210 protein-coding genes (1 of these 210 cut by a window edge) are annotated in these 228,809 nt (G+C 68.7%); 133 read left to right on the top strand and 77 right to left on the bottom strand.

Annotated elements, in window-relative coordinates:
* Positions 1-84 precede the first annotated feature (84 nt).
* Positions 85-576 carry a hypothetical protein gene (locus ABT313_RS38360; protein WP_350864524.1) on the top strand — a complete coding sequence of 164 codons (492 nt, stop codon included), beginning with the start codon at positions 85-87 and terminating at the stop codon, positions 574-576.
* Between the two features lie 251 nt (positions 577-827).
* Here the strand turns inward: ABT313_RS38360 and ABT313_RS38355 are convergent, their stop codons facing one another.
* Together ABT313_RS38355 and ABT313_RS38350 are read right to left on the bottom strand one after the other, a co-directional pair.
* Complete coding sequence (locus tag ABT313_RS38355; protein WP_350864521.1) at positions 828-1,577, bottom strand: orotidine 5'-phosphate decarboxylase / HUMPS family protein; 750 nt, start codon at positions 1,575-1,577, stop codon at positions 828-830.
* Between the two features lie 29 nt (positions 1,578-1,606).
* Entirely contained in the window at positions 1,607-2,647 is a 1,041-nt protein-coding gene (locus tag ABT313_RS38350) for an Ldh family oxidoreductase (protein ID WP_350864518.1), read from the bottom strand.
* 104 nt (positions 2,648-2,751) lie between these two features.
* Between ABT313_RS38350 and ABT313_RS38345 the strand changes: the two genes are divergently transcribed.
* Positions 2,752-3,699, top strand: a complete 948-nt coding sequence (locus ABT313_RS38345; RefSeq protein ID WP_350864515.1) for a sugar phosphate isomerase/epimerase family protein — start codon at positions 2,752-2,754, stop codon at positions 3,697-3,699.
* Positions 3,696-4,736 carry a zinc-dependent alcohol dehydrogenase gene (locus ABT313_RS38340; RefSeq protein ID WP_350864512.1) on the top strand — a complete coding sequence of 347 codons (1,041 nt, stop codon included), beginning with the start codon at positions 3,696-3,698 and terminating at the stop codon, positions 4,734-4,736. Before ABT313_RS38345 ends, ABT313_RS38340 begins: the two co-directional genes overlap by 4 nt.
* Here the strand turns inward: ABT313_RS38340 and ABT313_RS38335 are convergent.
* Positions 4,708-5,505, bottom strand: a complete 798-nt coding sequence (locus tag ABT313_RS38335; protein WP_350864509.1) for a FadR/GntR family transcriptional regulator — start codon at positions 5,503-5,505, stop codon at positions 4,708-4,710. The two genes, ABT313_RS38340 and ABT313_RS38335, sit on opposite strands and share 29 nt — an antisense overlap.
* A gap of 198 nt (positions 5,506-5,703) precedes the next feature.
* Here ABT313_RS38335 and ABT313_RS38330 point away from each other — a divergent pair, with 198 nt between their 5' ends.
* The 4 genes from ABT313_RS38330 (at position 5,704) to ABT313_RS38315 (ending at position 9,207) form a co-directional block, all read left to right on the top strand.
* Entirely contained in the window at positions 5,704-6,753 is a 1,050-nt protein-coding gene (locus ABT313_RS38330; protein WP_350864506.1) for a Gfo/Idh/MocA family protein, read from the top strand.
* The gene (locus ABT313_RS38325; protein ID WP_350864503.1) at positions 6,753-7,751 is read left to right on the top strand and encodes a Gfo/Idh/MocA family protein; all 999 of its coding nucleotides are present in this window, start codon (positions 6,753-6,755) and stop codon (positions 7,749-7,751) included. Before ABT313_RS38330 ends, ABT313_RS38325 begins: the two co-directional genes overlap by 1 nt.
* Complete coding sequence (locus ABT313_RS38320; RefSeq protein WP_350864500.1) at positions 7,748-8,380, top strand: SGNH/GDSL hydrolase family protein; 633 nt, start codon at positions 7,748-7,750, stop codon at positions 8,378-8,380. Before ABT313_RS38325 ends, ABT313_RS38320 begins: the two co-directional genes overlap by 4 nt.
* A gap of 62 nt (positions 8,381-8,442) precedes the next feature.
* The gene (locus ABT313_RS38315; RefSeq protein WP_350864496.1) at positions 8,443-9,207 is read left to right on the top strand and encodes a sugar phosphate isomerase/epimerase family protein; all 765 of its coding nucleotides are present in this window, start codon (positions 8,443-8,445) and stop codon (positions 9,205-9,207) included.
* A 118-nt stretch (positions 9,208-9,325) separates the two neighbouring features.
* On the opposite strand, the gene ABT313_RS38310 is transcribed toward ABT313_RS38315, so the two are convergent.
* The gene (locus ABT313_RS38310) at positions 9,326-10,186 is read right to left on the bottom strand and encodes an AraC family transcriptional regulator (RefSeq protein WP_350864493.1); all 861 of its coding nucleotides are present in this window, start codon (positions 10,184-10,186) and stop codon (positions 9,326-9,328) included.
* Positions 10,187-10,323: 137 nt separating this feature from the next.
* On the opposite strand from ABT313_RS38310, the gene ABT313_RS38305 reads away from it, so the two are divergent.
* The 3 genes from ABT313_RS38305 to ABT313_RS38295 all read left to right on the top strand — a co-directional run bounded on the left by ABT313_RS38305 (position 10,324) and on the right by ABT313_RS38295 (position 16,205).
* Complete coding sequence (locus ABT313_RS38305) at positions 10,324-11,160, top strand: phytanoyl-CoA dioxygenase family protein (protein WP_350864490.1); 837 nt, start codon at positions 10,324-10,326, stop codon at positions 11,158-11,160.
* A gap of 111 nt (positions 11,161-11,271) precedes the next feature.
* The gene (locus ABT313_RS38300; RefSeq protein WP_350864487.1) at positions 11,272-12,366 is read left to right on the top strand and encodes a Gfo/Idh/MocA family oxidoreductase; all 1,095 of its coding nucleotides are present in this window, start codon (positions 11,272-11,274) and stop codon (positions 12,364-12,366) included.
* Positions 12,363-16,205, top strand: a complete 3,843-nt coding sequence (locus ABT313_RS38295) for a fibronectin type III domain-containing protein (protein ID WP_350864484.1) — start codon at positions 12,363-12,365, stop codon at positions 16,203-16,205. The genes ABT313_RS38300 and ABT313_RS38295 overlap by 4 nt, the downstream gene beginning before the upstream one ends.
* A gap of 58 nt (positions 16,206-16,263) precedes the next feature.
* Here the strand turns inward: ABT313_RS38295 and ABT313_RS38290 are convergent, their stop codons facing one another.
* Positions 16,264-17,901: a hypothetical protein gene (locus ABT313_RS38290; protein WP_350864481.1), complete on the bottom strand. Its 1,638-nt coding sequence runs from the start codon at positions 17,899-17,901 to the stop codon at positions 16,264-16,266.
* Positions 17,902-18,091: 190 nt separating this feature from the next.
* On the opposite strand from ABT313_RS38290, the gene ABT313_RS38285 reads away from it, so the two are divergent.
* From ABT313_RS38285 to ABT313_RS38245, 9 genes are all read left to right on the top strand, one after another.
* Entirely contained in the window at positions 18,092-19,045 is a 954-nt protein-coding gene (locus ABT313_RS38285) for an ABC transporter permease (protein ID WP_350864478.1), read from the top strand.
* Positions 19,046-19,060: 15 nt separating this feature from the next.
* Positions 19,061-20,023, top strand: a complete 963-nt coding sequence (locus tag ABT313_RS38280) for a carbohydrate ABC transporter permease (protein ID WP_350864475.1) — start codon at positions 19,061-19,063, stop codon at positions 20,021-20,023.
* A gap of 27 nt (positions 20,024-20,050) precedes the next feature.
* Positions 20,051-21,628, top strand: a complete 1,578-nt coding sequence (locus tag ABT313_RS38275; protein WP_350864473.1) for an extracellular solute-binding protein — start codon at positions 20,051-20,053, stop codon at positions 21,626-21,628.
* Between the two features lie 8 nt (positions 21,629-21,636).
* A complete protein-coding gene (locus ABT313_RS38270; RefSeq protein ID WP_350864470.1) occupies positions 21,637-22,515 on the top strand; it encodes an NAD-dependent epimerase/dehydratase family protein in 879 nt (292 codons plus the stop codon).
* Entirely contained in the window at positions 22,512-23,684 is a 1,173-nt protein-coding gene (locus tag ABT313_RS38265) for a mandelate racemase/muconate lactonizing enzyme family protein (protein WP_350864467.1), read from the top strand. Before ABT313_RS38270 ends, ABT313_RS38265 begins: the two co-directional genes overlap by 4 nt.
* Before the next feature lie 87 nt (positions 23,685-23,771).
* Positions 23,772-27,686, top strand: a complete 3,915-nt coding sequence (locus ABT313_RS38260) for a type 1 glutamine amidotransferase family protein (protein WP_350864464.1) — start codon at positions 23,772-23,774, stop codon at positions 27,684-27,686.
* Positions 27,687-27,771: 85 nt separating this feature from the next.
* Positions 27,772-31,674, top strand: coding sequence for a beta-galactosidase (locus ABT313_RS38255; protein WP_350864461.1), 3,903 nt, complete (start codon positions 27,772-27,774; stop codon positions 31,672-31,674).
* A 45-nt stretch (positions 31,675-31,719) separates the two neighbouring features.
* The gene (locus ABT313_RS38250) at positions 31,720-34,815 is read left to right on the top strand and encodes an alpha-mannosidase (protein WP_350864459.1); all 3,096 of its coding nucleotides are present in this window, start codon (positions 31,720-31,722) and stop codon (positions 34,813-34,815) included.
* Positions 34,816-34,819: 4 nt separating this feature from the next.
* Positions 34,820-36,928, top strand: coding sequence for a GMC oxidoreductase (locus ABT313_RS38245; RefSeq protein ID WP_350864457.1), 2,109 nt, complete (start codon positions 34,820-34,822; stop codon positions 36,926-36,928).
* 212 nt (positions 36,929-37,140) lie between these two features.
* Here ABT313_RS38245 and ABT313_RS38240 read toward each other — a convergent pair whose 3' ends face one another.
* Both ABT313_RS38240 and ABT313_RS38235 read right to left on the bottom strand, forming a co-directional pair.
* Entirely contained in the window at positions 37,141-38,277 is a 1,137-nt protein-coding gene (locus tag ABT313_RS38240) for a glycoside hydrolase 5 family protein (protein ID WP_350864454.1), read from the bottom strand.
* Positions 38,278-38,677: 400 nt separating this feature from the next.
* Positions 38,678-39,409 carry a prolyl oligopeptidase family serine peptidase gene (locus tag ABT313_RS38235; protein WP_350864962.1) on the bottom strand — a complete coding sequence of 244 codons (732 nt, stop codon included), beginning with the start codon at positions 39,407-39,409 and terminating at the stop codon, positions 38,678-38,680.
* A 159-nt stretch (positions 39,410-39,568) separates the two neighbouring features.
* On the opposite strand from ABT313_RS38235, the gene ABT313_RS38230 reads away from it, so the two are divergent.
* A complete protein-coding gene (locus ABT313_RS38230) occupies positions 39,569-39,751 on the top strand; it encodes a hypothetical protein (protein WP_350864452.1) in 183 nt (60 codons plus the stop codon).
* A gap of 139 nt (positions 39,752-39,890) precedes the next feature.
* Positions 39,891-41,912: a GxGYxYP domain-containing protein gene (locus tag ABT313_RS38225; RefSeq protein WP_350864450.1), complete on the top strand. Its 2,022-nt coding sequence runs from the start codon at positions 39,891-39,893 to the stop codon at positions 41,910-41,912.
* On the opposite strand, the gene ABT313_RS38220 is transcribed toward ABT313_RS38225, so the two are convergent.
* Positions 41,913-42,533, bottom strand: coding sequence for an AMIN-like domain-containing (lipo)protein (locus tag ABT313_RS38220; protein WP_350864448.1), 621 nt, complete (start codon positions 42,531-42,533; stop codon positions 41,913-41,915). It abuts the gene before it with no gap.
* 64 nt (positions 42,534-42,597) lie between these two features.
* Here ABT313_RS38220 and ABT313_RS38215 point away from each other — a divergent pair, with 64 nt between their 5' ends.
* From ABT313_RS38215 to ABT313_RS38135, 17 genes are all read left to right on the top strand, one after another.
* Positions 42,598-43,389 (top strand): GNAT family N-acetyltransferase, encoded by a 792-nt coding sequence (locus ABT313_RS38215; protein WP_350864446.1) that lies wholly within the window; start codon positions 42,598-42,600, stop codon positions 43,387-43,389.
* Positions 43,390-43,434: 45 nt separating this feature from the next.
* Complete coding sequence (locus ABT313_RS38210; protein WP_350864444.1) at positions 43,435-46,152, top strand: preprotein translocase subunit SecA; 2,718 nt, start codon at positions 43,435-43,437, stop codon at positions 46,150-46,152.
* 130 nt (positions 46,153-46,282) lie between these two features.
* On the top strand, positions 46,283-47,200 hold the full coding sequence (locus ABT313_RS38205) for an aminoglycoside phosphotransferase family protein (RefSeq protein WP_350864441.1): 918 nt from the start codon (positions 46,283-46,285) through the stop codon (positions 47,198-47,200).
* Between the two features lie 121 nt (positions 47,201-47,321).
* Positions 47,322-47,957, top strand: coding sequence for a VC0807 family protein (locus tag ABT313_RS38200; protein ID WP_350864438.1), 636 nt, complete (start codon positions 47,322-47,324; stop codon positions 47,955-47,957).
* Positions 47,954-48,202 (top strand): hypothetical protein, encoded by a 249-nt coding sequence (locus ABT313_RS38195; protein WP_350864435.1) that lies wholly within the window; start codon positions 47,954-47,956, stop codon positions 48,200-48,202. The genes ABT313_RS38200 and ABT313_RS38195 overlap by 4 nt, the downstream gene beginning before the upstream one ends.
* The gene (locus ABT313_RS38190; protein ID WP_350864432.1) at positions 48,199-49,125 is read left to right on the top strand and encodes a hypothetical protein; all 927 of its coding nucleotides are present in this window, start codon (positions 48,199-48,201) and stop codon (positions 49,123-49,125) included. The genes ABT313_RS38195 and ABT313_RS38190 overlap by 4 nt, the downstream gene beginning before the upstream one ends.
* 176 nt (positions 49,126-49,301) lie before the next feature.
* Positions 49,302-50,807: a replication-associated recombination protein A gene (locus ABT313_RS38185; protein WP_350864429.1), complete on the top strand. Its 1,506-nt coding sequence runs from the start codon at positions 49,302-49,304 to the stop codon at positions 50,805-50,807.
* Complete coding sequence (locus ABT313_RS38180) at positions 50,804-51,112, top strand: nuclear transport factor 2 family protein (RefSeq protein WP_350864426.1); 309 nt, start codon at positions 50,804-50,806, stop codon at positions 51,110-51,112. The genes ABT313_RS38185 and ABT313_RS38180 overlap by 4 nt, the downstream gene beginning before the upstream one ends.
* A 339-nt stretch (positions 51,113-51,451) precedes the next feature.
* A complete protein-coding gene (locus ABT313_RS38175; RefSeq protein WP_350864423.1) occupies positions 51,452-51,838 on the top strand; it encodes a hypothetical protein in 387 nt (128 codons plus the stop codon).
* A 155-nt stretch (positions 51,839-51,993) separates the two neighbouring features.
* Complete coding sequence (locus ABT313_RS38170; protein ID WP_130388436.1) at positions 51,994-52,404, top strand: DUF948 domain-containing protein; 411 nt, start codon at positions 51,994-51,996, stop codon at positions 52,402-52,404.
* Positions 52,401-52,637 carry a DUF6167 family protein gene (locus ABT313_RS38165; protein ID WP_350864419.1) on the top strand — a complete coding sequence of 79 codons (237 nt, stop codon included), beginning with the start codon at positions 52,401-52,403 and terminating at the stop codon, positions 52,635-52,637. The genes ABT313_RS38170 and ABT313_RS38165 overlap by 4 nt, the downstream gene beginning before the upstream one ends.
* Before the next feature lie 5 nt (positions 52,638-52,642).
* A complete protein-coding gene (alaS, locus tag ABT313_RS38160; protein ID WP_350864416.1) occupies positions 52,643-55,312 on the top strand; it encodes an alanine--tRNA ligase in 2,670 nt (889 codons plus the stop codon).
* Positions 55,313-55,327: 15 nt separating this feature from the next.
* Positions 55,328-55,786, top strand: a complete 459-nt coding sequence (gene ruvX, locus ABT313_RS38155) for a Holliday junction resolvase RuvX (protein ID WP_350864414.1) — start codon at positions 55,328-55,330, stop codon at positions 55,784-55,786.
* Between the two features lie 11 nt (positions 55,787-55,797).
* The gene (gene mltG / locus ABT313_RS38150; protein WP_350864411.1) at positions 55,798-56,985 is read left to right on the top strand and encodes an endolytic transglycosylase MltG; all 1,188 of its coding nucleotides are present in this window, start codon (positions 55,798-55,800) and stop codon (positions 56,983-56,985) included.
* Between the two features lies 1 nt (position 56,986).
* Positions 56,987-57,811 carry a shikimate dehydrogenase gene (locus ABT313_RS38145; RefSeq protein WP_350864408.1) on the top strand — a complete coding sequence of 275 codons (825 nt, stop codon included), beginning with the start codon at positions 56,987-56,989 and terminating at the stop codon, positions 57,809-57,811.
* Positions 57,798-59,366, top strand: a complete 1,569-nt coding sequence (locus ABT313_RS38140) for an FAD-binding oxidoreductase (protein WP_350864405.1) — start codon at positions 57,798-57,800, stop codon at positions 59,364-59,366. The genes ABT313_RS38145 and ABT313_RS38140 overlap by 14 nt, the downstream gene beginning before the upstream one ends.
* 14 nt (positions 59,367-59,380) lie before the next feature.
* Positions 59,381-60,418, top strand: a complete 1,038-nt coding sequence (locus tag ABT313_RS38135) for a DUF2330 domain-containing protein (protein WP_350864402.1) — start codon at positions 59,381-59,383, stop codon at positions 60,416-60,418.
* Here the strand turns inward: ABT313_RS38135 and ABT313_RS38130 are convergent.
* Positions 60,411-60,863 carry a hypothetical protein gene (locus ABT313_RS38130; RefSeq protein ID WP_350864400.1) on the bottom strand — a complete coding sequence of 151 codons (453 nt, stop codon included), beginning with the start codon at positions 60,861-60,863 and terminating at the stop codon, positions 60,411-60,413. The two genes, ABT313_RS38135 and ABT313_RS38130, sit on opposite strands and share 8 nt — an antisense overlap.
* A gap of 98 nt (positions 60,864-60,961) precedes the next feature.
* Between ABT313_RS38130 and ABT313_RS38125 the strand changes: the two genes are divergently transcribed.
* Together ABT313_RS38125 and ABT313_RS38120 are read left to right on the top strand one after the other, a co-directional pair.
* Positions 60,962-61,669: a prepilin peptidase gene (locus ABT313_RS38125; RefSeq protein WP_350864397.1), complete on the top strand. Its 708-nt coding sequence runs from the start codon at positions 60,962-60,964 to the stop codon at positions 61,667-61,669.
* A gap of 88 nt (positions 61,670-61,757) precedes the next feature.
* On the top strand, positions 61,758-63,362 hold the full coding sequence (locus tag ABT313_RS38120) for an FAD-binding oxidoreductase (protein WP_350864395.1): 1,605 nt from the start codon (positions 61,758-61,760) through the stop codon (positions 63,360-63,362).
* Here ABT313_RS38120 and ABT313_RS38115 read toward each other — a convergent pair whose 3' ends face one another.
* Positions 63,363-64,478 carry an ADP-ribosylglycohydrolase family protein gene (locus ABT313_RS38115; RefSeq protein ID WP_350864392.1) on the bottom strand — a complete coding sequence of 372 codons (1,116 nt, stop codon included), beginning with the start codon at positions 64,476-64,478 and terminating at the stop codon, positions 63,363-63,365.
* A 125-nt stretch (positions 64,479-64,603) separates the two neighbouring features.
* Here ABT313_RS38115 and ABT313_RS38110 point away from each other — a divergent pair, with 125 nt between their 5' ends.
* From ABT313_RS38110 to ABT313_RS38080, 7 genes are all read left to right on the top strand, one after another.
* Positions 64,604-64,804: a hypothetical protein gene (locus ABT313_RS38110; protein ID WP_350864389.1), complete on the top strand. Its 201-nt coding sequence runs from the start codon at positions 64,604-64,606 to the stop codon at positions 64,802-64,804.
* 60 nt (positions 64,805-64,864) lie between these two features.
* Positions 64,865-66,064: a chorismate synthase gene (gene aroC, locus ABT313_RS38105; RefSeq protein ID WP_350864387.1), complete on the top strand. Its 1,200-nt coding sequence runs from the start codon at positions 64,865-64,867 to the stop codon at positions 66,062-66,064.
* Positions 66,061-66,561, top strand: coding sequence for a shikimate kinase (locus ABT313_RS38100; RefSeq protein WP_350864384.1), 501 nt, complete (start codon positions 66,061-66,063; stop codon positions 66,559-66,561). Before aroC ends, ABT313_RS38100 begins: the two co-directional genes overlap by 4 nt.
* Positions 66,558-67,718: a 3-dehydroquinate synthase gene (gene aroB / locus ABT313_RS38095; RefSeq protein ID WP_350864381.1), complete on the top strand. Its 1,161-nt coding sequence runs from the start codon at positions 66,558-66,560 to the stop codon at positions 67,716-67,718. The genes ABT313_RS38100 and aroB overlap by 4 nt, the downstream gene beginning before the upstream one ends.
* 86 nt (positions 67,719-67,804) lie before the next feature.
* The gene (locus ABT313_RS38090) at positions 67,805-68,887 is read left to right on the top strand and encodes a Gfo/Idh/MocA family protein (RefSeq protein ID WP_350864378.1); all 1,083 of its coding nucleotides are present in this window, start codon (positions 67,805-67,807) and stop codon (positions 68,885-68,887) included.
* Positions 68,888-68,918: 31 nt separating this feature from the next.
* Positions 68,919-69,365: a type II 3-dehydroquinate dehydratase gene (aroQ, locus tag ABT313_RS38085; protein ID WP_130449611.1), complete on the top strand. Its 447-nt coding sequence runs from the start codon at positions 68,919-68,921 to the stop codon at positions 69,363-69,365.
* Positions 69,366-69,646: 281 nt separating this feature from the next.
* Positions 69,647-70,336, top strand: coding sequence for a helix-turn-helix transcriptional regulator (locus tag ABT313_RS38080; RefSeq protein ID WP_350864374.1), 690 nt, complete (start codon positions 69,647-69,649; stop codon positions 70,334-70,336).
* A 45-nt stretch (positions 70,337-70,381) separates the two neighbouring features.
* On the opposite strand, the gene ABT313_RS38075 is transcribed toward ABT313_RS38080, so the two are convergent.
* Together ABT313_RS38075 and ABT313_RS38070 are read right to left on the bottom strand one after the other, a co-directional pair.
* On the bottom strand, positions 70,382-70,984 hold the full coding sequence (locus tag ABT313_RS38075; protein ID WP_350864371.1) for an NAD(P)-dependent oxidoreductase: 603 nt from the start codon (positions 70,982-70,984) through the stop codon (positions 70,382-70,384).
* A gap of 1 nt (position 70,985) precedes the next feature.
* A complete protein-coding gene (locus ABT313_RS38070; protein WP_350864368.1) occupies positions 70,986-71,891 on the bottom strand; it encodes an EamA family transporter in 906 nt (301 codons plus the stop codon).
* A gap of 73 nt (positions 71,892-71,964) precedes the next feature.
* On the opposite strand from ABT313_RS38070, the gene ABT313_RS38065 reads away from it, so the two are divergent.
* Complete coding sequence (locus tag ABT313_RS38065) at positions 71,965-72,462, top strand: MarR family winged helix-turn-helix transcriptional regulator (RefSeq protein WP_350864365.1); 498 nt, start codon at positions 71,965-71,967, stop codon at positions 72,460-72,462.
* Here ABT313_RS38065 and ABT313_RS38060 read toward each other — a convergent pair.
* Positions 72,459-73,229: a hypothetical protein gene (locus tag ABT313_RS38060; protein ID WP_350864362.1), complete on the bottom strand. Its 771-nt coding sequence runs from the start codon at positions 73,227-73,229 to the stop codon at positions 72,459-72,461. The genes ABT313_RS38065 and ABT313_RS38060 overlap by 4 nt on opposite strands.
* A 130-nt stretch (positions 73,230-73,359) precedes the next feature.
* On the opposite strand from ABT313_RS38060, the gene efp reads away from it, so the two are divergent.
* Positions 73,360-73,923, top strand: coding sequence for an elongation factor P (gene efp, locus ABT313_RS38055; RefSeq protein ID WP_350864359.1), 564 nt, complete (start codon positions 73,360-73,362; stop codon positions 73,921-73,923).
* 24 nt (positions 73,924-73,947) lie between these two features.
* Complete coding sequence (gene nusB, locus ABT313_RS38050; protein WP_130449597.1) at positions 73,948-74,358, top strand: transcription antitermination factor NusB; 411 nt, start codon at positions 73,948-73,950, stop codon at positions 74,356-74,358.
* A gap of 225 nt (positions 74,359-74,583) precedes the next feature.
* On the opposite strand, the gene bldD is transcribed toward nusB, so the two are convergent.
* Entirely contained in the window at positions 74,584-75,099 is a 516-nt protein-coding gene (gene bldD / locus ABT313_RS38045) for a transcriptional regulator BldD (RefSeq protein WP_130449595.1), read from the bottom strand.
* Between the two features lie 205 nt (positions 75,100-75,304).
* On the opposite strand from bldD, the gene pyrR reads away from it, so the two are divergent.
* From pyrR to ABT313_RS38000, 9 genes are all read left to right on the top strand, one after another.
* Entirely contained in the window at positions 75,305-75,898 is a 594-nt protein-coding gene (pyrR, locus tag ABT313_RS38040) for a bifunctional pyr operon transcriptional regulator/uracil phosphoribosyltransferase PyrR (RefSeq protein WP_350864356.1), read from the top strand.
* Positions 75,895-76,830, top strand: coding sequence for an aspartate carbamoyltransferase catalytic subunit (locus tag ABT313_RS38035; RefSeq protein ID WP_350864353.1), 936 nt, complete (start codon positions 75,895-75,897; stop codon positions 76,828-76,830). Before pyrR ends, ABT313_RS38035 begins: the two co-directional genes overlap by 4 nt.
* Positions 76,827-78,119 (top strand): dihydroorotase, encoded by a 1,293-nt coding sequence (locus tag ABT313_RS38030; RefSeq protein ID WP_350864350.1) that lies wholly within the window; start codon positions 76,827-76,829, stop codon positions 78,117-78,119. The genes ABT313_RS38035 and ABT313_RS38030 overlap by 4 nt, the downstream gene beginning before the upstream one ends.
* Positions 78,116-78,607, top strand: coding sequence for a PH-like domain-containing protein (locus tag ABT313_RS38025; protein ID WP_350864347.1), 492 nt, complete (start codon positions 78,116-78,118; stop codon positions 78,605-78,607). The genes ABT313_RS38030 and ABT313_RS38025 overlap by 4 nt, the downstream gene beginning before the upstream one ends.
* Positions 78,604-79,725, top strand: coding sequence for a glutamine-hydrolyzing carbamoyl-phosphate synthase small subunit (gene carA / locus ABT313_RS38020; protein ID WP_350864345.1), 1,122 nt, complete (start codon positions 78,604-78,606; stop codon positions 79,723-79,725). Before ABT313_RS38025 ends, carA begins: the two co-directional genes overlap by 4 nt.
* Positions 79,725-83,030: a carbamoyl-phosphate synthase large subunit gene (gene carB / locus ABT313_RS38015; RefSeq protein WP_350864341.1), complete on the top strand. Its 3,306-nt coding sequence runs from the start codon at positions 79,725-79,727 to the stop codon at positions 83,028-83,030. The genes carA and carB overlap by 1 nt, the downstream gene beginning before the upstream one ends.
* Entirely contained in the window at positions 83,023-84,108 is a 1,086-nt protein-coding gene (locus ABT313_RS38010; protein ID WP_350864339.1) for a quinone-dependent dihydroorotate dehydrogenase, read from the top strand. The genes carB and ABT313_RS38010 overlap by 8 nt, the downstream gene beginning before the upstream one ends.
* Before the next feature lie 23 nt (positions 84,109-84,131).
* Positions 84,132-84,962, top strand: coding sequence for an orotidine-5'-phosphate decarboxylase (gene pyrF / locus ABT313_RS38005; RefSeq protein ID WP_350864959.1), 831 nt, complete (start codon positions 84,132-84,134; stop codon positions 84,960-84,962).
* 113 nt (positions 84,963-85,075) lie between these two features.
* Complete coding sequence (locus ABT313_RS38000; RefSeq protein ID WP_350864336.1) at positions 85,076-86,032, top strand: DUF4037 domain-containing protein; 957 nt, start codon at positions 85,076-85,078, stop codon at positions 86,030-86,032.
* Here ABT313_RS38000 and ABT313_RS37995 read toward each other — a convergent pair.
* Positions 86,005-86,874 (bottom strand): LysR family transcriptional regulator, encoded by an 870-nt coding sequence (locus tag ABT313_RS37995; RefSeq protein WP_350864333.1) that lies wholly within the window; start codon positions 86,872-86,874, stop codon positions 86,005-86,007. The two genes, ABT313_RS38000 and ABT313_RS37995, sit on opposite strands and share 28 nt — an antisense overlap.
* 69 nt (positions 86,875-86,943) lie before the next feature.
* Between ABT313_RS37995 and ABT313_RS37990 the strand changes: the two genes are divergently transcribed.
* From ABT313_RS37990 to coaBC, 7 genes are all read left to right on the top strand, one after another.
* Entirely contained in the window at positions 86,944-87,915 is a 972-nt protein-coding gene (locus ABT313_RS37990) for an EamA family transporter (RefSeq protein ID WP_350864330.1), read from the top strand.
* Positions 87,916-87,923: 8 nt separating this feature from the next.
* Positions 87,924-88,307 carry a hypothetical protein gene (locus ABT313_RS37985; RefSeq protein WP_350864328.1) on the top strand — a complete coding sequence of 128 codons (384 nt, stop codon included), beginning with the start codon at positions 87,924-87,926 and terminating at the stop codon, positions 88,305-88,307.
* Positions 88,308-88,458: 151 nt separating this feature from the next.
* Entirely contained in the window at positions 88,459-88,833 is a 375-nt protein-coding gene (locus ABT313_RS37980; RefSeq protein WP_350864325.1) for a hypothetical protein, read from the top strand.
* Between the two features lie 116 nt (positions 88,834-88,949).
* Positions 88,950-89,264 (top strand): integration host factor, actinobacterial type, encoded by a 315-nt coding sequence (mihF, locus tag ABT313_RS37975; protein ID WP_130449575.1) that lies wholly within the window; start codon positions 88,950-88,952, stop codon positions 89,262-89,264.
* A 75-nt stretch (positions 89,265-89,339) separates the two neighbouring features.
* On the top strand, positions 89,340-89,963 hold the full coding sequence (gmk, locus tag ABT313_RS37970) for a guanylate kinase (protein ID WP_350864321.1): 624 nt from the start codon (positions 89,340-89,342) through the stop codon (positions 89,961-89,963).
* Positions 89,964-89,965: 2 nt separating this feature from the next.
* Positions 89,966-90,268, top strand: a complete 303-nt coding sequence (gene rpoZ, locus ABT313_RS37965; RefSeq protein WP_130388473.1) for a DNA-directed RNA polymerase subunit omega — start codon at positions 89,966-89,968, stop codon at positions 90,266-90,268.
* Positions 90,269-90,322: 54 nt separating this feature from the next.
* Entirely contained in the window at positions 90,323-91,606 is a 1,284-nt protein-coding gene (gene coaBC, locus ABT313_RS37960; protein ID WP_350864317.1) for a bifunctional phosphopantothenoylcysteine decarboxylase/phosphopantothenate--cysteine ligase CoaBC, read from the top strand.
* Here the strand turns inward: coaBC and ABT313_RS37955 are convergent.
* The gene (locus tag ABT313_RS37955; RefSeq protein ID WP_350864315.1) at positions 91,603-92,499 is read right to left on the bottom strand and encodes a GNAT family N-acetyltransferase; all 897 of its coding nucleotides are present in this window, start codon (positions 92,497-92,499) and stop codon (positions 91,603-91,605) included. The genes coaBC and ABT313_RS37955 overlap by 4 nt on opposite strands.
* Before the next feature lie 112 nt (positions 92,500-92,611).
* On the opposite strand from ABT313_RS37955, the gene ABT313_RS37950 reads away from it, so the two are divergent.
* The 4 genes from ABT313_RS37950 to ABT313_RS37935 all read left to right on the top strand — a co-directional run bounded on the left by ABT313_RS37950 (position 92,612) and on the right by ABT313_RS37935 (position 97,807).
* Entirely contained in the window at positions 92,612-93,727 is a 1,116-nt protein-coding gene (locus ABT313_RS37950) for a winged helix DNA-binding domain-containing protein (RefSeq protein ID WP_350864312.1), read from the top strand.
* A 186-nt stretch (positions 93,728-93,913) separates the two neighbouring features.
* The gene (gene metK, locus ABT313_RS37945; RefSeq protein ID WP_350864310.1) at positions 93,914-95,107 is read left to right on the top strand and encodes a methionine adenosyltransferase; all 1,194 of its coding nucleotides are present in this window, start codon (positions 93,914-93,916) and stop codon (positions 95,105-95,107) included.
* 114 nt (positions 95,108-95,221) lie between these two features.
* A complete protein-coding gene (locus ABT313_RS37940; protein ID WP_350864308.1) occupies positions 95,222-97,255 on the top strand; it encodes a primosomal protein N' in 2,034 nt (677 codons plus the stop codon).
* A 45-nt stretch (positions 97,256-97,300) separates the two neighbouring features.
* Positions 97,301-97,807, top strand: coding sequence for a nucleotidyltransferase domain-containing protein (locus tag ABT313_RS37935; protein ID WP_350864306.1), 507 nt, complete (start codon positions 97,301-97,303; stop codon positions 97,805-97,807).
* Here the strand turns inward: ABT313_RS37935 and ABT313_RS37930 are convergent, their stop codons facing one another.
* Positions 97,808-98,797, bottom strand: coding sequence for an ArsR/SmtB family transcription factor (locus tag ABT313_RS37930; protein WP_350864303.1), 990 nt, complete (start codon positions 98,795-98,797; stop codon positions 97,808-97,810).
* A gap of 65 nt (positions 98,798-98,862) precedes the next feature.
* Between ABT313_RS37930 and ABT313_RS37925 the strand changes: the two genes are divergently transcribed.
* The gene (locus ABT313_RS37925; protein WP_350864301.1) at positions 98,863-100,074 is read left to right on the top strand and encodes an MDR family MFS transporter; all 1,212 of its coding nucleotides are present in this window, start codon (positions 98,863-98,865) and stop codon (positions 100,072-100,074) included.
* Here the strand turns inward: ABT313_RS37925 and ABT313_RS37920 are convergent.
* Positions 100,007-100,903 (bottom strand): MFS transporter, encoded by an 897-nt coding sequence (locus tag ABT313_RS37920; protein ID WP_350864297.1) that lies wholly within the window; start codon positions 100,901-100,903, stop codon positions 100,007-100,009. The two genes, ABT313_RS37925 and ABT313_RS37920, sit on opposite strands and share 68 nt — an antisense overlap.
* Before the next feature lie 152 nt (positions 100,904-101,055).
* Between ABT313_RS37920 and ABT313_RS37915 the strand changes: the two genes are divergently transcribed.
* The 3 genes from ABT313_RS37915 to ABT313_RS37905 are packed head-to-tail and all read left to right on the top strand — an operon-like array spanning position 101,056 to position 103,205.
* The gene (locus ABT313_RS37915; protein WP_350864295.1) at positions 101,056-102,030 is read left to right on the top strand and encodes an Lrp/AsnC family transcriptional regulator; all 975 of its coding nucleotides are present in this window, start codon (positions 101,056-101,058) and stop codon (positions 102,028-102,030) included.
* Positions 102,027-102,644, top strand: a complete 618-nt coding sequence (locus ABT313_RS37910; RefSeq protein WP_350864292.1) for an HAD family hydrolase — start codon at positions 102,027-102,029, stop codon at positions 102,642-102,644. Before ABT313_RS37915 ends, ABT313_RS37910 begins: the two co-directional genes overlap by 4 nt.
* An 18-nt stretch (positions 102,645-102,662) precedes the next feature.
* On the top strand, positions 102,663-103,205 hold the full coding sequence (locus ABT313_RS37905) for a DUF1707 SHOCT-like domain-containing protein (protein ID WP_350864289.1): 543 nt from the start codon (positions 102,663-102,665) through the stop codon (positions 103,203-103,205).
* 7 nt (positions 103,206-103,212) lie between these two features.
* On the opposite strand, the gene ABT313_RS37900 is transcribed toward ABT313_RS37905, so the two are convergent.
* Both ABT313_RS37900 and ABT313_RS37895 read right to left on the bottom strand, forming a co-directional pair.
* Positions 103,213-104,343: a hypothetical protein gene (locus ABT313_RS37900; protein WP_350864957.1), complete on the bottom strand. Its 1,131-nt coding sequence runs from the start codon at positions 104,341-104,343 to the stop codon at positions 103,213-103,215.
* Positions 104,343-105,773 (bottom strand): C39 family peptidase, encoded by a 1,431-nt coding sequence (locus ABT313_RS37895; RefSeq protein WP_350864286.1) that lies wholly within the window; start codon positions 105,771-105,773, stop codon positions 104,343-104,345. The genes ABT313_RS37900 and ABT313_RS37895 overlap by 1 nt, the downstream gene beginning before the upstream one ends.
* A 161-nt stretch (positions 105,774-105,934) precedes the next feature.
* On the opposite strand from ABT313_RS37895, the gene def reads away from it, so the two are divergent.
* From def to ABT313_RS37875, 4 genes are read left to right on the top strand one after another with little or no spacing between them, the layout of a single operon-like run.
* Positions 105,935-106,483 (top strand): peptide deformylase, encoded by a 549-nt coding sequence (gene def / locus ABT313_RS37890; RefSeq protein WP_350864283.1) that lies wholly within the window; start codon positions 105,935-105,937, stop codon positions 106,481-106,483.
* Positions 106,480-107,403 carry a methionyl-tRNA formyltransferase gene (gene fmt, locus ABT313_RS37885; RefSeq protein WP_350864281.1) on the top strand — a complete coding sequence of 308 codons (924 nt, stop codon included), beginning with the start codon at positions 106,480-106,482 and terminating at the stop codon, positions 107,401-107,403. The genes def and fmt overlap by 4 nt, the downstream gene beginning before the upstream one ends.
* Positions 107,403-108,803 (top strand): RsmB/NOP family class I SAM-dependent RNA methyltransferase, encoded by a 1,401-nt coding sequence (locus ABT313_RS37880; RefSeq protein ID WP_350864278.1) that lies wholly within the window; start codon positions 107,403-107,405, stop codon positions 108,801-108,803. The genes fmt and ABT313_RS37880 overlap by 1 nt, the downstream gene beginning before the upstream one ends.
* 48 nt (positions 108,804-108,851) lie before the next feature.
* Positions 108,852-109,844: a DMT family transporter gene (locus ABT313_RS37875; RefSeq protein ID WP_350864275.1), complete on the top strand. Its 993-nt coding sequence runs from the start codon at positions 108,852-108,854 to the stop codon at positions 109,842-109,844.
* A 9-nt stretch (positions 109,845-109,853) separates the two neighbouring features.
* Here the strand turns inward: ABT313_RS37875 and ABT313_RS37870 are convergent, their stop codons facing one another.
* Positions 109,854-110,813, bottom strand: coding sequence for a DMT family transporter (locus tag ABT313_RS37870; RefSeq protein ID WP_350864272.1), 960 nt, complete (start codon positions 110,811-110,813; stop codon positions 109,854-109,856).
* Positions 110,814-110,913: 100 nt separating this feature from the next.
* On the opposite strand from ABT313_RS37870, the gene ABT313_RS37865 reads away from it, so the two are divergent.
* Genes ABT313_RS37865 through ABT313_RS37850 form a run of 4 tightly spaced genes read left to right on the top strand, consistent with a single transcriptional unit; the run spans position 110,914 to position 116,259 of the window.
* On the top strand, positions 110,914-112,119 hold the full coding sequence (locus tag ABT313_RS37865) for a cysteine desulfurase-like protein (protein ID WP_350864269.1): 1,206 nt from the start codon (positions 110,914-110,916) through the stop codon (positions 112,117-112,119).
* Positions 112,120-112,156: 37 nt separating this feature from the next.
* Entirely contained in the window at positions 112,157-113,728 is a 1,572-nt protein-coding gene (locus ABT313_RS37860; RefSeq protein WP_350864266.1) for an alpha-amylase family protein, read from the top strand.
* A 13-nt stretch (positions 113,729-113,741) separates the two neighbouring features.
* Positions 113,742-114,986 carry an ROK family transcriptional regulator gene (locus ABT313_RS37855; RefSeq protein ID WP_350864263.1) on the top strand — a complete coding sequence of 415 codons (1,245 nt, stop codon included), beginning with the start codon at positions 113,742-113,744 and terminating at the stop codon, positions 114,984-114,986.
* 4 nt (positions 114,987-114,990) lie between these two features.
* Complete coding sequence (locus ABT313_RS37850; RefSeq protein WP_350864260.1) at positions 114,991-116,259, top strand: glycoside hydrolase family 125 protein; 1,269 nt, start codon at positions 114,991-114,993, stop codon at positions 116,257-116,259.
* On the opposite strand, the gene ABT313_RS37845 is transcribed toward ABT313_RS37850, so the two are convergent.
* The 6 genes from ABT313_RS37845 to ABT313_RS37820 form a co-directional block, all read right to left on the bottom strand.
* A complete protein-coding gene (locus ABT313_RS37845) occupies positions 116,252-117,097 on the bottom strand; it encodes an ABC transporter permease (RefSeq protein ID WP_350864257.1) in 846 nt (281 codons plus the stop codon). The genes ABT313_RS37850 and ABT313_RS37845 overlap by 8 nt on opposite strands.
* Complete coding sequence (locus ABT313_RS37840; RefSeq protein ID WP_350864254.1) at positions 117,087-117,983, bottom strand: ABC transporter ATP-binding protein; 897 nt, start codon at positions 117,981-117,983, stop codon at positions 117,087-117,089. Before ABT313_RS37840 ends, ABT313_RS37845 begins: the two co-directional genes overlap by 11 nt.
* Before the next feature lie 138 nt (positions 117,984-118,121).
* A complete protein-coding gene (locus tag ABT313_RS37835) occupies positions 118,122-118,547 on the bottom strand; it encodes a hypothetical protein (protein ID WP_350864252.1) in 426 nt (141 codons plus the stop codon).
* A 33-nt stretch (positions 118,548-118,580) separates the two neighbouring features.
* Positions 118,581-119,246, bottom strand: coding sequence for a response regulator (locus tag ABT313_RS37830; protein ID WP_350864249.1), 666 nt, complete (start codon positions 119,244-119,246; stop codon positions 118,581-118,583).
* A 10-nt stretch (positions 119,247-119,256) separates the two neighbouring features.
* The gene (locus tag ABT313_RS37825) at positions 119,257-119,916 is read right to left on the bottom strand and encodes a response regulator (protein ID WP_350864246.1); all 660 of its coding nucleotides are present in this window, start codon (positions 119,914-119,916) and stop codon (positions 119,257-119,259) included.
* On the bottom strand, positions 119,913-121,055 hold the full coding sequence (locus ABT313_RS37820) for a sensor histidine kinase (RefSeq protein ID WP_350864243.1): 1,143 nt from the start codon (positions 121,053-121,055) through the stop codon (positions 119,913-119,915). The genes ABT313_RS37825 and ABT313_RS37820 overlap by 4 nt, the downstream gene beginning before the upstream one ends.
* Before the next feature lie 133 nt (positions 121,056-121,188).
* Here ABT313_RS37820 and ABT313_RS37815 point away from each other — a divergent pair, with 133 nt between their 5' ends.
* On the top strand, positions 121,189-121,641 hold the full coding sequence (locus ABT313_RS37815) for a DUF6069 family protein (protein ID WP_350864241.1): 453 nt from the start codon (positions 121,189-121,191) through the stop codon (positions 121,639-121,641).
* On the opposite strand, the gene ABT313_RS37810 is transcribed toward ABT313_RS37815, so the two are convergent.
* Entirely contained in the window at positions 121,567-122,325 is a 759-nt protein-coding gene (locus ABT313_RS37810; protein ID WP_350864238.1) for a FadR/GntR family transcriptional regulator, read from the bottom strand. The genes ABT313_RS37815 and ABT313_RS37810 overlap by 75 nt on opposite strands.
* Positions 122,326-122,399: 74 nt before the next feature.
* Here ABT313_RS37810 and ABT313_RS37805 point away from each other — a divergent pair, with 74 nt between their 5' ends.
* The gene (locus tag ABT313_RS37805) at positions 122,400-123,611 is read left to right on the top strand and encodes an alpha-hydroxy acid oxidase (RefSeq protein ID WP_350864235.1); all 1,212 of its coding nucleotides are present in this window, start codon (positions 122,400-122,402) and stop codon (positions 123,609-123,611) included.
* On the opposite strand, the gene ABT313_RS37800 is transcribed toward ABT313_RS37805, so the two are convergent.
* The 7 genes from ABT313_RS37800 to ABT313_RS37770 form a co-directional block, all read right to left on the bottom strand.
* Positions 123,555-125,021: a sensor histidine kinase gene (locus tag ABT313_RS37800; RefSeq protein ID WP_350864232.1), complete on the bottom strand. Its 1,467-nt coding sequence runs from the start codon at positions 125,019-125,021 to the stop codon at positions 123,555-123,557. The genes ABT313_RS37805 and ABT313_RS37800 overlap by 57 nt on opposite strands.
* Positions 125,018-125,704, bottom strand: coding sequence for a response regulator transcription factor (locus ABT313_RS37795; RefSeq protein ID WP_350864229.1), 687 nt, complete (start codon positions 125,702-125,704; stop codon positions 125,018-125,020). Before ABT313_RS37795 ends, ABT313_RS37800 begins: the two co-directional genes overlap by 4 nt.
* Positions 125,705-125,726: 22 nt before the next feature.
* On the bottom strand, positions 125,727-126,491 hold the full coding sequence (locus ABT313_RS37790) for an ABC transporter permease (protein WP_350864227.1): 765 nt from the start codon (positions 126,489-126,491) through the stop codon (positions 125,727-125,729).
* Entirely contained in the window at positions 126,488-127,402 is a 915-nt protein-coding gene (locus tag ABT313_RS37785; RefSeq protein WP_350864224.1) for an ABC transporter ATP-binding protein, read from the bottom strand. Before ABT313_RS37785 ends, ABT313_RS37790 begins: the two co-directional genes overlap by 4 nt.
* A gap of 107 nt (positions 127,403-127,509) precedes the next feature.
* Entirely contained in the window at positions 127,510-128,649 is a 1,140-nt protein-coding gene (locus ABT313_RS37780) for a sensor histidine kinase (RefSeq protein WP_350864221.1), read from the bottom strand.
* A 78-nt stretch (positions 128,650-128,727) separates the two neighbouring features.
* Positions 128,728-129,366: a pyridoxamine 5'-phosphate oxidase family protein gene (locus ABT313_RS37775; RefSeq protein ID WP_350864218.1), complete on the bottom strand. Its 639-nt coding sequence runs from the start codon at positions 129,364-129,366 to the stop codon at positions 128,728-128,730.
* Positions 129,366-130,622 carry an MFS transporter gene (locus tag ABT313_RS37770; RefSeq protein ID WP_350864215.1) on the bottom strand — a complete coding sequence of 419 codons (1,257 nt, stop codon included), beginning with the start codon at positions 130,620-130,622 and terminating at the stop codon, positions 129,366-129,368. The genes ABT313_RS37775 and ABT313_RS37770 overlap by 1 nt, the downstream gene beginning before the upstream one ends.
* 292 nt (positions 130,623-130,914) lie before the next feature.
* On the opposite strand from ABT313_RS37770, the gene ABT313_RS37765 reads away from it, so the two are divergent.
* Positions 130,915-131,370, top strand: coding sequence for a hypothetical protein (locus ABT313_RS37765; protein WP_350864213.1), 456 nt, complete (start codon positions 130,915-130,917; stop codon positions 131,368-131,370).
* A gap of 329 nt (positions 131,371-131,699) precedes the next feature.
* Positions 131,700-132,275, top strand: a complete 576-nt coding sequence (locus tag ABT313_RS37760; RefSeq protein WP_350864210.1) for a hypothetical protein — start codon at positions 131,700-131,702, stop codon at positions 132,273-132,275.
* Between the two features lie 375 nt (positions 132,276-132,650).
* Here ABT313_RS37760 and ABT313_RS37755 read toward each other — a convergent pair whose 3' ends face one another.
* From ABT313_RS37755 to ABT313_RS37745, 3 genes are all read right to left on the bottom strand, one after another.
* Positions 132,651-133,340 carry an alpha-ketoglutarate-dependent dioxygenase AlkB gene (locus tag ABT313_RS37755; protein ID WP_350864207.1) on the bottom strand — a complete coding sequence of 230 codons (690 nt, stop codon included), beginning with the start codon at positions 133,338-133,340 and terminating at the stop codon, positions 132,651-132,653.
* A 177-nt stretch (positions 133,341-133,517) separates the two neighbouring features.
* Positions 133,518-134,354 carry an alpha/beta fold hydrolase gene (locus ABT313_RS37750; protein ID WP_350864205.1) on the bottom strand — a complete coding sequence of 279 codons (837 nt, stop codon included), beginning with the start codon at positions 134,352-134,354 and terminating at the stop codon, positions 133,518-133,520.
* 297 nt (positions 134,355-134,651) lie between these two features.
* A complete protein-coding gene (locus ABT313_RS37745; protein WP_350864202.1) occupies positions 134,652-135,650 on the bottom strand; it encodes a helix-turn-helix domain-containing protein in 999 nt (332 codons plus the stop codon).
* Between the two features lie 162 nt (positions 135,651-135,812).
* Between ABT313_RS37745 and ABT313_RS37740 the strand changes: the two genes are divergently transcribed.
* On the top strand, positions 135,813-136,292 hold the full coding sequence (locus tag ABT313_RS37740; protein WP_350864199.1) for a winged helix-turn-helix transcriptional regulator: 480 nt from the start codon (positions 135,813-135,815) through the stop codon (positions 136,290-136,292).
* Between the two features lie 63 nt (positions 136,293-136,355).
* Here the strand turns inward: ABT313_RS37740 and ABT313_RS37735 are convergent, their stop codons facing one another.
* A complete protein-coding gene (locus tag ABT313_RS37735) occupies positions 136,356-136,712 on the bottom strand; it encodes a YciI family protein (RefSeq protein ID WP_350864196.1) in 357 nt (118 codons plus the stop codon).
* Positions 136,713-136,854: 142 nt separating this feature from the next.
* Between ABT313_RS37735 and ABT313_RS37730 the strand changes: the two genes are divergently transcribed.
* A complete protein-coding gene (locus ABT313_RS37730) occupies positions 136,855-137,247 on the top strand; it encodes a VOC family protein (RefSeq protein ID WP_350864193.1) in 393 nt (130 codons plus the stop codon).
* Between the two features lie 5 nt (positions 137,248-137,252).
* Complete coding sequence (locus tag ABT313_RS37725; RefSeq protein WP_350864190.1) at positions 137,253-138,569, top strand: amidohydrolase; 1,317 nt, start codon at positions 137,253-137,255, stop codon at positions 138,567-138,569.
* A gap of 3 nt (positions 138,570-138,572) precedes the next feature.
* Here the strand turns inward: ABT313_RS37725 and ABT313_RS37720 are convergent, their stop codons facing one another.
* Positions 138,573-141,443 carry a S8 family serine peptidase gene (locus ABT313_RS37720; protein ID WP_350864187.1) on the bottom strand — a complete coding sequence of 957 codons (2,871 nt, stop codon included), beginning with the start codon at positions 141,441-141,443 and terminating at the stop codon, positions 138,573-138,575.
* A gap of 604 nt (positions 141,444-142,047) precedes the next feature.
* Here ABT313_RS37720 and ABT313_RS37715 point away from each other — a divergent pair.
* Positions 142,048-142,758 (top strand): hypothetical protein, encoded by a 711-nt coding sequence (locus ABT313_RS37715; protein ID WP_350864184.1) that lies wholly within the window; start codon positions 142,048-142,050, stop codon positions 142,756-142,758.
* On the opposite strand, the gene ABT313_RS37710 is transcribed toward ABT313_RS37715, so the two are convergent.
* Positions 142,755-143,771 carry a glycoside hydrolase family 99 protein gene (locus ABT313_RS37710; protein WP_350864182.1) on the bottom strand — a complete coding sequence of 339 codons (1,017 nt, stop codon included), beginning with the start codon at positions 143,769-143,771 and terminating at the stop codon, positions 142,755-142,757. The two genes, ABT313_RS37715 and ABT313_RS37710, sit on opposite strands and share 4 nt — an antisense overlap.
* A 235-nt stretch (positions 143,772-144,006) precedes the next feature.
* Here ABT313_RS37710 and ABT313_RS37705 point away from each other — a divergent pair, with 235 nt between their 5' ends.
* The 9 genes from ABT313_RS37705 to ABT313_RS37665 are packed head-to-tail and all read left to right on the top strand — an operon-like array spanning position 144,007 to position 153,321.
* Positions 144,007-145,251 (top strand): ROK family transcriptional regulator, encoded by a 1,245-nt coding sequence (locus ABT313_RS37705; RefSeq protein WP_350864179.1) that lies wholly within the window; start codon positions 144,007-144,009, stop codon positions 145,249-145,251.
* The gene (locus ABT313_RS37700) at positions 145,248-146,750 is read left to right on the top strand and encodes a sugar ABC transporter ATP-binding protein (protein ID WP_350864176.1); all 1,503 of its coding nucleotides are present in this window, start codon (positions 145,248-145,250) and stop codon (positions 146,748-146,750) included. Before ABT313_RS37705 ends, ABT313_RS37700 begins: the two co-directional genes overlap by 4 nt.
* Positions 146,750-147,814 (top strand): ABC transporter permease, encoded by a 1,065-nt coding sequence (locus ABT313_RS37695; RefSeq protein ID WP_350864173.1) that lies wholly within the window; start codon positions 146,750-146,752, stop codon positions 147,812-147,814. Before ABT313_RS37700 ends, ABT313_RS37695 begins: the two co-directional genes overlap by 1 nt.
* Before the next feature lie 10 nt (positions 147,815-147,824).
* The gene (locus ABT313_RS37690; RefSeq protein WP_350864170.1) at positions 147,825-148,865 is read left to right on the top strand and encodes a substrate-binding domain-containing protein; all 1,041 of its coding nucleotides are present in this window, start codon (positions 147,825-147,827) and stop codon (positions 148,863-148,865) included.
* A 30-nt stretch (positions 148,866-148,895) separates the two neighbouring features.
* Positions 148,896-150,059 (top strand): Gfo/Idh/MocA family protein, encoded by a 1,164-nt coding sequence (locus ABT313_RS37685; RefSeq protein WP_350864168.1) that lies wholly within the window; start codon positions 148,896-148,898, stop codon positions 150,057-150,059.
* On the top strand, positions 150,056-151,216 hold the full coding sequence (gene xylA / locus ABT313_RS37680) for a xylose isomerase (protein ID WP_350864164.1): 1,161 nt from the start codon (positions 150,056-150,058) through the stop codon (positions 151,214-151,216). The genes ABT313_RS37685 and xylA overlap by 4 nt, the downstream gene beginning before the upstream one ends.
* Positions 151,217-151,228: 12 nt before the next feature.
* Positions 151,229-152,230, top strand: a complete 1,002-nt coding sequence (locus ABT313_RS37675) for a sugar phosphate isomerase/epimerase family protein (RefSeq protein ID WP_350864161.1) — start codon at positions 151,229-151,231, stop codon at positions 152,228-152,230.
* A 40-nt stretch (positions 152,231-152,270) separates the two neighbouring features.
* Positions 152,271-152,591, top strand: coding sequence for a hypothetical protein (locus ABT313_RS37670; protein ID WP_350864159.1), 321 nt, complete (start codon positions 152,271-152,273; stop codon positions 152,589-152,591).
* A 10-nt stretch (positions 152,592-152,601) separates the two neighbouring features.
* A complete protein-coding gene (locus ABT313_RS37665) occupies positions 152,602-153,321 on the top strand; it encodes a YqjF family protein (RefSeq protein ID WP_350864157.1) in 720 nt (239 codons plus the stop codon).
* Here ABT313_RS37665 and ABT313_RS37660 read toward each other — a convergent pair.
* Positions 153,260-154,096, bottom strand: coding sequence for a hypothetical protein (locus tag ABT313_RS37660; protein ID WP_350864155.1), 837 nt, complete (start codon positions 154,094-154,096; stop codon positions 153,260-153,262). The genes ABT313_RS37665 and ABT313_RS37660 overlap by 62 nt on opposite strands.
* A gap of 66 nt (positions 154,097-154,162) precedes the next feature.
* Here ABT313_RS37660 and ABT313_RS37655 point away from each other — a divergent pair, with 66 nt between their 5' ends.
* Both ABT313_RS37655 and ABT313_RS37650 read left to right on the top strand, forming a co-directional pair.
* Complete coding sequence (locus tag ABT313_RS37655; RefSeq protein WP_350864153.1) at positions 154,163-154,657, top strand: MarR family winged helix-turn-helix transcriptional regulator; 495 nt, start codon at positions 154,163-154,165, stop codon at positions 154,655-154,657.
* Between the two features lie 72 nt (positions 154,658-154,729).
* Positions 154,730-154,897 carry a hypothetical protein gene (locus tag ABT313_RS37650; RefSeq protein ID WP_350864151.1) on the top strand — a complete coding sequence of 56 codons (168 nt, stop codon included), beginning with the start codon at positions 154,730-154,732 and terminating at the stop codon, positions 154,895-154,897.
* A 16-nt stretch (positions 154,898-154,913) separates the two neighbouring features.
* On the opposite strand, the gene pip is transcribed toward ABT313_RS37650, so the two are convergent.
* The 3 genes from pip to ABT313_RS37635 are packed head-to-tail and all read right to left on the bottom strand — an operon-like array spanning position 154,914 to position 157,238.
* Positions 154,914-155,864, bottom strand: a complete 951-nt coding sequence (pip, locus tag ABT313_RS37645) for a prolyl aminopeptidase (protein WP_350864149.1) — start codon at positions 155,862-155,864, stop codon at positions 154,914-154,916.
* Positions 155,865-155,868: 4 nt separating this feature from the next.
* Positions 155,869-156,447, bottom strand: coding sequence for a GNAT family N-acetyltransferase (locus ABT313_RS37640; RefSeq protein ID WP_350864147.1), 579 nt, complete (start codon positions 156,445-156,447; stop codon positions 155,869-155,871).
* Complete coding sequence (locus ABT313_RS37635) at positions 156,444-157,238, bottom strand: SGNH/GDSL hydrolase family protein (RefSeq protein ID WP_350864145.1); 795 nt, start codon at positions 157,236-157,238, stop codon at positions 156,444-156,446. The genes ABT313_RS37640 and ABT313_RS37635 overlap by 4 nt, the downstream gene beginning before the upstream one ends.
* A 61-nt stretch (positions 157,239-157,299) precedes the next feature.
* Here ABT313_RS37635 and ABT313_RS37630 point away from each other — a divergent pair, with 61 nt between their 5' ends.
* The 7 genes from ABT313_RS37630 (at position 157,300) to ABT313_RS37600 (ending at position 166,515) form a co-directional block, all read left to right on the top strand.
* Entirely contained in the window at positions 157,300-157,737 is a 438-nt protein-coding gene (locus tag ABT313_RS37630) for a cupin domain-containing protein (RefSeq protein ID WP_350864143.1), read from the top strand.
* Between the two features lie 16 nt (positions 157,738-157,753).
* Positions 157,754-160,756, top strand: a complete 3,003-nt coding sequence (locus ABT313_RS37625; protein ID WP_350864141.1) for a sacsin N-terminal ATP-binding-like domain-containing protein — start codon at positions 157,754-157,756, stop codon at positions 160,754-160,756.
* 250 nt (positions 160,757-161,006) lie between these two features.
* Complete coding sequence (locus tag ABT313_RS37620; RefSeq protein ID WP_350864139.1) at positions 161,007-162,845, top strand: ABC transporter substrate-binding protein; 1,839 nt, start codon at positions 161,007-161,009, stop codon at positions 162,843-162,845.
* Complete coding sequence (locus ABT313_RS37615; protein ID WP_350864137.1) at positions 162,842-163,936, top strand: ABC transporter permease; 1,095 nt, start codon at positions 162,842-162,844, stop codon at positions 163,934-163,936. Before ABT313_RS37620 ends, ABT313_RS37615 begins: the two co-directional genes overlap by 4 nt.
* Positions 163,937-163,941: 5 nt before the next feature.
* Positions 163,942-164,817, top strand: coding sequence for an ABC transporter permease (locus tag ABT313_RS37610; RefSeq protein WP_350864135.1), 876 nt, complete (start codon positions 163,942-163,944; stop codon positions 164,815-164,817).
* Positions 164,810-165,631: an ABC transporter ATP-binding protein gene (locus ABT313_RS37605; protein WP_350864133.1), complete on the top strand. Its 822-nt coding sequence runs from the start codon at positions 164,810-164,812 to the stop codon at positions 165,629-165,631. The genes ABT313_RS37610 and ABT313_RS37605 overlap by 8 nt, the downstream gene beginning before the upstream one ends.
* Complete coding sequence (locus tag ABT313_RS37600; protein ID WP_350864131.1) at positions 165,628-166,515, top strand: ABC transporter ATP-binding protein; 888 nt, start codon at positions 165,628-165,630, stop codon at positions 166,513-166,515. The genes ABT313_RS37605 and ABT313_RS37600 overlap by 4 nt, the downstream gene beginning before the upstream one ends.
* Positions 166,516-166,521: 6 nt before the next feature.
* On the opposite strand, the gene ABT313_RS37595 is transcribed toward ABT313_RS37600, so the two are convergent.
* The 3 genes from ABT313_RS37595 to ABT313_RS37585 form a co-directional block, all read right to left on the bottom strand.
* Positions 166,522-167,415: a hypothetical protein gene (locus tag ABT313_RS37595; RefSeq protein ID WP_350864129.1), complete on the bottom strand. Its 894-nt coding sequence runs from the start codon at positions 167,413-167,415 to the stop codon at positions 166,522-166,524.
* Positions 167,412-167,912 carry a SigE family RNA polymerase sigma factor gene (locus ABT313_RS37590; protein ID WP_350864127.1) on the bottom strand — a complete coding sequence of 167 codons (501 nt, stop codon included), beginning with the start codon at positions 167,910-167,912 and terminating at the stop codon, positions 167,412-167,414. The genes ABT313_RS37595 and ABT313_RS37590 overlap by 4 nt, the downstream gene beginning before the upstream one ends.
* 128 nt (positions 167,913-168,040) lie before the next feature.
* The gene (locus ABT313_RS37585; protein ID WP_350864125.1) at positions 168,041-170,074 is read right to left on the bottom strand and encodes a phosphocholine-specific phospholipase C; all 2,034 of its coding nucleotides are present in this window, start codon (positions 170,072-170,074) and stop codon (positions 168,041-168,043) included.
* 251 nt (positions 170,075-170,325) lie between these two features.
* Between ABT313_RS37585 and ABT313_RS37580 the strand changes: the two genes are divergently transcribed.
* The 5 genes from ABT313_RS37580 to ABT313_RS37560 are packed head-to-tail and all read left to right on the top strand — an operon-like array spanning position 170,326 to position 176,270.
* Complete coding sequence (locus ABT313_RS37580) at positions 170,326-172,554, top strand: GAF domain-containing protein (protein ID WP_350864123.1); 2,229 nt, start codon at positions 170,326-170,328, stop codon at positions 172,552-172,554.
* Complete coding sequence (locus tag ABT313_RS37575) at positions 172,551-172,934, top strand: response regulator (protein WP_350864121.1); 384 nt, start codon at positions 172,551-172,553, stop codon at positions 172,932-172,934. Before ABT313_RS37580 ends, ABT313_RS37575 begins: the two co-directional genes overlap by 4 nt.
* On the top strand, positions 172,931-174,049 hold the full coding sequence (locus ABT313_RS37570) for a response regulator (protein ID WP_350864119.1): 1,119 nt from the start codon (positions 172,931-172,933) through the stop codon (positions 174,047-174,049). Before ABT313_RS37575 ends, ABT313_RS37570 begins: the two co-directional genes overlap by 4 nt.
* A complete protein-coding gene (locus ABT313_RS37565) occupies positions 174,046-175,623 on the top strand; it encodes a peptide ligase PGM1-related protein (RefSeq protein WP_350864117.1) in 1,578 nt (525 codons plus the stop codon). The genes ABT313_RS37570 and ABT313_RS37565 overlap by 4 nt, the downstream gene beginning before the upstream one ends.
* 8 nt (positions 175,624-175,631) lie before the next feature.
* A complete protein-coding gene (locus ABT313_RS37560) occupies positions 175,632-176,270 on the top strand; it encodes a histone deacetylase (protein ID WP_350864115.1) in 639 nt (212 codons plus the stop codon).
* Here the strand turns inward: ABT313_RS37560 and ABT313_RS37555 are convergent.
* Positions 176,238-178,280 carry a M6 family metalloprotease domain-containing protein gene (locus ABT313_RS37555; RefSeq protein ID WP_350864113.1) on the bottom strand — a complete coding sequence of 681 codons (2,043 nt, stop codon included), beginning with the start codon at positions 178,278-178,280 and terminating at the stop codon, positions 176,238-176,240. The two genes, ABT313_RS37560 and ABT313_RS37555, sit on opposite strands and share 33 nt — an antisense overlap.
* Before the next feature lie 189 nt (positions 178,281-178,469).
* Between ABT313_RS37555 and ABT313_RS37550 the strand changes: the two genes are divergently transcribed.
* From ABT313_RS37550 to ABT313_RS37540, 3 genes are all read left to right on the top strand, one after another.
* A complete protein-coding gene (locus ABT313_RS37550) occupies positions 178,470-179,828 on the top strand; it encodes an NAD-dependent succinate-semialdehyde dehydrogenase (protein ID WP_350864111.1) in 1,359 nt (452 codons plus the stop codon).
* An 84-nt stretch (positions 179,829-179,912) separates the two neighbouring features.
* A complete protein-coding gene (locus tag ABT313_RS37545; RefSeq protein WP_350864109.1) occupies positions 179,913-181,364 on the top strand; it encodes a tol-pal system YbgF family protein in 1,452 nt (483 codons plus the stop codon).
* A 14-nt stretch (positions 181,365-181,378) separates the two neighbouring features.
* On the top strand, positions 181,379-182,179 hold the full coding sequence (locus ABT313_RS37540; protein WP_350864106.1) for a hypothetical protein: 801 nt from the start codon (positions 181,379-181,381) through the stop codon (positions 182,177-182,179).
* Here ABT313_RS37540 and ABT313_RS37535 read toward each other — a convergent pair.
* On the bottom strand, positions 182,119-182,247 hold the full coding sequence (locus ABT313_RS37535; RefSeq protein ID WP_350864954.1) for an excalibur calcium-binding domain-containing protein: 129 nt from the start codon (positions 182,245-182,247) through the stop codon (positions 182,119-182,121). The genes ABT313_RS37540 and ABT313_RS37535 overlap by 61 nt on opposite strands.
* Between ABT313_RS37535 and ABT313_RS37530 the strand changes: the two genes are divergently transcribed.
* Positions 182,237-182,791 (top strand): hypothetical protein, encoded by a 555-nt coding sequence (locus ABT313_RS37530; protein WP_350864985.1) that lies wholly within the window; start codon positions 182,237-182,239, stop codon positions 182,789-182,791. The two genes, ABT313_RS37535 and ABT313_RS37530, sit on opposite strands and share 11 nt — an antisense overlap.
* Positions 182,792-182,839: 48 nt before the next feature.
* Here the strand turns inward: ABT313_RS37530 and ABT313_RS37525 are convergent, their stop codons facing one another.
* Positions 182,840-183,331: a winged helix-turn-helix transcriptional regulator gene (locus ABT313_RS37525; RefSeq protein WP_350864103.1), complete on the bottom strand. Its 492-nt coding sequence runs from the start codon at positions 183,329-183,331 to the stop codon at positions 182,840-182,842.
* A 65-nt stretch (positions 183,332-183,396) separates the two neighbouring features.
* Here ABT313_RS37525 and ABT313_RS37520 point away from each other — a divergent pair, with 65 nt between their 5' ends.
* Positions 183,397-183,939, top strand: a complete 543-nt coding sequence (locus ABT313_RS37520) for a PaaI family thioesterase (RefSeq protein ID WP_350864100.1) — start codon at positions 183,397-183,399, stop codon at positions 183,937-183,939.
* Here the strand turns inward: ABT313_RS37520 and ABT313_RS37515 are convergent.
* From ABT313_RS37515 to ABT313_RS37505, 3 genes are all read right to left on the bottom strand, one after another.
* Positions 183,936-185,198, bottom strand: coding sequence for an aspartate aminotransferase type Ic (locus tag ABT313_RS37515; protein ID WP_350864097.1), 1,263 nt, complete (start codon positions 185,196-185,198; stop codon positions 183,936-183,938). The genes ABT313_RS37520 and ABT313_RS37515 overlap by 4 nt on opposite strands.
* Before the next feature lie 54 nt (positions 185,199-185,252).
* Entirely contained in the window at positions 185,253-187,655 is a 2,403-nt protein-coding gene (locus ABT313_RS37510) for a transglycosylase domain-containing protein (RefSeq protein ID WP_350864094.1), read from the bottom strand.
* A 97-nt stretch (positions 187,656-187,752) separates the two neighbouring features.
* Positions 187,753-188,358 carry a TetR/AcrR family transcriptional regulator C-terminal domain-containing protein gene (locus tag ABT313_RS37505; RefSeq protein ID WP_350864091.1) on the bottom strand — a complete coding sequence of 202 codons (606 nt, stop codon included), beginning with the start codon at positions 188,356-188,358 and terminating at the stop codon, positions 187,753-187,755.
* A gap of 58 nt (positions 188,359-188,416) precedes the next feature.
* Between ABT313_RS37505 and ABT313_RS37500 the strand changes: the two genes are divergently transcribed.
* Positions 188,417-189,361, top strand: a complete 945-nt coding sequence (locus tag ABT313_RS37500) for a quinone oxidoreductase family protein (RefSeq protein WP_350864088.1) — start codon at positions 188,417-188,419, stop codon at positions 189,359-189,361.
* Here ABT313_RS37500 and ABT313_RS37495 read toward each other — a convergent pair.
* Complete coding sequence (locus ABT313_RS37495; protein WP_350864085.1) at positions 189,358-190,395, bottom strand: zinc-binding dehydrogenase; 1,038 nt, start codon at positions 190,393-190,395, stop codon at positions 189,358-189,360. The two genes, ABT313_RS37500 and ABT313_RS37495, sit on opposite strands and share 4 nt — an antisense overlap.
* A 101-nt stretch (positions 190,396-190,496) precedes the next feature.
* On the opposite strand from ABT313_RS37495, the gene ABT313_RS37490 reads away from it, so the two are divergent.
* Together ABT313_RS37490 and ABT313_RS37485 are read left to right on the top strand one after the other, a co-directional pair.
* Positions 190,497-191,363, top strand: a complete 867-nt coding sequence (locus tag ABT313_RS37490) for a helix-turn-helix transcriptional regulator (RefSeq protein ID WP_350864083.1) — start codon at positions 190,497-190,499, stop codon at positions 191,361-191,363.
* Positions 191,364-191,366: 3 nt separating this feature from the next.
* Positions 191,367-191,768 carry a (R)-mandelonitrile lyase gene (locus tag ABT313_RS37485; protein WP_350864080.1) on the top strand — a complete coding sequence of 134 codons (402 nt, stop codon included), beginning with the start codon at positions 191,367-191,369 and terminating at the stop codon, positions 191,766-191,768.
* Here the strand turns inward: ABT313_RS37485 and ABT313_RS37480 are convergent.
* Complete coding sequence (locus ABT313_RS37480; RefSeq protein WP_350864077.1) at positions 191,737-194,007, bottom strand: HelD family protein; 2,271 nt, start codon at positions 194,005-194,007, stop codon at positions 191,737-191,739. The genes ABT313_RS37485 and ABT313_RS37480 overlap by 32 nt on opposite strands.
* A gap of 241 nt (positions 194,008-194,248) precedes the next feature.
* Here ABT313_RS37480 and ABT313_RS37475 point away from each other — a divergent pair, with 241 nt between their 5' ends.
* From ABT313_RS37475 to ABT313_RS37465, 3 genes are read left to right on the top strand one after another with little or no spacing between them, the layout of a single operon-like run.
* Positions 194,249-195,631 (top strand): ferredoxin reductase family protein, encoded by a 1,383-nt coding sequence (locus ABT313_RS37475; protein ID WP_350864074.1) that lies wholly within the window; start codon positions 194,249-194,251, stop codon positions 195,629-195,631.
* 4 nt (positions 195,632-195,635) lie between these two features.
* Positions 195,636-196,070, top strand: a complete 435-nt coding sequence (locus tag ABT313_RS37470) for an FMN-binding protein (protein ID WP_350864072.1) — start codon at positions 195,636-195,638, stop codon at positions 196,068-196,070.
* Complete coding sequence (locus tag ABT313_RS37465) at positions 196,067-196,864, top strand: FAD:protein FMN transferase (protein ID WP_350864069.1); 798 nt, start codon at positions 196,067-196,069, stop codon at positions 196,862-196,864. Before ABT313_RS37470 ends, ABT313_RS37465 begins: the two co-directional genes overlap by 4 nt.
* On the opposite strand, the gene ABT313_RS37460 is transcribed toward ABT313_RS37465, so the two are convergent.
* Complete coding sequence (locus tag ABT313_RS37460) at positions 196,786-197,367, bottom strand: TetR/AcrR family transcriptional regulator (RefSeq protein ID WP_350864066.1); 582 nt, start codon at positions 197,365-197,367, stop codon at positions 196,786-196,788. The two genes, ABT313_RS37465 and ABT313_RS37460, sit on opposite strands and share 79 nt — an antisense overlap.
* Before the next feature lie 73 nt (positions 197,368-197,440).
* Here ABT313_RS37460 and ABT313_RS37455 point away from each other — a divergent pair, with 73 nt between their 5' ends.
* On the top strand, positions 197,441-197,797 hold the full coding sequence (locus tag ABT313_RS37455) for a DoxX family protein (RefSeq protein WP_350864063.1): 357 nt from the start codon (positions 197,441-197,443) through the stop codon (positions 197,795-197,797).
* Between the two features lie 19 nt (positions 197,798-197,816).
* Here the strand turns inward: ABT313_RS37455 and ABT313_RS37450 are convergent, their stop codons facing one another.
* From ABT313_RS37450 to ABT313_RS37435, 4 genes are all read right to left on the bottom strand, one after another.
* The gene (locus ABT313_RS37450; RefSeq protein WP_350864060.1) at positions 197,817-198,779 is read right to left on the bottom strand and encodes a sialidase family protein; all 963 of its coding nucleotides are present in this window, start codon (positions 198,777-198,779) and stop codon (positions 197,817-197,819) included.
* A gap of 403 nt (positions 198,780-199,182) precedes the next feature.
* Positions 199,183-200,070 (bottom strand): carbohydrate ABC transporter permease, encoded by an 888-nt coding sequence (locus ABT313_RS37445; RefSeq protein WP_350864057.1) that lies wholly within the window; start codon positions 200,068-200,070, stop codon positions 199,183-199,185.
* A gap of 1 nt (position 200,071) precedes the next feature.
* The gene (locus tag ABT313_RS37440) at positions 200,072-201,013 is read right to left on the bottom strand and encodes a carbohydrate ABC transporter permease (RefSeq protein ID WP_350864055.1); all 942 of its coding nucleotides are present in this window, start codon (positions 201,011-201,013) and stop codon (positions 200,072-200,074) included.
* Positions 201,010-202,356: an extracellular solute-binding protein gene (locus tag ABT313_RS37435; protein WP_350864052.1), complete on the bottom strand. Its 1,347-nt coding sequence runs from the start codon at positions 202,354-202,356 to the stop codon at positions 201,010-201,012. The genes ABT313_RS37440 and ABT313_RS37435 overlap by 4 nt, the downstream gene beginning before the upstream one ends.
* A 268-nt stretch (positions 202,357-202,624) precedes the next feature.
* Between ABT313_RS37435 and ABT313_RS37430 the strand changes: the two genes are divergently transcribed.
* A complete protein-coding gene (locus tag ABT313_RS37430; protein ID WP_350864049.1) occupies positions 202,625-204,985 on the top strand; it encodes a glycoside hydrolase family 3 N-terminal domain-containing protein in 2,361 nt (786 codons plus the stop codon).
* Positions 204,986-204,989: 4 nt separating this feature from the next.
* Positions 204,990-206,060: a LacI family DNA-binding transcriptional regulator gene (locus tag ABT313_RS37425; RefSeq protein WP_350864046.1), complete on the top strand. Its 1,071-nt coding sequence runs from the start codon at positions 204,990-204,992 to the stop codon at positions 206,058-206,060.
* Here ABT313_RS37425 and ABT313_RS37420 read toward each other — a convergent pair whose 3' ends face one another.
* The 3 genes from ABT313_RS37420 to ABT313_RS37410 are packed head-to-tail and all read right to left on the bottom strand — an operon-like array spanning position 206,061 to position 208,715.
* A complete protein-coding gene (locus tag ABT313_RS37420) occupies positions 206,061-206,714 on the bottom strand; it encodes a hypothetical protein (RefSeq protein ID WP_350864043.1) in 654 nt (217 codons plus the stop codon).
* A complete protein-coding gene (locus ABT313_RS37415) occupies positions 206,714-207,529 on the bottom strand; it encodes an ABC transporter ATP-binding protein (protein ID WP_350864040.1) in 816 nt (271 codons plus the stop codon). Before ABT313_RS37415 ends, ABT313_RS37420 begins: the two co-directional genes overlap by 1 nt.
* The gene (locus ABT313_RS37410) at positions 207,468-208,715 is read right to left on the bottom strand and encodes an MFS transporter (RefSeq protein WP_350864036.1); all 1,248 of its coding nucleotides are present in this window, start codon (positions 208,713-208,715) and stop codon (positions 207,468-207,470) included. Before ABT313_RS37410 ends, ABT313_RS37415 begins: the two co-directional genes overlap by 62 nt.
* A gap of 59 nt (positions 208,716-208,774) precedes the next feature.
* Here ABT313_RS37410 and ABT313_RS37405 point away from each other — a divergent pair, with 59 nt between their 5' ends.
* A complete protein-coding gene (locus tag ABT313_RS37405) occupies positions 208,775-209,731 on the top strand; it encodes an ArsR/SmtB family transcription factor (RefSeq protein WP_350864033.1) in 957 nt (318 codons plus the stop codon).
* Between the two features lie 20 nt (positions 209,732-209,751).
* Here the strand turns inward: ABT313_RS37405 and ABT313_RS37400 are convergent, their stop codons facing one another.
* The gene (locus ABT313_RS37400; RefSeq protein WP_350864030.1) at positions 209,752-212,154 is read right to left on the bottom strand and encodes a glycoside hydrolase family 3 protein; all 2,403 of its coding nucleotides are present in this window, start codon (positions 212,152-212,154) and stop codon (positions 209,752-209,754) included.
* A gap of 46 nt (positions 212,155-212,200) precedes the next feature.
* Here ABT313_RS37400 and ABT313_RS37395 point away from each other — a divergent pair, with 46 nt between their 5' ends.
* The 4 genes from ABT313_RS37395 to ABT313_RS37380 all read left to right on the top strand — a co-directional run bounded on the left by ABT313_RS37395 (position 212,201) and on the right by ABT313_RS37380 (position 214,564).
* Positions 212,201-212,776, top strand: coding sequence for a TetR/AcrR family transcriptional regulator (locus tag ABT313_RS37395; RefSeq protein ID WP_350864027.1), 576 nt, complete (start codon positions 212,201-212,203; stop codon positions 212,774-212,776).
* 3 nt (positions 212,777-212,779) lie between these two features.
* Positions 212,780-213,610, top strand: a complete 831-nt coding sequence (locus tag ABT313_RS37390) for a CPBP family intramembrane glutamic endopeptidase (protein WP_350864024.1) — start codon at positions 212,780-212,782, stop codon at positions 213,608-213,610.
* Positions 213,611-213,672: 62 nt separating this feature from the next.
* Positions 213,673-213,999 carry a hypothetical protein gene (locus ABT313_RS37385; protein ID WP_350864021.1) on the top strand — a complete coding sequence of 109 codons (327 nt, stop codon included), beginning with the start codon at positions 213,673-213,675 and terminating at the stop codon, positions 213,997-213,999.
* A gap of 40 nt (positions 214,000-214,039) precedes the next feature.
* Positions 214,040-214,564, top strand: a complete 525-nt coding sequence (locus ABT313_RS37380; protein ID WP_350864019.1) for a GNAT family N-acetyltransferase — start codon at positions 214,040-214,042, stop codon at positions 214,562-214,564.
* A gap of 31 nt (positions 214,565-214,595) precedes the next feature.
* Here ABT313_RS37380 and ABT313_RS37375 read toward each other — a convergent pair whose 3' ends face one another.
* The 7 genes from ABT313_RS37375 to ABT313_RS37345 form a co-directional block, all read right to left on the bottom strand.
* Positions 214,596-216,467: a hypothetical protein gene (locus ABT313_RS37375; protein ID WP_350864016.1), complete on the bottom strand. Its 1,872-nt coding sequence runs from the start codon at positions 216,465-216,467 to the stop codon at positions 214,596-214,598.
* Between the two features lie 314 nt (positions 216,468-216,781).
* Positions 216,782-217,516 (bottom strand): amidohydrolase family protein, encoded by a 735-nt coding sequence (locus ABT313_RS37370; RefSeq protein WP_350864013.1) that lies wholly within the window; start codon positions 217,514-217,516, stop codon positions 216,782-216,784.
* On the bottom strand, positions 217,510-218,238 hold the full coding sequence (locus ABT313_RS37365; protein WP_350864010.1) for an amidohydrolase family protein: 729 nt from the start codon (positions 218,236-218,238) through the stop codon (positions 217,510-217,512). Before ABT313_RS37365 ends, ABT313_RS37370 begins: the two co-directional genes overlap by 7 nt.
* On the bottom strand, positions 218,235-219,467 hold the full coding sequence (locus tag ABT313_RS37360) for a DegT/DnrJ/EryC1/StrS family aminotransferase (protein ID WP_350864008.1): 1,233 nt from the start codon (positions 219,465-219,467) through the stop codon (positions 218,235-218,237). The genes ABT313_RS37365 and ABT313_RS37360 overlap by 4 nt, the downstream gene beginning before the upstream one ends.
* A 16-nt stretch (positions 219,468-219,483) precedes the next feature.
* Complete coding sequence (locus ABT313_RS37355; RefSeq protein ID WP_350864006.1) at positions 219,484-221,412, bottom strand: NHL repeat-containing protein; 1,929 nt, start codon at positions 221,410-221,412, stop codon at positions 219,484-219,486.
* Positions 221,409-223,238 (bottom strand): outer membrane protein assembly factor BamB family protein, encoded by a 1,830-nt coding sequence (locus ABT313_RS37350; RefSeq protein ID WP_350864003.1) that lies wholly within the window; start codon positions 223,236-223,238, stop codon positions 221,409-221,411. Before ABT313_RS37350 ends, ABT313_RS37355 begins: the two co-directional genes overlap by 4 nt.
* Before the next feature lie 184 nt (positions 223,239-223,422).
* Complete coding sequence (locus ABT313_RS37345; protein ID WP_350864000.1) at positions 223,423-224,637, bottom strand: helix-turn-helix domain-containing protein; 1,215 nt, start codon at positions 224,635-224,637, stop codon at positions 223,423-223,425.
* Positions 224,638-224,724: 87 nt separating this feature from the next.
* Here ABT313_RS37345 and ABT313_RS37340 point away from each other — a divergent pair, with 87 nt between their 5' ends.
* Positions 224,725-225,339: a maleylpyruvate isomerase family mycothiol-dependent enzyme gene (locus ABT313_RS37340; protein ID WP_350863997.1), complete on the top strand. Its 615-nt coding sequence runs from the start codon at positions 224,725-224,727 to the stop codon at positions 225,337-225,339.
* Here the strand turns inward: ABT313_RS37340 and ABT313_RS37335 are convergent.
* The 5 genes in view from ABT313_RS37335 to ABT313_RS37315 are tightly spaced (at most 7 nt apart) and all read right to left on the bottom strand, a layout consistent with a single transcriptional unit that may run on beyond the window.
* On the bottom strand, positions 225,279-225,929 hold the full coding sequence (locus ABT313_RS37335; RefSeq protein ID WP_350863994.1) for a DinB family protein: 651 nt from the start codon (positions 225,927-225,929) through the stop codon (positions 225,279-225,281). The genes ABT313_RS37340 and ABT313_RS37335 overlap by 61 nt on opposite strands.
* A 7-nt stretch (positions 225,930-225,936) precedes the next feature.
* Entirely contained in the window at positions 225,937-226,497 is a 561-nt protein-coding gene (locus ABT313_RS37330) for a dihydrofolate reductase family protein (RefSeq protein ID WP_350863991.1), read from the bottom strand.
* Entirely contained in the window at positions 226,494-227,744 is a 1,251-nt protein-coding gene (locus ABT313_RS37325) for an FAD-binding oxidoreductase (protein ID WP_350863989.1), read from the bottom strand. The genes ABT313_RS37330 and ABT313_RS37325 overlap by 4 nt, the downstream gene beginning before the upstream one ends.
* Positions 227,725-228,573, bottom strand: a complete 849-nt coding sequence (locus ABT313_RS37320; RefSeq protein WP_350863987.1) for a DUF6597 domain-containing transcriptional factor — start codon at positions 228,571-228,573, stop codon at positions 227,725-227,727. Before ABT313_RS37320 ends, ABT313_RS37325 begins: the two co-directional genes overlap by 20 nt.
* A gap of 2 nt (positions 228,574-228,575) precedes the next feature.
* Positions 228,576-228,809, bottom strand: partial view of a potassium transporter Kup gene (locus ABT313_RS37315; RefSeq protein ID WP_350863985.1) — the 3' portion only. The gene runs 1,707 nt beyond the window's last position; only the last 234 of its 1,941 coding nucleotides appear in the window; the start codon falls outside the window, past its right edge; its stop codon occupies positions 228,576-228,578.

Genomic DNA, 228,809 nt, shown 5'->3' with positions numbered 1-228,809 from the left:
GTCGTCGAGCGCTTACTATGGCTCGCTGTCGTCCGCCTGACCACCCAATTCCGACGACGGCAGCCAGCCACGGGAGGACGGCCGATGGACGAGAACACGCATCGCGCGGAGGCCGAGGCTGAAGCCGAGCGCATCCAGCAGGAGGTCGAGGAGGCCACCGCGGACCCGGCCGCCCAGGAGGAGTGGATCCGGCAGTCCAACCTCATCTACGGCGGACTGGCCGCGGCCGGACTCGTTGTCGTGCAGCCGTTCCTGACCTCGTCCCCGCTCAACCTGTCGGCGAAGATCTGCGTGATCGCCTTCGCTGTCTCGATCCCGCTGCTCGCCGCCCTCCTCGTCCTGAACCGGCAGGAGGCGTTTCGCCACCGTGTCACCAGATCCCGCCTCGTCGCGGTCGCAAAGGCAATCGCCCAAGGCTCCGCCTTCGTCGGCATCGCCGCCGCCTTCTGGCACATCTCCCTGGCCGCCGGCATCGTCTTCGTCCTCGTCGCAATCTTCGCCGTCGGCGTCCACTCCTCGGGCTACGTCCAACTCGAATACGACGGCAGGTTTCGTTCGAGATTCCGCCGCCGCTGACCAACTGACTCTCCGCCGCACCTTGTCCGCGCGACGGGGACGTTCTGGGTGCGCCCCTGTTCACGGCGCCGATGGCTTCGTCGGCTTTCGCCGCGGGCAGACCACCCACGACTGCTGCGTGACTTCCGTGTCTCCTGGCTGGGCCGCAGCGAGGACAGGAGCTATCCCACTGTGTGGGCCGTGACCTAATTTCGTCACGCGGGACGGCTACCGGCTTCGGGGATCGGCCGCGCCCCCGCGGGTGCTGCCGTTCAGGACTGTGACATGCCGCGGCTGGGTTCGGGGTAGCGGATCTCGGCCGCGTGGACGCGCAGGCAAGCGTCGCTGAGCACGCTGAGCAGATCGCCGCCCGCCGTACTGAAGGCCTGATCGTCGATCGCGAGGGGTGCGCCGAAGACGACGACCGGTGCACCGGTGCCCGGGCAACTGATGGCCTCCTCGATGCTCAGACCGCCGACAGCCTGGACCGGCACCGACACGGCGGCCACGATGTCCGGCAGGTCGGTGAGCGGCGTGAGGCCGCTCTGCTTGGCACGATGGTCGAAGCCGATGTGGTGGATCACCATTCCGACGCCGAGCTGCTCGAGGCGGATCGCCTCCGAGACCCGGTCGTCGGCTCCGAGGTCGTCGCCCATCACCAGCAGACCGAAATCGGCGCCCGCTGCACACACCCGCTCGATGGTGGCGTCGTGGGCACGGCCCATCACGATCACCGCGTCCGCACCGGCCTCGCCCATCATCTCCGCCTCGAGATAGCCGCCGTCCATCGTCTTCAGGTCGACGATCAGCGGGTGGGCCGGAAACTCCTTGCGCAGCGCGCGCACCGCATGCAGACCCTCGGCCAGTACGAGCGGAGTACCCACCTCGATCCAGTCGGCGCCGGCTTCGACCGCGGTTGCGGCAGTTCGCAGGGCCTCGGTCCTGGAGGTCAGATCGAGCGAAACCTGGACGATCGGCCGGCTGATGCTCTCGCGTGACAGTTCGCGGATGGACGAGGACATGTGCTACTCCATTCGGCAAGGGCAGCCGATCAGGACGATCGGGTGCCGGGGAAGGCGACGCCGTGACGCGCGCCGAGCAGGTGCAGTTCGTCGACGGTCGCGGCTGCGAGCGGGATTCCGTCGCGGAGCCGTTGTTCGCTGGTGTGTTCCTCGGGTTCGCCCGGCACGAGGACGCCCTCGAAGTCCGGCGCCGGTGCGATGGCGTGGGCGGCCTCGATCAAGGCCCGCAGGCGTTCCACGAACGAGTCGTACGACGTGAAGTGGGCGATGTCGATCGCCAGCAGCCAGTGCCCGATGTTCTGCGGTTTGGTGAAGTCGGTGTACATGTTCCCGAGCTCGTGGGAGACCGCGGCACCGCTCAGTACGCCGGCGAGGATCTCGATTGCGAACCCGAGCCCGTACCCCTTCGGCCCGCCCAGTGGAAGCAGGGCTTCGACGGCCGCTGCATCGGTGGTCGGCCGTCCTCGGGCGTCCACGCCCCAGGTGTCAGGGACCGGCGCACCGGCGGCCCGGGCAACCATGACCCGGCCCATCGCGCTCGTACTCGTGGCCATGTCGACGCTGACCGCTGTGTCGTCGGCCGGAGCGGCGAAGGCAATAGGGTTAGTCCCGAGCAGCACCTCCCGTCCGCCGTACGGGACGACGATCGGTTCCGAGTTGGACGCGACGATGCCGACGGCGCGGTGCGCAGCCATCCAGCGGGCGTAGAAGCCGGCGGTGCCGAAATGAGTGCTCCCGCGCACGGTCGCGACGGCGACGCCGGTCGACCTGCTGAGCGTCAACGCCGCCTCGGCAGCCTTCCGAGCAGCGATCTGCCCCGCCGCACCGTTGGCGTCGACGGTCACCACCGACCCAGCGCCCGACAGCACCGGCGCCGCATCCGGCCGCACCAAACCGGCCGCGATCCTTCGCTCGTAGGCGGGCAGCCTGATCACGCCGTGGGAATCGATGCCCCGCAGGTTGGCGTCGAGCAAGGTCCGCGCGAGAAACCGGCTGTCGTCTACCCCGTACCCCCACGCCCGCACCAGCGACGTGGTCCAGGACTCCAGCGCTGCGGCTTCGATCGGCATGGAGGCCGGCCCTTCTCTCGAGTTCAGGCGCGACAGACTCTGGCGCCGCATTAATACTATACGTCATACTTATTGCTGCCTACAGTCGACGGAAGAAGGTGGTCGTGAAGATCAGCGTGTTTCCCAAGGGCGACCTGGAGGCGATCGCCGTGCACCGCAAGATGTCGGTGCACGACTGGATCGAGAAGGCCCGGGCGCTGCCGGTGGACGGTCTCGAGCTGTACTCCGGAATGTTCTGGCGGACGACCGACGACTTCGTCGACCAGGTGGGGGAGCACCTGGTGTCGGCGGGGTTCGAGATGCCGATGCTCTGCGCCTCGCCGGACTTCACCCACCCCGATCCCCGCCGGCGGGCCGAGGAGATCGACGCCGAGGCCGAGCTGATCCGGATCACGGCGAGGCTCGGCGGTCCGGGGGCCAGCACCCGCGTCCTGTCCGGTCAGCGCCATCCTGGTGTGACGAGAGAGCAGGGACTGGAGTGGGCAGCGAACGCGATCGAATCCCTGCTGCCGCTGGCGCGTGAGCTCGACGTCACCCTCGCGCTGGAGAACCATTACAAAGACGGCCGGTGGGAGTATCCGGAGTTCGCGCAGCGTGCGGACGTGTTCCTGGAGCTCCTCGACCGGATCGACGACCGGGCCCATTTCGGGGTGCAGTACGACCCGTCCAACGCGATCGTCGCGGGTGACGACTCAGCGGACTTCCTGGACCGGGTCGTTGACCGGGTGGTGACGATGCAGGCCTCCGATCGCCGGCTGACCGGTGACGCCTCGTTGGACGATCTCCGGAGCAGCGACGGCACGCTGGGGTACTCGCCTCTGCTCGAGCACGGCGTCATCGGCCGCGGGCTGAACGACTACCCGAGGATCTTCCGGACGCTCCGCGCGGCCGGTTACGACGGCTGGATCAGCATCGAGGACGGAGTGAACGGCATGGAAGAACTGCGCCTGTCGGTCGAGTTCCTGCACGAAGCGAGGGAGAAGTACTTCGATGGGTCGACCCGCGTTCAGGTAGCCACTCACGAAGCGGCGAGAAAGGCCGCGGGCGTATGAGGGGCCTGGTGAAGTACGCCGGTCGCGACGGCGCGGTCGAGATACGCGAGCTGCCGGCCCCCGAACTCATCGCGGGGCACGTGCTGGTCGAGGCGAGAGCCGTCGGTGTGTGCGGCTCAGACCTGCACATGTGGCGAAACACGCACAGCTGGCCGACTCGCGAGCCGGTCGTACTCGGCCACGAGATGGCCGGTGTGATCGTCGACAGAGCCGACGACGTACCTGGCTGGGAGATCGGCGACCGGGTGGTCTGCGAGACGGCAGCCTCGATCTGCGGCGAATGCGCCTTGTGCCGGACCGGTCGGTACAACCTGTGTCCGGATCGGGAAGGGTACGGCGCCACGAGGGACGGGGCGTTCGCCGAACTCCTCCTGGCCGAGCCCCGGGTGCTGCACCGCATTCCTGACAACGTGTCTTTCGAGCAGGCCGCCCTCACCGAACCGTTCGCAGTGGCCTACAACGCCTTGGTCGAGCGGGCGGCGGTGACGCCGGGCGATCTCGTTGTCGTCCAAGGGATCGGTGCGATCGGAGCCCTGTCGCTGCAGGTCGCGCGGCTGCGCGGAGCCGGCGCCGTCATTGTCCTGGGTGCGCGGGTCGACGCGCTGCGGCTGGAGAAGGCGCAGGCTCTGGGCGCGGTGCGGACCGTGGACGTGACGGCCGAAGATCCGGTTGCGGTGGTGCGTTCGTACGGCGACGGCTTGGGCGCCGACCTTGTCGTCGACGCGACCGGCGTCAGCGGTGCCTTGCGGTCGGCGCTGGACATGGTCCGGCCGTTGGGATCGATCGCGAAGATCGGCTGGGGGCCGCAGCCCTTGGACTTCAGTCTCGATCCACTGGTGGCGAAAGCGGTGACGCTGTACGGCTCGTTCTCGCACACCTGGTCCACCTGGGAACGTGTCCTGCAGCTGTTCTCCAGCGGCCGCCTCGATCCCGATGCGGTGTTGGGCGGGGTCTATCCCTTCCAGGAGTGGCGGTCCGGTTTCGCGGCGATGGAGGGGGGCTCGAACATCAAGAGCGTGATCTCGATGACTTCTTGACGGCCGGTACCTCGTCCTGCCGTGTCGACTGCAGCGCCTCGAACTCCTGCAAGGTCTCGTCGACGAGCGCGAAGGCGGCCTCTTGTGCCGAGCCGGCGTCCCGCTTGCCGAGCGCATCGGCGAGTTGCAGGTGACGCTCGACCGAACCGCTGGTCATGTCGTGCATCCCTGGCCGCATGTCATGCCTTCTGACCTGCAAGGCGGCCCCGACCGTGCCTGACAGTTGCGCGATGACCGGATTGCCCGTGCCGTTGAGCAGCAGTTGGTGGAAGCGTTCGTCCGCTGCGAAGTAGTCGTGGCTGTCGTCCGCCTCGAGGGCGTCCCGCATCCGGAGGGCGGCCGCGCGAAGCTCCGCTGCGTCCTGCTCCGAGATGCGGCCGGCAGCCAAGCGGGCGGCAGCTTGCTCGACCCCCAGACGGAGTTCGAGCAACTGGCGCATCTGGTCGACGTACTGGACGCTCTGCGCGCGCCACTTGACGACCTGTGGATTGAGCAAGTCCCAGCTGGTGAAGGGCAGGACGCGGGTGCCGACGTGGGGGCGCCCCTCAACCATTCCCATCGATCCCAACGCTCGCAGGCACTCCCGCATCACGGATCGAGACACCTCGAATCGCGCGCACAACGCCTCGGCCATGACGATGCTGCCGGCCGGGAGTTCGCCGCTGACGATCTCCCGGCCGAGGTCGTCGAGCACCCGGCCGTAGAGTCCGCTCGGTGCCGCGGGACGGGGCGCCGTGCCACCGGTTCGGGCCTGGGCCGTATCGGACATGCGGTCCTATCGGGTCGGGGGCCGCGGGATGCGGCCCCAGTCGGACTCAAATCTAGCAACCTGCCCGGATCCTGCCCCGGCAGCGCGACTTCCGGCAGTCGCGGACCGTGATTGTTGCCCTATGCAAGCAAGCTGGGACGGCAGAAAATCTGACATGTATTTGACATTCAGGCGGAGTGGATGCGCTATCCTAGGGTCGTGATCACACGACACCCGGCCGGGCCGGGACGTCCGGTTCGGATGGCGGTCGTCGGACTGCACTTCGGCCGGACCATGCTCCGCACGCTGGGGGACTCGCCGATGATCGACATGGTCGGGGTGTGCGATCTCGACCAGGACCTGACTGCTTCGGTCGCCGCCGACGAGGGGGTTCGCCACTACGCCGATCTCGACGAGATCCTGGCCGATCCGGAGGTCGACGCCGTCGGCCTGTTCACCTCACCGGTCGGCCGCGCCGCGCTGCTCTCGCGGATCGTCCGTTCGGGCAAACCTGTCGTCACCACCAAACCCTTCGACATCGATCCGGACCAGGCGCGCGCGGTGCTCGACGAGGCCGGGCGCCGAGGTGTGGTCATCCGGCTCAACTCGCCGAGTCCGTCACCCTCGGCAGATCTGTCCCTGATCGGCCGATGGCGCACGGGGCACCATCTCGGTCGGCCGATCGGCGCGCACGCCGCCGTGTGGGCGTCGTACCAGGAGCGGCCCGACGGCAGTTGGTACGACGACCAGTGGCGCTGCCCAGCCGCTCCGATCACCCGTCTCGGGGTCTACCTGGTCAACGACCTCATTCGGCTGATGGGCCCGGCGGAGCGAGTGCAGGTGCTGAGCAGCCGGGTCCGCACCGGACGCCCGACGGCGGACAATGCCCAGCTGGCGTTGACGTTTCCGGGTGGAGCGCTCGCGACTGTGTTCGCGTCGTTCTGCGTCGACGACGGCCTGGCCTACGGCAACGAGCTGACGGTGCACTTCGAACGCGGCACGATCACGCGCGCCCGCGCCGATCGTCCCGGGATGATCGATCTGCTCCTGATCAAGGACGGAAGACCGGTCGAGAGCTGCTCGGTGCCGGAGATTCCCGACGAGGGTTATGACCTGGCCGAGTTCGTCTCGGCGGTCCAATCGGGTGCGGTGATCACTGCTGACGAGGCGCGCCAGATCGTGGCCGGCGTTGCCGTGCTCGAGGCGGCCGGCCGCGCCGAGCGCTCCGGGGCCGTCGAAGCGGTCCGCGCGAGTGAGTCGGAGCAATAGTGATCCCGCCCATCGGTGTAGGCCTGTACGGCCACAACGGACACCAGCTTGATCTTGCCGGCGACCGCTACCCGTACGCGCGCCTGGCCGCCATCGCCGGCTTCGATCGCAACCTGCTGCACGCCGACCTGCGCGCCGATCCGGGCATCCGCTCGTACGCGACGTTGTCCGAACTGCTTGCCGACCCGCGGGTCCAGGTCATCTCACTGTGTTCGCCTCGACGTGCGGATCAGGCGCGCGACGCCATTGCCTGCCTGCGCGCCGGTCGCGCGGTGTACGCCGAGAAGCCGGCCGCCCTCACCGAGAGCGCGCTCGACGAGATCATCGCGGTGGCGAAGACGACGGGGATCCCGTTCCGCGAGATGGCCGGTACCGCCTTCCGTCCGCCGTACCCGGCTGCTCGTCGGCTGGTGGCGTCTGGCCGGATCGGCACCGTCGTCCAAGTGACGGTCCAGAAGTCGTACCCGTACCACCCCGGAAGGCCGCTCGACGACGCCGTGGACGGCGGACTCATCGGCTCGGCCGGAATTCATGCCTTCCGCCTGATCGAACACGTCGCCGGCGAACGCATCGAGACCGTGAACGGCAGCCGGACCGCGCTCGGCGGCCGCGAACTCGGGCAATCCGGCCGGTTCGCCACGGCCGCCACGCTGAACCTCTGCTTGGCGTCCGGAGGTCTCGCGTCCGCGGCTCTCAACTACCTCAACCCACCGGGGACCGGTGTCTGGGGCAACGACGAACTGCGGATTTTCGGCACCGCCGGCCTGGTCGTGGCCTCGGCGAGCGGTGCAAACACCCGATTGGTCGTCGGTGCGGACGATCTCGGTCCGATCGACGAGCCGAGTCCGTCGCCCGATCCGCACGGCGACGTCTACTTCGATGCCTATCTCCAGCACCTGGTCACCGGCGCTCCCATGCCGCTGGCGACCGAGGACGAACTGCATCCGACCAGAGTCGCGATCAAAGCGACTGAGATCACCCGAAAGGCCTGTCCATGACCATCACCCTCCGGCCGGACACGACAGTGCTCTTCATCGGCGACAGCATCACCGACGCCGGCCGTGGCCGCGACAACCCGGCCGCACTCGGCTCCGGGTACGCGGCGATGGCCGCGGGCTGGTTCGCCGCGAGCAATCGCAGCCACAACCTCCGCTTCTACAACCGGGGGATCGGCGGCAACCGGACCTGCGACCTGCTCGACCGCTGGGAGGCCGATTGCATGTCCCTCGAACCGGACGTGGTGTCGATCCTGGTCGGCGTCAACGACGTACTGAGGCGCTACGACAGCGACGACGCCACGTCGCTCGAGCAGTTCACCAGCAACTACCGCACGATGTTGAGCAGTACGGCGGAACGTGGCGCGAAGGTGATCGTCATCGAGCCGTTCCTCGTCCCGGTCCGGCCCGAGATCTGGGCGTGGCGCGACGACCTCGATCCGAAACTGGTCAGCATCCGCCGGTTGGCCACGGAGTTCGACGCGACCCTCGTCCCGGCGGACGGCCTGCTGGCTGCCGCCAGCGCCGACAGCACACCGAAGGCCTGGGCGGACGACGGAGTGCACCCGACCATGGCCGGCCACGCCCTGCTCGCCCAGGCCTGGCTCGCCGCGACGCGGCCGGCTGCCTGACCACCAAACCAAGAGCGCCCCGGGAGCCGTCCCTGGGGTGGAGCGCACCGATCGGAGACGCCATGTCCATCAATAACCCACTGGGCGCGCAGCTCTACACCCTCCGCGACTATCCCGCCGCCGAACGCACCGCCAGGTTCGCCGCGCTGGCCGCCGCGGGGTACGGGGCGGTCGAACAGCCCCGGGACGACAGCGTCCCCGCCGAGCAACTCCGCGCAGAGCTCGACGCGGCCGGGCTGACCGTCAGCAGCATTCACGCCAAGCCGGCCGAAGGATTCGCCCAGGCGGTCGCAACCGCCCGCGCCCTCGGCACGGACACGGTTATCCAGTCCATCGGCCGCCGGGACGTGTGGTCCGACGCCGACGCTGTCCGCGGGTATGCGCGCGAGCTCGGCGAGCTGAGTCGACGGCTCGCCGACGAGGGCATCCGGTTCGGCTACCACAACCACGAGTTCGAACTGGCCGAGCTCGACGGGTGCAGCGCGCTGGAGATCTTCGCCGACGCGCTTCCGGCCGGGATGGTCCTGGAGATCGACACCTACTGGGCGGCGGTCGGTGGACAGGATGTGCCGGCGCTGCTCGGTCGGCTGGGCGATCGGGTGCGGTTGCTGCATCTGAAGGACGGGCCGGCGCAGGACTCGGAGGCACCGATGACGGCCCTCGGCGCGGGAACCCTCCCGGTTGCCGACATCATCGCCGCGTGTCCGTCGGCCGAGTGGCACATCGTCGAGTTGGACGCGTGTGCGACCGACGTGCTGTCCGCCCTCGTCGACAGCGCGCGGTGGCTGTTCGACAACGGCCTCGCGCAGCGGACGGTCATCGCGTGAAGGGCGGCCGCGTACGGCGTCGCCGGGCACGGACACGATGCTCGGCGCCGGCATGCGGACCGCCCGCCGACGGATCGATGCATGGAATCCGACGGTCTGAGGATGTTGATGAATGACCTCAGCCCTTGACGGCTCGATGCGCATTTCGGTAATCGCGGGGAGTCATGCCTTTCAGCTCGCGGAATCGGCGATTGAAATTCGACAGATTGGCGTAGCCGCTACGCAGGGACACCTCGGTGACCGGCAATTCAGTGGTGATCAGCAACTGGCACGCCGTATCCACCCGCAATTGGCCGAGGTATTCCGTCAGCGTCAGGCCCATGGCGCGACGGAAGAATCGGCTGAACGACGTCGGCGACATGTGGACCAGTTCCGCGACCTCCGTCAGCCCGATCTCGCGGGTGTGCGCCTGCCGCAGATGACCGCAGATCTTGTCGATCCGGCTGCGCAGGGCTGTGTCGGGGGCGGCTGTGTAGCCGGGGCCGCTGATCGCTTGCCGTTGTCCAGCGCTGGAGAGCAGGTGGAGGGCTTCGAGCAGCCGGATCGTCTGCGCGGCCGGGCTGTCGAGCGTCGGCAGTTCCACAAGAACGTCCTGGACCCGCGGGGGAGCCGGGCTGAAGAGCACGCCTCGCGAGGCCGAGGCAAGCAGTGCGGCAATGCTCCGGAACTGTGGCAGCGCAAGGAATCCCGGGCCGAGGAAGTCCTCGCGGAACTGCGCGACGACGGCTTCGGCCGTGCGATCCGGGCCGGGGTCGGATGCGAAGGTGTGCGGCAGATCGGGGCCGAGCAGCACCAGGTCCCCGGGCTGGTACGGCTGAACACTGGTACCCGCATAGCGCGTACCGGTGCCGTTCGTGATGAGAGTCAACTCGTACTCGTGGTGGAAGTGCCAGGAGAAGTCGAAGGCCGCTTGGCGCCGGATGAAGCACTTGATCGTCGTGCCGTCGGGCGTCTCCGGCACTTCCTGACGCGGCTTCACCTCGGCACCCCGAGCCGGCCGGGCAGACGAGAGGTCAAATGAGTATCAGTTCGGGGCAACGGCTGCGTGGCCGCCGGACGAACCGGGTGGAAGGCTTGACGCCGGTCCCAGCCATTCCGTTGGAGGAGCGAAATCCTATGAGCACTCTGGCCCCGGCCGTTACCGCAGAGCTCGACCGGCCGTACCCGCTGGTCGCGACCGCCACCGCGGACTTCGCTCACGACGGCTTCGTGCACCTGCAGAATGTGCTTTCGCCGGAAGTTGTCGAGCATTTCGAGCCAACGGTCACCACTGAGGTTATCCGGCTGAATACGCAACACCTCCCACTCGAGGAACGCGATACGTACGGCAAGGCTTTCATCCAGGTGACGAACCTCTGGGAGCACCACGAGGCGGTCCGGCAGCTCGTGTTCTCGAAGCGTCTGGCCGGCATCGCCGCGCGGCTCCTGGGAGTCCACGCGGTCCGGCTCTATCACGACCAGGCGCTCTACAAGGAGCCCAGCAGCGGCATCACCCCGTGGCACGCGGACCAGTACTACTGGCCACTGTCGAGTGACCGCGTCTGCACGATCTGGTTGCCGCTGCAGGAGACGCCGCTCGAGATGGGGCCGCTGGCCTTCGCCCGCGGCAGCCACAACTTCTCCTTCGGCCGCGACTTGCAGATCAGCGACGAGTCGGAGGCCGAACTCGAGCAGGCCGTTGCCCAGCAGCGGTTCGAGGATGTCGTGGAGCCGTTCGCCCTGGGCGACGCCAGCTTCCACCGCGGTTGGACCTTCCATCACGCAGGCCCGAACCGCGGAACGATTCCCCGCCGGGTGCTGACGGTCATCTACATGGACGCCGACATCCGCATCACTGAACCGGCGAACAACCACCAGATCAGTGACCGGCAGTGGATGCCCGGCGCCGAGGTCGGTCAGGTCCCGGTCACCCCACGGAACCCGGTGCTGTACGACGCCCGATGGCCCGCCTGACTCGGCGCCCGGTGCCGATGACTCTTGCCAAGGTATTTCACATGCCACAACGATGAATCCTAGATGCTGTGGCGATCCTGCGTAGATGAGACCTGAGATGAGGAAGGCGTTATGAGCTACCGACCGGTGGACCTCCATCCGCAGGCGAACCTTCGCCTCGCCGTCGTCGGAGTCGGTTGGATGGGGCGCTTCCACGCGACCACCGTCGCCGAGAGGGTGCCCGGCCTCGTCCTGGAGGCCATCGCCGATCCCGACACGGACTCCGCGACGGCCCTGGCCCGTCGGCTCGGCGTCACGAAGGTCACGGCGGACGCCGCCGATGTCTTCGCCGACCCGGCCGTCGACGCGGTGGTCATCGCATCGCCACCGCGGTTCCATCCGATCCAGCTGAGGCAAGCGAGCGCCGCCGGCAAGGCAATTTTCTGTGAGAAGCCGGCCGCGCTGAATCTGTCCGACCTCGACGCCGCGCTCGCCGAGGTCGCCAGTGCGGGGACGCCGCTGCAGATCGGTTTCAACCGTCGCTATTCCGCCGCGTTCTCCCGTGCGCACCACCTGGTCTGCCAGAGCGCGGTCGGGACACCACACCTGCTGCGCTCGCTGACGCGTGACCCGGCTCCGCTCGAGCCCGAGACGATCAAGCGCAGCGCCATCTTCCTCGAGACGCTCATCCACGACTTCGACATCCTCAACTGGTTCAACAGCGGATCGCGCGCTCTCGACGTACATGCGGTCGCGAACGCATTGATCCGGCCTGATTACGCCGCGGCGGGGCTCCTGGACACGGCCGTGGTCACCATTCGGTACGACAACGGTGCGCTCGCCACGGCGGAGGCGAGCCTGCAGACCAACTACGGCTACGACGTGCGGCTGGAGGTCTTCGGTGCCAACGGGATGGTGACGGCCGGCGGTGCGCCGCAGCCCGACACCCGGAGGTACGGCGCCGATGGAGAGACCGCCGGCACCGCACAGCGCAACATCGAACTCTTCCACGACGCCTACGTTGCCGAGCTCACCGACTTCCGCGATCTCGTCAGAGCGTGGCGGGCGGGTCTCGACCCCGCCGACTTCACCGCAGGGCGCCCAGCCATGGCCGGCGGCAACGACGTTCGGCAGGCGTTGGCGATGGCTCAGGCGGCCATCGACTCTCAGGCGTCGGGCACGACCGTCGCGGTCGGGCACGCCACAACCGAAGACGCCCCGCGATGAGCGTCCGGGTTCACCGGGGTCCGGAGGTCATCGAGGTCGTCCTCACCGACGATCTGCGCCATCCGCGCTTCTCATGGCCCGTTTCTCGAGTGGCGATTCCGGTCGAGTTCGGGCGCTGGGATGTGAACGCCGGCCTGGTTGCCTCGTACAACGGAACGCCGGTTCCGGTCCAGCTCTCCGAGGTTCGGGGAGTCGGAACAGAATCGGCCTGCGCGACCGTGCACCTGCTCTCGGACCTGCCCTTCGGCGCGAAGCGAACCTTCCGGCTGGAGCGTGGCCGGGCGACCGGTACGGCGCCCTTGACCGAACTCCGCGTCCATTCCGAGGATGACGAGACCATCCTCGACAACGGACTGCTACGGGTCGGGTTGCCCACGTCTGCCCGACCGTCCGCCGACGCAGAGGTACTGCGAATCGGTGATCCCACAAGGTGGTTGGGTCGTGCGCGGCTCACGTCGGTGGGCACGCCGCGCAGTGTCCACGTACGGCAGGTTGAATACGGCGCGGTCTTCGTCGAGTACGCCATGGATTTCCGTTTCGACGACGACCGCCGCTATCAGTTGACCGTTCGGCTGACGGCACACATGGAGTTCGTCGAGCTCGACGAACGCATCGACGGCTTCGGCCCGGAGGACGACGTCGCGCTGGAGTTCGAGTGGGATGCGATCGGCTGGACCCACCGGTACTGCGCCAACCGGCCGGACGGCCCGATCGAACCGGGTGGCAGCGAGTACGGCGATTTCGCCTGGGAACCGGTCGACAGCAACCTCGGGCCGGACGGCGCCCTGCCCATCGAGCTGGTCCCTTATCACAGTTGGCTCAGCTGGTGGCGGCTGCCGGCCGCGGCATTCTGGGCAGAGCCGCGGGACGTGTCGCTCGGAGTTTTCGTCACCGATCACGAACGCTGGGACGACGGCGAGTGGGCCGTCTGGGGCTCCTCGGTCACTCTCGCCGGCCGGTTCACTTTCGACCGCGGCCGCCTGCGCTGGCGGTTTCCGCTGGCCTCCGGTACGCGTGCCTTCGCCGTCGCCACGTATCCGCACGTTCAGGACATCCGGACCGTGACACGTGCCGGCGTGCCGCTGACCCACATCGACACGCTGTATCGCTGGAACGGCTGGCTGTCGCTGGACAAGGTGAAGGACTGGACGCTGGACCATGTCGAGCCGGCGTGTGGCTACCCCCGATTCTTCGACACCGCGTACCACGAGCTGCCGGCCGGCCGGCGCGAGTTGTTGCGCGACCTGATCGACCGGGACGCATTCACCCTCAACTCGATCCCCGACGGTGGTCCGCGCAGCAACCACGGCCCGACGCCGGTCGACTCTCGCGAGGTCGCCAGGCTGCTGGTCCCACTCTTCGACGAGACTGCCGGTGGCATGCCCGAGGCCGAGCGGCGGGACATCGGCGCGGCCTTGCAGTTCCTCGGCCACGTGTTCGAGGACGAAACGCTGATGCCCGTCCGCAGGATGCTGGCGGGCCACCCGAACTTCCTCACCGACGTACTCGCCGTGGTGGCCGCGCTGCCGTTCCTCTTCCCGAATCACCCTGACGCACATCGGATGGCTGACCACTTCGAGCGAGCCGTCGCGCTGAATCTCAAATACCATCTCCGACCCGATGTGCCGGCCTGGCAGGCTCAGGGCGGCCGCTGGACGGAGAACCTGGCGTGCTACGTCTGGGGTCCGGTCGACCTGCTGGTGCACTTCGGGCATCTGCTGCGCCGGTTCTTCGACGGACGCAATCGGCTGGCCCGGCCGGAGACCTCGGCACTTGGATACTGGCTGCTCAACACGCTCGCAGCGCCGATGCACCGGTACGGAGGCGTGCGGACGTTGCCTCCACAGGGAGCGCACGCGCACGGGCGGGAGCCGTCCCGCTCGCTCCGGGTCCTCGGCCAGGAGTTGGCGAACTACGATCCGTTGCTCGCCGAGTATCTGCTGTGGGCGGCCCCGCCGGGTACGGAGGAGCGCGAGCCGCGCCGGCCGGGCAGTTACGACACGTGGAGTCATCTGCAAGCGGGGGATTGGTTCGACAACGCCGGCACCGACCCGGAGCTCGAATCGACGAAGTTCACCGGGTACGGGTTCGTTCTGCGGGCGGCCGTCGGCACACCCGACGAGGTCACCGTCTATCTGCAGCAGCTTGACGCCGGCCCCAACTACCGCTGGGGCCGCGCCGCCCGCGGCGGTAACGGCGTGGTCTATTACTACGCGGCCGGTCGGCGGTACAGCTCCAACAACGTCGAGGATGTGGGCGACCTCATCCGCGGCGATGTGGAACGGTGCACGAACTTCGGGGTGGTGAAGCCCGGCGGTTATCGCGAGCTGGGACCCTACCGCAGCGTCGGCATGAACGAGCTGACCGAGCCGCTGTACGACCTGGGTTTCGCCCAGTTCGCCCGGGTCCTGGCCGGACGGTCGGCTGCACCCGATTACACCGCGCGGAGCGTACTGCTGTCCGGCGCCGACTACATCGTGCTCTTCGACCAGGTCCGGGACGGGGTGCACGGCCGGTTCTCCTGGTTCGTCGACGAGGACGAGGCGTTCCCGTCGATCGTCCAACTGGTGCCCGGCGCCACGCCTGCACCAGTTCCGCCGGAGCCGAACCCCGAGGGCCGCGACAACGTCGACCACCCTTGGCGGCCGACCACCGGCCGCTACTACGACGGCACCGGCAACTTTCTCACGGTGGTCAGCCACCTCGATCATGTCGAGGCGACCGCCGCGTCGTACGGCTGCGTGGTGCGGGCGCGAGATCGTGAGGATCTGGTGTTCTGCGCCGCCACGCCGCACCAGTACGTGGATGGCCACGGTGTCACGTTCGAGGGCACCGTCGGCATCGTGCGTCGCCATGCGGGCAACCATTACGAGGCCGCCTTGTTCGCGGGAACCCAGCTCGGCGTTCCGGGATTCTCCGCCGGCACCGATGGCACCTTGGCGATCAGCGTCGTTACAGGCGGCGAGCTCAACGGAGCGGTCACCGCGCTGCAGCCGGGCACGGTTGTCCTCCGCGGGCCGGCCGACGCCGCCGGGCTCAGGTTCTATCTCGACGGTCAGCTTCTTGCCGGCGTACCCACCGATGACGGCCTGAAGGTGCTCATCCCGGCCGGCACCCATCGCTGGCAATGGTCTGCGGGCCCTCCAACGCCTGGACGCTGCACAGTGGTGCGGACCGAGAACCGATCGGGCGGATTCACTGCCGTGTGGACACCGGTTGCAGGTGCCACCGGCTATCGAGTCGAGCTCAGCTCAGACGGAGGGCGCTCCTGGCGGAACGTGTCACCTGACGTCCGGGACCCTCGATGCGACGTGTCCGGCCTGGTGAACGGCACGAAGGTGCACGTACGGGTAACAGCCGTCGGCGAACGTACGGACGGGCCGCCGTCGCGGCCGTACCCGGTGTATGTGACGGGTGACGTGCCACCGGCCCCGGACGGTCTGCTCCTGAGCCGGGCCGATGGCGGGATCCTGGCCGGCTGGGGCGAAGTCTTGGGCGCCCACGAGTATCGCCTTGATCGCAGGATCTCCGGCGAGACCGAGTTCACCTGTGTGGCGACCGGTGTGGAGCGGGAGTACCTGGACAAGGAGGCCGCAGGCCCGGCCGAGTACCGGGTCACCGCGGTCAACGGCAACGGAGAGAGTCTGCCGAGCCCTGTCCGGGACACCTCCCCGGGCGGCCTCGTCGATTGGGATCCGCGGCCGGACGAGGTGTTCCGGCGTGCGACGCAGAGCTACGAGATGGGGTACGACGAGGTGGACCCGTGGATCGAACAGGAGATGCCCACCCTGACCTACCCGGACCCGGAGCGGCGGCACTGGACGAGCTGGCGCCGGTGAGCCGGATCAGGCCCGCGGTGCGCGTGGTCCGGGCGCAACGGGCCGAAGGCGAGTGGGCTCAGTCGCCTGCGCCGGCCTTGGCCGGCTTGCGGCGGCGCGGCTTGGTCGCCGACGCCGGTCGGCGGAGGTGTCGATCCAGCCACTCGAGCATCGCGTCGACCTGGCGGCCGTCGAACCGGTGCGCGACGTCGTCGAGGCCAAGGTACGAAAGGTTCTGCGCCGCTCCAGCCCGTTGGTAGGCCGGGGCGATGCCGTCGTGGAAGGCCTCGATGTGACTGGCGGGGGCGACGGTGTCCTGGCCGCCTCCGATGAGCAGCAGCGGGCGCGGTGCCAGTTGATTACCCATCCGTGGGCTCGGGCTGCCCGCGATCAGTCGCCGAGACGATTCCAGATCGGCGAACTGGGCCAGCAGGGTGATGTCGCAGATCGGCATCACGGCGATGCCGGCGGCGATCCGGGGGTCGGCCGCAAGCTTCAGCAGCGTCTGCATGCCACCGCCGGACTGACCTGCCACCGCGATCTGCGCCGGCGACGACACCACGCCCAGCGCGAGCGCGGCGTCGATGAGGTCCGGCGTCTCGGTGGAAACCTGCTCGAGGTAGTCGGGGCCCTGATCCTGGATCCCGGCCCGGAAGAGGTCGCTGGTGTCTTCCCACCCGCGCTTGCGCTCGCCATGGCCAGGTGCGTCCGGCAGCAACACGTCGTGGCCGGCGTTGAGCAGTGCGGAGATGAAGTGCGGGGACACGTAATCTTCCGGCCTCCGTGGCGGCGCGAGATATTCCTTGCGCGCTCCGATGCCCGAGTAGAAGATCACCAGCGACCGCTTCTTCGGCGGGTTCGGCTGGGTGAGCAGCAGCGCCGGGATCGGCGGACCGCTGGTCGGCAGCAGCACCTCCTTCGTGTCCGGCCAGGCCCGCCAGGGCGACGCGGGCCCGGGCGGGCCTGCGTAGAAGGAGATGTCCCGCACCAGCTCGGCGAAGACCTCCGCGAACAGCGGCCCGGTCTGAGCCGCGCCGGCCGTGTCCGGCAGCGGCACGAACATGTCGGCCAGCTTGAGCAGCCGGCCCGCCGAGCGGAAGGCGACGTACACGATCCGGGCCCGCACCGCCTGGGCCGCGGCGATCGGTGCCAGCCACACGTCCTCGTCGCCGGTGGCGGCGAGCAGGATCACCACTGCGCCCGGCGGCAGCGCGGCAGCGCGCTCGGCACAGTACTCCGGCACGACCGTCGCGCTCGCGGCGACATCGAGCCCGGCCAGCCTGGTCGCCAGCAGCTCCCCGGCCGCGGCGAAGACCGGCGAGGTCCAGATCTCCACGCGGGTGCCGCCACGCACCGCCTTGGCGGCCTCGGATGCGGTCGCGTCACTGCGCAGACCGGCCGCCAGCGCGGCGAACCCGTCGGCCGGCGGGGCACCTGGCGTGGTGACATCAGCCGCGAAGTCCGCGGCGACCCCCAGGCGCAGCGCGACGTAGCTGGAGAAGCCGACGCTGCGCGAGAAGCGTGAGACAGTGGGCTGCGCGACGCCACACAACGCAGCGAATTCACTGATGGCCAACGCGATCACCTGAGCCGGTTCGGCCAGCACGCGTTCGGCGACACGGCGTTCGGACGGTGACAGTGAGTCAAGGGACGCCCGGATTCGATCCAGGGCGGCCGCGCGGGTACCTCGGCTCGGGGCATGCTCAAGCAGCGCCATGATCACAGCATATCGCAGTCAGGATTTCTGGATCTAGTATCCCTCGCTCTCCTTATGGATCGAGCGCCTTTCAGGTCGGCGATCACCGGACCTAGACACGTGCAAGTGGTGCTGGTATACCTCTTCCGAGCGATATGTATTTCCTATACGTAGCTCGCGAGTGACGATCGGAGGGGCTATGCGGTCGAGCATGCCGACGGCGACGACCACGGTGCGGCTGCAGCGGTTCGACAACGGCCGGCTGGTGAAGCTCGGCCGGTCCTACTGGCGTCATCGCTACCTCATCGCGATGTTTCTGCCGGGTTTCGCGGTGTTCGCCTTGTTCGCCTACGGCCCGTTGTACGGGATCCTGATCGCGTTCAAGGACTACAGCGTGATCCGGGGGATCGGCGGCTCGCCCTGGGTGGGGATGGCGAACTTCACCGGCTTGTTCTCCGGGCCGGAGTTCCTGCACGCGTTACGCAACACCGCGATCTTCGCCGGCCTGAATATCGTCGTACTGTTCCCGGCGCCCATCGTCTTGGCGCTCATCCTCAGCGAGTGCCGGTGGAAGTGGTTCGTCCGGGTGGTGCAGACCATCTCGTACCTGCCGCACTTCATCTCCTGGGTGGTCCTCGCCGGGATCCTGTTCCAGTTCTTCGGCCAGCTCGGCGCTGTCAACGCCGTCCTGCACGCCTTCGGGCTGCCGAACCAGTCCTGGATGTACCAGCCGGGCAAGTTCTACGTGATCTACGTCTTCTCGGCGATCTGGGCCAGCGTCGGCTGGGGCGCGATTATCTACATCGCCGCACTAGCCGGTGTCGATCCCGAGTTGTACGAGGCCGCCCGGGTCGACGGCGCGTCCCGCCTGCAACGGATCCGGCACGTGTCGCTGCCCGGTATCGCACCCACGGTCTCCATCATGTTCCTGCTGCAGATCGCCCACTTCCTGGCCGTCGGCTTCGATCAGATCTACAACCTGATGACTCCGATCACCCAGGACAGCGCGGACATCCTGGACACCTATGTGCTCCGTCATGTCATGTCGTACGACTTCTCCCAGGGCATGGCGGCCTCACTGTTCCAGTCGGTCCTCGGACTGCTACTGGTCTATGTCGGCAACCGGGTCGTGCGTCGTTTCGAACCCGATCAGAGCCTTTGGTAAGGAGGCCGCACACACATGGCGCTGAACACTGCGACCAAGATCGCCACCGGTCCGCCCCCCGGAGCCGGTTCCGGTGAGCCCGCGCCGGCACGTCGTGGCCGGCGGCACCGGTCGGCCGGGGAGTGGGTCGCCGACGTGTTCGTCGTCGCCATCCTCACGGTGCTGGCGATCGCGACGTTGTACCCGTTCCTGTTCGAACTCACCATCTCGCTGTCCAGCGCCGCCGACACGCAGCAGCCCGGCCTGCACATCCTGCCGTTGCACCCCACCGTCACCGCCTGGCATGCGGTGTTGTCGTCCTCCGGCATCCTGCACGCCTATCTGAACACCATTGTGCGGACGGCCGGGGCCACAGCCATCACGCTCGTCCTGACGGCAATGATGGCGTATCCACTGGCGCAGAAGTCGTTCCCGCACCGCCGGGTGCTGAACTTCCTGCTGCTCTTCTCGCTGCTGTTCTCCGGCGGTTTCATCCCCTTGTTCTTGCTGGTCAAGAATCTCGGGCTGCTCGACACCCGCTGGTCGCTCATCCTTCCGGGGGCGGTCGGAGCGATGAACGTGATCTTGATGCGCAACTTCTTCCAGGCGATCCCGGCCGAACTCATCGACGCCGCCCGGACCGACGGTGCGTCGGAGTTGCGCATCCTGTTCACCATCGTGCTGCCGCTGTCGAAGCCGGTGCTGGCCGTCGTCGGTCTCTGGACCGCGCTGGCCAACTGGAACGCCTGGTTCGACGCGTTGCTCTACATCAACGACCCGGACAAACAGGTGCTGCAGATGTTCATCCGCAACACAGTGGTCACGCAGGCGGATCCGATCCTGGGCGGGACCAATCCGGCCTTCCTGAATTCGCCACCGACGGCGGTTTCCCTCAGTGCGGCCGCGGTCATGATCGCGACCTTGCCCATCATTGCCCTGTACCCATTTCTGCAGAAGTACTTCGCCCGCGGAATCCTGCTCGGCTCCGTCAAGGGTTGAGTCCCTCAGTCCACGAAGAGGCATCTCATGAACAGTCAAATCCCCGTCCAGATCGGTCGTCGCGGATTCCTGCGCGCCGGTGCCGGCGTTGCCGGCGCGGCTCTGCTGGCCACGGCGGGATGCTCCAGCACGTCGGGCGACTCCGGCAACTCGGCCGGCAACGCGGCGCTCGACTACTACTACCAGCCCTGCATGCTCGGCCAGAACGCGTTCGCGATGGACCTGATGCAGAAGACCTTCGACATCAAGTTCGCAAATGTCTATGCGCTCTCGATGGCCGACTACGCGACCAAGTTCCAGGCGAACCTTGCCCAGGGCAAGATTCCGGACGCGATGGCGATCAACGGACCGGACATGCTGCAGAAGTTCGCGCAGCAGGGCGCCTTCGCCGAGATCTCCGTCGACGACATCCGCCAGCACATGCCGAAGTACGCAGCCGGCATCGACCAGCACGTACCGGCGGCCTGGGCCACCTGCCTGTACGAGGGCAAGAACTACGGCTTCCCCGGCATCGGTGGACCCAACTCGGCACTGAGCCCGTTCACCGAGTGGCGGACCGACCTTCTCGAGAAAGCCGGCGTCAGCGCCGTTCCGGACACCCTCGACGAGTACGAGAGCGCGTTCGCCGCGCTGAAGAAGATCGGCGTGTACGGAATGAGTACGAACGGTCAGAGCTACGCCTCGGCGTTCATGACCATCTTCGGCGCCCACGGTGTGCTGCCGATGCAGTGGCAGCTCTTCGACGGCAAGGTGGCCAACGCGGCCGTTCGTCCGGAGACGAAGCAGGCCTTGGAACTGCTGGCGTCGTGGTACAAGATGGGCTACATCGACCCTGAGTGCATGGGACCTGACCCGTCGCCCAAGTTCGTCGCCGGCAAGGTCTGCATGTGGGACTACGGCGGCCCGGCCGACATCGACCCCGCGAACCAGTCCGGCCGGCTGTACGCGATCCGGCAGACGAACCCGAAGGGCAAGATCGCCTTCAGCCTGCCGCCGCTCGGCCCCGGCGGCCGCGGCTCCTGGACCTACGGCACGGCGGGCTGGCCGGTCACCTTCGGCCCGCAGGCCGCCAAGGACAAGGGGAAACTCCGCGAGGTGCTGAAGATCTGGGACACCGTCTGGAGCGACGACGCGCTGGCCACGAAGCTTGCCATCGGCACCGAGGGCACCATGTACAAGCTGCCCGATCCGGCCAAGGGGCTCGCCGGCGGGTTCGAGTGGATCGGAAAGTACGTCGATCCGGTGGCGCGTCAGGCCGATGGCTTCAACGGCTACGGCAGCCCGTTCATCGGCACCACCAACTGGGACATCGCGAGCCAGTTGGCGCAGCCGAAGGCATCGGACCGGGCTCTCGTGCAGACCTACGGCAAGTACGGACACGCAGACGTCTTCCAGAACCCGATGACGGTGCCGGGCTCCGGTGAGTACATCGCCGCGCTGCAGAGCCTGAAGGTCAAGGCGTTCAGCCAGATCATCACCGGAGCGGCTCCACTGTCGTCCTTCGACGGCTTCGTCAGCCAGTGGAACGCCCAGGGTGGCTCGAAGCTGGAGAAGGCCGCCAACGACCTCTACGAGCAGACCGACGGCGGGAAGCCGCACAAGTGACCTCGACAATGCAACGACACTCAGAAACCCCGCGGCGCCTGCTGGTGACCGGTGCCGCGGGCAAGCTCGGGACCGTCGTCACCGCCCGCTTCCTCCAGGCGGGTGCCGAGGTGGTTGCCGTCGACCGCGTCGCGCCTGCCGCCGGCGTCGCCCCGGGAGTGACGCCGGTCCTCGCCGACCTGACCGATGCGGCCGCGGTCCGCGCGGCGATCGCCGGCTGTGACGCGGTGATCCACGTTGCCAAGTACGGCGGCCCCTCGGACACGGACCAGTTCGCGGTGAACACCTCCGCGACGTACAACGTCCTCGCTGCCGCGGCGGCCGAGGGAGTGGAGCACGCGGTCATCGGATCGAGCGTGTGCGCGTACGGTACGACGTTCGCCAAGCGCCCCTTCTCGCCCGTCTACGCACCGGTCGACGAGGACCATCCACTCACCCCGCAGGACTCCTACAGCTTGTCCAAAGTGGTGGACGAGGCAACGGCCCGGGCTTTCGTGGACGGCTACGGCATGAACGTCGTCGCCCTGCGCTTCCACTGGCTCGCCGAGCTGGAGGAGGTCCGCGCCTCGGCGGCCCGGCTGGCGGCCTTGGGGGAGCCGGTCATGTCGCGTGATCTGTGGTGCTACACCGAGATCAACGATGCCGCGCGGGCCTGCGAGCTCGGGCTGGGTGTGTCGGACGGCTTCCACGCCCTGAACATCTGCTCCACCGACAGCCTGTCGGAGGTCCCGACGGAGCAACTGCTGGCGCGCTTCCATCCGGAGACCGAAATTCGGCGACCGATCGAGGGCACGGCCAGTGCGTGGTCGATGGATCGGGCCCGGGAGGTCCTGAACTTCGTTCCGGAGAACTCGTGGCGGAGCCGGCCGGTGGGGGTGGACCGGTGAAGATCACGGACGTCAAGACCGCGCTGCTCGACGAGACCTTGCTCGTGCGGCTGACCACGGACGAAGGACTCAGTGGGTACGGCACTGTCGAGCGCACCCGCGAGTTCGTCCGGCCGCTGTTCGCGCAGTTGGCCCAGTACCTGATCGGGGAGAACCCGACGGAGGTCGAGCGGACGATGCTGAAAATCCGCCGGCTCGGTGCCTTCAAGCCGTGGGGAAAGGCGGTCAGTGCGGTCGAGGTGGCGCTGTGGGATCTGGCCGGCAAGGCCGCCGGACTCCCGGTCCACCGGCTGCTCGGCGGGAAGGTCCGCGATCGGGTCCGCGTCTACAACGGCGGTGTCGTGTACCCCGGTGACACCCTGGCCGAGTCGGTCGCCAACCTGAAGGCGGGGCCGGAGGGCTTCACCATGATCAAAGGCGGCTCGGCCTTTCACGGCGGGATGGCGAAGGTCCCGGGTTTCACGTATTCCGAACCCCGGGACGGATTCGCGTACGCGACCCGTGGACCGCTGTCCGAGTGGGCGCTGAAGGACTCCGTCGACAAAGTGGCGGAGCTCAAGGAGCTCCTCGGCGACGACATCGGCCTCGCGCTGGACTGCGGTCCGGGCTGGACACTGCCCGATGCCATCAAATTCGCCCGCGCGGTCGAGCCGTTCAACCTGCTCTGGCTCGAGGACCTCCTCACCGGCGACTACACGCCGTACGTCAACCCGCGCCAGTACCGCGAGCTCACGGTCTCCACCACCACGCCCATCCACACCGGCGAACAGATCTACCTGCGGCAGAACTTCGTGGAGTTGCTCTCCACCAACGCCGTCCGGGTGATCGGCCCGGACCCGCTCGACGTCGGCGGCCTCGCCGAACTCAAGTGGGTCGCCGAGCTGGCGGATCTGCACGGCGTACTGATCGCGCCGCACGGCACGCTGGACGGGCTGGTCGGTCTCGCCGCGCTGGTCCAGGTCTGCGCCACACTGCCGGACAACTACCTCGCCTTCGAGTATCCCGTCGGCCGCCCGAGCTGGTGGTACGACATCGTCACCGGGCTGCCCGATCCGATCGTGAAGGACGGCTTCGTCACTGTCTGGGACACGCCAGGGCTCGGCATCGACTTCAACGTCGACGAAGCCCGGCGTTACCTGACCGAACAGGACAAGGACTTCTTCGACTGATCCTGCCACCACGGGCCGACGTCGTCACCGGCGTTCGGCGATCCGACACTGCCCGCGCACACCACCGTGCCGGAGAGGAGCTTGATGATGGAACTGTCACGCCGAGGCTTCTTGACCGTGGCGACCGGAGCCGCGGTCGCCGTGGCCGGCTCATCGTTCTCGCCGGGTCGCGCCCAGGCGGTTGCCGGGCAGGACACCGTGACTCCGGTCAGTCTGCCCGCGAAGGGACTGCGCGGTTTCGGGTCCGTGTCCGGCGAGCTGACGGGGATCGGTGCGCACGGCTCACTGTTGCGGATCCAATGTCAGAACCCGAGTCTGGCCAAGCTGACCCACGCGAAGTACCTGTCCGACCTGACCCGATTGCCGGGCGTGGCGCCGGCGACGCTGTCCGTCAACGGCCTGTCGGTGCCGGTAAACGAGACTCCGGCCGGGGTGGTCGCGGCGTTCATCGACGACGACGCGGTGTCGGTGCTGGCCTTCGACAGCCCGGCGGCGTTCAGCGCGGCCGCCGGGACGGCAGTGCCGGCTGGGACCACAGCGGCAGACTTCGTGCCCCAGGCAACGGTCCCGTCGTACCTGGACCGCTTCGACCGGAACGGCTTCCTGCTGTACTTCGTGCCGTTCGCCCTGCCACCGGGCTGGAACCGGACCCAGCCGTACGACTACTCGATCGACTTCGACTTCGTCGAGCAGAACGGTCTGGGGATCGCTCTGTGGGACAACGAGCAGCAGCTCAACTTCGGTGAAGGCCTGGCCCGGGTGCCGGACTGGAAGTGGGCGCTGGAGGAGTGCGACGCCCGCGGCATCCCGGTCCACCTGAACACCCAGTTCGCCGACGGCATGTGGCTGGCGAATCGATACCGGGATCAGACGATGCAGAAGATGCCGCAGTACTCCGGGTTCCACGGGACGTCGGCGAACTATACGTACGCGGTGGGCGAGACGTCGTACAGCGCGACCACGGGGATGGATGCCGAACTGGGCGTGTTGCAGGAGACGGTCCGCGAGTTCGCGCCGGCGGACAACGTCGTGGGCTGGCTGGAGCCGCACGGCGAGCTCAGTGGCGGAGCGGGTTCGGTTCTCCTGGTGGAGTACGGCCCGGTGGCGGATGCGTCGTTCCGTACCTTCCTGCAAGGTCGTTACACCACCACCGCGGCGCTGGGGCAGGCCTGGTACGGGAACACGGGCGCAGTCGCGGCCTGGACCGATGTCCACGTCCCGGAGGTTGCATCGTTCCTGGGCTGGGATGCGCAGGCGGTCGATGTGGCCGGTGCTTGGCGGGTGTTGTATCCGGGCTCCGCCACTCCGCCGTCCGGCTGGGACCAACCCGGGTTCGACGACAGCTCGTGGGGCAGCTTGGTGATGCCCGGCAGCGATCGGGTGGAGTTCACGGCGCGGCAGAGCATGCTCGCACGTCGTACGGTCGTGGTGAGCGCGTCGTGGCTGGCCGCCCACCCTCGGGTGTGGTTGTACCTGTTCGACCTCAACAATCAGGTGACGGTCCCTGCAACCGTCAACGGACAGGTGACCGCGGGTATCCCTGGCGCAGCGATCATGGGCGGCCAGCACTGGGGCGCGGTGGAAGTGACCGACCTGCTCCAGGCCGGGTCCAACCTGATCGCGGTGACGCTGCCGAACGGCTTCATCGGATACCGGGCCTACCTGTCCGGAGCTCAGCCGGTGCAGTACCCGGCACTGGGTCCGCAGCGCAATGCTCAGTGGGTCGATTTCCAGGACTGGAGCCGTTGGACCCGGCAGCAGGCCGTGCGGCGTGGCATGGAGATGATCAGGCAGGAGGACGCCGATCGGCCCGTGAACCTGATGTCTCCGGACACGTACGCCGACCTGCTCAAACAGGTCGCCGCGCAGTACGGCGGGAACTTCCACAACACCGGTTACATGGCGGGGTTCTGGGCCGAGCTGCACACATTGCTGGCGCGGAGTGCGGGTCGGCCGTCCACGGCCGAGCCCGGCAACGGTGCGCCGAACGCCGATCAGTTCAAGGCGTTCTGGGGCCGATGGCTCACCGAGGGCCTGAACGGGGTGCACTACTTCGCGTCCCAGCAGGACATCATGTCGAAGTCCGATGTCCTGCAGGTGTTCCAGAACAACCGGACGCTGTACCAGAGCATCGGGAAGTACCACGTGCCCGAGGCCGAGGTCGCCGTACTGAACGGCTTCCGCGTCAACGGCAACGGCACCTGGCCGTGGACGCCGGACGCCGATGTCTGGGTTCCCGGCGGGTACTGGAAGACCAACGCGGCCGCCTACCTGATGGCGCGGTGCCCGCGGGATGCTGTCACGGAACTGGACTTCGCCGACGGCACGGCCGACAAGTATCGGGTCATCGTCGATTCGAACACCCCGTTCATGGACGACGCCCTCGTCGACCAGATCGAGGCCTGGGTGCGCGCTGGGGGCACCTTCGTCACCTTTGTCCAGACCGGCCGGCACACCACCACCGACATGAACGCGTGGCCGATCAGCCGGCTCACCGGGTACGACGTACTCAGCATCGATCCGTACAACCAGGACGGGTCGTATCAGCCGCTGATCTCACACGCCGTCTCGGCAGCGCCCGGCCAAACGGTGCTCAGCGACACTGCCTGGCTGGCGAACCAACGCGGCGGGGGCCTGTCGCTCGGCAAGGTCGCCGCGGATGCCCAGGACGTGCTGCTGTGGGACAACGGCACGGTGGCCGCCGGGATGCGGCCGCTCGGCAACGGTCGGATCATCCAGCTCGGTTGGCATGTGAGCGGCGCGAACGCGACCACCCTGCTCGGCCAGATCATGGACTACCTCGACGTGGCCCCGGTGCCTGCTAGGGCGGCGAGTGTGGTGTTTCGGCACTACGTCTCGAACACCGGCCTGCACGACATCTGGGTGCTGTACAACGACTCGCCCAACTCGGTCACCACTGATCTGGTGTTCACCACGGCGACCCCGCCGACGGTGCTGAGCGAGCTCACCACGACCGCGACGACCGCCGTGACGGTGCAGAACGGGGTCTCTGGGGTGTACGGCATCACTTTGCCCGCGTGGGAGACGCGGCTGTTCCTCAGCCCGCGGACCGACGTACCGCAATCGCCGCTGGAATGGCTGACCCTGCAGCGGAACTGGTGGGCCGGTACCACCGCACCGGATCCCGCTCCGCTGCCCACGAAGACGCAACTGCAGCGCAACACTGTGGACGTCACCGACGACTGGGCGTTCCTGCCGGTGGACAACTCCTCGCCGGCCCAGATCGCGGCCCTGGTGCTACCTGGGGTGGACGACTCCGCCTGGGAGCGCAGGGATCTCGGCGTCTGGTCCATGCCCGAACATCCGGACGTGCACCACGCCGTACTGCGCAAGACGTTCACCGTGCCGTCCGGCTGGTCGACCGGCGAGATCCAGCTCTGGCTGTTGGTGGACAAGGAGGGCCAGACCTTCCACGACACCGGGCGGATCTATCTGGACGGTGTGCTGATCCGGGACTTCAACGCCGGCGGCCTGGCTGGACTGGCGGCCACGACGCTGCTTGCTCCGGGCAACCACCTGATCGCGTTCGAGGTCGAGGGCAACGGTGTCGCGACCGGCGTCACCGCCAACGCGTGGGCCTACCACATCCCGGAGCCCGGCGCGCGGCAGGACCTGGCCGGCACCTGGTCTGTCATCGGCGCTGATGCCGTCCACGACGCCGGCCAGGTCACGCTGCCCGGATCGTTCACCGGGTTCCTGGCTGCCCGCGACGTGGTGATCGACGCGGCCCACAGCGGGTCCGCCGTTGTGCTGTACGTACGGCGCACGGGCGCGTGCCTCAACGGAATCATGATCAACGGGACGTTCATCGGCGACATCTATCCGGCGACCAAGGTGGGCGAGACCCTCGTGGTCAACATCACCCCCAAGGTCGCCTTCGGGCAGACCAACCGGATCGAGCTGCTCAGCTCGGGTCCCACCGGCGCGGCCCCCATCGCCACCGTCGAAATCCGCTACTACGACCCAGCCGTCTATCCGTGAATCTCACCGTCCTGGGAAGGAACTGATGATGGAGTTGTCTCGTCGGAGTTTGTTGATCGGGGCGGCCGGGGTAGCCGCTGCCGGTATGAGTTCATCGCTGGCGCCCGGCCAGGCGGTGGCGGTCGCCGGCACGGCGCCCGGCGGACCGGGCCCCGTGCATCTGCCGGCGAAAGCGCTCCGGGGATTCGGGGAGTTGTCGGCCGACTCGGTCCAGCTGGGCGGTGGCGTCTCGCTGCTGCGGATGCAGTGTGCCGACGCGGATGCCGCCCAACTGGTGCACGCCAAGTACCTGTCGGATCTCGTTCTCCTGCCGGGCGTGACTCAGACCATGATCACTGTCGGCGGGTTGCGTATCCCGGCGTACGAGACCCCGGCCGGTACGGTCGCTGCGGTCACCGCGGGCGACTCGGTGGTGGTGATCGCGGCGAATGGGCGGGACGCCTTCCGGGCGCAGGCGGCTCGAGGCATCCCGAAGGGTTCGCGGGCCTCGGACTTCGCCGCCACGGCGACGGTTCCGATGTACCTGGACCGCTACGACAAGTACGGCCTCCTGCTGTACTTCCTGCCGCTCGCTCAGCCCATCGGCTGGGACAAGAGCAAGCCGTACGACTACCGCCTCGACTTCGACTTCATCGAGCAGAGCGGAGCCGGCGCGGTCCTGTGGGACCAGGAGCTGATGCTCAACACGGCCGAGGGCATGGCCCGGGTTCAGGACTGGGCCTGGGCAATGGAGGAGTTCACCAAGCGAGGGGTTCCCGTCCACATCAATCCTCAGCTGTTCGAGGGCCTGTGGATGACGAACCGGTACCGCGAGCAGATGAACGCCAAGATGCCGCAGTACTCCGGCTGGATCGGAGCAGCCGCGAACTACACCTACGCGGTCGGTCAGACGTCGTACAGCGCGACCACAGCGTTGGACGCCGAGCTCGGCCTGCTGCAGGAGACCGTCCGCACGTACGCGCCGTCGGACAATGTGGTCGGTTGGCTCGAGCCGCACGGGGAGTTGGGCGGCGGCCCGGGTTCGGTGCTGCTGGTCGACTACGGCCCCGTCGCCGACGCGACCTTCCGTACCTTCCTGAAGGACCGCTACCCGACGTTGTCCGCGCTGGGAGAGGCCTGGTACGCCGATCCGGGCAGGGTCACGTCGTGGGACGACGTGCACGTGCCGGAGGTGGCGAGCTTCCTGGGCTGGGGGCCGGACGCGCTGGACATCGCGGGGTCGTGGCGGGTGTCGTACCCGGGTGCCGCCGCGCCCCCGGACGGCTGGGACCAGCCGGCATTCGACGACAGCGCCTGGGGCACCCTGGTGATGCCCGGCAGCGACCGGGTGGAGTTCACCGCGCGGGCGAACATGCTCGCGCGCCGCACTGTCGAGGTGAGCGCTGACTGGCTGGCCGAGCACCCGAGGGTCTGGCTCTACCTCTTCGACCTGAACAACAACGTCACCAACGCACCCCTGGCCGTGTCGGTGAATGGTCAGCACACTCCCGGGGTCCCGGCGACGATCCTCCAGCATTTCGGGGGAGTCGAGGTGACCGGCCTGCTCACCGCCGGGTCGAACCTGATCACGGTGACGCTGCCGAACGGGTTCCTCGGCTACCGGTGCTACCTGACTGGAGAGGAGCCGGTCCAGTACCCGAGTCTGGGTCCGCTGCGTAACGCGCAGTGGGTCGATTTCCAGGACTGGAGCCGGTGGACCCGGCAGCAGGCCGTACGCCGCGGCGTCGAGATGATCCGGCAGGAGGATCCGGATCGACCGGTGATCCTGATGTCGCCGGATCCCTATGCGGATCTGCTGAAGCAGGTCGCGGCGGAGTACGGAGCGAACTTCCACAACACCGGGTACATGGCCGGATTCTGGGCGGAGTTCCACACCCTACTGGCCCGGAGTGCGGGGCGGCCGTCCACCGCGGAGCCCGGCAACGGTGCGCCGAACGCCGATCAGTTCAAGGCGTTCTGGGGGCGGTGGCTCACCGAGGGCCTGAATGGGGTGCACTACTTCCAGAATCAGCAGGAGATCATGTCCCGGCCCGACGTACTGGAGACCTTCCAGGCCAACAAGGCCATGTACGAGGCCATCGGCAAATACCATGTGCCGACGGCCGAGGTCGCCGTTCTTTACGACCTGCGCTTCGTCGGGCACGGTGGCTTTCCGTGGAATCCGGAACCCAATACCTGGCTTCCCGGCGGCTATTTCGCGAGCAACAGCGGCTTCGCGCTGCTCCCGGTCTGTCCGCGCGACGGAATCAGCTACCTCGATTTCGGCGACGGCACGGTGGACAAGTACCGGGTCGTGGTCGACGCCAACTCACCGTTCATGGATGAGGAGCTGATCGATCAGATCGAGGCCTGGGTTCGCAGAGGCGGCACCTTTGTCACCTACATGCAGACCGGTCGGCACACCAGCACCGATGTGGATGCGTGGCCGATCAACCGGCTGACCGGATATCAGGTCGAGGGTATGGACACGTATACGGTCCACCCGCCGGCCTTCGGTCAGCAGTCCTTCTCCGCGGATGCGAAGCACCCACTGCGGTCGGCCCCTGGCCAGCAGGTGTTCACCGATATGAACTGGCTCGCAGGTGCACAAGGCAGTGGACTGAGGCTGAGCCGGATCGCTCCGGACGCCCAGGATCTGCTGCTGTGGGAGGACGGCTCAGTCGCGGCCGGGATGCGCCGCCTGGGCGAGGGACTGGTCGTCCACCTCGGCTGCCACTTCGAAGAGATCATGGATCGCAACCCAGCCCCGGACACCACCACGTTCCTCGGACAGGTGATGGACTACCTGAAGGTGACCAGAGTCCCCGCCCGGGCGGAGAACGCGATTTTCCGGCACTACATCTCGAACGCGGGCCTGCACGATTTCTGGGTCCTGTACAACGACACGGCCGACCCGGTCACCACGGATCTCGTGTTCACCACGTCGGCCGCACCGACCGTGTTGAGTGAGCTGAACTCGTCCGCGACCACCGTGGTGACCAAGAGGTCCGGCGCGCCCGGGGCGTACGGCATCACTCTCGGCGCGCACGAGACCAGGATGTTCGTCAGTCCGCGCGCGGACGTCGCCAGCTCGCCGCTGGAGTGGCTCACGGTGCAACGCAACTGGTGGGCCGGGACGAGCAAGCCGGCGCCGAAGGTGTTGCCGACCAAGGCGGACCTGCAGCGGAACACGGTCGACTTCACCAACGACTGGGCGTTCCTGCCGGTGGACGACTCGACGCCCGAGCAGATCGCCGCCTTGCTGCAGCCGGGCGCGGACGACTCCGGGTGGGAGCGGCGCGACCTCGGCATCTTCACCCTCCCGGACCACCCGGACGTGCGCCACGCTGTGATGCGCAAGCGGTTCACCATCCCAGCAGGCTGGACCACTGGCGAGATCCAGCTCTGGTTGTGGATGGACCGCGAGAACAGCATCTTCCACGACACCGGCCGGATCTACCTGGACGGAACCATGCTCAGCAATTTCAGCGCCGCCGGCCTCGCCGGGTTGCCGGCGAGCACCCTGTTGCCTCCGGGGGAGCACGTCCTCGCACTGGAGATCAAGGGCACGAGCGTGGGCACCGGTGTGACGGCCAGTGCCTGGGCGTATCACATCCCGGAGCCGGACTCCCGCCAGGACCTGGGTGGCACCTGGGTGGTCAGCGGGCCGGACAGCATCCACGACGGCGGCGAGGCCACCTTGCCCGGTACCTTCAGCGGCTCGTACGCCGCCCGTGACGTGGTGATCGACGCCGCCCACGAGGGATCCCAGGTGGTGATCTACGTTCACCGCACCGGGGCATGCATCAACGGGATCCTGATCAACGGGACCTTCATCGGTGACCTGTATCCGGCCACCAAGGTGGGCGACGTCTTGCTGGTGAACATCACCAGCAAGATCGATTACGGCGGGACGAATCGGATCGAGCTGTTCTCGGCGAACCCCAACGGGCCGGCAACTGTCCCCGTGATCGAGATCCGCTACTACGACGCCGCCGTCTACCCGTAACCGTCATCCCAAGAACGCAGGCGACCAGTACCGGAGGGCTACACCGTGCATGACAACCGCTCAGTCGTCGAGGACCGCGTGGAACAGATGCTCGTCCACCGCCTGCGGCCGGGCATTTACACCGATTCGCTCAGCCTGGACGTCGACTTCTGGCAACCGCCGGACGGGCCCGTCCCGGTCGCCGACGCGCTGGCGGCAAGCTACCAGCCCTTCGCTGTCGGCTCGAAGTGGGGACCTGCCTGGGCAACCGCGTGGTTCCGGGTCCGAGGGCGGATCCCGCAGAGTTGGTCAGGGCGACGCGTCGAGGCAGTCATCGATCTCGGCTTCACCCACCCCGAACCGGGACGGCAGGCCGAAGGACTCGTGTACGACGGCCGGGGCCGGATCGTGAAAGGGCTCGCACCCCGGACGAGCCACGTCCCCGTCGCCGGACGAGCTCGGGGCAGCGAGGACGTCCTGCTGTACGTCGAGGCGGCGGCCAATCCATGGTTGTCGGCGATGAGCGGAGTCGGAAGTCCCCGGGGCGACGTACTGACGTCGGACAGCGAACTGCTGTACCGGCTGGCCCGGGCTGACCTCGCGGTGCTGGACGAGGACATCTGGCACCTCGGCCTCGATGCCGAGGTGCTGTGGGAGCTGATGCGCGAACTACCGGTCAACGACGCGCGGCGGCACGAGATCCTCCGTGCGCTGGAGCGGATGCTGGACGTTCTCGATCTGCACGATCTGCCGGCTTCGGCGGGCCGGGCGCGGGAGGAACTCGCCGAGGTGCTCGCGCGCCCGGCGCAGGCAAGTGCGCACCACATCTCCGCCGTCGGACACGCGCACATCGACACGGCCTGGATGTGGCCGCTGCGGGAGACGGTCCGAAAATGCAGCCGTACCTTCTCCAACGTCCTGGACCTCACGCGCGACTATCCGGAACTGACGTTCGCCTGTTCACAGGCCCAGCAGTACGCGTGGATCAAGGAAAGCCAGCCCGAGCTGTACGCCCGGATCAAGGCCGCCGTCCACTCCGGAGCCTGGGAGCCGGTCGGCGGCATGTGGGTCGAGTCCGACACCTATCTGCCCGGCGGTGAGGCGCTGGCCAGGCAACTCGTCCACGGGGCGAGGTTCTTCGCCGACGAGTTCGGTCTCGAGACCGACGGGATCTGGCTCCCCGACTCCTTCGGCTACACGGCCGCGCTTCCGCAGTTGGCCAAACTGGCCGGCGCACGCTGGTGCCTGCTGATGAAGCTCAGATGGAACGACACCAACAAGTTCCCGCACAACACCTTCTGGTGGGAGGGAATCGACGGGACCCGCGTGTTCACCCACCATCCGCCGATCGACACCTACGCCTCGGCACTCACTGCGGGCGAGCTGGCTCATGCGGCGAGCACGTTCGCCGAGAAAGGCGTCGCCAGAACTTCCTTGGCCATGTTCGGGTACGGCGATGGTGGTGGCGGCCCGACCCGCGAGATGCTGGAGAAGGCTCGGCGGCTCCGCAGCCTGGAAGGATCGCCGAACGTCACGGTCGAACCGGCCGGCAGCTTCTTCGGCAAGGCGATGGCCGAGTACCCCGATGCCCCGGTGTGGTCGGGGGAGCTGTACCTCGAGTCGCACCGGGGGACCTACACCACCCAGGCGACGATGAAGGCCGGCAATCAGGTGTGTGAGCGTCTCCTCCGTGAGGCGGAGCTGTGGGCGGCGACCGCGGCTGCCAACGGCACCTTCTCCTATCCGTACGACCAGCTCGATCAGTTGTGGAAGACGGTCCTGCTGCATCAGTTCCACGACATCCTGCCGGGCACCTCGATCGCATGGGTGCATCGCGAGGCGCGTGCGGCGTACGAGAAGGCACAGACCGAGCTGGAGACGGTCATCGCGGATGCCGCCGCGGCGCTGGCCGGCACCGGCTGCAACCTGCTCAATGCCGCACCGCACGAGCGAGCTGAGATCATCGCGGTCCCGGGCGAGGAGGCGGCCGATGCGGGGACGAGGCAGGTTCTGTCGGACGGCCGGAGCGCGACCTGGGCGATGGCGCCGGCACTCGGACCTGGTACTACCTGCGACGCCCCCGCGGACCTGATACCGGTGACTGTCGCCGACCTCGTCCTCGACAACGGCCTGGTTCGCGTGTGCGTGGACGACGACGGTCTGGTCACCTCGATCTACGACCAGCCGAACTCGCGGGAGACGGTCGCCGCAGGCAGCGTTGCGAACCTGCTTCAGGTGCACCCCGACCAACCCGCGAGCTGGGACGCCTGGAATCTCGAGGGGCACTATCGGCACAGCCGGGTCGACCTCACCAAGGCCGACGCCGTCGAGATCCTCGACCAGGGACCGCTGCTCGGGTCGATACAGGTCCGGCGATCGTTCGGCCGGTCGTCGGTGACCCAGACGCTCATCCTGCGCGCCGGAAGCCGCCGTCTCGAGATCTCGACCGAGGTCGACTGGCACGAGACAGAGAAGGTGCTCAAGGCGGCGTTTCCGCTCGCGCTACACGCCACTGACGAGTCCGCGGAGATTCAGTTCGGCCATCTGCGCCGGCCGATCCACACCAACACCAGTTGGGACGCCGCCCGCTTCGAGCTGTATGCGCACCGGTGGGTTCACCTCGACGAGGCCGGCTACGGCGTCGCCGTGGTGACTGGGTCGACGTACGGCCACGACATCGAGCGCAGCGGCCGTGAGGGCGGCGGTGCCACCACCACGACACTTCGGTTGACCCTGTTGCGATCTCCGCGCAACCCCGACCCGACCTCGGACCAGGGCGTGCACCGGTTCGTCTACGCCGTGGTGCCCGGCGCGAGTGTCGCGGATGCGGTCGCCGAGGGATACGCGCTCACCATGCCGTTGCGACTGGTCGACGCCGTCGGTCAGCGCGAGCCGCTGGTGACGGTGGACAATCCGGCGGTCGTGGTGGAGTCGGTCAAACTCGCGGACGATCGCTCGGGCGACCTCGTCGTGCGGCTGTACGAGTCGCTGGGCGGTGAGGCACAAACGAAGGTGCGCAGCACCCTGCCTCTCGGCGAGGCCCACTTGGTCGACTTGCTGGAGCGGCCCATCACGAAGGTCTCCGCCACCGATGGCATCACTCACCTGGCGCTACACCCCTTCGAAATCTGCACGGTCCGCCTCTCGACCGGCGGTCGGTGAATCCGTGTCAGGCCGGCTGTCCGGGACCAGCGCCGTCCAACTCAGGGTTCTGCTCGACGTCATCGTTCCGCGCGACGAGTATCCGTCCGCCGCCGAGGCCGGTGGCGAAGACTTCGTCCGTACCGCGCTGCGCGAGCGGCCGGACTGGAGCCACCGCGTCGAAAGGGTGCTGCGGTTGATCGACGAGGCGGCACTCGCCTCGTACGGCGGCGCCTTCGGTGACATCGGGTCCGCGGCGCAGACTGCGGTGCTCGATCAGCTGACCGACGACCCCGACTACGTCTGGCTGGCCCAGCTGATCTGGGGCGGCTACCTCGCCGACGACGGCAAGGGCGGCGAACGTCAGCCGGCGTCGTGGTCGATGCTCGGCTGGCGGCCGGGACCGCAAGGCTGGCCACCACCCAGCGCGGCGACTCCAAGCAAGCTCAGCACTCCGGAGGAGCTGGCCGACTGTTATGACGTGCTTGTCATCGGATCTGGTGCGGGCGGCAGTACTGCCGCGTGCCGCCTGGCCGAGGCCGGCCGCTCCGTACTCCTCGTCGAGGCCGGCGGTTGGCCGCAGACGCCGGACCTGGCCACCGACCACCTGCGTAGTCCGCGGCTGAACTGGGGACTCACCACTCGCAGCGGTCCGGCGACGGACGGGCACCCGCGCGTCCTCGAGGACAGCAGCGGCCCGGTCGTACTGCACCCATCCGACCCGCGGTGGAGCAACAACGCGTTCACAGTCGGCGGCGGTACTCGCGTGTACGGTGCCCAGGCCTGGCGTTTCGGCCCGCTCGACTTCACGATGGCCTCGCACTATGGCGTGCCGGAGTCGAGCGCTCTGGCGGACTGGCCGTTCGGCTACGACGAACTGGAGCCGTACTACGAACAGGCGGAGTGGGAGGTCGGTGTCAGCGGCGAAGTGGACAACAGCCCCTATGCGGGCATCCGGAAGCGGGCGCTGCCGATGCCGCCCTTGCCCACCGGTCCCGCGTACGCGGCGCTCGTTGCCGGTGCCGGCCACCTCGGCTGGGACACAGTGACCGTCCCGCTGCTGATCAACTCGACGGCCTACCTCGGCCGGCCCGCCTGCCGGCAGTGCGCGATGTGCGTCGGCTTCGCGTGTCCGGTCGACGCGAAGAACGGCAGCCAGAACACCATGCTCGTGCGTGCCCTGGCGACCGGACGCTGCCACGTCCTGACCGAGACGTGGGCCCGGCGTCTGATCGTCGGCCGCGCAGGCCGGGTGGAGCGCGTCTCCCTCGTCGGTGAGCGTCAGGGGCGACGGTGGACGCGCGAGGTCGCCGCCGGTGAGTTCGTGCTGGCTGCGGGGGCGATCGAGTCCGCCCGGCTGCTGCTGAATTCGGCGCACGACCGGGAGCCGGCCGGACTCGGCAACGCCACCGACCAGGTCGGACGCTACCTGCAAGGGCACGCGTACGCCGGCGCCATCGGCCTGTTCGACGACCCGATCGAGGACCTGATCGGCCCCGGGCCTTCGGTGGCGGTCACCGGATTCCGGCACGACAACGAGTTCGTGATCGGTGGAGGCATTCTCACCAAGGACTTCGTGCCCACGCCCGCGAACACGTTCCGGTACCTGTCCGGAGCCGGTCTGGTCGGCCTGCACGGACGTGCTGCCAAACATGGTCTGCGGACGTTGGCTCCACGGATGATGCGCGTGATGGGTCCGATCCAGGAGGTCACCACGGCCTCGGCCCGGGTCCGCATCGATCCAGCCGTCAAGGACAGGTTCGGTGTCCCGGTCGTACGGCTGAGTGGCGACCTGCACCCGGAGGATCATCGCGGCCAGGCGTTCCTGTCCGAACGGTCCGCCGAATGGCTGCGGGCATCGGGAGCCACGACGGTGCTCCGGCTGGCCGGAGCCCGGCCGTCCGGGCCGAGCGGGGGGCAGCATCAGGCCGGTACGACGCGGATGGGTGAGTCCCCGGCGGTCTCGGTCACCGATCCCTTCGGACGGATCTGGGGCCACCCGAACGTGCGCGTCGCCGATGGCGGGCTGCACGTGACCAACGGCGGCGTCAATCCGGTACTCACCATCTTCGCCAACGCGTTGCGCGTCGTCGACCACATGATCACCGGCACCACCGGACGAAGCCGCCGTTGATTTCTACTGACCGCCCGGTCGCGTGCTCAAGGCGTCGCGAGCACGAGGTGTCGGCAGTCGTCCAGCAGGCCCTGACAACGTTCGGACAGACCTCGCAATACCGCCCGGGGAACGTGGGCGAGGTCGAACTCGACAGGCCCCGGCGACCCGAGCGATCGGACGTCTCCGTTACCCGGTCGGGCTACTTCGCGTTCTGGTCCTGTCCCTGGTATTTACGGGGCCAGGAGTATCTGCGGGGGACGTCCGTCGACCCAGCTCTGCGCCCACCGAGCGGCGAAGTCGTGGTCGGCAGGTGCGTCACCCGCCAGGACCACTTGGCCAGCCGCCGGCCGCGGGCTCGAGGCGTTCCGGAGTTCGGCGACGACGTCGGTGAAGCGGCGCCCGACGGGCTTGAGGCGGTTGTGGACGTCCAACAGTCCGAGTTCGTACTCGACGGAGTTGAAGCCACTGTGTTCCCTCCTGATGTCGTGCGATGCCCACCACGACAGCCCGGCGACACCGGGGACCGAGAGCGCGTGCCGGAGCAGTCGCTCGGTGGCGTGTTCGACGTCGACCTCCGACACCCATTCGGGGGCGACACCGATTTCCTGGATCCAGATCGGTCGCGCAGTCGCCTGGTGCGCGGCTGCCACCTGCGCCAGGTACGCGCCGATCGCCCACGCCTTGTCGTCGTGCTCGCCGAAGTGGTCGAGGAAGCCGCTGAAGTAGGGCCAGGCATGCACGGTCGTCACGTCGAGTTCGTTGGCGAGCAGAGCACGGCTGAAGCCGACCTTCGTCGTAGTCCACGGTTGGTGGTCCGCGCCGAGGACGACGGGCAGGCCGGGTGCCGCGGCGCCAACAGCGGCGATCATCTGTCGCGCCCAGTTGTCGAGATCGTGGCCGGTGACGGGCTCACGCTCGCTGCCGACCAGCATGTTGGGTTCGTTGCCGAGGTCGACGCCCGCGCCGGCCGGGTGCTCGGCGACGACCCCGGCGACGGCGTCGAGCAAGTTCGTCGCCGCGGAGATTGCCAGCGAATCGGTGAAGACGTTCCGGTCGTGCATCCACGCCGGCCGGAACACCCAGCCGCTGAGGAATCCGTTCAGCACGGTTACCCAGACATCGAGCCCCACGTCGTGCGCGCGATCGAGCACGGTCGACAGTCTCTTCAGCGCGATCGGGGACACCGAGGTGGGGAAGGGCTGGAAGACCGGCCACAGGCACTGGATCCGAATGTGGTCGCAGCCGAGACTCGCGATGGCGGCCAGGTCATCGGCGATCGAGGCCTCGTCGAAGTCGACCCACGCGTTCCACCACTGTTCGCGGGGAACGTAGTTGACCCCGACGACGGGCCGGTCAGGATTCTGCATGTGCTCTCCAGGTGATGAGCTGTCCATGTTCGGAGATTCGGGTCTGGAGCTTGGGACGTCGAGCAACTGTACGTCCGTCTGCCGTGTAGGCCTGGACTGCGGCCACTGCGGCGGACTCGGCGAGGATGCAGAAGACCGACTCCATCCGGGTCGCGGAGTACGCAATGTGGCCGGCGGACAGGCAGCTGGGACGAGAAGGTTGCCGCACTCAACCTGTTTCGCGATAACCGCACAGTACGGGACCGGATACGGGCGTCCGGTACCCAGCGGGCTCGTGGCGACAACTACCGAATGCGCGCGCGGTGCGTCCTCGCCCCGAAGGCCATCGGCGGGCTCGGGGTAGGTGCTGCGCGGTGCTCGAGCAACTCAAGCAAACTCAGATCCCCTTCTGCGAAGGGTTTCAGGGCGATCCGGCAGCCAGTTGGCGCGTGAAGAACTGCGCGGCTTCGTCCGCGACGTCGTACCAGACCTGTCCGTCGTACGGCGCGTCCGGATCATCGAGGAGGTTGTGGTGTCCGCCGGGGATGGGGAGCAGACGGCTGTCTGTGCCTGCGGCGAGGAGGGCGCGGTGGAGTAGCTCGGCTTGTTCGTAGGGGACTGTCTCGTCGGAGGTCCCGTGGATGATCAGGTACGGGGGGGCGCCGGCCCGCACGTGGGCGACCGGGCTCGCTGCCGACAACCGGCTCGTCTCGCCGCCGACCAACGCCATAACGGGGGAGGGGCGGTCGATGTGCATCTCACCGCCTCCGCGAGTGAGATCGCTGGGTCCGCTGATTGTCACAACCGCTTGTACGGCGGCACCCTGCGAGCTGCTGAGACCCGCCATAGACGCCAGGTGCCCGCCGGCCGACTGGCCCCACACCCCGATGTGATCACCATCGACCGGCAGACCGAGGGGGTTGCGCCGTAGCCAGCTCACGGCAGCCTGCACGTCCTCCAACTGCGCCGGGAACACAGCCTGCCCGCTGTGCCGCACCGAAATCCCAACAGCCAGAAACCCGGCCCGAGCCATCGCCGGCCCCACGAACGGCAACATCGCCGCCCGCCGATCCCCAGGCCCCCACCCCGGACATCCGTCGACTCGCACGGCAACCGGCATCGGTGAACTCGCCGACGGCGTCGCCCAAACCACATCCAGACACAACTCGGCTCCGCCATGACTCGCGTAGCAAATGTCCAGCAGGCAGGTCAGATCCGAAGCCGTCACCGATCCACCGTCGCAGCATCCCGAACCACATTTCCAGAGCGACGAAGCCTGGTGTACCGCGGAGCGATCCTTCAAAGTGCACTCATGTCGAGTGTGGTCTATGACGGTTTGGCCGGGGCCGTGATCGGAGCGGTGATCGGCTTCCGCAAGTGGCGGCAGTACGCCGCGATCAAGAAGACGGTCGAAGCCGATGAGGTGCGTGCCGCCGAGGAATCACTGGACACCGGGGACGACCCGCCGGCCGAACCACCTGTCGACCCCAGGTGACACGCAGCCGGAACCACCGGTGCCGGAAACGATTCCAGATTCTTGGGCCAACGTTGTAACGAGCTATGTACACACGGTCCTGGCGTTGCTACTGTCCGGCCTGATTTGACATCGATGTCAACCTCAGGGAGTGGTCACGATGGTTTCGAGACGAGCGTTCCTGGCGGGCAGCGGTGCGGTGACGGTGGGAGGTCTCGGGTTCGTTCCGGGGCTCGCAACCTCAGCGCAGGCTGCGGTTTCATCGACGTCCGGCAGCCCCGCCCGGCTGCTGCCGGTGTTCAACCGCCCGAAACACCTGGATTACGGCGACGTCAGCAAACTCAGCGGGGGAGACCAGACCCTGCTGACAACGTTGCAAGGCATCGTCAACCGTACCGAGCCGGAGTTGTACTTCATCTACGACACCGGGACGCAGAGCGTGCCGGACGCCAAATGGCTGACCGACCTGCACCTGCCGACCAAGCTGTACAAGAACCCGCTGGACCTGGTCGCGAAGTACCGCAACCGGGTCCGCGGCGCGATCGTCTACGACCCCGCCGTACCCGACTCGCTCAACGTCGCCACGACGCTGGCCGGGCTGGAGAACGCCGTCGTCGCGGACGCCGATCAGGCGAAGGCGTACGGCCTGAAGATCGTGAAGGACCTGCGCGGGATGTTCGACGACGACCGCGTGAAGACGTACCGGTGGCAGCTCGACAACCTGTTCCCGCGCGTCACCAAGCAACTGCTGGCCGGTCTGCCGCCGACCCGCGTCGTGAACGTCGAGGACGTGCAGTGGCTCGAGATCGCCCGCGAGACCCAGCAGATCCGCGACTCGTCGAACCGCGGCAACTACGACCTCGACGTCTCCGCCAAGCTCGGCAAGGAGAAGGTGTTCGTCCGGTTCCAGGACTCGTTCACCAACGACGGCTGGGGTCCGTCGGTGTCCGAGGTCTGGGTGAAGGCGAACGGCACCGAGATCGCGCATTTCAAGCCGAACACCCCCGACGAGGTGCCGTACCTGTTCGACGGCGCCAACTCGAGCATCGGCGGCGAGGCCAACCGGTTCAGCGACGGCGGCGGCTACTTCATCTACGGCTTCGAACCGCCCGCGGGTACGACGTCCCTCGTCGTCACCGTGACGATGTGGAACCAGTACCTCGTCACCGCGACCGACACCGCGCCGACCCGGATCGAGCCGTTCCCGTACTTCCGCGACTACGTGGTAGCCACCAAGGCCCTGGTGAGCTGGCTGCCGCCGGGCGGCGAGACGGGCGACCTGCTGATCGAGCATTACGCCAAGTGGCCCACGCTCGCGCCGTACATGGGCTGGTTCGCGAACGACGTCTCCGGTGAGTGGGACGGCGTTGACCTCGCGAGCAAGGGCGGTTCGCCGGTCGTCGCGGCGGACTTCTACATGAACGGCACGGTCCACGCCGGCACGGCCGCGCCGATCTCTCCGACGCCCCGGCCGGTACGGCGGATCAGTAAGCCGAAGAACAAGGTCTACCTGACGCTGACCTTCGGTGAGGGCGACAACATCCAGTACTGCCAGCGCCGGCTGCGCGACATCTGGGACGACCCGAAGCGCGGCGAAGTACCGACCAACTGGACCATCAGCCCGTTGCTGGCCGAGGCCGGTCCGAACATCTACAGCCACTACCAGCGCACCGCGACCGCCAACGACCTCCTGGTCTGCGGCCCGTCCGGCGGCGGCTACACCTACCCCGTGTCGTGGCAGGCCAACGAGATCACGCAGTACCTGAAGATGAGCGGCGACTTCATGCGTCGTACCGGTCTGGACGTCGTGTACGCCTACAGCGGCCGGCAGGACGACAAGTGGGTGCTGCTCCCCGAGGCGATCGCCAAGGGGTACGCCGACTACACGCCGCTCAAGGGGATCATGCAGACCTGGGACGGCGACACACTCGCCGTCCGCCAGGGCGGTCTGCCGGTCACCGGGAACTGGGGCGCGCCCGGCAACGCGGCCGAGTACAAGACCGCGCTCGACCAGAAGATCGCCAACTGGGACGGTGCGAGCCCGCTGTTCATCTCGGGCGGCATCGGCGCGTGGAACTGGACGCCGTCCGACATGGCCGAACTCGCACCGCTACTCACCGACCCCTATGAGCTGGTCCTCGCCAACACCTTCTACGACCTGCTCAACAGGGTGCTCCCGTAGTTACCAGCGGTGGGCGACGTCCACCACCAACCGGGCGCCCGTGCCCGGCCCCGTCAGCGTGAACACGCGGAACGGGAGCCGGGCGCGGACCCCCAGTCCGACCGTGGTCTGCCCCTCGAAGCTGCCCGCGAACGCAACCTGCCGGAACGTGCTGTACCCGGCCACGTTCGTCAGCTCACGCGGGTTGCGAGGGGCGTACGTGGTCTTGCCGGTGTTGATGTTGTACGCCGGTGCCCGCACGACGATCTGCAGCCGCGAACCGCCCCGGAGCGGGACCAGGGTCCCGGAGCCGTCCTGGCGGACGCTGCTCACGTAGCGAACGTCGTACCCGGTGGCTCCGCCGGTCAGGTCGATGACGAGCCGGTCGTAGCAGGCGTGGCGTCCGCTGCGGACGTTGGTGACCGTTGTCGGCACGCTGGTCAGCGGCGAACGGACGTGGTTGTTCACCTCGGGCAGCGAGCCCCAGCCGCGCGGGCAGGACGCGGCAGTCGTCGTGGCGGAGGCGGTTTGGGGGGCGGTGGACGATCCGGTCAGGGCCGGCGCGGCGAACGCGGCGGCGGGGACTGCCATCACTGCGAGTGCGGCGAGGATCGTCTTTCGGGAAATGCGGTGGATGTTCATGGTGTCCCCCCTTCTCAGGACAATTTGTTAGACGCCGGAGTCCTGCTATTGGTTGACTGCGCAGATGACGCCTGACGAGCTGCTCGATGTGTTCCACCGCCGGATCCGGCTACCGGACGCGGACGCGATTCCCGGTTGGAAGCAGGAACACGAGGGCCTGGTGCATCGCTCGTACGTCGAAGGTCCCGAGGGCGCTGGTTTCGTCGAGACGCCGCGCGGGCTGGGGGACGACCCGGACGCGGTGATCGAGCAGGAGTTGGCGTTCTTCCGCGAGCGCGGGCTGCCGTTCGAGTGGAAGACCTACGCGTACGACGAACCGGCCGATCTGGGGGGGCGGCTGGTGAAGGCGGGCTTCAGCAAGCAGGACCCGGAGACGCTGATCCTCGGGGAGGTGGACCGGATCCTCGAGCGGCCTTCGGCGCTGCCGTCGAAGGTGCGGTTGCGGGAGGCCGACGGACCAGAGGACTTCCACCGGATCGCCGTACTGACCGACACGCTCTGGGACAGCGGGCTGGCGCGCATCGTGGAGCAGTTGCAGGGCGAGGCGCGGATGTTCCCGGACCGGTTGTCCGTGTTCCTGGTCGAGGACGTGCTGAAGCAGGGGCCGGCGGTGTCGGCCGCGTGGATCCGGTTCCACCCCGGCACCGGGTTCGCGAGTCTGTGGGGCGGCGGGACGCTCCCGGAGTGGCGCCGCCAGGGGCTGTACAGCGCGCTGCTCGTCCACCGCGCGCGGCTGGCGAAGGAGCGCGGGTACGAATTCCTCCGCGTCGACGCCTCCGAGGACTCACGCCCGATCCTGCAGAAGCTGGGTCTCCACGCAGTTACAACCACCACGCCGTACGAGTGGACACCGTGACCTGACGAGCGGAACGACCGGTTGAGGCTGTACGTTGCCTGCATCATGGCCCTGAAAATCGCTTCTCGCTTCCGCCGGCTGCTGCAGCGCCCCGGCTCGATCGATCTCGGCCCGTACGAACGGCTCACCCAGCTGGTCGGCGAGGCGGAGGAATCGGTCCAGTCCCTGACCGACGAAGAGCTCACCGAGGCGGCCACGGAGCTGCGGACGACCGGTGGCCTGCACGAGGACGAGCAGATCGAGTTCCTCGCGCTGGCCCGGGACGCGGGCAAGCGGGCGCTCGGCGAGCGGGCCTTCGACGGTCAGGTCGTCGGCGCGCTGGCGATGCTGCAGGGCCGGGTCGTCGAGATGGCGACCGGTGAGGGCAAGACGCTGGCCGGTGCGATCGCCGCCGCCGGGTACGCGATCGGCGGCCGCAAGGTGCACGTGCTGGCGGTCAACGACTACCTGGCCAAGCGCGACGCCGAGTGGATGGGCCCGGTGTACGAGCTCCTCGGTGTCACCGTGTCGCACGTCGGCCAGGTGTCGACGCCGGAGGAGCGGCGCGAGGCGTACCAGGCCGAGGTCTGCTACGTGCCGGTCAACGAGATCGGGTTCGACGTACTGCGGGACCGGCTCGTCACCAACGTCGACGACAGGGTCACGGTCGACGCGGACGTGGCGCTCGTGGACGAGGCCGACTCGGTCCTGATCGACGAGGCCCGCGTACCGATGGTGCTCGCCGGCGCGACCCGGTCCGAAGCGCTGGACGACGACGTGGTCCAGCTGGTCCGGACGCTGCGGGCCGGCGTCGACTACGAGATCGACGGCGACGGGCGCACCGTCGCGCTGACCGACCGCGGCACCGACAAGGTCGAGAAGGCCCTCGGCGCAGCAGCCGAAGCGGCAGCTGCGGAGGCGGCAGCCGAAGCGGCGGCGGCTGAAGCGGCGGCGGCTGAGGAGTCGTCGGTAGCTGATGAGGTCGTGACCGACGAGCAGGCGACCGACTCCGCGGTCGACGAGTCGGCTGATGAGGCGGCGGATGAGTCGGACGACGATGCGGCCGGTGACTCGGAGGCCGACTCGGCGGAGGCTGAATCGGAGGCTGAATCGGAGGCTGCTGAACCCGAGCCCGCGCCCGAGTTCAACCTGTACGCGGACGAGAACCTGGACCGGCTGACCCAGATCAACGTCGCGCTGCACGCCGAGGTGCTGCTGCGCCGTGACGTCGACTACCTGGTCCGCGACGGCAAGGTCAGCCTGATCAACAACAACCGCGGCCGGGTCGCCAAGCTGCAGCGCTGGCCCGACGGTCTGCAGGCTGCGGTCGAGGCCAAGGAGGCCGTGCCGATCAGCGACTCCGGTGAGGTGCTGGACAGCATCACCGTGCAGGCGCTGGTCAAGCGGTACAAGACGCTGTGCGGCATGACCGGTACGGCGGTGGTCGTCGGGGAGTCGCTGCAGGAGTTCTACGAGGTCGACGTGGCCGTCGTACCCCCGAACACGCCCAACGTCCGCAAGGACGACCCCGACCGCCTGTACCTGACGGTCGAGCAGAAGAACGAGGCGCTGGTCAAGCACATCGGCGTCGTCCACGAGTCCGGCCGGCCGATCCTGATCGGCACGCACAGCGTCGAGGAGTCCGAGCAGCTCAGCGACAAGCTCGAGGCGGCCGAGATCGAGCACGTCGTACTGAACGCGAAGAACGACGCCGAAGAGGCGGCGATCATCGCCGAGGCCGGCGTGCCCGGGACCGTGACGGTGTCGACGCAGATGGCCGGCCGCGGTACGGACATCCGGCTCGGCGGACGCGACGAGACGCACGACAAGGAGAAGGCCCTCGAGCTCGGCGGCCTGTACGTGATCGGCACCGGCCTGCACGCCTCGCGCCGGCTCGACGACCAGCTGCGTGGACGCGCCGGCCGTCAGGGCGACCCGGGTGGGACGCTGTTCTTCGCGTCGCTCGCGGACGAACTGGTCACGCGGTACTCCGTTTCGTCCGGCCTGCGCCCGCACCCCGACGACACCGGGCGGCTGACCGACCGCAAGTCGATCGGCATGCTCGAGCACGCGCAGCGCGTCGCCGACGGCGCGAACGCCGAGCTGCACCGGACCACCTGGCAGTACAACCGCCTCACCGGCCAGCAGCGGGCGATCCTGCTGGAGACCCGCGAGAAGGTGCTGACCGACGACCTGGCCGCGACCGAGCTCGCCGAGCGGGCCAAGGAGCGGTACGACGAACTGGTCGACGAGGTCGGCGAGGACGTCGTGAAGGCCGCCGCGCGACGGATCGCACTCGGTCATCTGGACCGGCGGTGGACCGACCACCTGGCGTACCTCGCGGACCTGCGCGAAGGCATCCACCTGCGGTCGCTGGCCGGCGGCATCGTGCACCTGAAGCCGATCGACGAGTTCAACAAGTCGGCGATCGCGTCGTTCGACTCGCTGATCGAGGACGCCTGGAAGGACGCGGCCGAGACCTTCGGTACGGCGGAGATCACCGCCGAGGGCCTCGACGAGGAGGCCAGCGGAATCCCGCGGCCGACCGCGACCTGGACGTACCTGGTCAACGACAACCCGTTCGGCACCGAGGCCGACCGCATCCTCGGCCGCCTACGCAACGCCATCAAGCCCGAGTCGGCCGCCGAGCCCGAGGAGATCCTCACCGAGGAATTCGACGAGGCCGACCTCCCCGAAGAACTCCGCGACGCCGACGACGACGAGGACCTCCCCGAAGAACTCCGCGACGCGGACGACGAGGCGAAGCCGGACAAGAAGAACTAAGATAGAGATTTAGAGTGGTGGCTGGCTTAGGTGATCGGCCGCAAGGCAAGCGGCCGGTACGGTGCTCGACCAGGCGCTCCGTCGGCATGCGTCATAAAGTCATGAGATGGCGGGAGCACACCCAGGCAGGATGCCGAGTGACCAGGTTCTGCGCTGGGCGGCCGAGGCGGTTGGCGGGACGAGCGTCGTTTCGTCCGAGGGCCTGACCCGCGGCGAGCACCGCCCTTCGGGCACGTTCCGCCTGGGAATCGAAGGACCGGCGGCCTGGGCCAGGGACGTGATCTTGAAGATCCCTGTCCGGGGATGGATCGCCGCCGCGTGGGTGATCACGAACGCACGCGCGCTTCAGTTGGCCGAGACTCATGGCCTGGCCGCGCCGCGGCTGATCGCTGCGGATCTCGACGGGAAGGCGAGCGGAACCGTCGCCACTCTGGAGACCGTCCTGCCCGGCAGCGCCGGTCTCTCGCCGACGGTTTCGGTCGCCCGGCTCCGCGAAGCGGGAGCGGCCCTTGCCAGGGTCCACGCCTTCAGGCTGGTTCCGCAGGCCCATCTGCCATACCGGCCCCGGCCGTGCGCCGTCGACGACCGCGCCGACGAACGCCGGCGGGGCCTGATGCCGACCACTCCTTTGCTGCAGCAGGCCGACGAGCGGGTCAGGTCGCACGGGATGCCGGCAGGCGGGTCGGTGTTCGTGCATGGTGACGCCTGGGGCGGCAACATGCTGTGGGAGGGTGACCGTTGCGTTGCGCTGATCGACTGGAATACAGCCGGGGTTGGTAATCCGGGCGTCGATCTCGGCAGCCTGCGGATGCAGATGACCCTTCAGTACGGCCAGGACGCGCCGTCCCATGTGTTGGAGGGCTGGGAGCGGCAGGCGGGCCGGGAGGCAGTCGGCGTGCCCTACTGGGATGCCGTGGCCGCGTTGAACACGCCGACGGTGATGGACGGTTGGGCGGGATTCGCCGACGACGGTAGCCTCCTGGGCGCCGCTGCCGTCACCGAACGGCGCGACGCTTTCCTTCGCACCGCTCTCAGTCAGTGGTCATAAAGTGGTCGCGCGTGCCGAAACCGACGCTGCTCTCCACTTGGGGGCCTGTAAGACTTTGGTCTAGGGGCGGACAGCCGTCGGCTCGATGCCGGACGGCGGCTGGTGGCCTGATGCTCAGGGCATGCCTCGTACGCGCAAAGGCCGCTGGCTCCTCGTCGTCGACATCGCCGTCCCACTCGCCCTCTACTACGGTCTCAAGGCGCTCGGCGTCAGCGACCTGGTCGCGCTGCTCGCCGGCGTCGTACCGGGACTGATCAGCTCTGCGGTCTCGCTGGTACGTGAGCGCCGTACGGACCTGCTCGGCATGGTGGTCGTGGTCAGCATGGTCGCCAGCACGGTTGTGGCGGTCATCGGCGGCGACGCGCGCCTGCTGCTTGTCCGGAACGCGTGGATCAGCCTGCCGTTCGCCGGCATCAACCTCTGGTCGCTGCGGCATCCGCAGCCGCTGACCTACACCTTCACCAAGGCGTTCATGCCGCGCCGGGGCGAGCTGATGGATCAGCTCTGGGAGACGAACGCTCGTTTCCGCGAGGCCTGGAAGTGGATCACGGTCTGGTGGGGGATCGCGTCGATCATCGATGCGATCATCCGGGTCGTCCTCGCGTACACACTGCCGATCTCGGTCGTGCCGGCCACCGACCCGGTCATCACCGCGGTCACGATCGTCGTCCTCCAGATCCCGACCATCGTCCTCCTCCGCCGCAGCGGCACATACCACCAGGTGTTCGCCCCTCGGCGTCCTACAGTCGTCGGATGACGGACAACGTTTCGCAGGAGCGCATGCGTGAGTTGGTCGACGCAGGTGCGGCGACGCCGATGCTCGCCGGGACGGAGGTCGGTCCGACCTGGTACGCGGGCCGCTGGTGGTACGTCCCGGTCGACGCCGCCGAGGACGCCGACTACCAGCCGGCCGACCCGGAGAAGTCCGAACGGTTCGACAGCCTCCGTCGCCGGGCCGAGGCCGTCGAGCGGGTACAGGCGGAGTTGGACGGCCGGCAATGACCCCGCGGGCCGAGCTGCGTGAGCCGAGCCGCGACGAGCTCGCCGCCGCGCAACAGGTGGTGGACCTGTTCGCGGCCGAGGCGCTGCTGGCCCTGGACCGGTACGAGCGGTCCTTCCCGGCTGCGGCGACCGACAAGCCCCGGCGTACGGCGGATCGGCTCGCGCACTGGTGGCGCCGGCTGGACGTGGACGACGTACGCCTGGATCCGGACGGGACGGACGCCGAGCAGATCCTCGCGAAGGCGGTCGAGATGTCCGTCGACCCGGACAACGAGTGGGGCGTGAGCCTCGAGGAGGCCTCCGCACAGGCCGTGAACCAGGCCTCGATCGAGGGCCGGACGCTACCGGTCAGCAGCATCGCGGACCTCAGGCAACAGTTCGAGGACGCGTACGGCGGGCGCGCGGACGTGCCTGCCCGCGACGACGAGTGGCTGGCTCAGTCGCTGACCCGGTTCACCCGCGCGAGCGTGCTGCGGGACGTGGTCGCCGAGGGGGCGCACGTCAGGGTGAGCGGACCGCTGCGGGAGGCCGCCGACGACCTCGTGCGGCAGGGGCAGCAGTTGATGGACGACCGGATGGACCTCGCCCGGCGCCAGGAGGCACCGGTCAGCCGGCGTGAAGTCATCCTCCGGCAGGCGCGGATGACCTCGGCGTTCTTCACCTACAGCCTGGCGGTCAACCTGACCGGCGCCCCGCTATGGGCGGAACTGGCGATGAAGGCGCCCGCGGTGGCGGCGTACGTGAAAGGCACAACCGACGCCTGGCTGGACCACAGCAACACAGTCGCCACCCGACTCGACCCCGCTCAGGCCCAACTCCGCTCCGTCCGCAAGAACCTCACCGACGGCCTGGACACCCCACCCCCCACCACCCGCCGCGACACCCGCTCCCTCCGAACCCCCCGCCCCACCCGCGACCGCTGATTCCAGCGCCGTCGGGCGCGGGTGGCGAGGTCGGCGTCTGAGGGGTTGACCCCTTGGGTTGGGGCCTCGGATTTGGGGGCCGAACCCGCGTGCTGAGGGTTGGCCCCTCAGATGGGGAGCTGCAGAGGGGTGAGCGGTGGGGTTGGGGTGTCGGTGGGGGTGGATAGGGTTGGGGGGTGAGTGAAGGGTTGTTCGATCTTCCGGGGGTTCCGGCGCCGGCGCGTGGTGGTGGGAGTCTTGCGGATGCGGATCACACGGCGGCTCCGTTGGCGGTGCGGATGCGGCCGCGGAGTTTGGACGAGTTGGTCGGGCAGCAGCATCTGCTCGCGCCGGGTTCGCCGTTGCGACGGCTGGTGGAGGGGGACCAGCCGATGTCGCTGTTGCTGTGGGGTCCTCCGGGGACGGGTAAGACCACGATCGCGGCAGTTGTGTCGCACCAGACCAACCGGAAGTTCGTGGAGCTGTCCGCGGTCACGGCGGGAGTGAAGGACGTACGGCAGGTGATCGACGGCGCGCGCCGCGACCTGTCCCGTTCGACCGGTCCGCTCGAGACCGTCTTGTTCATCGACGAGGTGCACCGCTTCACGAAGGCACAGCAGGACGCACTGCTGCCCGGCGTGGAGAACCGCTGGGTCACGCTGGTCGCGGCGACGACCGAGAACCCGTTCTTCTCCGTGATCTCCCCGCTGCTGTCGCGCAGTCTGCTGCTGACGCTGGAGTCGCTCACCGACGACGACATCTCACTGCTGCTGGACCGGGCGCTGTCCGACGAGCGCGGCTTGAACGACGAGTTCGAGCTGGCCCAGGACGCACGCGACCACCTGCTCCGGATGGCCGGCGGCGACGCCCGCCGCGCCCTCACCTACCTGGAAGCCGCCGCCGGCGGAGCCCGCGCGAAACACGAGCAGGCGCTCAAATATGCGCACGCCGCCGACGGCCGAGCGCCGGGGGCGAGCGACGAGGACCGGGTCGGGGGCGACGGCGAGGTGGGCGCGAGCGCCGTGGGCGTGGCGGGGCGGGCGTTGATCGATTTGGTGACGCTGGAGACGGCGGTGGACCGGGCCGCGGTGCGGTACGACCGGGCCGGGGACCAGCACTACGACGTCGCGTCGGCGTTGATCAAGTCGATCCGGGGCTCGGACGTCGACGCCTCCATGCACTACTTGGCCCGGATGATCGAGGCAGGAGAGGACCCCCGCTTCATCGCCAGACGCCTGGTGATCTCCGCGAGCGAGGACATCGGCATGGGCGACCCGACCGCGCTCGGCGTCGCGGTCGCCGCGGCCGAGGCGGTGCAGCTGATCGGTATGCCGGAGGCACGGATCAACCTCGCCCAGGCAGTCGTCGCCTTGGCACTCGCGCCGAAGTCCAATGCGGTGATCATGGCCGTCGACGCAGCCATCGCGGACGTGAAGGCAGGCAAGGTCGGCCCGGTCCCGCCGCATCTGCGGGACGCGCACTACGCCGGCGCCAAGAAGCTCGGCCACGGCTCGTCGTACGAGTATTCGCACAACGACCCGCGCGGCGTCGTACCGCAGCAGTACGCGCCGGACGTGATCGACGGCACCGACTACTACAACCCCACCCGGCGCGGCGGCGAGGCGGCGTACGCCGATCGGGTCGCCGCGATCCGCAAGATCCTGAGGGACCGCAAACCGGACCGCAAACGGGACGGTCGGTGAGCCGGACCGCCGATCACGTAGCCGCCTTCAACCGGGCGGTGACGACCGGCGACTGGGAGACCTTCGCCGAGCGGTTCGCGCCGGATGCGACGATGCGATTCGTCGCCATTCCGGTCGGCCCGTTCGAAGGTCGGACGGCGATCGCCGCGGCGTACCGGGAAAATCCACCCGCGGAGACCATGACGCTGATCGAGGACGGCGACGAGTTGGCGCGTTTTCGCTGGTCGGGCGGTGGAACCGGCGCGATGGAGCTGGAATGGGCACCGGACGGGGCGGTTCGGGCACTCACGGTGAGCTTCGATTGAAGCGTTCGAATCGGTAGGCTGCCTTTCGGCCTGGGGGCGAAAGGTTTTGTGTTCTGTGAGGCAGTCCAGTCCGCGGCACATCCGTCGGCGTACCCCGCTCCTGAAGGTGAGTGTCGGGGCAGCAGCTCTGGTGGTGGTGGCAGGCGCCCTGTACCTGGTTCCGTTCCGGTCGCACGAGACCGCGACGACCCAGGCACCGCCGTCGTCCGCTCCGAGCATCTCCGCCCCAGGCATCGATCGCTCGCAAGGTACGTCGAGATCCACGACACGAGCCGAGCTCCCGGGCAAGCCATTGGTCCCGTTGAGCCCGTCGGCGACCCCCAGCGAGCCCGCACCGCCGTGGGCCGCACCGGAGCCGACGCAGTCCACCACCCAGGAACCGACCACGGCAACACCGACGACACCGGCAACACCGGCAACACCGGCAACCACGAGCACGAGCCGGCCGACATCCCCGACCAAGCCGACCACGCCGACCAAACCGACCACCCCGATCCCCACGAGTCCGACTCCGACGAAGCCGTCGACGCCGACCAGCCCCACCACACCGGCGACGCCAACGACCCCGGCGACCCCCACCACCCCGACCCCGACCGGAAGCCCAACGACACCAGGCGAAACACCCTCGGCAACCCCCTCGACCCCCGCGACACCGACCCCGGCCGAACCGACGGCCACGGAGACCTCACCGACCTCCTGAGCCGACCTCCTGAACCGGCGTCCTGAGCCGGTTTGGTGGGCGACTGTGATGTGAGGGATGGTGTCCTGGAGCGGAGTGCGGTATGGCCGCGCGATAGGGTCGGGCGTCCTAAGGGAAGAACAGGGCACAACAGGGCACAACAGCTCACAACGGGCTCGCTACGGGAAGGTGGATCGTTTCCATGAGCGTCGGTGAAGTCGCGGGGCTGATAGCTGCCTGCGCGCTGCTCATCCTGGTAGGTCTGCTGGCCTATCCGATCCTGAAGCTGGGCAAAGTGTTCGACGAGACCCGGATCATGGTCAAGGGCGTCTCCGATTCCAGCGTCCCGCTGCTCGGCGAGGTGACCACGACGGTGGCGACCACCAACGCCCAACTGGCGAAGGTGGACACGATCACCGACAACGCCACCACGGTGACCACCAACGCGGCCGCGCTGATGTCGCTGTTCTCGGCCACCGCCGGTGGCCCCCTGGTGAAGGCGGCCGCGTTCACGTACGGCGTCCGCCGCGCGCTCGGCGAGCAGCAGCGCAAGGACGTGAGCCGCCGGGTCAAGGAAGAGATGAAGGCCGAGCGGAAGGCGCGGAAGCGGTGAAGCGGATCATCTGGCTGGTCATCGGGATCGCCGTCGGCGTGTACGCCGTCACCCGGTTGAAGAAGCGGGCCCAGTTGCTCGCCCCGGAGAGTGTGCAGGAGTCGACGGCGAAGCTCGCCGCGGCCGTCCGGCACTTCGGCGACCAGGTCCGCGAAGGCATGGCCGAGCGGGAGACCGAGCTGCGCGACGCTCTGGGCATCGACACCACAAACGACCGTGAGGATTACCGGTAACACCCATGGAAACCAGTGAGATCAGGCGACGGTTCCTGCAGTACTTCGAGGACCGGGGCCACACCGTGGTGCCGAGTGCCCCGCTGCCGTCGCCGGACCCGAACCTGCTGTTCAACGTCGCCGGCATGGCGCAGTTCGTCCCGTACTTCGTCGGCCAGCAGACCCCGCCGTACGACCGGGCGACGAGTGTGCAGAAGTGTGTCCGGACCCTCGACATCGAGGAGGTCGGCAAGACCACCCGGCACGGCACGTTCTTCCAGATGAACGGCAACTTCTCCTTCGGCGACTACTTCAAGGAGAAGGCGATCGAGTTCGCCTGGGAGCTGGTCACCAAGCCCCAGAACGAAGGCGGCTACGGCTTCGACGAGTCCGTGCTGTACGCCTCGGTGTACTACGACGACGACGAGGCGATCGCCCTCTGGAAGCGGATCGCCGGCCTGCCCGACGACCGGATCGTCCGGCTCGGGATGAAGGACAACTTCTGGTCGATGGGCATCCCGGGTCCGTGCGGCCCGTGCTCGGAGATCCTGATCGACCGCGGCCCGGAGTTCGGCGCGGACCGGGACTGGGAGGCGGGCGACCGCTACCTGGAGTTCTGGAACCTGGTCTTCATGCAGAACATCCGCGGCGAGGGCGGCGGCAAGGACGGCTACGAGATCCTCGGCGAGCTGCCGAAGAAGAACATCGACACCGGCCTGGGTCTGGAGCGGGTCGCGTACCTGCTGCAGGGCGTCGACAACATGTACGAGATCGACGAGATCTACCCGGTGATCGAGCGCGCGTCCGAGCTCAGCGGCCGCAAGTACGGCGTCGAGCACGTCGACGACGTCCGGTTCCGCGTGGTCGCCGACCACGTCCGTAGCGCGCTGATGCTGATCGGCGACGGCGTCACCCCGGGCAACGAGCAGGGCGGTTACGTACTGCGTCGCCTGCTCCGCCGCGCGATCCGTTCGATGCGGCTGCTGGGTTACGAGGACCCGAGCCTGGTCGAGCTGCTGCCGACGAGCCTCGAGCAGATGAAGAAGTCCTACCCTGAGCTCGAGGCCGACTTCGGCCGGATCAGCCAGGTCGCGTACGCCGAGGAGGAGGCGTTCCGCCGTACTCTCACGGCCGGTACGACGATCTTCGACGTGGCGGTGCGCGACACCAAGGCCAGCGGCGCCCATCAGCTCGAGGGCGCGAAGGCGTTCCAGCTGCACGACACGTACGGCTTCCCGATCGACCTGACCGTCGAGATGGCCGCCGAGCAGGGCCTGAACGTCGACACCGAGGGCTTCCGCTCCTTGATGAAGGAGCAGCGCGAGCGCGCCAAGGCTGACGCCCGGGCGAAGAAGGCCGGTCACGCCGACACCTCCGGGTACCGCGAGCTGCGGGAGAAGGGTGTCACCGAGTTCACCGGGTACCAGGAGCTGTCCAGCGACTCGCAGGTGCGCGGTCTGCTCCGCGAGGGTGCGGTCGCTCCGTTCGCCGAGCAGGGCGAGACCGTCGAGGTCGTGCTCGAGAAGACCCCGTTCTACGCGGAGTCCGGCGGTCAGATCGCCGACGAGGGCCTGATCCTCGGCGACGGCCTGAAGCTGAAGGTGCTCGACGTCCAGCGCCCGGTCAAGGGCTTGATCGTGCACCGCGTCGAGATCCTCGAAGGCGTCCTGCGCCCGGGTGAGAATGTGCACGCCGCGGTCGACCACGAGTGGCGGGTCTCGGCCTGCCAGGCGCACTCCGGTACGCACGTCGTGCACGCCGCGCTGCGTCAGGTGCTCGGTCCGAACGCGTTGCAGAGCGGTTCGTACAACAAGCCCGGTTACCTGCGGCTCGACTTCGCCTGGTCGTCGGCGCTGGACCCGTCGACGCGTTCGGAGATCGAAGAGGTCGCGAACCTGGCCGTCCGGCAGGACCTGCCGGTGTCGGCGCAGTACATGACGCTGCCGGAGGCCCGGGAGTGGGGCGCGCTGGCGCTGTTCGGCGAGACGTACGACGAGCAGGTCCGCGTGGTCGAGATCGGCGGCCCCTGGTCGCGTGAGCTCTGCGGTGGCACGCACGTGAAGCACTCGTCGCAGGTCGGCGCGGTCACCGTCACGGGCGAGTCCTCGGTCGGCGCCGGCGTACGGCGGATCGAGGCGTTCGTCGGCATGGAGGCGCTGCACTACCTCGGCCGCGAGCGCGCGCTGGTCCGCCTGCTCAGCGAGAACCTGAAGACCCGGCCCGAGGAGCTGCCTGCGAAGGTCGCCGACCTGGCCGAGCGGCTGCGGGTCGCGGAGAAGGAGCTCGAGCGGGTCCGGGCCGCCCGGGTCCTGGAGGCCGCGGGCGAGCTGGCCAAGGACCCGAAGGACGTCTTCGGTGTCCAGTACGTCGGACACCGTGCGCCCGACGGCGTGAACGGCGGCGACCTGCGCAAGTTGGCGCTGGACATCCGCGGCCGGATGGCGAACGACAAGCCGGCCGTGGTCGCCGTACTGAGCGTGAACGACGGTAAGCCCGGTGTGGTGATCGCGCTGAACGACCTCGCTCGAGAGTGGCGGCTGAAGGCCGGTGACCTGGTCCGGGTCGCGGCCGAGAAGCTTGGCGGTCGCGGCGGCGGCAAGGACGATGTCGCGCAGGGCGGCGGCACCGACCCGGCCGGCGCGGACGAGGCGCTGGCGGCGGTCGAGCACACCGTCGGCCACCAGGTCACCGGTTAGTCGAGGCACCTGCAGATGAGACGTGGCGTGCGGATCGCGCTCGATATCGGGGACGCCCGGATCGGCGTCGCGAGCAGCGATCCGCACGGAATCCTGGCCACGCCTGTGGAAACCGTCCGGCGTGGGCCCGGGGATCTGGATAGGATCGCCGCACTCGCCGCCGAACTGGAGGCGTTCGAGATCGTGGTCGGCCTGCCGCGCTCCCTGTCCGGGGGCGAGGGTCCGGCCGCGGTGAAGATCCGGGAGACGGCGGCACAGGTGCTGGACAAGGTGCGTGAGGGCAACGCGGAGCTGGCGATGCGGCTGGTGGACGAGCGGTTCACCACCGTCACCGCCGAACGGATGCTGCGGGAACGGGGCAAGAAGGGTTCCAAGCGGCGCGCCGTGGTCGATCAGGCTGCGGCGGTCGTGATTCTGCAACATGCGCTCGACGTCGAGCGCGAGACCGGCAACCCACCCGGGAGGCCCCTGTGAACGGACCATCGGTGGACCAAGAGCTGAACGAGGGCGAGGAGCAGGCCGACGATCTCGGTAGCGGCCTCGGCCTGCGGGCCGAGACCCGCGTCGAGCGCCGGGCGAACCGGCGCCGCGCCCGCAGCCGCCGGGCGTTCGGCTGCTTCGCCGGTCTGATCTCGCTGATCGTCGTCGGTGCGATCGTGGCCGGCGTCGTGGTCGGCTTCGGCAAGGGCAAGGACGCACTCGAGGGTGTGTTCTCGGCGCCGGACTACACCGGCCAGGGCACCGGGACCGTGCAGGTCGAGATCACCAAGGGGCAGTCGACCTCGTCGATCGCCGACACGCTGGAGAAGAAGGAGGTCGTCAAGAGTGCCCGCGCGTTCGAGCGCGCGGCCCGTGACGACACCCGGTCGCTGCAGCTCCAGGCGGCGACCTACACGCTGCGCAAGCACATGTCGGCCAAGGCAGCCCTGGCGCTGATGCTGAACACCGCCGAGTCGATCAAGGTGATGCGGGTCAGCGTTCCGTCCGGTGAGACCAAGGGCGAGGTCGCGGTCATCCTGCAGAACAAGCTCAAGCTGCCGGCCGGCCAGGCCGCGAACGTGATCAACCACCCGACGGGGCTCGGCCTGCCGGCGTACGCGAACGGCAACCCTGAGGGCTTCCTCTATCCGGCGACCTACGACGTGCCGAAGAACGCGAACGCGACCGTCATGCTGAAGCTGATGACCGCCAAGTACGCGTCGATCGCCAAGAGCCTGAACCTGGTGCAGACCGCTCAGCGCAAGAAGCTGGATCCGTACCAGGCGGTGATCGTAGCCAGCATCATCGGCGCGGAGACCAACAAGCAGTCCGACTACGCCAAGGTCGCGCGGGTGATCTACAACCGGCTCGAGGCCGGGATGTACCTGGGGATGGACTCGACCGTGCACTACGTCGTCGGCAAGGACGGCGGCGTGTACACGACGCCCGAGCAGCGCAAGAACCCCTCGCTGTACAACACGTACAACCACAAGGGTCTGCCGCCGAGCCCGATCAACTCGCCGACCCGGGACATGCTGAGCGCCGCGCTCAACCCGGCGCCCGGCAACTGGAAGTACTTCACGCTGGTCAACCTGGAGACCGGCGAGACCGCCTTCGCCGACACGTACGCGGAGCACCAGGTCAACGTGAAGAAGCTCCAGACCTGGTGCCAGGCGCACACGGGGAAGTGCTGACTTGACCCGATGCGCTGTGCTCGGTTCGCCGATCGCGCATTCGCTGTCGCCGGCGATGCACCGGGCCGCGTACGCCGAGCTCGGGCTCGACTGGCGGTACGACGCGTTCGAGGTGCTCGAGGACGAGCTCCCCGCATTCGTGGCATCGCTTGGTACGGACGTCCGCGGGCTGTCGCTGACGATGCCGTTGAAACGCATCGCGCTCGAGCTCGTCGACACGGTCGATCCCGTCGCGGAGCTGATCGGCGCGGCGAACACGATGCTGTTCGAGCCGGACGGATCGCGGTCTGCCCACAACACCGACGTACCGGGGCTGGTGAACGCGTTCGCCGAGCAGGGCATCACGGCCGCCGAGACGGCCGTCGTGGTCGGCGGCGGTGCGACGGCCGCGTCGACCCTGGCGGCCCTGCGCGGCATGAAGGTCGAGGAGGTGACCGTCGTCGTCCGGGACGTCTCGAAGGCCGAGCGGTTGCTGGATCTGGCCGCGGAGCTCGGACTCCGGACGTCGGTGGCGGACTTCTCGCAGGTGGAGCAGATCGGCGGCTTCGACCTTTGTGTGTCGACGCTGCCGGGCGGAGCGGTCGACCCGTGGGCCGAGCACTTCGCCGCGGTGGCGCCGGTCGTGTTCGACGTGGCGTACCACCCCTGGCCGACCAGGCTCGCGATCGCGGCGCACCGGATCGGTACAGAGCTGTTGAACGGACTTGATCTACTCGTGCATCAGGCGACCCTCCAGGTGGAGATGATGACGGGTAGGTCGCCGGCTCCTCTGGCGGCCATGAGGACGGCCGCTCGTGAGGAGTTGGGGGATCGTGAGCCTGCTTGACCGCCGTACGGTACTGAAGGCCGGCAGCGCCGCGGCAGTCGCCGGACTGACCGGCTGCGGCGACTCGAAGGACAACGCAGGCGGTACGACGAGTTCGACGGCGCCACCCAGCTCCACCGCACCCAGCACGTCAGCTCCCAGCACCACAGCTCCTAGCAGCACGGCTGTACCGACGACCACGACGCCGAGCAGCGACCCGAGCACGTCGGCTCCGACGCTGACCTCGACCGCGCCGAACTGGAACACCTTCTCCCGTTCGCTGACCGGCAAGGTCTACCTGCCCTCGACCTCCGGGTACGCCGCCGCGCACCAGCTGTTCAACCCGCGCTGGGACAGCGTCCGCCCGACCGCCGTCGTCAAGGCCGCGAATCCCGCCGACGTCCAGAAGACGATCAACTTCGCCCGCGACAACAAGCTCGTGCTGGTCCCGAAGAGCGGCGGCCACTCGTACGTCGGCGCGTCCACGATCGCCAACGGCCTGCAGCTCGACGTCGGCGCTCTGAAAAGCATGAGCTACGCCAACGGCATCCTCACCGTCGGCGCCGGCGCCCGCCTGTACGACGTCCACGCGTTCCTCGACCGGTACGGGCGCTCGCTGCCGACCGGCACCTGCCCGACCGTCGGCGTCGCCGGCCTCACGCTCGGCGGCGGGATGGGGATCCACACCCGCACGTACGGGCTGACCTGCGACCGGGTCGTGTCGATGGGCGTGTTCACCGCGGACGGGAAATCGCACAACGTCAGCGCGTCCGTCGAGCCGGACCTGTTCTGGGCGCTGCGCGGAGTCGGCGGCGGCAACCTCGGCGTGGTCACATCGTTCCGGTTCGCCACGATCCCGGCCACCAACCTCGGGTTCTTCCGGCTGACCTGGCCGGAGTCGCAGGCGGCGGCCGTCGTCCGCGGCTGGCAGAAGTTCGCCCAGTCCGCGCCGACGACGTCCTGGGGCAACCTGCACATCGATGCCCAGAGCAACGGAACGCTGTCGATCCATGTGCTCGGCGTGTCCACCACCGGCAACGCGAACGCCGCGGCCGCACAACTGGAGTCGTTCGTCGGCGCGAAGGCCTCGGCGCGTTCCATCACGGTGAAGACACACATGGAAGCGGTGAAGTACCTCGGCGGCGGGACGACGAGTCCGCGGCAGGGCTTCCTCGCGGGTTCCGACGTACTGAAGGGTGCGATGGACGCAGCGACGATCACCGCGCTGCTCGGTGCGGTGAAGGCGGCCGCGCGGGCCAAGACGCCGGCGTCGGCGATCCTCGACCCGCTCGGCGGGCAGGCCGCGAAGCAGCCGGCCGGCGGGGCATCGTGGCCGTGGCGCAGTGCGCTGGGCGTGATCCAGTGGTACTCGTCCGCGCAGGGCACGACCGCGAAGACCTTCATCGCGAACGGTCATCGCGCCGTCCGGGCGGCGTCGGCCGGTGCCTACGTCAACTACCTCGAGGCCGGTCGGGCCGTGAGTTCGTACTACGGCGGCAGCGCGGCCAAGCTGCAGGCCGCGAAGAAGAAGTACGACCCGGCCAACTTCTTCCACACGCCGTACACCCTCGTCTAGCTAGTGTTCCGCCAGTGAAGCTTTGGCGGGTTGTGGCAGGTGTGCTGGCAGTCGGGTTCGTCGCGGCCGGGGTGACGCCTGCCTGGGCGTGTGCGTGCGGCGGCTACCTCCCCGACGCCCAGTCGCGAGCCCGCGCGTACGGCGAGAACGCCCTGGTCCAGTACGCCGGCGGCACCGAGAAGATCACGCTCTCGATGGCGATCAACGGCATCTCGAAGAAGGCGGCCTGGATCATGCCGGTCCCGGCGGCCGCGAAGGTAGAGCTCGGCGACGACCAGCTGTTCTACCGGCTCGACCAGCTGACCCGGCCGAAGATCGTCTACAAGAAGACGTACTGGCCGTTCCGTGACCTCGGGATCATGGGCAACGGCCGCGGCCTGGCCGGTGAGGCGGCGCCTGGGTCCGGGGTGAACGTGCGCCAGCAGATGGTCCTCGGCCCGTTCGCGGTCGCGCGGCTCACCGGCTCGACCGGTACCGCGGTCACGGACTGGCTGCGCACGAACGGGTACGTCGTACCGGCGACGCTGGCCGCGAACCTCACGCCGTACCTCACGGAGAAGTGGGAGATCGTGGCGGTGAAGCTCGCGCCGAAGCGCGACGGCGAGAGCCTGAGCGGGGCGACGCCGCCGCTGCGACTCACGTTCGCGTCACAGCGGATCGTCTACCCGATGCGGCTGAGCAAAGGCGCGACCACTTCCCAGACGGTCACGGTGTACGTCGCGGCCGAGCACCGGGTCGACGCGACGAAGCTGCCGGATCCGTCGGTGCAGCTCGAGTTGCTGTTCGCCGGCCGGGTCGAGGACGAGGCGCTGACGACGCCGGCCACGTTCTTGACCGCGTACACGGCGACGTACCGCGAGCCGGGCCGGATCACCGACGACTTCACGTTCGCCCCGGCCGGGACGGACGCGGAGTACCAGCGGGTGAAGGTCGTCACGACGAACGACGGCTTCTGGAGCACGGTCGGCGTACTCTTCGGCGGTCTGCTCCTGATCGGCGCGGGCGCGGCTGTGATCGCCCGGGTGCTGGTGCGCCGGTCCCGCCTCAGCTGACGAAGTCGATCCGGTGGTCGTGGCCGGCGAAGCTGAACGTGTCGCCGGCGTGCAGGCCCTCGATGGCCGGGTAGATCGGGGCGTCGGCCGCGATCCCTTCGTACGTCGCGCCGTCGCACTCGAACGCGGCCGCGACCACGCCGACGACGTACCGGTCGCCGTCGAACCCGATGATCGCGCCGGGCGCGACCTCGCTCCGCGGCCCGAAGTCGAGTTTTTCGAGCTGGTTGCGGATGGCTGCCTGCCGCTGCTCCCGGCTCTCCAGCAGTCCGCCGAGATCGCCGGCCTCGGCGGCCTGCGACTGGTCGTCGACGGAGAACGACGAGTCCTGGTCGAGCTTCGCGGCCGAATCCTTCCGGGCCACGTCACTCCGGGCCGCCTGTAGCTCGGCCTCGACCTGCCGCAGCAGCGCGTCCTTGACCCGGCCCTTGTCCACGGCGTTCATCGGTAGTCCTTCCCGAGATGACCTTTCCATCACACTCCCACACTCTTGTCCACAGGGCTTGCGAAGTCGGGCGGCAAGATCGTCTAGGCTCCTGGATCGTGCCGGCTGACAACGCAGTGCTCGCCGCGGGGATCGGTGTGGTCCTCTGTGGTTCTGCTGCGGCCGTCCTCGGCCCCTGGCTGATGCGCAACATCCCCGAACCGGTCCTGGACGAGGGCGAGACCAAGGTCCTCTACGCATCGGTGGCCGGCCCGCGAGCGGCGTACTGGTGCGGTGGGCTCGCGGCGGTCGCCGGCGGGCTGCTGGGCTGGATGCTCGGGCTGGACGCCGTGCTGCCCGCGTGGCTGGCGCTCGCGGTCGCCGGGGCCGTGCTCGGGTACATCGACGCGCGGACGCGGTTCCTGCCCTCGGTGATCATCTGGCCGACGTACGTCGTCGTCGCGGCCGGACTGCTGGCGGCCGCGATCGCGACGGGGGAGTGGGGATCGTTGCGCCGGGCAGTGATCGCCGGGGCGATCGGGTTCGCGGTGTTCTACGTGCTGTGGTTCGCGTTCCCGCGCGGCGTCGGGTTCGGCGACGTACGGCTGTCGGGGCTCTTGGGGCTGGCGCTCGGCTGGCTGGGCTGGGGGCAGTTCGCATCCGGCTTGTACGGCGGGTTCTTCCTCGGCGCGATCGTCGGGATCGTGCTGATTGCCGCGCGGGTGATGACGCGCAAGCAGATGGTTCCGTTCGGGCCGTTCATGCTCGTCGGCGCGCTGGCCGGCGTACTGCTGGGTGCGCCGTTGGAGCGGTTGTACGCCGGATAGGGGATTGCCGCACTCAGCCGAATGGTTGATGTGCGGGCACTGCCCACCTTCCTAGGGTCGAGGTATTCGAACTCGGGAGGGAATCTCTATGCCAGTCAGTCGTCGCGGCCTGTTGGCCGGGACTGCAGCTGCCGGCGCGGCTCTCGCCGTTCCGGTCACCCAGTCCACCGCCCAGGCCGCCGCCCCGTCCGCCAACCCGTCGGCGCCGATCGGTGCCAGGATCGGTCCGGATGACGCCCGCTACCAGGATCTCGTCACCCGCGGGCAGAACCGGCGCTTCGTCGGCACACCCGACTACATCCGCGTGATCCGCTCACCGCAGGACGCGGTCGCCGCCGTGCAGGAGGCGGTCCGCAGCGGCAAGCGGATCGCGGTCCGCGGTGGTGGACACTGCTTCGAGGACTTCGTGGACAGCAGCGACATCGAGGTCGTGCTGGACATGTCGACGAACAACGACATCGTCTGGGATCCGCAGTACCGCGCCTTCTCGGTGGGCTCCGGCGCGATCCTGGAGAACCTCTACAAGGAGCTGTTCTTCGGCTGGGGTGTGACCGTGCCGGCCGGCGGCTGCCTCGGCGTCGGTGTCGGCGGCCACTTCGCCGGTGGCGGATACGGTCCGCTCTCGCGTAAGTACGGCTCGGTCGTCGATCACCTGTACGGCGTGGAGATCGTGGTCGTCGACGCCCGCGGCCGGGTCCGCACGGTGGTGGCGACCCGTGACAACGAGCACCGCGACCTGTGGTGGGCACACACCGGTGGCGGCGGCGGGAACTTCGGCGTCGTGGTGCGCTACCTGCTCCGCAGCAGCGGCTCGACCGGCCGGACACCGGAGGAATCGTTGCCTAAGGCACCTGCCGCGCTGCGCTCCACGGTGCTGCTGTACGACTGGTCCAAGACCACCCAGGCGGACTTCGTCCGGACGATGCGGAACTGGTTCACGTTCTTCGAGCAGCACAACACGCCGGACTCGCCGTACGCGACGCTCTACGCGCCGTTCGTGATCACCCAGAAGAAGGCCGGACAGTTCCTGCTGTCCACCCAGATCGACGCCGCCGCGCCGAACTCCGAACAGCTGATGAACGCGTTCAACGCCGCGATCACGAGCGGCGTCCAGGTCAAGCCGCAGACGATCGACATGGGCGTCGGCCCGTTCCTGCACCTGACGATGGAGCGCTCGATCGGCGAGACGCCGACGCCGAGCCGCGGTAAGTACAAGGCGGCGTACCTCAAGCAGGGCTACACCGACGAGCAGATCGTTGCGATGTACAACGGGCTCACCGACCCGGACTACAACGGGCCCGAGTCGTCGATCCTGCTCGTCCCGTACGGCGGTAAGGTGAACACCGTCCCGTCCGACGCCACCGCCGCCGCGCAACGGGACGTGGTCTGCAAGATGGTGCTCACCGCGTCCTGGGAGACCGCCGCCGACGACGCGATGCACCTCGCCTGGGCCCGCAAGGTGTACGGCGACATCTACCGCGACACGGGCGGCGTACCGGTGCCGAATGCAACCAACGCCGGCTCGTACATCAACTACCCGGACAGCGATCTGGCCGATCCGGCGTACAACAAGTCCGGTGTGCCGTGGCACGACCTGTACTACCTCGGCAACTACCCGCGGCTGCAGCAGGTCAAGTCGACGTGGGACCCGCGAAACGTGTTCCACCACAAGCTCTCGATCGAGCCTGCCTAGTCACCAGCCCGGGTACCGCGTGGTCCACGAAGTGTGGGGGCCGTAGTCGCCGTGCAGACGTTTGCCCTGGGTGAACTCCAGGGCGAAGTCGTCGGCGAGTTGGAGGATGGCCGGGCGGCCCTCGACGGTGAAGACGAGCTCTGCGGGGAGAGCCGTCTCGCCGTGGAGGGCGCCGAGGATGTTGCCGCAGATCGCGCCGGTGGAGTCGCTGTCGCCGGAGTGGGTGACGGCGAGCGCGAGCGCGTCGAGGAACTGGTCCGGCTCCGGGTAGGCGAGCGCCGCGAAGACCGCGATCGCGAGCGCCTCCTCGGCGACCCACCCGCCGCCGAGCCGCTCGACGGTCACGGGTCCGGCGGGAGCTGTCGCAGCCAGGTGCCGCGCGAACGCAAGCGCAGTACTGGTCTCCTCATGGCCCTCGTGGTGTTTGAGGAGCTCGGTCGCGCTGGAGAGCGCATCGTCCAGGCCGGCTCCGGTGCATAGCTCGCGGATGATCGCGGCAAGCGTGCCGGACGCCAGCTTGCCGGTCGGATGACCGTGCGTGTACCCGGCGGCCGTCGCGGCCGAGTCGAAGATCCAGTCGCTCGGGAAGTACTCCGGCAGCAGCCCGAACGGCGCGACCCGCATCACCCCGCCGCACCCCTTCGAGTCGTTCACCGCCTCGCCGCCGAACTGCGGGATCCGCGCCTCGCCCTTACGAGCCTCGGTGAGCGCGGTGAGACAGGTGTTGCCGGGCGCACGCCGGGCATACAGCCACTGCTCGCCGGCCAGCCAACCGTCCTGCTCGCCGCTGGGTCCGGGCAGGTTCTGTGTGTCCAGCCACCGGTCGTACGCGTGATGTACGACGCCGACGGTGAACCCGATCCCGCGATCGGTCCGTACGCCGGCCCGGATCAGCCCCTCGGCCGTGAACAGCGTCATCTGGGTGTCGTCGGTGATCGTCCCCGCCGGCCAGCCCTCGCCTCCCGGCAGGAACGTCCGTACACCGTCCGGGTGCTTCGCGACGATCGAGCGCCCGTCCTCGAACTCGACCGGTCCGCCCAGCGCGTCCCCGATCGCACCGCCCAGCAGACACCCACGCACCCGCGCCCGCCACGTCTCCGCATCCTGCCGACTCATGCCAGGACCCTATCGGGGGTGGTGCCAGCGCTACCCCCAAGACGGGTTCCAGAGCCAGTTCACCAGGCGTTCCGAACTTCTAGTGTCGTTGGTATAAGGAACCGAGACGTTCAAGGGAGCGCACGATGACCACCGCATTCCGTCGTACCGCCGCGCGCCTGGCCGTGGCGGCGCTCGCCGCCACCGCCCTGACCGGTGCCGCGATCGCCGGCGGTCAAGCAGCCAGTGCCACCACCAGCTGCGACGAGTCCCCGATCATCAAGACCTTCGACGTCGTCCTGTCCGTCCGCGACGGCCTGACCCAGGACAGCCAGACCTGCCGCTGACCTGCCGCTGACTCTGAGACCGCTGTCCGGGGAGCGGGCCAGGCGTGAAAGAATCCTGGCATGCTGCGCTGGCTTACCGCCGGCGAGTCGCACGGACAAGCGCTCGTCGCCGTACTTGAAGGTCTTCCCGCCGGGGTCGAGGTCACCACTGATGACGTGGCCGACGCCCTGGCCCGTCGACGGCTCGGCTACGGCCGGGGCGCCCGGATGAAGTTCGAGCGGGACGAGGTGACGTTCGTCGGCGGTTTCCGGCACGGGCTGACGCTCGGGAGCCCGGTCGCCATCCAGGTCGGCAACACCGAGTGGCCGAAGTGGGAGCAGGTGATGAGCGCGGACCCGGTCGACGCGGAGACGCTCGCCGGCCTCGCGCGGAACGCCCCGCTGACCCGCCCACGGCCCGGTCACGCCGATCTGGCCGGCATGCAGAAGTACGGGTTCGACGAGGCCCGCCCGGTGCTCGAACGCGCCAGCGCCCGCGAGACCGCCGCCCGGGTCGCCCTGGGCGAGGTGGCAGCCCGGTTCCTGCGGCAGTCGTACGGCGTGACGATCGTCAGCCACGTCGTCGAGCTCGGCACGGTCAAGGCGCCGTACGGCGTGATCCCGGCGTACGGCGATGTCGAGAAGCTGGACGCGGACCCGGTGCGCTGCCTCGACCCGGACGCGAGCAAGCAGATGGTCGCGGAGATCGACGCCGCGCAGAAGGCCGGTGACACGCTCGGCGGTGTGGTCGAGGTCGTCGTCGACGGTCTTCCGCCGGGCCTGGGCAGCTACGTGCACTGGGACCGGCGGCTCGACTCGAAGCTGGCCGGTGCGCTGATGGGCATCCAGGCGATCAAGGGCGTCGAGCTCGGCGACGGGTTCGAGCTGGCGCGGACGCCGGGTTCGCAGGCGCACGACGAGATTGTCGCCTCCGACGGCGCCGTCCGGCGGACGAGCGGCCGCTCGGGTGGCACCGAGGGCGGGATGAGCACCGGCGAGACGTTGCGGGTCCGCGCCGCGATGAAGCCGATCGCGACCGTGCCGCGGGCGCTGCGGACGATCGACACGGCGACCGGTGAGGCTGCGTCCGCGCATCACCAGCGGTCGGACGTCTGCGCCGTACCGGCTGCTGGGATCGTCGCCGAGGCGATGGTCGCGCTGGTGCTGGCCGAGGTTTCGCTGGAGAAGTTCGGCGGCGACTCGGTCGCGGAGACCGCGCGGAACCACCAGTCGTACCTGGCGAACCTGCCGACCACGATCACCCCGCGGGAGTGGGAGTGAGCCCGGTCGTCGTCCTGGTCGGGCCGCCCGGATCGGGGAAGTCCACGATCGCGGCGCTGCTGGCCGAGCGGTTGAAGGCCACGCACCGCGACACTGACACCGATATCGAGGCAAGCGCCGGCAAGCCGATCTCCGAGATCTTCGTCGACGAGGGCGAGCCGCACTTCCGCGAGCTGGAGCGGGCCGCGATCGTCGCGGCGCTGAAGGACGATGGTGAGGTGCTGTCGCTCGGCGGCGGCGCGATCCTGGACCAGGCGACCCGCGCCGACCTGGCCGGGCACACCGTCGTCTTCCTCGACGTCAGCCTCGGCGAGGCCTCCAAGCGCGTCGGGCTGAGCGTCGCCCGGCCGCTGCTGCTCGGCAACGTCCGCACCCAGCTCCGCAACCTGATGGAAGCCCGCCGGCCCTTGTACGCCGAGGTCGCCAAGCTGACCGTCCTGACGGACAACAAGACACCCGACGAGATCGCGGACGAAATCCTGGAGCACCTCGGATGACCGACGCCCCGACCGGTTCCCCGGCCGCCGCCGACCCCGCCGACCGCGCGTCCGCGCCCGTCGGCGCGGCAACCCGGATTCGGGTTGCTGCGGCGGCTCCCTATGACGTTGTCATCGGCAACAATCTGCTGGCGGAGCTGCCGGGGTTGCTGGGGGAGGGCGTGCAGCGGGTCGCCGTCGTCCACCCGCGGGCGCTGCGCGAGACCGGCGACGCGATTCGCGACGACCTGACCGGCTCCGGGTTCACCGCGCACGCGATCGAGATCCCGGACGCGGAGGAGGCCAAGACCGCCGAGGTGCTGGCCTACTGCTGGTCCGTCCTCGGCCAGGCCGGCTTCACCCGCTCGGACGCGATCGTGAGCGTCGGCGGCGGTACGACGACCGACCTCGCCGGGTTCGTCGCGGCGACCTGGCTGCGCGGCGTGAAGGTCGTGCACATCCCGACCACCCTGCTCGGCATGGTTGACGCGGCCGTCGGCGGCAAGACCGGCATCAACACCGCCGAGGGCAAGAACCTGGTCGGCGCGTTCTGGGAGCCGGCCGGGGTGCTGTGCGACCTGGCCGCGCTCGAGACGCTGCCGCACAACGACTACGTCAGCGGTCTCGCCGAGGTCGTGAAGTGCGGGTTCATCGCCGACCCGGTGATCCTGGACCTGGTCGAGAAGGACCCGGCCGCCGCCACGAGCCCGTCGTACGGCGCGACCGAGGAGCTGATCGCCCGCTCGATCCAGGTGAAGGCCGATACGGTCGGCGCGGACCTGCGCGAGCGGACCACGACCGTCGGCGGGCAGATCGGTCGCGAGGCGCTGAACTACGGCCACACGCTCGGCCACGCGATCGAGCGCCTGGAGCGGTACAAGTGGCGCCACGGCGCGGCGATCAGCATCGGCATGGTGTTCGTCGCCGAGCTGGCCCGCGCCGCCGGCCGCCTCGACGACGCGACCGCCGACCGGCACCGCGCCGTACTCGAGTCGCTCGGTCTCCCGGTCACGTACCGCGCCGACGCCTGGCCGCACCTGCAGGACGCGATGAAGCTCGACAAGAAGACCCGAGCCGACCGCCTCCGCTTCGTCATCCTCGACGCCCTGGCCAGACCGACCATCCTCGAGGCCCCCGACCCGAGCCTGCTGATCGCGGCGTACGGCGAAATCAGCTGACCGGATCCGGTCAGATCGTGGGCAGCGCCTTGTAGTTCGGGTGCCGCCCACGGACGATGGAAGACCCCTCGGAAAGGGCTTTCCATATGACGAAGCAGCGGATTGCGATCGTTGGAACCGGCGGGATCGCCGCCTCGCACGCCCGGGCGGTCACCGCGCTGGCGGGGCGCGCCGAGCTGGTCGCGGCGGTCGACGTCGACCTGGAGCGGGCCAAGGAATTCGCCGGCAAGTGGAACATCCCGAAGACGTACCCGAGCCTGACCGACCTGCTCGCGGCGGACCGCGTCGACCTCGTCCACCTGTGTACGCCGCCGAACTCGCATGTCCCGCTCGCCGTTGAGTGCCTGGCGGCGGACGTCGACGTGTACATGGAGAAGCCGCCGACCCTCTCGCTGGACGAGTTCGACAAGCTGGTGGCGGCGGAGGAGAAGTCCTCGGCGCAGGTCGCCTGCGTCTTCCAGCATCGCTTCGGATCCGGGGCCGTCCGGCTGCGGCAGCTGCTCGACGACGGCGTACTCGGTCGGCCGTTGGTTGCCCTGTGCAACACCGTTTGGTACCGCGACGACGCGTACTTCGATGTGCCGTGGCGAGGCACGTTCGACGTCGAGGGCGGCGGTCCGACGATGGGGCACGGCATCCATCAGTACGACCTGCTGCTGTCGATCCTCGGGCCGTGGGAGAAGGTGACCGCGCTCGCGGCCCGGCAGGCTCGCCCGACGCAGACCGAGGATGTCTCGCTGGCGCTGGTGACCTTCGAGAACGGCGCCGTCGCCTCGGTCGTCAACTCGCTCGTGTCCGCCCGCCAGACGTCCCAGCTCCGCTTCGACTGCTTGAACGCGACCGTCGAGCTGGAACACCTGTACGGCTACAAGAACCCCGACTGGACCGTCACCGCGGCGCCCGGCCACGAGGAGATCGCCGACGCCTGGTCCGCGGACCTCCCCGACGTACCGAGCGGTCACACCGCCCAGCTGGCCGCGATCCTGGACGCCAAGGTGGCGGGCAAGCCAACCCCGGTCACCCTCGCCGAGGCGCGCAATACGCTCGAACTGGCCGCCGCGATCTACGCCTCGGCCTTCACCGACAAACCGATCCGTCGCGGCGAACTGGCGCCCGGTACGCCGTACGCGCAACGTATGGGCGGTCCCGGCGCTCCCTGGAGTGCCTAGCCCGTGGAGCACTGCCGATAGGGTGACTGCTGTGACGGATGCGAGCAGGCGGGTGCTGGTACTGAACGGACCGAACCTCGGACGCCTGGGCTCCCGCGAGCCGGAGAAGTACGGTACGACGACGTTCGCCGAGCTGGTCGGCGTCTGCGAGAAGACCGGCGCCGAGCTCGGCTTCGAGGTCGAGGTCCGGCAGACCGATGATGAGGCCGAGCTGGTCGGCTGGCTGCACGAGGCCGCCGACGACCGGACCCCCGTCGTACTCAACCCGGCCGCGTTCACGCACTACTCGTACGCCCTGCGTGACGCGATCGCGCAGCGGACGGCCCCCCTGATCGAGATCCACCTCACCAACCCCGCGACGCGCGAGGAGTTCCGCCACACCAGCGTCGTCGCCGGAGTGGCAACCGGGACCATCGCCGGCTTCGGCCTGGACTCGTACCGCCTCGCGCTCCGCGCCCTCACGAGCCTGGATTCCTGACCGCCGATAACCAAAGTGCCCTTTCGGGCATCAGGTGGGTGTGGGCAGATTTCGACCCGCCGGGCGGGCACAGTTCGCAAGCCGACGGCCAAGAGGCCGGGGTGAGATGCCGGTGAAACGCCGGTGCGTCACCCTGGGCGTTGGGTCGTGACACCGGCTGTCACCGGTCCGAAAGGCCGGCCGGCCGGACGCACGATCGGGAGGAAATCGACGACTTGGGGGTTCGTGTGACTACGGATTCGATCCGTTCCGTTCAACAACGCTCTGGGGGAGTGACAGGTATGACGACCAGTACCAATGGGCAACACAATGGGCAACACCGCATTCCGGTCTGGGTGAAGGCGCTGGACCCGCTGTCGCAGTTCGGGCTGGTGCACACACTCCGGCAGCGGCCGGAGATCAGCCTGATCAACGACACCGACCTGGCCGGCCTCACGCAGTCGGGCGACCAGCGCACCACCCCGCCAGTGGTTGCGTTGATCGCCGTCGACTCGCTGGACGCCGGGGCAGTCCAGGTACTGCGGGCGGCAAGCCAGCGCGGCTGCCGCCGGACCGTGCTGATCGGCAGCGCGATCGACGACGACGCGCTGATGACCGCGGTCGAGCTCGGGGTGTCCGGCGTACTGCGCCGTACCGAGGCCACCGCTGACCGGATCGTGCACCTGGTGCAGGCTGCCGCTGCTGGGGACGGCAGCCTGCCGCCGGATCTGCTCGGCCGGTTGCTGGGACAGGTGTCACGGATGCAGCGGCATGTGCTGGCGCCGCGAGGGCTGTCCCACACAGGTCTGTCGGACCGCGAGACGCAGGTACTGCGGCTGGTGGCCGACGGCAAGGACACGCAGGAGATCGCACGTGAGCTGTCCTACTCGGAGCGAACGGTGAAGAACGTCCTGCACGACGTGACCAGCCGGCTCCAACTGAAGAACCGCTCACACGCCGTCGCGTACGCACTTCGCGAGGGCCTCATCTGACACCACAAACAGCCGGCCCCCGCTGATGAAGCGGGGGCCGGCTGTCTAGTACCCGACGGTGAAGCGCTGCCGGACGTGTTCCGCCCGCTCGGCTTCGTCGACGAGCGCGATCGCGAAGTCCTCCATCGAGATGGCCGAGTTGCCGTGCGCATCGGTCACCAGGTGGTCGTAGCCCTTCCGGTAGCGCCCGGTCCGCTCGCCGGGCTCGAGCAGCGCGGGCGGGCTTACATACGTCCAGTCCAAACCGCCGGCCGCCCGCACAACGTCGTACTGCTCGTTGCAGGCCAGAGCGATAGGCCGCAGATCGACCGGGAAGTCAGGCGAGTCGACCAGCTGTACTTCGGTCCCCGGCACGATCAGACTGGCTGCACCGCCGACCAGGATCAGCCGTACGCCGCTGCCGCGCAGGCCGATCAGCAACCCCTTGGCCGCTGCGACGAGCTCGCTTTCGTTCCCCGGACGCGGCCGGGTCGCGCTGACCACCACGTCGTGCCCAGCGCTCAGTCGAGCAACATCGTCCGGGTCGGACGCATCACCACGGACCGGGCCGGAGCGGCCGACGGCGGTGACTTGGTGGCCGCGGGCAACTGCTTCTCGGACGACCCGACTGCCGACGGCGCCGGCCGCACCCCAGACCAGGATTCGCATGTCACCGCTCCCCGGCCGCGACGAGGACAGGACCTTCGGCGGCGGGCGTCGGCCGCACCTTTCGGCGTACCTGGGCTGTCACGAGGGCACCGAGGACGATCAGACCGCCGATGGCCTGCCAGACCGACAGGTGCTGATCCAGCACCAGCCAGCCGAGTGTCGTCGCCATGACCGGACTGAGCAGCCCCAGGAACGTCACCTCGGTCGGAGCGAGCTCGCGGAGCCCACGGAACCACAGTGCATACGCGACAGCGGATCCGAACAGTGCCAGGTAGGAGTAGCCCGCGAGGTTCCGCAGGGTGAAGTCAGGTAGCGCACCCTCGACCAGGAAGGCAACTGGCAGCAGTACCAGTCCACCGGCGACCAGTTGCCAGCCAGTGGTCGCCAGCAGGGGAGCAGGTGACGTCCAGCGCTTGCTCAGCACGACGCCGAACGCCATGACGACCGCACCGCCGACAGCCGCGAGCACACCCAGCATGTCGAGTTGAGCAGTAGCCCGCAGCACCAGCAGACCGACACCGAACACCCCGGCGATGGCCGTGAGGACAGTGCGCAGGGAGAGCCGCTGCCGCAGCAGACCGGCCGACAGCACTGCGACCAATAGAGGCTGGATCGCGCCGACCGTCGCAGCTACGCCACCGGGCAGCCGGTAGGCGCCGACGAAGAGCAGTGCGTTGAAGGCGCCGATGTTGAGCGTGCCGAGGACCAGCGAGCGCCACCACCAACTGCCTCGGGGGAGGACGCGGGTGATCGCGACCAGCAGGAGACCGGCCGGCAGGGACCGGAGCAGCGCGGCCAGCAGCGGGCGATGAGGCGGGAGGAACTCCGTCGTGACCAGGTAGGTCGTACCCCAGAGCAGCGGCGTGATCGCCGTGACCAGAAGAAGAGAGACTCGATTGCTTAGCACTAAGATAAAGTATCTCAGCGCTAAGCTACTTGCAATCCCTCAGCGCTAAGCAATTCGGCAGTAGGCTGGACGGATGGCAGATCATGTCGACCTGGTGCTCGAGCAGTGGCGGGCGCGGCGGCCGGATATCGATCCGTCGCCGATGGGGGTCATCGGCCGGTTGAGCCGGCTGAGTGCGCTGTTCGACGCCGAGCTGCGACGGAACTTCGCGAAGTACGAGCTGGATCGCGCGTCGTTCGACGTACTGGCGACGCTGCGGCGCAGCAATGCCGAGCACAGCCTGACGCCGGCCGGGCTGATGCACTCGTCGATGGTGACGTCAGGGGCGATCAGTCAGCGGCTGGATCGGCTGGAGACGCGCGGTCTGGTCACGCGCGCGCCCAGTGAGACCGACGGTCGCGGCGTACAGGTGACGCTGACGGCCGAGGGTCTGAAGCTGATCGACAAGGTGCTGCCGACGCACGTCGACGTGGAGGCGCAGCTGCTGGCCGGCCTGTCGACGACGGAACGCGATCAGCTCGCCGGTCTGCTCCGGACGCTGCTGGAATCGCTGGGGGACAAGCGCGACTAGGACGTGGTCCCGGGTCGTGGCGCGTTGCGGACGGTCTGCCAGAGCTCGTCGATGTCGGAGCGGTCCTCCGGCTCGGGCTTGTCGACCCAGCCGCTGGCCCAGACGTTCTCCTCGCGGTCGTCGAGATTGAAGATCGACTCCGCGAACGCGGCGGACCCGACGTACCGGCTGTCGTCCTCGTCCGATTCGCCGGAGTCGGAGTAGGCGGCGTCGGCGTCGGCGTCGGGGGAGCGGGGAGCCGTCCTGGGGGCGACCAGCGAGCGGGCGTACTTCTGCGCCTCGAGGATGCCCAGCTCGCGCTGTTCACCCAGCAGCCGGATCGCGCCGACCTCGTTGTTCGCGTTCATCAGCTTCCGCACCTGGGCGTCCAGGTCCTGGTTCGAGACCGGCAGCTGGCTCTGCTGCGGGCGATGCGCCGGTGGCTGGTACGCGTTCTGGGTGTACTGCACCGGCTGGAACTGGGCCGGCGGCTGGTACGGCGACATGTACGGAGCCGGATTGCCGGACTGCACGGGCTGCCCGGACTGCACAACCTGGCCCGGGAACGTCGAACCCTGGTTCGGCGGCGGACCGCCCTGCCCGGCGGCCTGGGCGTACTGGCCCTGGAACTGCGTGGGCAGGTTGCCGCCCTGCTGGGCCTGGATCTTCTCGACCAGCGCCTGGACCCGCGGATTGACCTTCCCGTTGGCCCGGTTGGACTGCTGCTTGGCCTTGTTGATCAGGCTCACGACGATCATCACCACGACGAAGATGATGAATCCGGTCATCGCAGGCTCCTCCCGTGGACGGCTCCGGACCCTCAGCCTAGAGCCCCCCGGGTGCGCGGAGTCGGAGGAAAGCAGCGGTGACCGCTACAATCTGCTGTTACCGCTGATCGAATTCGAAGGGCATACCCGCGTGGCATCGACGAACGACCTCAAGAACGGCATGGTGCTCGACCTGGACGGCCAGCTCTGGTCCGTCGTGTGGTTCCAGCATCACAAGCCGGGCAAGGGCGGCGCCATCGTCCGGACCAAGCTGAAGAACGTGCTGTCCGGCAAGGTGGTGGACAAGACCTTCAATGCCGACGTGAAGGTCGACGTGGCCACGGTCGACAAGCGTGACATGACCTACCTGTACAACGACGGCACGGCCTACGTGTTCATGGACAAGTCGACGTACGAGCAGCTCCAGCTCCAGCCCGAGGTGGTCGGCGACGCCGTCCACTTCCTGCTCGAGAACCAGGACGCGATCGTCGCCGTGCACGACGACCTCCCGCTGTACGTCGAGCTCCCGGCCTCCGTCGAGCTGACCGTCGAGTACACCGAGCCGGGCCTGCAGGGCGACCGCTCGAGCGGCGGCACCAAGCCCGCTAAGCTCGAGACCGGCTACGACATCCAGGTCCCGCTGTTCCTGACCACCGGTGAGAAGGTCAAGGTGGACACCCGGACCGGGGACTACCTCGGCCGCGTCACGTCCTGACCAGCAGAAAGCCAACAACAGCACATGTCTGCCCGTAGCAAGGCCCGCAAGCGCGCACTGGACGTGCTGTTCGAATCCGAGGTGAGGGGGCTGCCGGTCGGCGGCACCCTGGCCGACCGGGTGGCCGACAACGACCCGCCGGTGAACGAGTTCACCGTGGCGCTGGTCGAAGGTGTCGCGAAGCACATCGAGCAGATCGACGACCTGCTCGAGACCCACTCGGTGGGCTGGACGCTGGACCGGATGCCGGCCGTCGACCGGAACATCCTGCGGATCGGCGCGTACGAGCTGCTGTTCGACGACCAGGTCCCGGACGTGGTCGCGGTCAGCGAGGCGGTCGCGCTGGCGCGCGATCTGTCCACGGACGAGTCGCCCGTCTTCGTGAACGGGCTGCTGGCAAGACTGCTGCAGCTGAAGCCCACCCTGGGCGTCTGAGAGATCGAGGAACGAGGGGGGCGAGCCCTCTCCGAGTTCCTCTGTGTGTCTGGCCCGGTGACCGTCTCGGTACGGTCCCGGGCCGCCGATGCGTCCCCGTACGCGGCTGGTGAGGTGGTACCTGCCGCTGTTCGTTGCTCCGTTGGGTCCAAGAGAGAAGGCGGGCGGCCGCGGGCCAGCTGCTACAAGCCCCGACCGTCTAGTGCCTTCGATTGACGCTGTGCGTCAGGCGCCGGCTGCCTCGGACGATTCCTCGACCTCGCCCTTCGCCTCCGGGTTCAGCACGCCCCAGGAGATGAAACGCTCGGTCAGCGTCGTCGGCGACTCGTCGTAGATCACGGCGAGCGTCCGCATGTCGTCCTGCCGGATCGACAGCACCTTTCCGTTGTAGTCCCCACGCTGAGCCTGGATCGTGGCGGCGTACCGCGTCAGCGGACCCGCCTCGCTCGCGTCGAGGTGTTGCAGGGCCTCCAGGTCGAGGATCAACCGGGGCGGAGCGGCTGCAGCTGCGGCCGCGCTGGCGGAACCAGGGAGCAGTTCACGGATCGGCACGCCGTAGAAATCGGCGAGCTCCGCGAGCTTCTGGACCGTGACGGCTCGATCGCCGCGCTCGTACGAGCCGACGACGACCGCCTTCCAGCGACCCTTGGACTTCTCTTCCACACCATGCAGCGACAGCCCTTGCTGCTGGCGGATGGCGCGTAGCTTGCCACCCAGTGTCTTCGCGTATTCGCTAGGCACGCTGGTCTTCCCTCCGACTAGTTTCGTCTTGTCCGGCCCGCAGGGTACGGCCCGAAAGGTGAAACCCCCCTCGATTACACAGAGTAACAATATTCTGGGTGCGAGGCCAGCGTCAAGACGGCGTGTCACATCCGATACCATGTCAAGCGGTCCGAACGTCCTTTAAAGACCCGTCCAGAGAGGCGGGAAAGGAGGAACGGTAGCGATGAGCCCTGCCCAGAGTGCAGAGACTCCGGACATCGCGCAGCAGGCAGTACGCAGCAGCCGCGAGGTCCTCGATGCTTCCGACATTTCCCGGGCACTGACCCGGATCGCCCACGAGATCCTCGAGCGGAACCGCGGCGCCGACCCGGTCGTCCTGCTCGGCATCCCCACCCGCGGTGTCCCGCTGGCCCAGCGCGTCTCCGCCCGGATCCAGGCCGTTGAGGGGCAGAGCGTGCCCACAGGGTCACTCGACGTGACCATGTACCGCGACGACATCGGCCTCAAGCCGCCCCGCGGCCTCGAGCACACCGCGATCCCCGCGGACGGGATCGACGGCAAGGTCGTCGTCCTGGTCGACGACGTGCTGTTCTCCGGCCGCACGATCCGCGCGGCCCTCGACGCGCTCGGCGACATCGGCCGCCCGCGCGCGGTGCAGCTAGCGGTCCTGGTCGACCGCGGCCACCGCGAATTGCCGATCCGCGCCGACTACGTCGGCAAGAACCTGCCGACCTCCCTGGTGGAGCGGGTCACGGTCCACCTGACCGAGTTCGACGGCGAGGACGCTGTGCTGATCGCCGACAAGGGGGCGAAATGAAGCATCTGCTGAGCGCCGGCGACCTGAGCCGCGACGAGGCCGACCTGATCCTCGACACCGCCGAGGAGATGCGGTCGCTGGCCGACCGCCCGATCAAGAAGCTGCCCGCGCTGCGTGGGCGGACCGTGGTCAACCTGTTCTTCGAGGACTCGACCCGGACCCGGATCTCGTTCGAGGCGGCCGCCAAGCGGCTGTCGGCGGATGTGATCAACTTCTCCGCCAAGGGTTCGAGCGTGAGCAAGGGCGAGAGCCTGAAGGACACCGCCCTCACGCTGCAGGCGATGGGCGCCGACGGTGTGGTCTGCCGGCACGGCTCCTCCGGCGCGCCGCACCTGCTGGCGAAGTCCGGCTGGATGACCGGCTCGGTGGTGAACGCCGGTGACGGCACCCACGAGCACCCGACCCAGGCGCTGCTCGACGCGTTCACGATGCGCCGACACCTCGGCTCGCTGGAGGGTCGCCGGATCACGATCGTCGGCGACGTCCTGCACTCCCGGGTCGCGCGGTCGAACGTGCTACTGCTCGCCACCCTGGGCGCCGACGTGACTGTGGTCGCGCCGCCCACGCTGCTGCCCGTCGACATGACGAGCTGGCCCTGTACGACGTCGTACGACCTGGACTCGGCGCTGCCGAAGAGCGACGCGGTGATGATGCTGCGGGTGCAGCGCGAGCGGATGAACGACGCGTTCTTCCCCAGCGCCCGCGAGTACACCCGCCGGTACGGCCTGGACGTGCACCGGATGGCCCAGCTGCCGGACGACACGATCGTCATGCACCCGGGTCCGATGAACCGGGGGATGGAGATCAGCGCCGAGGTCGCCGACTCCACCCGCTCGGTGATCGTCGAGCAGGTCACGAACGGCGTGGCCATCCGCATGGCCGTCCTTTACCTCCTACTGTCCGGAAGCAACGAAGAGGAGCAGACCGCATGACCGCACACTTGATCACCGGCGCGCGCATCGTTGGCGGTGAGGTGGCGGACCTGCTGGTCGACAACGGCGAGATCGTTGCTGTCGGCACCAACCTCGACAAGCCCGCCGACGCACAGACCGTCGATGCGCAGGGCCTGATCGCGCTACCCGGGCTGGTCGACCTGCACACCCACCTGCGCGAGCCCGGCCGCGAGGACGCCGAGACCGTGCTGACCGGCACCCGCGCTGCGGCCAAGGGCGGGTTCACCGCCGTGTTCGCGATGGCCAACACCGACCCGGTCGCCGACACCGCCGGTGTGGTCGAGCAGGTCTGGCGCCTCGGCCGCGACGCCGGGTACGCCGATGTGTACCCGATCGGCGCGGTCACCGTCGGCCGCAAGGGCACGCAGCTCGCCGAGCTCGGCGCGATGGCGGACTCGGCGGCCCGCGTCCGGGTCTTCTCCGACGACGGCGACTGCGTCTGGGACGCCGCGCTGATGCGGCGCGCACTCGAGTACGTGAAGGCGTTCGACGGTGTGATCGCCCAGCACGCGCAGGAGCCGCGGCTGACCCAGGGCGCGCAGATGAACGAGGGCGCGCTGTCCGGCGTACTCGGGCTGACCGGCTGGCCGAGTGTCGCCGAGGAGGCGATCATTGCCCGCGACATCCTGCTCAACGCGCATGTCGGGTCGAAGCTGCACATCTGCCACGTGTCCACCCGGGGCTCGGTGGAGATCGTCCGCGCCGCCAAGCGCCGCGGGCTGGAGGTCACCGCCGAGGTCACACCGCACCACCTGCTGCTGACCGAAGACCTGGCCGCCTCCTACAACCCGGTGTACAAGGTGAACCCGCCGCTGCGCACCAAGGACGACGTCGAGGCGGTCCGCGAGGGTCTGGCCGACGGCACGATCGACATCGTCGCCACCGACCACGCGCCGCACCCGGTCGAGGACAAGGACTGCGAGTGGAGCGCGGCCGCGTTCGGCATGACCGGGCTCGAGACCGCGCTCAGCGTCGTACAGCACTCGATGATCGACACCAAGCTGCTGACCTGGTCCGAGGTCGCCGACCGGATGAGCTACCGGCCGGCCGCGATCGGTCAGATCTCCGAGCACGGCCGTCCACTCGAGGCGGGTGCGCCGGCGAACTTCGTGCTGTACGACCCGAGCGTCGAGCGGACCGTCGTACCGGAGCAGTCGGTGTCGCTGTCGCGGAACACGCCGTTCCAGGGGATGACGTTGCCGGGCAAGGTGGTCGCGACGTTCCTCCGCGGTACGCCGGTCGTCGTGGACGGTGAGCTGACGCGGTGAAGACCGTTCTGGGCATTCTGGGCACGCTGCTGGTGCTGGCGGCCGCCTATTTCGGGATGTACCGGGGCTGGCGCAACCGCCAGTCCCGGCAGTCCGACCTGTCGCCGCTGCCCGCGGTGCCGGAGGTCAAGGTCAGCGGCGTCGAAGGTGTGTACGTCGCGACCACGAGTGCCGGCGACTGGATGGACCGGATCGCCGTGCACGAACTGGGAGTCCGCAGCATCGCGGACCTGGCCGTCAGTGAGGCCGGCCTGATCTTCCACCGGCAGGGCGCGACGGATGTGTTCATCCCCGCGGACCACTTGACCGGCGTCCGGACCGACCGCGGGATCGCCGGCAAGGTGGCCGCGGAGAAGTCCGGCCTGGTCGTGGTCACCTGGACGCACGACGGCCGTGAGCTCGACACCGGGTTCCGCCCGCGTCGCAAGGCCGACACCGCCGCCCTGACCGAATCCATCGCAACACTGATCGGAGCCGAGCAAAGATGAGCCAGCCCGCACTGCTGGTCCTCGAAGACGGCCGGTCGTTCGCCGGCACGTCGTACGGGGCGACCGGCGAGACGTACGGCGAGGCGGTGTTCACCACCGGGATGACCGGGTACCAGGAGACGCTGACCGACCCGTCGTACCACCGGCAGATCGTCACCCAGACCGCGCCGCACATCGGCAACACCGGTGTGAACGACGAGGACGACGAGTCGCAGAAGATCTGGGTCGCCGGGTACGTCGTCCGCGACCCGGCCCGCGTCCCGTCCAACTGGCGCGCCACGAGGTCCCTGGACGACCAACTGAAGAGCCAGGGGATCGTCGGGATCTCCGGAATCGACACCCGCGCGCTGACCCGGCACCTGCGTGAGCGCGGCGCGATGCGGGCGGGTATCTCCACCGAGATCCTCGACCCGGCCGCCCTGCTGGCGAAGGTCCTGGAGCAGCCGCCGATGGTCGGTGCGGACCTCGCCGACGAGGTCACCACCGCCGAGACGTACGTCGTGCCCGCGGTCGGCGAGCGCCGGTTCACCGTGGTCGCGCTCGACCTCGGGATCAAGTCGATGACGCCGACGCGGATGGCCGAGCGCGGCATCGAGGTCCACGTGATGCCCGCGACCGCGTCGCTGGACGACGTGCTTGCGGTCGACCCGGACGGCATCTTCATGAGCAACGGTCCCGGCGACCCCGAGACCACCGAGCACCCGACGACGCTGCTGAAGGAGTTGCTGCAGCGCGGCAAGCCGTACTTCGGGATCTGCTTCGGCAACCAGGTGTTCGGGCGGGCGCTCGGGCTGGGGACGTTCAAGCTCAAGTACGGGCACCGCGGAATCAACCAGCCGGTGCTCGACCGGGCCACCGGCAAGGTCGAGATCACCGCGCAGAACCACGGCTTCGCGGTGGACGCGCCGATCGACTCGGTCGTGGAGACGCCGTACGGGACCGCCGAGGTGTCGCACGTCTCGCTCAACGACAACGTGGTCGAGGGGCTCAAGCTGACCGGTCACGACGGCCGGGTGCTCGCTTTCTCTGTCCAGTACCACCCCGAAGCCGCAGCCGGCCCGCACGATTCGGCCTACCTGTTCGACCGCTTCGTAGAGCTGATGGAAGGACGGGCCTGATGCCGCGTCGTACAGACATCGAGTCGGTGCTGGTCATCGGCTCCGGCCCGATCGTGATCGGTCAGGCCTGCGAGTTCGACTACTCCGGCACGCAGGCCTGCCGGGTACTGCGCGAGGAGGGCTTCCGCGTCGTCCTGGTGAACTCGAACCCGGCCACGATCATGACGGACCCGGAGTTCGCCGACGCGACGTACGTCGAGCCGATCACGCCGGAGTTCGTCGAGAAGGTGATCGAGAAGGAGCGGCCGAACGCGCTGCTCGCCACGCTCGGCGGCCAGACCGCGCTGAACGCGGCGATCGCCCTGCATGAGAACGGCGTCCTGGAGAAGTACGGCGTCGAGCTGATCGGCGCGTCCGTCGACGCGATCCAGCGCGGTGAGAACCGGCAGTCGTTCAAGCAGATCGTGGAGAAGCTCGGCGCGGAGGTCGCGCGGTCGCGGATCTGCCACTCGCTCGACGACGTTCTCGGTGCGGCCGGCGAGCTCGGCTACCCGCTGGTCGTCCGGCCGTCGTTCACGATGGGCGGCGTCGGCTCCGGGATGGCGTACGACGAGGCCGACCTGCGCCGGATCGCCGGGGCCGGACTGCACGCGAGCCCGACGACCGAGGTCCTGATCGAGGAGTCGATCCTCGGCTGGAAGGAGTACGAGCTGGAGGTGATGCGCGACAAGGCCGACAACGTCGTGATCATCTGCTCGATCGAGAACGTCGACCCGATGGGCGTGCACACCGGCGACTCGATCACGGTCGCGCCGGCGATGACGCTGACCGACCGCGAGTACCAGGTCATGCGGGACCTTGCCATCGGCATCATCCGCGAGGTCGGCGTGGACACCGGCGGCTGCAACATCCAGTTTGCGGTCAACCCCGCCGACGGGCGGCTGATCGTGATCGAGATGAACCCGCGGGTGTCCCGCTCGTCCGCCCTGGCGTCGAAGGCGACCGGCTTCCCGATCGCGAAGATCGCCGCGAAGGTTGCCATCGGCTACACGCTGGACGAGATCCCGAACGACATCACGAAGCAGACGCCGGCCAGCTTCGAGCCGACGCTGGACTACGTCGTGGTGAAGGTGCCGCGGTTCGCGTTCGAGAAGTTCCCGGCCGCGGACGCCACGCTGACCACGCACATGAAGAGCGTCGGCGAGGCGATGGCGATCGGCCGCAACTACACCGAGGCGCTGCAGAAGGCGCTGCGGTCGCTGGAGAAGCCGGAGGCCCGGTTCACCTGGGCCGGTCATCCGGCGAGCGAGCTGGAGCCGTTGCTGGAGGCAATCAAGACGCCGCAGGACGGGCGGCTGCGGATCATCATGGACGCGATCCGCGCGGGTGCGACGCCGGAGCAGATCTTCGATCAAACTCGCATTGACCCGTGGTTCGTGGACCAGCTGTACCTGCTGCACGAGACCGCGCTGCAGGTGGCGGCCGCGCCGCGGCTCACGCCCGAGGTGATCAAGCTGGCCAAGCGGCACGGGTTCTCGGACCTGCAGCTGGCCGAGATCCGCGGGCTGACCGAGGACGTCGTCCGCGGCGTCCGGCAGGCGCTCGGGATCCGGCCGGTCTACAAAACGGTCGACACCTGTGCGGCCGAGTTCAAGGCCGAGACGCCGTACCACTACTCGTCGTACGACGAGGAGTCCGAGGTCGCGCCGCGGGAGACTCCCGCGGTGCTGATCCTGGGCTCGGGGCCGAACCGGATCGGCCAGGGGATCGAGTTCGACTACTCCTGTGTGCACGCGTCGATGGCGCTGCGCGAGGCCGGTTACTGCACGGTGATGGTGAACTGCAACCCGGAGACGGTCTCGACCGACTACGACACCTCGGATCGGCTGTACTTCGAGCCGCTCACCTGCGAGGACGTGCTCGAGATCGTGTACGCCGAGATGCAGGCCGGCCCGGTCGCCGGTGTGATCGTGCAGCTCGGCGGTCAGACCCCGCTCGGCCTGGCGCAGCGGCTCGCGGATGCCGGCGTACCGATCGTCGGGACGTCGCCGGAGGCCATTCACCTGGCCGAGGAGCGGGGCGCGTTCGGCAAGGTGCTCGCGGACGCGCAGCTGCCGGCGCCGAAGCACGGTACGGCGCTGTCGGCCGACGAGGCGCAGGCGGTGGCCGAGGAGATCGGGTTCCCGGTGCTCGTCCGGCCGTCGTACGTGCTGGGCGGACGCGGGATGGAGATCGTCTACAGCTCGGCCGAGCTGTCGGCCGCGCTGGACCGGCTCAGCGCCGGCTCCGGGTCGTGGGAGCACCCGGTGCTCATCGACCGGTTCCTGGACGACGCGGTCGAGATCGACGTGGACGGGCTGTTCGACGGTCAGGAGCTGTTCCTGGGCGGCGTGATGGAGCACATCGAGGAGGCCGGGGTGCACTCGGGCGACTCGTCCTGCGCGCTGCCGCCGATCACGCTCGGGAACGCGGACATCGAGAAGCTCCGGATGTCGACCGAGGCGATCGCTCGTGGGGTCGGCGTCCGCGGGCTGATCAACATCCAGTACGCGCTCGCCGGCGATGTGCTGTACGTGCTGGAGGCGAACCCGCGGGCCTCGCGGACCGTGCCGTTCGTGTCGAAGGCGACGGCGACCCCGCTGGCCAAGGCCGCGGCCCGGGTGATGCTCGGGGCAACGATCGCTTCACTGCGCGAAGAGGGAATGCTGCCGGCCACCGGCGACGGCGGCACGCTGCCGCCGACGACGCCGATCGCGGTGAAGGAAGCCGTGATGCCGTTCAACCGGTTCCGGACCATCGACGGCTCGTCGGTCGACACCGTGCTCGGGCCCGAGATGAAGTCGACCGGCGAGGTGATGGGGATCGACGACACCTTCGGTACGGCGTTCGCGAAGTCGCAGGCCGGGGCGTCGCAGCCGCTGCCGATCGACGGCAAGGTCTTCGTCTCGGTCGCGAACCGGGACAAGCGGCACATGATCTTCCCGGTCAAGCGGCTGGCGGATCTCGGCTTCCAGATCTACGCGACCGAGGGCACTGCCGACGTACTGCGGCGCAACGGCGTCGAGGCGGTCACGGTCCGCAAGAGCAGCCAGGGCCCCGGCCCGAACGGTGAGCCGACGATTGTCCAGATGGTCCAGGACGGTGAGCTGAACCTGATCGTCAACACCCCGATCGGGATCACGCAGGGCGGTTCGCCGCGACTCGACGGGTACGAGATCCGGAGTGCGGCGGTGGCGCGGAACATCCCGTGCATCACCACGGTCCAGGGCCTGGCGGCCGCCGTCCAGGGCATCGAGGCGCAACGGGCCGGCGACATCGGCGTCCGATCCCTCCAGGACTGGGTGCCGAGGATCCACGGTGTCTGAGCGGACGGACAACGTGCCGGCCCGGCGGCACAGGCGGACGGCCTACGAGCGCGTCGTCCGCCCCGTCCTGTACCGCCTGGGCCGCGGAGACGCCGAGATCGCCCACGAGCAAACGCTGAAAGCGATGCGCCTGATCGGACGCGTACCCGGGGCAGCGCAGGCCGGGTCCCGCCTGTTCGGCGCCTCGGGCGGTCCGGCTCGGACCGTGTTCGGCGTGCGCTTCCCCTCACCCATCGGGTTGGCCGCGGGGATGGACAAGAACGGGATCGCGCTGCGGGCGTGGCCGGCGATCGGCTTCGGTTTCGTCGAGGTCGGCACGGTGACCGCGCATCCGCAGCCCGGCAACGAGAAGCCGCGGCTGTTCCGCCTGGTCGAGCACGAGGCCGTGATCAACCGGATGGGCTTCAACAACCTCGGCAGCGAAGCGCTGGCCGCGCGGCTGGCGGCGTACGGCGACCTCGGCTATCCGCTCGGCATCTCGATCGGCAAGTCCAAGATCACCCCGCTCGAGGACGCGGTCGAGGACTACGTGACCTCCCTCCGCCGCCTCTACCGGTACGGCGACTACTTCGCGGTCAACGTCTCCTCACCGAACACGCCCGGCCTGCGCTCGCTCCAGGACGCAGGCCAACTCCGTGAACTGCTTGCCGCGCTGCACACAGAGGCAGCTGCGCTGACCGTGGCCGGGCTTGATCCGAAGCCGATCCTGGTGAAGATCGCGCCCGACCTGACCACGTCCGCGATCGACGAGCTCCTCCAGGTCTGCACCGACGAGCACGTCGCGGGCATCATCGCCACCAACACAACCATCGATCGCGCGGGCGTGTCGCATCATCCGCTTGCCACCGAGACCGGCGGCCTGTCCGGCCGTCCGCTCGGGGAGATCGCGGCGAAGACCATCGCCCATATCCACAACGAGACCGGGGGAGCGCTGCCGATCATCGGAGTGGGAGGGATCGTCGAGCCGTCGGACGCCACCCGCCTCTTCGACGCCGGCGCCAGCCTGGTCCAGGTCTACACCGGCCTGATCTACCGCGGACCCGGGCTGATCCGGGCCATCAACAGGAGTTTGCCGTGAGCAACCAATTTGTGGGGAGCGACATGCGTAACAAGCCGTTCGGCGCGCGTCTGCGCGCGGCCATGGACGCCCGCGGGCCACTCTGCGTCGGCATCGACCCGCACCAGCACCTGCTTGACACCTGGGGCCTGCCGGACACGGCCGAAGGCCTGGCCTCGTTCACGTACGGCGTCGTCGAGGCGCTCGCCGACCGGGTCGCGGTGTTCAAGCCGCAGTCCGCGTTCTTCGAGCGGTTCGGGTCGGCCGGCATCGCCGTCCTCGAACAGGCCACGATCCGGCTGCGGGACGCCGGTGCGCTGGTGATCATCGACGCGAAGCGCGGTGACATCGGCAGCACGATGGGCGGCTACGCGGCGGCGTACCTGGCCGAGAAGGGTCCGCTGGCGTGCGATGCGCTGACGGTCAGCCCGTACCTCGGGTTCGGCTCGCTGCAGCCGGCCATCGACGTGGCGCGCGAGTCCGGCGCCGGCCTGTTCGTCCTGGCCCTGACGTCGAACCCGGAAGGCCCGCAGTTCCAGACCGCCCGCACCGCCGACGGCCCGACAGTCGCGGGCGCGGTCCTCGACGGTCTGCGCGAGTTGAACGCGGACTCCGACGGCCTCGGCTCGTTCGGGGCAGTCGTTGGCGCGACCATCAGTTCGACCGACGAGAACCTCGACATCAACGGCCCGCTGCTCGCCCCGGGCCTCGGCGCCCAGGGCGGCACGGCCGAAGGGCTGACGAAGGTCTTCGGTACGGCTGTCCGCAACGTCGTACCGTCGAGCTCGCGCGAGATCCTCGGCGCCGGCCCGAACGGGTTGCAGGCCGCGGCCGACCGGGCGAACGACGCCTACCGGACCGTGCTGGGCTACTGACGGAATGCACTAAACGCTGCTAGAATAAGCATCAGCAAATCCCGCGAGTTATTTTCGCGGGATTTGCTGGTTTATCTTGAATTTCCGGTCGGTGCTATGCGATCTTCCTTCGCATGTCTGGTCTGGGGATTTGCGAGCGGTTCTATCAGAAGATCGTCCGGCCGCAGTTGGACGTGCCGCACAGCGCCGCGCTGCTGGGGCGCGGGTCGGAGGTGCTCGGCTTCGACGACGAGATGTCGACCGACCACAACTGCGAAGCGCGCGTGCTGCTGTTCGTCGATCACGGTGTCGAAGTGCGGCCGGAGGTGCCGGCGACGTTCGAGGGCCGGCCGACGTGGGTCGAGGTGCACACGCTGCACAAGTATTTCCGCGACCAGTTGGCGTTCGACATCGACGCCGAGCTCTCGCCGCAGAATTGGCTGACATTTCCCGAGTCGATCCTCCGCCAGCACACGGCGGGCGGCGTATTCCACGACGACCTCGGGCTTGGGGCCGTCCGTGATCGGCTGGCGTACTACCCGGACGATGTCTGGCGCTATCTGATGATCACCGCCTGGTGGCGGGTCCACCCGGAGATGAACCTGGTCGGCCGGTCCGGGTATGTCGGCGACGAGCTGGGGTCGGCGCTGATCGGAGCACAGCTCGTCCACGATCTGATGCAGCTGTGCTTCCTGATCGAGCGCACATACGCGCCGTACCGGAAATGGTTCGGTACGGCGTTCGGCCGGCTGTCGTGTGGTCCTGCATTGACGCCACTGCTGCGTGAGGTCCTGCGCGCCGACACCTGGCAGGGCCGGGAGGAGGCCTTGATGGCGGCCTATCGCGGGGTCGCCGAGCTGCACAACCGGCTCGCTGTGACCGAGCCGGTCGAGCTCGGCGTGGAACGGATGTGCGGCCGCCCGTTCCGGGTCGTCTGGGGAGACTTCATCGGCGCGCTCGCCGCCCGGATCCAGGATCCCGAAGTACTGCGGATCTTCGAGCGCTGGCCCGTCGGCGGTATCGAGCAGGTCCGCGACATGTTCTGGAAGGCGCCGGACCGCCGTCAGCTGATCGAGCTGCTGGACTCCTGATAGAGCGTCGTGAGCAGGTCGACGGCTGCCTGGGTGGCCGGATGCGGGTCCTCCCGGTGCCAGATCAGGTGGACGTCGACCGGCGGCGCGTCCCGGAGCGGTTTGTAGACCACACCGTCCCGCCGGTACTGCGTGGTCGTCGCCTGGGGCGTCACGCCGACGCTGCGGCCGGAGGCGATGGCGGCGAGCCAGTCGTCGACGTCGTGGGTGAGCTCGATTCGCGGTCGCGCGTCCTCCGGCCAGAGCGCGACCGTGGTGCTCCCGGTCCGGCGGTCGATCACGATCGTCCGGTCGGCGATCTGCGCGAGCGTGAGCGATCGTTTGCGCGCCAACGCGTCGTCGGCGGGCAGGACGCAGTACCGCGGCTCCTGGGTCAGCAGCACGTGGCCGAACCGGCTGAAGTCGAGGTGGGTCCGGACGACGGCGAGATCGCACAGGCCCTCGGTGAGGCCGCCGGTGGCCGTGTTCGTGCGGATCAACTGCAGCTCGATCTCGGGGTGTGCGCCGGCCCAGCGACGCTGGAACTCCGTCGTATGCCGGCCGAACGCCGACCACGCATGCCCGACGCGCAACCGGGTATGCCCGCTGGTCGCCTCAGCCACCAGTACGTCGATCTCGGCCAGGATCTGCCGGGCGCGGGCGAGCACCTGGACACCCGCGGTCGTCGGCGTGATCGACCGGCTGGTCCGATGCAGCAGCCGTACGCCGAGCCGCTGCTCGAGGGCCAGCAGGCTGCGTGACACGGCCGCCTGGGAGATCCCGAGCTCGATCGCCGCGTCGGTGAACGTCCCGTTGTCGACGATCGCGACCAGGCAGCGCAGGTGCCGCAGTTCGAGATCCATGACTCCAGCGTATAGATCGGCGGCGGGGTGCATTTTGCGACCGCGCTTGGCGGGCGGACGCTCGTGCTTGTGAGGCGACAACGGTTGGTCGGAGTGGCGATGATGCTCGGGAGCGGGCTGTCGACGCAGGTCGGTGCGTCGGTGGCGGCGCTCGCGTTCCCGGTGATCGGTCCGGCGGGTGTGGTGGCGATCCGGCAGTGGGTCGCTGCGATCGTCCTGCTCGCGGTCGGTCGTCCCCGGCTGCGATCCATCACGGCCCGCCAGTGGCGTCCGGTGATCGGGCTGGCCATGGTCTTCGCGGTCATGAACCCGTCCCTCTACACGGCGATCGACCGGGTCGGACTGGGCCTGGCCGTCACGCTGGAGTTCCTTGGTCCGCTCGCTGTTGCATTGCTGGGTTCACGGCGCGTACTCGACCTGGTGTGTGCGCTCGTCGCCGCGCCCGCTGTGGTGTTGCTGGCGCGACCCCAGGCGACCACCGACTACCTGGGTATCGGCCTTGGCCTGCTGGCCGCGACGGGCTGGGCGTTCTACATCCTGCTCAACCGCAAGGTCGGTCGAGAGTTGCCGGGCGCAACGGGTTCGGCCGCCGCGGCCGCCTTGTCCGGTCTCGCCTACATCCCTGTGGGTGTGGTGGTCCTGTTGCATCATCCGGCGACGCTTGCTGCCGCGTCGTACGCGCTGGTGGCCGGCGTACTGTCGTCCGCAGTGCCGTTTCTCGTTGATTTGCTGACGTTGCGGCGGGTTCCGGCGCAGTTCTTCGGCGTCTTCATGAGCGTGAACCCGGTGCTCGCGGCAATGGTCGGTCTGGTGGTTCTGCACCAGCAGCTCGCGATCGTCGACTGGGCGGCGATCCTGGTGATCGTCGCGGCGAACGCGGTCGCGATCTCGTTCGGCGGGCGCGACGACGCGGCACATCACAGCCCGGTTCCAGTCGAGCCGTGCGATCTTGTTCACGGCGCGCCGGAGCTCGCGATGACCCCGGCGTTCGGAAAGGTGTCGGCGGACGGGGAGCCACAGTCTTCCCGCGCGACCTGTTAAGGAACAGAATGCGGAAGCTGGCAGCCCTCGCGGCCGTAGTGACGATGAGTGCCGGTGTCCTGACGGCATGCTCCGGCGGCGACTACTGCGGTGACCTGAAGGGCTACGTCGACTCGTCGAAGAACCTCGACATCAAGAACGCCGACGAGGTCGGCAAGATGCTGGACCAGGCCAAGAAGGTGTCGAAGTCGGCGCCGGACGACCTGAAGGACGACTGGAAGACCGTCATCGACTACGCCGAGAAGGCGCAGGACGCCAAGGGCGACACGAACAAGCTGCTGGAGCTCGCCAAGAGCGACGGCGACAAGATCACGCCCGCCATGCAGGCGATCACCAAGCAGGCCAAGGACACCTGCAAGATCGACCTCCCGGGCGCAGGCAACGCCAACTGACGCCCGCGGTGCCGGCAGGGCGGCGTCGCATCGCCGTCCCGCCGGCGCCACGGCGGCACCAACAGACAGCGGAACGTATTCATTTCGGATGATTTGGTCACTCCCGGTAGCGTCGGTGGAACACGACCTCCCGACCCCCGAGGATGAAGCCGTGAAATGTGTTCTCGCCATCGTTGCGACACTGACTGCCACTGCGGGTGTGCTGACCGCCTGCACCGATGAGCAGGCGTACTGCGTCGATCTGGCCAAGTACGCCGCGAAGGCCGTCGACGTCGACCCGCAGAAGCCGGTCGACTACGTGAAGATCCTGGACGAGGCGAAGAAACTCCAGGAGTCCGCGCCGAAGGACGTGAAGGACGACTGGGGGGTCGTCGTGACGTTCGCCGAGAAGGCCAAGGCGGCCGGTTCGGACCGGGTCGAGCTCGCCAAGCTGAGCAAGCAGACCGGCGCCGTGATGACGGCGTACAAGAACATCAGCAGCCAGGCGAAGGACAGCTGCAAGGTCGACCTCCCGGCCCTGAACTGATCAACTGATCGTTCCAATCCGCCGCCTGTCCCACGACTCTGCTCACCGCGTCCTGATCGCGGGCTGGAGCCGTGTTAGGTTCCCTTGCGAAGCCATACAACGGGACAGGTGAAACGGTGCCACTTCCTTCTTTGACCCCGGAGCAGCGTGCGGCTGCTCTGGACAAGGCCGCGGCGGCGCGGCGTGAACGAGCCGAGATCAAGAACCGGATCCGGCACTCGGGAGCGTCTCCGACGGAGGTGCTCCACGAGGGCCAGACCAACGAGGTCATCGGCAAGATGCGGGTGAGCCAGCTGCTGCAGTGCATCCCCGGCGTCGGCAAGGTCCGGGCCCAGCAGATCATGGAGCGGGCCGGAATCTCGGAGACGCGGCGGGTCCGCGGCCTCGGCTCCAACCAGATCGCGGCGCTCGAGCGCGAATTCGCCGAGTGACGCTGGGTGATGCTGAGTGGAATCGGTGTGAGCCGGACCGAAATCCGTCCCGGCTCGTTGGACACTGGTGTGACGATGACCACGCACCCTGACAATGTTGCGAACGAGCCGACGGCCGTCGATCCCGGCCCGGCGCGGCTGACCGTGCTGGCCGGGCCTACGGCGGTGGGGAAGGGGACGGTCGCGGCGGAGATCCGCGAGCGGTACCCCGACGTCTGGATCTCGGTCTCGGCGACCACCCGCAAGCCGCGGCCGAACGAGGTGCACGGCGTGCACTACCTGTTCGTCTCGGACGCGGAGTTCGACCGGATGGTCGCGGACGGTGAGCTGCTCGAGTGGGCGGTCGTGCACAAGGCGGCCCGCTACGGGACTCCGAAGCAGCCGGTTCTCGACAAGCTCGCCGCGGGCCGGCCGGCGCTGTTGGAGATCGACCTGCAGGGCGCCCGTCAGGTCCGCGAGACGATGCCGGAGGCACAGTTCGTGTTCCTGGCGCCGCCGACCTGGGACGAGCTGGTACGCCGCCTGGTCGGCCGGGGCACGGAGACCCAGGAAGAGCGCGAGCGCCGGCTCGAGACCGCCGTACTGGAACTGGCGGCCGAGAAGGAGTTCGACGTGACGATCGTGAACGCCTCGGTTCGGGAGGCTGCCGATCAGTTGGTAAAGTTGATTCGATCACCCTCCATCTCTGGAAAGAGCTGACTTTGTCTGGCAACCAGCCCGTCGCCATCGGCATCACCTCGCCGCCGATCGACGACCTGCTCACCCGCACCGACTCGAAGTACAAGCTGGTGCTGTACTCGGCCAAGCGCGCGCGGCAGATCAACGCCTACTACTCGCAGCTCGGCGAGGGCCTGTTGGAGTACGTCGGACCGCTGGTCGAGACGCACGTCCAGGAGAAGCCGCTGTCGATCGCGATGCGCGAGATCAACGAGGGCGTGCTGACCTGCACCGACATCGACCCCGAGGCCGAGGCGGAAGCCGCTGCCGCGGAGAAGTCCGAGTAACCCACTCGCAATGACGACCGGGAACGGGGTCAGCTGATGTCCGGATCCGGTGAAGTGCCAACCCCTGGGACCGCAGCTGTCCCGGGGGACTCTGTCGTTCCTGCCAAGCACAAGCCGAACGTCGTGCTGGGCGTCGGCGGCGGCATCGCGGCGTACAAGGTCTGCGATCTGCTCCGGCGGCTGACCGAGTCCGGGCACAGTGTGCGGGTGGTGCCGACGGCGGCCGCGCTGGAGTTCGTCGGCGCGGCGACCTGGGCGGCGCTGTCCGGCAAGCCGGTGACGGCGGACCCGTTCGACCACGTCGAGGAAGTCCCGCACGTCCGGATCGGGAAGGCGGCCGAGTTGGTCGTCGTCGCGCCCGCGACCGCGAACCTGATCGCCAAGGCCGCCCACGGGCTCGCCGACGACCTGCTCACGAACACCCTGCTCACCGCGCGCTGCCCGATCCTGTTCGCGGCCGCGATGCACACCGAGATGTGGGAACACCCGGCCACCCAGGCGAACGTTGCTGTACTGCGTTCTCGCGGCATCACGGTGCTCGACCCGGCCGTCGGCCGGCTGACCGGTGCCGACACGGGCCGCGGGCGGCTGCCGGAGCCGTCGGAGATCTTCGCGATCAGCCAGCTGATGCTCGCCGACGAGGCGGCCCGCGCCGCCGGGCAGTCGGTCGCCGACCTCACGGGGAAGCACGTGTTGGTCAGCGCCGGCGGCACCCGCGAACACCTCGACCCGGTCCGGTACCTGGGCAACTCGTCGTCCGGCAAGCAGGGCTATGCGCTCGCCCGGATCGCGGCCGCCCGTGGCGCCAAGGTCACGCTGGTCGCGGCGAACTCCGAGCTGCCCGACCCCGCCGGCGTACAGGTCGTCCCGGTCGTCTCGGCCCGCGATCTGTACGACGAGATCACCGGCCGGGCCGCCGACGCGGACGCGATCGTGATGGCCGCGGCCGTCGCCGACTTCCGCCCCGCCGACGTCGTCGAACACAAGATCAAGAAGACCGCCGACGGCGCCGTGCCCGCGGTCAGCCTGGTGCAGAACCCCGACATCCTGCAGACGATCGCGCACGACCGCGCCCGCGCCGGCCAGGTGATCGTCGGCTTCGCCGCGGAGACCGGCGACGCCGACCACACCGTGCTGGAGCTCGGGCGCGCGAAGCTGGAACGCAAGGGCTGCGACCTGCTCGTCATCAACGACGTGTCCGGCGGCAAGGTCTTCGGCAGCGACGTCAACGAGGCAGTCATCCTGGACCGCGACGGCAACGCGCTGCCGGTCCCGTCAGGCAGCAAGGACGCCCTGGCCGGCGTGATCTGGAACCTGGTCGCCACCCACTGGTCCTAGCTCGGCGGTAGCGGTAGCGGGGCCCGCATCGTGAGGCTGACGATGCCGTAGGTGAAGCCGAGGTGCTCGTTGAGGCGGCGCATCGACTCGTTGCCGCGTTGGGTCCACGTGTAGATCTCGGTGATCCCGTGGTCGGCGGCCCAGGCCATGCTGGTGCGTTTGAGCGTCGACGCGACGGACTTGCCGCGCCACTCCCGGCGTACGGCGGTGTAGCCCACCTCCGCGCGCTCGGGGCGATCGGAGTCGAGCTTGAGGCCGGCCACGCCGATGACCTCGTCGCCGGCGACGGCGACGAACATGGCAGCCGGGTCGTCGATCCACTCCTTCTCCCAGTCGGACAGCGAGACCTGCAGCGCGGACGTGTGATCCATGTCCGGGATGGTCGGCACCGCGACCTGGTGATAGGCCGCCGTCCACAGCTCCGGGCGCTCGGCGACCGAGACGATCTCGTACTCGGTCGGCTTGGCCGGCCACGGCTCGTCGCCGATCGGCCGCACCTGTTCGACCTCGCGGTTGGCCTCCTTGAAGCCGAAGCGCTCGGCGAAGAGCTGCGAGCCCTCGTCGTCGACGTTCGTCCCCGCCATGTCGTACCCCTGCGCAAGGCCGTGCTCGGCGAGCGCCCGCAGGATTTCCGTGCCCACGCCGCGCCGGCGGTGGTCCGGATGCACGCGCGGCATCAGCGACGCCCGTTGACCGTCTCCGGAACGGTCCGCCAGACCGCTGCCGACCACCGTGCCGTCGATCTCCGCCAGCAGCGTCAGCCGGCCGGGGCGATCGAGCTCGCGCATCTCGGCGACGGTGGGGCAGCGCTCGTACGGCAGAACCGCGATCCGCACCGCGCGCCAGGCTTCGTAGTCGGCATCGGTGATCGCCGTCCGGAGAGTCGTCGTCATACCCCTCACCCTGCCGCACCCCACCCCCAAACCGCGCTCCCATTTCCTGCGCGCGCCTCCGCCGGCGGATAGAGGTCAAGAGTTGTCCTCTTCGGTGTCTAGGGTCGCGGGTATGGAGATCACGTGGGAGGCCGTCGTGGCGCGGCGGATGCGGCGGCACGGCTTGGCGGAGCCGTTCGGTTCGCCGGTCGACGCCGTACGGGCGATGTGTGGCGCGCATGCCCAGATCGCGACGGCGGGGGAGGCGTCGGTGGCGATCCGGGTGGCCGGGGCCGATCGCGCGACGGTGCAGAGCGACGAGGGGCTGGTGAAGACATTCGGGCCGCGGGGGACCGTGCATCTGCTGCCGTTGGAGGATCTGCCGATGTGGACGGGGGCGTTGTCGGCTCTGCCCTCGGTCGGCAGTCAGCCGGCTCCGATCAGGATGTCCGCGGACGAGATCGACCAGGTGATCATCGCCATCGGGGAAGCGCTCGCGCACGACGATCTCACCGTCGACGAGCTGACCGAGGAAGTCGTACGGCGGACCGGGGACTGGGCGCGGGAGCCGACGATCCCGGCCTTCCAGGGGGCGTGGGCGAGGTGGCGGCAGGTGACCTCGGTGGCGGCGAACGCCGGCGTACTGTGCCACGGCCCGATGCGCGGCCGGCTGATGACGTACGCGAACCCGCATCGCCTCCGCCCGTTCGAGCCGCTCCCGGCCGACAAGGCGCTGACCGAGCTGCTGCACCGATACCTGTACTCCTACGGGCCGGCGACCCCGCAGCAGTTCGCCCGCTGGCTGAGCACCACGCCGACCAGGATCAAGCCGTACTTCGACGACCTGCCGCACGCGACGCTGGCAGACCATACCGTATGGTATGCCCCGTGTGACGGCGAGTTCCCGGAAGACGACCGGGCCGAGGGTGTGCGGCTCCTGCCGTACTTCGATGCGTACGGCGTCGGCAGCTACCCGAGGGATCTGCTCTTCCCCGGCAAGGCGTTCGACCGGGCGACCGCCCGCGGACAGGCCGGCAACTATCCGCTGCTGCTCGTCGACGGCATCGTCGCGGGCGTCTGGCACCAGAAGAAGTCGGGCCGGACACTGCACGTCACCGTCGAGGCGCTGACCCCGCTGAACCGTCGCCGCCGCAAACTCCTGGACGTCGAGGTGGAGCGGCTGGGAGCGATCCTGGGCGGTGCGCCGTCGCTCACACTCGGCGATGTGACGGTCGGCGCGCACGCCTGAAACCGGAGTCGAAGTCCAGAATATGATCAGCAATCCCGTATGTTGGATGAATTCGGAACGTTACCGGGATTCCGGTGGAAACTGCTGGCATACTGCCCAAGATGCATCGCCAACCGTCGGTGCATGGGGGGACCGTGCGACTGTGGGGAACGGCCGTGCGGCACGAGAGGAATCCGAGGGAGAACTGTGGCGAGGCGCCTTTTCACGTCCGAGTCCGTGACCGAAGGTCACCCGGACAAGATCGCTGACCAGATCAGCGACTCCATCCTCGACGCGTTGCTGGCCGAGGACCCGAAGAGCCGCGTGGCGGTCGAGACCCTGATCACCACGGGTCTGGTCGTCGTCGCGGGCGAGGTCACCACGACGGCGTACGTCGACATCCCCGGGATCGTGCGGTCGCGCATCCTGGAGATCGGCTACGACTCGTCCTTGAAGGGCTTCGACGGCGCGTCCTGTGGGGTGCAGGTCGCCATCGGCAGCCAGTCGCCGGACATCGCGCAGGGTGTCGACACGGCGTACGAGACGCGTTCGGACGCGTCCGAGGACGCACTGGACCTGCAGGGGGCGGGCGACCAGGGACTGATGTTCGGCTACGCGTCGAACGAGACGCCGGAGCTGATGCCGCTGCCGATCACGATCGCGCACCGGCTGTCCGAGCGGCTGTCCGAGGTCCGCAAGAACGGCACGCTGGCGTACCTGCGGCCCGACGGCAAGACCCAGGTCACGGTCGAGTACGACGGTGACAAGGCGGTCCGGATCGACACCGTGGTGGTGTCCAGCCAGCATGCGGCGGACATCAACCTGGAGTCGATGCTGACGCCGGACATCAAGAAGCACGTCGTCGACCCGGTGCTCGAGCAGTTCGACATCGACTCGACCGACTACAAGCTGCTGGTGAACCCGACCGGCCGGTTCGAGATCGGCGGCCCGATGGGCGATGCCGGGCTGACCGGGCGGAAGATCATCATCGACACCTACGGCGGGATGGCGCGGCACGGAGGTGGCGCGTTCTCCGGCAAGGACCCGTCCAAGGTGGACCGGTCGGCGGCGTACGCGATGCGCTGGGTGGCGAAGAACATCGTCGCCGCCGGGCTCGCGGACCGGGTCGAGTGCCAGGTCGCGTACGCGATCGGCAAGGCCGCGCCGGTCGGCTTCTACGTCGACACGTTCGGGACCGAGAAGGTGCCGGTGAGCAAGATCGCCGACGCGGCCCGGGAGGTCTTCGACCTGCGGCCGGCCGCGATCATCCGCGACCTGGAGCTGCTCCGGCCGATCTACGCCCAGACCGCCCGCAACGGTCACTTCGGGCGGACCGGTGAGGACTTCACCTGGGAGCGCACCGACCGCGTCGAGGCCCTGAAGGCCGCGGTCAACAAGTAGGTACTGCGTTCGCGCACGGCCCGGTTGCCGGTCCCGGCAGCCGGGCCGCCGCTTGTCCACAGGACGGCCGTCGGCCTCCGACGCAGTGTCGTCGCGGCCGACTACAGTTTCCCGGTGACATCGAACGCGGACTCGCCGGAGCAGCTGACGCTGCTGCGCGACACCGTGCGCAGGTCGCGGACCAAGGAGCCCGCGCCGATCACCGAATCGTTGCCGGTGGCCCGGATCGCGGTCGATGTCTCGCTCCCGCATCTGGACCGGCCGTTCGACTATCTGGTCCCTGACGACATGGCCGGGGCGGCCCAGCCGGGTGCCCGGGTCAAGGTGCGTTTCGCCGGCAAGGACCTGGACGGGTTCGTGCTCGAGCGGCTCGCCGAGTCCGACCACGACGGCAAGCTGATGAGGTTGCGCAAGGTCGTCTCGCCCGAGCGGGTGCTGACGCCGGAGATCGCCGATCTGTGCCGCGCGGTCGCCGATCGGTACGCCGGGGTGCTCGCCGATGTCACGCGACTGGCGGTCCCGCCGCGGCACGCGAAGGTCGAAGCCGAGCCGCTGCGCTGCGACCAGCCGCCGCGGCCTCCGGTGTCCACCTCACGCTCGGGGTGGTCGCCGTACCCTGCCGGGTTCCTCGACGCGATCGCGCGCGGGGAGGCGCCGCGGGCGGTGTGGACCGCCGTTCCGGGAGCTGATTGGGCGTTGGCATTCGCGCAGGCCGCGGCAGTGTGTGCGGCGTCGGGGCGTGGTGCGTTGCTGCTGGCGGCGGACGCGCGCGACCTGGAGCGGCTGGCCGCGGCGTGTACGGCGGTGCTGGGGGAGTCCGGGTTCGTCACGTTGTCGGCGGACCTCGGGCCTACGGCTCGGTACCGCGCGTTCCTGGGCGCACTGCACGGGTGTGCTCGGGTCGTGATCGGCACGCGGGCGGCGGCGTTCGCCCCGGTGGCCGAGCTCGGGTTGGTGGCGCTGTGGGACGACGGCGACGAGTCGTACGCCGAGCCGCGCGCGCCGTACCCGCATGCGCGTGAAGTCCTGCTGCTGCGCGCGTTCCGGCAGAACTGCGCCGCGCTGCTCGGTGGGTTCGCGCGGTCCGCGGAGGCGGCGGCGTTGATCGAGTCCGGGTTCGCGCACGAGCTGATCGCGGACCGGAAGGTGATCCGCGCGGCGGCGCCGTCGGTGCACATCGCGGGCGAGTCGGATATCGAGCTGGCCCGTGACCCGAGCGCGCGGGCGGCGCGGTTGCCGCATCGGGTGTTCGAGATCGCGCGGGACGGGCTGCGGTCGGGGCCGGTGCTGGTGCAGGTGCCGCGCGCCGGGTATCTGCCGAGCCTGGTGTGCCAGACGTGCCGGGCGCCGTCGCGATGCTCGACGTGCGGCGGGACGTTGCGTCGGACGGGCGGATCCGGGCCGGCGAGCTGCAGCGTGTGCGGGCGGCCGGCGGTCGACCACCGGTGCCCGGAGTGCGGCGACACCCGGATGCGCGCGGCGATCATCGGCGCCCGACGTACGGCGGAGGAGTTGGGCCGGGCGTTCCCCGGCGTCGTGGTGCGTACGTCGGGCGGCGACAACATGCTCGACGTCGTATCGGGCGCGCCGGCGCTGATCGTCAGCACGCCCGGAGCCGAGCCGGTCGCCGAGGGCGGGTACGCCGCCGCCGTGCTGCTCGACACCTGGCTGATGTTGGCCCGTCCCGACCTGCGAGCTCCCGAAGAAGCCGTACGCCGCTGGTTCAACGCGGCCGCCATGGTCCGATCAGCCCGCGACGGCGGCACCGTCATCCTCGTCGGCGACCCGTCCGCCCTGCCACTGCAGGCAATCGTCCGCTGGAGCCCCGAAGGCTACGCACTCCGTGAAATCGAGGAACGCCGAACCGCTCGTCTAGCGCCCGCCGCCAAACTGGCCGAGCTGACCGGCCCCTCCGAGGCCGTCAACGACCTCATCACCCGCCTCCGCGACCTGGTCCCACCATCAGCCGGCCTGGAGGCCCTAGGCCCCGTAGATCTCGACGAGGAAACCGTCCGAGCCGTGGTCCGCACCCCGCGCCAACACGGCCCCACCCTCGTCCGCTCCCTCAAGGAGACCCAGTCCACCAGAGCCACCAAGAAGTCCCCAGGCTCAGTCCGAGTCCAGGTAGACCCACCCACCTTCGGCTGACCCTGAAGGGTGGACCGACGGAGTTCAGTGGCAGACCCTGCTGGGGTGGAAGCCGAATCACGTGCCCATTTGGCGGCCATCGCCGCGCTCAGCCAGGCGTTGGACGACGCCGGCGTCGACCATTGGCTGTTCGGCGGATGGGCGGTCGACTTCTGGGTCGGACAGCAGACCCGACCCCACGACGACGTGGATCTAGCGGCCTGGCGACGGGACTTCGCGAGGATCAAGGTCGCACTCGAGGCGGCCGGCTGGCGTCATACGCCGATGCCTGATGACGTGATCGGGACGCGGTACGTGCTCGGTGCGGTGCTGGTCGAGTTCACCTTCGTGGAGAGCGGGCCCGCGGGCGAGGTCGTCGTACCGCTGCCCGATCAGCCGGTCGTCTGGTCGACGGAGCCGTTCGGGGATGTCCGCCGGGAGTTCGGAGCGGTTTCGGCGCGCGTGATCCCGCTCGACGTACTGCGGGCCGGCAAGGCCGTCCCGCGTGAGGATGCGTCTGACGCGGCGAAGGATCGTGCGGACGCGGCGACGCTCGAACGGGTCGTTGAGTAGCTACGCGGTTGTTGCGAGCTGGGTTGAGGCGGCGAGGAGTTGGTGGCCGAGGGAGGTGCGGTGGTACAGGACCGTGCGGCCGTCGCGGTGGGAGGTGACTACGCCGGCGTTGCGGAGGATGCTCAGATGCACGCTCAGGGTGGGGGCGGAGACGCCGAGTTGGTGGGCCAGGTGGGTGGTGGACATCGGTAGGTCGAGGTGGCTGACGATCGCGGCTCGGGTGCGGCCGACGAGGTCTGCCAAGGGTGAGTCGGTGGTGTCCTGGCGGTCCTCCCAGAGGCGGCCGAGGCCGCGTGGGGGATAGGTGATCGTCGGCACGTGCGGCGCGCCCGTCACCGCCAGCCCGGCGGGCCAGGTGAAGACGCAGGGGACGAGGAGCAGGCCCTGGCCGGCCATCGGCTCGCCGTCGCAGGTGTACGGGCGGTCGATCTCGACGCGATCGCCGCGATAGCTGATCGACGGGTGCAGGTTACGGAACAGGCGCTCGATCCCGCCGCTCGCCAGCTCGTCCAGCCGGAACGCGAGGTCCTCCTGCAGCAGCGATCGCATCCGCCGCCACTCCGGCTCGATCGCCCGGCGCCAGTACGTCTCCAGCGCCGACGTGATCACCTCGAGCGCCTTCGCCGGATCCGCGATCAGCTCCGGCAGCAGCGGGTGCGGAGTGTCGTGGTGAAGCTTGCCGAGCTCGTCGGCCACGATCTCGTGCGGTGTCGCGGCGATCGCGGCCAGCCCGGACTCGAAGCTCGTCGACCGCCGCGGCGGCGCCGGGGTCATGAAATCGGGGATATAGCCGTACGGCGGAATGAGGGCCCTGAGCAACGTCAGGTCGGCGCCCGCGATCGTCGGCCGGACCTTCTGCAGCCACGGGCCGTGCACGCTCTGCGCGGTGTTGTTGCTCAACGCCCGCACACTCGTCATCGTCTCCCACACCGGCGACAGCGCGAACCGGATCCGCCCGACGTCGCCGGCGTTCAGCCTGATCGTGATCACCCGGCCAAGATTAGTCCTCACCCTAATCATCGACAACGGCCGGCCTGGCCCCGAGAGTTGATCCCATGAGCGCAGTAGCCATCGACACCCCGACCCCGACCGCCCTGCCGCGGGCGTTCTGGGCGCTCTGGGTGTGCCAGCTGGTCAACCGGCTCGGCAGCTTCGTGCAACCGTTCCTCGTCCTGTACCTGACCCACGACCGCCACCTCTCGGCCGGTACGGCGGGAGCCGTGGCCGCCGCGGTCGGCGCCGGATCCGTGTGTGCGCAGCTCGTCGGCGGCTGGCTGGCCGACCGGGTCGGCCGCCGCGTGACCATGCTGATCTGCTTCTTCGGCACCGGCGCCGCGCTGATCCTGCTCGGATCCGCCCGTTCGATGGCGCTGATCTGGGTGACCGCGTTCCTGGTCGGCCTGCTCAGCGACCTGTTCCGCCCCGCTGTCCAGGCGACGGTTGCGGACCTGCTGCAGCCGACCGAGCGGGTCCGCGCGTACGGCCTGCTGTTCTGGGCGATCAACCTCGGCTTCTCGGTCTCGACCGTCAGCGCGGGCGTCCTCGCGTCGTTCGGCTACGGCCTGCTGTTCTGGGTGAACGCCGCCACCTCGGTGATCGCCGGCCTGGTCATCTGGACGATGGTGCCGGAGAGCCGTCCGGCCCCCGCGGAGGATTCGGTCCGCCGGGCGCTGCTACCGGTCGTCGTACGCGACACCGTGTTCCTGCTGATGATCCTGATCCAGATCGGCTACGCGACCATTTACATGCAGGGCTACTCGACTCTGCCGCTGGCGATGTCGGACGACGGCCTCTCGTCCCGGACGTACGGTCTGGTGATCGCGCTCAACGGTGTCGTGATCGTGCTCGTCCAGCCGTTCCTCGGCAAGTGGTTCGTCAAGCTCGACCGGCCGAAACTGCTCGCGGCCTCAATGCTGGTCGTCGGACTCGGCTTCGGCGTCGGTGCCGTCGTCCACAGTTGGTGGGGCTACGCGGTGTCGGTCGTGGTGTGGACGATCGGAGAGATCGGGTTCGCCGCCGTGATCGGCGCGGTGTTCGCCGACCTCGCGCCGATCGACCTGCGCGGCCGCTACATGGGTCTGTCCGGGATGGCGTTCGGCGTCGGCACGGTGATTGGCCCGCTGGCCGGCACGAACGCCCTCGAGCACCTCGGCCCGACAGCCACCTGGCTCGGCTGCGCCGTACTCGGTGTGGTGATCTTCATCGGCCAGTACTCGCTGGCGCCGGCGCTCCACGCCCGCGCTGCAACAAACGCGGCGACCGCATGAGGTGAGCGGTCGCGACCGTCACCACGACGACCGCGACCGCGACCCACACAGCGCGATCGATCGAGGTCGGGTGATGCAGGAAGACCGAGCCGAACGCCGCCACGCCGAGCGTCCCGCCGAACTGCTGTACGGCGTTGAGCAGCCCCGCCGCGGACCCGGTCTCGTGCGGCTCGACCCGGTGCAACGCCTCGGTGAAGAACGCCGTCGTGAACAACCCCACCCCGGCACCCACAACCGCCAACGCCGGCAGCAGCGCGTACGGCGCAGCCGCGAGGCCGACCAGCAGTACGCCGAGACCGGCGTACATCAGCCGTGATCCGAAGCGGGCGACCAGCCACTGACCAGCGACGAGCGACGCGATTCCGCTCGCGGCCGACCACGGCAGCAGCGCGAGGCTTGCGCGCATGACGCCGTGGTGCAGCGTGAGTTGCTGATGCAGTACGACGACCAACGTGAGCCCGCTCATCACCGCGAAGAACAGCGTGGACGTCGCAAGCGCCGGAGCGAATCCACGATGCGCGAACAGACTCGTCTCGATCAGGTTGCCCCGCAGCAGACACAGACCGAGCAGCACAGCGCCGCCGATCAACAGGTACCAGTCGCGGGACTGCAGGATCGGGTAGACAACGAGCGCCGTACCGCCGGTCAGCAGTCCCGTCCCGAGGAGGTCGATGCGCGGTCGCTGCGGAGCCGCCGACTCGGGCAGCAGATGCGAGAGCGCGAGTACGCCGAGGCCGAGCGGCACGTTGACGAGGAAGACCGCCCGCCACGTGCTGACCTCGGTGATGAACCCGCCGAGGAGCGGCCCGGAGATCGCAGCCAGCCCCATCACCGGGCCTCGGCCACGAGCAGGGCGATCAGCCCGATCCATCGCTTGTTCGTCATGCCATCACGATCGGATCCGATCAATCAACCTTCCATAAATCATGCGGAGTCTTCAGAAATCTTCCATCCAGATGCGGGACGAGCGATGATCTTCACATGGTAGACGCGATTGATCGGGCTCTGATTCACGCGCTGCAGCTCGACGGGCGGGCGCCGTACAGCCGGATCGGTGAGGTTCTCGGTGTCTCGACGCAGACGGTCGCGCGCCGCTTCAACCGGCTGCGGGCCGAGGCCGGCCTGCGGGTGATCGGCCTGCCGGATCCGCAGACGGCTGGGCGGGCGCTCTGGCTGGTCCGCCTCACCGCGGCTCCGCAGGTGGCTCAGGATCTGGCCGCGGCACTGGCCCGGCGCCCCGATACCAGCTGGATCAAGTTCGCCGCGGGCGGGACCGAGATCGTGTCGATCGTCAACAGCACCCCGACCGACGGCAGTGCGCTGCTCCTGAACGACCTCCCGCGGACCACCGGCATCACGTCGGTCTCCGCGCAGTACCTGCTGCACATGTACGTCGGCGGTCCGACCGCTTGGCGTGGTCGCGCCAAGAGCCTGACGCCTGCGCAGGAAGCAGCCTGCCTCTCGACGCCGACCGATCGGGGACCGGTCAAGCCGCTGGGCACCGGTGACGCGAAGTTGCTGACCGCGCTCGGCGAGGACGGTCGCGCCACGCACGCGGATCTCGCCGTACGCACGGGCTGGTCGACGGCGACCGTCGCGCGCCGGCTGGACGAGCTGCAGCAGACCGGCGCGATCTACTTCGATGTCGACGTCGATCCGACCGCGCTCGGATTCACGACCAGCGCGATGCTGTGGCTGTCCGTTCCGCCGGCGCACCTCGACGCGGTCGGGCGGGCGCTGGCCGAGCACGACGAGCTCGGCTTCGTCGCGGCGACCACCGGCCGGACGAACCTCGTCACGCAAGCACTGTGTGCGAGCCCCGCCGCCCTGCACAGCTACCTGACCGACAGGGTCGGCGCCATCGAGCACATCACCGCGATCGAGACGGTGCCCGTGCTCCGCACAGTGAAAGCAGCCGCACCGTTCTCGCCGAGTCTCGTAGGGTTGAGGACATGACAGAGCGGACGATCGACGCAGTGGTGTTGGACATCGGCGGGGTGTTGCTGGACTGGAGCCCCAACTACCTCTACGCCGACCTGATTCCCGATGCGGAACAGCGGTCGCACTTCCTCACCAACGTGGCCACACCGGCCTGGAACCACAAGCAGGACGAGGGCCGCCCGTGGGCCGAGGCGGTTGCGGAGCTGAGGAGTCTGCACCCGGAGCACGCCGAGTGGATCGAGGCGTACGACACCGGCTGGCTGAAGATGGTCAAGGGCGTGTTCGAGGACACCGCCGCGGTGCTCACCGAGATCAAGGCGCTCGGCCTGCCGACGTACGCGCTGACGAACTTCTCGGGTGAGAAGTGGGAGATCGCGAAGGAGGCGTTCCCGATCCTGACGCGGTTCGACGGGGAGGTCGTCTCGGGCGTCGAGCAGACCGTGAAGCCCGACGAGAAGATCTACCGGATCCTCATCGACCGCTTCGACCTGGAGCCGGCGCGCACGTTCTACACCGACGACACGGCCTACAACGTCGACGGTGCTCGCGCCGTCGGTCTCGACGCCGAAGTCTTCACCGGTGCGGCCGACCTCCGGACGCAACTCCGGGCCCGCGGTCTGGCCGTGTAGCGGTACTACAGTGGATTGGTGACGTCCGTACCTGGAGACCGCTCGCCCGCCATCGGGGACGTGGATCGCGACACCGCTGTGCGGCGCGTGCAGGAGGCCTACACCGACGGGATCCTCACCCACGAGGAGATGGACGCCCGGCTGCACCAGGTGCTGAGCGCTCGGACCCGTCGGGATCTCGAGCGGGCGCTGGCCTCGCTGCCGGCGCCGGACCCGGGCCGCTCCGCGACCATCGGCGCGGCGTCCGGGCGGATCAGCCGCGTCGGCGTCTGGCGGGTGCCGCGGAGGCTCAAGGTGCATTCCGCGTTCGGCCGGGTCCGGCTCGATCTGACCCGGGCGATCTTCGAGCACCAAGAGGTCGACATCGAGCTCAAGCTCGGCACCGGCGGCGCGAAGATCCGGGTGCCGCGCAACGCGGTCGTCGAGCTCGAGGGTCTGCACACCACGTGGAAGGACTCGCAGTACAAGCCGCCGCGCGGTTCCACCGGGACCGGTCCGCGGATCCGCATCACCGGTGCGGTCGGGTTCGGCAAGGTGCGGATCCGGCACGCACGCTGGTAGCCGCCAGTCAGACAGGCGCCGAGATCGTTTCGGTGTACGTCGGCGTGCTCGCGAGGTACGCCGCTTCGACGTACACCGTGTTGTCCTGACAGGTCATCGGGGTGAGCGCGACGCCGGGTTTGGCGGCGTACATGCGTTGCGGGGCGGCGAGACCGGGACGCCAGCGGTTGATCTGGTAGGTCTCCTCGCCGGCTGGGCTGACCGTGCGGACCTCCCAGAGGATCCAGTTGCCGCAGGCAAGGATCGTGTCGGTGACGACGGTGCCGAGCGGGCGGGCGGGGGAGTCGCCGGACTCGCGGACGTACGCCTTGCTCTGGTACTGATCGGGGTCGGCGGCGGCCACCTCGGACCAGACGGTTGCACCGGCGATCGTCGCACCACTCCACTGGATGCAGTTGGTTGCTGCGGGCACCGGTTTCGCGGAGCCGCCCGCCAGCGGAGCGGAGAGGATGCGCTTGCAGCGGCGTGCGGTCTCCGGGGCGATGATCTCGCTGAACGTGACGGTATCGGCCGAGACGACCGGATCGGCGACGTACCCGGGGGCGTCGACGCAGGTCACGGCGCGCGACTTGAGTGTGGCGAGGTTGGCGACGATCAGGCAGGAGCGGTTCTTCGCGTCGGTGGAGCTGTACGCGAACGTGCCGTTGTAGGCGCCGATCTCGGGTTCGGAGACCGGTGGGAGCCCGGCGGGCGCGGTGGCCTTGCCGGTCGTGAGGTCGTAGCGGACGACCTTGATCTGCGGGTCCGGGCCGTCGGAGCGGATGTCCTCGATCAGGGCCCATTGGTTGTCGAGGACAACGGGGGACTGGGCAACGAAACCGATCGCGGGGACGTGGCGGACGACAGCCTTCCTGCTGGTGCGGTCGGTGATGGTCGTCGTACCGGCCTCGTCGCTGCCGCGGGTGACGACGTACTTGTGCTGCTGGGTGACGAGGTGCTGGCCGTCGACCGGTTGCCGCAGGACGTTCGCCCAGACCGGGATCGCCGTACCGCTATCTGTCGGCCGGGTCGGGGTGACCGACGGCTTCGGCGTCGTCGGTGTTGGCGTCGGTGTGGGTGTCGTGGTCGGCGTGGTTGACGAGCAGCCGGCCACGGCCAGGACGAGAAGGGTGCCTGCGGCAACCGTACGGCGATGCATCACAGCCCGATGTTCTGGAAGGAATTGGCCAGGGTGGCGTTGAACAGTGCGCTCGCCGGGATGTTCCGCGGGCCGTCGGTGACGTTGCCGCGGCTGTTGAAGCGGCGCTCGTTGAACACCTCGAAGATCGCGATCGTGCCGTTCGCCTTGTCGTAGCCGCGGCCGACCTGGTAGTGCCCGCTGTGGTTGAAGGCGAGGTACGGGAAGTACCGCTTGAGCAGCTGCACGTGTTCGATCACCGGGGCCTTGTAGACGCCCAGGTGCTTCTGGTGGACGGTGAAGAACGTCTGCGCGTTCCAGTCCGAGACGTTCTGCACGATGTACGTGCCCGCGGACTTCGGCCAGGCGGTCTTCACGTTGGTCTGCTTGACCATCGCGGAGATCGCCGTACCGCCGGTGGTCGAGCCGAGGTCCTTGGCCCAGGACGCCTGGGTGTCCTTCTGGTTGTCATCGGCCCAGTCGATCGACTGGAACGTCGCCGGCCCGCACCAGTACCCCTTCTCCTGCGAGGTCTGGAACCCCTTCATGATGTACGCCGAAGCCGGCACCTTCACCGGAGCAGCCGGCGTGGTCGGCGGCACCGGCTTGGACGGCCCCACCGTAGGAACAGTCCGAGTAGGCACGCCTGTCGGCGCCACTGTGGGGGTCGCGGTCGGCGTCGCGGTAGGCGACCCCGTCGGAGTCGGCGCAGCCCCCGCGCCGTCCGCCTGCGGCGTAGCCGCCGTCTCGGTGCCAGCTGTGGTGGGCGCCGCTTCGCGGCCTACGTCTTGTCCGGCCTCTTGCTCGCTCGCCGCAGGCGAGCCAGTTGGCTCCTGCGGGTTCACCGGTGGGGTGCCGGCGGCGACCAGTTCGCGGAGCTCGCGGGCTTTCTCGCGGCCGTTCCAGGCGGCTTGCATCTCGTCGAGCTCGGCGGTGACGCGGGTGCTCTTCGGCATCGCGGCGCGCTGGGCGACGAAGTCGGCCGGGGTGAGGTCACCGGTGGGGATGTCCTGCTCGACACCGACCTCGTCCGCCGCGCGCAGGGCCGGCGGGCTCACGATCGACTGCAACTGCGCGCCAGTCGGCACCTTGTCGACGAAGCCGAGGCCCAGGCAGTAGTTCTCGGTCTCGAGCTTGAAGCACCTGAGCATGGACTCGGCCTGCTCGGACTTGTCTGCCGACCGGACCTGCAGATCACCCGGCGACGTCTCCGTCACCTGCTTCACCACCTCGCTCCACGACCGCGCCGCCGGCTCGTCCACCGGCTGACTCGTCGTCGGCGTGGGCACCGGTGTAGCTGTCGTCGTCGGCTCAACGGTGGGGGAAGCGGTGATGCTGGGCGGCCCGGAGTACTCGGGCTCGCGGGGTTGATAAGCCTGGGCAGTAAGGGGTGCCTGCGCAAGCAGTGCACCCAGGAGGATCAGAGTTGCCCCCCGTGCTGCAGTGAGCATTGGGTCTCCCGAGCGGCGTGTGACGGCAGTGACTGAGGGTACGCCTGGGACCACAGTACGTGCTTGTGGCAACAAACGGGAGGGGCCTCCCGTCCTGAATCCGCTCCACGAGCCAACTAGACTTGCGCAGTCCTGCCTCGTGGAACCCGTGTGGAGAGTCTGTGTCGGTCCAACCCATCCGCCTGTTCGGCGACCCCGTGCTGATCACCAAGGCCGAGCCGGTCGTCGACTTCGACGCCGAGCTGCGCCGCCTGGTCGCGGACCTCACCGACACCATGCAGGACGCGCCCGGATCCGGCCTGGCCGCGCCGCAGATCGGCGTCGGGCTGCGGGTGTTCACCTACCACGTCGAGGGCGAGCTCGGGCACCTGATCAACCCCGAACTGTCGCTCTCGACCGATGAGCAGTTCGGCCCCGAGGGCTGCCTGTCGATCCCCGGCCTGACCTTCGACTGCCGCCGCGCCCAGTCGCTGATCGCCAAGGGCTTCAACATGTACGGCGACCCGGTGGTGATCGAGGGCTCGGACCTGCTCGCCCGCTGCATCCAGCACGAGACCGACCACCTGGACGGCATCCTGTTCGTCGACCGCCTCGACCGGGAGACCCGCAAGCAGGCGATGAAGGCGATCCGCGAAGCCGACTGGTCGGGCCTGGGCGGCCCACCCCAGCTCAAGGTCTCGCCCCACCCCACGAACGGATTCGGCCTGTGAGAGTCGTCTTTGCCGGTACGCCGGAACCAGCCGTCACCGCGCTCGAGGCGATCGTTGCCAGTCGTCATGAGCTGGTCGGCGTCGTCACCCGGCCGGATGCGCCGGCCGGTCGCGGGCGGAAGCTCGTCGCGTCGCCGGTCGCGCAGTACGCCGAAGAGCTGGGCGGGATCGAGATCCTGAAGCCGGTGAAGCCGAGCGATCCGGAGTTCCTGGCGCGGATGCGGGAGATCGCGCCGGACTGCTGCCCGGTCGTCGCGTACGGCGGTCTGCTGCCGCAGGCCGCGCTCGACATCCCGGAGCACGGCTGGATCAACCTGCACTTCTCGGTGCTGCCCGCGTGGCGTGGGGCCGCGCCGGTGCAGCACTCGATCATCGCGGGCGACGACGTCACCGGCGCGAGCACGTTCCGGATCGTGAAGGCGCTCGACGCGGGTCCGGTGTACGGCGTACTGACCGAGCCGATCGGCCCGTCGGACACGTCCGGCGACCTGTTGCACCGGCTGGCTGTGTCGGGGTCGAAGCTCCTCGTCGACACGCTGGACGGCATCGAGGCCGGCGTACTCGAGGCTCGGGAGCAGCCGGCCGACGGCGTGACGCTCGCGCCGAAGATCACGGTCGAGGACGCCGAGCTGGATCTGAACGCCCCGGCGCAGCGGGTGGATCGGCTGGTCCGCGGGTGCAACCCGGCGCCGGGGGCGTGGACGACGTTCCGGGGCGAGCGGCTGAAGGTGCTCGCCGTACGGCTGACCGACGACGAGCTGAAGCCCGGCGAACTGCGGGCCACGAAGTCGAGCGTGACGGTCGGCACCGGGAGCCGCGCGGTCGAGCTGGTCACGGTCCAGCCGCAGGGCAAGAAGCCGATGGCCGCGGCCGACTGGGCGCGCGGTATTCGCCTCACCGATCAGGACGTGCTGGGGTAGTGAGCGATCGGTCTCCGCGCAACCGTGCGCCGCAGGTCCGGCCGGATCGGGTCCGGCGGGTCGCGTACCAGGTCATCCGGCAGGTGACCGCCGAGGGCGCGTACGCCAACCTCGCCCTGAACAAGGCCCTCCGCGATGCACGCCTGTCCGGCCGCGACGCCGCGTTCTGCACCGAGCTCGTCCACGGAACACTGCGCTGGCAGGGCACGTACGACGCCTTCCTCGCGCGCAGCGTCTCCCGCCCGCTGGCCGACCTCGATCCTGAGCTCCTCGACCTGCTCCGCCTCGGCACGCACCAGCTGCTGAACATGCGGGTCGACTCGTACGCCGCGGTCAACGAGATGGTCACCCTGACCCGCTCCGAGCTCGGCCAGAAACGCACCGGCTTGGTCAACGCCGTCCTGCGCAAGATCAGCCAGCGCTCGCTCGACCAGTGGATCGACACCGTCGCCCCGCGGGACGATTCCCTCGGCTTCCTGGCGATCGCCGAGGCCCACCCGCCCTGGGTCGTGGCGGCCTTCGAGCGCGCCCTGTCAGACGGACCGGGCGCCGCACCTCCAGGTGATGAGGCCGTCGAGCTTGAGCGCTTGCTTATCGCTGACAACGAGCCTCCGCGCGTGACGCTTGTTGCCCGGCCCGGGGTGGCTGAGGTGGAGGAGCTGGTCGCGGCTGGCGCGGCCCCTGGACGGTGGTCGCCGTACGCGGCTGTCCTGGAGGGCGGTGGGGATCCGGGGCGGATCGACGCCGTGGCGAGTGGGCGGGCCGGTGTGCAGGACGAGGGTTCGCAGCTGGTTGCGATTGCGTTGGCGTCCGCGAAGGTTGACGGGGACGACGCGAACTGGCTCGACCTGTGTGCGGGACCGGGTGGGAAGTCGGCGTTGCTCGCGTCGCTTGTGCCCGACGGCCAGCTGACCGCGGTCGAGCCGCTCAAGCACCGGGCCGAGCTGGTTCGCTCCAACCTGCGTGCGATCCCTGGCGACCACAAGGTTCTCGTGGGCGACGGCACCAAGCCGACCTGGCCGGCCGGTTCGTTCGATCGAGTGCTGGCCGACGTCCCGTGCAGTGGGCTCGGCGCGCTCAGGCGGCGCCCCGAAGCCCGCTGGCGGCGTACGCCGGAAGACGTCGTCGAACTGCGTCCGCTCCAGGAGGCGCTGCTCGAGTCGGCGATCACCTCGGTCCGTCCGGGCGGCGTGGTCGCGTACGTGACCTGCTCGCCTCATCCCGACGAGACCAGGGCGGTCGTCGACGCCGTACTGGGCCGTCGCTCCGATGCCTCGCTCGAAGACGCACGGGCACTGTTCCCCGGCGTACCGGATCTGGGGGACGGGCCGGACATCCAGCTCTGGCCGCATCTGCACGGCACCGACGCGATGTATCTGGCGCTCATCCGGCGGTCATAATCCGGACCTGCTGTCAGCAGCTACAGGCCGGACGGTCATGATGGTGAGGTGACAACGACCGCCACGCCTCCCGCCGTTTCGACCCGGCAGCACCATCTCGTCGGCCTCGTCTCGGCGTTCGGGATCGGCATGCTGGTCGCGGTGCAGTCGCGGTTGAACGGCGAGCTCGGCGGCATCCTCGGCGACGGGATCCCGGCGGCGCTGATCTCGTTCGGCACCGGGTTGCTGATCCTGCTGGTCGCGACCGCCGTGGTGCCGCCGGTACGGCGCGGACTCGGCAACGTCTGGCGCACGATCAGGACCCCGATGCGCGGGTACGGCGGTCTGCGCTGGTGGCAATGCCTCGGTGGGCTCGCGGGTGCGTTCCTCGTCGCGACCCAGTCGATCACCGTCTCGATCATCGGCGTCGCGGTCTTCCTCGTGGCCGGTGTCGCGGGGCAGGCGATCAGCAGCCTGGTCGTCGATCGTCTCGGCTTCGGACCGGCCGGCCCGCAGCCGCTCACCGCGATCCGGATCGTCGGTGCGATGGTGGCTCTGGTTGCGGTCGGCCTGGCGGTATCGGAGCAGCTGAGTCACCCCGACGGCCTGTTGCTGGCTGTACTTCCCGCGCTCGGCGGCGTCGGCACCGCCGTACAGCAGGCCATCAACGGCCGGGTCGCGCGGACCGCTTCGACTGATGCGTACGGCGCCGTCGCCGCCGGGGTCGTCAACTTCCTGGTCGGATTCGCCGCGCTGCTGCTGGTGTTCCTGGTCGACCTCGCACTGCGCGGCGCACCACGGCATCTGCCGAGCGAACCCTGGTTGTACTTCGGCGGCGCGTGCGGCGTGATCTTCATCAGCGCCGCGGCCGCCGTGGTCCGGGTCGTCGGCGTCTTCGTGCTCGGCCTCGGCACCATCGCCGGCCAGCTCATCGCGAGCCTGTTCATCGACATCTTCGTCCCCGTCGCCGACAAGCCGGTCACAACCCCGGTCGTCGCCGGCACCCTCCTCGCCCTCGCGGCAGTCGCCGTCGCCGCGGTCCCGAACCTCCGCCGCCGCTGACCGGCGCCGTCAGGTAGTCACCGGCGCCTCGACCGCGACGACCGGCTTGCGGCGCACACCCAGCACGCCTTGGGAGACGGCGACGCCGAGCAGGACGACGAGCCCGCCGACCGGCTGGTACCAGGTGATGTGTTCGTGCAGGACGATCACGCCGACGATGATCGAGAAGACCGGCATCAGGTACGTGACCATCGACGAGCGGCTCGCGCCGATCAGCCGGATGTTGCGCATGTTCAGCACGAAGGCGAGCCCGCTGCCGAGCGCACCGAGTGCGACCACGCTCAGCACCACCTCGATCGACAGCGACCACGGCGCGGGCGGCGCCTGCCGGGTCACGATCGGCGCGACGATCGCCAGCTGAACAGTTGCGCACAGCAACAAAGCCGCCGACAGCGCGGTGCCGGACAGCGTCGTGCCCGCCAGGAACTTCTTCTGGTAAGGGATCGCGAGCCCGTAGAACACCGCCGCGAGCATGCACAGCCCCTGCCCGATCAGATCCGCTCCGCTGTCGACCCGCCACGCGCCGAGGACGACGAGCATCCCGGTGAACCCGATCAGCAGCCCGACACCGCGCTGCACCGAGAACACCTCGGTCCGGAAGATCAGCACGGCGATCGGCAGCACGATCAGCGGGGTGATCCCGTTCCAGATGCCGGCCAGCAGGGACGGGATCCGCTCCTCGCCGTACCCGAACAGGGTCCACGGGATCGCCGAGCCGATCGCACCGGCGACGAACGAGTGCGCCCACAACCGCGGATCGCGCGGCAGCGGCTCGCGCTTCACGACCAGGATCGCGAGCAGTACGACGGACCCCGCGATCACCCGCCCGAGCGCCAGGTAGAGCGGCGGCAGCTCCCGCACGCCGACCGAGATGAACAAGAAGCTGCAGCCCCAGATCGCGGCCAGCGCCAGCATCACCGGGAGCCAGGCCCGCACCGGGGCCTTGTCAGGAGTCGTAACGGTACTCACTCCTGACATCCTGCACTACCGCACCGACATTCCGGAGATTTTTATCCGCATTCGGGCACGCGGTAGCGGTGGATGTCAGGAGTGAGCGAGGATGACGCTCATGTGTGCCTTCGAGGTGGTGGCGGTCCGGAAGCAGTTCCCCGCGCTCGACGAGGGAGCGGCGCACTTCGACGGTCCGGGCGGCTCGCAGACGCCGCAGGCCGTCGCCGACGCGGTGGCGCGGACGATGGTCTCGGCGCTCGCGAACCGCGGGCAACTGACGCCCGCCGAGCGTCGCGCCGACGAGATCGTCGTCGGCGCCCGCGAGGCGATGGCCGATCTGCTCGGGACGACCGCGCAGGGCATCGTCTTCGGCCGCAGCATGACCCAGCTGACGTACGACTTCTCGCGCACGCTCGCCAAGACCTGGTCCGAGGGCGACGAGGTGATTGTCACGCGTCTCGACCACGACGCGAACGTCCGCCCGTGGGTGCAGGCCGCCGAGGCTGCCGGCGCGACCATCAGGTGGCTCGGTTTCGACCCCGAGACGTCCGAGCTCGACGACGTCGCGCCGCTCCTGACCGACCGCACCCGCCTGGTCGCGGTCACCGGCGCGTCGAACCTCCTCGGCACGCGGCCCGACACCCGGCGGATGGCCGACCAGGTCCACGAGGCCGGGGCGCTCATCTACGTCGACGGCGTGCATCTGACCGCGCACGTGCCGGTCGATGCGGCGTACGCCGACTTCTACGTGTGCTCGCCGTACAAGTTCTTCGGGCCTCACCTCGGCACGCTGACTGCGGCGCCGGAGCTGCTCGAGACGCTCAAGCCGGACAAGCTGATGCCGTCGTCGAACGTCGTACCGGAGCGCTTCGAGTTCGGCACGCTGCCGTACGAACTGCTGGCCGGCACGACAGCGGCCGTCGACTTCCTGGCCGGTCTCGGCGGGACCGGCGCCACCCGTCGCGAGCGACTTGTCAGCTCACTCGAGCTGGTCGAGGAGCACGAGGACAACCTCCGGGACGACCTGGAGTCCCGCCTCGCCGCGATCCCCGGCATCACGCTGTACGGTCACGCGACCAGCCGGACGCCGACTCTGCTCTTCAACCTCGAGGGCCACAGCCCGGCCGCCGTCGCGGAGCATCTCGCGAAGGCGGGCGTGAACGCACCGGCAGGCTCGTTCTACGCGTACGAGCCTGCTCGCGTCCTCGGACTCGGTCCGGCCGGAGCGGTCCGCGCCGGCCTCGCGCCGTACACGGACCAGTCGGATGTCGACCGTCTCGTCACGGCGGTAGCCGCCTTGACCGGCGCGAGAAGCACTAACTAAAGTCTGTGGGGAAAGTAATCCGCCCCGAGGGAGCCAGGTGAGAGAACCGACTGCTGTATTCGTCCAGGCGGATCTCTCGGACGGGTTGGCCACCGCGGTCAGATCGGGGACGACCTGGTCCGCGGCCGGCGCCGAGGTCAGCTGGAACGACGGGTCCGTCGAGGTCACCGCGACCGCGATCTCCCGCGTCGCGCTGCGCTGGACCTCGAAGCTCCCGGCGGATGCGCTGATCCTCGGCGACGCCTGGGAGCGTTCGTACGGCGACCTGCAGTGGCGCCACGTCCAGCCCGAGCGTCTGCTGCCGTGGTACTTCCTCGTGCACGACCCGCAGACCGGAAGCACGACCGGGGCAGGCGTGGACGTGCAGCCGAATGCGTTCTGTTCCTGGACGGTCGACGCGGACGGTTTCACGCTCTGGCTTGACCTGCGCAACGGCGGCGGTCCGGCACACTTGAGGGGCCGGACGCTGACTGCGGCGACCGTGCGACTATTCAAGGAGAGCGGCACCCCTTGGCAGACCCTGAACGCAGCGGTCGCCACCATGAGCACCCGACTACCGGCGCGACCTGAGCCCGCGCCGGTGGTCGGGGCCAACAACTGGTACTACGCGTACGGCGAGAACTTCGACGAGAAGGCGGTCCTCCAGGACGCGACCACGATCGTCGAACTCGCAGACGGTCATCCGGTCAAGCCGTTCAGCGTCGTCGACGACGGCTGGTACCCGGGCGGTGTCTGCTCCGGCGGCCCCTGGGACCGCGGTACGCCGGGCGTCTTCGACGACATGGCCGGTACGGCGGCCGCGATCAAGGCGATCGGCGCGCGCCCGGGGCTGTGGTTCCGGCCGCTGCTCGTCCGCGAGCCCGGTTCGTTCGCGTCGAAGGGTCCGCACGACAAGCCCGGTCGCGCGCTCGATCCGTCGTACCCCGAGGTCGTGGACGGCATCCGGGCCGACCTCGAGCGGTTCCGGTCCTGGGGCTTCGAACTCGTGAAGCACGACTTCAGCACGTACGACGTGTTCGGCGCGTTCGGGCCGGCGATGGGTTCGCGGCTGACCCGCGGCGGCTGGCAGCTGCACGACACCTCGCGGACGACGGCCGAGATCGTCCTCGCGTTCTACCGCGAGATCCGGGCCGCGGCTTCCGATGTCGTACTGATCGGCTGCAACACCGTCGGCCACCTGGCTGCCGGGCTCGTCGACGTACAGCGGACCGGAGACGACACGTCCGGGCGGGACTGGGAGCGGACCCGGAAGATGGGCGTCAACACGCTCGCGTTCCGGCTCCCGCAGCACAACCGGTTCTTCACCGTCGACGCGGATTGCGTTCCGTGCACGCCGCAGACGCCGTGGGAGCTCAACGAGCGCTTCCTCGACCTGGTCGCTCGATCCGGTACGGCGCTGTTCTTGTCGATCGATCCAGCAGCCCGGACGGAGCGGTCCGACCAGGCGTTGCGGAACGGTATACATTTGGCGCTCAGTGGTGGTGCGGCGGCCGGGGTCGAGCCGACGGATTGGCTCGTGAACACCACGCCGAACGCCTGGCGGGCAGGTGACGAGGCCCTCCACTACGACTGGTCGCGTCCGTGGGGTGCGGACCCGACCGCGAACTGACCTGGGGGCTCTTGTGACGGTACGGCGGGGCACGAATCTCGATCGGGTCGGCGGCTTCAACGACGCCGTCGTACTCGACGCGATCCGCCGCAGCGAGCAGCTCAGCCGGGTCGAACTCGCCGAAGCAACCGGGCTGTCCGGCCAGGCCATCTCGAACATCGCCCGCCGTCTGCTCGACGCCGGGCTCGTGCGCGAGGCCGGCCGGCTGCGCGGCGCGGGCCTGGGTAAACCGCGGACGCTGCTCGAGCTCGAGCCCACCGGCCAGTACGCCGTCGGCGTGCACCTCGATCCGTCCGTGGTGACCGTCGTACTGCTCGATCTCACCGGCGAGGTGATCGCGCGGCGGCCCGTCGACCAGTACGCCGACGATCCCGGCGTACTCATCGACGGCATCGCCAAGACGATCGAGGACGTGATCGCCGAGTCCGGTGCACTGCGCGACCGGGTCACCGGCGTCGGCATCGCGGCGCCCGGTCCGATCGATGTCGAACGCGGTGTGGTCGTCGATCCGCCGAACCTGTCGGCCTGGCACCTGGTCCCGCTGCGCGACGAACTGCGCGAGCGGACCGGTCTGCCGATCCTGCTGGACAAGGACGTGACCGCGGCCGCGTCGGCGGAGAAGTGGGCCGGGCACGGCGGCAGTTTCCTGTTCTTCTATCTCGGCACCGGTGTCGGCGCGGGGCTGGTGATCGGTGACGAGATCGTCCGGGGCTCGTCCAGCAACGTCGGCGAGATCGGCCATGTGATCGTCGATCCCGACGGTCCGGTCTGTTACTGCGGGCGGCGCGGGTGCGTGGGCGAGAGCAGTCAGCCGCGGTACCTCGTGCAGCAGGCGGTCGAGGCCGGGGTACTTGCCCAAGGCATCGATGATCGGCCCGCGGTCGACGCGGCGTTCGCGCGGCTGTGTGCGTTGGCTGCCGACGGTCCGGGTGTTGCTCGGGAGATCGTCGTCGCTCTCGCCGGGCGGATCGCGAAGGTCGTCGAGGACATCGCCAATCTGCTCGACCTGGAGCGGGTCGTCTTCGGCGGTCCGCACTGGGAGCACCTCGCGCCCGTGCTCGGCGACGCGGTGCGCGATGCGCTCGACGGCCGCTTCCTGGTGCGCGCAGTACATCCGTTCGAGGTTGCCGGTACGGCGCTCGGCCCGGACGTGGGAGCGATCGGCGCCGCCAGCCTCGTTCTCGACCAGACTTTCTCGCCGAATCCCTCCCTGTCGTTGCAAAGCAGCACTGATGTCCCTGGTGTCGTTGAAAGGTGATTTGATGATCGACCCCGAGGTCCTCGCCCGAGCCGTTGCTGCTGTTCAGCAGGCGACCGGCGACGAGGTGATCGCGGAGATGTTCCGGCGCTCGATGGCCGGCAACCTGCCCGCGGTCGCCGAGCAGTTGCCGGACGGGACGACGTTCGTGCTCACCGGCGATATCCCGGCGATGTGGTTGCGGGATTCCGCGGCTCAGATGCGCCCGTACCTGCTGTTGTGCAACGAGGATCCGGGGCTGCAGGACACGCTGATCGGCGTACTGCACCGGCAGCTCGAGTACGTCGTACTCGATCCGTATGCGAACGCCTTCAACAAGTCGGCCAACGGGGCGGGGCATGTGACCGACGAGACGGACATGTCGCCGTGGGTCTGGGAGCGCAAGTACGAGATCGACTCGCTGTGTTTCCCGCTGGAGCTCGCCTATCGGCTGTGGCGGATCACCGGTCGCGCGGACGTCATCGACTCGCGGTTCCGCGCGGCCGCCGAGGCGATCGTCGAGTTGTGGACGGTCGAGCAGGACCACGAGGAGAGGTCGCCGTACCGGTTCCAGCGGCTCGACGACCGGCCGTCGGACACGCTGGTACGCGACGGGCGCGGGCGGCTGACCCGACCGACCGGGATGTCGTGGAGCGCCTTCCGGCCGAGCGACGACGCGACCGAGCTGGGCTTCAACGTGCCGGGCAACATGTTCGCGTCGGTCGTGCTGGGCTATCTCGAGGAGATCGCGACCGAAGTACTGCGGGACGCCGAGCTGGCCGATCGCGCGAAGGGTCTGAAGGCGGAAATCGACGAGGGCATCGCTTCGCACGGGGTTGTGGATCATCCCGTGCACGGGCGGGTGTATGCGTACGAGGTGGACGGCTTGGGGGAGTCGTTGCTGATGGACGACGCGAACATGCCCAGCCTGCTGTCGATCCCGCTCACCGGGTACGCCGCCGCGGACGATCCGACGTACCTCGCGACGCGGACGTTGTTGCTCAGCCCGGAGAACCCGTACTACTACAGCGGCACGCATGCGGCCGGCATCGGCAGCCCGCACACGCCGCCGCACTACATCTGGCACATCGCGCTCGCCGTGCAAGGCATCTCGAGCACGTCGTCGGCCGAACGCCAACGCCTGCTGGAACTCCTCCGCGACACCACCGGCGACACCGGCCAGATGCACGAAGGCTTCAACGTCGACGACCCCACCCAATACACCCGCGAATGGTTCTCCTGGGCCAACGCCATGTTCTGCGAACTAGCCCTCATCCACGCCGGCATCAGGTGACGTCTCGGCGGCGGGTGGTCCAGTAGGCCAGGGCTGCGAAGGTGGCGCAGTACGCGAAGAGGGTTAGTAGGGCTCGGGTGCCGCCTACTGCGTCGCGTACTCCGGGTGGGGCGTCGGTGGTGGCCATGCCGGTTACGGAGAAGACCAGGGAGCCGGCGTTGGTGCCGGGGAGGGTGTTGGTTAGCCATTTGAGGCCTGGTAGGAGACTGCCGACGACTCCGGCCAGGAGGGTCTCGATGCCTAGGATCCAGACGACGCCTAGGCCGATCGGCAGGGCTACGTTGCGGAAGGCAACGGCTAGGACGGCGCCGGCCAGGCACCAGGTCATCAGGACCAGCCAACCGCCGGCGAGACCTTGCGCGAGGGCGCCGATGCTGGGCCAGGTCATGGAGCCGCTTTCGGCGGCGGCGACGCCGATGCTGCACAGTGAGCAGGCGACGAAGATGCCCAGCACCCACAACGCGATCATGGTGCCCAGGGCAAGGAACTGTGCGGCGAGGATCGTGCCGCGGCGGGGACGTTGGGTGAGGACGGTCTTCAGCGTGCCCCAGGTGTACTCGCCCCCGATCACGATCGCGCCGAGGACGAGCGCCAGTGCGCCGGCGAAGATCGGGTAGCCGCCGATCGTGTTGTCGATGACGCGTTCGGGGAGCATGCCGCGGAGGACCTCGGCGCGTGGTACGCCGTCGGTGGCCGGGGTCTCGTCGCCGGTGGTGTAGGCGAGGTACGGCAGCAAGTAGCCGAAGATCAGGCTCAGCACCAGCCCTGCGCCGAACAGCACCCAGACCGCGGATCGTTTGCGGAGCTTGAGCAGCTCCGCCCGGTAGCTACCCAACATCGGCCTTCTCCTCCGTGGTGAGCTCGAAGAAGATGTCCTCGAGCGCTCGTTCGGTCATGTGCAGTTCGGAGACGGCGATCCCGGCGCCGACCAGCACGCTGTTCACCTCGGCGGCCCGAGCCGGATCTACGGCCACCCGGAGCGTGTCGTCGTACTGGTGCACTGTGCCGAAGCGCGTCAGGATCGCTTGCGCCTTGTCCTTCGGGTCGGCGCGGACGACCAGCTCCTGTTCGCCGCGCAGTTCCTCGACGTTGTGCTCGGCAACCATCCGGCCGGAGTTGATGATCCCGACCCGGTCACAGATCTGCTGTACTTCGCCGAGCAGGTGGCTGGACAGCAGCACGGTCCGCCCGCCGGTGCCGAGCTCGCGGATCAGCCGGCGCATGTCGCGCATACCGGCCGGGTCGAGCCCGTTCGTCGGCTCGTCGAGGATCACCAGCTCGGGATCCTTCAACAGCGCGGCCGCGACCCCGAGCCGTTGCTTCATCCCCAGGGAGTACGTCGAGAACCGGTCCTTGGCGCGATCGGCCAGGTCGACCAGCTCGAGTACTTCGTCGATCCGCTGCCGCGACACCCCGGCGTACTCGGCCAGCAGCCGCAGGTTGTCCAGCCCGGACAGGTACGGGTAGAACGCCGGCGACTCGATCATCGACCCGGTCCGCCCCAGTACGTCGGCCTGCCCGGGCTTCCCTCCCAGCACGCGTACGTCGCCACTCGTCGGCGCGATCAGCCCGGTGAGGATCCGGAGCGTGGTCGTCTTGCCGGCGCCGTTCGGACCGAGGAACCCGTACACCTCGCCCGGCAGCACTGTCAGATCGACACCATCGACCGCGAGGGTGTCGCCGTATCTCTTCGTCAGTCCAGTGATCTCAACTAGCGCATCCATACCTAGAGCCTGGCGGCCGACCCCGCCGTACCGCGTCGCCTCGGGGGAGTCATCGCGGCTACCCCCGGCGGAGTACTGCAGCTCGACAGGAAGTATCCGCTGATCGAGCTTGTCGCGCGTCCTGTCGAGATGCAGGACTCAGGTGCTGGGGTTGGACGGCAAGCGTTGGGTGTTTCCGGCGGCGAGGGCTTCGGCGACGTGATCGACGGCAGACCGGATCAGTTCGCCATAGCCGTCGGCGGGCAGCAGGTGGAGGTGCTGCCGGGCCAGCTGCAAGTGCTCCTCAGCCTGCGGCGACTGAGCCAGCCGGCGGTAGTCGTCGGCGAGGTTGAGGTGCAACGAAGGCAGCCACTGCAGGTCCTCGACCACCTCCAGGGCGCGGAGGTCCCAGGTCAGTTCGTCCTCGGTCTCGTCCTGGACGTCTGCCAGGTAGTGCGCGATCGCGCATCGCGTCTGCCGGTCGTCGACCTTCTCCCACAGTGCGGTCAGCTGCGTGCGGGCCGCTTCACGGTCGCCGGCTCCGCCCAGTGCGACGGCGGCTGTGATCTCCTCGAGGTGCTCCATCCGAGCAGCCTCGGGCTTCGAGTAGCTGGAAGGTCAACCCAGCCAGCCCGGGCGGACGAGCCCGGTCTGGTATGCGACGACGACCAGTTGTGCGCGGTCGCGGACGCCGAGCTTGATCATGGCCCGGCTGACGTGGGTTTTCGCGGTGGCCGGGCTGAGGACGAGACGCTGTGCGATCTCGTCGTTCGACAAGCCTTCGCCGACGAGCGCGACGATCTCCTTCTCGCGTTCGGTGAGTACGTCGAGTTCCTTGCTCGCATGCGGTTGCCGGCTGCGGGACGCGAACTCGGCCACCAGCCGCCGTGTCACGCCGGGGGACAGGAGCGCGTCGCCGCGAGCGACCACCCTGACGGCCTGAAGCAGCTCGACCGGCTCGGTGTCCTTCACCAGGAACCCGCTGGCTCCGACCCGCAGCGCCTCGAACACATACTCGTCGAGGTCGAAGGTCGTCAGGATCACCACGTGTACGTCGGCCAGCTCCGGATCCGCCCCGATCTGCCGAGTCGCCTCGAGACCGTCGGTGCCGGGCATCCGGATGTCCATCAGTACGACGTCGGGCTTCTCGGCGCGCGCGACCGTGACCGCCTCCGCGCCGTCCGCGACCTCACCGACCACGGTGATGTCGTCCTCGGCGTTCAGCAACGACCGGAACCCGGCCCGTACCAACGCCTGATCATCCGCCAGCAGCACTCTGATCATGCGCTGGAGCTTATGCGAGCCCGGCGTCGTGGGCGAGGAGGGCGATCTGGGTGCGGTTGCCGAGCTCCAGCTTGGTGAGGATGTGGGAGATGTGCGCCTTGACCGTGGCGAGGCTCATGAACAGCTCGGCGCCGATCTGCGCGTTCGCCTTGCCCTGCGCGACCGCCAGCATCACGTCGTACTCGCGGGGTGACAGCCGCTGGAGCTTGTCCTGCGCGATCGTGTGGGCGTCAGCCTGGGTGGCGGCGCGGTCCATCAGCCGGCGGGTGATCGCCGGCGACAGGATCGGATCGCCGGCCGCGACCCGCCGTACGGCCTCGACGATCTGGGCCGGCGGGGTGTCCTTGAGCAGGAACCCGCTCGCCCCGGCGCGGAGCGCGTGCAGCACGTTCTCGTCGGTGTCGAAGGTCGTGAGGACGACGACCTCGGGCGGATTCGTCCGCGCCCGCAGCCGCCGCGTCGCGACGATCCCGTCCACCCGGGGCATCCGCAGGTCCATCAGCACGATGTCGGGGAAGTGCGCGTCGACGGCGGCCGGTACTTCGTCGCCGTCGGCGGCCTGGCCGACCACCGAGATCCCGTTCGACCCGTCGAGCATCATCTCGAGACTGGCCCGGACCAGCGCGTCGTCGTCCACGACCAGCACACGGATCGTCGGTTGCTCGCTCATGCAGGCCACGGTAGCGAGGCCTCGAGCCGGAACCCGCCACCGGGCACCTGCCCGTGGTCGAGCGTCCCGCCGGCCAGCTGGACTCGCTCGGTCAGGCCGACCAGGCCGGTCCCGCTGCCGGGCGTCACCGTGACCCCGTTCGACGCCGGGTTGGTCAGCTCGATCCGCAGGCCCTCGCCCGGTCGTCCGGCCACCGTGACCGTCACGGGTCGCCCGGCGGCGTGTTTGCGCGCGTTGGTCAGTCCCTCTTGCACGACCCGGTACGCCGTCCGTCCTGTTGCCGGGGGCAACGAGGTGGGATCCGTGACGTGGTCCTCGTACGCGACCGTCGTACCTGCCTCACGCGACTCGTCCACCAGTGCGCGGACGTCGTCGAAGGTGGGCTGCGGCCGGCCCTCGTACACGTCCTCGTCGCGCAGCACGTTGATCACCTCGCGCAGCTCGTCGAGCGCCTGGTGTACGCCGGTGCGGATCACGCCGGCCGCCTTCGCCAGGCGCTCGGGCGACGAGTCAGGGCGGTACTCCAGCGCGCCGGCGTACGTTGCGAGCAGGGACAGCCGATGGGCGAGTACGTCATGCATCTCGCGCGCCATCTTGGTCCGTTCGAGGGTGCGCGCTTCGGCGACCCGGCGGCCCTGCTCGGCCTCGGCGCGTTCGGCGCGCTCGCGGAGCGACGCGAGGAGTTGCTGACGTGCCTGCGTACCTTGACCCCAGCCGAGCAGAGCGGCGTGCACGACGACGTCCAGTACGGCGAACCACAGGTACGGCAACCCGTGGATCGGTTGCCACAGGCCCTGAATCAAGTGGCCGACCGTGCCGGCGAGCGCGACGAGGGCGGCGGTGCGGAAGCGGCGCGTGAGGGCGACGTTCAGGGTGCCGACGGTGGACGGCGGGGTCGCGGCGGGGGAGAGAGCGGCCAGCGCGGCCAGTACGAGCGCGCCGGGCACCGGCCGGCGGAACATGAACGGCACCACGGCTACCGACACGACACCGACGACCACATCGAGCACCAGGAACTTCTGGTGCTCCGGATCCGACAGCCGGCCGACGATCGTTGAGGCTACGAGCACTCCGATCAGTCCGACCGCGACGGCGTTCACCCACCAAGGGGCTTTCCGCCGTGCGCACAACTCTTCCATGCCGCCGAGACTAAGCGGCCCGCCGCCGTCTCCACCACCGACCAAAGTCGAACCCACCCCGGCCACCGGACCGATGCCGCTCCCGCCCCGGGTCCCGCAGTGTGTTCCCACCAACCTCGCCAAGGGAGCCACAATGCCAACCCCCGAACCCACCATCTCCGCACCGGTCCCAACCGCACCTCCGGTCCCGCGTCGCGTTCCCGGCCGTAGCCGCCTCGCCGTAGTCGCGGTGGCTGCAGCTGCGGCTCTTGCTGATTGGGCAATCCTGGCCCCACTCGCAGGCCTCACCCTGACCGCACGTCAGGGCGGCCTCCAGCACATCGGCGCCGCGGCGGTCCTGGCCTCCACGATCGTCGTCGCCTTCGCCGGCTGGGGCCTCCTCGCCATCCTCGAACGCCGTACCGCAAGAGGCCGCGACACCTGGACCGTCATCGCGACCATCGTCTGCGTTCTGTCCCTGGGCAGCCCGCTCACCAATGGCATCGGCCTCGGCGACAAGCTCGGCCTGGCCTCACTTCATCTGGTCGTCGGCCTGACCGTGATCCTCGGCCTCCGCCGTACCGCGCTCTCCGCCGAACGGTGCTAACTGCGCCGCCTGATAGAACCCACGGATATGCGCGGTCACCAACGAGGCCGCGCGCTCCGGCTCACCGCCCCGCACCGCCGCCAGGATCCCGCGATGCTCGGCCCGCAACCCGACCGCCACCGCGTCCCAGTCCGGCAGATTCGGTACGGCGGCCAGCACGTACCCGTGAATCGCCGACCGCAACGAAGCCATCACCGCCGCGATCAGTACGTTCCCGGCCAGTCCCGACAGCGCGACGTGGAACTCCGCGTCGAGCAGATGGAACTCCTCCGGCGACAACCCGGTGTCGTCCATCCGATCCAGCAGCTCCTCCGCCGCCTTCAGCTCAGCCGCCTCCAAGTCACGTCCCGCGGCCTCCCGCGCCGACCACGACTCGAGCAGCAGCCGCGTCTGTACGACGTCGCCCATCGGCAGGTGATTCGTTGCCAGATGCAACCGCAGTACTGCGGTCAACGGCGACACCGGCTCCGCCACGATCACCGCACCGGCCTCCGGCCCGGACCCGGTCGCCGTCCGCACCACCCCCATCGCCTCGAGCACCCGGACCGCCTCGCGCACCGACGGCCGGCTGATCCCGAGCTGCTCGGCCAGCGTGCGCTCCCCGGGCAACCGCCCGCCGATCCGCAGCCGACCCGCGGCCAGATCGGCCTCCACCTGGTGCAGGACCAGCTCGTAGTTCTTCACGCGGACAACTGTATCGGTGTGGTCGGACCACAGGGTAGGGTGTGGTCCGACCACAGATTGAGCCGGGAGTTGTGATGACCGATCGCCAGATGCCCAAATGGTCCGAGCTGAAGCCGCTGCTGCGGCCGAAGCCGATCACGGTGAACGCGACCGAGCGGCGGCTGGAGAAGGCCCTGACGATCGCGGACCTGCGCGGGATCGCGAAACGCCGTACCCCGCGCTCGGTCTTCGACTACACCGACGGCGCAGCCGAGGCCGAGATCAGCCTGCGCCGGGCGCGCCGGCTGTTCGCGGAGATGGAGTTGCAGCCGTCGATCCTGCGCGACGTCTCCGAGATCGACCTCGGTACGTCGATCCTCGGCGGCCGCTCCGAGCTGCCGTTCGCGTTCGCGCCGACCGGTTTCACCCGGATGATGAACCACGAGGGCGAGAGCGCGGTGGTGAAGGTCGCCGAGCAGATCGGCATCCCGTACGCGCTGTCGACGATGGGCACCACGTCGATCGAGGACGTCGCGGCCGCCGCGCCGGACGCGCGCAAGTGGTTCCAGCTGTACGTCTGGAAGGACCGCGACGCGGGCGAGGACCTGGTCAAGCGCTCGGCCGCCGCCGGGTACGAGGCGCTGATGCTGACGGTCGACGTACCGGTTGCCGGTGCTCGCCTTCGCGACGTACGCAACGGCTTCACGATCCCACCGTCGCTCACCGCGAAGACCGTCCTGGACGCGTCGTTGCACCCGGCGTGGTGGGCCAACCTGCTCACGACCCGGCCGTTGACGTTCGCCTCGCTGTCCACCTGGGACGGCACGGTCGCCGAGCTTCTCGACAAGCTCTTCGACCCGACGATGACGATCGACGACCTGAACTGGCTGCGTTCGATCTGGGACGGCCCGCTGATCGTGAAGGGCATCCAGACGGTCGCGGATGCCCGCCGGGTGGTCGACGCGGGCGCGGACGCGGTCGTGCTGTCCAACCACGGGGGCCGTCAGCTGGACCGGGCGCCGACACCGCTGCGCATCCTCCCCGACGTCCGCAAGGCGATCGGCAGCGACGCCGAGATCTACCTGGACACCGGCATCATGTCCGGCGCGGACATCGTCGCGTCGATCGCGCTCGGCGCCGACGCCTGCCTGGTCGGCCGCGCGTACCTGTACGGCCTGATGGCCGGCGGCCAGCGCGGTGTCGCCCGCGCCGCGGAGATCCTGACCAAGGAGGTGCGCCGCACCATGGCGCTACTGGGCGTCTCGAGCGTGGCCGACCTCAACCCGTCCCACGTCCGCCTGCCGTAGGACCAGCCGGAACGCCGACCCCTCGCCCAACGCTGTTCGTACGACGAGATCGCCGCCGTGCGCTCGCGCGATCGAGCGGGCGATCGCGAGCCCAAGACCGGTCCCAGCGCCAGCTGAATGGTTGCGGGACCGGTCCGCCCGGTAGAACCGGTCGAACACCCGCGCGGCCTGCTCGTCGGTCATTCCCGGCCCGTCGTCCGCGATCTCCAGTACGGCGTGCCCGTCGACCGTGCCCACACCGACGCGCACTGGTGTCCCCGCCGGCGTGTGGGCGATCGCGTTCCCCACCAGGTTGGTCACCACCTGCCGGAGCCGATCCTCGTCACCGAACACCGCGGCGGGTCGAGGCGCATCCTCGCCGTCGACTCCGGTCAGGGTGATCTGCCGCGACGGATCCAACGCCCGTACGTCGTGCCGAGCGTCGTTCGCCAGGGTCCGGAGATCCATCGGCGCCGGGTCGACCTGCCCCTCCGGCGCCTCATCGAGCTGCGCCAGCAACAACAGCTCCTCGGTCAGCCGGGTCAACCGCGTCGCCTCCCGGTCGATCCGCTGCATCGCTTCGTCCGGGCCTGATCCGCCCATCCGGTAGAGCTCGGTCGATCCCTTGATGCCAACGAGCGGCGTACGCAGCTCATGGCTGACATCCGACAGGAACGCGCGCATTCGGGTCTCGGCGGCGGACCGGTCCGCGAACGCCTGCTCCAGCTGACCGAGCATCGTGTTCAACGACGTCGCGAGATGACCGATCTCCGTCTGCGGCGCAGCCAGGCCCGGCACGCGCTGAGCGAGATCACCAGCGGCGATCGCGGCCGCGGTGTTCTCGATCCTTCTGAGCGGACGCAGCCCACGCCCGAGCGCCCACCACCCGACCAACGTGAGCACGACGAGCAGCGCGACACCACTGACGAGGCTGCTGGTCCGCAGTTGAGCGATGGTCGCATCAGCCTCGGTGAGCGGCGCCGCTGCGACGACTGTTCCGTTCCATCCTGTGGCTGGCCGTGCGACCGCACGCCAACGGCCGGAGCCGTCGGCGGACCGCAGTACGACGGCCTTGGTGTCTGTCGGGATCGACCGCAACGACTGGTCTGCTGGGAAGGACTCGGCCGCAACTCGCGACGAGCGAAGCGTGCCGACGACCGAGCCGTTCGAGTCCAGATACGCCAGGTACGGCGCGCCGATCAGATCCAGGGCCGGGTCGATCAGCTGTGGTCGCGCCGGCTGGTTCCGATCCGGTCCGTCGGGCGAGACCTGCGCGATGATCTCGGTGAACGAGCGCAGCTGGCTGTCGAGCCGATCGAGCTGGTACCGCTCCAATTGATGCGAGACGAACGCGCTGATCAGGCTCAGTCCGGCGAGCAGCAAGGCCGTCGTGAGCAGCAACAATCTGGCCCGCAGCGACAGCCGCTTCACGGCTTCGGCGCCCGCATCACGTAGCCCACGCCGTGCACGGTGTGGATGAGTTTGGGCTCCGCATCGTCGACTTTGCGGCGCAGGTACGAGATGTAGGTGTCCACGATGCTCGTGTCTCCGTTGAAGTCGTAGCGCCAGACGCGTTCGAGGATCTGCCCTTTGGAGACGACCCGTCCGGCGTTCTCCATCAGGTAGTGCAGCAGCCGGAACTCGGTGGGGGAGACCCGGAGCGGAGCCCCGGCCCGCGTCAGTTGGTGGCCCTCGGCATCGAGTGTGAGCGGCCCGACCGTCAGTACGTCGCTGCGCTGGCCGGTCGTACGGCGCAGGATCGCCCGGATGCGAGCGATCAGCTCCTCCAGATCGAACGGCTTGGTGACATAGTCGTCCGCGCCCAGCGACAGGCCCTGGATCTTGTCGGCCTGCCGGTCGCGGGCGGTCAGGAACAACACCGGCACCGGCCCCGCGGCGGTCGGCTGCTCGCGCAAGCGCCGTACGACTTCGAAACCGTCGAGGTCCGGCAGCATCACGTCGAGCAGGACGAGGTCCGGCGGCTCTTCGACGGCCGCGGCGACCGCCTCGGTAGCGGTCGCCGCCGACGTCACCTCGAAGCCGGCGAAGCGCAGCGTCGCGGACAGCAGTTCGCGCACCGTTGCTTCGTCGTCAACTACGAGTAGCCGGGTCATGGTCGCCAGAATACGGACGCGCTCAGACATCTCGTCGTCGGAAGACGACGAACGCGGCGGTCAGGACGGCGAGGACGCCGAGCCACAGCCCGCCCAGATTGACCCAGGGATGAGGGAAGTCAGCGTCGGGTACTGTGCCGAAGATCGCGGCGGCTCCGAGCGTCGGCCAGAAGTCGAAGATCCCCTGCAGCCACGAAGGAAACAGGCCCGCGAGCGCCGGGACCAGGAACACGATCCCTACCAGCGTCGCGAGGGCGCCCGCAGTGGCTCGTATGATCGTGCCGAGACCGACCGCCAGCAAGCCGATCGCGGAGAGGTACAGACCGCCGCCGACGATCGCCGCGAGCACGCCATGATCGCCGACGTGTGCGGACGGAATGTCCTGTCCGCTCATCACCGCCTGGCCGAGGAAGAACGAGCCGAACATCAACACCTGTCCGGATACCGCCGCGACCGCAGTGGCCACGATCGCCTTCGCAGCCAAGAGTCTGCTCCGACGAGGCGTGGCGGCGAGCGTCGTCTGCATCAGCCCGGTCGCGAACTCCGACGTCACGACCAGGATGCCGAGTACGCCGATGACCAGCTGCGCCACGATGAACGTCTTCAGGCTGTGGCCGGTCGGATCCCACGCAGCCCGGTCGGCGTCCGTCCCACCCCAGTAGCCCTTGTCCGCCCCGATCGTCGACAGGGTCGTAATACCGAGCCCGAGCACGAACAGGCAGCCCACTGTGTACCAGGTGGATCGCAGGCTGCGCAGCTTGATCCACTCCGCGTGCACTGTCCTCATACGACCGCCCCCTGGTACTCGACACTGTCCTTGGTCAGCTCCATGAACGCGTCCTCCAGCGACGCCCGCTGCGGCGTGAGTTCACTGAGCGGTACGCCGTGGTACGCCGCCAGCTTGCCGATCTCCTCGCCCGACAGACCTGTGACGACGAGCGAGCCCTCCAGGCCGTCCCGCACAGTCCCGCCAGCGGCTGTGAGGTGGTACGCGAACGAGCCGGGATCGGCGGTCCGTACGAGGACCGTCCCGTCGCCGTTCGCATGCATCAAGTCGGCCATCCCCATGTCGGCGATGAGGCGACCGCGTCCGATCACGACCAGGTGGTCCGCGGTCTGGGCCATCTCGCTCATCAGGTGACTCGACACCAGGACCGCGCGGCCCTCGGCGGCCAGCGAACGCATGAAGTCGCGGATCCAGCGGATGCCTTCGGGGTCGAGCCCGTTGACGGGTTCGTCGAAGATCAGGATCCGCGGATCGCCGAGCAGCGTCGCCGCGATCCCGAGCCGCTGCCGCATGCCGAGCGAGAACCCGCCGGCCCGCTTCCCGGCCACGCCGTCGAGGCCGGTCCGGGCGAGCACCTCGCCGACCCGGCGCTTCGGCAGACCGTTGCTCACGGCAAGCGCCAGCAGATGGTTGTACGCCGTTCGCGCGCCGTGCACCGCACTCGCGTCGAGCAGCGCACCGACCTCGGTCAGCGGCACCGGCAGGTCCCGGTACTGCCGGCCGCCGACGGTGACCGAGCCGCGGGTCGGTGCGGCCAGGCCGATGATCATCTTCATCGTCGTGGACTTGCCCGCGCCGTTCGGCCCGAGGAACCCGGTGACCTGACCGGGCTCGACGGAGAACGACAGGTCGTCCACGACGAGGTCGGAGCCGTACCGTTTGGTCAGCCCCCGCACTTCGATCGTTGTCATGGCTCGAAGCCTGACGCGGCGATCTGGGCGTCCAGTGGGAGTTTCTGGGAGAACTCTGTGAGTCTCAGCGGGGCAGCGTCGTACGGTCGCCGGCATTCACAGGAAACCTACAGCGGCAGGGTCGCCGTGATCCTCAAGCCGCCGGACGGTGTGCGGTTCGTCGTGAGCGTGCCGCCGAGTGCGGTCGCCCGTTCCCGCATGCCGCCGATGCCGTTGCCTTCCTTCGGCGGTCCCGTGAGCGACTGGCCGTCGTCGTCGATCTGCAGCACGAGCGACTGTTCGCCGTACTGGATCCGGACGGTCGCCGACGTGGCCTTCGCGTGCCGTACGACGTTCGTGAGCGACTCCTGGATGATGCGGAACGCGGCACGGTCGAGCCCGGTCGGGAGCGGACGGGGCTCGCCGTGGACGATGCGGTGCACCTCGAGCCCGGCTCGCGACGTACGCGTCACCAAGTGGTCCAGGTGGTCGAGGCCGGCGACCGGTTGGCGCGGCGCGGACTCGTCGGTCTGCCGCAGGATGCCGACGATCGAGCGCAGCTCCACCAGCGCCTCTTTGCTGGCGTCCTTGATCGCGGACAGCGCCGGAGCGGCCTGTTCGGGCTGCCGGTCGACCAGGTGGAGTGCGGTCGACGCCTGCACGTTGATGAGCGAGATGTGGTGGGCCACGACATCGTGGAGCTCCTGCGCGATCCGCAGCCGCTCCTCACCGGCGCGGCGCAGCTCCTCCTCCTTGCGGGTGCGAGCTGCCGCCATCACCCGGTCGCGATGCGCACGGAACAGTTCGGCGACGAACCCCAGCACGCAGAAGCAGGTGCCGACCAGCAGAACCTGGTAGACCCCGTCCTGATTGATGCCGAGTACCATCCGGCCGCCGACATGCAGGACGTACAGCGAGATCAGGCCGGCCCATCCCGCAGCTCGATGGCCAAGCCGGATCACGGTGAACACCGCGATCACGAACGTCAGGATGACCGGGCCCCACGGGTACTCGCGGAGCATGTAGATCAGCGTCGTCGCGACGGTCGTCCACAGCACCGGGACCGGGTGCGTTCGCAGCCAGTACAGCGAGACCGTCCCGATCAGCAGCAGCACGACCATGAACCAGTCGGGCTGGCGTCGATCCGGCTGACCCTGCGCCGAGCCGAACGTTCCGATCACCGTCACGAACGACAGCACCAACGGCAGCAGGACACGACGAGCTCGCGCACCGAAGGTCGGCACGTCGATCGGCTCAGTCGTGGTCACAGTACGAAACCGTAGAGGGCGGCAAGCCGGGTGTCATCGTCGCCACGGCGTACTTCGGCCTGCTCCTGCTGCAGTAGTTCAGTACTTGACCTTGTAGATCGACTCCTCGTACTGCGGGCCGTAGTGCTTGTCGAGCGTGGCGAGGTCGTCCTCCGGACGCTCGAGAGTCTGGGAGATGACCGCACGGCGCGGCAGGGCGTCCGGGTTCCACGTCTCGGGCTTCCAGAGCTTCGAGCGCAGGAACGACTTCGAGCAGTGATGGAAGATCTGCTCGATCTCGATCAGCAGCGCCAGCTGGGGACGGTTGCCCCTGACGATCATGTCGTCGAAGAACGGCGCCTCCCGGACGATCCGGGCGCGGCCGTTGATCCGCAGCGTGTCGGTGCGGCCGGGGACGAAGTAGATCAGGCCGACGTGCGGGTTGCTCAGGATGTTCGTGAACCCGTCGACGCGGCGGTTGCCGGCCCGGTCCGGGATCGCGATCGTCGATCGGTCCAGCACCTTGGTGAAGCCGGCCGGGTCACCCTTGGGGGAGACGTCGCAGTTGCCGTCGGCGTCAGAGGTGGCGACCAGGCAGAACGGGGAAGCTTCGAGCCACTGCAGATCCAGGTCGTGGAGCTCCGTGCGCTCCTTGGCCGCGGCTGCTGCCAGCGGCTGCGGCACGAGCCCGCGCAGCTCGTCGTACGACGTGATCTCGACCAGTCCGGGAATCTCCATCAGGCGACGTTCTCCTCTACCAGCGACGGCGTGGCGTCCTCCTTGACGGCCCTCGTCCGCGCAGCCCATCGTACGGCGGGACCAGTTGCGCAACTGGTCCCCAGGAACAGGGCGCCGATGACCATCCAGCCGATCGGACCCCAGCCGAGGATCACCGTCGTGAGCAGCGCCGGGCCGAGCATCCTGGCGATCGCGGGGCCGGTGCCGAAGAAGCCCTGGTACTGACCCTGCTTGTCCGCGGGGGCGAGTCCGAAGCTGATTTCCCACGCGCCGGAGGCGAGCTTCATCTCGCCGAGGGTGAGCAGTGCGGCAGCGAGTACCAGGATTCCTGCGGTGGCTGCCGGCGTCAGGTGGGCGGCCGTCGTCGCGAATACGCCGCAGGCGGCGAGCATCGCGACTCCGGCGTACCGGACGGAGCGGGCGGCGGTGCGGAGATCCTTGACACGCTTGGCGACGTGGACCTGGAAGAACGTGACGCCAAGAGTGTTCACGATCATCAGCGAGGCGACGACCCAGCTCGGTGCGCTCGTCCGGGTGACGATCCAGAGCGGGCCGACGAGGCTGATCAGCGGCATGAAGAGCAGCATGATCGCGTTGAGCAGCGCGAGTACGGCATACGGCCGGTCGTGCAGGACGGCCAGGCGCGGCTCGCCCTTGACCCTTGTGGTGGTGGCGATCGACGGCACTCGACGGATGAGCGCGGCGGCGATGAGGAAGCTGAGGGCGTCGATCGCGAAGACGGTCAGGTACGCCGTTTGGGTGCCTGCGCTGAGTGCGGCGCCCCCGAGGAGCGCGCCGACCGCGAGACCGGCGTTCACCGTCGACTGCAGGAAGGCGCGGATGCGGGTGCGTTCGGCCGGCTCCACCAAGCCCGCGAGGAGCGCTTGGCGGGCTGCGGTGAGTCCGGTCTGGCTGCACGCGTAGACGATTGCGGCGATCAGGAAGCCCGCGAAGCTCCGCACGAACAGGAACGCCCCGACCCCGCCGGCCGTCATCAGCGCCAGCAGCACCGCGGTGCCGCGCGCTCCACGTCGGTCGGCAAGGTTGCCGAGCGGTACGCCGGCCAGGAACCCCACCAGCCACGCGATCGTCAACCCGAGCCCGACCTCCGCGGTCGACAGCCCGACCACCCGAGTGAAGAACAACGCCGAGGTGACGACGAACGCCCCGTCGCCCACCGAGTTCGCCAACTGCGCCATCGCCAAGTCCCGCGGCGCTCCAGCCGGGGGAAGCATCTGCCCAATCCTGCTACTCATACCTCGACCCTAAGGAACCAGCGGCCCAGCAGGCAGGTCCACTCAGGCTGTGGAATGTTGGGCCACTTTCCCCCGCGCCCTCTCGCCGCCCCGCCCAAGCCAGCCGCCCCGCCCAAGCCAGCCGCCCCCGTTCAAGCTCGCCGCCCCGCCCAAGCTGTCGACGCGCCTGGCGCGGACGCGTCCGCTAGGACCCGCCGGCGACGTCTTGCACGTCCCGCTGCCGGCGAGGCCGGGTCCGCAAAGAGCTGTGGATAACTCGGATCCGGCTCCGGAATCACGGCACCTTCTAGACATGACCTTCCTCGACCTGCCACCCACCTGGACCGACCAGCCACTCACCGCCCCCGACGTCGCCGCCGACGTCGTAGACCTCATGCTCACCCTCGGCGACCGCCAACGCGGCACCTTCGCAGTCATCCTCTGCGACCCCGACGACCACTACCGCGCCACGATCACCGTCGACCTCCCCTCCGAGTTCGACCGCCTCGCCCCACCCCTCGACACCCACACCCTCTGCTCCACGGCCCTCGCCCCCATCGTCCCCGCCATCCAAACCGCCCCCCACACCTCCGTGATCCTCGCCCTAGGCCGCCCCGGCCCTACGCACTCACCCGCCCTGGACAACGACTGGTCCACCGCCGCCACCAACATCTGCCAAGCCGCACACCTCCGCCTCCTAAGCTTCCACATCGCCACCCCCGAAGGCATCCACCAACCCCTAACCACCCCCGCCCAAACCGCCGCCTAACCCCACCCAGGCCGCACCCACTCACCGCGCCGAACCCACGCAGGCCTAACCGCGCCCATCCGAACACCACAGCACCCGCCCCACCCACCGCACGACGACCCACCGACCGCCTGACCCACTCACATCGCCCACCCACTCGAACCCTGCCGCCCCTCGCTGTACTGCGGGTGCCGCCGCGTGCCGTCGAACTGCGTGCTCTGCCGCGCGTCGTCGTACTGCGTGTGCCGCGTATGGCTGCCCGGCCCTCACCCCGCCGTACCGCCCGTGCCCTCGCCTGACGCCGTCGTACGCCGCATCCTCCCGCCGATGCGCCGTACTACGTGTGCGCAGTGCCGCCGTACTCCGTCCCCTGCGCCCCGCCGCCGGCGCTGCCCGCTCCGCCTCACACCGTCGTACGCCGGGCTGCCCGCTCAAAGTGCCCGCTCCGCCTCGCGCCAGGCCGCGCCCACGTACTGCCTGCCGAATGCCGTCGTACCGCGGGTGCCGCGTCGTACTGGCCCGCCCTCGTCCTGTCGTACCGCGTGCGCCGTACCGGCCGCTCGCTGTCCCGTGCCGAGGCGCTGGGACGTCCTATGCCGTACCCGCTAGAGCTTCCCGCTCCGCCTCGCGCCGCGCCGCCGTACTGCGCGCACCGCGAGCCCCGGCACGGCGTACTGCGTCTGCTGCCGTGTGCCGCCGTACTGCGCGTGCCGCGTTGTGCTTGCCCATCCCGGACCGCGTGTGCCGCGCCCGTACTGCGTCTGGCGCTGCCCACTCCGCCGCGCGCCGCCGTCCTGACCAGGGCAGTGCCGGCCGTGCGAAGGCCGCGGACGCTGGCGCCGACCGTGCACCGAGGGCCGACCTACTGTCTGCTGCTCCTGCGTGCCACCTGCTGTGTACGACGCCTGCCGGTCGCCGAGTCGTGAAGATTGGCTCTGAATTTTCCGCCGATATTCACGACTCGCGATTCCGGGGACCAGCCATTTGCCACGACTGGGTGGGCGAGGTTGGTACGCGTCGACTTCGAAGGGATCGTGTGCGGTGAGTCGCCGACCAGGCCCTTCGGGGTGGTGGAGCTGCGGTGTGCTGCCCCGTGTGCTGTGGCTTGCCGGGCGTGCTGTTCCTGCGGGCTGTCGGTTGCTGCGGCTGCTCTCGCGTGGTCGCCGACTGTCGCCTGGTGCGCCCGCGGTGGCGCAGCCGGGCCTGCGGGGATGCGGGGCTGCGGGCAGCGGGCAGCGGGCAGCGGGCAGCGGGGGCTGCGGGGCTGCGGGCAGCCGGGGCTGCGGGGTGTGAGTGTTGGGTTAGCGGACGCCTCGGGGGCGGAATTGGATGCTTATGCGGGGACCGACGCGGCCGGAGGCTTTGGGGATGGCGTGTTCCCAGGTGCGTTGGCAGGAGCCGCCCATGATGATGAGGTCGCCGTGGCCCAAGGGGTAGCGGACGGTTGAGCCCACTGGCCCGGCGGAGCCGCCCGAGCCGCCGGACCCGCCGGGGCCGCCGGAGCCGCCGGAGCCGCCGGGGCGGGGGCGGAGGGCTAGTACGCGGGGTTCGCCTACCGAGAGGATGGCGACCATGGTGTCTTCGCGGTCGCCGCGGCCGATGCGGTCGCCGTGCCAGGCGACGCTGTCGCGGCCGTCGCGGTAGAAGCACAGGCCGGCTGTGCGGAACGGTTCGCCCAGCTCCTCGGCGTACCGCTTGCTGAGCGCGTCGCGGGCCTCGTCGAGGATCGGGAGCGGGAGGTCGACGTTCTCGCCGTAGAAGCAGAGCAGTCGCGGTACGTCGACCACGCGGTCGTACATCTGCCGCCGCTCCGCCTGCCACGGCACGTCCCGCGCCAGCCGCCCGTACACCTGGTCGGCGCCGGTCAACCAGCCCGGCAGCACATCGATCCAGGCCCCGCGGCCCAACTCGGTCCGCGTCAGCCCGTCCAACGAACCCAGCGCCGGATCCTCGAAAGCATCCAGCAACGAGCCCTGGAGATCAGCACCCATACCCCCACCATACCCGACATTCGAACATTTGTTCCCCTTGGTCTCGGCCTGGGTGATGCCGAGGGACTGCTGGAAGCCTCGTCGTCTGTTGACGAGGTCCAGCAGGCCGTCGGGTCCGGTGTCGATCGGGTTGGTGATGAGAGCGACGTCGGTCGTGTACTTCTCAGCGGTTGGTCGTCACCTGGTGGCGCGCGCGGCGTCGACGATCACGCCGGTCACCGCGTCCGGGTCGGAGATCATCGACAGGTGCGGCGCGTCGACCTTGGTGATGTGCGCGCCGGCGCGGTGGGCCATGATTTGCTGCTCCGCCGGCGGAAGCACCTTGTCCGCCGTACCGATGACGTCCCAGGACGGGATCGTCTTCCAGGCCGGGACTCCGGTCAGGGTCTCACTGAGCGTGGTCGCGGTCAGTGGCCGCTGGGCGGCGGCCAGGACGGCGGCCTGCCGGGCAGGGATGCCCTCGGCGAACAGGCCCGCGAACTGACCGGGCTTGATGTAGACGTCGGCGTTGATGACATTTCCGCCGGCGTCGCGGATCGGCACTGTGGTGATCGAGCTGTTCGGGTCCAGTTCGGAGCCGGGCTGTGCAGCGGCGAGCGCGCCCAGGCTGTCCCCTTGGTCGGGGATGAAGGCATCGACGTAGACGAGGGCCTTGACGTTGGGGTTTCCGGTGGCAGCACTCGTGGTCACCATGCCGCCGTAGGAGTGCCCGACGAGCACTACCGGGCCGGGGATGGTGGCCAGCAGATCGCGCAGGTACTGCGCGTCGGTGGCGAGGCCGCGCAACGGATTTGCCTCGACATCGACGGTGTAGCCGGCGCTCTGCAGCTTCGAGGTGACGGCAGACCAGCTCGAGCCGTCGGCCCACGCGCCGTGTACGAGCACGATCGTCGGTTTGGGCTGCGCGTCGTTCCGCGTGGTTTGCGCGCTGCTGGCGGTGGCGCTGCCGACACCCAGTGCGAGCACGCCGGCGGTGAGAGCCGCGACGGCCAGAGGTAGTGACTTCGTACGCATGCATGTCCTTTGCAGGGGTTCGTGTCCGCTCGGCGGGATCGCAGGGCGGGGTTCAGTGGCGGCGCCGGGGCTCGGAGCGGGAGCTTGGGCGGCGCGGCGTGAACGGCTCGGCGTGCGTCCAGAAGGTGGCGCGTGCGCCCGCCCGTCGAGGACACCGTCGGTGGTGCCGCAGTCGACGCTAGGGCCCGATTCAGTCGCCGGCCCCGTTGCGCGCGTGATCCTGCACGCCGTGCAGACATCCGTGCACGAATGATCCACCGCCACTACCTGTACACGCCTGCGGATACCGGCCGGCGGCTACTCCGGAGGCCGGATCTGGGTCGGGACACCGCCTGCCGAATCGCCGTCTCCGAGGGTTCGCCACTCGCCTGGCGAGAGTCCATAGGCAGTACGGAAGAGACGGCCGAAGCTGGATGGATCGGTGAACCCCCAGCGCCGCGCGACCGTTGCTATTGTCAACGATCGCAATCCGGGCCGGGCGAGGTCTTCGCGGCATCCCTCCAGCCGCTGATTGCGGATCCAGTCACCGAGCGATATCCCGCCCGCGGCGAGGACGTTGTAAAGGTGCCGCACCGAGATGTGGTGCTCGGCTGCGATCTGGCCCGCGTGCAGCCCGGGATCGCCCAGACGGGCGCGGACGTACTCCAGGATCCGCAACAGCAGTGTCGCGTGCGGTGGTTCCTTCTCCAACGCGGTGGCATCCAGGTGGGTGGTGATGAGCGCACGGACCAACCCGATACTCGGGTGGGTCACCGCATCAGCGGCCGGGTGGGTGTGAATGTCCGGGTGGCTTGCCAGTCGATACAGATAGCTGGCGACCAGGTCGGCGATCGGATGCCCGGGGCTGAGAGTCGTCGCGCAGATCTGTCTGATCGCGTCGTGCGGCAGGCCCAGGGCGGCGATAGGGATCCGGAAGAAGTGCTGGCGGATGCCGTCGGTATCGACCAGCGTGTACGGCGCAGTCGAGTCGTAGATGACCAGGTCGCGTGGTTTGACGACCGCTTCCCGGCCGCCCTGGACGACCAGGCTCGAACCGGCCAGTTGAAGACCGAGGAAGATGCTCGGCGGAAGCGCGTCCCGGGCCAGGGCCGGGGTCCGCTCAGCACTGAGCGCGTTCGAGCGGACCGAACAGACCGTCAGTTGTCCGAGTTGACTGATGGCGCCGTACGCCGCCGCAGTCCCGGCCTCGGCCGGGAAATTGATCTCGACCCGGACTTTCTTGCTGCCGATCGTTTCGCGGACCACCTCGGCGCGATCGGCGGGAGGCACGCTTCGCGTATCAAGAATGTCTGTCATCCCGCCCACCTTCTATCCGCGGCGCCCGCTCATATCCGCCGACGAGGCGACCGTCTTCCGATGCGACGACGGGCGTCTGTTCGGCCAACTGACTTTTGTCAACATCAGTCAGCCTAGGGCCCAGACTGTTGTTCACGCAAGTCAGCCCCTACACTCGCGAACATGACAGATCTGCTCAGCCACCGGGAGACCTGGTCGATGGCGAACTGCTCGGTCGCCGCCTCGCTCGACGTCGTCGGCACGCGTTCGGCGATCCTGATCCTGCGGGAGGCGATCTTCGGCACCCGCCGATTCGAGGACTTCGTCCGCCGGGTCGGGATCGGTGAGCCCGCGGCCGCAGCCCGGCTCAAGGAACTGACCGCCGCCGGGCTGCTGGAGCGGGTGCCTTACCAGGAGCCCGGTCAGCGGACCCGGCACGAATACCGATTGACCCCCAAGGGAATGGACTTCCAGCCCGTTGTCCATGCCCTGCTGCAATGGGGTTCGAAATGGGAGACCGACGAGGCGGGCCCGCCGTTGCGCGCGACCCACCGTGATTGCGGTGCCGCCGTCGGAGTCCGCATCCGCTGCGACGCGGGCCACGATGTGGATCCAGATGAGGTCGCCATCGAGCCAGGCCCGGGGTTGATCACAGTTTCCTGACCGCTGCGGGCTCCGGTAAGGCCCGCCCTCCTGGCAAGGTTTGTCGGATCCGGAACCCGACGGTCAGCTGTTGGGGCCGGGTTGGAAGACCCGGACGTCCTGGGGGCAGCGGCAGGCCGTGGCTATCTTGGCGGCCCATTTCAGGGCTTCGGCGCGGGTGGGTACGTCGACGATCGTGAAGCCGCCGAGGAGTTCTTTGCTTTCCGGGTACGGGCCGTCAGTGAGCATGCCCTCGGTGACTGTGCCGTCCGTGGCGACCGTGGCCGGCTCCTCCTCGGGGTCCAGACCGCCCGTGAAGACATAGACGCCGGCCTCCATGGCTTCCTTGATCACCGCCCGGGCGGCCCGGCTGATCTCCGGCATGACCTCCTCGGGGAAGTCCATCGCGTTCATACCGAACGAGATCAGATACTCGGTCATCTCAACTCTCCTTGTCCGGGCAGCTTCTCATCCCTCCAACGAACCCAGGGCATCGAATCCGACAGGCCCACGGAAATTCTCGCCGCCCGTAGTACACCGTCGCTTAGTTTGGTGACTTCGACGTCGACCTGGAGGGCGTGCCATGACCAGTAAGTTCACCGAGTTGGCGATCGACTGCGCCGATCCGGACGGCCTTGCGCGATTCTGGTGCGCGGTCCTCGGGTACGAGGTGCAGGACGACGAGGAGGAAGGCGTGGTCACGATCGGCTCGCCGCTGGTGGCTGAAGGCAGGAGCCGTCCCGGTCCGGTGCCGCCGACCCTGACGTTCGCGCGGGTACCCGAGGGCAAGACGATCAAGAACCGCCTCCACATGGACCTCAACCCGACCGACACAGATCAGGAAGCCGAGGTACGTCGGTTGCTCGACCTCGGCGCTCGCCCCGCCGACGTGGGGCAGACGGGCGACGAAAGCTGGGTCACGCTCGCCGATCCCGAGGGCAACGAGTTCTGCATCCTCGCGAGCCGGCACCCCTGACCGGCATGCTGATCCGAAACGTAGCGATGCTGGTCGTCCCCGAGCAGGGCGAGTGCCGGGTCGACGAGGCACAAGACATCCACATCCACGACGACCTCATCACCGCAATCACCCCGACAGCCCAAACCCCGACCGGCGAGGAGGTAATCGACGGCACCGGGCTGATAGCGGTCCCGGGCCTGATCAACTCCCATACCCACAGTCCGATGGTGATGATGCGCGGCGCGGCTGAGGACCTCTCGATCGAGGACTGGTTCAACCAGCGGATCTGGCCGATGGAGGTCAACCTGACCCCGGAGCGCGTCCGCGTCGGCGCGCGACTCGCCTGCGCGGAGATGCTGCTCGCCGGCGTCACCACGTTCGTCGACCACTATTTCCACGCCGACGAGATCGCCGCCGCCGCGATCGAGTCCGGCATCCGCGCCGACCTGGCGCCGACGTACTTCTCCTCGGCCGGCCCGGACGGAATCAACGCCGCGATCGACACCACCCGCGAGCTCAGCCGGCTCCATCCGCGGATCACCGCGAGCCTCGGCCCGCATGCGACGTACACGGTCGCCGACGACGACCTGGAACGTACGGCGGACATCGCGCGGGCCGAGGGTTTCCGCATCCACCTGCACGCCGCGGAGACCGACGACCAGACGCAGGCGTCTCTCGACAACCACGGCGTCACGCCGATCCAGGTGCTCGAAAGGACCGGCGTACTCGACGCCGGCGCGCTGATCGCCCACGGCTGCGGCATCCGCGACACCGACCTCCCGATCCTCGAGCAGTACCGCACAACCATTGCGTCCTGCCCGAAGGTCTACCTCAAGCTCGCGATGGGCGAGGTCACTCCGATCAAGGGCCTCCGATCAGTCGGCGTCCACGTCGGCATCGGCACGGACGGAGCCGCCGTACACAACACCCTCGACGTCTGGGAAGCGATCCGGATGGTCGCCCTGACCCAGAAACAACGCGAGCACGACGCCGAGTGGATGACCCTGTCCGAGACCCTCCGCCTCGCGACCCGGGGCAGCGCCGCAGCAGCCGGCCTGGAGAACCAGATCGGCGTCGTCGAACCAGGCCGCCAGGCGGACATCGCCCTCCTAGACCTCAGCGCACCGCACAACCAGCCCGTCCACGATCCACGGGCTGCCCTTGTGTACTCGGTCAGGGCATCCGACGTCGTCACTGTTCTCGTTGCCGGCAAGGTGGTGGTCCGCGACCACCACCTCACCACGATGGATCTACCGGAAGTGCTCGACGACGCGAGATCCCTGGCCGGCACACTCGTCGATCTCTCGAAGGGCGGTGCGATCCAGCACTACGCGCCCTGACGCTCAGCTGATCGTGACGATCTTGTTCGCGGAGAACGCCTGCGCATGATCGGCGTCACCCGGGAACCAGATGCGGTATGCGATCTGGCCCCGGACCGCGGGCCGGATGCCGAACGCGTACTTGCCGGACGAGATCAGCTTCACCGAGGCGATCGACTTCCATACCTTGTTCCCGTACTGCTGCAGGTACACCGACTGGCCCGCGTGCGCCGGGGCGACGTACCCGCTGATCGCCGTCGTGCTCCCGAGCTTGATCGATGTCGGCGTCATCGTGGCCGAGATCGTCGGCGCGACCTGGACGGTGATGTCCGACGTCCGCGTCCCCATCAGCTCGGCGTTGCCCGGGAACGTCATCATGAACACCGACGACACCAACGGCTTGTACGCGAAGCTGACGGATCCCGTCGACGACGTCTTCAGCGCCGAGAGCAGCGTGAACTTCGACGAGTTCTTCGGCCGCACGTAGAGGTTTGTCGGCAACCCGGCGTACGCCTTGTTGTCGATCCGCAGCGTGCTTCCGCGCAGTGTGATCGTCCCGCCGTAGCTGATCAGCGTCGACGTCGTCGAGATCCCGGTCTTCATGCCGAGCAACTGCGTTGTCGCCACCGGGCTGACCTTGCCGCCACGATCCTTGACCCAGGCGGCGTAGGTGTACGTCACGCCCTGCGCGAGCCCGGTGTCCTTCACCGCCGAACCCGTGCCCGCGTAGACCAGCGTCCCCGTCGTCAGCGTGGGTGGCTTGCTCAACGGGTTCCGCCGGACGATCACCTGGTCGAGATCGCCGGTCGGCGGCACCTTCCAGGCCAGGTTCGCGGCCAGATACGCGCCGGTCGCGTCGAACGACCCGACCGCGGCCGGCACCTGGTCCACCGTCGAGAACACACTCGTGAACGGCGCGATCGTCCCGCCGTCCCCTTGGACCCCGTTGACGACGATCCGGTACGGCGTGTTGTCGAGCAGCGGCACCGTCGGCGTCAGCGTGGCCACGTTGCTCGCGGCATCGAACGTGACCGCCGCGCCGACCGCGCTGCCGGTCCTTCCGTTCAGCAGCCGGACCGTCGCCGATGTGACGCTGGCAGCAACAACCGTCCGCGCGAACCTGACCGTCGGCGTGGTGGTCAGCGCGGCGTTCGCGGACAGGTCGTTCGGCTTCACGTCCCGCACCGGGTACGCCGTGCCGCTAGGCGCCGAGGCGGTGCCTTCCGCCGAGACGGTCATCGTGTACTTGCGGGTGTCCCGCGATCCGTTGTCGTTGCGCACGGCAATGAACGTCGTGCCCGCCGCCGCGCTGACGATCGTCGACGCGGTCAGCGTGGTTGCCTGCGGGCACCCGGTCGCCGGGTCGGTCGGCGTCGACGGGTACGAGTTCACCGCGCTACCCACCGGGAGAAGATCGCTGTTGTAGACGGCGATCCGCGGTCCGAAGTTCACCGAGTAGGCGCAACTGAACACCGGGCCGGTCACCGACACCTTGAGGTTGCGGTCCGTGTCCGAGGCGACCTGGTACCAGTCGACCTCGCCCTCGACGCCGATAGGTGCGCTGACCGTGGCAGGGACGGTGACCTTGGTGGCCCGCGCGGGCTGGTCGTTGCCGTCCTCGGGGTTGACCGGGAAGTCCGCGGCGAAGCGGCCACCGAGGGCGGCGTACGCGTCGACGATCCCGTGCCCGTAGCACGGATCGATGCCGCGCGGCCCGGCATCGCGGGCGAGGACCTCGAGCCGCTGCGCAACCTGTGCGGGCGTGAACGACGGCCACTTGTTCTTCACCAGAGCCGCGATCCCGGTGACGATCGGCGCCGAGCAGGAGGTGCCGGTGCAGTACCAGTACGGCGCGTACTCCGGGGGAGTGAGGTTCCGCGGGCCGGTGCTGAGAATGTTCCAGCCCGGTGCGGCGACATCCACCCAGTCGCCGTACGAACTGAAGTCGGTCAGCACACCGCCGGCGTTGGTCGCGGCCACGGCGATCGCCTCGGGGTACGCCGCCGGGTACTGCAGCTCGTCGGTCCCGCTGTTGCCGGCAGCAACCACAACGGTGACGCCCTTGGCGATGGCGCGTTTGACGGCGTCGTGCAGTACGGGGTTGTCGCCGGGGCCGCCGAGCGACATGTTGATCACCTTGGCGCCGTGCGCGGCCGCCCAGTCGATGCCCTCGGCGATGTCGACGTCGTACCCGCCGCCGTTGGCGTCGAGGACCTTGACCGGCATCGCCTTCACGTTCCAGCCGACACCGGCGACGCCGATGCCGTTGTTCGCGGCGGCGGCGATGATGCCGAGCGTCATGGTGCCGTGGCCGTTGTCGTCGATCGGGCCGCGGTTCGGCGAGGTGGCGTTGTAGCCGGTGACGAGATGGCCGACGAGATCCGGGTGGCCGGCGTCGACGCCGGTGTCGAGGACGGCGACGATCTGGCTGCCGGTCGTCTTCGAGAGATCCCAGGCCTGCGGCACCCGGGCGGTGCCCAGGTACGTCTTCTGGTCGGTGTTGTAGTACTCGTCGTTCGGGACCGCCGAGATGTAGCGCTTGTAGTTCAGCGAGGCCAGCTCGACATTCGGGTCGGCCTTCATCTTCTTCAGCAGGTCGGGCGCGGACAGGTCGCCCTCGATCTTCACGACGTTCGATGCGACCGAGTCCTGGGTGCTGCCGCCGGCCTTGGAGACGGCGGCCCGGCGTGCCGCTGTCGTTGCCTTGGGCTTGAACTTCACCAGCACGGCGTTCGGCTCGAACTCGGCCTTGGCCGACGGGTGCGCGGTGAACGGCGGCCGGTACGGCGCCGGCTGCGCGGCCGAGCCGGACGAGCCGGTCAGGACGATCAGTGAACCGGCGACCAGGGCAGCAGGCAGCCCGAGACGCAGGAGATGAGCAGGGCGGAGACTCACAGGACCCCCCACGGGTCAAAAGTGGCAGACGTGCGGAGTATTCCAGAGCCTGGAACTCCAGTGCAGACCAGAATCAATGTCCAAAGCTGCAATCCCGCAACGACGTCCCACCCGAGCGCCGACCACCCGGCGCGCCACGTTGAAGTCGCTCGGAGTACAGGCTGTGGCCGAGCGTGCACTCTAGGCTCGGGTCATGACAGTGGATCTGGGTTTCTGGCGGAGGGCGCCGTTCAGCGGTGGTGGCCTGACCTACGACTGCTTCGAGAAGGCCGGGTGGTCGAATTTCTCGAAGAACAGCTGACAGCAACCGCTTGACGACGGTCAGTGCGGAAATGTCAAAAACACGTTGAGTAACTCGTCCGGTGTGATTCGGTGCCCTTCACGCGGGGGAGCCTACTCGTGCCTGGGGGTTGATCGTTGCAGTCTGCAAGTGCGGCGGAGCGGTGGGTGACGCCGTTGTTTTTGCTCTGGTCGTGGGTACCTGAGACATGGCACGATCGGCCACCGAGGGCACAACAGGGGACGCATCGCGTATGGCGGGTGCCAGGCACCGGACGAGTGAGGCTGTATGAACGGGCGGACAGCGCAAGATAGCCGGAAACCGGTGAACGGGTCGGCCAACGGAACCAGCGGTCACGGTCCGCAATCAACCACACACCTGCAACAACCGGCCGCGGATCAGCCCGTCGGACCGGCCGGCGAACAAGCGCAGCCCAAGCAGCCGAAATGGCAGCCGGGGGAGCAGGTCGCCGAGATCCGCGCCGAGGAACCGCCGCGCTCCGAGTGGCTTTCCGAGGTCCGTGATCGTCCACGGGTGCAGAACGGTACGACGCTGCGCCAGTTCAACACTCCGGTCCGGGTCGACGAGATCGCGGTCGCCGCGATGACGCTGGCCGAGGACCTGCAGGCCGCGACGCAGAGCATGCCCGATTCCACCGAGCTGCGGCGGTTCCGGCACGAGCTCGACCAGGCCGCCACCACGTTCCGCGAGATGGCGACCAAGCTCGAGGCCACCGCCGGCAAGCTCGTCCGCCTGGCCGCCAACGAGGGCCAGGTCTGCGGTGTCGGCTGGGGCGTCTGCCCCGAGCACGGCCTGACGCTGATGAACATCGGCGACACCGCGACCTGCCACGTCCTCGGCTGCGGCCGGCAGAACGAGGGCGAGGTCGAGCGCTGTGAGCACCCGGTCGCCTACAAGGTGGTCGACGCCGCCGGACCGGCCCTGCTCACCTGCTCCGGCCACGCCATTGCCTGCCGGATGTACTTCGACAACCCGGTCATCACCGCGACCGCGGACAGCATGGAGCTCTTCTAGATTCGGGGCTGTGTGGGTCGGACCGAGGTCAGCGGCGCCTGGCCCTTGAACATGCGACCGCCGTCGTTGGTCAGTCGTAGGTAGTAGTCCGCCGAGCACGCCGTACCGTCCTCGTCGAGCGCGCGGATGCCGGACCCGGCCGGGACCCACGCGGCGCTCTCCGCGGTCTTCGCGATCTGGTTGCCCTCGTTGCCCTCGTTGAACTCGTTGAACTCGTCGAACATCGAGATGTACATGCCTTGGACGCCGACCCGCGTCAGGTTGTAGAACTGCCGCCACATCAGCTCGCCGTGCATCCGGTGCCCGGACTGCAGATCACCGGGGATGACGCACGGCTGGTAGTCGATCCCGTGTGCGTTGCAGTCGGCCTGGTCCTGCTGGTTCACGTTGTTGTAGTAGTGATCCGCGCCGGCGAGGTCGCTGATCCGGCCGACCATCCACGGCGAGAGCATGTTGAACGCGTGGTACACGTCCAGGTACCCGGGGCGCGAGTCCTCGTTGCCGGGCAGCCAGTGCGTCGGCACGCCGCCGATCACGTAGCAGCCCTGCCCCTTGAACCAGTTCACGACATCCAGGCACACCGACGCCGGGAAGTCCTTGTTCGCCTCGTCGAACCCGAAGCCCCAGATGCAGACCACGGGCTTCCCGTTCTGCCGCGCGTACGCCGGTGACGCCGTGTCCGCGCTCATCTTCGCGGTCCAGTCGGCCTTCATCTCCGACTGCATGTTCGTCCAGCCGGTCGCGTCGTACATGATGTAGAACTTCCGCCCGTACTGCTCGGCCCCCTGCCGCACCTTCGCGGCCATCGCGTCGCGGGTCGGGCCTTCGCCGCCAGTCGGGTTGAACCGCTGCAGCGCGGCCGTGTCGCAGCCGTTCTGCTGCATCCACTGGAAGTGCGTGTTCACGGTCTGCTGGTCGTACGACGAGAACAGCTTGGCGGGCTGCCCGTTGCCGAGGTTCGCGTACGCCGTCTGGTACGTCGAGCCGAAGTCGCGGACATCCGGCCAGCTCACGATCGCCGTGTTCGACGGCGAGGGCGGCTGACCCCAGTTGCTGCGGTGGTGGCGAGGAGGGTACGGCGAGTGAGTTTCATGGGTGCTCCTGGTGGGGGCGGACAGGAGGTGCGCCGCGAGCGTACAAATCTGAACAAAGTCCTGCAAGAACTTCACGGTTACGGAACTCTTGACGCCCGGTCAGCCTGAACTTAGTTTGTTGGATCAACAGACAAAGTCGCAGGAGGTCGCCGGGATGACGTTGACGACGCGTGGTGTCGCCGCCGATCACGTCTCACTCCGGCGGAACAACCTCTCCGTGGTACTGCGGCACGTCCGCGACCTCGGACCGCGGTCCCGGGCCCGGATCGCCGAGGAGACCGGCCTGAACAAGGCGACCGTCAGCAGCCTGGTCGCCGAGCTCGTCGAACGCGGCCTGCTGCGCGAAGGCTCCGCCGATTCCTCCCGCGCCCTCGGCCGTCCCGGGCTGCTCGTCGAACTGGACGGCTCAGGCGTCTGCGGTGTGGGCGCCGAGATCAACGTCGACTACCTGGCTGTCGCTGCCCTGGATCTGGCCGGCAACGTCGTGCACGAGAAGCGCGTGCCGGTCGACGTCGCACACCTCGATCCGGCGACGACGCTCGACCGCTTCGCGGACCTGGTGCAGGAGGCTGTCGCGGCCGTGGAGGCTCGTGGCGGGCAGTTGGCCGGAGTCACGCTGGCCGTGCCGGGTCTGGTCCAGGGCGCGACCGGCGAGTTGAAGCTCGCGCCGAACCTGGGCTGGGGCGAGCTGTCGATCGCCCAGGAGATGCGACAGCGGCTGGGCGAGCCGACGTACCCGTTGCGCGTCGACAACGAGGCGAACCTGGCGGCCCTGGCGGCGTACGCCGATCTGCGCCGGACCGAGGACGAGCCGGTGCACGACCTCGTGCTGCTGACCGGCGCGGTAGGTGTCGGCGGCGGCGTGGTGTCCGGCGGGCAGCTGTTGCGTGGCGGGCACGGGTACAGCGGCGAGGTCGGGCACATGCCGGTCGCCCCGCCCGGGCGGACCTGCGGGTGCGGCCGGACCGGCTGCTGGGAGACCGTCGTCGGGCTGACCGCACTGTTGCACAAGGCAACGGACAGGGACGACCCGGTGCGGGATCCGTCGCTGGACGTGGAGCAACGGCTGGCCGGGATCACCCGGCGGGCCGAAGCGGGGGAGGCGCGGACGCTGTCCGCGTTGAAGGACGTCGGCACCTGGCTGGGGATTGGGGGAGCGATCCTGGTGAACATCCTGAACCCGGACGTGCTCGTGCTCGGTGGGTACTTCGCCGTGCTCGGGCCATGGCTGAAAGAACCACTGGAGAAGGCGATCCGCGACCGCGTGATCGCGCCGGACGGCGGCGGTTGCCGGGTGGTCCGGTCCGACCTCGGTTTCGCCGCGGCCGTCCGCGGCGGCGCACAGATCTCGCTCGACCAGGTCTTCGTCGAACCGACCAGGATCGGGGTCGCGCCATGAGCGATCTGCTGACGATGACCGGGATCGTCAAGGAGTTCCCCGGCGTACGGGCGCTCGACGGGGTCGACCTCGACGTTCGTGCCGGCGAGGTGCACTGCCTGCTCGGGCAGAACGGCGCGGGCAAGTCGACGTTGATCCGGGTGCTGACCGGTGCACACCAACCGGATGCGGGCACGATCCAGCTGAACGGCGAGCCGGTCCAGCTGAACAGCCCGACCGCGGCGATCCAGCGCGGGATCGCCGCGATCTACCAGGAACTCGACCTGGTGCCCGACCTGACTGTTGCCGAGAACATCTTTCTCGGCCACGAGCCGGCCCGCTTCGGTTTCAGTCGCACGCACGAGGCGACCGTGCGGGCACGCGAGATCCTGCAGGGTCTCGGGCACGCCGAAATCCCCACCCACCGCACAGTCGGATCCCTGCCCGCCGCCGGCCAGCAGGTCGTGAGCATGGCCAGGGCGCTGTCGCGTGACGCGCGCCTGATCGTGATGGACGAGCCGTCCGCGGTCCTCGATCCCGAAGAGGTGTCGAACCTGTTCCGGGTGATCCGCGGCCTGACCGAACGTGGCGTCGCGGTCGTCTACATCTCGCACCGGCTCGAGGAGATCCGCCAGATCGGCAACCGGGTCACCGTGCTGAAGGACGGTGCGACGGTCGCCACCGGACTCGACGCCCGCGAGACCCCGACGAAGGAACTCATCCGGCTGATGACCGGACGCTCGATCGAGTACGTCTTCCCGCCGCGCAACGAGGTACCGAGCACGGCCCCGGTCGTGCTCGAGGTCGACGAGCTGACCAGGCCGGGCGAGTTCGCCGGGATCAGCTTCACGGTCCGCGCCGGCGAGATCGTCGGCCTGGCGGGCCTCGTCGGCTCCGGACGTTCCGAAGTACTCGAGACCGTGTACGGCGCGCGACGGGCCGCGAGCGGATCCGTCCGCGTCGAGGGGGTCGCGCTGCGGCCGGGACGGGTGCAGGCGGCGGTCAAGGCCGGCGTCGGTCTGGCTCCGGAGGAACGCAAGAGCCAGGCGCTGCTGCTGGACCAGGCCGTGTACAAGAACATCACGGTGTCGACGCTGCAGCGGTTCGCCAGCGGGGGATTCCTGAACAACCGGGCGGAGCGGGAGGCAGCGACCGGCCTGGCCAGGTCGCTGGACCTGCGTCCGGCCGGGGTGGACCATCCGGTCCGCAACTTGTCCGGGGGCAACCAGCAGAAGGTCGTGCTGGCGCGCTGGTTGCTGCGGGACTGCCGGGTGTTGCTGCTCGACGAGCCGACGCGTGGCGTCGACGTCGGCGCCCGCTCGGAGATCTACGCGCTGATCCGCACACTCGCGGCCAACGGGGTCGCGATCGTGCTGGTCTCCAGCGAGGTCGAGGAAGTGCTCGGGCTGTCAGACCGGGTCGTCGTACTGCGGGAGGGGCGTGCCGTCCACACGGGACCCGCGCAAGCCATCGACGAGCACCAGGTCCTCGACCTGGTGATGGAGGGGAGTGCGGTGTGATGAGTGAGGACATCACAAGATCTGACCCAGCAGCGGAGACTCGACCGGACACGACGGCGTCGACCCAGGCAACCGTGGTTCAGCCGACCGCGCAGCGATCGGCAGACCTGCTCAGGTCCGGCTTCGGACGCAACCTCGGTCTGGTGGTCGCGCTGGTCGTGCTGTGCATCGTCGGCGTGATCACCGCCGGCGACACGTTCGCCACCGGCGCCAACGTGCTGACGATCCTGCGGCTCGCCGCCGTCATCGGCGTCGTCAGCGTCGGTATGACGTTCGTCATCACCGGCGGCGGGATCGACCTGAGCGTCGGCGCGATGGTCGCGCTGGCCTCGGTCTGGGCGACCACGCTGGCGACCCAGCAGCTGGCCGCCGACTACCACTGGATCCTGATGGTCACCACGGCCCTCGCGGTCGGCGCCGCCTGCGGCCTGGTCAACGGCCTGTTGGTTGCCTACGGCAAGATCGTGCCGTTCATCGCGACACTGGCGATGCTCGCGGCGGCGCGCGGCCTGGCCGAGATCATCTCCGACCGCAAGACCCAGATCATCACGGTCAACTCGTTCGTCGACTTCTTCGGCGGCTCGCTGATCGGCGTTCCGGTGCTGGTCTGGATCTTCCTGCTGGTCGCCGCGGCCGGCTGGGTGGTGCTGAACCGGACCACGTTCGGCCGCCGTACCTTCGCCGTCGGCGGCAACGCCGAGGCCGCCCGGCTGGCGGGCATCAAGGTCCAGCGGCACACCGTCGCGCTGTACGTTGTGGCCGGGCTGTGCTGCGGGATCGCCGCGGTGATGCTGATGGCGCGGACGACGACGGGGAGCTCCACCCACGGTCAGCTGTACGAGCTGGACGCGATCGCGGCGGTGGTGATCGGCGGCACGCTGCTGTCCGGCGGCCGCGGCACGATCGTCGGCACGGTCATCGGCGTACTGATATTCACGACGTTGAACAACGTCTTCACGCTCAACAACCTGAGCATCTCCGCCCAGTCTGTGGCCAAGGGGGCGATCATCGTGATCGCCGTCCTGCTGCAGCAACGTCTGGCCGCCCGCACGACGAGTTCATAGGAGGACAACGATGTCCAAACGTTCCGCCCGAAGTCTGGTGGTCGCAGGCATGGCCGCGGTCGCTCTGACCGCCTGCACCAGCAACACCCCGAAGGCCGAGGACAACGCCGACAAGGCGCCGGCCAACCAGGCCGCGGTCAAGAACGACGAGCCCGGCAAGAAGGTCAAGATCGGCTTCTCCGCGCCGGCCGCCGACCACGGCTGGATGGGCGCCATCACCAAGGCGACCCAGGCCGAGGCGAAGAAGTACTCCGACGTCGACCTGGTCGTCGCCGAGGGTACGAACGACGTGAACCTGCAGATCAGCCAGGTCGAGACGTTCATCAACCAGAAGGTCGACGCGATCGTCCTGCTGCCGTTCGACGGCGCCGCGCTGACCCCGGTCGCGACCAAGGCGATGGAGGCCGGTATCACGGTCATCAACGTCGACCGCGAGTTCGACAGCCCGTTCGCGGCCCGGACGACGGTGCTCGGCGACAACCACGGGATGGGCGTGTCCGCGGGCACGTACATCTGCGACCAGCTGAAGGGGAAGAAGGACGCGGTGGTCGCCGAGATCGCCGGCATCGACTCGCTGCCGTTGACTCAGGACCGCAGCCGGGGATTCAAGGAAGCGCTCGCCGACTGCGGCCTGAAGGTGAGCAACCGGGTGGCCGCGGAGTTCACCGTCGAGTCCGGCGAGAAGGCCGCCGCCAACCTGCTGCAGGCGGCGCCGAAGATCGACGCGATCTGGAACCACGACGACGACCAGGGCGTCGGCGTCATGGCCGCGATCAAGAACTCCGGCCGCAAGGAGTTCTTCGTCGTCGGCGGGGCCGGCTCGGCGAACGTGATGCGGGACATCAAGTCCGGCAACTCGTTGCTGAAGGCCACCGTCATCTACCCGTCCACGCAGGGTGCCGACGGCATCCGGCTGGCCCGCCTGCTGGTGCAGGAGAAGGCCCTCGGCGACCTGGTGGAGGTCGAGGTGCCGCGCACCGTCCAGCTGTACGCGCCGGTGGTCACCAAGGAGAACGTGGACCAGTACCTTCCCACCGCCTTCGAAAGCTGATCAAACACAGCGAGAGCTAAGAGGAGAGCAATGACGAACCTGGGCATCGGCCTGATCGGCTACGCGTTCATGGGCGCGGCCCATTCGCAGGCCTGGCGGAGCGCGCCGCGCTTCTTCGACCTGCCGCTGGACCCGGCCATGAACGTGCTCTGCGGCCGCAACGCGGAGGCCGTGCAGGCCGCCGCGACGAAGCTCGGCTGGAAGGAGACCGAGACCGACTGGCGCAAGCTGCTCGGCCGCGACGACGTCCAGCTGGTCGACGTGTGTACGCCGGGCGACAGCCACGCCGAGATCGCGATCGCCGCCCTGGAGGCCGGTAAGCACGTCCTGTGCGAGAAGCCGCTGGCCAACACCGTCGAGGAGGCCGAGGCGATGACCGCGGCGGCCGAGGCGGCCGCGGCCAAGGGGATCAGGTCGATGGTCGGGTTCACCTACCGCCGGGTGCCGGCGATCGCGCTGGCCCGGCAGCTCGTTGCCGAGGGCAAGCTCGGGACGATCCGGCACGTGCGTGCGCAGTACCTGCAGGACTGGATCTCCGACCCGGAGGCGCCGCTGTCGTGGCGGCTGGACAAGTCGAAGGCCGGGTCGGGTGCGCTCGGCGACATCGGCGCGCACATCATCGACATGACGCAGTTCATCACCGGTGACACCATCGGCGAGGTCAGCGCGCGGCTGGAGACGTTCGTCAAGGAGCGTCCGGTCGCGGCCGAGCACTCGGGCCTGGCCGGTACGGCGGGCACCGAGCGCGGTCCGGTCACCGTCGACGACGCGGCCGTGTTCCTGGCCACGTTCCGCTCCGGCGCGCTCGGCGTCTTCGAGGCCACCCGCTTCGCGACCGGCCGCAAGAACGCGATCCGGATCGAGATCAACGGCAGCCTCGGCAGCCTGGCGTTCGACTTCGAGGACATGAACCTCCTCCACTACTACGACGCAGGAGAAGACTCGAGGACAGCGGGCTTCCGCCGCATCCTCGCCACCGAACCCGACCACCCGTATGTCGGTGCGTGGTGGCCGCCGGGCCACCTGCTCGGCTACGAGCACGGGTTCACCCACCAGGTCGTCGACCTCGTCACCGCGATCGCCGAAGGAGTCGATCCGGCGCCGTCGTTCGCCAACGGTCTACAGGTCCAGCGCGTGCTGGCCGCGGTCGAGACCAGCTCTACATCCCGTCAATGGCAGGAGATTCCAGCATGAACAGCTTTACCCCGACCAAGGACGACAAGTTCTCCTTCGGCTTGTGGACCGTCGGTTGGCAGGGCGTCGACGTCTTCGGTACGGCGGTCCGCCCGGCGATGGACCCGGTCCACGCCGTCGAGAAGCTCGCCGAACTGGGCGCCGCGGCCGTCACGTTCCACGACGACGACGTCGTCCCCGACGACAGCACCCGCGGGCAGGTGCTCGAGCGCTTCCAGAAGGCGCTGGCCGACACCGGGATGGCCGTCGAGATGATGACGACCAACCTGTTCGCCCACCCGGTCTTCAAGGACGGCGGCCTGACCGCCAACGACCGCCAGGTCCGCCGGTACGCGCTGGCGAAGGTACTGCGCAACGTCGACCTCGCCGCCGAGCTGGGCGCGACGACGTACGTGCTGTGGGGCGGTCGTGAAGGGGCCGAGTCCGGCGGTTCGAAGGACGTGCGGGCCGCGCTTGATCGATACAAGGAGTCGATGGACCTGCTCTGCGCGTACGTCCGCGAGCAGGGCTACAACATCCGGTTCGCGATCGAGCCGAAGCCGAACGAGCCGCGCGGTGACATCCTGTTGCCGTCGATCGGCCATGCGATTGCCTTCATCAACGATCTCGCCGACCCCGAGCTGGTCGGTATCAACCCCGAGGTCGGCCACGAGCAGATGGCGTCGCTGAACTACGCACACGGCATCGCGCAGGCGCTGTGGCACGGGAAGCTGTACCACATCGACCTCAACGGGCAGCACGGTCCGCGGTTCGACCAGGACCTGCGGTTCGGCGCCGGCAACCTGCGTGAGGCGTTCTGGACGGTCGACGTACTGCAGGGGCAGGGACGCTACCCGGCCTACGACGGCCACATCCACTTCGACTACAAGCCGCCGCGGACCGAGGACGAGGACGGCGTGTGGGAGACCGCGCGCGGTTGTATGCGGAACTACCTGATCCTGCGCGAGAAGGTGAACGCGTTCCGGGCCGACCCGGAGGTCGCCGAGGCGCTCGAGGTCGCGCGGGTCGCGGAGCTGCACGAGTCGACGCTGGCCGAGGGCGAGTCGCTGGCCGACCTCCGCGGCGCGTCGTACGACCCGGATGCCCTCGGTAACCGCGGTCTCGGGTTCGAGCGCCTGGACCAGTTGGCGATGGAACACCTCCTCGGCGTCAGGTAAGGAGCAGACGACATGGCGCGACCGATCACGTTGTTCACCGGGCAGTGGGCCGACCTGCCGTTCGAAGAGGTGGCCCGGCTGGCGGCCTCGTGGGGCTACGAAGGCCTCGAGATCGCCTGCTGGGGCGACCATCTCGACGTACGACGGGCCGCTGAGGACCCGGCGTACGTCCAGGACCGGATGGACATCCTGGACAAGCACAACCTGAAGGTGTGGACGATCTCCAACCACCTGCTCGGGCAGGCGGTCTGCGACGACCCGATCGACCAGCGGCACCAGGCGATCCTGCCGGCGCACATCTGGGGCGACGGCGACCCGGAAGGCGTCCGGCAGCGGGCGGCCGAGGAGATGAAGACCACCGCCCGGGCCGCGCGGGCGCTCGGCGTCGACGTCGTCGTCGGGTTCACCGGGTCGTCGATCTGGAAGACGGTCGCGATGTTCCCGCCGGTGCCGCCGGCGATGCTCGAGGCCGGTTACCAGGACTTCGCGGACCGGTGGAACCCGATCCTCGACGTGTTCGACGAGGTGGGCGTGAAGTTCGCGCACGAGGTGCACCCGTCGGAGATTGCCTACGACTACTGGTCGACGACCAGGACGCTCGAGGCGATCGGGCACCGGCCGGCGTTCGGGCTGAACTGGGATCCGTCGCACTTCGTCTGGCAGGACCTCGACCCGGTCGGGTTCCTGTGGGACTTCAAGGACCGGATCTACCACGTCGACTGCAAGGACGCGAAGCGTCAGGTCGGTAACGGCCGCAACGGGCGGATGGGTTCGCACCTCGCCTGGGGTGACCCGCGGCGCGGTTGGGACTTCGTCTCGACCGGTCACGGGGACGTGCCGTGGGAGGCGTGCTTCCGGATGCTCAACACGATCGGGTACGACGGCCCGATCTCGGTCGAGTGGGAGGACGCCGGCATGGACCGCCTGGTCGGCGCCGCCGAAGCGGTCCAGTTCGTCCGCTCACTCGCCTTCGACGCACCGACCGCATCCTTCGACGCGGCGTTCTCGTCCTAGTTGCCCCAGGTCCGGGACCTCCAGCGGTTACGCTCGCCCTATGAGTGCTGGAAAGTACACCGCGCAGATCGTGGAGGTCCCGGACCACGGCATCAAGCTGGAGCCGGTGGAGGGGACGACCGTCCCGGACGGGCCGAACGAGGTGAATCTGCTCGGGATGTCGATCGCGTTGGCGCTCGGCGCGGCGGGGTACCACCACCACGCCGAGCAGCGCGATCCCGAGCTGCAGACGCTGGGCGCGCTGCTCGCCGGCGACGCGGTGATGCCGTGGAAGCCGGCCGCGGCCGGGAGTACGGCGTACATCGTGTGTGAGCTGAACGACGGGCGGCCGACCTGCGAGGTCCGTCCGACGGCCGGGTAACGCCGGCCAGATGGTCTGGCCGGCGGCGCCGGCGCTGCGGCGGCCGCGGATCCTGCGGCAGCGGTGGCTCGATCTGACGTTCCTGCACTGGGCCGTCGAGCCGGCCGAGGTCGCACACTTCTTCCCGCCGGGCACGCGTCCGGACACGTTCGAGGGACGCACGTACGTCGGTCTCGTGCCGTTCCGCATGGGCGACACCGGGCTGCCGCACGGTCCGGGTGTGCCCTACTTCGGCTCGTTCCTCGAGACGAACATCCGGCTCTACTCGATCGACGAGACCGGTCGACGCGGTGTCGTGTTCCTCAGTCTCGACGCGAACCGGCTGGCGGTCGTCGCGGCGGCGCGGACCGTCTTCGGGCTGCCGTATCGGTGGGCTCGCATGAGCCACGTGCGCGACGGCAACCACCACACCTACACGTCGAGACTGCGTGGGATCGAGTCAGTTGTCGGCGTCTCACTGGGGGAGCGCCTGCCGCTCGGGCCGCTGGAAGACTTCCTCACCGCGCGCTGGGGCCTGCACATCGAGCGCGCCGGCCGCACCTGGTACCTCCCCAACGAGCATCCCCCGTGGATCCTGCACTCCGCGACGCTTACTTCGCTCGATGCTGACGCCTTGCTGAAGTCCGTCGGTCTGGTGCCACCGGGTCGGCCGCCGGATCATGTCGCGTTCAGCGCTGGGGTGCCTGCTGCGTTCGGTCTGCCATCAGGGCGGCCGTCTCCCGGACGATGAACTTCAGGTCTACCTGGGTCGCCCAGCGGTTCACCTCGGTCGCCAGTGCGTGCGAGCCGGCGGTGTCACCCTCGTCGCGAAGCAGTACGGCGAGCAGCGTCTGCTGCGCCAGCGCACCGAGTAGATGCCCGACCTTCTGTCGCAACTCGGTCGATCGCTCCCAGTGTTGTCTCGCCAGCACGAGGTCGCCCGCTGTGTGGGCGTGATCGCCGAGATGCCTGAGCGCGAGCGACATCAGCAGCTCGTCGCCTGCCTTCTCGCCGAGCCGGTACGCCGTTGTGTAGTGCGCGAACGCCTCGTCCGACCGGTCGTAGAGGTTGTCGGCCATGACACCGGCGTAGAAGATCACGGCTCCCCGGCGGGCCTCGTCAGGGGCGTCCGCGGCCAACCGCCGAGCGCGTTCCCCGAGCTGCCCGTCGTCGGTGTGCGAGCCGAACAGGGCTGTCGAATAGTCCTTGCGAAGTCTCAGCATGGCGAGATCCCAGGCCTGCTCGCGACAGGCCCCGGCCGTCTCGGAGCCACCGGCCTGCCGGGCCGCGCCGGCGAGCGCGGAGAGCGCGGCGAGCGCCGCCGCGATCGCGGTCGGGGCCTCGTCCGTCTGCTGGGCGAAGTCCTGGTCTGTTGCGACCTCGGCCCGGCCCAGCGCGAGGGCCAGCTCCTCGTCCGGATCATCGGCCCGGGCTGCGTTCAGGAGGGTGGTGGCGGCGGCCCACTGACCGGCGCGCATCAGGTGGGTGGCGGCGGTGACGACGTCCGCGGCTGCAAGGTGGCTCATGCTGCGAGAGTATTTCGACGTCGAAATATTTGACAACTAACCTTCAGTGGCTGAAAGGTTAGTCGGGTGAAGGACTTCGTGGATGCTCATGTCGATCTCTGGGCCGGTCAGCTGTCCGGGCTGGATCCCGAGGTCGAAGGGATCACGGTTCGCATGCAGGTCCTGACGCGGTACCTCGAGCGCCGCCGGGAGGCCGTGCTCGCGGAGTACGGGCTGCAGCTCTGGGAGTTCAAGACGCTGCACATGCTGCGACGCGGCGGTACGCCGTACCGCGAGACGCCGGGCGGGCTGGCCAAACAGCTCGGGATGTCCGCGGCGGCGCTGACCAATCGGCTGGATGCGCTGGAGCGGCGTGGGTTCATCGACAGGGCGCACGACCGCGACGACCGGCGCAAGGTCGTCGCGACCCTGACCCGGACCGGGAGCGACCTCTGGGAGCGTGCCATCGGCGACATCAGCCGGCTCGAGGAGGAGCTGATCCACCAGCTACCGGCCGCGGACCGCGGCCGGCTCAACGACCTGCTGCGGCAGCTGGTTCTCGTCACCGAGAAAGATTCCTAGCCGCGGGATGTCAAATGCGGCCGGTCTGCTTCGACGTCCAGGTATAAGCGCCGAAACCTGGAGGACCGACCGATGGAACCGCTGAACCTGATGGTCTCGCTGAGCCACTTCGCCAACGACAACCGCGACAACAAGCACGGCCTGAGCCAGCCCGCCGGCCGGCGCAAGCCCGTCGAGAAGCCCCCGCTCCCGAGCCGTCGACGCGCCTGGTGGGCGATCCGTGCCCGAGCTGCCTCGTGACCGCATGGAAACCCGTTCAGGTGCCGGCGAACCGGGCCACCGTAGCGCGGACGTGGTCGTGCATCGCGGGGCTGCCCTTGTGGCCTGCGTCGTCGAAGGCAACCAGTTCGGCACCTGGCCAGGCCTGAGCGAAGGTCCAGGCGGCGTCGAACGGGCAGCTCAGATCGAGACGCCCGTGCATGATCACGCCGGGGATCCCGGCCAGGCGGTGCGCATCGCGAAGGAGCGCTCCGTCGGCAAACCAGCCGTTGTTCGCGGCGTAGTGGGCACAGATCCGCGCGAAGGCCAGCAAGTCCGCTGAGACGCGATCACTGAACGGGGCCGATCGGCCGTGGGGCTCGAGCGACAGGACTGCGTCCTCCCAGGCCGACCAGGCGAGCGCGGCCCTGGCTCGTACCTCCGCATCGGGATCGGCCAACTGCGCCACGTAGGCAGCGACCGGGTCATCAGTACCGATCCTGAACCGCTCCCATTCTTCGGGGAACAACCGCGCGACTCCACCGCGGTACAGCCAGTCGACCTCCGCACGGCCCATCAACCAGAACGCGGGCAGCACCATCTCCGACACCCGCTCCGGATGCCGCTCGGCGTATGCGACCGAGAGCGCCGATCCCCATGAGCCGCCGAAGAGCAGCCATCGCTCCACCCCGAGCTGCGAACGCAGTTGCTCGATGTCACGCAACAGATGCTCGCTCGTGTTGAGCGACATGTCCGTCGAGAGCTCACTCGCGTGCGGCGTACTCCGCCCACAGCCGCGCTGATCGAACAGGATGATCCGATAACGCTCCGGGTCGAACAACTTCGGCGTACCGGACGGGCTCCCACCGCCCGGACCACCGTGCACGATCAGCGCGGGCTTGCCGTCCGGATTGCCGCGCTCCTCCCAGTAGATGCGGTTGTCGTCGCCGGTTTCCAACATCCCGCCGGCGTGAGCTTCGGTCGAGGAATGCGTCGCGGGGCTGTTCATGGCGTCAGCGGGCGGCGCGGTACATGGAGTAGTGGATCGGTCCGTGGTGCGGGAGTTCTAGTTCGGCGGTCGTCGTGAAGCCGAAGGACTCGTAGAACCCTACGTTCGAAGGGTCCTGGGTCTCGACGAACGCGGGGGAGTGGGCGGCATCGGCTGCCGCGAGACCAGGCTCGATGACCGCGTGACCCAGGCCTTGGCGCTGGCGGGCGGGATCGACCCCGGCAAGCGCCAGCAGCCAGACCGGCTCGCGCGGGTGGAAGACCCCGATCGCCTGACCGTACTCCGCATTGAGCGCCGCGCGGGCGCCGGTGAGCTCCTGGAACGCGGCGGCATGTGGCGCGAATGCGTCGGCCGGCATGTCCGGCGGGAACCAGAGCGCGACCGCACTCACGTCGTCGGTCACCCAGATCCGCCCGTGCGGCAGCCCGACACCTTCGACGAACAACCGGTGGTACTGCGTGAGCCGCTCGGCGTATCCGTCCGGGTCGAGGCAGGCCCGGGACATCGGATAGTCGAACAACGCGCGGGTGAGCGTGCCGACCGCCGCGTCGACGTCCGCTTCGGTTGCCTCGCGTACCTTCACGATCTGAGCACCTCGAGGATGAGATCGGCGACGCCGCGCATGCCGGCCGCGTTCGGGTGGTACGGAACGAAGCCGCCGAGGTTGGGCGGCAGCATCGTGAACCCGGTCGTCCACGGCTCGGCCGAACCGATGGCGTGATCGCGACTCGCCGCGGACGCTGCGATCAGGTCGGCGCCCGTTGCCGCCGCGGCCTTCGCGAACGCGGTGGCCAGACCGTCGGCCATCATCGCGACGCTCGGCAGCTGCTCCTCGTTCAGCGGTACGTCGAGCCGTGGGCGGGTGCCCGGTCCGACCAGGCTGAGGTAGTCGACGAGCAGGATGCGCGCGTCCGGCGAACGCTCCTGCGCCTGCTCGACGACCGTCGTCAGCGAGTCCGCGACGGCCTGGTACGACGCCTCGTCCTTAAGGTAGCTGACCCGGGCCCGGATCCGGTTCGCGACCCGGCGGCCGAGGATCGTGGCGGGTTTGGCGATCGTGTTCAGGAAGCTGCCGCGCAGGAATGTGCCGACGTACTCGAGATCGTTGCCGCCGACGGTGATCGTGACGAGCGCGGTGTCCGGGGTGAGCGCCTCGAGTTGCGGCGGCGCGTCGTCCTGCGGGGTGTCGAGCAGATGCGCGGTGGTGGCGCCGGAGTACGAGACATCGGTGAGGTCGAGGCCGAGCTCGGCGGCGACGAGGTGTGCGTAGTTGTTGCCCGAACGGCCCGCGGGCGGGTGCACGATCGGGCTGATCCCCGGTCCGGCCGCGAACGAGCTACCCATGGCGACGTACCGGCTGCCGGATGCGATCACCGGACCACGATAGTTGACCTGCCACGATCAACCGACCAGCCGCTTCAGAAAGGTAGTTCTCATGCACCGAATCACTCGGGGAGCCCTCACCGCCGTCGCCGCCGGCGGGCTGGCGATCGGTCTGCTCCCGTCCGCGGCGGACGCCACGCCGGGGTCGGGCGTCACCGGCACGATCCTGTCGCAGTCCACGATCGGGCGCACCGACTACGTGCTGCGCGAGATCACCATCCAGCCGGGCGGTACGACGGGATGGCACTTCCACGACGGCACGCTGTACGCGTTCGTGAAGGCGGGCACGCTCACGCACTCCGATCACGACTGCAAGACCGACGGCGTGTACCGCGCCGGCGCCGCGTTCACCGAGCCGAGCGGCGCCGACCATGTGCACGTCGGACGGAACCTCGGCAGCAAGCCGATCGTGCTCGAGGTGCTGTACGTCCTGCCGCACGGCAAGCCGCTGTCCGAGGACGCACCCAACCCGGGCTGTTCGTTCCAGTAAACGTCATACTTCCCCGGTGACTGATGACGTGTTCGGTACGACGAGGATCCGCGAACGGGTGCTGGCCGGATGGACGGCCGCACCCGTTCGATTCCGCGAGGACGCGAACGCCGAGGAGGAACTGGCCCTCGGCGGGTACGTCGATCGCCTGGTGATCGAGCTGGCCCAGAACGCCGCCGACGCCGCTGCTCGTGCGGGCGTGCCGGGGCGCGTGCTGTTCGAATTCAGGAACAACACCCTGGTCGTCGCCAACACCGGCGCGCCACTGGATGCGGAAGGCGTCGAGTCGCTCGCAACCCTCAGAGCATCAGCGAAGCGCGACAAGCTGCCGCCGTCGGCGGCCGATGAGAGCGGCGAGGGCGGCGGTGCCGGGTCGGTCGGGCGGTTCGGGGTCGGATTCTCTGCTGTGCTTGCAGTGACCGACGAACCGGTGGTGCTGTCGCGCACCGGCGGGGTGCGCTTCTCGAAGGCCGACACGGCGGCTGCGATCGCCGGACTCGCAGCCGACCTCGACACCGAGGTACGGCGGCGTGACGGGCAAGTGCCTGTTCTTCGCCTTCCCTTCGAGGCGGACGGCGAGCCGCCTGCGGACTACGACACAGCCGTCATCCTGCCCCTGCGCGACGAGGCGGCCGCCGGGCTCGTCCGGCGTCTGCTGGCCGAGGCTGACGACGCCCTACTGCTCGCCCTCCCCGGTCTCCACCGCATCGAGATCGAGACCGACGAGGCCCATCGAGTCCTCCAGAACGCCGAGTCCCGCTGGTACGTCCACCGGACCACCGGCACCTTCAACACCACCGAACGCGAGCAGCTCCTCGCCGACCGCCCAACCGAGGAACGCTCCCGCCCGAACTGGTCGGTCACCTGGGCGCTACCCCGCTCAGCAGCAGCGGTGGTGCCGGCAGTTGCGTATGCGCCTACGCCTACGGATGAGCCGGTGGCGCTCGGGGCGTTGCTGTTGGCAACCTTTCCGTTGGACTCCACCCGGCGGCATGTTGCCAAGGGCCCCTTGACCGATCGCCTGGTTCGGGAGGCGGCCGCCGCGTTCGCCGAGCTTGTGGGCGAGCGAGCCGACGCCGGCGACGACGTACTGCGGTTGGTGCCGACCGGGCTTGCGGCTGGGACGCTGGACCGGATGCTGCGGGAGGAGATCCTGAGCCGTCTGCCCGCAACGCCGATGGTGAGATCGGTCGAGGACGGCACGCTGCTGCCGCCGCGGGACGCGGTCGTGGTGGAAGGTGCGGACGACGCATTCAACGAGAAGCTGGCGCCGATCGTGCCGGGTCTGATCAGGGCGCGACGCGAGGATCGGCTGGCGCTGGATACCTTGCAGGTAAGGCGTTTGGAGCTGGCCGAGGTAGTGGATCAGCTCGGGGGAGAGGAGTCACCCGGCTGGTGGCGCGAGCTCTACGCGTCGCTCAGCACGATGGTCACCGACGCCCTGATCCGCGAATCCCTCGGCACCCTCCCGGTCCCGCTCGCCGACGGTCGGCTGGTCCGCGGTGCCCGCGGTCTGCTGCTGCCCGGCCCCGAGATCCCGGTCGACATCCTCGCCGCCTTCGGCGAGTACGGCGTACGCGTCGTCCACCCTGAGGCCGTAGACCCCGCGCTGGAACGACTCGGCGCGATCCCCGCCACCCCGCGATCGCTCCTCGAAGACAGCGCCGTCCGCACCGCGGTCGAGCACTCGGCAGACGCCGACGACCCCGACGCCATCGTCCACGCCGTACTCAGTCTGGTCGCCGCCGACCCCGCGCAGGCCGAAGGTCTCTGGTGGCTGAACGACCTGGTACTCCGCGACGCGGACGGCGAGCTCGTGCCCGCAAACGCCTTGGTTGTCGAGGGTTCCGACGCACAAGCCATCCTCGACCCCGACGAGGTCGCCCCCATCGCCGGCGACGTCCTCGACCGCTACGGCCTGCCCGCTCTCGAAGCCGTCGGTGTGCTCGCGACCCTAGGCATGGTCGCCGCCTCCGACGTCGCGCTCGACCAACTCCCCGAAGCCGTCCAGGACCTCGACGCGATCGAGGACTGGGCGTACGACGTCGCGCCCGAAGGCTCCCGGTACGGCGCCACCGTCGGTGAACTCGAAGCGGTCCGCGACCTCGACTGGATCACCGACGGCAACTGGCCGAAAGCCCTGCAGATCATGGGTTCTGAGCCCGATCTCCGCCGCGCGCTCGTCACCCAGGTCCGGGTCGTCGGCCCGGACGATCGACCGCTCGGCGTACCGTCGTACGCGGCCTGGTGGATCCGCGAACACGTCCTCCTCGACGACGGCGAACCACTCGCCGGACGGGCCGATCCCGACGCCGAGCCGGTGCTCGCGACCTTCCTTGACCCGGCGCCGGTGTGGACCGCCGCCCTCGATCCGGAGGTCCGTACGGCGGTCGGCCTGGTCCGCGACGTCGGCGACCTCGACGCCGACGGCATCAGCCTGGTGCTGGACCGACTGGTCGACCCCGAACGCGAGGTCGACGCGGCCTCGATCCTCCGGTTGTGGACCCGGCTCGGCACGCTGAAGCTGTTCCCCGGCGACGCGCCCGAGCAGGTCCGCGTTCTCGATGCGGACGGCGTGACGCGAGTGATCGACGCGGACCAGGCCGTCGTCGTCGACGGGCCGATGTGGGTGCAGCGGGAGGACCTCGGCGGGTTCGTGATCGGCTCCGGCGCCGCCGCCGACGGTCTGAGCGACCTCCTCGACGTACCGATGGCGCAGGAGATTGCCGAGGGCAAGATCGACGGCGAGGCGACGGCGGCCGACGTACCGCCGATCGTCCGCGAGCTCGTCCCCGAGGTGCCGGCGACGTGGTGGGAGCATGAGGAGCTCACGGTCGACGGCGTCGAGGTCTCGTGGTGGGTGGACGCCGAGGGCGGCGCGCACGCGGCGACGTTCGACGGCCTCGCGAAGGCCCTGGCGTGGTCCGCCGGCCGGTGGGACCGGCGGCATGTGATCCGCGCGGTTCTCAACGAACCGGACCGCAGCACCGAACTTCTGGTCGACGCCGTCTACGACTGACCGGATCCGGCCGCAGGGCCTGATTTGCACGCCCTGTGACCGTCGTTGGAAGCGTTTCCGCCTCCGGGCGTCACTCAGAGCGAGCCAACGTTGTCAAAGGTTGGTATATCGACTGATCTGCGGATATGACTTCATTTTTCCAACGTGGCAACGAACTCTTGCCAACGTTGTCAACGCTACTTATAGTCCGTGGCACCTCTCGGTCGGTGAACAGCTCGTCCGCGCAACGGAAACGGAGGTGACTTTCGTCATGAACGAAGCACCGCGCCCACAGTTCGAAGATGTCCAAGATGTCGTCCGCTATCAGCTGAGTCGGCGAAGCATGCTCGGCGGAGGTGCCGCGGCGGCGATGACCGCCTTCCTCGCGGCCTGCTCCGGCGGCGGGTCGTACTCCGACAAGCCCGCCAACAACAACAAGCCGGTCGCGACCAAGTCGATCCAGATCGGCAAGGCCAACATCCCGGTCCCGCGGGACCAGGCCGTGATCGTCGGTCAGGTCGAGTACACCGTCTTCGACAGCTTCAACGGCATGATCCCGAACGGCTCGCCCTCGGGCGCCGGCGTGGAGCTGAGCACCGAGCCGTTGTTCTTCCTCAGCTTCGCGACCGGCAAGCTCACGCCGTGGCTGGCGACCGAGTACAAGTACAACGACGCCTTCACCGAGCTGACTCTGAAGTTCGACCCGAAGGCCCATTGGAACGACGGTCAGCCGCTGGGTGCGAACGACTTCAAGTTCACCGTGATGCTGCTGAAGGACCGTCCGGACCTCTTCGGCGGTGGCGGTGACCTGAAGGAGTTCGTCAAGACCGTCGACGTTCCCGACCCGCACACCGCGGTGGTGACCTTCCTGAAGCCGGCGCCACGCTTCCACTACAACTTCATCGCCGCGATCGCCGGTGCCCCGAACAACATCATGCCGGAGCACATCTGGAAGTCGCAGGACCCGACGAAGTACAAGAACAACCCACCGGTCGGCAGCGGCCCGTACAAGCTGAAGACCGCGATCCGGAACCAGAAGATGTTCGTTTGGGAGAAGGACCCGAACTACTGGAACAAGGACAAGCTCGACGTGAAGCCGCAGTACGCGGTGTACCAGAGCACGTCGAAGCAGCTCGACCAGGCGTCCCTGGCCTTCGAGCGCGCCGAGTTCGACGTCGGCTCCGTCGACGAGCCGCACGCCAAGCAGCTGCGGAACACCGGCTACCCGAACCTCGTGACGACGCAGTTCCACGACCCGAACCCACGGGTCTTCTGGCTGAACTGCGACCCGGCGCGGGGCGTGATGTCGGAGCCGAAGATGCGCTGGGCGATCAACTACTGCATCGACCGGGAGAAGATCGGCAACTCGATCTGGCCGGTCAAGGTGCCGCCTGCCCAGTACCCGTGGGCGGACTACCCGACCAACGACAAGTGGAAGAACGACGACCTCGCGAACAAGTACAAGTTCGAGTTCAACACTGACAAGGCGAGTCAGCTGCTGGACGAGATCGCGCCGAAGAACGCCTCCGGCAAGCGGACGTACAAGGGCAAGGAGATCAACCTCGAGATCATCACGGTCTCGCCGGTCGACGGCGGCGAGTACGCGATCGCCAACGTGCTGAAGACCGCGCTCGCCAAGGTCGGCGTCCCCTCCACGCTGCGCAGCCTGGCCGGAAGCGTCCACGACGACAAGTTCCAGCGCGGCCAGTACGACATCGACTCCAACTGGGCCGGCTTCGCGATCGACCCGGTCCAGCTCTACACAGACTGGACCAGCGACAAGTACCAGCCGATCGGCAAGAACTCGGCCGGTAAGAACAAGATGCGGTTCCGCAATCCCGACTTCGACAAGATCGTCGATCAGCTGGGCCAGCTCAACCCGGATTCGCCGGAGGCCAAGCCGCTGCTCGACAAGGCGCTGGAGATCTACTTCCAGCAGCTGCCGTTGCTCGCCTCGATCCAGACCGGTTACCCGTCGTACTTCAACACGGCCTTCTGGAAGGACTGGCCGACGGACGACAACGTGTACGAGGTGCCGCTGAACTGGTGGCCGCACTTCATCTTCGTGCTCGCCAAGATCAGCGCCACCGGGCAGAAGGGACCGGCGTGACGGCGGAAGCCCCGCCCGCGGTAGCCGTTGACAAGAGCCAGGACTCCGCACCCCGGACGGGGGTGCGGGCCTGGCTGTCCCGGCATCCGCTGGCGGCGTATGCCATCCGTAGGTTCGGTCTCTACCTGGTGGAACTGTGGGGAGCGCTGACGATCGCGTTCTTCTTCTTCCGGCTGATGCCCGGCGATCCGGTCCAGACCTTGATCCAGACTCTGCAGCAGAACTACGTCTACAACGCACAGGCGAGCACGGAGCTCATTGCCCGCTACAGGCACGAGTTCGGCCTGGACGGGAACCTGCTGACGCAGTACCTGGTGTACATGCAGAAGCTGATCCTGCACGGCGATCTCGGGCCGAGCCTGATCAACTATCCGACGCCGGCCCAGACGGTGATCCTGAGGTCGTTGCCCTGGACAATCGGTCTGCTCGGGATCTCTGCCGTGATGGCCTGGATCCTCGGTGTCATCATCGGCGCGATCGCCGGCTGGCGGCGCGGCAAGCTCGGCTCCGCGATCGCCACCAACCTGTCGATCGCGCTCTCGCACGTGCCGTACTTCTTCGTCGCGCTGATCCTGGTATACGTGTTCGCGTACTCGATGGGACTGTTGCCTGCGAGATCGGCGTACGACTCCAACATCAATCCCGGGATCAGCCTGGCCTTCATCGGCAGCGTGCTGAAATACGGGTTGCTGCCCGGTCTGTCGATCGTGATCATCGGGACGTTCAGCTGGATCCTGTCGACCCGGATGCTGATGATCCCTATTCTCGGCGAGGACTACCTGGTGTACGCCGAGGCCAAGGGGCTGAAGGGCTCGCGGATCCTGACCCGGTACGCGCTGCGGAACTGCTACCTGCCGCAGATCACCGCGTTCGGGATCTCGCTGGGCTTCATCTTCAACGGCAACGTCCTGGTGGAGCAGCTGTTCAACTATCCGGGGCTCGGCACGACGCTGGTCACGGCGATCCAGCAGCTCGACTTCAACACGATCCTCGGTGTCACCGATATCGCGATCTTCTCGGTGCTGACCGCCGTCCTGCTCCTCGACCTCCTGCTCCCGCTGCTTGACCCGCGGGTCAAGTACTGGAAGTGATGACGATGAGACTTCTGACTGCGGTACTGCGGACGATCCGCAACAGCCGGCGGCTGGCGACCGGCCTGATCATCCTCGGGCTGCTGGTCCTGCTCGCGCTGCTGAGTCCGCTGATCGTGAAGGCGATCGGCCATGGCCAGGACCCGATCGAGCTGGCGGCGTACGACAAGTGGCAGGTGCCCAGCCCGCAGCATCTGCTCGGCACCGACCAGTTCGGCCGGGACGTGTTCGCGATGGTGGTGAAGGCGCTCTCGGTCTCGCTGCAGATCGGCGCGATCGCCGGTGTGATCTCGACGGTGGCCGGTGTGATCGTCGCGTTCGTCGCCGGGTACAAGGGCGGCTGGATCGACAACGTGCTCTCGACGTTCACCGGCATCCTGCTGGTCATCCCGACGTTCCCGCTGCTGATCGCGTTGTCGGCGTACGCGAAGAACGTCAGCCTGTTCCAGGTCGGCGTGATGATCTCGATCTTCTCCTGGCCGTTCGCGGCGAAGACGATCCGCTCGCAGGTGCTCTCGCTGAGAACCCGGCCGTACGTCGATCTCGCCCGGGTGAGCAAGGCCCGCGACATCGAGATCATCGTCACCGAGCTGCTGCCGAACCTGTTGCCGTTCATCGGCGTCGGGTTCGCGTCGTCGGCGCTGGGTGCGATCTTCGGCCTGGTCGGCCTGGAGATCATCGGCCTCGGGCCGGGCGGCGTGATCGACCTCGGCCAGATCATCTTCAACGCGATCGGCACCGGCGCGCTGACGCTCGGCGCGTGGCCGATGTTCGTCGTACCGATCGGCCTGCTGACGCTGCTGTTCGCGGCGCTGAACATGGTGAACATCGGCCTCGAAGAGGTCTACAACCCGCGACTGAGGGGAGTGGCCGGTGAGTGACGTCCCGAAGAATGTGCTGGAGGTCAAGGGCCTCGAAGTTGCCTACTCCACCAACCGCGGTGACGTGAAGGCGGTCCGCGGGATCGACCTCGACGTACACCGCGGTGAGATCCTCGGGATCGCGGGGGAGTCGGGCAGCGGCAAGAGCACGCTCGCGGTCGCTTTGCTGCGACTCTTGAAGGCGCCGGGCAAGGTGACCGGCGGCTCGGTGATGTTCCACCCCGCCGGCCGCTCGCCGGTGGACCTGCTCAAGGTGCAGGGCGAAGAGCTGCGGGTACTGCGCTGGAGTGCGCTCTCGTATCTCCCGCAGGGCTCGATGAGTTCGCTCAACCCGGTGATGCGGGTCGAGGATCAGTTCAAGGACGTGATCCTGGAACACGCACCGGCGCGGAAGGACTCGCTGGGCGAGCTGATTCCGCGGCTGCTCGGGCAGGTCGGTCTCGAGCCGCGGGTCGGCCGGATGTACCCGCACGAGCTGTCCGGCGGGATGAAGCAGCGGGTGCTGATGGCGATCGCGGTCGCGCTCGAGCCCGACCTGGTGATCGCGGACGAGCCGACCACCGCGCTCGACGTGACGATCCAGCGGGTGATCCTGCAGTCGCTCGCGGATCTGCGCACGGACTTCGGCGTGACGCTGATGGTGATCTCGCACGACATGGGTGTGCACGCGCAACTGGCCGACCGGGTCGCGGTGATGTACGAGGGCAGGCTGGTCGAGGTCGGCGGCGTACGCCAGGTGTTCAAGGATCCGCGGGATCCGTACACCCGCCAGCTGATCGAGTCGATCCCCAAAGTCGGAAGGAGGGCCTCATGAAGTCGGAGCTGGAGCTGGTCGGAGTACAGCAACGCTTCCATGCCCGGGACGTGGCCGGCGGATACCTGACGGCGGTGGACGACGTGAGCTTCAAGCTGGCCGCGTCGCCGCCGCAGATCGTCAGCCTGGTTGGCCAGAGCGGGAGCGGCAAGAGCACGATCGCCCGCAACGTGCTCGGCCTGCAGAAGCCGACCGACGGCCAGGTGCTGTACGGCGGCAAGGACATCTTCAAGCTGACCCGGGCCGAGTACGACGCCTACCGGCGCGACGTGCAGCCGGTCTTCCAGGACCCGTACGCGATCTTCAACCCGTTCTACCGGGTGGATCGCGTGCTCTGGAAGGCGGTGAAGAAGTTCAAGCTGGCCTCGACCCGCGAGGCAGGTCTGAAGCTGATCGAGGAGTCCCTGCAGGCGGTCCGGCTGGAGCCGGAGAACGTGCTCGGACGGTACCCCCACCAGCTGTCCGGCGGGCAGCGGCAGCGGATCATGCTGGCCCGGGTGCACATGCTCCGGCCGTCGTTCATCATCGCCGACGAGCCGGTGTCGATGCTGGATGCCCAGGTCCGCAGGCACTTCCTGGACATCCTGCTCGACTTCCAGCGCGAACACGGCATGACCACGCTGTTCATCACCCACGACCTGTCGACCGTCTACTACCTGGGCGGCGAGGTGATGGTCATCACCAAGGGCCAGATCGTCGAGCGGGGCCCGGTGGCCACCGTCATGCACGAGCCGACCCACCCGTACACGAAGCTCCTGCTCGACTCGATCCCGTCGCCCGACCCCGACCAGCGCTGGACCACCCGCATCCAGGTCGACGAACTCGAAAACCTGGACGACAACACCCTCGCCGACACCACCAAGCCGGAGGCGCCGATCATCTAGTCCGGCTCAGGCGCTGATCTTGAACTTCGCGGACGTCGCCAGCTCGGCCAGCTGGCGGCCGGTGAACACCGGCTGCGTCAGCGGCGATCGTCCCGAGTCGGCGACCTTCTTGGCCTGTGCGACGGTGACGACGGTGCCGTCGGCGTACCGGTAGGTGGCCCACTGGTCGAAGCTGCCGGTCCCCTTGGTCGTCACCACGCCGACCTTCTTGCCGCCGACGTCGATCACGGTGCAAGTGCCGGTCCCGCCCCAGAACTTCCGCGCGAGCGTGCAGGGGTCGGTCGCCGGTTTCCCGTCCGGGGTGGTCGAGAGGGCCAGCAACTGCCCGACCCGATCGCCCTTCTGCACCGGGATCATGGCCATGTACTCCCAGTAGTCCGGCTCGCCGTCGTTGGAGGCGTACTGGGCCTGCGGCCACCGCATCGAGCGGCCATCCGGGAACTTCAGGTTCGGTGTGCTGAATCCCGCCGGTGCCGACGAGCTCAGATCGTCCATCAATGAGATGGCCCGTTGGGCGCGCGGCCCGGCGGTCGCCGTACGGTCCACCTGGCCCTCGGGCCACGGGTCGTTGGACTTCCGCGTCTTCGGCTTCGGCGCCACGGTGCCGGACGCCGTCGGAGTGGTGGACACCTGAGACGGGGTCGGCACCGCCTGCGTCGTGCCGGCGTCGCCCGCCACCATCGGACCATCCGAGCGGTTACCGGTGTAGTTCGCGACCAGCACCGGGCCGGCTGCGGCGACGACCACCATGGCGGCGACGGCAACCCCGGCCCAGGTCACCCGGCGCCGCTTGCGCGCCCGGCGAGCCTGCTCGAGGGCACGCGCGGGATCCATCGACGCCGGCGGACGGCTCCGCACGATCACGTCGTGGAATGCCTCGTTCAGATCCTCTTCGTTCATCGAACTCTCTCCTGTTCAAGCAACCCCCGCAGCGTCGCCAGTCCGCGCGCGGCCTGGCTCTTGACCGTTCCGGCCGAGCAGTCGAGCAGCGCGGCCGTCTGCTCGACCGACTGGTCCTCCCAGTACCGCAGGACCAGCACGGCGCGTTGTCTCGGCGGCACCTTCACGAGTGCCTCGAGCAACACGAGCCGTTCGTCGGCGAGGCCGTGCGACGGCGCGGGCGGGTCCCAGTCGGCCGGCTCGGAGCCGACCGACTCGTGCCGGAACCACCCGCGCCGGCGCTCGGACAGGAAGGTACGGACGAGTGTCTGCCTGGTGTAGCTGTCCATCGCCCCGTGCCGCTGGATGCGGCGCCAGGCCAGGTAGATCTTCGTGAACGTCTGCTGGACCAGGTCCTCCGCGCGATGCCAGTCCCCGCAGAGCAGGTAGGCCGTGCCGCGCATGGCGTCGGAACGTGCCGCGAAGTACGCCTCGAACTCGGCGTCCTGATCACTCATCTGCTCTCCCATCCTCGATCCCGGGTTAAACACGCCTGCCGGGGCGAATCCGGTTGCATCGCAGGAGGAGGGAATTTTACCGATGCCGAGGGCCCCGATCCGCTGGATCGGGGCCCTCGGCGTTGCTGTCAAGCAGTCTTGATGGCGGGGTCGCTCTGGCCGGGGGCGCCGGTCTCGACGTGGCCGGCGTAGCGGCGCAGGTAGGTCGTGTCGGCGTCGGTGGTGACCGAGACGTCGTACCAGTGGCTCGTGGTGGTGACCGTGTAGGTGGTCTTGCCCTTGACGACGCCGAGCGTCTTCTTCTTGCCGTCGTAGGCGTTGGCGATGGTGACCTTGCGGGCGGCGTCGGAGGTGATGGTGAGGTCGACGTTGCCGGTGCGGGCGTTCTCGCGGGCGGTGATCTCCAGGCCGGTTGCGGGCTTGCCCTTGAAGGTGCGGAGGAAGCCGTTCGGGCCGTGCACGGTGAGGTCGGTGACGCCGCCGGAGTAGATCGGGTTCCAGCTGTCGGCGACGGTCTTGCCGGCCTCGGTCGTGTACGTCCACGGGCCGTCGGTGCGGTTCGCGGAGGTGATCAGGAACTGCGCGCCGGCCTCCGGCCCGGAGCTGAAGGTCAGCTTGTACTTGCTGTCGGCAACCGCTCCGTCGACGACCGGTGCATAGGGCAACGGCCGGGTACGGCGGCAGCCGCGCTCCTGTGCCGGGACCGCGCCGACCGCGGGCGGCGTCGGCACGTAGTCCGGGTGCCGCTTGTTGTCCGGCGGCTGATACGCCGTCGTGTCGGGCAGCGTGGCCGGCCGCGTGGCCGTCGTACCGAAGTCGAACGCGGACGTCAGGTCGCCGCAGACCGCGCGGCGCCACGGCGAGATGTTCGGCTCGTGGACGCCGAACCGGGTCTCCATGAACCGGATGATCGACGTGTGGTCGAACGTCTCCGAGCACGTGTACCCGCCGGTGCTCCAGGGTGAGACGACGAGCATCGGCACTCGCTGGCCCAGGCCGTAGGCGCCGTGCGCGGCCTTCGTACCGGTGTACAGGTCCGGTCCGGGATCGACGGTCGACAGCCCCTGGTTCGCGTCCATCGGCGGGAACGGCGGTACGACGTGGTCGAAGAAACCGTCGTTCTCGTCGTAGGTGATGAACAGCGCGGTCTTGCTCCACACCTCGGGGTTCGCGGTGAGCGCGTCGAGGACCTGCGAGATGTACCAGGCGCCGTAGTTGGCCGGCCAGTTCGGGTGCTCGGTGAACGCCTCCGGCGCCGCGATCCAGGAGATCTTCGGCAGCTGGTTGTTCTTCACGTCGGCGGCGAGCCGCGCGAACAGGCTCTCACCGGCCTTCGCGTTCGTGCCGGTGCGGGCCTTGTCGTACAAGGGGTTCCCGGCCGCGGCGTTGCGGTAGTTGTTGAAGTACAGCAGCGAGTTGTCGCCGTAGTTCCCGCGGTACGCGTCGTCGATCCAGCCCCAGCCGCCGGCGGCGTCGAGGCCGTCGCCGATGTCCTGGTAGATCTTCCACGAGACGCCGGCCTGCTCGAGCCGCTCGGGGTACGTCGTCCAGCCGTAGCCGGCCTCGTCGTTGCCGAGGACCGGGCCGCCGCCGGTGCCGTCGTTCCCGGTGTAGCCGGTCCACATGTAGTACCGGTTCGGGTCGGTGGAGCCCATGAACGAGCAGTGGTACGCGTCGCACAGCGTGAACTTGTCCGCGAGCGCGTAGTGGAACGGGATGTCCTCGCGGGTCAGGTACGCCATCGTGGTGGACGTCTTCGCCGGGATCCACTGGTCGTACTTGCCGCCGTTCACGGCCTGGTGCGCGTCGCCCCAGCTGTGCGCGAGGTCCTGGATGAACTGCATCCCCAGGTCGTCGGCGTCCGGGTGGAACGGCAGGATCTCCTTGCCGAGCGCGTTCTTCTGGTGCCACACCGGCTGCCCGCTGGGCAGCGTCACCGGCCGTGGGTCACCGAACCCGCGCACACCGTTGAGCGTCCCGAAATAGTGGTCGAACGACCGGTTCTCCTGCATCAGCACGACGATGTGCTCGACGTCCTGCACGGTACCGAACCGACGATGCGCCGGAATCGCGGCAGCCTGCTCGATACTGTCCGCCATAGCAGCGAACGCGGCCGAAGCTCCGGCCAACTGAAGGAACCTCCGGCGATTGATGTCTGCCATGCAAGTCTCCTGACGGGCGGTGGGCGGCTGTCGGGGCGGGTGGAGTCTCGAACATCAGCACTGCATCGTCCGCACCCTAGCCTGAACGATTAACTGACGGAAGGTGAACTTTCCTGTCGCGTTCCGGTGGCTTTCACACGGTTGCGCACGATCAGCGATGGTTCGATGCCGGCAACCTGATTGCTCCGCACCGGGAACGGCGAGAGACTGTGGACGAGCGCGGCCTGGGGGACCCGGGGTGGGAGGCTGCGATGGGGGGACGGGCGCTTGTCGGGGGCACGGCATCCGAACTGGACCGGCTCCAGAGCGAACTGACGTCGTTGACCACGCAGTTCGCGGCCGCGAACGAGGTCCTCTCCGCCGTCGGCCGCTCAGCCGGCGACCCGGACACCGTCCTGACCACCATCGTCGAAAGCGCCCGCCGCCTCTGCAACTCCCAGGCTGCCCAGCTCTACCTGCTCGAAGGCGGCTACTACCGGCTGATCAAAGCAATCGGGATGTCCGACCAAGCCATCCGTCATCTCACGGAGCATCCGATTCCGGTGGACCGGGGCACGATGGTCGGGCGGGTTGGTCTGGATCGCACCACCCAGCAGATTGCGGACGTTCTCGCCGACCCGGACTACGGCCGGCTGGACCTGCAGCGGGTCGCGGGGTTCCGGACGACGATGGGTGCGCCGATGCTCGTCGACGACGAAGTGGTCGGTGCCCTGGCGGTTTGGCGGAACGAGGTGGAGCCGTTCGGCCAGGCTGAGCAGGATCTGGTGACGGCGTTCGCCGGGCAGGCTGCGATGGCGGTGAACAGCGTCAAGTTGGTGCAGCAGCTCGAGGCGCGGGGTACTGAGCTGGCGCGCAAGGTGGGTGAGTTGGAGGCGTTGCGCGAGGTCGGCGAGGCGGTGAACTCCAGTCTCGACGTCTCCAGGGTGCTGTCGACGATCGCGAAGCACGCGGTCCGGATCTCGGCGACCGACGGCGGCTCGATCATGGAGTACGACGAGGACGAGCGCCGCTTCCTGGTCCGCAGCGTGTACCGCACCGACCCGGAGGTGGTCGAGCGGTTGCGAAGCATCCGGATCAACCTCGACGAGACGCTGGTCGGCCGGGCCGCCAAGTTCGGGCGCCCGATCGCGGTGCCGGACCTCGGCAAGGTCGAGCTCGATCCGCATCTGTCCGTCTTGTACGAGGCAGGCTGGCGCTCGCTGGTCGCCGTACCGCTGCTGCAGGGCGGGCAGATCGTCGGGTCGCTCGTCGTCCGGCGGAAGCGACCGGGCGAGTTCTCCACCGAGACGCTGGGCCTGCTGGAGATGTTCGCCGACCAGTCGACGCTGGCGCTGCTCAACGCCCAGCTGTACCGGGAGTTGTCGCAACGTAGTGCGGAGCTGGAAGTCGCCAGCCGGCACAAGTCCGAGTTCCTGGCCAGCATGTCGCACGAATTGCGGACGCCTCTGAACGCCGTCCTCGGATTCTCCGAGGTGCTGCTGGAGCGGATGTTCGGTGAGCTCAACGAGCGGCAGGAGGAGTACCTGCGCGACATCCACAGCTCCGGCCGGCACCTGCTCGAGTTGCTGAACGAGATCCTCGACCTGTCCAAGGTCGAGGCCGGACGGATGGAGCTGGAGTACTCGACGTTCTCCCTGCGCGAACTGCTCGACCACACCGCGTCGATGCTGCGCGAGCGAGCCTTTGCCCACGGCATCGACCTCCGTGTCGAGGTCGCTGGGGGGATCGACGCGGTGTACGCAGACGAGCTTCGGCTCAAGCAGGTGGTGCTGAACCTGATGACGAATGCCGTCAAGTTCACCGGCGACGGCGGCACCGTGCTGGTCCGCGCGACGCGATCCGGGACCGAGGTCCACATCGAAGTGACCGACACCGGCCGCGGGGTGCCGCCCGAGGACCGCGAGCGCATCTTCGAATCGTTCCAGCAGGGCGGCCGCGGGCCGTCGCAGGAAGAGGGCACCGGGCTGGGGCTCACCCTGTGCCGGCGGATCGTCGAGCTGCTCGGCGGGCGGATCTGGCTGGACAGCGAGGTCGGCGTCGGCAGCACGTTCGGATTCTCCTTGCGCACCAGGGACAACGAGAACCGGCCCGATCCGGCCCGGAGACTCGGCGATGTGGTGGTGATCGAGGACGACCGGCCCTCGCTCGACCTGATCACGGCGTACCTGTCCGGGCGGGCGTTGAAGGTCACGATCGCAGGTGACGGCCAGTCCGGCCTCGACGCCGTACGGCGGGTCCGGCCGGCCGCCGTACTCCTGGACATCCGGCTGCCCGGGATCGACGGCTGGGCCGTGCTGCAGGCACTCAAGGCCGAGGAGGCGACCCGGAACATCCCGGTGGTCATCGTGTCGATCGTCGACGAGCGGTCCCGCGGGGCGGCGCTCGGTGCGGCGGAGTACCTGGTCAAACCGGTCAGCCGCGAGGCGTTGCTGCGGGCGTTGCGGGCGGTGGGAGCACTCGACGAGGGGGAAGATCGATGAACCCAGGGCGGATCCTGGTGGTGGAGGACAACCCGAAGAATCTGAAGCTGGTCCGCGATGTGCTGCGGTTCTCCGGCTACGACGTGATCGAGGCGACCTCGGGGGAGGACGGTGTCCGGCTCGCGGCCTCCGAGCATCCCGACCTGATCCTGATGGACCTGCAGCTTCCCGGCATCGACGGCGCCGAGGCGCTGCGCCGGATCCGCGCCGAGGAAGACAACCACGCCGTACCCGTGGTGGCGGTGACCGCGTTCGCGATGGACGCCGACCGGCGGAACGCGTTCGACTCCGGCTTCACCGGGTACGTCGAGAAGCCGATCAGCGTACGCCGATTGCCCCAGCAGATCAGGGACTTCCTCCGGCTCGGAGGCGCGACATGACCCACGTGCTCGTCGTCGACGACCAAGCGGTGAACGTCCGGCTGCTCGAGGCCGTCCTCGGACCCCGCGGGTACGACGTCCTGACCGCGTCCTCGGGTGAGCAGGCGCTGGACCTGATCAAGACCCGGGACGTCGACCTGGTGCTGCTCGACATCCTGATGCCCGGCATGGACGGGTACACGGTCTGCCGCAAGATCCGCGAGCAGGCCGACACGGCATACCTGCCGGTGGTGATGGTGACCGCGAGCGGGGACGAGCAGAAGGTGAAGGCACTCGAGGCCGGCGCCGACGACTTCCTGACCAAGCCGGTCAACCAGAACGAGTTGCTGGCGCGGGTGGCGTCGCTGGCCCGGATCAAGCAGTACCAGGACACGATCAAGCGGCAGGCCGGCGAACTGGCCGCGTGGAACCACGAACTGGAGTCGCGGGTCGAGACGCAGGTGTCGCAGCTGGAGCGGATGGGCCGGCTGCGGCGCTTCCTCAGCCCGCAACTCGCCGAGCTGATCGTGGACTCGGGTGACGAGTCGTTCCTGGCCAGCCATCGCCGGGAGATCGTCGTGGTTTTCTGCGATCTGCGTGGGTTCACCTCGTTCGCCGAGGCGAGCGAGCCGGAGGAGGTGATGGGCGTGCTGGACGACTACCACCGCGCGCTCGGCGACCTGATCTTCCGCTTCGAGGGCACCCTCGAGCGGTTCGCGGGTGACGGGTTGATGGTGTTCTTCAACGATCCGGTGCGGTGCGAGGACGGGCCGTTGCGGGCGTTGCGGATGTGCGTGGCGATGCGGACCCGGGTGCGTAAGCTCGCCGAGGCGTGGGGCCGGCGTGGGCACGACCTGGGCCTGGGCATCGGTGTCGCCCAGGGCTACGCGACGCTCGGCACGATCGGGTTCGACGGGCGGCTCGACTACGCGGCGATCGGGAGCGTGACCAACCTGGCGGCCCGGTTGTGCTCCGACGCCGAGCCGTGGCAGATCCTCGTGACGGAGCGGGTCTTCAGCGCGGCAGGTGACGCGATCGTCGGCGACGACGCCGGGCTCCGCGACGTCCGCGGCTTCACCCGGACCGTACACGCGTACAGCATCCGCGGTCTGGACAACTCGAGGATCGCATCATGACCGGCGACGGGCAGGTGAGCGCGGTGGGACTGTCGGCGTTGAACGAGGCCGAGCGGTACGAGCATTTCGATCGGGTCCAGAGCCGGCTGGTCGCGGTGTGGGATGCGATCAAGATGAACTACGAGGACGAGTCGGTCGTCATCGTCCCGTCGATCACGCTGGACCGGACCGAGACCACGGGCACCGGGACGACGATGCAGGCCTACGAGGAACGCTTCCTGTTCCTGCTGATCCTGCTCCGCGAACCGCGGCTGCGGATGGTGTACGTGACCTCGATGCCGATCGCGCCCGAGATCGTCGAGTACTACCTGGCGCTGCTGCCCGGCGTGATCCCGAGCCACGCCCGCGCCCGGTTGTCGCTGATCTCGGTCAACGACGCGTCACCGGTCTCGCTGAGCGAGAAGCTGCTCGCCCGGCCGCGGCTGCTCGAGCGGATCGCCGCCCGGATCCCGAACCCGCTGCGTTCACACCTCGTTCCGTACAACACGACCGAGCTCGAACGCGATATCGCGATCAGTCTCGGCATCCCGATGTACGGCGCGGATCCGCGGCTGGCGCCACTGGGCTCGAAGTCCGGGTGCCGGCAGCTCTTCGCGGAGCTCGGTGTACCGCATCCACTCGGCGCGGAGGACCTGCACAGCCTGGACGAGCTCACCGACGCGGTGCTCGCGATGCGGCTCGAGCGGCCGGTGATGGACAGCGCGATCGTGAAACTGAACGAAGGTGTGTCCGGCGAGGGTAACGCCGTGGTCCGGCTGAAGGGACTTCCGGCGCCCGGTACGGCGGGGGAGCGGGACGAGGTTCTGCAGCGGTTGCGGGAGATGGAGCTGGAATCGCAGACGACCTCGTTCGATGTGTACATCGCCAAGTTCGCGGAGAACGGCGGGATCGTCGAGGAACGGGTCGTCGGCGACGAGCTTCGCAGCCCGAGCGTCCAGCTCCGGGTGCTGCCCGGTGGCGAGGTCGAGCTGTTGTCCACGCACGACCAGCTGCTGGGCGGCGCGAGCGGGCAGAGCTACCTGGGCTGCGTGTTCCCAGCCGCGCGGGAGTACGCGCGGATGATCACGGTGCACGCCGAGACGATCGGCCGGCGGTTGAAGGAGCTCGGCGCGCTCGGACGGTTCGCGGTTGACTTCGTCGTGGTCAACTCGGCCGGCGGCTGGACGCCGTACGCGATCGAACTGAACCTGCGCAAGGGCGGGACCACGCATCCCTTCCTCACCCTGCAGTTCCTGACCGACGGGAGGTACGACGCTTCGACCGCGATGTTCATGACCCCGCTCGGCCAGGAGAAACACCTGGTCGCGACAGACCACTTCGAGGCCGACGTACTCAAGGGACTGCTGCCGTCAGACGTGTTCGACATCGTCGCGCGGCACGGTCTGCACTTCGACCAGTCGCGGCAGGTCGGCGTGGTGTTCCACATGATCAGTTGCCTGACCGAGCTCGGCCGGCTCGGGCTGACGGCCGTCGGGGACACCCCGGAGGAGGCGGACCGTCGGTATCGTGATGCCTGCCGCATCGTGCTCGCGGAGGCCGAGCAGGCACTGGTGGAGCGGCCGTTGCCGGTCTGAGGGGTTCGATGGAGCGAGTCTGGTACGTCGCCTACGGTTCCAATCTCGCTCTTGGGCGCTTTCGGTGTTACCTCGCCGGCGGGCGGCCGGCCGGCGGGGCGCGGGACTATCCGGGCTGCCGCGACCACAGTGACCCCGAGGCGATTGCTGGTGTCGAGGTGCCCGGCGGGCTCGTGTTCTCTGGTACGTCGAAGGTGTGGGGTGGAGGCTCGGCCTTCTACGACGCGGGCGCTGACGGGATCGTCGCCGGGCGCGCCTACCTGCTGACGCCGGATCAGCTCGGTGACGTCGCCGCGCAAGAGATGCGCCGCGAGCCCGGCGGCGAGTTTGCCGTTGACCTCGCCGGTCTGCTGCCCATGGTCGATTCACTGCACACGATGGGCCCGGGCCGCTACGAGACCGTGGCCCGCTTGGGCGAGCGGGACGGCGTACCGATGTTCACGGTCACGCATGGGACCGTCGCCGACCTCGAGCCGTCCGCGCCGACTGCGTCGTACCTGCGGTGGATAGCCACCGGCCTGGTTGAGGCGCATGGGTGGGACATTGGGCGCGTGGTCGAGTATCTGCACGCGGCGCCGGGCGTTCGGTTGGGGTGGACGCCCGGCGCGTTGCGGTCAATGCTTGATGGCGATGCAGGTGGCGGTTGAGGTTTTGGTGGGGTCGCTTTCGGAGGTGGCGGTGAGGGTGATCTTGCCGATCGGGCCGGTGCCGGGCTTGGTGTAGACGGGGACCTGGACCCGCTGGCCGGCGTTGGCGGTTGCGAGGGCGCTGGGTAGCGCGATCGGCCAGCCGTTGGACTTCGCGGACAGGCGGTAGACGTCGCCCTTCAGGTACTGCGTGATGTCCTCCGGGCCGGACGTCGTACCGGACTTGCCGGTGTTCGTGAGGCTGAAGTTGCAGGTCTGTACGCCGGTGCGGTCCGGCTTCGCCACCGTGGGCAGGACGCGGACGCCGCGCTTCTGCGCGCCCGAGCCGTCGAGCGAGCGGATCGCGACCGTGTACGACAGCACGCCCTTGCGGTCGCGGTGGACGTTGGTGATGTAGAAGTGCAGGCGGTTCGCGGTGTCGGTGTACTCGTACTCGCTGCCCGAATTCGTGCCGGCGTGGAAGAGCGCGTCCGACAGCTGGCGGTAGTCGCCGATCGTGATCGGGACCTTCGTGCCGTCGGGCAGGACGTAGTCGGTCATGTTGATGTCCTGCGGGTTCGCGTCGACGACCCACTCGAACGGCGCCCGGTCCTGGTTCTTCGTCTTCGCCAGCAGTACGCCGGAATCGGGCGTGAACGAGTCCGTGCCCATCCGGTCGACCACCTCGACCGTGTAGTTCTGGTATCCGCGGCCGTCGCACATCGGATCCGTTGCCGCGTCGCACGGCGCGTCGAGATCACCGGCGCCGCCGAGCTCGATGTTGACCCCGGACAGGTCCTTCGGTCCCGGGTTCACGCTGCGCGCGGTGACGTTCGCGATCACGACGCCTGACGACGCGAGGGCTTCGCGGGAGAGCCTGAGCACGTTCTGCTCGTCGACCATCTGCAGCTTGATCTTGTTGCGGAGCATGTGTTGCGCGCCCATCGACGCGCCGCCGGTCGCCGGGATCATCCACCGGCTGTGCGGACCGCCCGGGCCGTTGAAGCTGCCCCGGGACAGCATCTCCCAGATGCCGGTATAGGCGCGTCTGGCGGGGACGCCGTACGGGTTGTTGTAGTTGTCGCCGATGCCGAGGATGTGGCTGAACTCGTGTGCGAACACCGCCATCCCCGAGCTCTCGGCCTGCGTGGACGAGCCGCCGCCCGCGTTCGGCCAGATCGACGAGCCGGCGGCCCACGACGTCCAGTCGACGTACCGGGTGTCGGACCAGTTCGGCAGTGCCGGGTCCGGCGGGCCGAAGTCGTCGGTGACGTCCTCCTTGGTCGGGAACTTCATCATCCCGAACTCCTGCCAGGTGGATGATTCGTCCTGCCCGGCGCTGAGGAAGAACACGAAGTCGTAGCCGGCCGGTACTTCGGGGCCCTGGTCGGCGACCCAGGCGGCCTTGCCGTCGGTGCGGATGTCGCGGTCGCAGTTGTCGCCGGCCGGACACTCCGCCGGGCTCTGGAACTCCATGCCGTACTCGTGCGACTTACCCGGCATCCGGTACGGGCCGAACGCGGTGAGGTCGACGCCGTACCGGCCGCCGGAGTCCTCCATCCAGTACTCGTGCAGCGTGTGCCCGTGGTTCAGCGGCTCGGGCTTGTTGAGGAAGTCGTGGTAGAACGACGCGACCTGATCCCGCGGTAGGCCGTTCGCCGCGGCGCTCGGATTGCCGAAGACGGTCGAGCCCTTCGGCTTGGTGATGACGAAGTCCTGGTTGGGATAGTCGAGCAGCACCAGCGCGCCTTTGAAGGTGCGGACCGAACCTTTGACGTTCGGGTCGGCCCAGTTCGTCCCCGGCGGTTTCGTGTAGTCGTCCCACGTCATGTGGTCCGGGTTCTCCCAGTTCTGTGGGTCGATCGGACCCGGCAGACCCTTGGAGACGGTCTTCGCGACCCGCTGGTCCTGCCCCGACTCCTGCCACGGCTGCTGCTGCGGCCAGTGCGGGTACTGCCAGGCGTTCACGGGATCAGGAGGAGTGCTCGGTACGGCGAGCGCCATCGACGGCACCGACACAGCAGCCAGCACCGCAACCAGCCGAAGAACACGACGAACTTTCCGTTGCTCAGACACGGGCGGGCATCCGATCGACGAAGGGGCGGAACATCGAGTAAGTCATGAGCATGCCTGGCGAGACGCCTGACCACAACAGGTCGGATCACTGTATACAGTATGGTGGCGATGTGAGCGGTGTCCCGGCTCTGGATGGAGGAAGCGATGTACTCAGTCACCGACCCGGCAAGTGGGCAGCTGGTGGAGGAAGTGGCCAACTCGACCGAGGAGGAGGTGCGGGGCGCGATCGGGCGGGTGTACGACGCATACCCGGACTGGCGACGTCGATCCGTGCACGACCGGGCCGCGATCGTGGCGCGGGCCGCGGACCTGTTCGAGCAGCGGGCCGACGAGCTGGCGGACATCATGACGCTGGAGATGGGGAAGCGGATCAACGAGGGCCGCGGCGAGGTCGGCATCGTGGTCGACATCTTCCGGTACTACGCGGAGCACGGGCCGGCGTTGCTCGCCGACGAGCCGATCGACATCAAGGGCGGGAACGCCGTCATCACCAAGGGCCCGATCGGCGCGCTGCTCGGGATCATGCCGTGGAACTTCCCGTGCTACCAGGTGGCCCGCTTCGTCGCGCCGAACCTCGTGCTGGGCAACACGATCCTGCTCAAGCACGCCTCGATCTGCCCGCGGTCGGCCCGCGCGATCGAGGAGATCCTGCACGCGGCCGGCGTACCGGACGACGTCTACGTGAACACGTTCGCGTCCAGCCGGCAGATCCCCGCGATCCTCGCCGACCCGCGGATCGCGGGCGTCTCGCTGACCGGGAGCGAGCAGGCGGGCATCTCGGTCGCGGCCGAGGCCGGCAAGAACCTCAAGAAGACCGTGCTCGAGCTCGGCGGCTCCGACCCACTCGTCATCCTCGACACCGACGACATGGACGAGACCGTCAATGCCACCGCGACCGCCCGGATGCGCAACTGCGGCCAGTCGTGCAACGCGCCGAAGCGGATGATCGTCCTCGCCGGGATCTACGACGAGTACGTCGACCGCCTGACAAAACGCGTCGCGGAGTACTACGTGCCGGGCGACCCGTCCGACCCGTCGACCAAGCTCCCGCCACTCGCCTCGACCGCGGCCGCCGACGAGGTCGCCGCCCAGGTCTCGAAGGCGATCGAGCAAGGCGCGACCCTCCGCGCCGGCGGTCGCCGCATCACGCCCGGCGCGTATCTCGAGGCGACCGTCCTCACCGACGTCACGCGAGAGATGGACGCCTACTACGAGGAGATCTTCGGCCCGGTCGTGATCGTCTTCAGGGCCGCCGACGAGGACGACGCGGTCCGGCTGGCGAACGACACCCCGTTCGGTCTCGGCGCCTCGGTCTGGGGCACCGACCCGGTCCGCAACCGTCGCGTGGCCGACCGGATCGACGCCGGCATGGTCTACCTCAACCGCGCCGGCGGCTCCCAGGCCGACCTTCCGTTCGGCGGGATCAAACGCTCCGGCCTCGGCCGCGAACTCGGCCCGGCCGGCATCGAGGAGTTCATGAACAAGAAGTCGATCCGGCTCTGAATGTCAGGAACCGGCCATCGGGGTACGGCGCCCCACGCGCCCGGTCACAGTGGGAGTGACGTCCCGTGACCGAGAGCGATGCATATGAGCTACCAGCAGTTTCCGCCCCCGCAGGGTACGCCGTACCCGGGATCGCCGCCGAAGCAGCTCGGCCCGCACGACCCGCTAGCCGTTGCCCTAGGCAACGCTTCGTTCCTGGGGCTCGGCTACTTCCTGATCCGTCGCTGGCTCTTCGGCGTCCTGGGTCTCGTCGGTACGGCGATCCTCGTCGTCCTGCTGTGCACTCAACGGAAGACCGGCTACGAGTTCGCCGTGCTCGGGTGGGGCGTGCTCCAGATCGTCCACGGCTGGCTCCTGGCCCGTAGCCAGCGCCTGCGGGCGGCCAGTCGTACCAAGCGGCTGGTCGCTCTGGGCGCCGCCCTCGTCCTGCTCGGCGGTGTCGCCGTCGGACGGTACGACGCGCAGCGGATCGACAAGCAGGCGGTCGCTGCGCGCTCGGCCGGCGACTGCGGCGGCGTACGGGCGGCCGAGGCGAAGTACAACCTCGGGCATCGGATCGGCGACGCGCCGCGGACCGTCCGCGTCGAGGGTGATGTCGCGGCCTGCGATCGGATCGAGGCCGCCGACGCCACGTTGAAAAGCGCCACGGCGTTGGTCGACGTACCCAGGATGAAGACCGGCTTTGACCAACTGTCGGCCGTCGCCGCGGACCCGAACCAGCAGCAGACCGTGGGCCGCGCCGTCGACCAGTTCGTGGCCAGGTTTCCGCTGAAGGACTCGTGTGCGAGTCTCGAGGTGACCGCCTGGTTGCGGACCCGCAAGCCGGTCGGCAATGTCCTCGACCGGCCGAACGCGCTCGTCCCGAAGCTCGAGCCGAACGCGCTCCTCGGCTGCGCCGACGCGCAGGCAGCCAAAGCCGACTGGGCGCACGCGCGGAGCACGTACCAACTGCTGGTGACCCGCTACCCGCACGCGAAACAGGCGGTCCGGGCGCGCGCCGGCGTACAGAACGCCAACTACCAGATCCTGCAGGCGAAGATCCGTGCGGAGCTCCAGCGCGTGCGCAACCTTGTTTCATCCGGCGGATACTGCGAGGCGCCCGCGAAGTACAGCCCCGCACCGCGGCTTCGCGTCGGCGTCAACCGGGCGGTGTTCTCCGGTGCGAGCGAGTACACGAGCAAGCTGCCGTCGCAGTGGAAGGGGACCACGGCCGACAACGCGGCCCTGATCGTCTGCGCGGGGGAGGAGACGCAAGGATCGGCCGTGCGCACCTGCCGGTACACGCCCTTCATCGGCTCGAGTGGGTCCGACACCTGGGTGACGTTCTACAAGATCCAGGTCCCGGTCCGCGTGTACGAACTGCGCACCGGCCGCCTGATCCGGACCGGCAACGTGCAGATCAGCGGGTCTGTCTGCCCGGTGACGATCTCGTACACGACGTACAACGGCATCGGCTCGCCCGACACAGAGCAAGACGTGAAGCCGACCGCCGCCACGATCCGAACCGCGTTCCAACCCCTCGTCGCCAGGCCGTGAACCGCGCATACTGCGTGTGGTCCAAGACCGATCCGCATTGCCTGCAGACCTCGATCAGCGCGTACTACTACACGCCGGTACGGGCGATCTTCGTCGGCGCGCTGATCACGATCGGCGTCTGCATGGTGGTGCTCAAGGGCAACACCGAGCCGGAGGACATCCTGCTCAACGTGGCCGGCATCCTGGCGCCCGCGGTCGCGCTGGTGCCGACGCCGGGGCAGGGCACCTGTCACTCGGTGCCGGTGGCCCTCGGCGACGCGGCCGCGAACGTCGCGAACAACATGCTCGCGTTGTTCCTCGTCGGCGTACCGTGCCTGATCCTGACCGCGGTCTTCATCGTCCGGGACCGGATCGAGCACCCGGGTCGCTGGACGCCGATGTACCTCGTCGGCCTGGGCGTCTGCGTGCTGATCTTCGGCGGCGGGCTGGTGTGGTTCTTCGCCGACCGGTCCGGCTTCATCGGGAACGCGCACTACGCGGCGGCGATCGTGATGTTCGTCTGCATCGTCGCGGTGGTGCTGCTGAACGCTGAGCAGTTCCGGCGCAAGCAGCGCAAACACGCCGTACCGCATTCACCGGCCAACAGGTACTCGGTGATCGCGATCGCGATGGTGGTCGCGCCGCTGCTGATGGTCGGGTGGAAGAAGCTCTTCGGCTGGGACCACGCGGTGCTGTGGATCGAGGGCACGCTGATCGTGCTGTTCGCGGCCTTCTGGATCAGCCAGACGCAGGAGCTGTGGAACGACGGGATCCGTCAGGAATTACCGCGGTCACAAGCCACACCGTCGCCGTTGCGGTCGAGCGCGGGGGAATAACCGGGATCGCCGCGGTGGAGGGGTGCCTTACCCGCAGCGCGGACTTCCGCACAGTTCTTGTACGCCACGCTCGCCGGAGCCGCCGTCACGCTGGGAGCCGGCGTTGTTGCCTTTGGCGTCACGGTGGCCGGCGACTCTGATCGCGAACTGACGCTCGTCGCCGTTGGTGTGGTCGTCGGTGGTGCGGCCGGGGTGCTGAACGAGATCTGCGCCGGCACCGAGGTAGGCGTCCGTTCGCCCCGGTCCGGCGTCTCGCTCCGCTCGGCCGGAACTGCCGGTGCTGTCGCGGGCGTCGTCGGCAGGAAGACCGGCGCGGTATCTGTGGAATCACCGCTGCTGAACGGGTTCAGCAGCACCAGCGCCATCAACGCAGCAGGCACCGCGATGATCGCCAGCGTCGTCAGCCTGCGTGGGCCGCCGTACCTGCCGATCGGTCCGCGAACGGCCCGGCCGTACTCGTCGACCCAGAACACCCAGCGATCCGGCGCCTTCGGCCACGACCTCGGCGGTTGCCACCGCCGCGGCGGACGCCAATCCGGCGTCGGTGGATCAGGCCACTCCGGTGGTGTATTGAACTGCCGCACTTTCCGTCCTCCCCGGAGGGCAGCCTAACCACCCGGGCGCGGGGAGAAACATCCGGGGCCACCGAAACCCTTTGTTTTATACGTTTGCCCGCCGCCGCGCTCCCGGACCGGGTCGCGGTACGGCGTCGCGCGGAGTCGTCACCTGGTGACCGGACTCGCAGTACAGTTCGGTGTGTACGGGCGCTCCGCAGTCGCGATGTTCGATCCTGAGCGGCGAACCCTCGGGACCGGCCAGGTACTTGTCGCCCCAGTCGCGGATCGCGATCAGGATCGGGTACAGGTCGAGCCCTTGCTCGGTGAGGCGGTACTCGTATCGCTGACGTGCGCCCGGCTCGCGGTACGGCGTACGCCGGAGGATGCCGTGCTCGACGAGCTTGGCGAGCCGGTTCGACAGCACCTGGCGGGGGATGTCGGTGCGCACTCGCAGATCGTCGAACCGGCGGATGCCGTTGAACACCTCGCGCAGCACGATGACCGTCCAGCGTTCGCCGAGGATCTCCATGGTGCGGCCGATCGGGCAGTTCGCCACCGACCAGTCCAGCGCGTTGTAGGTCGTCAAGCCACTCATCCGGCCATCGTAGTGAGCTCTAGGTCTCGTTGACAGACTCAGGCCGGTGGTGTGAGGCTCGATCTATGACGGAGACTCAGCAGGCGCCGGCGGACGGGGCGCAGTCAGCGTCCGTCCGGAGCCGGACCTTCACGTGGACGGATCCGGCGGAGACCGCGGTACGGGTCGGTACGTCGTCCGGGCTGGAGATGTTGCGGGCGATGCGGGACGGGCTGATCCCGGCGCCGCCGATCCTGCAGCTGGTCGGGGCGACCGGCTTCGAGGCCGAGGAGGGCAAGGTCACCGTGTCGATGCCGGCGGCCGAGTTCCACTACAACCCGCTCGGCTCGGTGCACGGCGGCGTCATCGCCACCCTGCTCGACACCGCCGCCGGCTGCACCGTCCACTCGACGCTGCCGGCCGGCGTCGGCTACACCTCGCTCGACCTGATGACCCGCTTCATCAAGCCGGTCACGGTCGACTCCGGAGTACTGCGTTGCGAGGGCGCGATCATCAGCCGCGGTCGCCGTACGGCGGTGGCAGAGTCTCACCTGTACGACGAACGCGGCAAACTCCTCGCCCACGCAACGTCGACCTGCTTGATCTTCGAGCTACCGCCTCAGGCTTAGGCCTGATCGGCCAGGAGCTTCTCGCCGGCGACCAGGCGGACGCAGGTGGCGAGGCCGGTGATGGCAGCCTCGACCTCGGGGAGCTCGGGGTACGTCGGGGCGATCCGGATGACCTGGTCCGTCGGGTCGTCGCCGTACGGGTGGGTGGCGCCGGCCGGCGTGATCGCGATGCCCGCGGCCTTCGCCTTCGCGACGACCTCCTTCGCGCAGCCCTCCGGGACCTCCAGGCTGATGAAGTAGCCGCCGGCAGGGGCGGTCCACGACGCGAGCCCGGTGCCGCCGAGCTCGGCGGTGAGGATCTTGTCGACCGCGTCGAACTTCGGCCGGATCAGGTCGGCCAGCGTCCGCATGTGCTCCCGCAGCCCGTCGGCGTCGCGCAGGAACTGCACGTGCCGGAGCTGGTTGATCTTGTCCGGTCCGATGCTCCGCTTGACCGTGTGGCTCAGCCACCACTCGATGTTCGCCGGCGACGACCCGAAGAACGCGACACCGGCCCCGGCGAACGTGATCTTCGAGCTCGACCCGAACACGAACGCCCGGTCCGGGTGCCCGTTCTCCGCGCACAGCGCCAGCACGTCGGCGAGCTTCGCGGGGGAGTCGGTCAGGTGGTGTACGGCGTACGCGTTGTCCCAGAAGATCCGGAAGTCGGGCGCGGCGGTCTCCATCGCGGCCAGCCGCCGGACCGTCTCGTCGGAGTACACGGTGCCGTCCGGGTTGCTGTACTTCGGCACGCACCAGATGCCCTTGATCGCGGCGTCCGCCGCGACGAGCCGCTCGACGACGTCCATGTCCGGACCCTCGGGCGTCATCGGCACCGGGATCATCTTGATCCCGTACCGCTCGCAGATCCCGAAGTGCCGGTCGTACCCCGGCACCGGGCACAGGAACGCGAGACCTTCGACGTCCGCCCAGCGCTGCTCGGCCCCCGGCACCTTCCCGAGGAGCGCGAACACGACCGCGTCGTGCATCAGCTCGAGGCTCGAGTTCCCCGCGGCCAGCAGCTGCTCGACCGGCACCTGCAGGTCCTCGGCAAAGATCGCCCGCACCTCCGGCAGCCCCTGCAGACCACCGTAGTTCCGCAGGTCGGTCCCGTCCGCGGCCACCGGCTCACCACTCAGCCCCAGCACACCATTGGCCGCATCCAGCTGCTTCGGCGACGGCTTCCCCCGCGTCAGATCAAGCTTGAGCCCCTTGGCCACCAGCGCTTCGTAGTCCTGCCGCGCACGCTCAACCTGACCAGCCAACTCATCCACACTCACGGGGGAGTCCTTTCACAAGTACTTAGGTGTTGCCCCTAAGCCTAGTGATCGCGGTCAGCCGCCGCGGCGGGGGTGGCATTTGGGGTCCCAGGGCATGCAGGTGGGGAGACCGGGTGGGGGTTTGATTGTCGGCGGCACCGGCGGGATGGTTGGTGGCGTTGTCGGCTGGGCCTTGCTGCCGTTGGAGATGATCAGGGTGACGATCGAGCCGGCGGGGGCGCCGTCCTCCTGGCGGGGGGTGGTCCAGGCGACAGTGCCGGCCGGGGCGTCGGAGTCGACGCGGTCGCCGTGGGACATCACGACCTTGAAGCCCATCGACAGCAGCTTGGCGCCGGCTTCCGCCGGTGTCATGCCCTTGAGGTACGGCAGGTCCTTCACGTTGCCGCGGATGATGAGGTCGCTCGGCTTGGTGAACTTGGTGGTCGGGATGCCCTGCAGGGCGCCCTGCATCGCCGTCTCCCAGACCGGCCCGGCGGTCCCGGAACCGGATGCGTCCCCGATCTCCTTGCCGTTGAGCGTCAGTCCGGCCAGGTCGGTGTACTTCGGATCGGCGTCGGCCACCACCGACGCCGCGGCGAGCTTGGTGGAATAGCCGGCGAACCAGACGGCGATGTTGCCCTGGATCGTACCGGTCTTGCCGCCCAGGTCGTTCTTGCCGAAGTTCAGCTTCGCGCCTGTGCCACCACTCTGCATGACCTGGTGCAGAACGTAGTTGACGCCGTCCGCGACCCCGGGCGACAGCACCCGGTGGCAGTTCGGCCCGGGCGTCGGAATCGGCTTCTGCGTCTTGATGATCGTGATCGAGGTGACGATCTGCGGGTTGCAGTACATCCCGCGGGCCGCGAAGGTCGCGTAGGCGTTCGACAGCATCAGCGGCGTGATGGTGCCGACCGAACCGAGGGTGAACGACGGCACCTGGACGAGCGGCTTCAACGACTGCGCGTCGTACATCCCGAGCTTGCTGGCGATCGTGGCGATCGGGCACAGACCGATCTGCTGCGACAGCTGCAGGAAGTAGGTGTTGGTGGAGGCGCGGGCCGCGTCGACCATCGACGGGTCGGCGATCGTCTTCGTCGAGTTCTTCGGGTTGTACGAATCGACCGAGATCGGCCCGTTGCAGGTGCTGAACTCCTTGCCGCCGAGGCTGATCGTCTGCGGTGAGTTGATCCGGTACGTCGTCGGCACGCCCTTGGCGATCGCGGCCGCGATCGTGAAGGCCTTCATCGTCGACCCGTTCTGGAACCCGCCGAAGCCACCGGGGTAGGACTTCTCGACGTTGTAGTTGTACGCCGTCTGCCCCTTCTTGCCGCCGTACTGGCGACTCTGCGCCATCGCCTTCACCAGGCCGGTGCCGGGCTCGACCATCGTGATCGCCGCGACGGCCTGGTCGCCGGCCTTGGAGTGCGCGTTGATCGAGGTCTGCGCGGCCGCCTGGATCCGCTGGTCGAGCGAGGTCTTGACCACCAGACCGGCGGTCTCGATGTAGTTCTCCTTCTCCGCGTCCGTCTTGCCGAAGGCCGCGTTCTCCTTCAGTTTCGCCACGACGTACTCGCAGAAGAACGGGTACTTCGAGTTCGCGCATCCGCTCGGCGCGATCCGGACCTTCGCGGGGTCGATCACCGGCGTCTTGATCGCGGCGGCCGCCTCCTTGGCGGTGATGATGTTCAGCTCCTGCATCCGGCGCAGGACGACGTCGCGGCGCGCCTTGGCCCGGGTCGGGCTGTCGATCGGGTCGTACCCGGTCGGGTTCTTCACCAGCCCGGCCAGCATCGCGGCCTGCGGCAGATTGAGCTTGGCGGCGTGGACGCCGAAGTAGTGCATGGCGGCGGCCTCGACGCCGTACGAGCGGTCGCCGAAGAAGGCCAGGTTCAGATAGCCGTTGAGGATCTGGCTCTTGGTCATCTCCTTCTCGACCGCGATGGCGTAGCGCAGTTCGGCGATCTTGCGCTCGTACGTCTCGGCGGTGGCCTCCTTGACCTCCTCCGGCGTGCGGGCCTTGTTGATCAGGTTCAGCTTCACGAACTGCTGCGTGATGCTCGAACCGCCCTGCTGGACCCCGCCCGACGACTGGTTGCGCAGCATGGCGCGCAGCGTGCCCTTGGCATCGATCGCGCCGTGCTCGTAGAACCGGTCGTCCTCGATCGCGACGATCGCCTTGAGCATGACCGGGCTGATCTGCTTCAGCGTCACCGGCGTGCGGTTCTGCTGGTACAGCGTCGCGATCGTCTTGCCGTCCGCGTCCTGGATGATCGTCTTCTCGGCCAGCGGAGCGGTCTTCAGGTCCTGGGGCAGGTACTGCACGGTGTCGTGGGCGGTGGCCGTCGTCACGCCGACCAGACCGGCGAAGGGGAGGGCCAGTCCGGCGAACAGTGCTCCGGCGAGAACACTGACCAGCAGGAACACGAACACCGACATCACGACGTTGGGCCGCTTGGCCCGCCGTTCGCCTCTGTGCATGGTTGGGCAGATTACGTCAGGTGGAGGACCTCCGGCACGCTTCCCGTTACGGAATTTACACATTTGCCCAGCGATCTCACCAACAGTGACCGGACTATCACTGCCGGGCGATCACCGAGGCTCCCGCAACGACCACTTCGAGGCAGTCGCGGAACAGGTCGTCCACGGTCCGGCCGGGCGTGAAGTACTCCGTGATCGCGTGCATCGACACCGGGTACGCCGCCCGGTACTGCTCGAGGTCGAAATCGGCGGTGTCGGGCCGGGGCGACTGCTCCTCCAGGGCGTGACCGACCGTGAAGCGCTCGACGGTCAGCACGATGATGCGAGCGTCGCGGAGCGGGATGCCGCGGTCGGCCAGCGTGCTCATCGCGAGCTCGGACCAGGCGGCCGTCTGCCGGGAGAGTTGCGCCATCGACACGACCCGGGCGCCGTCCGGATGGGCGAGCAGGGCCGCGCGCAACTGAAGGGCGAAGTCGGTGAGCCACTCCTGCCACGGCTGGTCCGGAGCCGGCGGGGTGGGGTCGGGCACGATCGCCTCCGCGATCGCCGTCACCAGCGCGGCCTTGTTGGGCAGGTGCCAGTACAGCGTCGGCGCCTGCACGCCCAGGCGGGCGGCCAGCTTCCGCAGGGTGACCCCGTCGAGTCCTTCGGCGTCGAGCAGCGCGACCGCCTCGTCGACGATCTTGGTCCGGTCGAGGCTCACGGAATCGATTCTAACAGTGTTAGAGTGACTCTAACGGTGTTAGAGAGAGGGGTGTGTCATGAAGGCTGCTGTGCTGCACGAGGTGGGCGGCGTCCCGCGGTACGAGGAGTTCCCGGACCCGGTGCCGGCCGCGGGTGAGGTGCTGATCGAGGTGCTCGCGGCCGCGGTCGAGAACGTCGACAAGGCGGTTGCCGCCGGCAAGCATTACGCGAGCGGGAAGTACTTGTCCGAGCTGCCGATGATTCCGGTGTTCGACGGGATCGGGCGGTTGCCGGACGGGACGGTGGTCGGTTTCGGCAACGTGCGCTCGCCGTACGGCGCGCTCGCGGAGCGGACCGTCGTACCGCAGGGGGCGTACGCGCCGATCCCCGAGGGGATCGATCCGGCTGTCGCGACCGTGCTGGCGTCGGCGATCACCGCGCTGACGATGAAGACTGCGGCCGGGCTGCAGGCGGGGGAGACGGTCCTGGTGCAAGGCGCGACGGGTGTCGCTGGGCGGTTGGCGATCCAGGTCGCGCGGCTGCTCGGCGCCGGCCATGTCGTCGCGACCGGCCGCGACGACACGCAGCTCGCCGAGCTCGACGCGGACGCTGTCATCAACACAGCTGTCTCCGACGACGAGCTGCAGCAGGCGTACTCCGATGCCGGCGCGTACGACGTGGTCGTCGACTTCCTCTGGGGCCGCCCGACCGAGATCCTGCTGCGTGCGCTCACACCCGACTCGTTCGCGTTCGGTACGCCGACCCGTATCGTCCAGGTCGGCGAAGTCGCCGGCGCCGACCTCGTCGTACCTGCTGAAGCGCTGCGGACCTCCGGGGTGGAGCTCTACGGCGCCGGGCGCAACCTGAGTCCGGAGTCGATGGGCGAGGCGTATCAGCAGGTCGTCGAGTGGACCCGTGCCGGCGATCTCACCTTCGCGATCGGTCGTGTCCCGTTGAGCGAGATCGAGTCGGCCTGGCAGCAGACGAGTTCGCGCGGCCGACGGGTCGTCGTACAGCCTTAAGGCTGGATCAGGACCTTGAGCGCCTCGCGGTCGTCCATCGCGCGGTAGCCGTCCGCGACACCGTCGAAGCCGACGGTCCGGTCGAATACCTTGCCGGGGGCAACGGTTCCGTCGAGGACGCCGGGCAGCAGCCGCTCGATGTACGCGCGGGCCGGGGCCGGGCCGCCGGTCAGCGTGATGTTCGGCAGGAACAGCGTGCCGAACCCGATCGGCGCCTCGTTGTACTGCGGGACGCCGACGCGGCTGATGACCCCGCCCGGGCGGACCACACCGAGGGCCTGGTCGTACGCCGGCCGGTGGCCGACCGCTTCGAGCACCACGTGGGTGCCGTCGCCGCCGGTCAGGTCGCGGACCTGAGCGATGCCTTCGTCGCCGCGTTCGGCCACCACGTCGGTCGCGCCGAACTCGACACCGAGATCGGTGCGGTCCTTGTGCCGGCCCATCAGAACGATGCGCTCGGCACCGAACTGCTTCGCGGCCAGAACCGCGAGCAGACCGACCGCGCCGTCACCGATCACGGTCACCGTGGTCTTCGACGAGACGCCGCCCTTGAGCGCGGCGTGGTACCCGGTCCCGTACACGTCGGACAACGTCAGCAAGGAGGGAAGCAAGGCAGGGTCCTCGCCGCCAGGCACCTTCACCAGCGTGCCGTCTGCCAGCGGCACGCGGACGGCCTCGGCCTGACCGCCGGCGACGCCGTTCGCGTTCCAGAAACCGCCGTGGCGACAGGAGGTCTGTAGGTCCTCGCGGCAGAAGTCGCAGGTTCCGTCCGACCAGGCGAACGGCGCGATGACGAAGTCGCCTTTCCGCAGGGTAGTGACGTCGCGGCCGAGGTCCTCGACCACGCCGACGAACTCGTGGCCCATGGTCTTGCCGCCCGGCGTGACGGGCAGGTTGTGGTACGGGTGCAGGTCGCTGCCGCAGATGCAGGACCCGACCACCCGCACGACGGCATCTGTTGGTTGCTGGATCACCGGATCCGGTACGTCGATCACGCGGACGTCGCCGGCTCCGTACATGTAAGTCGCTCGCATGGCTCCAGTGAAGGTCACGCAGTGTGGGCGCGGGAGATCCTGTCGTTCCAGGTAATGCCAGTGCCTCCCTCGTCGCTGCCACGGTCCGTAGTGTTGAGGGCATGGACCACCGAGCCGAGATCAAGGAGTTCCTCAGCTCCCGCCGCGCTCGCCTGACCCCGCAGCAGGCGGGTCTGCCGGCGTACGGCGGGAATCGTCGCGTCAAGGGGCTGCGCCGCGAAGAGGTGGCGCTGCTGGCCGGCGTCTCGGTGGACTACTACGTGCGGATCGAGCGCGGCAATCTGGCGGGCGCGTCCGAGAGCGTCCTCGAGGGGCTCAGCCGGGCGCTGCAGTTGGACGACGCGGAGCGGGATCACCTGTACGCGCTGGCTCGCGAGTCCGACGCCGCCCCGGTTCGCCGACGTACGCCGGCGAAGGCGCTGCGGCCCGCGCTCCAGCAGATCCTGGACGCGATCACCGACGTACCGGCGTGGATCCGCAACGCGAACTTCGACATCGTCGCGGCGAACGGCTTGTCCCGCGCCCTGTACGCCGCGATGTTCGCCGACCCACGCCGGCCGGCGAACACCGCCCGCTTCATCTTCCTCGACCCGGCCTCGCGGGACTTCTTCGTGGACTGGGATCGAGCAGCCGACGACACCGCAGCATCCCTGCGCCTCCAGGCGGGCCGGACTCCCCACGACAAGGCCCTCACGCAGCTCATCGGCGAACTCTCCACCCGCAGCGAAACCTTCCGCACCCGCTGGGCAGCCCACGACGTCCGTTTCCACCGCTCCGGCCGTAAGAAACTGCACCACCCGATCGTCGGCGACCTCGAAATCGACTTCGAGGCCATGGAGTTCCCGTCCGACCCCGGCCTCACCATGGTCGTCTACACCGCCCCGCCCGACTCACCCACCCTCGACGCCTTCAAACTCCTCGCCAGCTGGTCCGCCACCGAACCAACAGTTGCTCAAGACAAGGAATAGTTCGTGCAGATCCTCCCCAAACCCGCCACCGCCAAAGGTCCGGCCGAGTGGTTCACCGGCGACGTCTGGTTCGACGTGATCGTCCGCGGCGAGGCGCCGTCCCGCGTCCGCGTCAACACCGTCCGCTTCGCACCGGGCGCCCACACCGCCTGGCACCGCCACGCCGCCGGCCAAACCCTCCACGTCACCGAAGGCATCGGCCTCGTCCAGTCCCGCGGCGGCGAAGTCACCGTCATCCGCCCCGGCGACGTCATCTACACCCCACCCGGCGAATGGCACTGGCACGGCGCCTGCCCGGACAACTTCATGACCCACACCGCCATCTGGGAAGGCACCACCACCGACGAACCGGAAACCGAGTGGGGCGACCACGTCACAGACGCGGAGTACGTCGTACCTGAGTGAACACCTCCGGAAGGTTGCCGAGGATGGTCAGGTGTTTGGTGGGGCGGGTGGTGGCTACGTAGAGGTCGGAGGGGCCTTGGGGGGAGTCGGTGAGGATGGTGGAGGGGTCGGCGATGATGACGGCGTCGAACTCGAGGCCTTTGGATTGGGCTACGTCGAGGAGGGCTACCTGGGCGTCGAGGACCGACGGGTCGTGGGTGTGGGCTACGTCCGGTAGGGCGGCGGCGAAGGTGTTGAAGCGGGACGTGGGGACGATGATTGCCACGTGACCGTCGCCGACAGCGTCTTGGGCGGACTTGATTGCGGCTCGGAGTGCGGGTTCGTCGGCGGGGACGTCGAGGATGGTGGGATTGATGCCGGTTCGGCGTACCGAGGTCGGTGGGGTGAGGGTTGGGTCGATGGTGGTGAGGATGTCGGCAGCGACTGCCATGATCTCTGCGGGCGTGCGGTAGTTGACCGTCAGCTCGGCGGTGCGCCAGCGGCGTGGGGCGTAGCGGTCCAGGAGGTCGGACCAGGAGCGGACGCCGGCTGCCGAGCCGGTTTGGGCGATGTCGCCGACCAGGGTCATCGAGCGGCGGGGACAGCGGCGCATGAGCATGCGCCAGTCCATCGCGGACAGCTCCTGTGCCTCGTCGACGATGACATGGCCGAAGACCCAGGTGCGGTCGGAAGCGGCGCGCTCGGCCACCGTGACGGGGTTGTCGATCAGGCGCGTGCGCTGGGCGACGAGGTCCTTGAACTGCTCGATCTCCCACGGCATGATCTCGATCCGCTCGGCGGTCAGCTCGATGTCGATCACGCCGTGCGCGTACTCGCGGTTGGCCTCGACCGCGGCGGCTTCCTCGGCTGCCTGACGGTTGCGTCCGGCAACAATCTCGCCGGTTTCACCCAGCAACTCGGCCGCCTCGTCCAGCAGTGCGACGTCGGACTGCGCCCAGTCCGCCGTCACAGGTCGCAGTACGGCGGCGCGCTCGTCGTCCGTCAGCTGCGGCGCGGCGGCGGCCAATCGGTCCGCCGACGAGAACAGCACGGACACGAGGAGCTGCGGTGTCAGCTCCGGCCAGAGACGGTCGAGCAGCGCCAGGACGCGGTCGTCCTCGGACAGCTCCTTCTCGATGTCCTCGATGTCGACGGCTCCGACGTACTGGCGTCCGATCCGCTCCACGATCTGGTTCGTCAGCGTCTTCAGGATCCGTCGAACGAACAGCGGCCGCGCCCGGTTGTGCTGCTCCCGGGCCGTCAGCGCGCTCTGCTGGGCCTTGCGGATCGCGCTCGGTCGCAGTACCAGCTCGTGCTGGTCGACCTTCAGCTTGATCGGCGCCGCCGGTACGACGCGGAACCGGCTGATCGCCTCCGCGAGTACGCCGGCCATCGCCAGGTCGCCCTTGACCCGCGCGGCCTCGGCCGACTCCGGCGCGGTCGCCGCGACGCCGGGGTACAGCTCGCTGATCGTCGCGAGCACGACATCGGTCTCACCGAGCGAGGGAAGCACCTGGTCGATGTAGCGCAGGAACGTGCTGTTCGGCCCGACGACGAGTACGCCGCTGCGCCCGAGCTGCTCGCGATGCGTGTACAGCAGGTACGCCGCTCGATGCAGCGCCACCACTGTCTTCCCCGTACCCGGACCGCCTTGTACGACGAGGACGCCGGGCAGGCTGGCCCGGATGATCCGGTCCTGCTCGGACTGGATGGTGGCGACGATCTCGTTCATCCGGCCGGTCCGGCTCGCGGTCAGTGACGACAGCAGCGCGGCCTCGCCGATCAGCGTGCTGCGTTCACTGTCACCCAGCGCCTCCAGGTCCAGCAGGTCGTCGTCCACGCCGACGACGTTCCGGCCGTGCAACCGGATGTGCCGGCGGCGTTTGACGCCCAGCGGCTGGGCCGCGGTGGCGCTGTAGAAGACCTGCGCGACCGGTGTCCGCCAGTCGACCAGGATCGGTTCGTAGTCGTCGTCGAACAATCCGATCCGGCCGATGTGGAACTGTTCGCCGGCGGTTTCGTCGATCCGTCCGAAACACAATCCGCGTTCGACCGACGACAACTGTGAGAATCGCCCGGAAAACAGATCCGTGAACGATTCGCGTTCGGTGTAGGCCTGGCCGGTGCCGGTTGTTTCCTCGAGTTGTACCCGGTCGAGTTCGCTCTTGGCTCGTTCCCGCAGGATGTCCAGCCGGTCGTACATCCGGTCCACTTCTCCTTGTTCTGCGGTGATCTCGTCCGCGAGTAGCTGATCCGTCACGCTGCCCCCAAGTGCTCTTGCGAAACCCCGATCGCATCTGCTAATCTATAAACAGATGCCCGAAAGGGCGTCTTTTTTATTGCCCGTACAAACACCCAACAATAGCCATTTCTCCGGCCGCGGGCAACAGCAAACAGCTTTCCTGAAACGACCGCTTCACAGCCGGCTCCCAGGTAAGCCGAAGGTCGTGCTCAGCCGGCGACTCGACACTGAGGTGGATCCGCCACCCCGAGGAGTCGCCATGACCGAGTCGCCCGTCGCCGCGCTGCCTGGCCGGCGGGCCACCATCGACAGCACGGTCCGGACCGCCGCGTTCGTGACGCTGTGGTTGAGCCTGCTGCTGGTCACCTACTGGTGGGTGGCCGGCGGCGGTGTGCAGGAGTTGACCGGATGGGCGACCGGCCTCACGTCACTCGGTCGCCTCACCGGCCTGCTCGCCGCCGCGTTGCTCCTGGCCCAGGTCATCCTGATGGCCCGGGTCCCGATGCTCGAGGCGGCGTACGGGCAGGACCGGCTGGCGCGGATCCATCGCCTGACCGGGTTCACGTCGTTCAACCTGATGCTCGCGCACATCGTCCTGATCACCTGGGGCTACGCTGCGGGGGAGCTGGGGAAGACACCCGCGATGCTGTGGGATCTCACGGTCGACTACCCGGGGATGCTGCTCGCGGTCGCCGGTACGGCGTGCCTGTGCTTGAGCGTGCTGACGAGCGTCAAGGCGGCGCGGCGGCGGATCAGGTACGAGTCGTGGCATCTGCTGCACCTGTACGCCTACCTCGGCGTCGGACTCGCGCTGCCGCACCAGCTGTGGACCGGCCAGGAGTTCCTGGCGTCAACCAGCCGGACCGTGTTCTGGTGGACCGCCTGGGCGGTGGCCGCGGCAACGATCCTGGTCTACCGGATCGGCGTACCGATCTGGCGCAACGCGCGCCACCGCTTGCGCGTCACGGCCGTCGTACCTGAGGCCGATCGAGTCGTCTCCGTCTACGTCACCGGGCGGCGGTTGGACCGGCTTCGGACCGAGGCGGGACAGTTCTTCTCGTGGCGCTTCCTCGGCCGGCCCGGATGGACGCGAGCCAACCCGTACTCGCTGTCCGCTGCTCCGGACGGTCAGCAGCTGCGGATCACCGTCCAGGAAGCGGGAGATGGCAGCGCGGCGCTTCGCGGCGTACGACCGGGCACACGCGTTCTGATCGAGGGACCGTTCGGCCGGTTGAGCGATCGAGCGCGCACCGGGCGGCGGATCGCGCTGATCGGCGCAGGTGTCGGCATCACCCCGTTGCGGGCCCTGGCCGAGGGACTCGACTACGCACCAGGTGACGCCGTACTCATCCAGCGGTACACCGAACACCAGCTGTTCCGGAGCGAGCTGCAAGTGCTCCATCACCAGCGCGGCCTGTCACTGCTCGCCTTGCCCGGGCACCGGCGCAGTCCCGACTCCTGGTTCGGCCCGGTGCCCGGCCACCTCAACGATCTGCAGGCCTTGCGGCACTGGATCCCTGACATCGCCGACCGCGACGTCTACCTGTGCGGACCCGACGCCTGGACCCGCCTCGTCCAACACACCCTCGACGCCGCCGGCCTCCCAGCCGAACGGCTCCACCTCGAAACCTTCAAGTGGTGACAGCGTGAAACGCATCGTGCTCTGGTTCCTCGGTACGGCGTCGGCCGTCGTGCTCATGTTCGGCTACCACACCTCGACCTCCGGACCGCAGGCCACGCCCGTCGCGACCGGCACCTTCACCCCGCAACCCTCGACGTCACCATCGTCAGCCCAGCCGTCGGCGGGGACTTCGACGGTGACGGGTGACGTGGCGCAGACGCAGTGGGGACCGGTGCAGGTCCAGCTCACCCTGCAGAGCGGCAAGATCACCGCCGTCAGCGTTCCGCAGTACCCGAACGGGAATCACCGCGACGCCGAGATCAACGAGTACGCCCTGCCGATCCTGATCAACGAAACCGTCCAGGCCCAGAGCGCCAAGATCGACATGGTCAGCGGCGCGACGGTGACCAGCGACGGCTACATCCGTTCACTGCAAAGCGCCTTGGACCAGGCCGGATGACGACCCGGTACGTCGAACACGTGATGGGCATGCCGATCAGCCTGGCGCTGCGCGGCCGGCACGCCGACGACGACCGTGCCGCCCAGGCAAGGGACAGCGTCCTCGAATCCCTCCGCGCAGCCGACCGGATCTTCAGCACGTACCGCGAGGACTCGTACGTCTCCCGCTTGAACCGCGGCGAGCTGGCCGTCGCGGACTGTCCACCGGAGGTCGCCGAGGTACTCGCCCTCGGCGAGCAGGCACGGCTCCAGTCCGGCGGCGCCTTCGACGTACGGCGTGATGCAGGCCTGGATCCGAGCGGCGTAGTGAAGGGCTGGGCCGTCGAACGGGCCGCGCACGCGCTCAATGGACTGCCCGGCACGGACTACTGCCTCTCCGCCGGCGGCGACATGACGTGCCGGGTCAGCGCTCCGCATTCGCCGGCCTGGCGGATCGGGATCGAGGACCCGCACGACCCGGACAAACTGGTTGCCGTCGTACCGATCCGCAACGGCGCGATCGCCACCTCTGCCCTGCACCGCCGCGGTGATCACATCACCGATGCCCGCAGTGGTACGACGCCGACCGCGCTCGCGTCGGTGACCGTCGTACACCGGTCGCTCAGGCAGGCCGACATCGACGCCACCGCCGCGTTCGCGCTCGGAGCCGACGCGCTCGACTGGCTGCAGACACGTCCGGGTCGCACCGGCCTGATAGTCCTCGCCGACGGGACCCGTCAGGTCTTCGGCGACAGAACGCGGGAGATGACCTCGCCGACCATGCTTCGCGGAATGGGGCGGTGGGCAACGAAGTGACGGTAGAAGAACGGGCTGGAGAGCAGGTCGGTGGTCAGCTCGGGATCGGTGTCAGGCCCTAGCTCGCCCCGCTCGCGGCCGCGGGCCAGGACGGCGAGCATCGGCTCGCGGCGGCGGTTGGTGAGGTCGGTGTGCAGTTTCGAGAGCGCGGGGTCGTGCTCGGCTGCGTCGATGAACGCTGCCAGCAGCCGGGGGAACGGCGTCCGCTCGAGCATCGTCACGAACGCGTTCAGGATCTCCGCGACATCGGAGACCACGGACCCGGTGTCCGGCGCCGGGAACGGACGGAAGGTGGCGTCCATCGCGTCGACCAGCAGCGCGCCGGTGGTCGGCCAGCGCCGGTAGAGCGTCGCCTTGCTCGCACCGGCCCGCCGCGCGACCGCCTCCATCGTGAAGCCGGCCAGACCGGCGTCGTCCAGCACGTCGAGAGCGGCGGTCAGCATGCGCTGCCGCGCGCCGTCGCCGCGGGTCGCCCGGTTGGCACTGACGCTGCGATCGTCCATTGAACCTCCTCGATCGAGACGCTATCGTACCGATAGAGAAGAGTACGGATCCGTTTCGATAGCAGGTGATCCGATGAGGAGCAGCGCGTACTGGGCGATCACGACGGTCGTCGTGGGGGAGTGTGCCGTCGGCGGCGCCATGGACCTGTTCCGGCTGCCGCCGTTCTACCCGATGATGATCGACCTCGGATACCCGAGCTACCTGGCCACGATCCTCGGTACGGCGAAGCTGATCGCCGCGGTGATCGTGCTGGCGCCCGGGCTGCCGAGGCTGAAGGAATGGGCGTACGCCGGCGTCCTGATCAACATGATCGGCGCCGCGGCCTCGAACGCCGCGGCACACCGGTACTCCGGGATGATCGCCCCGACCGCGTTCGCCGTACTGGCGCTCGCGTCGTGGGCGACCAGACCCCGGAGCAGGCGTATCTAACGGTTGAAGTTTCCGGCCGTCAGCCGAGCGAGATGATCCCCGCCTCGACCGGCCCGGACTTGCCGTACTGCGCTCCCGTGATGACGAAGACCAGGCCACGGTTCTCCGGGGCTCCGGGGCCGTCCAACGGGATGGTGAACCGGCTGTAGCCGGCCGGCATCGGCGACGAGAACCGCGTCCATGCCCCAGGGGCGCCGAGTTCGCGGTTGATGAAGAAGTCCTGGTCGTCGTTGCCGGTGACAACGATCGTCCCGTTCACACCTCCCGACTGCGACCACGACACGACGGGGGCCCCGTTCGGGGCGGAGCCGTTGTGGTCGAGGAGCGGGATGTCCGGGGAGAACCGGAACGACTCCGGATCCTTCGCGATCCGGTAGTGCACGTGGTACGAGTAGTTGTCCTGATCGGGGTTCTCCGGGTCGTCCGGCTCCCCGAATTCGTAGGTCATGATCCACAGGTCGCCCTTCAGCCGTGCGACTGTGGTCATGCCGGGCCGCTCGGCGTAGGCGGTTCCGGTCGCGTCGTCGACGATCGGACCCCAGGTGCGGAGGTCCTTGCTGGTCTGGTGGGCGAGCTTCTGGCCGAAGTTGGGGTCTCGTTGGTCGGAGTAGTAGCAGATCAGGTTGTCGTTGTGCAGCAGCAGGAACGGCTCCCACACGGGGGTTGCGCCGTTCGTCGTGTTCGCCGGTCCGCCCTGGGCCACCGTGCTCAGGAACTGCCACGTGAGGCCGCTGTCCGTGCTGGCGTACAGCTGGATGTTCGTGCTGCCGAAGTTCGTTCCGAGCCAGTTGCAGGCGAAAAGAAGCGCGCCCTTCGGAAGACCGGCGAACGCGCGGGGAAGTTCGTAGAGGAACGGCTGCAGATACACCCCGGACGCCGTACCGGCATCGGGGACGCTGCTCTGCTTGGCCCAGGTGCGGCCGTCGTCTTCACTGCGATACAGCGGGAACCCCGGTCCGCCGCCTTGGTAGGTCGCGAGCATGCTCTGCGACTTGCCAGGTGGCGCGGTGCTCAGGCGAACGGCGCGAGCGTAGGACGTGCGCCCACCTTGACCCGCCACGACGACGGGTCCGAACGGCGACTCCCCACCGGGTTTGCCCGGAATACCGGCCGGGCCCGGGTCTGCGAATGCCGGTCCTGCAAGCCCCAGGCCTACACCCGCCGCCGCAGCTGCGCTCGCACCGAGAAACACTCGGCGGGACAGCTGCGGCGTCGGGCTGGTCGAGCTACTCACAGGCGTATGGCGATGCTGCACTGGTGCCTCCCTGTTGATCCCCCCGCCACGCACGTCGATGCGCGTGACTCCGTAAGGGGGTGTTCGCACGACAGTTCTGACTGGCGCGTTCGCCCGGCCGGCGCTCGCTGGCCGGGCGAGCCGGCCCGATCTAGCGGCTGAAGCCCGCGGTCAGGCCGGAGAGCAGTTGCCGTCGGCTGACGGCGTACAGGATGACGATCGGGAGCGTGGTGAGGACGACCGACGCGAGGACCGCCGGGACGTTGACGCTGTACTGGCCCTGGAATGTCCACAGTGCCAACGGAAGCGTGCGCTTGTCCGGGCTCTGGGTCAGGATCAGCGGCAGCAGGAACCCGTTCCAGACGGCGAGACCGTTGTAGATGCTCACGGTCACCAGCGCCGGCCGGGTCAGCGGGAACGCGAGCGTGCGGAGCATGCCCCACTCGGTCGCGCCGTCCACCCGCATCGACTCGAACAGCTCCTTCGGTACGTCGCGGATGAAGTTCGACAGCACCAGCACCGACAGCGGGATCGAGAACGCCACGGACGGCAGGATCAGCGCGAGCAGGCTGTCGTACAGGTGCATCTTGATGATCAGCAGGTAGACCGGGATGATCGTCGCCTGCAGCGGGATCGCGAGCCCCATCAGGAACATGCCGTTGACAGCGCCGAGGAACTTGCTGCCGGCGCCGCGGATGATCGCGTACGCCGCCATGAACGAGATCCCGACCGCCGGGATGATCGTGCCGATGGTGACGATCACGCTGTTGATGAAGTACCGCGGGAAGTCTGACTCGATGACCAGCTTGTAGTTCTCCGATGTCGGTGCGGACGGCAGGGCGAACGGGTTCTGGGTGAAGTAGTCGCTCTGGTCCTTGAAGCTGGTGACGACGATCCAGTACAGCGGGATCACCACGATCGCCAGCCAGATCCAGCCGGCCAGTCCGCCGAACCAGTTCAGCTGCAGCAGTTTGTGTGCGCGCACGGGGCCGCCACGCGAGCGGCGGGCCGTCGTACCTGTGGTCGTTGCGACTGCCATGTCACGCACCTTCCTGCTGGCTGGCCGTCGTACTGCCGCCGAGCCGCCGCAGGATCAGCGCGAGCGCAAGGCCGAGCAGCACGATGATGGAGGCAATCACGCTGGCGGGACCCATCTGGTTGGACATGAAGCCGCGCTTGTACATGTCGAGGGCCAGCACCCGGGTGGCGTCGCCGGGACCGCCCGCGGTCAGCACGAAGATCAGGTCGAAGAAGGTCAGCGAGCCGACCACCATCAGGGTCGACGACGTGATGATCGTGTACTTCAGCTGCGGCACGGTGATGCTGAAGAACTGGCGGATCCGGCCGGCGCCGTCGATCGAGGCCGCCTCGTACATCGTCGTCGGGATCTGCCGTACGCCGCCTTGGTAGATCAGCGAGTGGAACGGGATGAACTGCCACGACACGATGAAGATCACCACGCCGATGGCGAGGTTGCTCTTGCCGAGCCAGTCCTGGGTGAGGAAGCCGATGTGCAGACCCGCACCGAGGCCGAAGTTCGGATCGAGCAAGGCCTTGTAGGTGATCGCGATCGCGGCCGAGCTGAGCAGCAGCGGGATGAAGTACAGGACGGCGAGGAAAGCGCGATACCGCTGGCGGCCGGCCAGGAAGGTCCCGAGCAGCAGGCTCATCGGAGTCTGCACCGCCCACGACAGGATCATGATCTCGAAGGTCACCAAGACGCTGTGCCACGTCTGCGGATCGGACAGCACCGAGCGCCAGTTCGCGAGCCCGTTCGCGTGGATCGGGCCCAGGCCGTCCCACTGGGTGAAGCTGAGCACGACCACGCCGACCAGCGGCACGACCCCGAACACGACGAACAGAACCAGCGCGGGCAGCACCATCCAGGCGACCGGACCGCTCCGCCCGACGCGGGAATCCCCGGCGCCGGACGAGACATTGCGGCCCGTCGTCGGGGCGACGGGCGGAGCGGTTACAGTCACTGGCCGATCACCGCGTTCATGTTGTCGGCGAACTGCTGCGGGGAGATCGACAGCTGGAACAGCTTGGCGATGTTGTCGAGCAGGGTCTCGGCCTGGGTCGGGCTGAGGGCCTGGTCCCACGACTGGGCGAAGTTCTTCGCGTTCGCCGCGGTGTCGTAGACGAAGTTCAGCCACTCGGAGTCGTTCTTGTCGGTGATCGAGGCGAGCTTGTCCTTCGCGCTCTTCACGACCGGGATGTTGCCGGACTTCACCCAGGCGTCCACCGTGGCGTCGTCGAGGGTGTTGTTCGCGATGAACTTCTTCGCGTTGTCCTTGTCGGCCTGGCTCGCCTTGGACGAGATCGACATGTACTGACCCGGGTTGCCGACGGTGTCGGACGGGTCGCCCTTGCCGCCGTCGACCGGCGGGAAGTTCATGTACCCGAGGTGGCCGCCGGTGACGAAGTCCTTGCCGGACGACTTCATGTTGCCGTAGGTCCACGCGCCGTGCAGCATCATCGCGGCCTTGCCGGTGTAGAGCAGGGCCTGGTCGGCGTTGGAGTCGGCGGTGATCGAGGAGAAGCCCTTCACGAAGCCGTTCGCCTTGATCAGCTTCTGCATCTCGTCGAGCGCCTTGAGCGCGGACGGGTCGGACCAGCCGTCCTTCTTGCCGTCGTAGATGTTCTGGAAGACCTCGCTGCCGCCGATCCGGTCGAACAGGAACTCCAGCCACATCATGTTGGTCCAGCGGGACTGGCCGCCGAGCGAGAACGGCGCGATGCCCTTCTCGTTGAACTTCGGCACCAGGTCCATGATGTCGCCCCACGACTGCGGCGGCTGGGCGCCGATCTTCTCGAACGAGCGCTTGTCGTAGAACAGCACGATCGGCGTCACGGTCTCACCGGGCACCGCGTAGAGCTTGCCGTTGACGGTGGCCGCCGTGAACGCGGACGGGAAGATCGAGTTCTTCAGGTCGGTCTGCTGGTTGAACCAGTCGGTCAGGTCCTCGACCTGGTTGGCCTCGACGTACGACTTCAGGCCGCCGCCGCCCCAGCCCCAGATCAGCGTCGGGCCCTGGCCGGCGCCGATCGCGGTCTTGATCTTCGCCTTGAACGCGTCGTTCTGGAACTCGGTGGTCTTGATCTTGCTGTTGGGGTTCGCGTCGTTGAACCGCTTGACCTGCGCCTCCCGGATGCCCTGCTGCGGCTGACCGGTGAGGAACCAGTAGGTCGTGCCGCTGCCGGCCGCCGCTCCGGTGGTGGAACCGGGCGTGCTCTTAGGGCCGGAGCTGCCGCAGGCGGCAAGGCCGGCCGCCAAAGCGCCGCCACCGACGAGACCTAGGAAGGTACGTCGGGATGTCGTCATGGGATCCACTGTGATCTCCGTACTCCGTGCTGCCCCCACAGGTTGCGGAAGGCACCTGCCGATGTGACTTGTTTTCGAAACATAGATTTCGTAGATGTTGCTGTCAAGACTTGAACAAAGGGGACTTTGGGGTCACAGTGAGGTCACGCAATCGCCTGCTGAGCAGGCGATTCACAGCTCAACGGCGGATCGCCAAGGTCGACAGGTGAGCTTCGAAAACTTTTCGATAATTGCTCACCGAAAAGAACGATCATCAAGGGAGATTTTCTTGTCCATCTCGACTGACCGGCCCTGGCGCGACCCGGCGCTCCCTGCCGCCGAGCGGGTCGGGCTGCTGTTGCAGGCGATGACGCTGGAGGAGAAGGTCGCCCAGTTGGGCAGCCGCTGGGCCGGCAACGACATGGCCGACAGCGAAGTACCCGAGGACGAGGCACTCAACGTCGCGCCGATGGAAGACGTCTTCTCGGCCGGCGGAACACAGTCGCTGGAGGATGCGAGCCGCGACGGCCTCGGCCACCTCACCCGGGTCTGGGGCAGCTACCCGCTGTCGGTCGAGCAGGGCATCGCCGAGGTGATCCGGCAGCACGAGGTGGTGCTGAAGAACTCACGGCTCGGCATCCCCGCACTGGTCCACGAGGAGTGCCTGACCGGCTTCACGACGTACGGCGCGACCGTGTATCCGGCGTCGATCGCTTGGGGCGCGACGTTCGACCCGTCACTGGTCGAGCGGATGGCAGCCGCGATCGGACGCGACATGGCCGCCGTCGGCGTACACCAGGGGCTGTCGCCCGTGCTCGACGTGGTCCGCGACTACCGCTGGGGCCGTGTCGAGGAGACGATCGGCGAAGACCCTTACCTGGTAGGGATCCTGGGCTCGGCGTACGTGCGCGGTCTGCAGAGCGCCGGCGTGCTCGCGACACTGAAACACTTCGCCGGGTACTCCGCCTCCCGCGCCGGCCGCAACCACGGCCCGGTGTCGATGGGCCGGCGCGAGCTGCTCGACATCATCCTGCCGACGTTCGAGACCGCGATTGCGACGGCCGGCGCCGCGTCGGTGATGAGCTCGTACGCCGATATCGACGGACTGCCCGCCAGCGCGGACTCGTGGCTGTTCACGGACGTACTGCGCGGTGAATGGGGCTTCGGCGGGACGGTCGTCTCGGACTACTGGGCGGTGCCGTTCCTGGCGTCGATGCACCGGGTTGCCGCGGACGACGCGGACGCCGGTGCGCTGGCGTTGACGGCCGGGACCGATGTCGAGTTGCCGGACACGATCGGGTTCGCCGGGCTGGTCGACAAGGTGAGGTCGGGCGAGGTGTCCGAGGAGCTCGTCGACCGGGCGGCGCGGAGGTTGCTGCTGCAGAAGGTCGAGCTCGGACTGCTCGACGAGGACTGGACGCCGGAGGGTTCGGTGCAGGCGTCCGTCGAGCTGGACTCGACGGAGAACCGTGCGATTGCCGCCGAGCTGGCCGAGAAGTCGGTGGTGCTGCTGGACGCGGGGTCGGCTCTACCGTTGGCCGGACCCACGAAGGTCGCGGTGGTCGGCCCGTGCGCCGACGACGCGCGGTCGCTGATGGGGTGTTACGCCTTCCCGAACCACGTTCTTCCGCGCTACCCGGACCGAGGGCTGGGGATCGAGATCCCGACCGTGCTCGATGCCCTGCGCAACGAGCTGGCCGGCGCCGAGCTGTCGCACGTGAAGGGCTGCGGGTTCACCGGCGACGACCGCTCCGGGATCGCGGCGGCCGTCGCCGCGGCGCAGGACTCGGAGCTTTGTATCGCGGTCCTGGGCGACCTGTCCGGTCTGTTCGGGCACGGCACGTCCGGCGAAGGGTGCGACGCGGAGGACCTGCGGTTGCCCGGCGTACAAGGCGAGCTACTCGATGCGCTGCTCGGCACCGGGAAGCCGGTCGTCCTGGTAGTGGTTTCGGGGCGTCCGTATGCGCTCGGCGAGTTCGCGGACCGGACCGCCGGGCTCGTGCAGGCGTTCATTCCGGGGCAGGCAGGCGCGGCCGCGATCGCCGGTGTGCTGAGCGGGCGGATCGTGCCGAGCGGGAAGCTGCCGGTCCAGATTCCGCGGCATGTCGGCGGCCAGCCCGGTACGTATCTGCAGCCGGCCCTCGGCAGTGTGGAGAGTGCCGGGATCAGCGGCCTCGAGGCCCGCCCGTTGTACCCGTTCGGCTACGGCGCGTCGTACACGAGCTTCGAGGTCGGCGACCTGCGGCTCAGCGCGGCGGAGATCGCGAACGACGGCGAGTTCACCGCGACGGTGCGGGTCCGGAACACCGGCGACCGCGCCGGGGACGAGGTTGTGCAGTTGTATCTGCGCGATGTCGTCGCGCGGGTCGCGCGGCCGTTGAAGCTACTGACCGGGTTCGCGCGGGTCTCGCTCGAGCCGGGGCAAGCGGTCGAGGTCACGTTCCAGGTGCACGCGGATCGCACGGCGTACACCGGCCCGGATTTGAGACGGATCGTCGAGCCCGGGGACTTCGAAGTGATGATGGGCACGTCGTCGGTGGACCTGCCGTGTCGTGCTTCGGTGCGGATCACCGGGGATGTGAGGGTGGTGGGACACGACCGGGTCCTGACGACGCCGGTGACGATCGCAGCGGATCCAGGAGGAGGGTGACCAGATGACTCGGTTGAAGGGTCGCGTCACCCTGGCGACGGTGGCCGGGTCCGCCGGCGTCTCGGTCGCCACGGTCTCGAAGGTGCTGAACGGGCGCAGCGACGTCTCGCCCGGCACCCGCGCGCGCGTCCAGGAGATCCTGGAGCGGCACGGGTACGTCGGTCGCCGCCCGGAGCCCGTGCAGCGGGACACGGTAGAGCTGTTCTACCAGGGCGTGGTCAACGCCTACTCGGTCGAGGTGATCCAGGGCGTCGTCGAGGCCGGGCAGGCAGCCGGTGTCGATGTCGTGCTGAACTCCCGGCCGAAGCATCCGCCGAGCGCCGAGACGAACAGGATGGCGGCCGCGAACACGGGCCGGGCGGCGCGCTGGATCCGGGAGCTGATCGCCAGCGGCCGGCGGGCCGCGATAGGCCTCACCAGCGAGTTGTCCGACGCCGATCTGTCCGCGCTGGCCCGGGCTCGAGTGCCGTTGGTGGTCATAGACCCGGCGAACACGCCGGAGCCCGAGGTGACCAGCGTCGGCTCCACCAACTTCGCCGGCGGGATGGTTGCGGCGCAGCACCTGCTGTCGTTGGGGCACCGGCGGATCGCGTACGTCGGCGGCCAGCCGACCTCCGGGTGCAACCGGGCCCGGATGAGCGGCTTCCGCAGCGCGATGGACGCGGTCGGCGCGACGGTGCCGTCGGAGTACGTCTGGCTGAGCGACTTCCTGTACGACGACGGTGTCGCCGGCGGCTCCTCGATGCTGGACCTGCGGGACCGGCCGACCGCGATCTTCGCCGGCAGTGACGAGGTCGCGCTCGGGATCCTCGAGGCCGCGCGGGCGCGCGGTCTGCGGGTGCCCGAGGACCTCAGCCTGGTCGGTTTCGACGACACCGAGGTGGCCCGGCTCGCGTCGCCGCCGCTGACCACGGTGCGGCAGCCGCTGCGCGAGATGGGCGCGGTCGCGCTTCGCACGGCGATGCAGCTGGCCGCCGGCGAGCAGGTCGCCTCGCACCACGTCGAGCTGGCGACGACCCTGATCGTCCGCGGCTCGGCGGCGCCGCTCGAGCTGTCGTCGGTCGCGGCCTCCTGATCATTCCTTCCGGTCCGCGAGGGCCTTCGTCACGAACACCGCGGCGACCAGCAACACCACGGACAGCGCAGCGAGAAGCGTCAGCGGTACGGCGTTGGCACCCGCCGCCTTGTCGTCCGACAGCACGGTCATGATCGGGCGGATCGGGGAGATCCAGCGCAGCAGCAGTACGGCGAGGATCGCGGCGGCCGCGGTCAGCATCGCGATGCCGATCCGCCGGATCACCAGCCGCGAGCACAACAGCCCGATCGCCGCGCCGATCAGCGCCGCGCCGAGCTGTGCGGCCGCACCGACCGCGATCTCGCCCGCGGTCACGACATGCTTCCCGGTGACGATCGGGTAGATCAACCCGATGATCACCAGCGGCACGCACCATGTCACGACGACCGCGACCGTGGTTGCCAGCACTCGCAGCGAGCTCCCCATCGTCACGACCGTGATCTGCCGCTGCGTCGGGTCCTCGTGATTCACGATGCTCACGGTCAACCACGTCGTACAGACCAGCATCGCGAGCACGCAGAACGCGTACGACGACTGCAGCGGGCCGTTGTCGGACGTCGTACCGACTGCCATTGCGGCCAGGAAGATCAGCGTCGGCGGGAGGTAGCGCTGGGAGAGCAGGACGCTTGTCAGCAGGTAGCGGTACAGGGCCATCACTCGGACCTCACTTGGCGAACCGTCGTGACCGACCAGCCGTGTTGCAGTGCCGTCAGCAGCGCAGCGTCGTGGCGACCGGTCGGCAGCATCACCGTGATGCCGGCCTCGTGCGGTCGGACTTCGACGACGTCCGGGTACCGCGACCAGTCGATCGCCGCGCCCGGGACCATCGAGATCTCGGTCAAACTTGTCTGATGGGTGAGAGCGGCCAGCCGGCCGTGCTCGATCTCGCAGACGCGGGTCGCCGTCGACCGGACCACCTGGGCCGAATGCTCGGTGAACGCGACCGCCGCGCCTTGCGCAGCGGTCTCGGTGAGGAGCTCGCGCAACGTCGAGTGGGCGGTCGCGTCCAGACCGGCCCACGGCTCATCGAGGACGAGGAGCTCAGGTTGTCTGAGGAGTGCTTGAGCGAGCGCGACCTTCTGCGCGTTGCCCTTCGACAGCTTCCGCATTGGGGTGTCCGCGCCGCCGGAGAGTGCGAGCCGATCCAGTAGCTCGTCAGCGCGGGTTTGCGCTGCACTCGTGCTGAGTCCGCGGATCCGTCCCATGTGCCTCAGGTACGCGGACGCGGACAGGCGATCGTGCGAGGCAAACACATCCGGGACGTAGCTGACGACGCCAGCGGTACGGTGCACCGATCCTGCCGTCGGCCGGGACAAGCCGACCATCAACTTGAGGACTGTGGACTTGCCGGAGCCGTTCGCGCCGACCAGTGCCAGCAGCTCGCCCCCGTTCACCTGCAGGTCGACGTCAGCCAGGATCTCCCGCCGCCCGTACCGTTTCGAAACTTTCCGCAGCCGGACCACTTCCATGCCGCGAGCCTATCGAGCCGACGGGCCGCATCACCCGGGACAGCGGGCGGGTGAGGATCGCGGACACGATCAGGGAAGCGGCCGCGAAAGCCGTCATCGCCGGCGCGGCCGAGGTCAGGTCGGCCAGCGCGCCAGCCAGGATCGCTACCACGCCGAACGTCGTACCGCGCAGCGCCGACTCCAGCCCGAGCACCTGTCCGCGCAGCTCCGCCGGGGTGAGGTCGACGAGAACCTCCTGCTGGGCAAGGGATGCCGAGTAGCCGAAGCTGCCGACGGCGACGAGTACGCAGAGCACAGCGATCGGCAACTGGAACGCGAAACCCAAGAAGGGTACGGCGAGCATGAACCGGAGCCAACGGGCCGCGACCCGGCGGCTCTTGCGGGTGAGGAACCGGCCGACAGTGAGATCACCGCTCATCATCCCGGCGGCGCCCGCGGCGAGCAGCCAGCCCGCGCGAGGTCCGGCGTACGGAACGAAGAGGGCCTCGCAGCCGACGACCAGGCCGTTGGGAAGTGTCAGCGCGAGCAGCAGCGGACGGATCCGCTTCTGGGCGAGCAGCGTGCGGTTGCCCCGCCAGGTCTCGGCGAGACCGGTCCGCGCGACCCGGCGCGGCGGACGATCCTGCAGGCCGAACCGGACGACCGGTACGGCGAGGGTCGCGAAGCCGGTCGCGATCCAGAGGACGGTGGACGGGCTGACGGCCTGGAGCAGAATGCCCGCGATGCCGAAGCCGGCGATCTGCATCGCACCGACGGACAGGTTCATCGCGGACCGGCCGAGGATGAACTGCTCGTCGTGCACGACTTCACCGAGCAGCCCGTAGCGGACACCCGCGCCGATCGACAGCCCGTATGCGAGCGTGAGCGAGAGAATCAGACGCAGCGCGGGGGAGAGGTCGAGCGCCGCTTGGATGCCGACCGCAACGGCCGATCCGGTCGCGAGCAGCGTGAGGATCTGCCGGGGCCGGGCGGTGTCCGCGGCCGACATCAGCGTCGAGACACCGAGCACCTGGGCGAGCGACGGACCGAACATGATCATCGCCGCGAGCAGCGCGGAACCGGTCGTGGCATCGACCACGATCGCCAGCGTCAGGCTGGTCATCGTCGAGGCCGCGTTGCCGAGCGCGCTGCCGATCCACAGGTTGCGGAACTCGCGGTTGGCGAAGATCTGGGTGTACGTGCTCATGGCAGGGAGCATCGACCGCGGCCCGCCGACCGCCTACAGTTTCGGGTGGAGGCGAAACGTTGTCCGAGTTCCTGGTCGATGCCGACACCCTCGTGAACGCCCGGTTCGGTACGTCGCAGCTCACCGAGACCGTGTCCGCGCTGAAGCTGCTGCGGACTCCGGTCGAGCCGTGGTACCGGCCGTGGAAGGACCAGCACAGCGCGGCGTTCCAGGCTCAACTGGCGGCCAACCCGGTCTGGGCCGCGATCGTCGACAGCGCGTTCGGGACGAGCTGGGCGGCCGACTTCTTCACGTTCCCGCCGCTCGAACCGGACCTCGCGCTGGAGGCGGAGCTCGAGTACCTGACCTCGTTGGACGACGACCACATCCGCGCGGACCTCAGCGTCGTACGCACACCGTTGCCGTCGATCCTGCTGTCGTCGTCCGGGCTGGCCGCGCACGCTGCTGACTTGCTGCGGTGGATCTGGCACGTGACCATCGAGCCGGAGTGGCCGCGACGGTTGCGGGTGTTGCAGGCCGACATCGTGTCGCGGACGTCGCGACTCAGCGAGCACGGCTGGTCCGGAGTGCTCCGCGGACTGGGGCCAGACGTGCGGTGGCTAGGCGACGGACGGATCCAGGTCAACCGCTGGGACTACCCGCCGACCGATGTCCGCGGCCGCGACCTGATGTTCATCGCCGCGCACACGCAGCGCGTGAACGTGAGTTGGCGGTTGCCGGACCGCTTCGCGCTGGCCTACCCGGTCACCGGCATCTTCGCGACCACGGCGACGCCGGACGAGCCGTTGGTGCAGCTGCTCGGGCGCAACCGCGCGCGCATCCTGGTCGAGGCTGCGTCACCCGTGAGTACGACGTTGCTGGTCGCGACGACAGGCTTGTCGTTGGCGACGATCTCCGACCATCTCCGGGTGCTCACCGACAGCGGATTGCTGGAGCGCCGGCGATCCGGTCGGTCGGTCTTGTACTGGCAGTCCGACACCGGCCGTCGGGTGGCCGGACGGCCGGTGTCTGACTGAAGGCTCGCCCAGCTGGGCAGCTAGTGCAGGATCTCCAGTTCGGCCGTGAGTGCGAGATCCGACACGGACGAGCCGGCTCGGAGGGTGAACGTGCCGGGCTCGGTGGTCCAGCCGTCCTGCCAGTGTTCGAAAGTGCGGTTGTGCAGGGCGACCGTGATCTCGCGCGCCTGACGGGCGTCGAGACGGACGACGGCGAAGCCGGCCAGCCAGCGCGCCGGGCGGTCGACGGTGCTGTCGGCGCGTTCGGCGTACACCTGGACGACATGCTTGCCGGCGCGGTCACCGGTGTTGCGGACGGTCAGCGCGACCGACGTCGGGTCGTTGGCGCGAAGGTCGGACAGCTCCCAGGTGGTGTACCCGAGGCCGTGGCCGAACTCGTACGCCGGCTCGGTGCCCGCCTTGAGCCACGCCCGGTAGCCGATGTGGAGGCCTTCGTCGTACCGCACGACGCCGTCCTTCGGGGTGACGTCGATGACCGGTACGTCGGACTCCTCGCGCGGCCAGGTGGTCGGGAGGCGGCCGCCCGGTTCGGTCCGGCCGAGGAGTACGTCGGCGAGCGCGTCGCCGTACTGCTGGCCGCCGAAGTACGTCGCCAGCACGGCCGCGACGTCGTCCCGCCAGGGGAGCAGGACGGGGGAGCCGGCGTTGACCACGACGACGGTCCGAGGGTTGGCGGCCACGACCGCGCGGACGAGGTCGTCCTGGCGGCCGGGGAGCGCGAGCGAGGTCCGGTCGTAGCCCTCGGACTCGACCTTCGAATTGGTGCCTACGACAACCAGTGCGACATCCGCGACGCGGGCGGCCGCGACCGCCTCGTCGATCAGGGCCTGCGGGTCGTCGTTGCCCGGCTCGACGCCGACGACGATGCCGAACGCGTTGCTCAGACCGCCTTCCAGCTTGGGCAGATCGAGCTCGACACGTACGTCGACCGGCGTACCGGCGGTGACGTCGAGCGGGGTGGAGATCGACGGCGGTGACAGCAGTGCGGCGCCGAGGTCGGTGCCGACCGGGACCGCGGTGTCCTCGCGGAGGAGGTTGCCGTCGGCAAAGATCCGGCCGCGGCCGACGGAGGCGAAGCCGAGCTTGACCGCGCCGGATTCGGCCGGGGTCCAGGTGGTCCGGAACTCGAAGACCGTCGACTCGGCGATCGGTGCGTCGCCGCCGAGGTACACGAGGGCGCTGGCGAAGCGGTCCTCGGCGTACAGCTCGGTGCCGTCGGCGGTCAGGAAACGGACCCGGGCGCCGCGCTCGCCGGTGTGCGGGTTGGTCATGGTTGCCGGTAGCAACTCGCCGACGCCTTCCTGGACGACGGCGCCGAGCGAGTAGGTGACGTCGGCATTCGGGAGCGCGGCGCGGATGCCGTCGAGCGGGGAGACGACGGCCTCCGGGATAACGGTCGCGCTGCCGCCGCCCTGGGTGCGGGCGTCGCGGGCGTTGTGGCCGATCACGGCGACGCGCTGGACGTCGGCCCACGGCAGTTCGTTGTTGTTGGTCAGCAGGACGGTGCCTTCGGCGGCCGCCGAACGGGCGAAGGCGACGCCGTCGACCTGCGGTACGTCGGCCGGCTTCTCGTAGCCTTCGAGGGCGCCGACGCGGGCGGCGAGCGCGAGGATGCGGAGGACCTTGCGGTCGATCGCGTCCTCCTTGACCTCGCCGGACCGCACGGCCTCGAGGAGCGCGTCGCCCCAGGCGCCGACCGGGCCGGGCATCGCGAGGTCCTGGGAGTGCTTGGCGCTCTCCACGCTGCGGACGGCGGTCCAGTCGCTGACCACGACGCCGTCGAAGCCCCAGTCGGTGTTCAGCGGGGTCTCGAGCAGGTCGTTCTCGGAGGCGGTCGCGCCGTTGATCGAGTTGTACGCGCTCATCACGAGCCACGCCTTCGACTCGGTCACCGCCTTCTCGAACGCGAGCAGGTAGACCTCGCGGAGCGTGCGCTCGTCGACCACGACGTTCGCGGTGAAGCGGTCGGTCTCGAAGTCGTTCGCCACGTAGTGCTTCGGGGTGGCCCCGACGCCGAGCTCCTGGACGCCGGCGACGTACGCCGCGGCGAGCTCCGCGGTCAGCACCGGGTCCTCGCTGAACGCCTCGAAGTGCCGGCCGCCGAGCGGGGAACGGTGCAGGTTGATCGTCGGGCCGAGGACGACGTCGACGTTCTTCCGGCGGGCCTCGAGCGCCGAGACCACGCCGTACCGATGGGCGATGTCGAGGTCCCAGGAGGACGAGAGGGCGGTGGCGGACGGGAGGTTGAGCGACGGGTCGCGCTCGTCCCAGACCGGACCGCGGACGCCGCTGGGGCCGTCGGACAGCACCATCGAGCGGAGGCCGATCGCGGGCAGTGCGTAGGTCGACCAGAAGTCCTGGCCGGTGAGGATCCGGACCTTGTCCTCGAGGGTGAGTCGGCCGAGCAGGTCGTCGAAGTTCATGGCGAAGACTGTACGTGCGAAAACCGAGTGATGCTAGGTTTTGGCTATGGCAACTTCCAGAGGTCCGTATGCGAAGGGTGTCGCGAAGCGCGAGGAGATCCTGCGGGCCGCCCTCGAGGTGATCGCGCGGCACGGCTACCGGAAGACGTCGACGCGTGAACTGGCCGCCGCGGTCGGGCTCAGCGAGGCGGGCTTGCTGCACTACTTCGGCACCAAGGAGCAGCTCTTCGAGGCCGTACTCCGAGCCCGCGACGAGGCGGACCGGTCACGCTTCGTCGACGTCCCCGACTCGATAGGCCTCCTGGCCGCGGCCGTCCGCCACAACGGCTCCGTCCCGGGCCTGGTCGAGCTCTACTCCACCTTCTCCGCCGAAGCAGGCGACCCCGAGCACAAGTCCCACGACTACTTCGTCGACCGGTACGCCGCCATCCGCAGCTCCCTCGCCGACGCAGCTCGCGCGCGCCAGGCGGCCGGCACGTTCAGCCCGTCAGCCGACCCGGAAACCGTCGCGACCGCGCTGATCGCTCTCTCCGACGGCCTCCAGATCCAGTCCCAGTACGACCTCCCGGCCGACCCGGCAGACCTCTTCGACAACGTCCTGGATCTACTGCGCGATAGTTGAACCATGACGAGCGAAGACCCGACCACCCCGTCCGAGCTCGCCACCTCGACGAGTACGCCGTCCTCACCTGGCCTACCTGCCGGCATCAGCCGGCGGGTGCTTTCCCGGGAGATCTGGTTGGTGCTCGCCTTGTCGCTGGGGGCGTCGGGGGTGGCGGCGGTCATCTCGTTTGCCGGGGTGCTGACGTCGGCCAAGCCGATCAGCGGGCAGACGGCGGTGATCGTCGGGTCGCGGGCGCCGGGGCGGCCCTGGCTGGATCTGAGTTGGCAGGTGTTCGCGGTCGTGACCGCGCTGGTGCCGGTGGCCCTGGTCGGGCATTTCCTGGCGCGGGGCGGCGAGACGCTGCGGACGATCGGCTTCGACCTGCGGGACCGGCTCCGGGACCTCGGCCGCGGTACGGCGATCGCGGCGATCATCGGCGGTGCCGGCCTGCTGTTCTACATCGGTGCACACGCAACCGGCGCCAACCTGACCGTCGACCCGTCGCAGCTACCGGACTACTGGTGGCGGATCCCGATCCTGGTCGCGGTGTCCGCGCAGAACGCCGTACTCGAGGAAGTCATCGTGCTCGGCTACCTCAACCACCGCCTCGACCAACTCGGCTGGTCGGTACGCCGTGCGACCGTGACCAGCTCGCTCATCCGCGGGTCGTACCACCTCTACCAGGGCCTCGGCGGCTTCGCAGGCAACGTGATCATGGGTGTGATCTTCACCTGGCTGTACCGGCGCTGGGGCCGGGTCATGCCGCTGGTCGTGGCCCACACCCTGATCGACACCGCCGCGCTGATCGGCGCGACGTACCTGCTGGGCAAGGTCTCCTGGCTACCCAGTTGAAAGCTGGACGAGTGTCAAGACTGACACGTAACCGATCGGGGCCCTGACGGGTTGAGGTTGTCGTGACAGTTAACGGGGAAATCACCAGTCCGCCCGAGATCGATGCCGGTCTGGCCGCCGCGGCGCTCGCCGTGTTCGCGCACCGGCACGAGGTCGTCCACCTGCTGTACGCCGCCACCGACGAGCCGGACGCGCTCGCCCGGATCGGCGGCCTGCTCCGGGTCGACGAGGCGACCATCGCGCGGGTCCTGGACCAGCCGCTGCGCTGGATGCTGCCGCAGTTCCGCACCGAACTCGAGACGATCGCCTCCACACCCGACCCCACGATCACCGCGCCCGCGCTCGACCCGGCCGCGGTCGACCTCGAATCGGCGGCCTCGACCAGCTGAAACTGCCAGGACGGCACCGCTCCGGCGCTAGGTTGGAGCGGTGCAGACCTATGGGCGGGACGTGCTGGAGATCGCGGACGAGCTGACGACGGCGTACGTCGAGGTGTTCACGGCGCCGCCGTTCGCGCACCGGGACCCCGAGCAGACCCGGATCGCGTTCCGGAAGCGGCTCGAGGGTGACGCGGAGCGGGACGGGTTCCAGGCGTGGATCGAGCGTACGGACGACGGCCGGATCGCCGGGTTCGTGACCGGCTGGACCACGCCCGCGCCGTTCCGGACCGACCGGTCGTACGGCAGCGTCCGCGACCGGCTCGGCGCCGAACAGGTCGACGAACTGCTCGTCGGCGCGTTCGAGGTGGACGAGCTCGGCGTACTCGCGCACGCCCGCGGCACCGGCCTAGCCCGCCGCCTGCTCGAAACCGCCACCCGCGAACGCTCCCGCGCCTGGCTCCTCGCCTGGAACGAGAACCACGACGCAATCGCCTTCTACCGCCACCTCGGCTGGCACGAACCCGAAGTCCGCGGCCCCGAAACCGACATCCTCGTCTTCACGGCCTCCAACTGAGGAAGGGGCTCGGTCGGGTCTTCTATGTAATTCAGGTCAGCTGTCGGTTGGAGTTGGGTAGGCGGTGTGTCCCGGTGGGGCCGACCTCGAATGTGAACCCGTGGGGTGTGGTCCATTCCAGCGTCTTGTGGTCGACGCGGCGCACGTTCCAGCCGTGGGCGTGGGTCTTCACCCGATGGGCGAACCGGCTCAGCGGCGCGAGGTTGCGGGTGTTGGTCTGGCCGGCGGGGCCGTGCGGGTCGTAGGGCTGGATGTGGTCGAGGTCGATGCCGTTGTGCGTTTCGCGGGTGCCGTACGGGAACAACTCGACCGGATGAGTGAGACGTACCCGTTCGCGGATCCGGGTGGGGATCTCGTAGGCGTCGACGCTGACAGCGTCGTTGAGGTCGATGACCGGCTTCACCGTGTACGGCCCATGACCCACGAGCTCAGTGAACTGCTGGGCCAATAGCGGACCGATCCCCTCGGCGCGCAGCACTCCGGTGCCGGTGGCAAGGGTCAGGTCGGTCAAATGCACGAAGACCTCGGTCTGCCCAGGCCGGGTCTGTCCGCTGGCACCTGCGGGATCGGCGTAGGCGTCCTGTTTGATCTGCGCGAGGCGTGCGTCCAGCGCCCGCCGGTCGGAGACGCCTATCGGGACGCCGTCGTCCGGCTCGGTCCGCGGCCCGGGAATGTATTCTGGCTGCTGGCTGTCGAACGGGTCACTCGGCGGGTCAGGATCGTACGGTCCGACGCCGTCGGGCAACGGCGGCTCCCGCAGCTCAAGCAGATCGGATGCATCAGCCTGACGGCCATCGACGGCCCGCGGGCCGTCGTACGGCGGGTTTGCGAGAAGAGCTGAGGTGCCGCCGCATGCCGGGATCGCCGACGAATAGAGTGCCTGGTTCGACCGGTCGCGCGTATCGCCGTTCCATGGGTTTGCTGGGTACGCCGCAGTCGCAGCGGGACCTGTGTCTACCGACGTACGCGACACGTCGTCCGAGCGGTCGCGCGGGTGGGACACGCAACGAGCGGTCGCCGCGGATCGCGCGCCGACGGCGGGTTGCCAGTCGGTTTCTGTGGGCCGCGGGCCGTGGGCTGCTTCCGAGCCGGCCTTCGCGGACGTGGTCTGGGTTGGGTGGTTGCGGGCTTGGGTGAGGAGTTCTTGGGTGAAGCGGGGGTCGGCGATGATGCCGAGGGCGTCGGCGCGGCGGTGCTGGACCTGGCGGGTGTCGCCGAAGGTTTTGAGGGCGTCGGCGATGGCGGTGATGGTGGCGTCGTGGCGGATGATCGCGCCGGCGGGGGCTTTGGCGTAGATGGTTTTGTTGCCGTGGGCGTCGGAGCGGCCGACGAACACGCCCCGCTCGTCGGCTGCCTCGGCGGCTTCGGCGCGGGCCAGGTCGGGGTCGGCGTGGGCCTTGGCGGCGCGGATGATCTTGTCCAGCCGGTACGGCGTGATGCAGTCGATCAGCGGGGCGACGCGTTTGTCGACGGCCCGGGCGGCTTCCTCGGACAGTTTCAGGCAGGCCGTAGCGAGTTGACGGGCCTTCCACGGGGTGGCGTCGCCGGAGAGGACCCGCGCCCAGGTGAATGGGAACCGGTGCCGCAGGGCCAGGGCTTCGCCGAGGAACCCGGCGGCGACTGTCGAGGAGATCCCGAGGATCAGGCCGAACTCGGAGATCGCGAACTCGGCGATCTCCGGGCAGCCCTCACCACCCAACACGACAGCCCTCTCGCGTCCGTCACCGGGGCGGCGGCCGGGTCGCGCGGGCCGAAGGCGGCAGGCCGAGGGGTGGAAGCGGTCGGCGTAGATCTGGGCATGCTGCAGCAGTCGTGCGTCGGCCTGGTTGGCGATCGCGCGGTGCTCGGCGGCCGACTCGAGCAGGTTGGCCGTCGAGAGCTCCTCCAGATCAATGTCGAACATGTGTTCGATTCTATCTCTTCGAAGCTCATCCGCCAAATCGGCCAGTGGCTGGAAAGCCCTTATTTGTAGGGCCGGCCGGCACACGCGACACGCTGCCCAAGTGACGGTGTACGGCCGATATCGGTCGGTCGTTGCTATGGGCAAGGATGGTGGGCGGTGGCGGGCTACGCAGGGGCGGTTGATCGGGTCCGGTGATGGCGCGCAGCTCGGGATCTTCGGCCACGGTGGGCGACGCACCACAGCAAACCTGCTGGCGGTCACTGAAGCTGGCTACACTCTTGAATCTCTTCTTTCCTTGTCTTTCCGGATCTTTCCTATGAGAGGGCGAAGAGGGTGGTGGCGTTCTGCCAGCGGATGGCGTCGGATTCGGCGGGGGTGAGGTTGGCGGCTTCTAGGGCGCCCAGGGCTACTGATGGGTCGATCAGGGTTGCGTCGGTGCCGAACATCAGGCGGCTCGGGCCGATCTGGTCGAGGATCCAGCGGATCCGGTTCGCCTCCGGTGCGGACCAGCACGGCTCGAACCAGATCCGGTCGGACCGGTCGGCTGCCTCAGGTACTCGCGGCCAGCCGTTCGCGCCCATGTGACCGGCGAGCACGCGCGCGTCGGGCACCCGGGCGGCGACGTCGGCGAGGTCGACGACGGTGTTGCCCCAGGTGTGTACGAGCGTGGGCAGGCCGTACTCCGTGGTCAGCTCGATCGCCGCCTGCATCGCGGGCGAGCTGATCGGCGTCCGGCTGTACTCGCTGTGGATCTTCGCCCCGACCCACCGCGACCGCCCGTCCCCGGCCAGCAGTACGTCGAGGTCGGTCCGGGCCTCGTCGAGGCGGCGCGGGTCGACGACGATCATGCCGCGCAGCCGCTCGTCGACCTGGAGCTGTTCGGCGAGGGAGCGGTTGCCGAGCGGGGCGTCGTACACGATGCCCTCGATCGACGAGACCAGCTGGAGGTCGATGCCGAAGCGGTCGAGCAGGTCGATGTTGACGTCGATGCTCGCGGTGTCCATCGAGAAGAACCACGGACCCCAGTGGGCGTGTACGTCGATCAGCATGCGGGCTCCAGGAGGGTGGTGAGGCTGCGGCTGCCGGCCTGGGCGATCTCGTCCGGGCCGAGCTTGGACGTCAGCAGCCGGCGGACCACCGAGCGGGTCTCGTGGAACGGCGTCCGGCAGCCGAGCACGAGCCGCTCCGCGCCGACCTCCGCGGCCACGATCTCGAGCGAGTCGGGTCCGGTCAGCATCCGGGTCGAGGTGTGGAAGCCGGGCTCTGAGCGAGCCAGGATCACGAAGTCGCCCAGATAGTAGAAGTGCGTGTCGAGGAAGACCGCCCGCGCGCCGAGCCCACGCAGAGCCGGCCCGACCTTGCGGACGTCGCCCTCGGTGAAGATCGTGACGCCCGCGTCGACCAGCAGCTGCACGACATGGCCGAACGACGGGAAGCCCGGCTCCACGCTCTGTGCAGTCGGCGCCAACCGCACCGCTCGCGGCGGAGCGTCTCCCGACAGCAGCCGCTCCAACTCCTTTTCGGCGCCCAGCGGATCGCGCAGGTCCAGCACCGGGCACGCCGTCCACCCGTTGCCATCGGCAACCTTGCGCGCCTCGTCGTTCCCCGACGGTACGTCGAAGTGCACCGCCCGCAGCGCGGATACGACCCCACCGGAGATGTGAGCGGCTTCGAGCACCTCCCGCACCTTCTCGGGCCGCCCCCATCGTCCGGTGGTGACGTCATGCCCGACGAGGATGTCGCAGTCGAGCAGCAGGGGAGAATCGGTCATGAGGCCTCCCGGGCCAGGGCTTTGTGCACCTTGCGGATCGCGGCGACGATGTCGTCGACGTCGGGTTCGGTGTAGTTCTCGTTCCAGGGCAGGACAAGGAGACGGTTGTTGATCAGTTCCTCGGCGTTGGGGCACAGGCCGACCGGGTACGACACGTCCTGCAGCGGGAATCCGGAGTCGCCGTACGTGATCCGCTCGCGGACGGCGGGTGCGGCGTACAGCGGGCTGGTCAGGTACCCGCCGTTCGCCGGGATGCCCTCGGCGGTCAGCGCGGCGGCCCATTCGCGCATGTCGCCGGCCGCCTCGGAGATGATCAGCGGGTACTGCCAGTACACGTGGTCGTGCCCGTCGGGTGGCGGCGTGATGCCGGCGAGGTCCGAGATCCCCGCGGTCGCCCGCAGAGCCGCCGTACGACGGTCCTCGATGACGCCGCGGAGCCGGTTCAGCTGCGCTCTGGTCACCGAGGCGACCAGTTCGGTCATGCGGTAGTTCAGCGCGAGGAACAGGTACGTCCGCTCGTCGGTGTCGCGCGGCCAGCCCTTGTCCGCGAACAGCCGCATCCGCCGGGCTTTCTGCGCGTCGTCGGTGACCGTGAGGCCGCCGTCTCCGGCGCTGATGTGCTTGGTCTGCTGCAGGCTGAAGCAGCCGATGTGCCCGATCCGGCCGACGAACGAGTCGCCGACCGGCGCGAGGTACGCCTGCGCGCAGTCCTCGATCAGCAGGATCCCGTGCCGGTCGCACAGCTCCCGCAGCTCGCGCACGCGGGCCGGCTTGCCGAACAGGTGCACCACGATCACCGCCTTGGTCCGCGGCGTGATCGCGGCCGCGACCGTCTCGGGCGTCAGGTTCCCGGTGATCGGGTCGACGTCCGCGAACACCGGTACGGCGTTCTGCATCATGATCGGGAACACCGTGCCCATGTCGCTGATGGGCGTGGTGATGATCTCGTCACCCGGCGCGGGGTTCACCGCGGCGACGGCCAGGTGCAGGGCCGCCGTACCCGAGCTGCACGTGACGGCGTACCCGGCGCCGAGGAGCGAGGCGAACTCCAGCTCGAGCGCGGGCACCTCGGTGCCCCAGGTGGCCGACAGCATGCCGCTGCGGAGCACCCGCTCGACCGCCTTGACCTCGTCGTCGCCGAAGCGCCGCCCGCTGGCGTTCATCACCGACGGCAGCGGGTCCGTGCGCACCGGCGTACCGCCGTCCCGGGCAAGCTGACTGTTCTCCATCGCAATAGTCCTTTGCTTAGGGCAACGGTAGTTGGACGAGGTCGCGGTCGGCGAGACCCCAGACGCTGTGCCGGGCGCCGCGGACCGGGGTCAGCTGCGGCACGGTGTACCAGCCGTCGCCGAGGTTGTTCACCAGCAGCTTCGCCGGTCCGGGGCCGAGCTGGTACAGGTTCCCGCCGAAGTTCGTCTCACAGTAGACGCCGGTCCGGTCAGTGTGGATCTGGCCGTAGCCGGACAGCTTGTTCTCACCTCGTGCGACGGTCTTCGTCTCCAGGTCGTAGCGGAACCAACCGCCGCTGGTGCGTTTCAGTACGCCGTACAGGATCCCGTTGTGGACCGCGACGCTCTGGATCGAGCGCTCTCCGGCGAGTGGTTCGACGGTCCAGAGCAGTCGGCGCCGGCAGAGATCGAAGGCGGCGATCGCGGCCGAGGCGCGGGTCGGCGTGATGCCACCGCCGCCGACCACGTCCCCGCCGAGGTACGCGATGCCGTCGACGATCGAGACCGTCATCACGCTTTGGTCGGGCAGGATCCCGTAGTGCACGTCCAGTTCGCCGGTGCGTACGTCGAGCAGCGTGAGCGCCCCGGTGAGCTTGCCCGTACCGGGCGCCGACGCGATCGCGAGCAGCTTCGACTTCTCGTCGTACGCCGCCTGCCAGGGCCGGATCTGCTCGTGATCGATCGTGCCGAAGCTGTGCACCTGCTTGGTCCGCGGGTTGACGCGGACGACCTCGGTGCTCGGATAGAGCGCGGAGTACAGCTCGCCGCGGATCCAGGTGAGCGTCTTCGCCTCACCGGCGACGCGGAGGCGCCGGGTCGTGTCGCCGGCATGCTCGGTGATGACCCAGTGGCCGCCGACGTACAGGTGCGGGTCGCCGATCACGATCGATTGCGGCAGGTCCGGCGCGGGTACGAATCCGGCGTCGATCAGGTCGAGCAGTTCGAACGAACCGGTGGTGACGTCCAGCCACCAGAGCACGCCGGACCCGGTCGCGCCGAGCAGCGTCGTCGCATCGAGGAACACGAGCTTGCGATGTTCGTCCTGCGGCGCCGGCGTCGCTACCGCGACGAGCCCGTCCGCTCCAAGCTTCCAGACGGTCCCCGAGGTCCTCGTCGTCAGGTACGCCGTACCGTCCGCGGCCACCGCGATTGCGTCGACGCCGGTCTCGCCCGCGGGCAGCGGCGTACTACGGACGTCGGTGCCGTCGAGCGCCATGCTGAGCACCGCCTGACTGCTGCCGACGAAGACCCGGTCGTCCGCCGCCGCGAACGGGCCGAAGTTCTGCCCGCGGGACGCGTCCGGGGTGAGGTCCGTGAAGACCTTCGTACTCCGGTCGTACCCGACCAGCTGCGACGGTGTGTAGATCCCGGCGTACACGTAGTTGCCCGCAGCACCGACATACCGTCCGTACTGCGCCCCGGCGACCGGCGCGCCGAGCCGGGTCGGGGTGTTCGTGGCGGGGTCGATCTGCCAGACGGCGCCGTTCGGATAGCTGACCGCGAACACCTGGCCGTCAGGCGCCGTCGTCATGTCCCAGACAAACCCGCCGGCACCGGCCAGCGTCCCGACATGGGTCACGGAGCCGTCCGCGGGGTCGAAGCAGTAGACGTCGGCCACCGGGTAGAGACCGGCGTAGACCTTGCCTCCGGCAACAGTGATTCCCCAGCCGCCCTCGCCGGTAGGGAGTTCGACGGTCCTGGTCACGAGGCGGGTGGTCAGGTCGATCTCGGTGAGCCGGGGCGGCACGATGCCGCGGCTGATGACGTAGGCGTGGCCGTCGTGAACCGCCATCGCGACGACGGCAGCCGTCACGACCGCGGGACCGGCGCTGGGCAACGTTGATCCGTCGATGGGACTGTCCTCCGCGTGGGCGGTGGTAGGCAGGGTTGTGAGGGCTGCGCCGGCCAGCGCGCCGGCCAGCGCCGTACGGCGGGAGATGATCATCGGAGTCCTCCGATGCGGACGAGGTCACGGCCCCTGATCGTGTAGAGCGCGTCGCCGTCGTGGGACGTGGTGATGAGCGGATAGCTGTAGATCTGGGCGCCGAGGTTGTCGACGACGGTGGTGATCGTCAGGGCCGGCGTGATCTTGAAGACGCGCTGGTTGTCGGTGCCGTACAGGCCGGAGCGGGCGATCGTCAGCCGGCTCTGACCAGTGCCGAGCGTGGCGCTTCCGACGAGCTTGCCGGTCCGCGGATCGAGGACGGCGAGCCGGCCGTCGTCTGTGGTCGCGTACAGGCGGCCGCGGTACATGACGAGATCGCTGTAGCTCTGCGCCTTGGACAAGGGAGCGGCTTCCCACAGTGTCTTGTTGCGGCGCAAGTCGTAGGCGACGACGGTTGCCTCGGGCAAGATCGGGTCGGTGCCGAGGCTGTTCCGGGTCGCGCCGCCGAGGTACGCGATGCCGTCGGCCGTCGTCACCGAGCGAACCGATTGCTGCGGTACGACGCCGCGGTGGACCTCGCGTTCGCCGGTGCTCAGGTGCTGCTCGACGAGCGTGCCGTCGTACTTGCCGTAGTCGGGCTCGGTGGATATCAGCCAGGTGCGGGACCGGGCGTCGTACGCCGAGTCGGTCGGGCGGGTCTGCTCGTTGCCGATCTGGCCGAGTTCGTGGAGGCCGGAGCCGTCGGGTTTCATCTGCCAGAGGCGGGCCAGGGTGTAGACGCCGAGGTAGATGTCCCGGCCGATCGGGGTCAGCGTCTTCGCCTCGCCGGGGAGGAACGTGCGACTGCTGGTGCCGGTGGCGAGGTCGTGGACCTGGATGCCGGCCTTACCGCTGACCAGCACGGAGGTCAGGGTGGCCGCGATCGCCATCGCCTGCTCGGGCGCGGGCGGGAGACCGGCCTGACCGAGATCGGTGCCGGTGAACTCACCGGTCGCCTCGTCGAAGTCGACGACCTGGCTAGTGAGCTCGGCCCGGATCGTCGAGCCGTCGACGAAGATGCGGTTGAAGTACGCCCCGTCGTACGGCGAACCGAGTCTGGTCAGCGTGTTGTCGCGGTAGCGGTAGAGCGTGCCGGACGGTCGGGTGCCGAGGTAGATGTCCGCGCCGTCGATCGTGATCGCGGTGATGTACTGGTCGCCGCCGGGTGTCTGGACCTCGACCGGGTTGCTCAGGTCGGCGGTGTCGTAGACGAGCATCGTCCCGGTGGGGGAGAGGCTTGCGGCGAGCTTCGTGCCGTCGAGGGCGAGGGTGGCGACGAACGTGCGGTCGGCGTACTTGGCCAGGAGTACGTCGCGGCGCTCGCCGGTCGCACGGTCGATGGCGATCAGGTGCGCCTTGGTGCCGACGCCCGCGTAGATCGTGGTCGCGTCGGCGGCGATGCTGCGGACGTACTGCTCGCCGGCGACGGCAGCGCCGTACGACCTGGTCGCGCCGGTGGCCGGGTCGTACTCGTGGACGGCGCCATCCGGGTAGGTGCCGGCGACGATCTTGCCGTCGGGTGTCGCGGCGATCGACCAGATGAACGAGCCGAACTGCGTGACCTTGGTCGCGGTGCCGGTGGTGGTGTCGACCCGGTAGACGTCGCCGGGGGTGTACAGGCCGATATAGAGGTCGGTGCCGATGTGGGTCATGGCCCAGGCGCCGGCGCCGGTCGGTAGCGAGAACTTGCGGTCGACGGTCCTGCCGACCGGGTCGAACGCGCCGACCTGGACGGGCGAGACGCCGGAGGTGATGGTCCAGATCCGGTCGCCGACCTGCTCGGCGACGCTGGTCGAGGTCACGGCGGACGCCGGACCGAGGCTGGTGACCGTCGGACTTTCGGTCACGTCCGGAATAGTGGCGCCAGCTGGTGCAGAAACGCACACCAGTCCTGCGCAGATGACCAGAGCAGCGATCAATCCCCGTGCGATTCGCTTGTCCACAAGGCCTCCCGGGACAGTACGCACTGAATTACGGTCATGGCTGAAATTAGCCGGACGTGCGTCAGTGCGTCAACCGCTCGGGGAACAATCAGAGATGAACGCGGTAAACGACGAGCGGGCGGCCGCTGCCGGTGCCCAGCTGCGTGCCGGTTGCGTCGGCCAGGCCGGCGCGTTCGAGGCGGTTGAGGACGCGGCGCGCCGTACGCGGCTGGATGCCGAGGTAGTCGGCGACCGAGCGCGTGGTCAGGCCGTCCTCGGGCGTCGCGTGCACGAGCTCCTGCAGGCGCTCGAGGGTCGCCTTCGACAGGCCGGCGCGCTGCGCGAGCAGTTGCAGCTTCGACCGCTGCTGGGCCCGCGGTGCGGCCCCGCCGACGAGCACGAGGTCGATGTCGTTGCGCAGGGAGACGACTGCCGCCGTACGGCCGGCCGTTCTCGCCCGGCCGAGGGCGCGGCGGGCCAGCGCCTCGGTCTCGGTTCCCGAGCCGCCGATGCCGAAGCCGATCCGGACTGGTCCGAATTGCTCCTTCAACCGGGTCAGCATGCCCAGCTCGGTGAACGCTGCCGTGGCCTGCTCGAGCGGTCCGCGGGTCGCGATGACGAGCCACCGCTTGTCGTCGTACCGGATGACGCTGCCGCCGAGCGAGCCGGCCTCGCGGCGGAGGGCGCTCTCGGCGTCGGGGGAGATCTCGACCAGGCCGAGCGCGATCTGCGCATCGTCACTGCGCAAAGCGTCATGGACGAGCAGCAGACTGTTCACCGCGCTGCGCACCGAGTGGACCGACGGAGCGAGCCGCAGCGTGGTCTGCTCGGTCCGGAGCTTCTCGTACGCCGAACGCAGGCAGGTGATCGCGACCGTCGCGCGGGCCTCGTGGTGGAACGCGAGGATCTCCTCGAGGCTCAGCCCGGGCCGATACGGCAGGACGCGGACACCGCTCGTGGGCAGGCCGACCTCGTCGAACGTCTCCCGGACCTCGGCCTCGTCGAGAACGTCGATGCTGATCGAGGTGACGTCGCGACCCTCGCTGAGCAGCTGCACCAGGGCGCGCATGAGCGTGGCGCCGGTGTACTCGACGTGCGCGGCCGGCCGGTCCAGCAGGCCCTGTGCGGCGGCCATCTGGTACGGGACGACGCCGGTGAACAGCCACGCGTCGACGCTGCCCGGCGCGTTCGCCATCACCTTCGGCGTATCGGTCTCGCGCCGGTAGCGCAGCGGGACGATCTCGACCCCACGCAGCCCTTTCAGGATCCGGCTCGTGGAGGTGACCAGGTCCGACGGTCCCACCACCCCGATCGACGTCACCATGGCGTGGCCCCCTCCTTCATCGGCTCAGTCTCACCAGAACACCCCACCGCTGCAAGAACCCGCGCCGTCGTCGGCTACGTTCCCCTCATGGCACGCGTTGACGAGTGGATCGACGAGGGTACGGCGAAGTGCCGCGAGGCACTGATCGACCTGGACGCGCCATCGGCGCTACCCGGCTGGAAACGACGGCACGTAGCCGCCCACCTGTCCCTCAACGCCGAGGCCCTCGGCAACCTCGTCGACTGGGCCCGCACCGGCGAAGAACACCCCATGTACCCGTCTCCCGAGGCCCGCGCCGCCGACATCGAGTCCAACGCCCTCCGCCCCGAATCCGAACTGCGCACGTGGTTCGACTCATCCGCCGCGACCCTCAACGAGGCCATGGCCGCGCTCACCTCCGAGCAGTGGACCACCACGATCCGCACCGCCCAAGGGGTCCCGATCCCCGCGACCCGAATCCCGTGGATGCGTTCCCGCGAGGTCCTCATCCATGCCGTCGACCTCGCCACCGGCATCACCTTCGCCGACCTCCCCACCGACTTCCTCGAAGCCCTGTGCGAAGACATCCGCACCCAACGCACCGACGTACCCGCCCTCCAAGGCCCCCTCCCCGACATAGCCGCCTACCTCGCCGGCCGCCCCTACTCAGCCGTCTCCACCCCATCCGGCCACCCCGCAGCCCCACTCCCACCCTGGCTCTGAGCAGACGGTTGGCTCTTCACGTAGGCCATCCAGGTCTCCCGGTCGATCTCGCCGGTCATCCGCGCCCGGTACATCCGCAAGTACTCCGGGTCGTCCGGCGACATCGGGTCTGCCGGGCGACTCCCGACCCGACCATCGACCAGCTCCCGCACGACATCCGCATGCCCCGCGTGCCGCGTGGTGTCGAGCAATACGGTCAACACCATCTCCCGCAGTGTCACGGTCGAGCCAGAGTGATGCGTGCCTAAGGTTTCAAGATCGAGCTCCTCGACCGCCAGCGCTCCTGCCGCACATGCACGCCGGTACGCCGCGATGAGTTCCTCGGGCGACTCGTCCGGCGTCGCCCACAGGTCCAGCCCGTGCCACAACTCCTCGTCGTCCTCCCACGGAAGCACCTCCCGCTCCCGCCCGAAGGCCGACACCAGATACCCGTACGTGACGCCGGTCAGGTGCTTCACGATGCCGATGAGGTTCGTCCCGGTGCCCGTCATCGGCCGCCGGAGTTCCGCGTCGCTCAGCCCTTCCACCTTCCAGAGCAAGGACTGCTGGATCTCGTCGAGGTGCTTGAGCAGCAGTGCCTTCTCGTCCATCCGCGGACTATTTCACGATTCGGTAGTGGAGGTGGGTCACGTCGCGGGAGGGGAGGGTGCGGGTTTGTTCGAGTTCGATCTGGGCGGCGGGGAGGTTGTCGAAGAGGCGGCGGCCTTGGCCCAGGAGGACCGGGACGACGTGGAGTTCGAGTTCGTCGAGTTCGCCGGCTGTCAGGAGGGCCTGGGCCGCGCCGGCTCCGTGGACCAGGATGTTGCGGTCACCGGCGGCGGCGCGGGCCTCGGCGGCGCAGGACTTCACGTCGGTGACGAAGCGGGCGCTGCCGGGCGGGACATCGTTCTCGTCGATCTGGTGGGTGAGCACGAAGATCGGTACGCCGTCGTGGTGGTCGCCGCCCCACCGCCCCGCGTGCTCGAACGTGCGGCGGCCGGCGATCACGGCGCCGGTGGCCAGCGCCTCGCCGTACACCTGGCCGCTCGGTCCGTCGGAGTCGCGGTCGTCGAGCCAGTTGAACAGCCGGAACCCGCCGCTGCCCATCGGCTGTTCCACGCTGTCGTCCGGCCCGACGACGTACCCGTCGAGCGACATCGTCATGTACAGCACGATCATCTGAAGCCTCCGAAGATGTGGTCTGGATCGTATGCCTGCTTGATGTCGAGCAGGCGCTTGTAGTTGCGCCCGTGGTAAACGGTCGGGTCAGCAACGTCGGGGTCGGGGAAGTTGGGGTAGAGCCGGCCGGAGCCGTGCGGGTGGGCGATGGACCAGGATCGCCGTACGGCGGTGCGGTCGGTGCTCGCGTGTTCGAGAAGGAAGCGTTCGCCGCGGTGCGCGAAGGCAGTCGCGTCGGAAGGGACGCGGTTGTAGGCACCACCCATCGGGGTGAAGTTCAGCTCGCATCCTGCGGTCAAGAGCTCGGCAACGGCGGAGCGGGGGAGCGGCGAGCTGAAGAACTCGGACTTGCTGTAGACGATCCGGTCGCCCGGCGCGTCCTCGTCGGAGAAGCTGCGCTTGAGGTCTGGCCAGCTGAGGCCGTCGCGGAGCTCCACGACCGGATCGAGGGAGGCGAGTTCGCCGAACTCGGCGTCGCCGACCGCGGCACCGAACACACGCACTTCGTCGGCCGTCACGGCGAGGCTGCCGGTGAGGTGATCGGGCGCGTCCGGGGCCCAGGACTGCCAAGCGGCGATGACGTCGGCGGCTCGATCCCGTGGATAGGTGAGGGTGAAACGCGTAGCGGTCGGCGACGGTACGGCGGCGAACACGAGCGACGTCACCACCCCGAACTGACCACCACCCGCTCCCCGCAACGCCCAGAACAGATCCGGTTCCTGCTCCAGCGAACACTCCACGACCCGACCATCCGCAAGCACAACCGTCGCCCCGACAAGCCGATCGCAGGTCAACCCGTACCGCCGCCCGAGCAACCCCAGCCCACCACCGAGCGTCAGCCCAGCAATCCCGACCGTCGGCCCACACCCCGCCGGAATCGTCAGCCCATGCTCATGCAACCCGCCATACACATTCGCCAACCGAGCGCCCGCGCCGATGGTCGCGAGGGGCGCCCTCCAGCCGGCTGCCTCCGGCTCGCTTGTCGCCGGAGCGGCGGTTACGGAGATCGTGGTCAGGCCGGACAGATCGAGCAACAGCCCGGTAGTCGACGAGCGCCCTGCGAAGCAATGCCCGCCGCCGCGCGCCGCCACGGGCAAACCAGCAGAGCGTGCATACCCAAGCGCCTCGACCACGTCATCCGCGGACCCGCACCGAGCAATCACCGATGGCCGGACATCGCGGTACTGCGGCATCGCCGGCCGGCGGAGGTCGTCGTACCGCGGGTCGTCAGGTCCGATCAGCTCCATGCACCGACGCTAGACCGGTTCGGGACGACTGGGCTTGAAGAAATCGGTCGTACCAGCCGGCCAGGAACGGGCGGTACGACGCGGAGTGGTCGTGCCCGCAGTCGCAGCTGTCGGCCTTCACGCCGAGCAGGTCGCGCGGGGTGACGCCGGTCAGCCGGACGCACTCACGCGTCAGATGGGCGTGGTCGGAGTAGCCGGTTTCGGCGGCCAGATCGGCGAGGCCATTGCCGTAGCCGGCCTGGGCGAGGGCCAGATATCCCTGGAAGCGCAATGTCCGCTGCAAGGTCTTCGGCCCGACGCCGGTAGCCGCCAGACAACGCCGCCGGAGCTGGCTCTCCGACAACGCGAGATCGTCGGCCAACGACGCGATCCCGCTCGGATTCCACGGCATCAGCCGATGTACGAGCTCCACGACGAGCGGATCCGGGCGCAGCTGCTCGCCGACCAGATACCGCTGCACAGCCAGCAGGGCGGAGTGGGCAGAGGGCGACGAGTCGACCACGGTCCCCAGCACGTCGGCCAGAGGGCCCCACAGCTCGACCGACAGATCCACTAAGTCGTCAGCAGGTACGCCGAGCAGCGCCGTCCCGGCCCCGGGCATGAACCGCACCCCGACGATCGTGCTCCGCGGCGGCAGCACCTGCACCTGAGCGCGAGTCAGCGGCCCGACCACGCGTGGTACGCCGCCGACCGGGCAGTGCAGCTCGACACCACCTGTGGGCAGGTCGCGCTGCACATACGCGACGGATCCGGTCCGCTGGATCCAGACAGTACGGACGAGCCCAGCCAGTGCGGGCACCGGCGCCAGCTCGTCGTACGTCTGATCCATGGCTAGAGCTCGATATGCGATCCGATGATGACGGTCCGGTCGCGCGGCAGCCCGAAGTACTCCGCGGCGTCGGCGGTGATGTGCGAGGTGGCGAGGAACAGCTGTTTGCGCCAGCCGGCCATCGTGGCGGACTTGCCGCGGCGGAGCTCGATCTTCGACAGGAAGTACGACGCGTTGTCGAGGTCGAGCGGCCCCTCGGTCGCGGCCGGATCCAGCAGGGCCAGGGCCGCGGGGAC

This window comes from Kribbella sp. NPDC000426, assembly GCF_040300265.1.
In the GTDB taxonomy this organism is placed as follows: domain Bacteria; phylum Actinomycetota; class Actinomycetes; order Propionibacteriales; family Kribbellaceae; genus Kribbella.
The sequence above is the reverse complement of the archived record's forward strand: the minus strand, read 5'-3'. Positions and strand labels throughout refer to the sequence as shown.

Excerpts from the sequence above, each read along its gene's own strand:
- ABT313_RS38300 (WP_350864487.1), top strand. The coding sequence starts at position 11,272 with ATGAGCTACCGACCGGTGGACCTCCATCCGCAGGCGAACCTTCGCCTC.
- ABT313_RS37335 (WP_350863994.1), bottom strand. The coding sequence starts at position 225,929 with ATGGACGAGAAGGCACTGCTGCTCAAGCACCTCGACGAGATCCAGCAG.
- ABT313_RS38335 (WP_350864509.1), bottom strand. The coding sequence starts at position 5,505 with ATGTCCGATACGGCCCAGGCCCGAACCGGTGGCACGGCGCCCCGTCCC.
- ABT313_RS37775 (WP_350864218.1), bottom strand. The coding sequence starts at position 129,366 with ATGGAGATTCCCGGACTGGTCGAGATCACGTCGTACGACGAGCTGCGC.
- ABT313_RS37570 (WP_350864119.1), top strand. The coding sequence starts at position 172,931 with ATGACCCACGTGCTCGTCGTCGACGACCAAGCGGTGAACGTCCGGCTG.
- ABT313_RS37920 (WP_350864297.1), bottom strand. The coding sequence starts at position 100,903 with ATGGGGCTGGCTGCGATCTCCGGGCCGCTCCTCGGCGGGTTCATCACC.
- ABT313_RS37320 (WP_350863987.1), bottom strand. The coding sequence starts at position 228,573 with ATGGATCAGACGTACGACGAGCTGGCGCCGGTGCCCGCACTGGCTGGG.
- ABT313_RS38210 (WP_350864444.1), top strand. The coding sequence starts at position 43,435 with ATGGCCCTGAAAATCGCTTCTCGCTTCCGCCGGCTGCTGCAGCGCCCC.
- ABT313_RS38270 (WP_350864470.1), top strand. The coding sequence starts at position 21,637 with ATGCAACGACACTCAGAAACCCCGCGGCGCCTGCTGGTGACCGGTGCC.
- ABT313_RS37330 (WP_350863991.1), bottom strand. The coding sequence starts at position 226,497 with ATGATCGTGCTGTACATGACGATGTCGCTCGACGGGTACGTCGTCGGG.
- ABT313_RS38190 (WP_350864432.1), top strand. The coding sequence starts at position 48,199 with ATGACCCCGCGGGCCGAGCTGCGTGAGCCGAGCCGCGACGAGCTCGCC.
- ABT313_RS37765 (WP_350864213.1), top strand. The coding sequence starts at position 130,915 with ATGACCTTCCTCGACCTGCCACCCACCTGGACCGACCAGCCACTCACC.
- ABT313_RS37510 (WP_350864094.1), bottom strand. The coding sequence starts at position 187,655 with ATGCACAGAGGCGAACGGCGGGCCAAGCGGCCCAACGTCGTGATGTCG.
- ABT313_RS37490 (WP_350864083.1), top strand. The coding sequence starts at position 190,497 with ATGGACCACCGAGCCGAGATCAAGGAGTTCCTCAGCTCCCGCCGCGCT.
- ABT313_RS37985 (WP_350864328.1), top strand. The coding sequence starts at position 87,924 with ATGCGGAAGCTGGCAGCCCTCGCGGCCGTAGTGACGATGAGTGCCGGT.
- ABT313_RS37950 (WP_350864312.1), top strand. The coding sequence starts at position 92,612 with ATGGAGATCACGTGGGAGGCCGTCGTGGCGCGGCGGATGCGGCGGCAC.
- ABT313_RS37850 (WP_350864260.1), top strand. The coding sequence starts at position 114,991 with ATGATCGACCCCGAGGTCCTCGCCCGAGCCGTTGCTGCTGTTCAGCAG.
- ABT313_RS37420 (WP_350864043.1), bottom strand. The coding sequence starts at position 206,714 with ATGGCCCTGTACCGCTACCTGCTGACAAGCGTCCTGCTCTCCCAGCGC.
- ABT313_RS37390 (WP_350864024.1), top strand. The coding sequence starts at position 212,780 with ATGACGAGCGAAGACCCGACCACCCCGTCCGAGCTCGCCACCTCGACG.
- ABT313_RS38030 (WP_350864350.1), top strand. The coding sequence starts at position 76,827 with ATGACCGCACACTTGATCACCGGCGCGCGCATCGTTGGCGGTGAGGTG.
- ABT313_RS38275 (WP_350864473.1), top strand. The coding sequence starts at position 20,051 with ATGAACAGTCAAATCCCCGTCCAGATCGGTCGTCGCGGATTCCTGCGC.
- ABT313_RS38000 (WP_350864336.1), top strand. The coding sequence starts at position 85,076 with ATGTCTGGTCTGGGGATTTGCGAGCGGTTCTATCAGAAGATCGTCCGG.
- ABT313_RS37705 (WP_350864179.1), top strand. The coding sequence starts at position 144,007 with ATGACGTTGACGACGCGTGGTGTCGCCGCCGATCACGTCTCACTCCGG.
- carA (WP_350864345.1), top strand. The coding sequence starts at position 78,604 with ATGAGCCAGCCCGCACTGCTGGTCCTCGAAGACGGCCGGTCGTTCGCC.
- ABT313_RS37910 (WP_350864292.1), top strand. The coding sequence starts at position 102,027 with ATGACAGAGCGGACGATCGACGCAGTGGTGTTGGACATCGGCGGGGTG.
- ABT313_RS37745 (WP_350864202.1), bottom strand. The coding sequence starts at position 135,650 with ATGACAGACATTCTTGATACGCGAAGCGTGCCTCCCGCCGATCGCGCC.
- ABT313_RS37725 (WP_350864190.1), top strand. The coding sequence starts at position 137,253 with ATGCTGATCCGAAACGTAGCGATGCTGGTCGTCCCCGAGCAGGGCGAG.
- ABT313_RS38340 (WP_350864512.1), top strand. The coding sequence starts at position 3,696 with ATGAGGGGCCTGGTGAAGTACGCCGGTCGCGACGGCGCGGTCGAGATA.
- ABT313_RS37610 (WP_350864135.1), top strand. The coding sequence starts at position 163,942 with ATGAGACTTCTGACTGCGGTACTGCGGACGATCCGCAACAGCCGGCGG.
- ABT313_RS37575 (WP_350864121.1), top strand. The coding sequence starts at position 172,551 with ATGAACCCAGGGCGGATCCTGGTGGTGGAGGACAACCCGAAGAATCTG.
- ABT313_RS37840 (WP_350864254.1), bottom strand. The coding sequence starts at position 117,983 with ATGGATGCGCTAGTTGAGATCACTGGACTGACGAAGAGATACGGCGAC.
- ABT313_RS37685 (WP_350864168.1), top strand. The coding sequence starts at position 148,896 with ATGACGAACCTGGGCATCGGCCTGATCGGCTACGCGTTCATGGGCGCG.
- pip (WP_350864149.1), bottom strand. The coding sequence starts at position 155,864 with ATGAACAGCCCCGCGACGCATTCCTCGACCGAAGCTCACGCCGGCGGG.
- ABT313_RS37580 (WP_350864123.1), top strand. The coding sequence starts at position 170,326 with ATGGGGGGACGGGCGCTTGTCGGGGGCACGGCATCCGAACTGGACCGG.
- ABT313_RS37370 (WP_350864013.1), bottom strand. The coding sequence starts at position 217,516 with ATGCTGATCGACGTACACGCCCACTGGGGTCCGTGGTTCTTCTCGATG.
- ABT313_RS38280 (WP_350864475.1), top strand. The coding sequence starts at position 19,061 with ATGGCGCTGAACACTGCGACCAAGATCGCCACCGGTCCGCCCCCCGGA.
- ABT313_RS37595 (WP_350864129.1), bottom strand. The coding sequence starts at position 167,415 with ATGAACGAAGAGGATCTGAACGAGGCATTCCACGACGTGATCGTGCGG.
- ABT313_RS38115 (WP_350864392.1), bottom strand. The coding sequence starts at position 64,478 with ATGAGTCGGCAGGATGCGGAGACGTGGCGGGCGCGGGTGCGTGGGTGT.
- ABT313_RS38065 (WP_350864365.1), top strand. The coding sequence starts at position 71,965 with ATGGCAGATCATGTCGACCTGGTGCTCGAGCAGTGGCGGGCGCGGCGG.
- ABT313_RS37865 (WP_350864269.1), top strand. The coding sequence starts at position 110,914 with ATGTGTGCCTTCGAGGTGGTGGCGGTCCGGAAGCAGTTCCCCGCGCTC.
- ABT313_RS37670 (WP_350864159.1), top strand. The coding sequence starts at position 152,271 with ATGAGTGCTGGAAAGTACACCGCGCAGATCGTGGAGGTCCCGGACCAC.
- ABT313_RS37650 (WP_350864151.1), top strand. The coding sequence starts at position 154,730 with ATGGAACCGCTGAACCTGATGGTCTCGCTGAGCCACTTCGCCAACGAC.
- aroC (WP_350864387.1), top strand. The coding sequence starts at position 64,865 with ATGCTGCGCTGGCTTACCGCCGGCGAGTCGCACGGACAAGCGCTCGTC.
- ABT313_RS37525 (WP_350864103.1), bottom strand. The coding sequence starts at position 183,331 with ATGAGTGGCTTGACGACCTACAACGCGCTGGACTGGTCGGTGGCGAAC.
- ABT313_RS38230 (WP_350864452.1), top strand. The coding sequence starts at position 39,569 with ATGTCGAGTGTGGTCTATGACGGTTTGGCCGGGGCCGTGATCGGAGCG.
- ABT313_RS38195 (WP_350864435.1), top strand. The coding sequence starts at position 47,954 with ATGACGGACAACGTTTCGCAGGAGCGCATGCGTGAGTTGGTCGACGCA.
- ABT313_RS37560 (WP_350864115.1), top strand. The coding sequence starts at position 175,632 with ATGGAGCGAGTCTGGTACGTCGCCTACGGTTCCAATCTCGCTCTTGGG.
- ABT313_RS37825 (WP_350864246.1), bottom strand. The coding sequence starts at position 119,916 with ATGAGCGAGCAACCGACGATCCGTGTGCTGGTCGTGGACGACGACGCG.
- ABT313_RS37325 (WP_350863989.1), bottom strand. The coding sequence starts at position 227,744 with ATGGAGCTGATCGGACCTGACGACCCGCGGTACGACGACCTCCGCCGG.
- ABT313_RS37460 (WP_350864066.1), bottom strand. The coding sequence starts at position 197,367 with ATGGACGATCGCAGCGTCAGTGCCAACCGGGCGACCCGCGGCGACGGC.
- ABT313_RS37700 (WP_350864176.1), top strand. The coding sequence starts at position 145,248 with ATGAGCGATCTGCTGACGATGACCGGGATCGTCAAGGAGTTCCCCGGC.
- nusB (WP_130449597.1), top strand. The coding sequence starts at position 73,948 with ATGTCTGCCCGTAGCAAGGCCCGCAAGCGCGCACTGGACGTGCTGTTC.
- aroB (WP_350864381.1), top strand. The coding sequence starts at position 66,558 with ATGACCGACGCCCCGACCGGTTCCCCGGCCGCCGCCGACCCCGCCGAC.
- ABT313_RS38120 (WP_350864395.1), top strand. The coding sequence starts at position 61,758 with ATGCCAGTCAGTCGTCGCGGCCTGTTGGCCGGGACTGCAGCTGCCGGC.
- ABT313_RS37520 (WP_350864100.1), top strand. The coding sequence starts at position 183,397 with ATGACGGAGACTCAGCAGGCGCCGGCGGACGGGGCGCAGTCAGCGTCC.
- ABT313_RS37375 (WP_350864016.1), bottom strand. The coding sequence starts at position 216,467 with ATGTTCGACATTGATCTGGAGGAGCTCTCGACGGCCAACCTGCTCGAG.
- ABT313_RS37345 (WP_350864000.1), bottom strand. The coding sequence starts at position 224,637 with ATGGTGACGTCGATCGGGGTGGTGGGACCGTCGGACCTGGTCACCTCC.
- ABT313_RS37630 (WP_350864143.1), top strand. The coding sequence starts at position 157,300 with ATGCACCGAATCACTCGGGGAGCCCTCACCGCCGTCGCCGCCGGCGGG.
- ABT313_RS38290 (WP_350864481.1), bottom strand. The coding sequence starts at position 17,901 with ATGGCGCTGCTTGAGCATGCCCCGAGCCGAGGTACCCGCGCGGCCGCC.
- gmk (WP_350864321.1), top strand. The coding sequence starts at position 89,340 with ATGACCACGCACCCTGACAATGTTGCGAACGAGCCGACGGCCGTCGAT.
- ABT313_RS37400 (WP_350864030.1), bottom strand. The coding sequence starts at position 212,154 with ATGAACTTCGACGACCTGCTCGGCCGACTCACCCTCGAGGACAAGGTC.
- ABT313_RS38315 (WP_350864496.1), top strand. The coding sequence starts at position 8,443 with ATGTCCATCAATAACCCACTGGGCGCGCAGCTCTACACCCTCCGCGAC.
- ABT313_RS38295 (WP_350864484.1), top strand. The coding sequence starts at position 12,363 with ATGAGCGTCCGGGTTCACCGGGGTCCGGAGGTCATCGAGGTCGTCCTC.
- ABT313_RS37690 (WP_350864170.1), top strand. The coding sequence starts at position 147,825 with ATGTCCAAACGTTCCGCCCGAAGTCTGGTGGTCGCAGGCATGGCCGCG.
- ABT313_RS38170 (WP_130388436.1), top strand. The coding sequence starts at position 51,994 with ATGAGCGTCGGTGAAGTCGCGGGGCTGATAGCTGCCTGCGCGCTGCTC.
- ABT313_RS37600 (WP_350864131.1), top strand. The coding sequence starts at position 165,628 with ATGAAGTCGGAGCTGGAGCTGGTCGGAGTACAGCAACGCTTCCATGCC.
- ABT313_RS37445 (WP_350864057.1), bottom strand. The coding sequence starts at position 200,070 with ATGGCAGTCGCAACGACCACAGGTACGACGGCCCGCCGCTCGCGTGGC.
- ABT313_RS37895 (WP_350864286.1), bottom strand. The coding sequence starts at position 105,773 with ATGCTCACTGCAGCACGGGGGGCAACTCTGATCCTCCTGGGTGCACTG.
- ABT313_RS37740 (WP_350864199.1), top strand. The coding sequence starts at position 135,813 with ATGACAGATCTGCTCAGCCACCGGGAGACCTGGTCGATGGCGAACTGC.
- ABT313_RS38240 (WP_350864454.1), bottom strand. The coding sequence starts at position 38,277 with ATGCAGAATCCTGACCGGCCCGTCGTCGGGGTCAACTACGTTCCCCGC.
- ABT313_RS37550 (WP_350864111.1), top strand. The coding sequence starts at position 178,470 with ATGTACTCAGTCACCGACCCGGCAAGTGGGCAGCTGGTGGAGGAAGTG.
- ABT313_RS38200 (WP_350864438.1), top strand. The coding sequence starts at position 47,322 with ATGCCTCGTACGCGCAAAGGCCGCTGGCTCCTCGTCGTCGACATCGCC.
- xylA (WP_350864164.1), top strand. The coding sequence starts at position 150,056 with ATGAACAGCTTTACCCCGACCAAGGACGACAAGTTCTCCTTCGGCTTG.
- ABT313_RS37360 (WP_350864008.1), bottom strand. The coding sequence starts at position 219,467 with ATGGAGAACAGTCAGCTTGCCCGGGACGGCGGTACGCCGGTGCGCACG.
- ABT313_RS38355 (WP_350864521.1), bottom strand. The coding sequence starts at position 1,577 with ATGTCCTCGTCCATCCGCGAACTGTCACGCGAGAGCATCAGCCGGCCG.
- ABT313_RS37475 (WP_350864074.1), top strand. The coding sequence starts at position 194,249 with ATGACCGAGTCGCCCGTCGCCGCGCTGCCTGGCCGGCGGGCCACCATC.
- ABT313_RS37830 (WP_350864249.1), bottom strand. The coding sequence starts at position 119,246 with ATGATCAGAGTGCTGCTGGCGGATGATCAGGCGTTGGTACGGGCCGGG.
- ABT313_RS37455 (WP_350864063.1), top strand. The coding sequence starts at position 197,441 with ATGAGGAGCAGCGCGTACTGGGCGATCACGACGGTCGTCGTGGGGGAG.
- ABT313_RS38215 (WP_350864446.1), top strand. The coding sequence starts at position 42,598 with ATGACGCCTGACGAGCTGCTCGATGTGTTCCACCGCCGGATCCGGCTA.
- ABT313_RS38320 (WP_350864500.1), top strand. The coding sequence starts at position 7,748 with ATGACCATCACCCTCCGGCCGGACACGACAGTGCTCTTCATCGGCGAC.
- ABT313_RS37395 (WP_350864027.1), top strand. The coding sequence starts at position 212,201 with ATGGCAACTTCCAGAGGTCCGTATGCGAAGGGTGTCGCGAAGCGCGAG.
- ABT313_RS38060 (WP_350864362.1), bottom strand. The coding sequence starts at position 73,229 with ATGACCGGATTCATCATCTTCGTCGTGGTGATGATCGTCGTGAGCCTG.
- ABT313_RS38285 (WP_350864478.1), top strand. The coding sequence starts at position 18,092 with ATGCCGACGGCGACGACCACGGTGCGGCTGCAGCGGTTCGACAACGGC.
- ABT313_RS37695 (WP_350864173.1), top strand. The coding sequence starts at position 146,750 with ATGAGTGAGGACATCACAAGATCTGACCCAGCAGCGGAGACTCGACCG.
- pyrR (WP_350864356.1), top strand. The coding sequence starts at position 75,305 with ATGAGCCCTGCCCAGAGTGCAGAGACTCCGGACATCGCGCAGCAGGCA.
- ABT313_RS38130 (WP_350864400.1), bottom strand. The coding sequence starts at position 60,863 with ATGAACGCCGTGGACAAGGGCCGGGTCAAGGACGCGCTGCTGCGGCAG.
- ABT313_RS37495 (WP_350864085.1), bottom strand. The coding sequence starts at position 190,395 with ATGCGAGCGACTTACATGTACGGAGCCGGCGACGTCCGCGTGATCGAC.
- ABT313_RS38350 (WP_350864518.1), bottom strand. The coding sequence starts at position 2,647 with ATGCCGATCGAAGCCGCAGCGCTGGAGTCCTGGACCACGTCGCTGGTG.
- ABT313_RS38220 (WP_350864448.1), bottom strand. The coding sequence starts at position 42,533 with ATGAACATCCACCGCATTTCCCGAAAGACGATCCTCGCCGCACTCGCA.
- ABT313_RS37355 (WP_350864006.1), bottom strand. The coding sequence starts at position 221,412 with ATGATCATCTCCCGCCGTACGGCGCTGGCCGGCGCGCTGGCCGGCGCA.
- ABT313_RS37585 (WP_350864125.1), bottom strand. The coding sequence starts at position 170,074 with ATGGCAGACATCAATCGCCGGAGGTTCCTTCAGTTGGCCGGAGCTTCG.
- ABT313_RS37660 (WP_350864155.1), bottom strand. The coding sequence starts at position 154,096 with ATGAGCCACCTTGCAGCCGCGGACGTCGTCACCGCCGCCACCCACCTG.
- ABT313_RS38305 (WP_350864490.1), top strand. The coding sequence starts at position 10,324 with ATGAGCACTCTGGCCCCGGCCGTTACCGCAGAGCTCGACCGGCCGTAC.
- ABT313_RS38260 (WP_350864464.1), top strand. The coding sequence starts at position 23,772 with ATGGAACTGTCACGCCGAGGCTTCTTGACCGTGGCGACCGGAGCCGCG.
- ruvX (WP_350864414.1), top strand. The coding sequence starts at position 55,328 with ATGAGACGTGGCGTGCGGATCGCGCTCGATATCGGGGACGCCCGGATC.
- ABT313_RS37410 (WP_350864036.1), bottom strand. The coding sequence starts at position 208,715 with ATGAGCACGTACACCCAGATCTTCGCCAACCGCGAGTTCCGCAACCTG.
- ABT313_RS37500 (WP_350864088.1), top strand. The coding sequence starts at position 188,417 with ATGAAGGCTGCTGTGCTGCACGAGGTGGGCGGCGTCCCGCGGTACGAG.
- ABT313_RS37545 (WP_350864109.1), top strand. The coding sequence starts at position 179,913 with ATGAGCTACCAGCAGTTTCCGCCCCCGCAGGGTACGCCGTACCCGGGA.
- alaS (WP_350864416.1), top strand. The coding sequence starts at position 52,643 with ATGGAAACCAGTGAGATCAGGCGACGGTTCCTGCAGTACTTCGAGGAC.
- ABT313_RS37425 (WP_350864046.1), top strand. The coding sequence starts at position 204,990 with ATGACTCGGTTGAAGGGTCGCGTCACCCTGGCGACGGTGGCCGGGTCC.
- ABT313_RS37735 (WP_350864196.1), bottom strand. The coding sequence starts at position 136,712 with ATGACCGAGTATCTGATCTCGTTCGGTATGAACGCGATGGACTTCCCC.
- ABT313_RS37845 (WP_350864257.1), bottom strand. The coding sequence starts at position 117,097 with ATGTTGGGTAGCTACCGGGCGGAGCTGCTCAAGCTCCGCAAACGATCC.
- ABT313_RS37340 (WP_350863997.1), top strand. The coding sequence starts at position 224,725 with ATGGCACGCGTTGACGAGTGGATCGACGAGGGTACGGCGAAGTGCCGC.
- ABT313_RS37995 (WP_350864333.1), bottom strand. The coding sequence starts at position 86,874 with ATGGATCTCGAACTGCGGCACCTGCGCTGCCTGGTCGCGATCGTCGAC.
- ABT313_RS37415 (WP_350864040.1), bottom strand. The coding sequence starts at position 207,529 with ATGGAAGTGGTCCGGCTGCGGAAAGTTTCGAAACGGTACGGGCGGCGG.
- ABT313_RS37835 (WP_350864252.1), bottom strand. The coding sequence starts at position 118,547 with ATGGAGCACCTCGAGGAGATCACAGCCGCCGTCGCACTGGGCGGAGCC.
- ABT313_RS37915 (WP_350864295.1), top strand. The coding sequence starts at position 101,056 with ATGGTAGACGCGATTGATCGGGCTCTGATTCACGCGCTGCAGCTCGAC.
- ABT313_RS38110 (WP_350864389.1), top strand. The coding sequence starts at position 64,604 with ATGACCACCGCATTCCGTCGTACCGCCGCGCGCCTGGCCGTGGCGGCG.
- ABT313_RS37730 (WP_350864193.1), top strand. The coding sequence starts at position 136,855 with ATGACCAGTAAGTTCACCGAGTTGGCGATCGACTGCGCCGATCCGGAC.
- ABT313_RS38075 (WP_350864371.1), bottom strand. The coding sequence starts at position 70,984 with ATGCGAATCCTGGTCTGGGGTGCGGCCGGCGCCGTCGGCAGTCGGGTC.
- ABT313_RS37620 (WP_350864139.1), top strand. The coding sequence starts at position 161,007 with ATGAACGAAGCACCGCGCCCACAGTTCGAAGATGTCCAAGATGTCGTC.
- ABT313_RS38205 (WP_350864441.1), top strand. The coding sequence starts at position 46,283 with ATGCCGAGTGACCAGGTTCTGCGCTGGGCGGCCGAGGCGGTTGGCGGG.
- pyrF (WP_350864959.1), top strand. The coding sequence starts at position 84,132 with ATGCGTAACAAGCCGTTCGGCGCGCGTCTGCGCGCGGCCATGGACGCC.
- ABT313_RS37785 (WP_350864224.1), bottom strand. The coding sequence starts at position 127,402 with ATGACAACGATCGAAGTGCGGGGGCTGACCAAACGGTACGGCTCCGAC.
- ABT313_RS37820 (WP_350864243.1), bottom strand. The coding sequence starts at position 121,055 with ATGGAAGAGTTGTGCGCACGGCGGAAAGCCCCTTGGTGGGTGAACGCC.
- ABT313_RS37435 (WP_350864052.1), bottom strand. The coding sequence starts at position 202,356 with ATGACGACATCCCGACGTACCTTCCTAGGTCTCGTCGGTGGCGGCGCT.
- ABT313_RS37805 (WP_350864235.1), top strand. The coding sequence starts at position 122,400 with ATGACCGATCGCCAGATGCCCAAATGGTCCGAGCTGAAGCCGCTGCTG.
- ABT313_RS37565 (WP_350864117.1), top strand. The coding sequence starts at position 174,046 with ATGACCGGCGACGGGCAGGTGAGCGCGGTGGGACTGTCGGCGTTGAAC.
- ABT313_RS37750 (WP_350864205.1), bottom strand. The coding sequence starts at position 134,354 with ATGCGTACGAAGTCACTACCTCTGGCCGTCGCGGCTCTCACCGCCGGC.
- ABT313_RS37790 (WP_350864227.1), bottom strand. The coding sequence starts at position 126,491 with ATGAGGACAGTGCACGCGGAGTGGATCAAGCTGCGCAGCCTGCGATCC.
- ABT313_RS37900 (WP_350864957.1), bottom strand. The coding sequence starts at position 104,343 with ATGCATCGCCGTACGGTTGCCGCAGGCACCCTTCTCGTCCTGGCCGTG.
- ABT313_RS38090 (WP_350864378.1), top strand. The coding sequence starts at position 67,805 with ATGACGAAGCAGCGGATTGCGATCGTTGGAACCGGCGGGATCGCCGCC.
- ABT313_RS38080 (WP_350864374.1), top strand. The coding sequence starts at position 69,647 with ATGACGACCAGTACCAATGGGCAACACAATGGGCAACACCGCATTCCG.
- ABT313_RS37450 (WP_350864060.1), bottom strand. The coding sequence starts at position 198,779 with ATGCTCGCGACCTACCAAGGCGGCGGACCGGGGTTCCCGCTGTATCGC.
- ABT313_RS37675 (WP_350864161.1), top strand. The coding sequence starts at position 151,229 with ATGGCGCGACCGATCACGTTGTTCACCGGGCAGTGGGCCGACCTGCCG.
- ABT313_RS38360 (WP_350864524.1), top strand. The coding sequence starts at position 85 with ATGGACGAGAACACGCATCGCGCGGAGGCCGAGGCTGAAGCCGAGCGC.
- ABT313_RS38035 (WP_350864353.1), top strand. The coding sequence starts at position 75,895 with ATGAAGCATCTGCTGAGCGCCGGCGACCTGAGCCGCGACGAGGCCGAC.
- ABT313_RS37465 (WP_350864069.1), top strand. The coding sequence starts at position 196,067 with ATGACGACCCGGTACGTCGAACACGTGATGGGCATGCCGATCAGCCTG.
- ABT313_RS37590 (WP_350864127.1), bottom strand. The coding sequence starts at position 167,912 with ATGAGTGATCAGGACGCCGAGTTCGAGGCGTACTTCGCGGCACGTTCC.
- ABT313_RS37770 (WP_350864215.1), bottom strand. The coding sequence starts at position 130,622 with ATGAGTAGCAGGATTGGGCAGATGCTTCCCCCGGCTGGAGCGCCGCGG.
- ABT313_RS38225 (WP_350864450.1), top strand. The coding sequence starts at position 39,891 with ATGGTTTCGAGACGAGCGTTCCTGGCGGGCAGCGGTGCGGTGACGGTG.
- ABT313_RS37365 (WP_350864010.1), bottom strand. The coding sequence starts at position 218,238 with ATGACCGATTCTCCCCTGCTGCTCGACTGCGACATCCTCGTCGGGCAT.
- ABT313_RS37955 (WP_350864315.1), bottom strand. The coding sequence starts at position 92,499 with ATGACGACGACTCTCCGGACGGCGATCACCGATGCCGACTACGAAGCC.
- ABT313_RS37815 (WP_350864241.1), top strand. The coding sequence starts at position 121,189 with ATGCCAACCCCCGAACCCACCATCTCCGCACCGGTCCCAACCGCACCT.
- ABT313_RS38255 (WP_350864461.1), top strand. The coding sequence starts at position 27,772 with ATGAGTTCATCGCTGGCGCCCGGCCAGGCGGTGGCGGTCGCCGGCACG.
- ABT313_RS37795 (WP_350864229.1), bottom strand. The coding sequence starts at position 125,704 with ATGACCCGGCTACTCGTAGTTGACGACGAAGCAACGGTGCGCGAACTG.
- carB (WP_350864341.1), top strand. The coding sequence starts at position 79,725 with ATGCCGCGTCGTACAGACATCGAGTCGGTGCTGGTCATCGGCTCCGGC.
- ABT313_RS37665 (WP_350864157.1), top strand. The coding sequence starts at position 152,602 with ATGGTCTGGCCGGCGGCGCCGGCGCTGCGGCGGCCGCGGATCCTGCGG.
- ABT313_RS37755 (WP_350864207.1), bottom strand. The coding sequence starts at position 133,340 with ATGGGTGCTGATCTCCAGGGCTCGTTGCTGGATGCTTTCGAGGATCCG.
- ABT313_RS37925 (WP_350864301.1), top strand. The coding sequence starts at position 98,863 with ATGAGCGCAGTAGCCATCGACACCCCGACCCCGACCGCCCTGCCGCGG.